Genomic DNA, 230,686 nt, shown 5'->3' with positions numbered 1-230,686 from the left:
CAACGAGCACTTCAGTCACTGGGACCTGCCCGATATGACATCGCAGGAATTACGTGAGGGCACCCAGGTCAATGCGCTCAATAAGCCCAGACGCTGGCAGTATGAACCGCCGGAAGCGGATGACAATGACGAAGAAGAATTGCAACCCTTAACCGCTGAACAGCTCGAAGAGATTCGTCAGGCAGCGCGCGATGAGGGGTACCAGGAAGGTTTTGAAAATGGTCGTACCGATGGTCTCAAAAAAGGCTATGACGAGGGGTTTGAAGCAGGCAAAGAAGAAGGTATTGCGGCAGGCAAAGAAGAAGGCATTGCAGCGGGTAATGCCGTGATTGAAGAACAGCGCGGTAAATTGGATACCTTGTTGCAGAGTTTATCGACCCCTAATGAACGTATTACCGAAGCGGTGCAGGAAGAGCTCATTGATATGGTCAGCGAGCTGACCCGTGTCATTTGTCTGGATGCAGCCGAACACTCAAAAGACATGATTGTTAATGCGGTGCGCGAAGCGGTATCGGTATTGCCGGTCACTGATCAGCGGGTGGTTATACACTTAAACCCAGATGACATAGAGCTTATTGAATCGGTTTACAGCGAGTCTGAGCTGAAAGAAAAAGGCTGGTTGCTGAACAAAGACGAGTTACTTGAACGCGGTGGTTGTCGTGTGACGACTGAGAGCTCGACCATAGATTACAGTTTAGAGACGCGTATGGAAGATGTTTTCAGCCGCGTTAAGGGGTAACCGATGGGCGCATCAGAGACACTGATTCAAGAACTTCGAAAAAAGCGTCAGCGCATTGAAAAGCCGTCGGTGGCTGTATCGGGCTATTTAACTCGCGTTGTGGGGCTAATGTTTGAAGCTGTTGGTTGCCGTGCGCCTGTGGGCTCCAGCGTTGCGGTGGAAGCCGCCGGTGGCGACATTGAGGCCGAAGTGGTGGGCTTTGAAGGTAACATTAGTTATTTAATGCCCACGGAAGACGCCTTAGGTGTCGTGCCAGGTGCCCGTGTTCGTCCCTTAAGCCGCAAGAATCAACTCCCCTTAGGCATGGAATTACTCGGACGGGTTATTGACGCCCGCGGTGAACCTCTCGACGGCAAAGGTCCTGTTTTTTCTGACGGAAAAACCTACCGTAGTAAACCCATGAACCCATTGAATCGCCGCCAGGTAAAACAACCATTGGATGTTGGTGTGACCGCAATTAATGCCTGCTTAACCGTCGGACAGGGGCAGCGTATGGGTCTGTTTGCCGGCAGTGGCGTCGGCAAAAGTGTGTTGCTTGGCATGATGACCCGAGGCACAAACGCTGACGTTATTGTTGTTGGTCTGATTGGTGAACGGGGTCGTGAGGTCAAAGAATTTATTGAAGAAATACTGGGTGAGGAAGGTTTGGAAAAAGCGGTGGTTATCGCCGCTCCGGCTGACCAGTCTCCCCTTATTCGTTTGCGTGGCTGTGAAACGGCCGCGCAAGTAGCGGAGTATTTCCGCGACCAGGGTTTAAACGTTTTGCTACTAATGGACTCACTCACTCGTTACGCCATGGCGCAGCGTGAAATTGCGTTGGCGGTTGGTGAACCTCCGGCAACCAAAGGTTATCCGCCTTCTGTATTTGCCAAATTGCCCGCACTGGTTGAACGCGCTGGTAATGGCGGCGACGGACAAGGATCGGTCACCGCGTTCTATACCGTTCTAACCGAAGGCGATGACTTACAGGATCCGATTGCCGATTCGGCACGAGCCATTCTTGATGGGCACATCGTTTTAAACCGTGAGTTGGCTGATTCCGGTCATTATCCTGCCATCGATGTTGAAGCCTCCATTAGCCGTGTCATGCCGCAAGTGGTTTCTGAAGAGCACATGAAACAAGCTATTCAGGTGCGTCAGTGGTATTCAAATTATCGCCGCAATCGAGATCTCATTTCCATTGGTGCTTATACCCGAGGAAGCGACCCCGCCATTGATCAAGCCATCGCAATGCAGCCCAAAGTTGCGCAGTTTCTGCAGCAACCGATGAAACAAGTGGTGAGTTACGATGAGAGCTTGCTTCAGCTGAACCAGTTAATCAATCCAAACCAGCAGCAATCAGCAAGTGGTTAAGTAAATGGCAGAGTTAAGCCAGCTGAAAATGCTGTTGGACTTAGAGCAGCAACGCGAAGATAAAACCGCAAAAGACTTTGCTGAAGTGCAACGACAGGTTCAGGACAATCAAATGCGCCTGGATGGTATGTCAAAATATCGACTCGACTATTTAAATCAGTTGCAGCAACGCGGCCAGGGCGGCATTCAGTCGATGCAGGTCAGTCAATACCATGCCTTTGTCGGCAAGCTGGATGAAGGGGTTGAGCAGCTGCATCACGAAGTGGTTAAGTTGCAACAGGTGCTGGCGCAACGAAAGGAGCGCTGGCTGGCGCAAAGACGTAAGCGAGAATCGATAGAGCACTTGATTAAAGAGAAAGAAAAGCGAGAGCAAAAAGCTCAGGCGCGTAAAGAGCAAAAGAACTTGGATGACTTTTCCAGTCAACGCTTTATTCGAGACAAAAAGTTCTGACGGAAATAGTTGGAACGCTTCTTGCTTTATTCTGAGCAAGTCAGTTATTCAGGACATAAAACTATGCAACAACTGCTGAATTTAACGGAATCAACGGAAAACTTTGTCCGCACCGGCGGCAAGGCTCAGGGAAAAGAATGGTCCCTCGGCGCTGGTGAAAGCTCTGATGGTGAGTTTTCTCGCCTGATGATGCAACAAACAGAAAAAGGCAAAGAGTTCCAGCAAGTTAAGCTGATGCCAGAGCAAGCCACGATTAAAAAAGACACTGACGGTGAAGGGCGCCGGAATGTTGGCGCTCCTGTTGAAAGTAATTTGTTCGAGTTGCTGCAGGAAATGCAGCAACAAATGGCGGAAGTGTCGAGTGAAGACGGTGAAGCTGGACTGTCTGACGATCAAGCGGCAGCGGTTGTTAGTATCGATGAAACCCAGTTGGAAAAGACGGCGAGCAGCGAGTTAAGTGAAGCCGACCTGAAAGAGTTGTTGGCTGCTTTTATTGATAAGCTGAATAACCAGCAAGGCAGTAAACAAGAGCTGTCAGCTGAAGAGCGGCAAAACCTTGCCGAAAGCATGCTGGCAAAAATGAGTGATGAGCAGAAACAGCAGTTTATTGAACAATTAAATGCGCTATCTAAAGGCGGCGTTGATGCCGCCGACCAAAAGTTTATTGTGCAACTGCTTGAACCGATGATGCCGAAATCAGACGCCGATAAAGTATTAGTAGGTCAAGAATCCGATAAGCAGGTAGACGGTAAACAGCTATCACAGGCGTTGTTGGCTGCGTTGCGCGAGGTGGCCCCGGAATCAAAACCTGAGTCACAAAAAGCGTCTGATCCTGCGCAGTTAATGAAGCAACTGGAAGCTCAACTCTCCGCATTAAAAGAGAACAGCAAGAGTGATACTCAAACACTAACAGGTAAAGAGCGCGGTAAGTTAGAGCAATTAATGGCTGAGCTTCGCCAGCTAATGGCCGGAGCCTCTGACAGTAAGTCAAATAACAAAGAAGCGCTGACAAAAGAACAGGCAGCTAAAGCCGAGCAACTGGTTGCCGATTTACGTCAGGTGCTCAAACAAAACGCTGATAAAGCGCCTGCAGTCGTTGCATCGGACGCAAAACCGGGTAAAGCGGAGTTTGCGATTAGTGCGACGGATTCTACTAAAGGTCAAAGCGAGTCTAAGGCTGAGCAATCCGCGAAGGCGGATAAAAGTGCTACGGCTGGGCTGGCAACTGATAGTCAGTTAACCGGTGAGAAAGTCGCTAAGGGTGACGGCGAATTGGCGGGAAGAAACGCTGAAAACGCTCAGGTCAACCAGGCATTCAGAAATACCGTTGATGCATTGTCTGACGCAGGTGCGGCAAAGGCCATACAAGGGCAAATGGTTTCGACTGCTCAGGGGACGGTAGCGGCGTCAGAAAGCAGCCAGGCAAATACGTTGCAAGCGTTGCAACGACCTTTAGATTTGCAGCAGACGGAAGCGTCACAAAAGCTGCAAGAGCGCATCAACATTATGATGAGTAAGAATATTCAGCGTGCTGATATTCGGCTTGACCCGCCTGAACTTGGCAACGTACAAATACGAGTGAACGTAAGTGGCGAGCAAACCACGGTGCAGTTTCAGGTACAAAATGCTCAGGCTCGGGAAGCCATTGAGTCGGCCATGCCGCGCTTACGAGAAATGATGGAGCAGCAAGGTCTGAATTTAGCGGATACTCACGTTGGTGAACAGAGTAACGATGGCCAGGGCAAAGGTGAGGGCGGAGGAACATCTGGCTCAGAAGCGGAACAGTGGACGCAGGAGTCAGAAATAGCCTTACAAGATGGTCAGATTGTGACCGACGGACGCGTGGATTTTTACGTATAACGGTGACGCTGATAGCCTATTCAGGCTATAGTAGCAACATAAACACCGATAGGGCGTTGACCAAAGGAAAGCAAGATGGCTGAAGAGCAAAACACAGACAATAACGCAGAGCAAAACGACGAACAGGAAGGCAAAGGCGGTAAAAAGAAAAAGCTGATACTGTTCGGTGTTATTGGTCTGGTGCTTGTGGCGACCGTGGTCTTGGCGCTGTGGCTTTTTGGCGGCTCGTCGTCGAGTGAGCAAGCCGTGACTCAAGCACCTGAGCAGGCCAGCAAGGACTTTAGCAATGCCTCGGCACCAGAAATTGGTAATGCTCTGTATGTCGGTATGCCTCGTCCTTTTGTGTTTATTGTACCCGGTGACTCACGTGAGAGAACCGTGCAAATTAAAGCGCAGCTGATGGTGCGTGGCGAAGAAAATGAAGAGTTGGCGAAAAAGCATATTCCGTTAATTGAAGGAACATTGCATGAAGTGTTTTCATCGTCAACGGCAGACAAATTAAAAACGGCAGAAGGCAAAGGGCAACTGCGTGAACTGGCGCTAACCGAAGTCAGAAATGCACTGCAGGAAGTTGCTGGTAAGCCGGTCGTTGAACAAGTGTTATTTACCAGTTTGGTAATGCAATAAGTGAGCAAATATGGCTGTGAGCGACTTACTATCACAAGACGAAATTGACGCACTTTTACACGGCGTTGATGACGTAGAAGAAGAGGATTCCGAGGGGCAGCAAGCCTCGGCGGACGCGCTCGACTATGACTTTTCGTCGCAAGACCGAATTGTCCGTGGGCGTATGCCGACTCTCGAGATCGTTAATGAACGATTCGCTCGTCATATGCGCGTCAGCTTATTTAATATGATGCGACGTACCGCCGAAGTGTCAATTAACGGCGTGCAAATGATTAAATTTGGCGAGTACGTACATACGTTATTCGTTCCAACCAGTTTGAATATGGTGCGCTTTCGTCCTTTGAAAGGTACCGCGCTAATTACGATGGAAGCCCGCCTGGTTTTTATTCTGGTGGACAACTTTTTCGGCGGTGATGGACGTTATCACGCAAAAATTGAAGGGCGTGAGTTTACGCCAACTGAGCGTCGCATTATTCAAATGCTGTTGAAACTGGTCTTCGAAGATTACAAAGAAGCTTGGGCGCCAGTAATGGATGTAGGTTTTGAGTACCTGGACTCAGAGGTTAATCCGGCGATGGCGAATATTGTCAGTCCAACCGAGGTTATCGTCATTAGTTCATTTCATATTGAGCTCGACGGCGGCGGCGGAGACTTCCATATTGCTTTGCCGTATTCCATGCTTGAACCGATTCGAGAGCTATTGGACGCTGGTGTTCAGTCCGACAAAGAAGACACTGACATGCGCTGGAGTAAAGCGCTGCGAGACGAAATAATGGACGTTCCGGTGGAAATGATCGCAAAGCTGGCGGAAACCGAGATGTCGCTGCGTGAAGTCATGGACTTACAGGAAGGCGATATTATTCCGCTGGAAGTACCGGATGACTTAACTGTTCTGATTGAAGATTTACCGACGTTCCATGCGAAAATGGGACGTTCAAGAGACAATGTGGCGTTGAAAATTTCGGACAAAATCAAACGCCCGGAAACCGTCAAATCTGATATTCACATGTTGACGCGTGGCGGCCGCCGAATTGGTGGTGACGCCGAGCTTCAACAATTAGAAGAAGACATCGATTTATAATAATTGCTGCTTAGAAAGTGAGGTTGCAAAATGAGTAACGACGATAAAGATATGGACGACTGGGAAGCAGCAATGGCTGAACAGGCAGCTGCCGAAGACGAAGAGTCTGGTGAGGCAGAGGGGTCTGGGGCTGAGCAATCAAGTAGTTCCAGTCATTCCGGTATGGATAACGTGCAAACCGCTGAGCTGGAAGAGCTTAATGAAGATGCGCCGGTTGGTGAAGAAGAGAAACGTAAACTGGATGCCATACTTGATATTCCGGTCACTATTTCAATGGAAGTGGGCCGCAGTCAAATCAGCATTCGGAACTTGCTTCAGTTGAACCAGGGCTCGGTTGTTGAGCTAGAGCGTGTCGCTGGCGAACCGCTGGATGTTTTGGTGAATGGCACCTTAATTGCTCACGGCGAAGTGGTTGTTGTTAATGATAAATTCGGGATACGATTAACCGATGTTATTAGTCAAATTGAGCGTATTCGCAAGCTTCGTTAGTTTGCTTGCGTTGCCGGTAACGGCTTTCGGGCAAACCGAGCAAAAAGCAATCGTGTCCGGTAATGATATAGGCGCCATGGTATTGGCGCTTTTTGCCGTTTTAGCGGTCATTGTTGTGTTGGCGTCATTACTGAAACGATTTAACTTAAAGTTTCAGGGCGCTTCAGGAATGAAAGTACTGAGCAGTGTCTCGTTAGGACCTAAGGAGCGCTTGGTCATTGTCGATGTTGGGGGCGAGAAACTGTTGCTAGGTGTAACCCAACAGCGTATTGACTGTTTAAAAGAACTACCGTCCGATATCAAGCTGGAAGGAAAACAAGAACAATGAACCGCTGGTGGTATCTCATATTATTTTCGGCGTTTTTGCTGATACCTGATCAGGCATTTGCCTGGCAAGATCTCTCTGCCGTCACCGTTAAAACCAACCCGGATGGCACGCAGGAATACTCAGTAACGCTACAAATTCTCGCGATAATGACGGCGCTGACGTTTATTCCAGCGATGGTCATTATGATGACGTCTTTTACACGAATTATTATTGTCCTGGCGATACTTCGTCAGGCGATAGGCTTGCAGCAGTCTCCGTCGAATCAGGTGTTATTGGGCATAGCACTCTTTTTGAGTTTTTTCATTATGTCTCCGGTGCTCAATGAAATTAATGACAAAGCGTTGCAGCCCTATATGAATGAAGAAATTCAGTCACTGGAGGCTGTCGATCGTGCTAAGGCGCCTCTTAAGGCATTCATGTTGGCACAAACTCGCTTAACTGACCTGGAAACCTTTATTGATATCTCTGGCGAAGAAGGTATTGAAGCGCCTGAAGATGTACCAATGTCTATTCTGATTCCGTCGTTCATTACCTCTGAATTGAAAACCGCGTTCCAAATTGGTTTTATGCTGTTTATCCCGTTCCTCATTATTGACTTAGTCGTTGCCAGTGTCTTAATGGCGATGGGTATGATGATGTTATCACCTATGATCGTTTCTTTGCCCTTTAAGCTGATGTTGTTTGTGTTGGTCGATGGTTGGAGCTTAACGATGAGTACACTTGCCGGCAGCTTTGGGGTTTAGGAGGGCGTATGTCACCAGAAATGTTTTTGGATATTTTTCAGGAAGCACTGAAAACCATCGTTATTATGGTGGCATTTATTATTTTGCCAGGGCTTTTGGTTGGTTTGGTGGTCGCCGTTTTCCAGGCGGCAACATCGATTAACGAACAAACCTTAAGCTTCTTACCTCGTCTTTTGGTTACGTTAGCGGTTGTTGGGCTTGGCGGTCACTTCCTGACTGAAACGGTGATGGACTTTACCATCGAAATGTTTAACCGGATTCCAGAAGTGGTTGGCTAATGGATCTGGTCACCTCTGTTGTGTTGGAATGGCTGGAGCAGCACCTCTGGCCGCTGACACGGGTGTCCGCCATGATAGGCAGCATGGCGTTATTTTCCGGGACGTTGGTAAACGCGCGGATTAAAATTTTCTTGTCGCTAGCTATTATATTAGCGGTTTCTCCGGCATTACCTGAAGTATCGACCGGTGTTGAAATGACGTCGGTGGGCGGCTTTCTGGTGACGGCTCAGCAGGTGGTGATTGGTGTTGCTCTGGGCTTAGTGTCGTTATTGTTTCTGCAAATATTTGTGCTGGGCGGTCAGGTTATTGCGATGCAGATTGGTCTGGGTTTCGCCTCAATGGTGGATCCAACCAACGGTCAGCAAGTGCCGGTTATTGCGCAATTTTTCTTAATGCTTGCCAGCCTTGTGTTCTTAGCCTTTGACGGTCATTTACTGATGATTCACATGATCATGGCAAGCTTCGAGGCTATTCCCGTCGGCATGACCGGGCTGGATGCTGATGCATTTATGGCAATAGCGGAATACGGTTCTGTTATGTTTTCGGCGGCGTTAGCGGCCATGCTTTCAGGTGTTATCGCGATTTTGCTCATTAACTTAAGTTTTGGTGTGATGACGCGAGCGGCACCACAATTGAATATTTTTGCTATCGGCTTCCCAATTACTATGGTGAGCGGTTTGGTCGTTTTATGGTTAACCATGGGCGGCTTTATTTTCCATTTTGAAAACCAATGGCAACGTGCAATTGACGTGATGTGCACGGTTATTGGCTCTCAGTGTAGCTAGACTCCGGGATAAGGTAGAGAGTAATGGCAGAGACTGATCAGGAACGCACAGAAGACCCCACGGAGCGACGAAAACAGCAGGCCCGCGAGAAGGGCCAGGTTGCGCGCTCCAAAGAAATGGGGACGGCGTTTGTATTAGTGAGCGCCGCCATTGCCTTTATGTGGTTTGGAGACTGGCTCTACGAAGGAGCCCGTAACGTTTTTCAAACCATGTTTACCATTGATCGCCAGCAAGCCTTTGATACCACCAAAATTTATGAAGCCTTTGGTATCGCTTTTGGCTTCATCATGTGGCCGGTTCTGATTATTTTTGCGTTCGTTTTGGTCGCGACCTTTTTCGGTAACAGTTGGTTAGGGGGCATTTCGTTCTCAACCAAGGCGATGGCGCCTAAATTCAGCCGAATGAACCCGCTTAACGGCTTTAAACGCATGTTCGGTATTCAGGCGTTGGTTGAGCTGGTTAAAGCCATTGCCAAGTTCTCAGTCGTCGCTGTTTCGGCATTTTTCTTACTGAAGTGGCAATTTGTCGACATTCTGCAAATGTCGATGGGCCAAATGCCGAATATGATGGCTCACGCTTTGGATATCTTGCTGTGGATGTTCTTATTACTGTGTTGCTCAATCTTTTTGATTGTGGTGATTGATGCGCCGTTTCAGTTGTGGAAACACAATAAAGACTTGCGCATGACCAAGCAGGAAGTGAAAGATGAGCATAAAGACACAGAGGGGAGTCCGGAAGTCAAAGGTCGTATTCGTCGCTTGCAGATGGAAATGGCGAATCGCCGCATGATGCAGGAAGTGCCTAAAGCCGATGTGGTCGTTACCAACCCGACGCATTATGCGGTGGCGCTAAAGTATGAAGACGGAGGCTCGCAAGCGCCTGTACTGTTAGCGAAAGGGACTGACGAGACAGCGGCAAAAATTCGGGAAATTGCGTTGGAATACGATATTCCATTAGTCCAGTCACCAGCGCTGGCGCGTTCGGTTTACCACACCACGGAGTTGGAGAAAGAAATTCCGCAGGGGCTGTTTGTTGCCGTGGCTCAAATTCTTGCCTATGTGTACCAGTTGCGTTTGTTTAAGCAGGGTCAGGCAAAACGTCCTAAGAAGCCTGACAGCGAGTCACCAATTCCTGAAGATTTGCGCTACTAACAGCGCTGCTATATCATTCGCCACCATTCGTGCCGATGTCGGCAGTGGTTAAATTGGAAGCAGTTATGGCTGAACTTAATTTGTGCCTGGCGCAACTGGACTTTACCGTTGGCGCAATTCACAACAACACCGCATTAATTTTGAAGACGATTCGGGAACAAGGTCAACAACACGACATTATTGTGTTCCCGGAGTTGGCGATTACCGGCTACCCGCCGGAAGACTTACTGTTCAGAAACGATTTAAGTCAGGCTGTTGACAATGCTGTTGAGCAAATCAGTGCCGCTGCATCTGACTGCGTGGTGATTGTGGGTCATCCGCAACATGTGGGTGGAGGGCTTTTTAATGCCATGTCGGTACTGCACCGTGGTGAGTGTTTGTTACGTTACTTTAAGCAACGTTTGCCTAACCATGGCGTATTTGATGAGCAGCGCCACTTTATTCCGGGTCATGAAAGTCAGGTGTTCGAATGGCATGGCGTTCGTATAGGTCTGCAGATATGCGAAGACTTGTGGCACCCCGAACCACTGCAACGCTTGGCCGATGACGACATTGATTTTGTTTTATCAATAAACGCGTCACCCTACGAATTGAACAAGCACGAACAGCGCCTTGGTGTGCTGAGACAACGTGTCGCTGAGTCATCAAAGCCTATTGTTTATTTGAATAATTGTGGTGGGCAGGACGAACTGGTATTCGATGGTCATTCGTTAGTGATGGATGGCGACGGTCAACTAGTGGCTGAATTGCCACATTGTCAGACAACCCTGACCACTTTGAGTTATAAAAGTGGAAAGCTTCACAGCGAGACCTACCCGCCTCGTGAGTCACAAAATGACTTAGCGAATGTTTATGACGTGTTGGTCTTGGCCGTAAGAGATTATGTCACGAAAAATGGTTTCCCGGGCGTGGTGCTGGGTTTGTCAGGCGGCATTGATTCAGCGCTAACATTGGCTATAGCTGTTGACGCTTTAGGGGCTGATAAGGTGCAAGCGGTAATGATGCCTTTTCGCTATACCTCTGACATGAGTCTTGAAGATGCTGAAAAGCAAGCGAATACTCTAGGCGTTCAATATAACTCTGTGCCTATTGAACCGATGTTTGATCAATTCATGCAGCAATTAACGCCGCTTTTTAACGGCGCTGAAACCGATACAACGGAAGAAAACTTGCAGTCGCGTTGTCGAGGCGTATTACTTATGGCGTTGTCGAATAAAACGGGTTCACTGGTACTGACAACAGGCAATAAGAGCGAAATGGCTGTTGGTTATGCAACACTGTATGGCGATATGTGCGGTGGTTTTGCACCGATAAAAGATGTGCCTAAGTTGCTGGTGTATCAATTAGCCGAGTATCGAAACACTTTAGGTGAGTGCATTCCTCAGCGAGTGATCGATCGGCCACCTTCAGCGGAATTAGCACCGGATCAGGTCGACTCTGACTCATTGCCCGACTATGGCGATTTAGACCGAATTCTGGCATTGTATGTAGAAAGGGACTGGTCAGTAACCGACATTGTTGCTGCCGGGTTTAACGAAGATGACGTCCGCCGGGTGGTTCGCTTGGTCGACTTGAACGAATATAAGCGTCGCCAATCGGCGGTTGGTCCAAAGGTGACGCCGAGAAACTTCGGTAAAGATCGTCGTTATCCTATTACCAGTCATTATCGCTATGAATTGCAACGACAAGGGCAATAGGGAAGCGTTATGAAAAAAGTAGAAGCCATTATAAAACCTTTCAAACTCGATGACGTGCGCGAAGCGCTATCAGAAGTAGGCATTGCCGGCATGACTGTATCAGAGGTTAAAGGCTTCGGACGCCAGAAAGGTCATACAGAACTGTACCGCGGCGCAGAGTATATGGTGGATTTTCTGCCTAAGGTTAAATTAGAAGTGGTGGTTGGCGATGATGACGTTGAGCGTTGTATTGAGGCCATTATGGAAACGGCTCAAACAGGTAAAATAGGTGATGGGAAAATTTTCATTACCGATATCGAACGAGTTATCCGAATTCGTACTGGTGAGGAAAACGAAGACGCGGTTTAAATAACCGCGCCTTGCTTTATTAATTGCTGACTAACTGATTCTCCGGGAAGTTAGCTCGTAGAACCTTCAATGCGTCTTCACGCAACTCTGGCAACTCTAATTGATCGTAACTTTCGACCATGACAGCCAACGCATTTTCTACTTCCGGCGTGTCAGAGAAGTGCTCTAAGATGTAACGCCCTCGGTTGGCCGCCGCTAAATAGGCTTGGCGGTCCATATAATACTGAGCAACGGCTAATTCTTTTTTCGCCAGACGACTTTTTATCGCTAATAAACGTTTTTTTGCATCGGCTGCGTACTCGCTATCCGGATATTTACGGACCAGTTCAGCAAAGTCTTTGAACGCTTCTTCTGCCATTGATGAGTCACGGTCAGAACGATCAACGCCGAACACAGCATGAATACCATTGTACTCAGCACGTTGATTGACTAAGCCGCGCATATACATGGCGTAATCAATGTCTTTATGATTTGGGTTAAGACTAATAAACCGGTCAATTGCCGCTAGCGCTTCTTCTGTGTTATCCAACTTGTAGTGCAGGTAAATAAGGTCGAGTTGCACTTGGTGCGCATAAGGACCAAACGGGAAACGGCGGTTCAGGTTCGACAACTGCTCTTGAGCTAAGTTGAAATTACCTGCAGCCATGCTCTCACGAGCCTGCTCATAAAGTGACTCAATTTGGGTTTTCGCAACTTGCTGTTCTTCTTCTGGTTGGCTCGAACAACCAACAGCCATAAAGCAAAGTGCTGTTGATAATAAAATGTGTCGGCCGAATTGTTTACTTAACATATTTAGCAGTATTCCCTATATTTTTTTGGCGCTGCACGGGCAAACCGTTACACTAGCATATTCTTGCATTCTAACGCAGCCTTTGAGGCTTTGACAGTCGAAACCGAATATATGAATAAACGTATTGAATTAGAAGCTATTGTTCCTGAGTCATTAGCAGGAAAACGATTAGACCAGGCGCTTGCTGAGTTGTTCCCGGACTATTCACGCTCGCGCTTAAAGAGCTGGATAACTGAGGAAAAGGTTTCGGTCGATGCCGAAGTCGTTAAAAAGCCGCGTGAAAAAGTCGAAACCGGCATGCTTGTGGCTGTAGACGCAGAAATTGAAAGCGAAGAACGTCACGTACCGCAGCCTGTTGAGTTGGATATTGTGTATCAGGATGACGACATTCTGGTGATCAACAAGCCGGCTGGGTTAGTCGTGCACCCCGGAGCCGGCGCACCGGACAGAACGTTACTGAATGGCTTGCTGCATTACGATCCGCAATTGGACTTAGTGCCGCGTGCTGGCATTATCCACCGTCTGGACAAAGATACGACGGGATTAATGGTGGTTGCGCGCACAGTACCTGCGCAAACGCAATTAGTGTCAATGATGCAGGCGCGTGAAATTACTCGTGAGTATGAAGCGGTATGTAATGGCGTCATGACAGCGGGGGGGATGGTTGATGAGCCCATTGGTCGACACCCGACAAAGCGGACGCACATGGCGGTTGTGCAGTCTGGAAAACCGGCAGTGACTCATTATCGTGTGTTAGACCGCTACCGGGCTCATACTTTGTTGCGTTTACGTCTGGAATCAGGTCGAACGCATCAAATTCGTGTGCATATGGCGCATATCCGACATCCTTTAGTCGGCGATTTAACTTACGGTGGCCGACCTCGTCCACCGAAACAAGCTGACGATCAGTTTTTACAGACACTGAGAAACTTTAATCGCCAGGCATTGCATGCTGCCTCTTTAGGCTTACACCATCCAATTACCGGTGAATGGTTAGAATTCCACGTCGATCGCCCGACCGACTTTGAGTATCTGATTGACGAGCTTAAGCGTGACGCAAAACGTTTTTCATCCTAACTGGACGTTACCTGACAACGTCGGTGTTGCAATTACAACACGGGCGTTTGGTAATTTGGCGGTTCATGTGGGTGATGACCCCGCCGCTGTGCTGTTGAGACGGCGGAGGTTAGAACGTGAATTGCCTCTGCCCCATTCCGTAGTGTGGTTGCAGCAACGACATACCAGTAACGTACTGTCATGGCCTTTTAAAACAACGATTGCTGATGCTGCTTATAGTTCTCAACCTGGCAGTGTGTGCGCCGTTTTAACGGCGGATTGCCTGCCTATTTTCATTTGTTCATCGGACGGAAAGGAAATAGCGGCGGTCCATGCTGGATGGAGAGGTTTGGCTGATGGTGTATTGCAAAACGCGCTAAAAAAGTTTTCAACGGAATCGTCTGGCTTAAGCGTTTGGATAGGTCCAGCGATAGGTCCTGATGCATTTGAAGTTGGCCAGGATGTTTTCGATGCGTTTGTTTCAAACCAGTTTAAGACTTCTCATTTCTTTGAGCCGAATGGAGATAAGTGGTTAGCGAACTTACCGGGCATTGCTGAACTGATTTGCCGTCAGTTTGGTATTAATGAAATCACTCAGAGTGATGAGTGTACTGTCAGCCACTCAGACTTGTGGTACTCCTGGCGTAACGAAAAGGCAGCCGCTCGATTTGCGTCAATTATTTGGCGAAAATAATCGCTAAAAACTTGAAAACGCCCAAAAAGTACCCACATTTAAATCAACGAAAGATTTAAGTGAGGTAGTACCATGAGACACGATAAATTCACCAGCAAATTCCAAATGGCGATTGCCGATGCGCAGTCGCTGGCATTGGGTCGTGACCATCAATTTATTGAACCTGTGCATTTAATGCAGGCGCTACTCGATCAAAATGGTGGTTCAGTTCGCCCGCTGTTCACGATGCTAAGTGTCGATATCCCGCAGTTCAGAGCAAGTCTGTCAAAAGCGCTTGATGCATTGCCGCAAGTAGAAGGTACGGGCGGCGACGTTCAGCTCTCGCAGGCAACTGCGCAACTTCTTAACTTGTGTGATAAATACGCCCAAAAGCGCAATGATTCTTATATTTCCTCTGAGCTGTTTTTACTCGCAGCAACAGAAGACAAAGGCAAATTAGGTGAAATATTCAAAGCACAGGGCATAAAGCGAGATGCGCTGGAAAAAGCCATTAATGATATTCGCGATGGTCAAAAAGTCGATGATCCGAACGCTGAAGAGCAACGTCAAGCCCTCGATAAATATACGATTGATTTAACGGAACGTGCTGAGCAGGGCAAACTTGATCCCGTCATTGGCCGGGACGAAGAAATCCGCCGGACTATCCAGGTGTTACAGCGCCGTACTAAAAACAATCCGGTTCTTATTGGCGAACCGGGGGTGGGCAAAACTGCGATTGTTGAAGGCTTAGCGCAACGAATTGTTAACGGAGAAGTGCCCGAAGGGTTGAAACACAAACGTGTATTATCACTGGATTTAGGTTCTCTTTTAGCGGGGGCGAAGTTCCGCGGTGAATTTGAAGAACGACTCAAAGCGGTTCTTAATGAGCTGTCGAAAGAGGAAGGCCGAATCATCCTCTTTATTGATGAGCTGCATACTATGGTCGGTGCTGGTAAAGCTGAGGGGGCTATGGACGCAGGCAACATGCTGAAACCAGCGCTTGCTCGTGGCGAACTTCATTGCGTCGGTGCAACAACATTAGACGAATACCGCCAATATATTGAGAAAGACGCCGCTTTAGAACGCCGTTTCCAGAAAGTCTTGGTCGATGAGCCAACCGTAGAAGACACCATTGCGATTTTGCGGGGGTTGAAAGAGCGTTATGAGCTGCATCATTCGGTAGAAATCACTGACCCTGCAATCGTTGCAGCAGCGTCTTTGTCGCACCGTTACATCAGTGATCGCAAGCTACCCGATAAAGCCATTGATTTAATTGACGAAGCCGCATCGAGTATTCGTATGCAGATCGATTCCAAACCGGAAGATTTGGATCGACTAGAGCGACGGATTATTCAGCTGAAGCTGGAGCGTCAGGCGCTTCAGAAAGAAAAAGACGATGCCAGTAAAAAGCGTTTGGAAACGTTACACGAAGAGTTAGACGACCAAGAGCGTAAATACAAAGAGTTAGAGGAAGTCTGGAATACTGAAAAAGCGGCCGTGCAGGGCACCCAGCATATTAAAGCGCAACTTGAGCAAGCGCGCACCGACATGGATATTGCCCGCCGCGCGGGGGACTTGAATCGTATGTCTGAACTTCAGTATGGCCGAATTCCGGAACTAGAACGTCAGCTCGACTTGGCCTTGCAAGCTGAAATGCAGGACATGAGTTTGCTTAAAAACCGTGTAACTGACGAAGAAATTGCTGATGTGCTCTCCCGCTGGACGGGCATACCGGTTGCAAGAATGCTGGAGGGTGAGCGTGAAAAACTCATTCACATGGAAGAAAACTTGCACAATAGAGTGGTTGGACAGAATGAGGCGGTTGAAGCGGTAGCAAACGCTATTCGTCGGTCTCGCGCTGGTTTGGGCGATCCAAACAGGCCTATTGGCTCATTTTTATTCCTGGGTCCAACAGGCGTCGGTAAAACCGAGCTTTCGAAAGCATTGGCGAACTTTATGTTCGATACGGACGACGCGATGGTTCGCATCGACATGTCTGAGTTTATGGAAAAGCACTCTGTCGCTCGTTTGGTTGGTGCACCTCCGGGTTATGTAGGTTATGAAGAAGGCGGTTATTTGACTGAAGCGGTTCGCCGCAAGCCATATTCGGTTATTTTGCTTGACGAAGTAGAGAAAGCGCACCCTGATGTATTTAATATACTACTTCAGGTGTTGGACGATGGTCGCTTAACTGACGGACAGGGTCGCACTGTCGACTTTAAAAACACCGTTATTATTATGACATCTAACTTGGGGTCTGATCTCATACAAGAGCATGCAAAAGAGCATACGTACGAACAAATGAAAGCGGAAGTCATGGAAGTCCTGGGTCGTCACTTCAGACCTGAGTTTATTAACCGAGTCGATGACACCGTGGTATTCCACCCATTAGGTGAACATGAAATTCGTTCAATTGCTCAATTCCAGTTGCAACTGTTGTTTAAACGTCTGGAAGAGAAAGACTTTGAAATAGAGGTGGATGATGACGCTTTAGCGCACCTGGCTCGTACAGGCTTCGATCCTGTTTTTGGGGCACGCCCTCTGAAACGAGCGATTCAACACGAACTTGAGAATCCTTTGGCGCAGAAAATCTTGTCGGGAGAGATTCAGCCTGCTAAACCAATAAAAGTCAGTGTTGAAAATGAAGCTTTAGTAATTAGTCAGTAAAGTCGCTAACAAGGCTTTGGGATTTCCTACCCGAAGCCTTGTTGTGATAACCTGATCACTTTCTATTAATAACTAAGAGTGTTTCTGCATGAGTAACGATAGTTCAAATACTAACGGCAAAAGCCGGGGTATTTACTTACTGCCAAACCTATTCACAACGGCAGGTCTGTTTTCTGGGTTCTATGCCATTGTTGCCTCTATGAATGAGCGCTTCGTTGAAGCGGCTGTTGCGATTTTTATCGCCATGATTTTTGATGGGCTTGATGGGCGTGTCGCGAGAATGACCAATACCGAAAGTGACTTTGGCGCTGAATTTGACAGCATGGCGGATATCGTTTCTTTTGGTATGGCTCCAGCTTTGGTTATGTATAATTACGCGCTTGCAGACTTAGGAAAGCTGGGGTGGTTGGCCGCATTCATCTTTGTTGCTGGTGGCGCTTTACGCTTGGCGCGCTTTAATACGAATTTAGGAAGCTCGGATAAACGTTACTTTCAGGGACTCGCAATTCCAAGCGCTGCGGCAATTGTATCCGGTTTGGTTTGGGTTGGCTCAGAGTATGGTATTGAAGGCGCTGATATCGGTGGAATTGCCGCAGTTATTACTATTTGTGCAGGCTTATTAATGGTGACCAACTTCCGTTACCATTCGTTCAAAGATGTAGACTGGAAAGGTAAGGTATCTTTCTTAGTGATACTGGTCATCGTGTTGGCTTTTGTTGTGGTTGCAACACAGCCTTCGTTAGTGCTCTTCTCTATCTTCTTCCTTTACGCTTTGTCAGGGCCGATATTCACGATTAAAAACGTAAAAAAACTGAAGTTAGAGCACGTTGTCGGTGATGACGACGATGATGATGCCGACTTTAATCAGGACGGTGATACAGATAAGAAAGCAGCGAAAGAAGAGAAAAAGGACGATTAAACCATCAAATTGATTACGATCTGACCGAACGATCATTTATTCCAAAAAAGATCTTGAAAGGTCCAAAAAGATCTCTATAATTCGCCGCCGTTGTCACGAGATACTCGCTGAGTTAAGTCGAACAACGGCGGTTGAGTCAGCCGGGCAAAAAGTCCAGAAAAAGAGGTTGACGAAATCATCGGGAAGTGTAGAATACGCCTCCCTGCTTCGGAAGAAGCAACGCTCTTTAACAATACTATCAAGCCAAGCAAACTGTGTGGGCACTTGCAGAAGTTACGCAAAACAGAAATATGTATTGCAACTTTTGAATGAGTGTTCAGCTACATTAAGTAGCAAAACGCGTAATTCATTGAGTTGATTGAACTGCTTTTAATTGAAGAGTTTGATCATGGCTCAGATTGAACGCTGGCGGCAGGCCTAACACATGCAAGTCGAGCGGTAACAGAGAGAAGCTTGCTTCTCTGCTGACGAGCGGCGGACGGGTGAGTAATACTTGGGAATTTGCCTTTAGGCGGGGGACAACCACTGGAAACGGTGGCTAATACCGCATAATGTCTACGGACCAAAGTGGGGGACCTTCGGGCCTCACACCTAAAGATGAGCCCAAGCGGGATTAGCTAGTTGGTGAGGTAAAGGCTCACCAAGGCGACGATCCCTAGCTGTTCTGAGAGGATGATCAGCCACACTGGGACTGAGACACGGCCCAGACTCCTACGGGAGGCAGCAGTGGGGAATATTGCACAATGGGCGCAAGCCTGATGCAGCCATGCCGCGTGTGTGAAGAAGGCCTTCGGGTTGTAAAGCACTTTCAGTGGTGAGGAAAGGGTAATCGTTAATAGCGATTACAGTTGACGTTAGCCACAGAAGAAGCACCGGCTAACTCCGTGCCAGCAGCCGCGGTAATACGGAGGGTGCAAGCGTTAATCGGAATTACTGGGCGTAAAGCGTACGTAGGCGGTGTGTTAAGCTAGATGTGAAAGCCCCGGGCTCAACCTGGGAATTGCATTTAGAACTGGCACGCTAGAGTCCTGAAGAGGGTGGTAGAATTTCCAGTGTAGCGGTGAAATGCGTAGATATTGGAAGGAATACCGGTGGCGAAGGCGGCCACCTGGTCAGAGACTGACGCTGAGGTACGAAAGCGTGGGGAGCAAACAGGATTAGATACCCTGGTAGTCCACGCCGTAAACGATGTCAACTAGTTGTTCGTGTCATTAAGACGTGAGTAACGCAGCTAACGCACTAAGTTGACCGCCTGGGGAGTACGGCCGCAAGGTTAAAACTCAAATGAATTGACGGGGGCCCGCACAAGCGGTGGAGCATGTGGTTTAATTCGATGCAACGCGAAGAACCTTACCATCCCTTGACATCCAGTGAATTTTCCAGAGATGGATTAGTGCCTTCGGGAACACTGAGACAGGTGCTGCATGGCTGTCGTCAGCTCGTGTTGTGAGATGTTGGGTTAAGTCCCGCAACGAGCGCAACCCTTATCCTTAGTTGCCAGCGGTTCGGCCGGGAACTCTGGGGAGACTGCCGGTGATAAACCGGAGGAAGGTGGGGACGACGTCAAGTCATCATGGCCCTTACGGGATGGGCTACACACGTGCTACAATGGCGCGTACAAAGGGCAGCGAACCTGCGAGGGTAAGCGAATCTCATAAAGCGCGTCGTAGTCCGGATTGGAGTCTGCAACTCGACTCCATGAAGTCGGAATCGCTAGTAATCGTGGATCAGAATGCCACGGTGAATACGTTCCCGGGCCTTGTACACACCGCCCGTCACACCATGGGAGTGGGCTGCACCAGAAGTGGTTAGTTTAACCTTCGGGAGAACGATCACCACGGTGTGGTTCATGACTGGGGTGAAGTCGTAACAAGGTAGCCGTAGGGGAACCTGCGGCTGGATCACCTCCTTACATTATTGCGAACGGACGTGAGTGCTCACACAGTTTGCAGGCTTGATATTAAAAGAGAAGAAACTGGGTCTGTAGCTCAGCTGGTTAGAGCGCACCCCTGATAAGGGTGAGGTCGGCAGTTCAAGTCTGCCCAGACCCACCATTTTGTCATTCTGGACGGCGTTATTCGGGTACTCGCATAGCAGGCTATGCTTCGCACCCTCTTGCCTTGCCAGAATGCCAAAAGTATTTCAAGTATCAGGTTTTTCCTTGCTTGAAATTCCCTTATCGGGGGTGGTCGAAAGCCCACAACGGGGCCATAGCTCAGCTGGGAGAGCGCCTGCCTTGCACGCAGGAGGTCAGCGGTTCGATCCCGCTTGGCTCCACCACTTCTTCTCTTGTAACCGTTAGCGTTAAGTGTTCTTGGTTAAGAATGTTTACCGGTAACTTTGTGTTACACGCTCTTTAACAACATGGAAAGCTGATTGTAAATAAAGTAAGAAATGCCACTCTACTTGAACAAACCGTAAGGTAGAGGCGTATCGAACTTGTGTACAGCGAGAACAAACAATCTTGGTCATGTATTCCAGACACCTTCGGGTTGTATGGTTAAGTGACTAAGCGTACACGGTGGATGCCTAGGCAGTTGGAGGCGATGAAGGACGTACTAACTTGCGATAAGCCATGACGAGGCAGTAAGAGCCACTTGAGTCATGGATTTCCGAATGGGGCAACCCACTGAGCTTGCTCAGTATCCGGCACTGAATAAAATAGGTGCCAGGAGGCGAACCCGGAGAACTGAAACATCTAAGTACCCGGAGGAAAAGAAATCAACCGAGATTTCCCTAGTAGCGGCGAGCGAACGGGAAGCAGCCCTTAAGCTTTACATGTGCTAACAGAATCTGTTGGGAAGCAGAGCCATAGACGGTGATAGCCCGGTATGTGAAGGTGCATGAAAAGTGAAAACGAGTAGGTCGGGACACGTGTTATCTTGACTGAATATGGGGGGACCATCCTCCAAGGCTAAATACTCCCAACTGACCGATAGTGAACCAGTACCGTGAGGGAAAGGCGAAAAGAACCCCGGCGAGGGGAGTGAAACAGAACCTGAAACCGTGTACGTACAAGCAGTAGGAGCGGACTTGTTCCGTGACTGCGTACCTTTTGTATAATGGGTCAGCGACTTATATTTTGTAGCAAGGTTAACCGTATAGGGTAGCCGTAGGGAAACCGAGTCTTAACTGGGCGTTGAGTTGCAGGGTATAGACCCGAAACCGGGCGATCTAACCATGAGCAGGTTGAAGATTGAGTAACATCAATTGGAGGACCGAACCCACTAATGTTGAAAAATTAGGGGATGACTTGTGGCTAGGAGTGAAAGGCTAATCAAGCCCGGAGATAGCTGGTTCTCCCCGAAATCTATTTAGGTAGAGCCTCGGACGAATACCATTGGGGGTAGAGCACTGTTTGGGCTAGGGGGTCATCCCGACTTACCAACCCCATGCAAACTCCGAATACCAATGAGTACTATCCGGGAGACACACGGCGGGTGCTAACGTCCGTCGTGGAGAGGGAAACAACCCAGACCGCCAGCTAAGGTCCCAAAGTTATGGCTCAGTGGGAAACGATGTGGGAAGGCACAGACAGCTAGGAGGTTGGCTTAGAAGCAGCCACCCTTTAAAGAAAGCGTAATAGCTCACTAGTCGAGTCGGCCTGCGCGGAAGATGTAACGGGGCTAAGCCATACACCGAAGCTGCGGCAGTAGTTTACTACTGGGTAGGGGAGCGTTCTGTAAGCGGATGAAGGTGAATCGAGAGGTTTGCTGGACGTATCAGAAGTGCGAATGCTGACATGAGTAACGATAATGCGGGTGAAAAACCCGCACGCCGGAAGACCAAGGTTTCCTATCCCATGCTAATCAGGGTAGGGTAAGTCGGCCCCTAAGGCGAGGCGGAAACGCGTAGTCGATGGGAAACAGGTTAATATTCCTGTACCGATGTTCATTGCGATGGGGGGACGGAGAAGGCTAGGCAAGCGCGGCGTTGGTTGTCCGCGTGAAAGTGCGTAGGCTGGTGACTTAGGCAAATCCGGGTCGCTAAGGCTGAGACACGAGACGAGCACCTACGGGTGTGAAGTTGCTGGTGCCCTGCTTCCGGGAAAAGCCTCTAAGCTTCAGATGAACATCGACCGTACCCGAAACCGACACAGGTGGTCAGGTAGAGAATACTAAGGCGCTTGAGAGAACTCGGGTGAAGGAACTAGGCAAAATAGTACCGTAACTTCGGGAGAAGGTACGCCGCTGGTGGTGATTGACTTCGCGTCATAAGCTGCTGGCGGTCGCAGTGACCAGGTGGCTGGGACTGTTTATTAAAAACACAGCACTCTGCTAACTCGAAAGAGGACGTATAGGGTGTGACACCTGCCCGGTGCCGGAAGGTTAATTGATGGGGTTAGCTTAGGCGAAGCTCTTGATCGAAGCCCCGGTAAACGGCGGCCGTAACTATAACGGTCCTAAGGTAGCGAAATTCCTTGTCGGGTAAGTTCCGACCTGCACGAATGGTGTAACCATGGCCACGCTGTCTCCACCCGAGACTCAGTGAAATTGAAATCGCAGTGAAGATGCTGTGTACCCGCGGCTAGACGGAAAGACCCCGTGAACCTTTACTACAGCTTGGCACTGAACATTGAACCTACATGTGTAGGATAGGTGGGAGGCTTAGAAGCACTGGCGCTAGTTGGTGTGGAGCCATCCTTGAAATACCACCCTTGTATGTTTGATGTTCTAACATAGGCCCCTTATCGGGGTTGTGGACAGTGCCTGGTGGGTAGTTTGACTGGGGCGGTCTCCTCCCAAAGAGTAACGGAGGAGCACGAAGGTTGGCTAAGTACGGTCGGACATCGTACGGTTAGTGCAATGGCAGAAGCCAGCTTAACTGCGAGACAGACACGTCGAGCAGATACGAAAGTAGGTCATAGTGATCCGGTGGTTCTGAATGGAAGGGCCATCGCTCAACGGATAAAAGGTACTCCGGGGATAACAGGCTGATACCGCCCAAGAGTTCATATCGACGGCGGTGTTTGGCACCTCGATGTCGGCTCATCACATCCTGGGGCTGAAGTCGGTCCCAAGGGTATGGCTGTTCGCCATTTAAAGTGGTACGCGAGCTGGGTTTAGAACGTCGTGAGACAGTTCGGTCCCTATCTGCCGTGGGCGTTTGAGAGTTGAGAGGAGCTGCTCCTAGTACGAGAGGACCGGAGTGGACGAACCTCTGGTGTTCGGGTTGTCACGCCAGTGGCACTGCCCGGTAGCTATGTTCGGAATCGATAACCGCTGAAAGCATCTAAGCGGGAAGCGAGCCTCGAGATAAGCTCTCACTAGCACTTAGAGTGCTCTGAAGGGTCGTTGAAGACTACGACGTTGATAGGCGGGGTGTGGAAGCGTAGTAATGCGTTGAGCTAACCCGTACTAATTGCCCGTGAGACTTAACCATACAACACCGAAGTTGTTTGAGACGTTACGCACAAGCGAGCGACTCTGCTAAGCGGCAAGAGAGTGGCAAATTAGTTAGAATCAGTTTTTTATGTTGTGACAGTTTATGTCTGGCGGCCATAGCGGTGTGGCACCACCTGAATCCATCCCGAACTCAGAAGTGAAACACACCAGCGCCGATGGTAGTGTGGGGTCTCCCCATGTGAGAGTAGGTCACCGCCAGACTTCAAATAAATAACCCCAGCCAAACCGGCTGGGGTTTTTTTATATTTAAATTTCAAGCTACGACCAAAGTCCAATTCCCTCATTTAACAAACCCTCCTACATTTGTTAGCGACCCAATAACAATATTAATTTGAACAACTGGAGGGGACGTTTATGGCATTTGAAAGTGAAGATCATGCCAAAGCGTACTGGAAAGAAAACCTAGGCTTAATGTTAAAGCTATTAGTGGTCTGGTTTATCGTTTCTTATGGCTTTGGAATCATTTTGGTGGATGTACTCAACGAGATAACCTTTTTCGGCTTTAAGCTTGGATTTTGGTTTGCTCAGCAGGGCTCCATTCTTACCTTCATCGTGCTTATCTTTATTTATATGAAAGGCATGGCAAAACTCGATAACAAATACGCCGTTCATGAGGACTAATGCGCTATGGATATTCAAACGCTAACATTTATTATAGTCGGCCTGACCTTCGCGTTATATATCGGTATCGCAATTTGGTCTCGTGCCGGATCGACAAACGATTTCTATGTTGCAAGTGGCGGTGTACACCCCGTTGCTAATGGTATGGCAACAGCGGCTGATTGGATGTCGGCAGCGTCGTTCATTTCAATGGCGGGTATCGTAGCTTTCGCTGGTTATGACGGCTCAGTTTATCTAATGGGTTGGACCGGTGGTTATGTATTGCTGGCGATGTGTCTTGCACCGTACCTACGTAAGTTCGGTAAGTTTACTGTACCGGATTTTATCGGTGACCGTTATTATTCACAAACGGCACGCACTATCGCAGTGCTGTGCGCCATTCTTATCTGCTTTACGTACATTGCAGGTCAGATGCGTGGCGTTGGTGTGGTATTTTCACGCTTCTTAGAAGTCGACATTGCAACCGGTGTTATTATTGGCGCAGTCATCGTATTTTTCTATACGGTTCTGGGCGGAATGAAAGGTATTACCTATACTCAGGTAGCGCAATACGTAGTATTGATGTTCGCTTACGTCGTACCTGCGGTATTCATTTCACTATTAATGACCGATCATTTCTTACCACAGACTGGCTTTGGGGCAACAATTGCACAGGGAGTCCCTGGTGAGGGGAGTTACTTGTTAGAAAGGCTTGATGGGCTTTCACAGGAACTCGGCTTTGCTGCATATACCGAAGGTGTACGTAGTAAAATAGATGTATTCTTTATTACGGCAGCGCTAATGGTTGGTACAGCTGGTTTACCACACGTTATTGTGCGCTTTTTCACTGTACCAAAAGTACGTGATGCACGCCGCTCAGCATTTTGGGCGCTGACGTTTATTTCTGTCGTGTATTTGACCGCACCGGCTATAGCTTCTTTCGCTAAAGTGAACCTGATTAATACGGTTAACGGGCCTGAATTACAAGGTGTTGAATATGAAAATGCACCAAGTTGGGTTAAAAACTGGGAGAAAACAGGCCTAATTACCTGGGAAGATAAGAACGAAGATGGAAAAATGTTCTATTCGGGTGATGAACGCAACGAGATGACAATCGACCGTGACATCATGGTCTTGGCTAACCCTGAAATAGCTGACTTACCAGCTTGGGTTGTTGCGCTTGTTGCTGCTGGTGGTGTAGCCGCCGCGCTATCGACCTCCGCAGGCTTATTATTGGTAATATCGACATCGGTTTCGCATGACTTATTGAAGCGAAATTTGATGCCAAATATCACTGATAAGAAAGAGCTCTTCTATGCGCGGGTTGCGGCTGCAACGGCCATTATTATCTCTGTTTACTTTGGTATTTACCCGCCCGGCTTCGTGGCGCAGGTGGTCGCCTTTGCGTTCGGCTTAGCTGCAGCAAGCTTCTTCCCTGCGATAATTCTGGGTATCTTCCATAAGCGCATGAACCGTCAAGGTGCTGTTGCAGGTATGGTTGTGGGTATTCTATTCACCTTCTGCTACATTGTATTCTTTAAGTTTGTATCGCCAGAACTGAACACGCCTGAATACTGGCTGTTTGGTATCTCGCCAGAAGGCATAGGTACTCTGGGTATGATTATCAACTTTATCGTTGCAACAATCGTACACAAAGCAACAGGTGACGCTCCTGAAGACATTCAGGAATTGGTTGAGTCAATACGGTATCCGAAAGGATCCGGTGAAGCTCAGTCGCATTAATTGCTTTTGAGTAAACAAGCCCAGCCTTCGAGCTGGGCTTTTTTTAATGCAAACAGAGGTTTCATATTATGGAAGCATCTGATTTTTTAAAACAATGTCCGCCCTTCGATGAGCTTCAGAAGGAACATCTGAGTTGGGTGATTTCGCAGTTGCAGTCGGTGTATTTAAACGAAGAGAATTGCAATGATGTCATGAACTCAATGAGGCCAGCGCTATTTATTGTACGTTCAGGCATTTTCGATTTACGCTCTTCAGATGGTGAGCTGATTGAGAGGCTAGAAAGTGGAGACTTGTTTGGTTATCCGTCATTACTTACGGGGAGGGAAATCACCAACAAACTAAAGACGTTAAAAGATGGCATTGTGTACGTGCTGCCTGAACATGCGTTCGATCGTCTTCGAAAAGTGTCAAAGCAGTTTGAACAATACTTTATTAAAGCCCATGGGCAGCGGTTACTAACCGAACGAAAAGCAAATACGACCTCTGAATCCGATTGGAGCCAGCAAACTGTTCGTTCCATCGTCGCTAAAGATCCGATCAGTTTGCATAGTGAAACATCAGTCCAAGACGCTGCTAGACTTATGTCAAATAACGGAATCTCATCAGTTTTAGTTGTTGATGACAACCAGTTAGTCGGGATTTTAACGGATAGGGATTTAAGGAATCGTGTTATTGCAGAGGGATTGCCTTTAGACATAAGAGTTTCAGCGGTGATGACTCAATTGCCCGAATCAGTAAACGAAAATCGCTCGTTAATGGATGCTCTGACGGTAATGACCTCGAGCAATATTCATCATCTTCCTGTTATAAATGACAATAATCAACCAGTTGGAATGATAACAGCCACGGATCTAATACGTCAGCAGCGCAGTGATCCTGTTTTCCTTATTAGTGCAATTCGAAAATCAGAGAGCAAAAAGCAGTTAATAGAAGAAGCTGCGAAGTTACCTGATTACCTGCAAACCTTTGCAAGCCGAGTAAAACAAACCTCGGTATTAGGTCGGTTAATGGCTTCAGTAACAGATGGTATGACGCGTCAACTGATCAAATTGTATGAGCAAGAGCACGGTGCTGCGCCTGCCGCATACAGCTGGCTAGCATTCGGATCTCAGGGAAGGGAAGATCAAACGTTAAGTTCCGATCAGGATAACGGGCTACTGCTGAGCAATGGTCTCTCAAAATCACAAAAGGAGTGGTTTGCCGGTTTGGGGGAATATGTGTGTGAAGGCTTGGGTGATTGTGGTGTTCCCTTATGCCCTGGCAATATTATGGCCTCGAACCCTGAGTGCCGAGGTACTATCGATGAATGGAAGGAAAAGTTTAATGGCTGGATAACGAGCCCGACTCCCAAAGCACTCATGTATTGCCAGATATTCTTCGATAGTCGACCAGTAATGGGTGAAGGTCGTTTTTATCAAACTTATAGAGAAGAAATAGCTAAGTTAGCGAATAACGATATGTTCTTGGGGAACCTGGCTATTTTAGTCAATAAGATACAAGTGCCCTTAGGCCTTTTTAATCGGCTACGGACCTCAGATGCGGACGGTGAAGACACCATTGATATAAAGCGCTATGGAATTGCGTTAATTAACGATATTGCGAGAATTTATTCATTAAAAGAGGGACTGATAGTTCCAGGTACCGTAGCCCGCTTAAAGGCGTTGAAAGAAAGTCGGCTGCTAAACTCAAAAGACAATCAGTCATTGTTGGAAGCGTGGGAGTTTTTGACCCAGCTCAGACTCAATCACCAATTAAAAGTATGGGGAACAAATAAGCCTAAAAATGCGATTGATCCTGATGAGCTGAGCACGCTTTCCAGAAGACAGCTGAAAAGTGCGTTTCGCATTATAAAAGAAGCACAGCAAGGCGTTGGGCTGAAGTTCAGTAGGCAGGGCTACTAATGGGGAGTTGGTTACAACAACTTGCGAACTGGTATGACCGTCGGCAGCAATTGAAACAGCCTTGGCAGCAGCTTCGGTATGTTGCTTTGGACATTGAAAGTACGGGCTTAAGCCCGACGAAGCATGACATACTGTCGATTGCCTGGGTTAGTATACACCCCCCCGCAATACAACTCGGTAATGCACAGTACCACGTTTTTGCTCATGGGCAGGAAATAGACTTAGGGCAGAGCCCAACCATTCATGGGTTAACGAAAGACGATTTCGTGCATAGCTCAGACCCAAAACAAACCTTTGCAATGCTGAGTCGCGCGCTCAATGATGCAGTAATGGTTTGCCACCACAAGGGAATGGACTGGGGGTTTTTGAAGCAAGTCGAAAAAGCGTATGACATTCCTATGAAGCCGCTTGCTGTATTTGACACCTTAGCGTTTGAGAAGAAGCGGCTTGAGAAGGCGAAAGGGGCTGTGCGAAAAGACTCTCTTACGTTATCAGCATGCCGTAAGCGATACGGGTTACCTGATTATAGTTCACATCATGCACTCACCGATGCAATTGCCTGTGGTGAGTTGTTTTTGGCGCAAGCATACTCTGTTAATGAAAATGAATTAACTGCAAAACATCTGTTACTGAAAAAGTAACTAATGTTAAATTTATTAATATATCAGGTGGCATAATAATCGTTCTGTTTGTTTAATAATCGAACAGGCTGACCTCTTAAAGAAAACCCATGTAAAACCCTTGAAAAGATTGCCCCTGAGAGTTAAAAGGTTAATCCCCTGTTATGGGGACAGGTTGCTTTTCGCCAATCAAGCAACGTTAAAACAATAAATGTTCCAGGGAGTAATCTCATGAATAATAAACTGTTCCGTCGCAGCATGACTGCGCTTGCGGTTGCGTCTACGTTATCCTTTCCTGCGGTAGCGCAAGACAACGCATCTGAAAATAATATCGAAAAAATCGAAGTAACAGGTTCACGCCTAAGCCGCACCAATATGGAAACGCCAGTGCCGGTAACGGTTATCGGACGTGATGACATTGTTCAAACAGGTGCTATCAACGTTGCACAGGTTTTGAATATGTCTCCAGTAGCTATAGCTGGCTCAGATCAGTCTAACTCAGCATTTAGCACAACGACTGTTGGCTTAAATACAACAGAATTACGTAATATGGGTGCGGCGCGTACCCTTGTTTTGGTTAACGGTCAGCGTTTTGTTTCAGGTGTTGATCCTTCAACAGGTTACGCAGTTGACTTGAATGCAATTCCAACAGCAATGATCGAGCGTATTGAAATCTTGAAAAGCGCATCATCTGCTGTTTACGGTTCTGATGCTGTTGCCGGTGTTGTTAATATTATTACCCGTAAAGATTTCGAAGGTGTTGAAGTTAACGCTCAAGCGGGTATTTCAGGCGAGCACGATCGTCAAACCCAGAACATCAATTTCACTACAGGTAAGAACTGGGACGGTGGTAACGCTTGGTTCTCATTCGGTATTGACAACGACGAAGGTTTGAAATCTACGGATCGTGAATTCTCAGCGGTAGACCGCGCAATCCTTTTGGATGAAAACGGTAACGAGTATGTCGGCGAAGTACTGTCTTCGTATCCTCCTCAAGGCCGGATTACAACAGAAAATAATAGTTACAACGGTGACGGAACTGAGTATTCAGGTGGCTTTAACCGCGCAAGCGCTCGTCAGTTAGTAACTCCACTAGAGCGCCGCTATGTGGCTGCTGAAATTCGCCAGAGCCTGGCAAGTGACTTGAGTGTATTTGGTTCAGTTCACTGGAACTCTGCAGAGACTCAAGGCTCTACAATTGAACCGACGCCATTCAACATAGGTGAAGATCTTTGGATGAACCATCGTGTTGAACAGCCTATTGATGGAATGAGCGTATACTCTCCGCTAGTACCTGAGCTATTGCGTCAGAATTTATTGGCTGAAGGTATTGATAACCTAAATGAAACCACCTTTGTGCGCCGTATGAGCGAGTTCGGAACGCGTTCTACAGACGTTACCCGTGACACTCTGCGTATTGCTTCTGGTTTCACTTACGACATTAACTACAACTGGACTTGGGATACCTACATGACGTGGGGCCGCACAAACCAAGAGCAGTTAAACGGTGGCCAAATCAATACTGACCGTGCACGTTTGGCTCTGGATGTTGTGGAAGATGCAAATGGCAACTTAGTTTGTGCAGACCCTATTGCTCGTATGCAAGGTTGTGCACCTCTGAACTTGTTTGGAGAGAACAGTGTTTCTAAAGCTGCGGTTGATTACATTTCAACTCCAGCAAAAGCAACAGGCACCGCAGAACAGTTTGTAGTGCAGAGTGTTGTTTCAGGTGACTTACCAATTGAATTAGCTGGCGGCTTCGTAGGTTTAGCGGGGGGTCTTGAGTACCGTGAAGAAAAAGGCACTTATAGCCCAGGCGACTTAGCTCAAACAGGCGCTTCTAGTACAAACCGTTCAGAACCAACGAATGGCCGTTTTGACACTAAAGACATTTTCTTTGAAACTCGTCTTCCAGTATTAATGGATCTGTCTGTAGATTTGGCTGCGCGCTACTCTGATCACTCAGCAGCCGGTTCTGCGACAACCTGGAACCTTGGTACTGAATATGAGCCAATCGATGGTGTTAAATTGCGTGCATCAGCGGCAACTGCTATCCGTACGCCAAACATTTCGGATTTATATTCTGGAGCGGGTGAAACATTCGCGGGTGTTACAGATCCGTGTGTTGACGTAACTGCAACGACAACCGGCAATATCGCCGAAAACTGTCGCTCAATTGCTTCAGTAAATAGCCGTATACAAGCAGATGGCTCGTTTACTTTGACTCAAGCAGAAGCTCAGGGTACCGGCGGTATGATAGGTGGTAACCCGAATGTCCAGGAAGAAACGGCTGATACTTACAGTGTTGGTGCTATTTGGCAAATCACTGACGACCTCTCTGCAACTGTTGACTACTATGACATTAAAGTAGAAGACGCAATTGCCATTACTGGTCGCTCAACTGTCCTACAGCGTTGCTACTCAGTGAGCCCGGATAACTTTGATCCAAGCTGTAACGATCAAGTTTTCCGCAGCTCTGACGGTGTTCTTGTCGATGTAGATAGCAGCTCATCAAACGAGAATATCATCAGCACCTCGGGTGTTGACCTTGAGTTGAATTACCGCACTCAAATAGCTGACGGTCAGTTCGCTGCAGATTTAATCTGGAACTATATTGACGAGTACTCAATAGAGTCAATTTACGATGGAAGCGTTGAAACTTATGAAGGTTCAATCACAACGCCAAACCACCGCGCAAACTTGAACTTGAGCTATGCACTTAATGACTTAACATTCTCTTGGAGAATGCGTTATTGGGACAGTGCTAAAGACTCGACAAATGGTTACAACTACAACTTTACGAACTTTGCACCACTAGAAGAGTTCAACAACGTAGGTTCAGTGACTTACCACGACATCTCGGCTGGTTATGTCATGAACGACAACTACGAGTTTACTTTTGGCGTGCGTAATGCGTTCGATAAGAAACCACCTATGTTACCACAAGGTACAGTAAGCGGTGGAACCGGTATCAATACTGCTTCTGAAGCTTACGATGTAACCGGTCGTTATTACTTTGCAGGCGTAACCATGCGCTTCTAAAAAGCACTTTTTTAAAAGTGATTTGTATATTAGCCCGGCTCTTTGAGTCGGGCTTTTTTGTGGTAGCATGAAAATACTGTCGTAGTAGTACTGGAGTGAGCAATAATGAAAACAACAAAAAATCCATGGACTGAGTATTGGCAACGTGGTGCGAAAGCAAGCTTCCTAGATGAAAAGTCGCGCCTACAAGCTTACCAAATGCGTAAGTTTTGGTTTGAACGTTTCGACGAAGTCGATATAAAACAACCGATAGTTGATATTGGTACTGGTAATGGCGCGGTTGTGCAATGGCTCACTGAATACTCAGAAGAGAAAGGCAAAAATTTAGATATTCAGGGCATTGATTCAGCTGATATAAACCCGCCAAATAAAGAGCTTAAGCTTTCTGGTAACACGCCCTATGAAACTTTCAAACTGCCCTCCAATAAAAAGGTTGGTATGTTCGTGTCGCATTATGGACTTGAATACGGCGACATGGAAGAAGGCTTAAAGAACTTGCGTGCCCAGTTGAAGCGAGGTGGCTCCCTAATAGCCTTAATGCACTCTGAGTCATCGGTTATCTATAAAAAAAGTCAGGCTATATATGATTTAACGCCATCGGTGATTAAGCATTTGAAGAAGTCTGTAGCGCCACTGCAAGATGCGTTACTTAAACAAGGTCCGAATAATTTGCCACGCTCAGCATTGCAGGCACAACAGGCACTGAATCAATTTGCACGGAAGCATGAGCATAACCCGGCTTTTCATGCGATGAACTTTGTGCAGGCAACAAAACATATCTTACAAGCCGCAGCAAAAGGTAGCGAGGTTGACTCACGTCAGGTTTATGCAGGATACTTGAATTCTATAAATGCGCATAAGGCACGAACTCAAACATTATTGAAGGCGGTTGAGCAGCTTAGCTCTCCGGAAAATATAGAAAAGCAGTTTGAAAATGCAGGCTTTAAAAATGTCCTTGCCCAAGAGGTAGAGTTTCCTGAGAGTGGCATTTTTGGTTATTGTATTCAGGCGTCAAAATAAATATACGACTCTTACTTGCAAAGCCGCAGTAGGCGGCTTTTTAGCAGCCTTAAAGTACTACCAACAATTTTTACACGAAAAGTTTACAACTCCTTAACTTCCTGTTAGATTCTAAACAGCTTCTATAAAAGAAGCGAAATAATAAAAACGTTCCAGGGAGTTTTTACTCATGAAAAACTTAACATTTCGTAAAAGCCTAACGGCAGCTGCGGTAGCTGCGTCATTAGGTTTTCCTGCATTTGCAATCGCTCAAGATGCGCAAGATGTTGAAGCAGAAAACAATATTGAAAAAATCCAGGTGACTGGTTCTCGTATTAAGCAAACTGATATTGAAGGTGCAAACCCTGTATCGGTTTTCACAGGTGAAGATCTTGCCAAAGTTGGTATTACCGACGTTGGTGACTTCATCCAAAGAATGCCTGCTATGTCAGGCTCACCAATCGGTACAACGACCAACAATGGTGGTAACGGTTCAGTTCAAATTAACCTTCGTGGTTTAGGCGCTGCGCGTACACTAGTACTAGTTAATGGTCGCCGGACTGTAGATGGGGGGGACTTCCAAACTATTCCTTCATCTATGATTGAGCGTATTGAAGTACTTAAAGATGGTGCTTCCGCGGTTTACGGTGCTGACGCTGTTGCTGGTGTTGTAAACGTAATTACCAAGAAAAGCGTTCAGGGCGTAGATGTTAATTTTCAATACAGAACATCAACTGAAGCGAACAAAGACCATGAGCGTACTTTCAGCGTAGTGGCTGGACGTGAGTTTGCTGATGGAAACATTGTGTTTGGTGTTGATATCACTGAGCAAACGCCAGTTCGTCAAGGCGACGCAGACAATGTAGACTTTTTCCAGCTTCCTTATGCTGGTTTCGACGGTGAGAGTATTACTGCCAATGGTCCGACAGCCGAAGGTCCAAATGCTAACGCTATTTTATTAGGCTCAGGCTCTGTACCTTGTGGTCATTTCTATGTCGGCGGTCAAGAGTATATCTTGGAAGCATGTCAAGATGGCTCAGGTGGCTTTGAAGCATGGGATGGTGAAGGCTTTGTAGCTGAAGAAAGTGACTTTCGCGAATGGGTTGGCTCGGGTGCTAATAACGACACCTACAACTATGCGCCTGTTAACTTCATCCAGACTCCGTATAACAAAATCAATGTGTTTTCTAACGCAGATTTTAAAATCTCTGATGATGTTCAGGCTTATACTGAATTAAGAGTGAATAAGCGAGAGTCTTTACAACGCCTTGCGGCAACGCCATTTGATACGTTATTCGATCCAGGGTTCTCTGACGACTTAGCTCTATCTCCAGATAGTTACTACAATCCATTCAGCGAGCCAGTAACACGTTTACGCCGTCGTGTATTAGAAGGGAACCGTGAGTTCCAACAAGACGTATTGCAGGCGCAAGGTGTTTTCGGTATCCGTGGTTACCTGACAGATACTTGGGACTTCGATATCAACTACAATTACGGCTATCGTGAACGTACGGATATCGACCGTGGTCAACTTTATGGACCAAACCTATCTAAAGCCTTAGGTCCGTCATTCGAGAACGCTAACGGAGATATTGTTTGTGGTACGCCGGGTAACGTGATTGAAGGTTGTGTTCCAATGAACATTACTGGCGGTAACGGGTCACTTACAGACGAAATGCTTGGTTACGTATCAGTAGACTTAACTGACCACTATCGTTCTCAATTAGACACCTTTACAGCATCTACTAGCGGTGACTTATTTGAATTACCAGCAGGTTTCGTTGGTGCAGCATTTGGTTATGAATACCGCCGCGAGTGGACAGCATACTCCCCTGATTCAGGTAAAGCGTTGGATGAAGTTTCTGGTAACACTGGTGGCGGTGTAGAAGGTTCATTCACAGTTAACTCACTGTTTGGTGAGGTATCGTTACCAATTCTTTCAGGAGCTCCTGCAGCTGAAACTTTGGAAGCTAATTTAGGTCTTCGTTATGACGACTTTAGCACATTCGGCAGTGAGTCAACTTATCAAGCTGGCATTCGCTGGCAGCCATATCAAGGCCTGTTAATTCGTGGTACTTATGGCGAGGTGTTCCGTGCTCCAACAATCGGAAACTTGTTTAGTCCGCAGGCTGACTCGTTCCCATCTGCATCTGATCCATGTCGAGCAGATAACTGGAGCAACCTGACTGCATCACAACAATCAGTTTGTGTAGCCGAAGGTGTTCCTCAGGGTGGTAACTCAAGCACTGACTCACAAGTTCGTTCTCGTGTAGGTGGTAACCCAGACCTTCAGCCTGAAGAAGGTGATACTACAACAATCGGTGTTGCTTGGTCTCCTGATTTCTTGGAAGGCTTCAACGTAACTGTCGACTGGTATGAAATCAACATCGAAAACGTTATCGATACGGTTCTTACACAGAACACTATGAATGCGTGTATTAATGGCGTTCAATCTCTGTGTGATAATATCACTCGTGGCGACGACGGCATTATTGAGCAAGTGGTCACTTTACCTTCTAACTTAACTTCTCGTGTTGCTGAAGGTATCGATACTGAGTTCTCTTATAACTTCAATACTGAAGTTGGTGAATTCCGTACATTCCTAGGCTGGACTCACGTCTTGAAACGTGAAAACACAGTTGTAAATGACGAAGGTAACCTTGAGGCTGTTGACTTTACTGGTACTTACTCTCAGTTCGTAACTGGCGAAACTTATCCAGAAAATAAAGTTAACTTTACAACAGATTGGTTCTGGAATGACTTAACTGTATCTTATGCAGCTGAGTACATTTCAGGTATCGATTATGAACTGTTGTACTTCCCAGGAACTGTTTCAGTAGATGCTCAAGTTTATCATGACTTGTCAGTAGCTTATGAAACTCCTTGGGGGCCGCGCGTATCAGTAGGTGTAACTAACCTTACTGATGAGAACCCTCCATATATTGACCAAGCACTTGGCGGTGGTACTGATCCATCTACATACCGAGTTCTTGGACGTGGAGCATTCTTCCGTGTAAGCCACAAGTTCTAAAAGTGAACCGTGTATAGAAACAAAAAGCCTGGCTTAAGCCAGGCTTTTTTGTGCGCGAAAGGACAAGTGCGTAGCGCCTTCACCGTTTCTGTATAGGGGGATAGAATGACTTGAAGGTGAGATGTAGTCCCACGCTTTAGCTGCGGTTACTCGTCGAATTAGTCAGTTGCTTGCGTGAAATATTTCGGAGGGGCCGGCTATAGCTGTATGGAGCGCCACTGATTTGATAGGCACCTTATAGCCATAGATGGAGTGGGCCGAGAATCATAGACAATTTCTGGCTATTATTTGAGCATAGGAGGGAAGTTTATGAACAGCCAACGATACAGTCCAGAATTTAAGGGTGAAGCTGTCCGCCAAATTATTGGTAAAGGTTATTCTGTTGCTGCCGTCTTCAAGACGGTTTGATGTTTCCGTTCAACGTTTTCGAGAATCTTTAATTCAAGCTACTCGCGATGAGCTGTTTGATTAAATCGTTCGATGTAGGCATTGTGAGCTAGCTTAACGGGCTCGATATAAAGCAAACTTATTTTAGGCTTCTTTGTCCAACTTGTTAACTTCGTCGAAAAATATTCTGAATCGTTGTCACACCGAAGTGCTGTGGGTTTGCTGCCCTATCTGATGAACAGCCCTAACGTGCGAATGAATCTTATACCAAGAGGTGATAAATTACTTCAATGGTTAAGCCTTAGCGCTTGTAACTTTCGTTCTACCAATAAAAAGCCCCCCAGTAATTGGAAGATCCAATTACTGGGGGGCACTTTAATATGCCTTCAACTGGCTTGTTTTTTAACTAGCAGTTTACAGTGAAAGTTCACTTATATACTGAAGGCTATTTCAGGCTTTTATCAAAAAACTCAACCATAGCTTCCATTAAATCCAAGCGATTTTCCGGATCTGCAAAACCATGTCCTTCAGTTTCTTTCCACATCCACTTCAGTGGTTTGTTATGTTTTTTAAACTGCTCGCGAATATTAAGCGCATTATCATAATGGGCTTGCTCATCACGGCCACCGTGCACGATAAATACGTCAGCCTTTATCTTATCAACATGGTAGTGAGGTGATATCGCCTTTAGCTTTTCTTCGCTCTCGCCCAATGCTTCGTTTAGGTAGTCGAGCCCCCAATCAAGTCTTTCCGCGACATTACCGGTGTCCTTCATAAGTAGCAGGTCGTAAACTCCAACATAGCCAACGGCGCATTGATAAAGGTCAGGCTCTTTTACTACCCCCATAAGTGACGCGTAACCACCGTAACTACCGCCAAATATGCAAATTCGATCAGCGTCAGCAATGCCTTGGTTAATAGCCCATCTTGTTCCATCGGTTAGATCATCTTGCATTTCTTGACCCCATTTCCCGAAGCCCATTTGCTCAAATTCTTTACCGTAGCCCCCAGAGCCCCGGTAGTTAATTTGAAGTAGGGCATAACCTCGGCTTGCGATAGCTTGGGCATAAGGGTCAAAGGTCCAATAATCTCTGGGTCCGTGTGGTCCCCCGTGCACGTAAACAACCAGTGGTAAGTCTTTTGCTTCTTTACCTGAAGGAATTGTAAGATATCCATGAATTTTAAGGCCGTCTCTAGCTTCAAATTCGATAGATTCAACGCTTGCCATTTTACTTGGGTCTATTTCTGGTCGAACTTTAGCTAGAAACTTTAATTCATTCGTTTCTCTATTAAATTCATAGAATGTGCCTGGATTTTTATCTGATGAAGCTTTAATTACTGCTATACCAGCGTCTTTCGTTTGACTAGTTATAGATGGGTATTCGCCGTTAAAAGCGGCTGATAGTTGTTGGAACTCTATAGCTGCCTTTCCGGTTGCATCGATATACTCTCTGCGACGCTTGCCATCATCGTAGGTGACGGCTACAAGACGCTCTGTACCCCAACCTGGCATTTTTTCGTAAACTGGTGAAACATCGACAGTGGGGTTTTCGTAAACTAAAGTTTTTTTCTTCGTCGTTAAATCATACTCGTATAAAGATAGTGTTGATGTCTCCTCGTCAGATAATAAGTAAAGAGTGTTATTATCCTCTGCGATACTTATTGGTCTAATACTTCCTTTGTAAGACTTTCCTTTAAAAGGCGGAAAGCTATCTAGCATTGTCCAGTCATCATCTTCTTTTAGCCAAACACGAGTTTCGCCTGTATCTTCGTCTTGCTCTAAAGCAACTCTTGGCTCATCGTTGTTATCCAGAATAATGTTCGAATATTTAAAAGGACTTTTGGCGATAGTTTGCATTCGACCAGTGTAAACATTCAGTTTATATATGTTCTGAAACTGCTTCTTTTCATGATTAGAGCGAATTAATATATGATCTTTGTCTTCCCGGAGCATGCTTGCAATGGATAGGTTCGCGTATTCTTTAAAGATCATCTCAACTTTGCCACCTATATCGGCTGCGTAAAGCCTAGGGTCTAGAAAAGACTGCGCATATTGCCCTGACTTCTGGGTAGTGCGCATAAGGAGACGGTCATTATTCGCCCACCAAAATTGAGCTATCTTATCTTCCTCTCCGAAGTAGTATTGGTGAACTAACTCAAAGGTATCTGACTTTAAAATAGCTAAACGAACTTGGTCCTCAATCGGGAACGTGGCTGCATAAAAATCTCCATTGGGCGAAACTTTCATTTGACTGAAACTGGGGTTAGCTGCGAATGCGGACAAAGGAACTTGACTTTGGTCTGCAAAAGTTAGCGGACTCAATAAAGAAAACGCTATAAGCGTTATACAAATTTTTATTGGCTTTATCATTGTTAACCTACTTTATAATTGTGTTAAAAGCTGAATTTCTAAATAACTGATTTTATTGGGTATTTTTGTAGCCGAAAAAGGTAATGACTATTTTAATCATAAATGTTGTTAAAATAAATGTTACATGTTAAATTTTTTAACCCTTTTGAGTGGTTATACAACTATTTGCATTTAAAAATTAACCAAGTTCTTCAGAAGGGATAAAAATAATAATTTTTTCAGGGAGCTTTCATGGAAAAGTCAAAAGTTTATAAAGCGATGATGCTAGCGATGCTGACGTCAGCAGCGGTTGTGAGTAATCACGCATATGCCTTCCAGCAGGAAGAGCAACAGCAACAAGAGCAGCAAGAACAAGAAGCTGCAGAGGAAGAAGTTGAACGTATAGCGGTGACTGGTTCGCGAATTAAACGAACTGATGTTGAGGGCGCAGCACCAGTAGTAGTTATTGGTGCTGAAGATATAAAAAATCGAGGTTTTACTACAGCATTCGATGCCTTAAAAAACTTAAGTCAAAACACTGGCACCATTCAAGGTGATGAGTTTGGCTCTCAAGGTGGCTTTACACCTAATGCTCAAACTATTAGCTTACGAGGCCTAGCGCCTGGCCAAGCGCTGATTCTTTTAAATGGTCGTCGTTTGTCGGAAAACCCAACCCCTTACAACGGCCAGAGTAACTTCGTTAACTTGTCGTCAATTCCTGTTGCTGCTATTGAGCGTATAGAGGTTTTAACCAATGGGGCGTCTGCAATCTATGGGTCTGATGCGGTTGCCGGTGTTATTAATATCATTTTGAAAAATGATGTAGATGATACAACGGTCTCTGTTCTTGGTGGTACTACAAAAGATGGTGGTGGTGACGAGTATCGAGTTCAGATAACTTCTGGTGTGACAGAGAAAAATTACTCTTTTACGTACGGCCTTGAGTATCAAAAAATTGATCCCATTTACGCGACAGATAGAGAATGGCTAGATTCTTACGATGATGGTCCTGAAGGCGAAGATGCTGTTTTGGCTAGAGGGATCCTAAAACTTGATGCCTTCTCCTCTGCGTATATAGATCCAGGTGAAGGCACCTGTGAAGCTTCAGGAAGTGGTTATGAGCGCACGTTCCGACCTGGTTCAGGGTACTACTGTGGTACAGACACTACAGGTGACTATTCTATCCAAAATGGCCGAACAAAAATTTCTGGCTTTGTTAGCGGGGCTTATGAACTGAACCGGGATGTAGAGTTATTTGTGGACGCATTAATTGCGGACCAAGAGGCTGAAAATAGAGGTTTTAGGCATTTCGTATCAGATTATGTAGTGACTCCTAACGCGGACAATACCGGCAACTTGGCTTCTTTAGGGGCACCTAGTTTAGATTACCAGCTTTACCAACGTTTATTCTCGTTTGATGAGTTAGGTCCTAAGTCATCTCGTTTTGATGAAAAGAATATGAACGTTACTGCTGGTGCTAGAGGAACGCTTCCCAACCTTTATGAGTGGGAAGTATCATATAGTCACAGTACTGCAGATTTTACGAGTAAACGTTCTTGGTTAAAAAATGAGAAAGTGAACGAATACTTCTTAGGTACTGGGTCTTTAGCATTTGGCTTGCCGTCTGGTTTAGGTTCAATTGGCTTATATGATCCAATTACTGATGAAATAGCAAATGACTTGTTAGGTACTCAAGTGATTAATGCTGATTCATACTCTAGAACTTTGTTCAGTTCTATTTCTGGCGATTTATTTGAAATGCCGGCAGGAATGGTACAGTTCGCAGCTGTTGCTGAATATAACAAACAAGGCTATGACTTACTTCAAGATGAGCGTACGTTAAGTACATCTGACGTTAGCTGGTATGGCTTGACTGGTACTGAAGGTGGTGGTGATCGTGATCGCTGGGCTCTTGGTATAGAAACTTCTATTCCTTTAGCTGAGACTCTTACTGGTACCTTGGCTGCTCGCTATGACCGCTACGATGATGATACGACTGATGTCGGTGGGCGAATTTCTCCGATGGCTGGTTTAGAATACCGACCATTTGAGGAGCTACTCGTTCGAGCTACGTATGGTAAGAGTTTCCGTGCGCCAGATATGCACTATGTATTTGCAGATTCTAGTGGATTCTTTACTAACGTTCGTGATTACACAACCTGCCGCAATGACTTCGTTGCTGGCGGTGGCAACGCAGATGATTTCATCCCAAGCCCTGCTAATTGTGACACGACAAATATTAATGGTTTACGAGCGGGCTCAACCTCTCTTGAAGAAGAGGAAGGAACCAATATCGGTTTAGGTTTGGTTTACGAAGTCATCGATGGCTTGAATTTCTCTCTTGATTACTATGAAATTGAACTTGAAAACATTGTAACCGATGAGAGTATCACTGGATTGATCGCTGACGAGTATGATTGTAACTTTGGTCTGGACGGTCGAGATTCTGACAGTGCATTCTGCCAAAATGTTTACAGTAAAATTAACCGTGCAGCTCCTGGCGAACCTAATGCTGGTGAAATTAACTCTGTAAACATCACACCAACAAACGCATCTAAACAGAAAATCTCTGGTATTGATGCTACGTTGAATTACCGTACGTCGACTGAGTTCGGTGATTTCACAGGTCGAGTGGAATATACAAATACTTTAGAATATAAGTATCAGTCTGTTCCAGAAGACGATTATATCGATTATCGCAACTTAGCTAGCTTTGGAGATCCTAGAACAAACTTGACAGCTGTTGTTGGGTATGGTTATCAGGATTTTTCAATCTACTTAACAGCGTTGAGAACAGGCTCTGTACCTCGCAATATTCAACCGGCCGAATTCTCAGATCCAGATAGCGAACAGTACGAAAACGTTGCTCGCCTTCATCCTTGGGTTCGCTTTAACTTATCAGCGCAATACCAGATCACAGATGATACTCAAATCACATTTTCTGGCGTAAACATTACTGATAAGCGCCCTCCATATGATGAAACGGAAACTTCTTGGCCGTTCTATAATGTGTTCGCATATCCGGGAGCATCGCGTGGAGCTAGCTACTCATTAGAGCTTACTCACCGCTTTTAATTAAATGGACTTACCCTGGAACTTAAGTTCATTTAAATAAGCGATTCAAAGCCCTCCTTATAGGAGGGCTTTTTATTTACCCTAAACCTTCCCAAACACCTGCCGATACAAAAGCATCGACGTTTTAAATCCAGGTGCGTTTATGTTTCTTCGCTCTATTCTTTTGGCAGTAATGACCGTGCTTTTCAGTAGCTCTGTAATAGCGCACGTTATTAATCCTCACGAGAAAATTAGCGACGACTTGGCTGCTCAGCTCGCCAATCAGTTACAACAGGCTAATCAGCATTACGGTTATTCAAATATAGGGGTGACGCGTTGGGTGTTGGCTGAAACGTTAGAGCTTCCATCACAAGGCGATTCTATGCACAAGCTCAGTCATCAACTCAGTGAAAGTCTCTACGCACATCTCAAAGAACGTAACCTAGACGTGGTCGAGTTTAGAGCACAGGACTATGTGACACTGACAGCTGAGGGGTCAACCAACATGACGCGCAATGTCGACGAGCTGGAAGCTCAGCCAAAGCTTGACTGGGTATTAGTTGGCACTCTGTCACGTAAGGATGATGGTGCGGTTGTGAACTTGCGTATTATTGATCGTCGTAGTCAGGAAGTACTGGCCGCGGCCAATCGATACGTGCCGAAACACTTGTATTGGCCGAATAAGCAAACAGAAATGGTTGATGGTCGACTACAGCGCCATTAAAACGCAGGGGTAGGGGAGTTATTATGAATGCACTAACTAGAATAGTTGTATCGGCTGCTGTGTTAAGTCTAATGTCAGCCTGTACCGTATTACCTGCAAAGCAGCAGGTAGCAAAAGAGAAACCGCGGGAAGTCTATTCACAGCCTTACAGTGCAAAATACAGCGCTCAGCTGGCAGAACAATTGGTTAATAACGCAAGTATTCGCCTGAGTGGTGTTAAAGTGGGCATTACCAACCTTGTCGGTGTAACGGGTCAGTACAATGAGAGCTCTGCTCTCAGTCAGGTGTTGTCTGAGCAGTTAGTCCAGGAGTTACACCGCCGAGAGCTGAGTGTATTAGACTTTAAAACAACGGACTTTATTCGTGTAACACCGAACGGTGATTTTGCGTTAACGCGCGACTACATGGAGCTTGATGAAATAATGCCAATAACCCACGTTATGGTAGGAACTCTCTCGCATTATCGTGATGGTATCATGGCAAACGCTCGTCTGGTCGATATCAACACCAAAGATGTCGCTAGCGTGGCTCAGGTATTTATACCGGCTCACGTGGTTCAGCAATTAAGTGAAGACCATGGCAAGCCGGTGATTAGAAAGGCGCCTTAACGCTTAAGGCGCTATTTCAATTGAGCTTCTAGCTCACTCATAAACTCCCGGATACGTTCGGCGTTTTTACCGACGTCACTACGACCAACGCGAGACTTACTGCGAATATCCAGTTCACTGCCGTCTGCAGTGGGTCGTACGCGTATCACTACGTCGTCTTTAAAGCCAAACCAAGTGGTTGTAGCGGTAGCTTCTATTCGACCGTCTACCTCTGAGCTTTCAACCATCTCCCAACCCATGCTTTTAGAGGCTTCCAAGGCGGCTTCGAACAACTCTGCAGGTGACACCAAGGCTTCATAAGTCGTTAATTCTGGATAAGCTTTCAGTTGCTGTTTTGCCGTCTCTTCGCCGGCATACTCTACCGGGTTAGGCGCATCCTCACGTAATGGAGCAATAGCAACAAACTCAGGCGGGTTTTGTGTGTCAGTAGTAATGTCGTGAATAGCTGGCACATTTTGAGCCTTCAAATATTGGCTAAACGGCATGTAAACTGAAATACCCCCGGCAACAATGGCTAAACCGCTCAATCCCGCCACCAGACCTTGAGGGCGGCGAATCAAATACCAAATAATATTCAGAACGAATGCAGCGGCACCGATATAAAGCGCCCAACGCAGCATTAAGAATGCGGTGCCTAAGTCGGCAGTGCCACTTTTATACAAAGGCCCAGATACTGCCAACAGAATCACCGACAAAAAGCCGAGAAAAATAAATAAGCCATGCAACGCTTTCATAACGTAATCCTCTTAGTAATGTTGTCTGCTATTACGTCACTAACGACTGTTCGGGTCAATGTTATATTAACGATTTTCAAGGCTATTCAATTGCCAGTTGTAGTCCAGGTAGCGAATATTGAATTGAGTCGTCAATAATTTCCGTTCAGCTTCACTTTCAGCCAAAGCGTTTTTGTATTTGCGCAGGTACTCCCTAAAGTTATCAAAGTCTTCGTTGTACCAGTCAAAAATCTTAGACAGATACACACCTTTATCGTCTATGCCATTTTTATCATGGTCACTGAAAAAGGCGACCATTTGATCTTCAAGCTGTTTCTCAAGTGAGTCTGCGATAAAAGCCTCAGCTCGTAACTTAGGGCAGCTCACCGCGGCGCAAATGAGTGCAGCATGAATACGTGGCTCATCGAAGTCGATTCGAATTTTCTCGTGCTCTATCCAGTCCAGCGTTCGCGACTTACCTAATAGTGAGAAGAAATCATGCTCCCAGGGAGAGCTAAACAAACTACCTAAGTCGCGAATCGATTTAGCATCGCCTGATTCGAATTGGTCATAATTATTGATAATTAACTGTAAAGTGAAGCCATTATAGGCATTGATTAAAAATGCGAGCTGCTGACTATGACTCCAGTTTTCATATTGGCTTTTTTCAACTTGAGACAACGATGACAAGTAATCGTCTAGCGGCTTTCTGTTGCTGGCAAGCGTTTTATAGTTCACTGCGGACTTTAGATCGTTGTCATAAACAACGACATGCTCGGTTAAAACGTTACTAAAGACTTTATGTGAATGGTCAAACGACTGCGCGAACACAGCCGTTTGGAAGAATAAGCCTAAAGTGAGCAGTAGTGGTCGTATCATTGCACTATCTCAAAAACTTAGCTTTGTATCATGCTCGCGAAGTAAAAACAGAGCAAGGCATGCGGCTAACATTGGCCAGGCAGCAAAAAACAGCAGATTATTAAATGCATCGATGTACTGCGGAAACGACGAAAAGGTTGATACCGCATGCAATGCCAAAATCAAGCCGTATGTAACGGTTTTCCACAGGCCCACCAAAAAGGCCAGACACAATATAACCTGTAATGCGCCGAGCACCGCTGCTAAAGTAGAGGATAGTCCGCTTATACCATAAAATCCTTCGAATACGGCTGCCGTGTGACCCGGATTAATGAACTTGTCCAACGCCCAGACGAACATGACAATAAAAATTCCTACTCTAAGGGCGAGTAGTGCCCACGGGAGTTTTTGTTCGAGTGAATTGCTCATGACTTATTACCCTAGTTGGTTTTAGTATTTCACCTGATGCATTAGCATCAGGCTACTTAAATTTTTTGAATGGTTCGTCGATGGGTGTTTCAGCAACGGCGTTGGTATAGTTGCTCATGGTTTTTTGCGATATACCAAGAATAACCTCCAGCACCTGACGGTTACCGTAACCCGCATCGAAAAATGCATTTAAGTCGGTACTGGAAACCTGACCACGTTTTTCAAGCATGGCTTCGGTAAACGAGCGTAATGCCTGAAGCTTCGGATTATCTAATGTTTCCCCACTCTTAAGTTGCTGGGTAATAGAGTCATCTGCTCCCATCTGTTTAGCAATGGCCGTATGGGCTGGTACGCAGTAATGGCAACTATGGTACACGTTGATGGTTTGCCATACGACAGTTAGCTCGTCCTCATTAAAGCTACTATCAGCAAATAAGCCATGAACATCCTGGTAAGCTTTCAGCAACCCTGGCGCTTCAGCCATAACAGCATGTAGATTTGGTATCATTCCAAACTCTTTTTCAGAACCTTCCAAGAGTGGTTTGCTGTCCTCTGGGGCTGAGTCTTTGTTGTATAATTTGAAGTCTGTCATAGTGGCTCCTGCATTTTTTGTATTACTATTAAATAATAGAACAAAAACTCAAAAACAGATCATGTCAGTAAAATTAGACCGTTGTAATCAAAACTGGCCTAAACTGCGTAGTATCTGGCTAATAATTAAAAACAAGGACAATACCGATGAAAAATTGGTGGTTCGCCGCATTACCCCTAGTTGTTTTCCATGCTGTAGCACAAGAAAAGCCGATAGAAATTATAGAAGTTATAGGTCGTGATACCTCATCGGTTGTGCTGCCATCTGAAGAGTCAACCGAAGGTCTATTTGGCTTAGCTGAGAGCTTGCAGGATATTCCGCGTGCGGCTACCGTCATTAATGAGTCGTTAATGGAGGAGGCAGCTATTAATGACTTGCATGATATTGCGCGCTTCGCGCCCAACAGTTTTGCAGCGGCTGGTTTTGGAAACCCGTCGCTACCTACATTACGAGGGCAGCTTGGCGAGTTGTATGAAGCCGGTATGCGTCGTCAGGCGGGCAATAACGGTTTGGGTATTCCAATGTCGTTTAATGCCATTGAGGGCATGGCGGTTGTTAAAGGCGCGCCGCCGGTTATGTTAGGTACGTCGCAGCGCGTGGGGGGCTTCGTCAACTTGCAGCCGAAAACCGCTCGCCTGAATGACATAGATACCCAGGTAAAAGCGCAGCTAGGCCAGTGGAGTCAGTATCGTTTTCAAGTCGATCACAACTGGATTCTAAAAGAAGGCGAACAGGGTCTAAGAATAAGTGCCGAATACGTCGATGAAGACAGCTTTTACGATTATCACCATCATCGTAGTGATGATGTTCTGTTAGCTTACAAGTTTGTCCCGAACGATGATACTCAGCTGGATGTGTCTCTGGAGTATTACGATGTGGAATGGACAGATAATGCTGGTATCAACCGTCCGACTCAAAATCTGATAGACAATAACTTATACATTACCGGGCAAGGCGTGCAACCGAACGGTTCACGCGTTCCGGGGGCTGGCGCTGTGATAAGCCCGACCGGTGAAGTACGTATTGACCGCAGCACCACCTTAACCGACCCGCTTGATACCAACACCGCAGAAACAGCGCTTCTGCATGCGAAGTTTCAGCATTGGCTGAATGACGAACTGGTTTTGGTGAACCGTACCTATTATCAGTATTTAACCCGCGAGGGTATTAACCAAAACAGCTTTGTCGAAATTATTGACGACGCACATACCTTTGAAAATCGCACTGAGCTGCATATTAATAAGAAGACAGTGGTTGGTGTTAATCTGCGTATAAACGACGTGCTGGGATACAGCCAGTTCACCACCGAAGCAGATAACCCGATTGATTTAACCGGCCCACTGGATAATCGCCGAATTCCATTAACCCCAAGTCAGCAAGCGCGACTGATAGAGTTGCGTCCCGGTTTGTTTGTATCGCCGGGTGCACAGTATGATTTAGACGGTGACGGGGCGGGGGATTTCAACCTATCTGATACCACCGACTCGACCAGCTATCAGTGGGGCATTTTCGCACAACATGAACTCGAGCTCACTGACAAATGGCGCGTTACCGGCGGTGTAAGAGCTGACTATTATGATGTGAAGGCTAAGGATCCTATTGCGCCGCAAGGGACAGAAGCTAAGAGTGATACCTACAGTGACTGGCTAAGCGCGATAAGTTTGTCGACGCAATACGATTGGACACCGAACCTGACGCTATATACTACCGCTTATGAGAGTGATTCAACATCGAATTCCATGGCGGGTGGCACGGTGTTAAATGGTTCGGGAGTCATTGATGAACAAAACTTTGCGACTGAAAATACATTATACGAATTGGGCATAAAGTACGCACCATCAGGCGCTCGTTGGTATGCTGACGCGGTATTATTCGACCAGAAACGAAGCTTGCGTAACCGCGATGGGTCGAACAGTGGTATTCGTACCGAGGGGTTGGAAACTCACTGGCATTATGCGAGTGAAACGGGCTATTGGGTAACTTTAGCCGCCAGTTATATCGATGCGCGTTGGGATGATTCCGCCGCGTCGCAAGGAACCCGCCAAGTGGCGGATGCGTTTGATAACTCGCGCCCTGATATTATTGAAGGTACAGACTTAGGCTCGCCAAACTTCACATTATTCCCGGCGTCGAGTCAGCAACTGCAGGGCATACCGGAAGTACAGGCATCGGTTGTGGCAGGCTGGAACATTACAGAGAAATGGTCTGTCGGTGGTGACTTGAGCTACACCAAACACTATCCGTTAGATTATTTACAGACCGTTTTTATTCGTGATCAACATACGCTCAACCTGAATTCACGTTATCGTTTTAGCGAACAACTGAACGTGCGCCTGGATGTGTTCAATGCCACCGATCAGGACAATTGGTCACCGGTATTCGAAGGTGGCTATTTTGGTGCAACTCTGGCGTTTCCATCACAGCCGGTACATGCCCGCTTGAGTGTTAATTACGAGTTTTAAGGAAGACAAATGTCATTGAAAAAGCTGTTGTTGCTGTTGGTTATCGCTGCTTTGTTTGTCAGTGCGTTTGCGTTCGATCTTACGCAATACTTATCTCTGGATGTGCTTAAGGAGAAACAGCAGCAGCTTAACCAGCTTTTCATGGACTATCCGCTGCAAACCTTTGCCATTTACTTCGCCATTTACGTTATTTCTACGGCGCTTTCTCTGCCGGGAGCGACCGTTTTAACTTTGGGGGCAGGAGCTATTTTCGGCTTTGGCTGGGGCTTGTTGTTGGCTAGCTTTGCCGCTTCACTTGGTGCGTTTTTGTCGTTCTTAAGCGCTCGCTTTATCCTCCGGGACTGGGTGCAGGACAAGTTTGGGGAGCGTCTTGACGCCATAAATCGGGGCATTGAAAGAGACGGGGCATTTTATCTCCTGAGCCTGCGGTTAGTGCCTATTTTCCCGTTTTTTGTCATTAACCTGGTTATGGGGCTCACTCCAATAAAAGCCTGGACTTATTATTGGGTCAGTCAGGTCGGCATGCTCTTGGGGGCGGCTGTATACATTAATGCCGGCACACAGCTAGCGCAAATTAATAGTTTGGGCGATGTGGTATCGGCTGACTTAATTGGTGCGTTTGTGCTCCTGGGCATAATGCCAATTATTGCTAAATTTATTCTCAGTCTGCTTAAGCGTCGTAAAGCGTTTAAAGGCTACAAAAAGCCGAAGTCATTCGACAATAACCTTGTAGTTATTGGTGCGGGCTCGGCTGGGTTAGTCAGTGCTTACATAGCGGCCGCGGTAAAAGCCAAAGTAACCCTAATTGAAAAGCATAAAATGGGTGGTGACTGCTTAAATACAGGGTGTGTGCCATCTAAAGCGTTATTGCACGTTGCAGAGCTGGCGCATAATGCCCGAAATGCAGGCAAAAGCGGTGTCAGTGTGGGTGAGGTGAGTGTCGACTTTAAGCAGGTGATGCATCAGGTTCAGTCAGTCATTAAAGACATCGAGCCGCATGACTCAGTCGAGCGCTATACCAAGCTGGGAGTGAATGTCGAGCAAGGCAGTGCAAAAATTCTTTCGCCATGGGAAGTTGAAATTGAGTCTGAAGGTGAAACCAAGCGCATAACCACTCGAAGTATTATTATTGCTACTGGGGCAAAGCCCTTAGTCCCTAACTTTGAGGGCTTGGATGACGTTAATTATTTAACCTCGGATACCTTGTGGGACTTAGAGGAACTGCCCAAGCGCTTGCTGGTATTGGGCGGAGGCCCTATTGGCTGTGAGCTTTCGCAAGCGTTCCAGCGTTTAGGAAGTCAGGTAACGCAGGTGGAAATGACTGATCGCCTAATGGGACCAGAAGACGAAGACACGGCTGAGTTATTGACCAAACGTCTTGTTCATGAAGGTATTGATATCAAGTTAAACCACAAGGCCGTGCGTTTTGAGAAGAGAGGAAATGAATCTGTTCTTATTGCTGAACATAACGATAAAGAGGTGGCTATAGCCTTCGATAAAGTGCTTATAGCTCTCGGCCGCCAACCCAACATTTCCGGTTTTGGACTTGAAGAGCTGGGTGTACAAACCAATAAAACGGTCACTACCAATCAGCTACTGCAAACGAACTTCCCGAATCTCTACGCGTGTGGCGATGTCGCCGGGCCGTACCAGTTTACTCACGTTGCGTCGCATCAAGCTTGGTATGCTGCTGTAAATGCGTTGTTTGACCCGTTCAAAACGTTTCGCGCTGACTATTCTGTCATTCCCTGGGTGACTTATACGTCGCCGCAAGTTGCTAACGTTGGGTTAACCGAACAGCAGGCGCAAAAAGCGAATAAAGAATACGAAGTGACGGAATACGATATTGGTGAGCTCGACCGCGCCATTGCTGATGACAGTGCTTATGGCCGGGTGAAAGTGCTAACCAAACCGGGCAAAGATGAGATATTAGGTGTCAACATTGTTGGTCCTCAGGCAGGTGAGCTTTTGGCCGAATATGTACTGGCTATGAAACAGGGTATTGGGCTGAATAAAATACTCGGTACCATTCACAGTTACCCGACATTGGCAGAAGCCAATAAATACGTAGCCGGTGAATGGAAGCGCGCCAATGCGCCGCAGAAGCTGCTAGCATGGGTAGAGAAATTCCATCGCTGGCGCCGGAGCTAATATGCGTAGACTTGTTGCCGCTACATTTTTTCTTGTGATTTTTCTGGGGACAGGGCCAATAAAAGCCGAGGTCGTCAATTTTTATGCCTGGGGTGGCTCACCGCAAGTAAACAGTTACTTACGTTGGGCGCAACAAGAATTAAAGGCTGAAGGCATTGAGTTTCGACACAATAAAGTGGCTGATGTGTCCGAGGTAGTGAAACAAATTATCAGTGGCCATTCCAACGCCGATATTATCTGGATAAACGGTGAAAACTTTCACGCCTTAAAAGACACGAATGCACTGCTACCCATTGTTGATGACATTAACGCCACGCAACACATTAACCCAGAGCTCAACTGGCAAACCGATTTTGGTGAACCGGTGAACGGTTTGGAAGTCCCTTGGGGCGTTGGTCAGTTTAACCTCATCGCTCGTCCTGGTGTGTTTGGAACGGAAACGGTGAGTGCTGAAGAACTCATGCGCGCTGCTCAAGAGTATAAAGGCCGAATAAGTTACCCAAAGCCGCCGGAGTTTCACGGTACGACGTTTTTAAAGTCATTACTGTTGTCGCTGTATCCGGAGCGTCGTTCGGTTTTCCAGCAACCGGTTCAGTCAATTAACGCGCAAGAACTCACTCAACCGCTCTGGGACTACCTCGACAAACTTCATCCGCTATTATGGCAACAGGGTGACAACTTTCCGTCATCCGCTGGCGAACAAGTGTCTTATTTAGCCAATGGACAGTTGATGATAGCGGTAAGCTTCAATCCTAATGACGACCAAACCTTAGTGAATCAGGGGCGGTTGCCGGCTGGGGTTAAAAGACACACATTATCTGACCACGCTATTACCAATACACATTATTTGGCGATTCCTAAAACCGCAAAAAGCGTGGAAAAAGCGAAGCAAATTATTGAGTTCATGCTGTCTTCTGAAGCCCAGCTGCGCAAAGCAGACACGAATCGCTGGGGTGACCCGTCTGTCTTAAAACCCGAACTACTTCATACTAAAGAAAGCAGTCGGCAGAGAGAACTGCTACCAGCAACCGATGACTTTCACGTTAGCTGGCAATCGTATTTGGAGCAGGAATGGTCCGCGCGCTATCAATAATCGTTATGTTAGCGTTGATCGTGTTACCGGTTGGCAGTGGATTATTGCTACTGTTGCTGTCTTCTTTTAGCGCCGAGTCAGGGATAACTAGCAATGCCGTTCATTCCATTTTACATGAGCTCGCGACTTTGCTGTCGACGCTGCTGCTTGCTGTTTTGGCGCCCTTAACAGCCTGCTACTTAGCCTTACGGTTGGCTCCAGCGCTACTCAAGCGTCCCACGCTACAGCAACTGTTATCACCATTACTGTCAGTGCCGCACGTCGCATTTGCGGTAGGGCTGATGCTGCTTTTTAGTCCCTCAGGCTGGCTTATTCGTTTGGTTGAGAGCATCACCGGGCTGTTACCGTTTCCACCGCAAGGCTGGCCATTACCGGAGAAGTCTGTGATTACCGTTATGGTCGTGCTGGTATTAAAAGAGCTGCCATTTTTGCTGCTGATGATAGCCGCTCAGCTAAAACAAGTACCTGCCAGCTCCTGGCTGATTCAGGCACAAAGTTATGGGTACAGCGAAAAACAGGCGTGGTGGCGAGTGGTAACACCGGAGCTCGTAAAACGTTTAACGTTACCAATGGCTGCCGTGATTATTTACTCTCTATCGGTGGTTGATATTCCTTTATTAGTTGGGAGCAATACAGAGGCGCTATTGGCGCAACGCGTTTACGAATGGACTTTTCAGTTTTCAAACGAGAGTCAAAGCAAGGCGCTGGCTGGCGCCTGGATTCTTATGGCGATGGCCGCCTTGCTTCTCTTTATTAACCGTCAGCATGCCTGGTTGTATCGTCAGTGGATGCTTATTAAGCCGTTACGAAAACGAAGGCTGACGAAAGGAAGGCCGACTCATGCCCCTTCTTCCGACACATTGGCGAGTGGAGTATGGTTATTACTGGGTCTTTTGTCATTCGCGATTATCGCTGTATTAATACTACAAAGTTTAGCGTCAAGCTGGTTTTACCCGGCCATTATGCCTGAGTCTCTCAGCTTTCACCGTTGGCAAACTGAGTTAGCTTACTTAACTCAGCCCTCACTAAACAGCTTTTGGTTGGCGATAATTAGCAGCATACTGGGAGTAACATGTGCTTTGGTGCTACTTGAGGCTCAGCGGCAACATCATAACAATTCGTTAAACGGCTGGCTTCTGATTGCCTTACTGGTTCCTCAAGTGCCGTTAGTTCTTGGCTGGCAGTTGGTATTGGGGGAGTATTTAGCGGAAGGCAAAGGCGGCTTGTGGGTATTATGGTCACATACTGTTTACACGGTGCCCTATGCGTACTTAGTCTTACACGGCGCCTATACTCAATTTGACGACACGTGGCTGATAAAAGCTCAAAGTTTGGGCTACTCTGCACGACAAGCCTGGTGGAAAGTCATGCTGCCTATGTTGAGAGCGCCGCTAACAACGGCTTTCGCCATTGCTTTTGCGGTCAGCATTGCGCAGTATTTGCCAACTCAATGGCTTGGGCAGGGGGTAACACCGACACTGACCACTGAAGCGGTAAGCGTTGCCAGTGGCGGTGATTGGCGTATAGGCAGTCTTTATGCGTTACTGCAATCGTTACTGCCACTTATTGTGTTTATTGGCGTAGCGCTATTGAACACAGAGTTAAGACGTACACATCCAAAAGCGAAACGTTATGCTGAACATTCGTAATCTGGCTATATTCTCTCAAACAGAAAGCAGTCAAAACACGCTGCTGCTTCGACTGAATAATCTCAGCATCCAACCGGGGGAGGTAGTGACGCTAATGGGCCCCAGCGGCGTCGGGAAGTCGACGTTATTGCGTTGGGTGCTCGGTGAATTCCTGCCTGATTTCACAACCCAAGGTGAACTGATGCTGGATGGCAGAGACCTTAGTGAGCAGTCGATAGCACAACGGCAAATAGGTATGATGTTTCAAAAAGGCGGCTTATTCCCACATATGACGGTCGCCGAGAATTGCCTATTCGCGCAAAAGCCGCGCTCAATACTCAAACGTAACGAGCAAGTAGAAAAAGCGCGTGCAATGTTGAATGACTTGGCGCTTAACGAAAAATGGGATGACTACCCACATAACCTTAGCGGTGGTCAGTATTCGCGCATTGCGTTGCTTTGTGCGTTGCTGGCAGAGCCGAAAGCGATGTTGTTGGATGAGCCCTTTTCCGCACTTGATGCGGGGTTACGGGCAGAAGTTCGTGACTGGACTTTCAAACAGCTTGCAGCAGCGACTATTCCTGCACTGATGGTGACACATGATCGAGCTGATGCCAGCGGGCGTATAATAATGGTCAACGAGAACAAAGAGATAGTCGATGCTTGATCCCAAACTATTACCGATAACCCGAGCGTTGCTGGACATTCCGGCGCGGTTGCTGATCAAGCTGGGCGTGACCGCGGACCAGGTAACGGTGGCAGGCTTTGTTGTTGGGTTACTGGCGGTGCCGTTGCTGGCGCTTGAATACTACACATTTGCGCTTATCCTGATATTACTAAATAGGCTGGCCGACGGTCTGGACGGAGCCGTTGCCAGACGGACGCAACTGACCGATGCCGGCGGTTACATCGATATTGTGCTCGACTTTATTTTTTACAGCGCCGTGGTCTTTGGATTTTTACTGGCATCGCCAGAGCAAAACGCGGTGGCGGCCGGTGTGCTATTAGTCACCTTTATGGGGACGGGCGCGACCTTTCTGGCGTTTGCCAGTGTGGCGGGCAAGCAGGGGATTGAAAACCCGTCTTACCCTAATAAATCGCTGCATTACATGGGGGGGGTAACGGAGGGTTTTGAAACCATATTGGCCTTTGTTGCATTCTGCTTATGGCCACAGCAATTTGCCATGCTGGCTTACGTGTTTGCCGCTCTCTGCTGGATTACTGCGATAACTCGCATTGTGGCGGGTTACCGAACCTTGAAAAAGGGAGCGGCGAATAGTGTCTGAAACAGCCTGGCGACTCAGCGTATTTTTAGGCGTGCTTGTTCTCATGGTGTTGTGGGAATATGCCTCACCGAAACGTCGTTCGCGATACAGCCGTAAACAGCGTTGGCCGACAAACTTAGGTATTGTAGTTATAGACACCCTACTGCTGAGGATTATTGCACCGGCCGGCTTAACCGGCGCTGGGCTGTGGGCGGCGAACAACGGCTGGGGACTTTTCAACATTACCATGACGAATAGCCTGCCGTTTTGGATAACGGTGGTTATGAGTGTTATTGCGCTTGATATCGCGATTTACTGGCAGCATCGCCTATTTCATCGGGTGCCACTGCTATGGCGTTTGCACCGAGTGCATCATGCCGACCCGGACTTTGATGTAACCACAGGCCTGCGTTTTCACCCCGCAGAAATTCTTTTGAGCTTCTTTATTAAAGCAGCCGTGGTCATTGCCTTGGGTGCGCCGGCATTGGCCGTTATTATTTTCGAAATTGTTCTGAACGCCTGCTCGTTGTTTAATCACGGTAACGTGGCGCTGCCAAAGCCCCTTGAAAAAGTGGTAAGAAAAATTTTAATTACACAAGAGCTGCACCGTATTCACCATAGCGTTGAAAAAGAAGAAACCAACAGTAATTACGGGTTCAGTGTCAGCTGGTGGGATCACCTGTTCAAAAGCTTCACTGCTAGGCCGAAAGCAGGGTCCGACAATATTGACATTGGTCTTAAGGAATATCGTGACCAGACCGTAACAACAAAAATTCTTGGCGTGCTGAAAATACCTTTCACTCGCAATTAATTTAGCTTGCGTCCCCGGCAGGAGTCGAACCTGCGACCTATTGCTTAGGAGGCAATTGCTCTATCCAGCTGAGCTACGGGGACGTCCGCGAATTATGCCAGAACCGGCAGACGGTTTCATCCCCTAGTCAATGGGGACAACCCAGTCTCTCACCTGCACGTTATGCAACATGTTACCGCTGGTTAGCCTAGCGACAGCTGTGCTTTGTTGAACTTGCTGAACTTCCACCTCAAACTGGCTGACTTCCCATTTTTGGCGGAAGCGGCCCTGGTCGTCGGTAAAGTGGCTTGGGTGGATAACTTTTAACTTATCGCCGACGTTCACACCATGCTGTTCGCCCAAATTAAACTGGACGGTTTTGTCATCGACCGCAATGACCCGACCTCGCACCGGTTTACAGAGCAGCTTTTCTTTAACGCCACCGGCTAAATCCTCTAGACCACTGGCAAGAGCAGCGCCAAACGGTTCATCCCAGAAGTTTGCGGTTGCCACGTCGACGGTGGCGGAACGATCAAATGTCCAGGGCTGAGTGTCTTCGACTCGAGCGCGAGTTACAAGTTGCCCCGTGCTGGCATCCATTAAATATAGGGTCAATGCATAGTGGCGATCGGGCGTTGAAGACCATAACCAGCCTGAGTCGGTATTCATCATAGCTAAGTCGTCAAACAAGCCAAACACGACGAACTGACTGTCGTTAGCCAGTCCTAAACTACGTGCCATACGCCCCAGCTCTTCCAGGTTCAGGCCACTTAATGCGTCGTTTAGACCCGCGTGACGTTGTAAGGTGTGGGCAATATGAATTTGACTGCCGACGCCACCTAGTGTGCGCGAAAAGCGCTCAGCAGACACTTCGCCGATATCCCAGATTTGGCCCCAGGTGCCATGGGCGCGGTCGCGCAGCTCAAACGGGACAATAGTGACGGAATTTTTATAGCTACTGCGGGCGCATTCGCCCTCGCGGTTCCAAATGTCTGCGCGTAGTAAAACCACGACACGATCGTCCCGAACTTCCTCTCGCACGATAGAAACTTGATCGACATTGCCACGACTGGTCCACTGGGTTTCTGTGTTACTCAGGACGCCATCAACCACCTGCTGAATGCTGCTGATACTGCCACCAGAAGAGAGGAGAGCTTGTTGAAGGGCGCTTTCAATGGCTTGCTGGCGCGCCTTTTCGACATCACCATTCACAATGCGAGCCGTACCTTGTGCTTCAATCCAGCGGGCGCTGCTTGGAAACGCAAGGAAAATAAGTGATGCGAGTAAAAGCAAGGTCTTCCAGTTCATGTGTCGTATCCCAGATTCATCCAAAGTGTCGATTTATTGTCGGTCTTTGTCTTATGTGGCTTTCTCTGAAATTAACTGCAAGAACCCTGCCAAACTACAGGTTAAAAGCGCTCTTAATAATAAACAACGCGTTTTACTTTTTGCTGGCGATTAGTACTTTGATACAAGCGGTGAACTTTTTCGAAGTCTAATCGCAGTTCTGTTGCGTAATACTCGCCAACAGTATACGTCTTCACGACTTCGGCGCCACGAATGACGCCGTCAACCGATGCTTGAAAGCTGTCGTTATTCAACGCCCAGTCTTCCACCGAGCTGCTGCCGGCAATTCGTTGCCCATACACTTGTTCCGCAAGTTCGCGATACGCAGCCAGCTTAGAGGCGCGCATCGCGTTTAGGTCTTTCACTTGAGCCGAGTCACCTGATTGCTTTTCAATAGGCGCATAGCCAACCGCGTTTAATACCGGAAAGGTGTCAGGCGTTTGAGTTTCCCATTCGACGTGCTTTTGATCGTACACCAAGTTGTTATAAGCCGCACAGCCACTTAAAACCATTGATGAAAGGACAATACCCAGTGTCAAAATTTGCTTTGTCATAACGACCCCTACGGACTAAAACGTACTAATCGTTATAACGGCTGAAACGCAGAATTCTTTAACGAATTTTGCCTTTACTGTTGTAGGTAAGAGAGTCTTTGCGGGCTGACTGTAAAATACTTTGCTTGAGCTGATCAATGCTGTTCAGAGTGGACTGAACAACACGCTCATTGACTTGGTTTTGGTGCTGGATATTGGCAAGGGTTTGCTTGATAGACTCAACTGCAGTGGCTAACTGAGGGTCTTCTTTCAACGTGTCTTTATCGGGGTGCTCTGACAACAAAGTGTCGAGGCGTGTCACTTCGGCCAGAGCTTTTTCTTTTTCGGAAGTAATAGCAGGAACGTCGGCATGCTCGCGATCGACAATGGCATTTAGCTCACGCTGTTGCAGCAAAGCCAGCCTATCTAGCGACTCCGCCATGTCATCAAGCAATTGGTTGACCGACGCGACTTCTGTCATTATTCGTCGTTACCGCCAGCGAAAAGATCAGATTCAAACTGAGCAAGTTTTGACGCTAACTGCTCAACATTAATTTTGTATGAGCCGCTTTCAATTTCCGCTTTAATTCTGTCCACTTTAGCTTGGTCGATACCACTGCTGTTCATGGCCTTTTCCTGCAATCCGCCCAGTTGTTGCGCTTCGCTGGTCAAGGAAACCGCGTCACCGCCTTTTTGAGAAACCGATGCAGAATTACCCGCCGGGTCGTTTTGAACCTGGCGATTGCTTGATTTGTTATCGATACTGGTGTTTTTCAGTCCAGCATTATTAATGTTAATAGCCATTGTGTTGCCTCGCTAGATAGTAAGTCTCGGTTACTTATCGACCATATCCGAAAAAACTTAACTAAAAAATCCACTTTTTTGTAAAGTATTTTAAAGGTTGACGGTAACCTCGTTCAGCCCTGTCACAACCGCTTCTATCGACTTGCCTGAGCGGGCGTTTTTCACGACAACGGATTCGCCTTTTAAGCCGTCAGCTAACGCTTTTCCGTCAGCGGTAATTCTTAATGCTTTATTTTTAGCAACTATTGTAACCGTTTGGTCCTCACAAACAAGACAGGTATCGCTTGGTCGAATTGCCTGACCGGCGCCAATGCGCTTTTTGACGCGAGCGCCAACCAATAGTTCCTTCGTTGTATAAACGTTTGAACGTATTTGGTTTAGGTCGACTTCGGCAAAGGTCAAATCACTTTCGCTAATCATTTGACCCGGAGACATAGGACCTGATGCGGTGACCACATTTTTATAACGGTAAATTCTGACCGGCACATAGGTTCGCCAACCGTTTGCGGTAGCACACTTAATTTCTACGGTGGTGTAGCCATCTAACCGTGCATTGCTTGCTAAGTCAACCTCTGGCGCCGCTGAACATCGCTTTGCTGTCATTCGGGGATCCAGGTTATTCGCAACAACGTCAATGCGACCACTTTCAGGCGCGCTGACCTGAGAGCGAACAAAATCATGCGCCAGAGTCTGTAATGCCTTATAATCGAGGCGTACGTCATTACTTTGTGCCAGCGCATTATTTGGGGTAAAGCCCAAGAGCAAAATCGTTATTGCAAAAAGCGAACTGATCAACAGCGATTTACGTACTATCATAAAAATATCCTGACGTTATCTACTAAGGTTATCTGGCTGCCTGCCGAAAAAAACGGTATAACGTCAAAAGTTCGGCGGCTCGACCAATACATATTTTGCTAATAGTAGTTTAAGCAAATACCGTGCCGAACAAAGGTAGCCTGCCATATTACAGGAGTGAAGCATGGCCAGTATTCTCGATTCAGTGAATCAGCGCACACAAATGGTCGGACAAAACCGACTGGAGTTATTGTTGTTCAGGTTAACAGGGAAACAACGCTTCGGAATTAATGTGTTTAAGGTCAGAGAAGTTTTACCTTGTCCTAAGTTAACGGCAATGCCAAATCGAAACCCGCTTGTAAGAGGTATCGCGCATATTCGAGGTCAGGCTATCTCCATTATTGATTTGAGTATGGCAACGGGCGGTCCGGCCATTACGGACATTGAAAACCGCTTCGTCATTATTTCTGAATACAACAGAACCGTTCAGGGATTTCTGGTCGGTGGCGTTGACCGCATTATGAACATTAACTGGGAAGATGTTATGCCCCCCCCCAAAGGGGCAGGACGTGACGCTTATCTGACCGCAGTGACAGAAATTGAGAACGAGTTGGTTGAAATTATTGATGTCGAGCGCATTTTAGCTGATATCGTACCCATTAACTCCGATGTGAGCGAAGAGGTCGCTAACGCAGAGATCAATGTCGCTAAAGAAGACTTGACGATTCTCATCACTGACGATTCGTCTGTGGCTCGTAATCAAATAAAACGCGCTTTGCAATCTTTAGGCATTCACCTTGAAGTCAGGAAGAACGGAAAGGAAGCACTCGAGTATCTGAAAGATAAAGCAAAAGAACTGGGTGGTAGCGCACATACGCATGTGCCAGTTATTGTTTCCGATGTAGAAATGCCCGTCATGGACGGTTATACATTGACCGCCGAGGTAAAAGCCGATCCCGATTTACGTGATATTCATGTTATTTTGCACACATCATTGAGTGGTGTCTTCAATCAAGCTATGGTGAAGAAAGTCGGCGCCGATGATTTCATTGCAAAATTTCATCCCGATGAGCTGGCGACAGCCGTTCAAAAATGGCTTAATACTGTTGTAGCCTGATGCAATAGCATCAGGTGAAATGCCGTAGCCTGACGTAATAACGTCAGGCTACGGCATAGCAAAAGAACAAATTGAAACGGAAGCAGTTAATATAACGTGTCGAATCGCGAATTAAGTTTATCGGAATACCAAGAGTTTCGTCAGTTTCTGGAGCACCAGTGCGGTATTGTGCTGGGCGAGAGTAAATTGTATTTGGTCAAAAGCCGGCTCAGCCCGTTAATGGGGCGCTTTAATATTGACTCGTTGTCAGAGTTGGTAAAGCGCTCTATGAAAATAAGTGAACGTGCCCTACGGGCGGCGGTTATTGACGCCATGACAACAAATGAAACCTTATGGTTTCGTGATACTTACCCCTTCCAAATTTTGCATGACCGCATTTTTGCTGAATACAAAAACCATACGGGACCGTTAAAAATATGGTCCGCAGCATGCTCATCCGGGCAAGAGCCGTACTCCATTGCCATTACTTATGATGAATTTAAAGCCAAGAATCCCGGCGCTCTCAGAGGTAGTATCAAAATAACGGCAACCGATATATCCAATAAAGTGCTTGAACAATGTGGCATTGGCGAATACGACAGCCTGGCATTAGCACGGGGCTTATCGGCAGAACGTCGGCAGAAGTACTTCACCGACGGTAGCAAGCCGGGATCGATGAAAGTAAGGGATAACCTAAAGACGCACATTCATTTCCGGCACCTGAACCTGCTGGACAGCTACTCATTGCTCGGCAAATTTGACGTTATTTTTTGCCGCAATGTGCTTATTTACTTCGCCCCGGAAGTAAAGCGGAAAATAATTGCCCAATTTCGGCAATCACTTAACCCGGGGGGCTATCTTATTCTCGGTGCCTCGGAGTCTATTTCGGGTTTAACCGATGACTTTGAAATGATCCGCTGCAACCCCGGTATTATCTACCGTCGTAAATAACGACGTCCCGTAGTTTCCTTTTCAAAAATAAGTGCCAGGACTTCTGGCACGATACCTGCATTGTCTTCACCATCGAACACTGTGGAGACAAAAAAATGGCACTTTCCATGGATAAAATTATGGGAATACAGCAACACACATTGGGTATACGCACCCAGCGTGCGGAGCTTATTGCCAATAATATCGCTAACGCAGATACCCCCGGTTACAAGGCCAAAGGGCTGGATTTTCAGCAAGCGCTGCAACAAGCACAGCGCGGCATCGAAACCCATAAAATGGCACGTACCCATGAAAAGCATTTTAACGTTGAGATAAAACCGCAGGGCACAGAGAAGTTTCGCGTGCCGAATCAACCCGATACCGGTGACGGTAATACCGTTGATGTGCAGTTGGAACAAAACTTGTATGCACAAAATGCACTGGAATACGAAATGACCATGAACTTCCTCGACGGGAAAATTAGTGGTGTTAAGAAAGCCCTTGGCGGCGGACAGTAGGTGAGGTGAAAAACAATGAGCCTATTTAATATTTTCAACGTGACCGGTTCGGCAATGAGTGCTCAGTCAGTGCGACTGAACACCACTGCCAGTAATTTAGCGAACGCGAACTCGGTCAGCAGCAGTATTGATGAAACTTATCGTGCCCGTAATCCGGTCTTTGCTACGGCGCTGGCCGACGCGCAGGGCGACTACCGTGGTAACAGCCTGACCAACCAGACGCAGGCTGGGCAAGCGGCCGGCGTCAAGGTACTGGGCATTGTCGAAAGCAATGATCCCTTGCAAGTTGAGTACGCACCCAATCATCCCATGGCGGACGAAAATGGCTACATCTATAAGCCGAACGTTAACACTATGGAAGAAATGGCCAACATGATTTCGGCATCCCGCTCGTACCAGACCAATGTTCAGGTGGCGGATACTGCCAAAACAATGACGCAGCGTTTATTACGTCTGGGTCAAGGGTAAGCAGGAGATAACAAATGGAAGGCGTAAGCAATAACTCCTACATCGACAGCATGAAATGGAAGAAGGACGAAGGCGCGAAATACGCTGATCCTGATGAGCAGCAAAAGCTTCAACAGGAAGACTTCTTCAAGCTGTTGACGGAGCAGCTGAATATGCAGGATCCGTCCAAGCCGGTCGAGAACGATCAAATGATTGCGCAAATGACCAGTTTCACTATGGCGGAAGGTATCACCGGTCTGTCAGAACGTTTTGACCAGTTTGCAGAAGATATGACGTCAAACCAGGCGTTGCAGGCGTCGACCATGGTTGGGCGTAAAGTGTTAGTGCCAACTGACCAGGCTAACCTGGAAGAGGGAGCTGGCGTCTCGGGCATGATAGCGACGCCACAAACGGCGCAGAATGTGAAGATTAACATCAAAGACTCTAGTGGCGCTGTAGTGAAAACCCTGAACTTGGGTGACATGCCGGAAGGCACCAAAGAGTTTGAGTGGGATGGAACCACGACAACGGGCGAACAGGCGCCGGCCGGTAATTACACATTCTCAGTGAATGCGACCGTTGGCGGACAAACCGAAGAGCTTCCATTGCAAATGCATGCGCGTGTTCAGAGCGTCAGTACGGGCGGTGAACGTGGCGTTGTTCTGAATCTTAAAGGATTAGGTGGCATCCGGCTTTCCGATGTCTCTGAAATTAGTTAACAGGTGAGGTGACCTATGTCATTTAATATTGCACTCAGCGGTATCAACGCATCTCAGAAAGACTTAGATGTAACTGCTAATAATATCTCAAACGTAAAAACGTCGGGCTTTAAACAGTCACGCGCAGAATTTGCGGACGTTTATGCCACCAGTATTTTTAATGCCGGTAACACGAAAGTCGGTGATGGTGTGTTGACGTCGTCAGTGGCGCAGCAGTTTAGTCAGGGAACACTAGACTTTACTGAAAACTCGCTGGATATGGCGATTTCAGGCAATGGTTTCTTTGCCACCACAGACGGCTTAGGCTCTCGCGATATGACTTACACGCGCTCGGGAGCATTTAAACTGAACGATGATAAGTTTATTGTGGATAATCAGGGAAACTTTCTGCAGGGGTACCAGGTTGACCGTAATAGTGGAACGAATTCATCAGTTGCCCTGGCAACCACTCAGCCTATTCGTATTCCTGATGTCGCCGGTGCGCCGCAAAGCACGGATAATGTCTTTACCGCATTCAACGTCGATGCGCGTCGTTCGCCTATTAATGGAGGAGCTAACCCATTTGATCCGGAAACACCAAGTACTTACCACAGTTCTACATCGGCTACCGTTTATGATTCATTAGGCGAGTCGCATACGTTGTCTACTTATTATGTGAAGCGCGATAATAACCAGTGGGATGTCTACGCGACTTTTGATGGTGACGAAATTGACATGACTCCTACAGGTACAGCAACAGCCTCGCCGGATGCGTCAGTCAATGGCTATGCTGGTTTACGAGTAGAGTTTTTAGGCAGTGGTGAACCGGATGTTCCGGCAGGGCAGAATACTTTTGACCCAGGCTCAATTGATTTGTCAGGCAACAACGTTGATGGCGACCCGTACCTGAATAATGGTGCTGATGCGCAAACTATCCAGTTTAACTTTCAGGATTTAACAGGAACCACAACGCCGACTCAGTTTGCGTCAGACTTTGAAGTAACCTCTTTGGATCAAGACGGCAGCACAGTCGGACGTCTGACGAATGTCGACATCGACAAGTCAGGTCTTATTGCTGCGACTTATTCAAATGGTGACGTTCAATACTTAGGCCAGGTTGCCATTGTTCGCTTTGCGAACGAGCAGGGGTTAACGCAAATTGGTGGTACCAAGTGGCGTGAAAGCATTGACTCGGGTGAGCCGCTGTCAGGCGAAGCCAATACCGGGACTTTTGGTGGTATAGAAGCGTCCGCGCTTGAAAACTCAAACGTGAACCTCACGAAAGAGCTGGTGGACTTGATTACCGCACAGCGTAACTTCCAGGCGAACTCGCGTTCGTTGGAAGTGAATAACACCATTAACCAGACTATCTTGCAGATTCGATAACTGAATTCGCTGGAAAATAAAAAACAAAAGACGCCTTCGGGCGTCTTTTTTTCGTTTTTGGCACGAAATCTGCATTGCATAGGGTAACGATCGAAAACGACAAAATTTTGGCTGGAGGTCAGCTATGGACAAAATGCTCTGGGTTGCCATGAGCGGCGCCAAAGAAAACATGAACGCAGTGGCGGTGCGGGCAAATAACCTTGCTAACGCTAATACCACTGGGTTTAAAGCCGACTTGCAACAAGCGCGTGCCATGCAGGCGTTTGGTGAAGGTTTGCCGACACGGGTATTTTCCATGACAGAAAGCCCAGGGCAGAACTTTGCCGCAGGCGGTTTGCAGACCACTGGCCGGAACATGGATGTTGCGATAAAAGATCAAGGCTGGATTGCCGTGCAGGATCAAAACGGCAATGAGCGTTATACCCGCAATGGCAGTTTGCAAGTGGGTACTGACGGGCTGTTACAGAACTCGCAGGGTCATACACTGATTGGTGATAACGGACCTATTTTTGTACCCCAGCCAGTCGACAAGTTAAGTATTGGTTCTAATGGCAATGTGACCATTCGTCCTATGGGCGCTCCAGAAAATGTCAGTGAAGTGATTGGCCGTATTAAATTGGTGAACCCACCAAACGGCAATATTGAAAAAGGCACAGATGGCTTATTCAAACTGAAAGACGACCAGGTTGCCTTTGCCGATGCCAATGTCAAATTACAGATTGGGGCGCTTGAGACCAGCAACGTGAACAGTGTCGAAGAAATGACCAATATGATTGCCTTGCAGCGCCAGTACGAAATGAACGTCAAATTAATGAAAACCGCCGATGAAAATGCGCAGCGCTCAGAATCGCTGATGCGCATCAGTTAACCAATATTGCGTTAACGGCGTATAGAGGAGACATAACATGAACCCAGCATTATGGATCAGTAAAACCGGACTGGATGCGCAACAGCGCGATATCTCGGTAATTTCCAATAACTTGGCGAACTCCAGTACCATTGGCTTTAAGAAAAGCCGCGCGGTGTTTGAAGACTTGCTGTACCAAAACATTAATCAGCCTGGCGGCCAGTCAGCTCAGGATACAGAGTTGCCGAATGGTCTTATGGTGGGCGCGGGTACCAAAGTTGTCGCGACACAAAAGGCGCATACTCAAGGTAACGTGCAGACCACCGACAATTCGCTGGATGTGATGATCGACGGCAAAGGATTCTTCCAAATTCTGATGCCGGACGGAACCATTTCCTACACGCGTAACGGTCAGTTTTCACTGAACGAAGACGGGGAAATGGTGACTTCGGGTAACGGCTATACGCTGGAACCTGCTATCCAAATTCCTGAAGACGCAATGTCCGTCAGTATTTCCCAAGAGGGTGAAGTGACGGTCACCCAACCCGGAAATCCGGACAATGTTGCCGTTGGCCAAATTAATTTAGTGAACTTTATTAACCCGGCTGGCTTAGAGCCGATGGGTCAGAACCTTTACCGAGAAACAGCGGTCAGCGGTGCGCCTTTAGAAGCGGTACCGGGCGTTGATGGCATGGGGAATACCATTCAGGGGGCTCTGGAAACCTCCAACGTGAACGTGACCGAAGAGCTGGTGAACTTGATAGAAAGTCAGCGCGGTTACGAGATGAACTCGAAAGTCATCTCGTCAGTTGACCAAATGCTGAGCTTTGTTACTCAGCAACTTTAATCGCGAATGAATAACAGGTGACTGTGATGCGTTACTTATTAGCAACTTTAGCAATTTTAGCGGTGACAGGCTGTGCAAGCTCACCGCATAAGCCAATGCCGGACGACCCGTATTACGCACCGGTATTGCCGGAAGAACGTGCACAGCCGGTCGTGCCAACTGGGTCGCTATTTCAGGACGCTTACGCTGACAACCTGTATTCAGATATCAAAGCGCGTCGGCTTGGCGATATTATTACGGTGACCCTGCAGGAACGGACAACCGCCAGTAAAACAGCGACGACCGAAACCTCGAAAGAAAGTACGGCAGAACTTGGTGCGCCCACCATGTTCGGACGGGATATTACCGTTGGAGGCAACCCGTTGTCTGCTGGGATTAACGGGACGCGGGACTTTAATGGCGACGCCAGTTCGGATCAAAGCAATCAACTTACCGGTGAAATTACGGTGACGGTGATAAAAGTACTGCCGAATGGCAACTTGATTGTGCGTGGTGAGAAATGGATGCGCATTAATACCGGCGACGAGTACATTCGTTTAACCGGCATGATTCGCCCACAAGACATCACCGCCGCTAATCAAATTCCATCGACTCGAGTTGCTAATGCGCGCATTGAATACTCAGGTACGGGTAGCCTTGCGCAAGTGCAGGAGCAAGGTTGGTTAACGCGTTTCTTTAACAGTCCAATTTGGCCGTTCTAAGGAGTTGGACATGAAAATGACACGACTGATTACCTTAACTCTGTGTTTAGTCTCGATGCTGGTCGCCCCTGTGCAGGCATCGCGCATTAAAGACATTGCATCGGTTCAGGGCATTCGCTCTAACCAGTTAATTGGCTACGGCTTGGTTGTGGGTCTGCCGGGAACGGGTGAGCAGACACCGTTTACCGACCAAACCTTCCGCACCATGTTAGGTAACTTTGGTATTAATATTCCGGCGGGGGAGCGCCCAAAAATCGATAACGTGGCAGCGGTTGCTGTGCACGCTGACTTGCCGGCGTTCGCAAAGCCGGGTCAGAAAATTGACGTGACAGTGTCCTCAGTGGGCAGTGCTGACAGCCTAACGGGTGGTACTTTGCTGCAAACCTTCTTAAAAGGCGCGAATGGTGAAGTCTACGCCGTCGCTCAGGGTAACCTTATTGTCGGTGGCTTGGGGGCTGAAGGTAATGACGGCTCGCGCATTGTGATAAACACACCAACCGTTGGCCGCATTCCCGGCGGCGGTATTGTTGAGCGAGAAGTGCGTACGTCTTTTGGCTCGTCAGACTATTTTACCTTTAATTTACATGAGTCCGATTTTACAACCGCTAAGCGTATGGCACAGACCATTAACAGTCTGGTGGGCCAGGGAGCGGCACAAGCTGTCGATGCGACTTCGGTTCGTGTTCGCGCACCACGGGATTTAAACCAGCGTGTTAGTTATATGTCCACACTTGAGAATTTAGAGGTGGAGCCAGCAGAGACTGCGGCGAAAGTCATCGTGAACTCGCGAACCGGCACTATTGTCGTCGGTCAAAACGTCGAGTTAAGACCAGCGGCCGTTGCGCATGGCAATATGCAGGTGACGATTTCTGAAAACGTCAACGTTGATCAACCGAATCCGTTTGGTGACGGTGAAACGGTAGTGACGCCGCAGTCTATTATTGATGTAAACCAAGACGACGCTCGTATGTTTGTGTTCCAGCCAGGTACAACGCTTAATGACCTGGTTCGTGCAGTGAATCAGATTGGAGCTGCGCCGGGTGACATTATTGCCGTGCTAGAAGCGTTGAAACAGGCTGGCGCGCTGAGCGGCGAACTCATTGTTATTTAAGCCGAGGCTGATATGACAAGCTCAAACGCACAATTCAAGCAAGCTGAATTAGCCATGGACACGCATAGCCTAAATGGCTTGCGGGAGCGTGCGTTTAACCCGGATGACAAGCAAGCCTTAATGGAGGCGGCGCAGCAGTTTGAAGCTATTTTTCTGAATATGGTCATGGGCAGTATGCGCAAAGCCAACGCCGTATTTGAAGAAGGCAACATGCTGGACAGTCGCTACACCAAGATGTACCGCGATATGTATGACCAACAGCTGACGTCGGAATTGTCCAGTCAGGGGTCGCTGGGTTTGGCCGAACTTATGGTCAAGCAGCTTGGTGGTGATGACAGTTATCAGCATGGACATCAGAACCGCTCCGGGGCGAACTTAGATGATCCGCGCATGAAAAACAGAGCGGAAAAACTGAGTGAACACGGTGGTGTCGATGCAGGACTTTATTACGGCAATAAGCGTGTTAATACCGCTAAGCTAAGCGATGGCGAAGCTCAATTTAACAGCCCTGAGAGTTTTGTCGCAGCGCTCAAACCGCATGCTGAGAAAATAGCGAAACAGGAAGGGCTGAACCCGAACGCACTTATTGCTCAAGCAGCTCTGGAAACCGGCTGGGGTCAGCGATTAGTACCGGGGCGCCATGGCGGCTCAAGTAATAACTTATTCAATATAAAAGCCGACCAGCGTTGGGCTGGGGAGAAATCTCATGTCAGTACACTGGAGTTTGACGGTGATGTTGCTCGCAAAGAGCGTGCTGCTTTTCGCTCATACTCTAACGTGGAACAGAGCTTGCAGGACTATGTTGATTTTATAAAAGGGCATCCGCGTTACCAGCAGGCGTTAGAGGTCGCTGATGATCCGGCGCAGTACGCTGAAGCCTTACAGTCAGCGGGTTACGCGACGGATCCTAAATACGCTCAAAAAATTCAGTCGGTGTTAAATAACCCGGCATTTGCGGACAAAGCAATTTAAAGCGTCTGCAATGGGCGGCAAAAAATTGCCGCCTAAACTAAACATTATTTACTCAGTGCCGATACAGGGCACAGAGTTACTGGAGAGACATCGATGAGTTTTGACTTATTACAGCTTGGTAAAAACGGGATTCTGGCACATCAGAAGAGCCTGCAGACAACCAGTCAGAACATCAATAATGCGAATACGCCGAGTTATGTGCGTGAGCGAACAGAGTATCTCGAGTCGTCTTATGGCGGTCTGGAGCGCGTTCGTGTGCAACGTATGATCGATGAGTTTGCTAACCGCCAACTTCGCACTGATATTTCTAAAGTGAGTTACTACGAGGCGAACCTGCAGCAAGCTGAACAACTTGACACATTGTTGGGTGATAGCACAACCAATGTGGCCTCCAGTGTCGAGAGTTTTTTTAATTCACTGCAAGATGCGAATAATGACCCGGGTTCTGTCACTGCACGTCAGCTGATTTTGGCCGAAGCCGACTCAATGGTTACTAAATTTAATGACTTCTCCGGTTACCTGGACGAGCAAAAAAGCATTATTAACGAGCGTATCAAGCTATCGACCGATCGTATTAACTCGATTGCAGAGAATATCGGTAATTTAAATGAGCGTATTTTTGCTTCCTCCGGTGATAGCGACGCCAACGGTGACACGAATGCATTAATGAACCAACGTGACGAGGAGCTCAGAAAACTTGCTGAGCTTATCGAGTTTAATGTGGTCAAACATGAGACAGGTTCGCTTAGTGTCAATTTAAAGAATGGACAGCCATTGGTATTGGAAGACGGTCGCTTTAATTCTGTTGCAGCGAAGAATAATCCCAATACGGAACGGTTAGAGTTCATTTTAGAAAAAGAACACGGTGCTGGTAAAAGAAGTGAGTTTCTTGTGCCGGTTGGTGATATCGGTGGCGAAGTCGGTGGTTATATGGAATATCGCGACGAGATATTAATGCCAACTCAGCGTCGTTTGGGTCAGTTAGCGGTTCGTATTGCTGATAGCTTGAACACCCAGAACCAAAAAGGTATGGACTTAGACAATCAGTTGGGACGTAAGCTGTTCGACTTGACGCAAACATCGGCTCAAGGTCTGGGGTACGACGAAAATACCGGCAACGCGACAGTGACCATGAATGTTCTTGAAGGTAATAGTGAGTCGTTTCCGTCTGAAAACTTACAAGTCACCATGACCAGTGCAACGGATTACGAAGTGGTCGCCGTTGATGCAACCGGTAAGCCGTTACCAGGTGCCGATGTTATCACGGGTACGGTTGACGGTGCAGGTAATGCCGATATTGTGCGTTATGGTGTGTCTTTAAATGTGGCTAATACTGCGAATGCCGGCGACAAGTTCTTGGTGAAGCCTGCAGAGAGTGCGGCGTCCGAGATAAGCTTGTCGGTTCGTCGCCCCGAGGATATAGCTTTGGCGAGTCCTGTGCGTGTTAGCGATAATCCTGATAACCAAGGGGCGGCGAGCGTTGAAATTAGCCAAATTAATACGCCGGATGAGCTCTATAACGCAACGAATGACGGACTTATTGGAACAGCCCCAGCAGAAATAGAAATTGTGTCGGTAACAGGTAATAACTATGAACTGCGGATGTTAGACCAGAATGGTAACCAAATCGGTGGCAATTATACGACATCCGATTTAAATAATGTGATTCAACAAGTCTACGATGATGCCGCCATCGGAATTGATGCCGATTACGACATTAATATTGTTGGAGAGCCAGTGGCCGGAGATAGCTACCGTATCGAATACAACTTGAACGGCTTCGATGATAACAGCAATGGTCAAGAGTTATCTGACTTACAACGCCAACAGCTGGTTCGCCGTGACGGTGCCGAGGATTTTGAACCGACCATGACGTTTAACGAAAGCTATGGACGTTTAGTTTCAGATGTGGGCAGTAAAGTCAGCCAAAACCGAGTGCTCAGGGACTCAGCCGTAGCGGTAAAAGCGCAGACTGAAGCCTTGTATGAGTCGCAAGCGGGCGTGAATTTAGAAGAAGAGGCTGCTAATCTTATTCAGTATCAGCAGGCTTATACAGCGTCCGCACGAATTATTACCACGTCGCAGACCATCTTTGACACGCTATTGCGGTCATTGGGTTAACGTTGGCAAGGTTAAGAGGTGAGATAAGATGAGATTAAGTACCAGTTTGTTTTATCAGCGAGCCCAGGACAGCCTGACAACGTCTCAGTCTCGACTGGATAAAGTGCAGCTGCAGCTGACCAAGCAGACCCGTATTCTGAGTCCGGCCGACGACCCAATCGGTAACTCACAGGTGTTGGCTTTGGATGAAAAGCTGGCGCAGAATGCGCAGTTTGATCGTAACTCAACGACGTTAGAAAACAACTTGCGTCGAGAGGAGAGCGTACTGTCGAACATGGTCGACTTTGTTCAAAAGGCGCGAACTTTGGCTGTTAATGCGGGCAACGGCAGTTTGTCGACGGAAAACCGGGAGGCGGTAGCATTGGAGCTGCGTAACATTGAACAAGCACTGTTTGATTTCACCAACGCGCAGGATGAGGCGGGTGAGTACATTTTCGCCGGTTATCAGAACCGTATTCAGCCGATGGAATACAACCAAGCGACAGAGTCATACTCATACAGAAGTGATGACGGTCAGCGCGAAATTCAGTTGTCTCCTAGCTTGTACTTACCGGCTGGGGATCCGGGTAGTAAGGTGTTCAATAACTTGTCGACCCGTGTGGATATTGACTTTACCAATGGTGATAACTTAGTAAAAAAATTAAGAGCTCCAGACCGAGAAGCTTTAAAAAATTACTGGGATGCGGGTAACACAGATACACAGTCGGCAAGAATAGAATTTGTTGGTGGTGATTATCAAATTCGCGATGGTGGAAATAATATTGTTCAAGGGCCGGTCGCTTACACTCCCGGAGATACTATCAATTATCAAGGGATCGAAATTGAAACTTCTGAAAATGTTGTTAATGGCGACGTTATAGACTTCGATATTGGTGAACCTGTATCTCGAAATATTCTCACCCAGATAGGGGATTTAGCTGATTCTTTGGAAAACTCAGGACCTGAAGGAAAAGAGTTTTTCAGAGAAGAAATAGCTTCATCATTGACTGCGTTTGATGATGCCATTTCAAGCTTGACAGACACTCAAGCAAAAATAGGTGCCCGACTTAATGTTCTAGAAAGCTCTCGGTTAAGTAATGCGGATATCGAGATCGTTAACAAGAAAGCGCGCGCAGATATCTCTGATGTTGATTATTCAACAGCGGTGACTGACCTTATTAAAAATGAAACTATTTATTCGGCAGCGCAGCAAGTATTTACTCGAGTCAGTCGTCTGAGTTTGTTCGATTACTTATAATTTCACTGCACCTGCCGTTATCGCGGCAGGTGCAGTGCATTATCAGGCAGAAATGTTGACCCTCACAAAAATCTGAACTTTTTTCACAAAAATATTAAAGCTCCTTAAATCTCTGCCGATACCTTTTCTGAGAGGAAATTTTAACCAGGTGAAACACGAAGCCGAAATAATTCCTCACGCTTGGCGACATTAACGAAAACCAGGCTTTAAAGAAGGTAACTGAGGAGCATTATTATGCCATTATATGTAAACACTAACGTCAGCTCATTGAACGCCCAGCGTCAGCTGATCAGCTCAGGTAACTCGCTTGACCAAGCATTTGAACGTTTGTCGTCAGGCTTCCGCATCAACAGCGCATCTGATGACGCTGCAGGCTTACAAATTTCAAACCGTCTTGAGTCACAGGTTATGGGTCTGAACCAAGGTAACCGTAACGCGAATGACGGTATTTCTTTGGCGCAAACTGCTGAAGGTGCACTGGACGAAGTAACTAACACCTTCCAGCGTGTACGTACTTTGGCGCAGCAAGCTGCTAACGGCTCTAATACGGATGAAGACCGCTTAGCGATTCAGGAAGAAATTCGTGTACTGATGAGCGAAGTTAACCGTATCGCAGAAGATACCACTTTCGGTGGTCAGAACCTGTTGAACGGTTCGTATGAAGCTAGCTTCCAGGTTGGTGCAGACGCAAACCAAACGATAGACTTCTCAATGAAAAATGTTGGGGGTAATGGTACTGCAAATAGCTTAACTGCAAACAGTGGTTTTACATTATCAGGTATTGCAGGAATTGCCTCAGTGGTAACTGGCGAATCGTTGACAGCGACATATGGTACGGCTACATTTACTGCTTCGAACAACGGAGCGTCTGCTCTTTCGTTTGCTGCTGTATTTGAAGCAGATGGTATTTCGGTCAGCACTCAAGAAGGTGCTCAAGCAGTTCTTGCAGGTATGGACTCATTGATTGCCGTTGTTGATAAAAAGCGTGCTGAACTGGGTGCGGTACAAAACCGTTTCCAATCAACGATCCGTAACCAAGGCAATGTTGCTGAAAACCTGGAAGCGGCGAAATCTCGTATCAAAGATGCTGACTTCGCGGCTGAAACAGCCAAGCTGACACAGGCTCAGATTCTGCAACAGGCTTCTCAGACTATTCTTGCACAGGCTAATCAGCGCCCACAGGCGGCGTTACAGCTTCTGGGCTAAAGATAAATAAGAAATTTAAAAGCCGGGTCATAATGTCCCGGCTTTTTTTATAAAAAAATGGAAAAACGGCTAAAGTTTGCCGGCTTTCAGCCGTTACCTTATACGAGGGTTATTTTTTGAACGAAATAACCTAAGTAAACAAAGGAGCATTATTATGCCATTATATGTAAACACTAACGTCAGCTCATTGAACGCCCAGCGTCAGCTGATCAGCTCAGGTAACTCGCTTGACCAAGCATTTGAACGTTTGTCGTCAGGCTTCCGCATCAACAGCGCATCTGATGACGCTGCAGGCTTACAAATTTCAAACCGTCTTGAGTCACAGGTTATGGGTCTGAACCAAGGTAACCGTAACGCGAATGACGGTATTTCTTTGGCGCAAACTGCTGAAGGTGCACTGGACGAAGTAACTAACACCTTCCAGCGTGTACGTACTTTGGCGCAGCAAGCTGCTAACGGCTCTAATACGGATGAAGACCGCTTAGCGATTCAGGAAGAAATTCGTGTATTGATGAGCGAAGTTAACCGTATCGCAGAAGATACCACTTTCGGTGGTCAGAACCTGTTGAACGGTTCGTATGAAGCTAGCTTCCAGGTTGGTGCAGACGCAAACCAAACGATAGACTTCTCAATGAAAACAGTTGGTGGCTCTGCGGTTTCTACAAACGGCGTAAGCGCTAACGGAGGATTTACCTTATCAGGTATAGCAGGCATTGCCGCAGAAGTAACCGGTGAAACGCTCATAAATTCATATGGTACTGCTGAAACATATAATTCGACTGCTATCGCTACATCTGCAGATGTTAATTTCGCCGGTGTTTTTACAGTTGATGGTATTTCAGTTTCAACCCAGGATAATGCTCAAGCGGTACTTGCAGGTATGGATTCATTGATTGCCGTTGTTGATAAAAAGCGTGCTGAGCTGGGTGCGGTACAAAACCGTTTCCAATCAACGATCCGTAACCAAGGCAATGTATCTGAAAACCTGGAAGCGGCGAAATCTCGTATCAAAGATGCTGACTTCGCGGCTGAAACAGCCAAGCTGACTCAGGCACAGATTCTGCAACAGGCTTCGCAGACTATCCTTGCTCAGGCGAATCAGCGTCCACAGGCGGCTCTACAGTTACTTGGATAATAATTCCAGCGACTTAGTCGTTTATAAAAAAACCAGAGCTTCTGCTCTGGTTTTTTTGTGTCTAAAAAAAGTACAAAAAAATGCTAAAGTTTCTATTACCAGAGGTCGATAACAAACAAGGATAAATGTTTTAAGTGCGCTTTTGTGCTTAAATAATAAAAACAGATTAATGGTGACCATTATGGCTGAGCTAAAATTTGATAGTTCTCCAGTTGCTTACAATGCATTGACAGAGAAAAGTCTTCCTTTGCAAGAAAAGAAAGACAAGGTAATAGATACTGTTCAGCAAATTAAGCAAGAAGGGCAAATAAAGACAGACAGTTCAAAAGTCGATGAACAGTCCGTAGCCGATGTTGTCGAAGAAATGAATCAATCTGACGCTATTCGAAATACGAGCCTTCAGTTTGTTATTGAAGAAAGGGGCGATCCGCCTGTGGTTAAAGTAATGGATAGAGACAGCGGTGAGATGATTCGGCAAATACCGTCAGAGCTTGTCGTAAAACTGTCTAAAGCTTTGGATGAAATGGCCGATAACAAAGGTAATACGTCAGGCTTTTTGTTTGACAAGCAAGTGTAAGGAGCATTTATATGCCGTTATTTACTTCTGCAGGTGTAGGTTCAGGGTTAGACCTAGAGTCGATAATTTCTTCGACTTTGCAAGCAACCAACCAACCCAAGCAAGCGCAATTTCAACGTCAGGAGTCTCGTTACGAGACAGAACTGTCCGCTTTGGGTGCAGTAAAATCGGCATTATCAAAGTTCGATGATGTAGTTAATAAATTAAGCGATAGCGACTTATTTGATAAACGAGTCGCGAACTTGACCCAACCCGAGTCCGGTGACTTAATTAGCTTTTCAAGTACAGATAATTCAACCAATGGCTCATTTGATGTAGAAGTTATTGCTCTTGCTCAAGGCTCGCGAGCGTTATCAGCGAATGGTGCATTTTCATCATCTGAGCAAGTAATCAATACAACCGAAAGTACTCTCAGCTTTGCCGCAGGTGATAAAAGCTTTGATCTTACTATTGCGGCTAACTCTACTTTGGAAGACATTCGTCAGCAAATCAATGACTCAGCGGATAACTTCGGTGTTACCGCTAACATTATTAATACAGGAACAGAAGCTAAGCTGGTATTTAACTCTAATGTTACTGGTACCGGTAATGACTTAAGCGTCACCAATGACAATGCAGAGCTGGATGCCTTATCAACTCAAGCATTTGGTGGTGGTGCCGGCGGGATGTCTATAGCTGCAGAAGACCAAGCGTCAGATGCGCAGATAAAAATTGATGGAATTGTCGCGACAAATGACTCAAATACGTTCACGGATGTTATTCAAGGCTCAACGATTACAGCGCTTAAAAAGAGCGAAAATAACGAAACGACTCAAGTCGACATAGCTCGAGATCGAGAGGGTGTCCGTAAGCTTATAGACGAGTTTGTGTCTGCTTATAATGGCGTTGTCGATATAATGGACAAAGCAACAGCGTTTGATGCTTCAAGTGGGAATTCAGCTCCGTTAAATGGTGACTCGTTGGTTAGAGGGTTGAAAAATCAGATGGTGAATGTCTTAACCAGTAACGTTGAAGGTGCTGGTGATTTTTCGAACTTATTTGATATTGGCTTAAGTCTAAATGAAGACGGGAAGCTGGAAAAAAACAATTTGGTTCGTAGCGTTGATGAAGCGATGGATCAAGACTTTAATGCGTTTGGAAAAATATTCTCGAACGAAAGCGGTATCGCAAGCCGTTTTGAAAGTCTAATGGATAATTATATTGAATCTCGAGGTGCTATCACTTTTCGAGAAGAATCCTTAAACCAGAACTTAGATCGTTTGGAAGAAGACAGACTTGATCATGACTACCGTATGCAGCAAATGGAAGCACGCTTGCGTGAGAAGTACTCTGGTTTAGATGTAATGCTTGCTCAAATGCAAAGCACACAAAGTTTTCTGTCAGCTCAATTAGGTAACTTACCTGGTTTTGGCGGTAAAGAATAAATTCACCTATTTAGGTATTGAGGTGCGAAATGAATAGGAAGTTAAAAGGTTATACGCAGAACTCACTAAGAGAGCGGGTGGCAGGTGCTGATCCGTACCAGCTTATCCAAATGTTAATGGCGGGGGCGTTAGATAACCTGAATTACGCAAAAGGCGCTATTGAGCGTAAGGATCTTGAGAAAAAGGGTCTATTTATTAGCAAGGCTTCCAATATTATTGAGTCTTTAAGAACGAGTTTAAACAATGATGTCGGTGGTGATGTTGCGAATAATTTAGGTCAGTTGTATTTATATATGAATGAGACCTTAGCTGATGCGTCGCGTAATAATGATATTGAAAAGCTAAACGAAGTTCACGGCTTGCTATCACAAATAAAATCCTCGTGGGATGCCATTCCTGTGTCTGCCAGAGAAGAGGCCGAGTCGCAGTCGAATCGAGCGTCTGCAGTTGGTGCGTAATGTCAGAGTCGCTTGACCAAGTTCTTGTCTTGATAAAGGAAGAGCTGGATGCGGAGGAGATGGATAAGACTCATATTGAGGAGCTTTTTCAGAAACTCCGCGATAAGATTGAAAGTGTGCTTGCGGATAAATCAAACTCAGTAGAGGAGAAAGAGACAAAACTCAGCATGGTCAGTGAGCTGTTAACTCAGTATGAGGAACAGGCGAGACAGCAGAGGACGCTTATCCAAGGCGGTCTTAAAAAGTTGTCTAAGGGTCGCCGTTCTCTCAAAGAGTATCAGGAAAATACATAAGTACAGGGCTTGAGTGCTAACTCCGAGTCGGGCTATAGTGTTGCTTAATGAACTAACGCGGTATATGCCATGGATAATATACAAGATCAACTTTCACAGTTGATGCAAAGACTAAAAGCCTCAGAAACTCAGATAGAGCGCGAAAAACTGTTTGCAGAAGAAGCCGAGCTTAGATTTCAATCCAACCTCGAAGCCTTTCAATCTTTCTATCCTAATATCGCTAAAAGCATTGAAGAGTTTCAGTCCAATGAGCCACTTCAATTGTTTGTCACCGAAACAGGCCATGGGAACATCCGGGAACATAAAACCGGAGTTGCCTTATATGGAAATGACCCTATCGCGCAAGTGGAAGAACAGGTTGAAAAGCACATCAAAAAGCCTGTTATAAATCATATTGATTTTTCATCATATGCCGAGGTTTCTGATGATGATGATCGGCTTCATGCTCGTCACCTAAAACAGTTAGGTATTTCGGTTAAAGAAGCAGGGAAATATGAAAGGTTAGATATGCTTCCGGACCGGTTTCCAACTGCTGTCATATTTGGTATCGGTTTGGGTTACCACTTACCGGTTTTATTGAATAGAACTCAATTTGACTATATTTACTTAATTGAACCTAGCTTCGAAAATTTTTACTGTAGCTTGTATTGTATTGACTGGAAGTCACTTATTGAACAAGTCGATGAGCAATATGGAGTTCTTATTTTTCAGTTAGGAGCCTCCTATCAGACGTTCATTGATGATCTCTATCGAGTTTCTCAGGATATCGGTGCGTTTTCCTTAACCAAATGTTTTTGTTATCAGCATTACCCATCACAAATTACCGGCGAGCTTATTACGCTGTTCTATCAGCGCCTGTTTGAAATGCACAGCGGATATGGTTTTTATAACGATGCGACAACAGCTATAGCTCACACTGTACATAACGCCAGTCACGGAATGAACCTTCTTAAGATAAGGGGGAATGCACTAAATAAGTTTCAGCGTTTTCCGATTTATGTGGTAGGGAACGGCCCCTCTCTTGATGAAAGTTTAGATTTTATAAAAGAAACTCAAGAGCAGGCGATAATCATTGCGGCAGGCACTGCACTGCAGACTTTACTTAAGCATGATATTGTCCCAGACTTTCACACATTGGTTGAGCGGCCTAAGATTACTTATGACATTTTATTGAGGTCGCTTCCTGCTGAGCAATATAAGAAATTAAACTTATTGACGCTGAACCTCATTTATCCGGATGTTGTGCCCCTATACCATTGGGTAGGAATGGCTGGAAAAGGCATTGATGCTGGGGGCGATTTATTAAACTTTGCTCTTCTCAATGAGAAAAATAAGCCTCTTAACTACTTATCATTCTGTAACCCGATGGTTGCGAATACGAGCTTGTCCTATGCTTTGCACCTAGGCTTCAAGCAAATATATTTATTTGGTGTTGATAATGGTTATGCCGCAGATGGTAGACACCATGCTAAAGATTCGGATTATTATAAAGGACCGTTAAAGTCTATAAAAATGCATAAAGCCCCTCATAAATTAGAAGGTAATTTTGGTGGTACTGTTATGTCGTCAAATTTGTTGGCGATGTCCGCCCGACAAATGGGAAGGTTACTTGAAAATTATGGTAAAGTTTTAGGGGTTGAATGCTACAACGTTGGCGACGGTGCTAAGGTCGAAGGTGCTTTACCCTTACATCCAAACCATTTACTGCCGGAGTTTTTTGATATTGATAAAAACCTAGTTGTCGAACACATTAAAAGTGACTTGTTCGATAAGTTTCAGTGTGAAGATTTCAGTAGATATTTAGACTTTGAGAAATACGATGAAATATGTGACCACTTAATTGAGATTAGTGGTGAGAAAGTCTATTCGCGTGAAGAAGCGTTAGATAATATTAGAAGGCAATCAAGATACCTATACAGTCACAGGGGGTCAACCTATTCACATCTTCATTATGTTCTTGAGGGTGAATTACTGTACTTTCATTGTCCTATGATATCGATTCTATTTTTGAATAATGATGAAGAGCACTGCGTTGAACATTTTAATGTTGCGATGCGTAAATGGATTGGCTTTTTGTCCGAAGCAAAAACTGATTTTAAGACGGCGTGGTTAGAGAAATGTACGATGTCTGCTGAATAAAAAAGCATATTAGTGCATCACTCTCTTTCAAAATTATAGGGTAAATCCATCGTCAACCGTTAAATTAGTTCCGTTGATATAGCTAGCTTCATTTGAGAGCAGAAAGGCAATGCTCCCGCAGATGTCTTTAGCATCTAGCATTCCGTGACCGAGAGTTTTATCTTTATAGGCGCTTAAAAACGGCGCAGGCTGACCATTTTCGATGCCGCCAGGAGACACACAGTTCACACGGAAGTTTGAGTGATTAATATATTTGACAAAGTATTTGGTCAGATGAATTAATCCCGACTTAACCGCTGCATACTCTACAGGCGTTGTCATTGAGGTGCCCTCGTAAATGGAGAACTCCGGAGCTTTAATGCCATAAATAGAGCTTAAAAGTACAACCGATAATGGCTTTTGTCTTGACTTAAAGTGTTTTGCGGCGTGTTTTAAAAGATTAAAACATGACCCCAACTGAAGAGCGACATTTTCATTGAATGAGGAGGAGGAGACTTCCAGCGCATCGGTACCATATTGATTATTTCTTGGGTAAGCGCAATTTACGATACCATCAATATCAGGGTATCGACTCAGTAATTGCTCTACATCGGCTTCCGAAGTGATGTCACAAACATGGGTAATGACTTTAGCAGAGGTCGACTCATCAGAGGTTATGTCAGCGGCAATAACTCGCCCGCTTTTCTGAGCAATGTGTTGCACCACCGCCTGACCAATAAGGCCTTTTGCCCCCAGCACTAAGATTGTTTTTCCTGACAGCATCAGTTTCGCTCCGTCATTAGCAGCTCTGCAAATTTAAAATCTATAATATCATCAATATCAACGGCCCGCTCTCTGGGCACTTCTATTGCGGTGGCTTTACCGTCAAAGAGTCCTTTTGCGGCCAACACAAAATCTGTTGTTGCTGCATAAACACAAGTTGTTATGTTGTAAGCTTTAGGCGCATCCTGGCGTCGAGTAATTTTGCTTTCTGAGTTAAACATTAAGCTCGCATATTGCTCATCATCTAAGGTGACCATATTAAAACTGGGATGATGATTAGAGGGTGTAACCGATAGGCAAATATCCGCATCGGATTGCTTTAGTCGGAAGATAGCTGAATTAACATCAGCAACAGTCGTTAAGGGACTTGTTGCCGGCAGACTGACAAATGTTTCGAAAGATCCGGTATGCTGCGTAACCCAGGTTATGGCATGTTGCCAGGATAGCCACTCCGGACTGTCATCAGTGGCAAGTTCTTTTGGACGGTCAATGACCTTGGCTCCGCGTTCTCGTGAAACATGAGCAATATCGGCGTCATCGGTTGACACATAGATATCATCAATAAGCTCGCTAGCAAGAGCGCGGTCAATGGAATACTGAATCAAGGGCTTATCACACAGAGCCTTGATATTTTTTCCCGGAAGCCCTTTAGAGCCGCCTCGCGCAAAGACGAAAGCAATAGTTCTAGACATTTTGGGCGCGCTCCCTAATATGTTGAATGATGCGTAAAACCTCAAGCCCTTCGTTTAGGCTAGCCGTATTTTGCTTTTGTGCGATGAAGTCATTGATCATATTCAGGTACATATGGTTTTTGTCATACTCGCAGTCATCAAAGAGTGTCGTAACGCCGTTAGCAGTAAATTGAGTAATGGAATTAGCTATCAAGTCCCACTCAACTCGCGCTTTTTCGGCAATAATAGTACATTTCCGATGAGGTCTTTTTTGTAAGAAGTCAAGGTGAACTGTGCCTATTGCACCATTTTTCAGCTTTATCTGGGTATCGACAATTTCTTCAACATTGGTATTTAGCTCTTGAGAGCGACGTAGTGAAGCAGACAAAACCTCATCGACTCCGAACAGCCAATTGATGTAATCCAATTCGTGGCTCAGTTCGTTTAGTGCGCCGCCGGCCAGGTCTGAACGTGCCGATACCGATTGACTGTAATCGGTACCGGGACGCCAGTCGGGCAGATACTGACCGACTTCTGCGTTAACGTTGTATATTTGACCTAGTTGCTTCTGCTTAATTAGCTGTTTCATAAATTGAGCAGAGGGCAGGTATCTCAAACAATAGGCGACGGCGGCTAACTTTTTATTACTTGAGTTCAAAGAGTCGACGAAATGCAGCCCCTGAGTATAGTCTTGGGCCAGCGGTTTTTCTATTAGCGTCGGTATATTTAAATTAAGACAATGTTTGGCGTGCGCTACATGAAAATTAGCGGGTGAAGCGACAATAGCAAGCTCAAAAGAGGAATCCAGTTCTCTTAGAGGAATTAGTCGATCGGCAGCTGCCGGGCATGAAGTATTACCACTACCAGAGCGGATAGCGCAGACCACAGCTTCAGAGAACAAGTTTTTCACATTTCGAAGATGGCGTTGGCCTATACTACCGCAGCCAATAACTGCCACTTTTTTCATATTCATAAATCCAAGTTGATAATATCGAGTTGCGCTCGTTTATAGTCTTCGATTCGACCTATATCCAACCAATACTCGCGAAGTGGATACATCACTACGTCGTTGTTTTTCGCAATGACTTTTTCTAGCAGCGTGGGCATATCTAAATACGTGTCAGTCTTCACTTGTTGGCGCAACTCTGGACTGACAACGTAAATCCCGGCATTAATAAAGTAGTGTTCAACAGGTTTTTCTTTCATTTGTACTACTTTATGCTCCTCCCCCTGAATGACTCCAAATGGTACTTGATACTCGTAATCACGGACACACATTGTTGCAAACGGTTGATATTGGTTGTGGAATTCTAATACCTTCTCGAAATCTACATTAGTGAGTACATCACCATTCATCATAATTAGGGGAAGGGGTTCAATATCGTCTGGTAATAAGCCTAAAGCGCCTCCAGTTCCGAGTGGATTATTTTCGTGTACATAATGGATGTTTACTTTCCACTTAGAACCATCACCGAAGTACTCTCGAATCATATCTGGCAAGTAGTGAGTAGAGATATAGAAATTTTTAAAGCCAGTACGAATAAAACTGTTTAGTACAATTTCAAGAATGGGCTTATCGCCAACTTTCAATAAAGGCTTGGGGCAGTTATCGGTAAGGGGACGCAACCGAGTTCCAAAACCTCCAGCCATTAAAAAAACAGGATTTTCATAAGAACGTCCTGAGCCGGATCTTTGCAATGTCTCTAAACCGACAACTTTACCTTGATTTAGCAAAGGAATAGCTAATAAGCCTTTGGACTCCATCAATTTAATTGCTTCTTTACGGGTAACTGTGTTACTCGCCGTTACTGGAGACGAATTCATTACTTTTGATACTGGATCTGTAAGAGCTAAACCACTAATTAATCCTCGGCGAATATCACCATCAGTAACTACGCCAAACAGTTCATTTTGTTGCCCAATAACGATCGCAATTCTCAAAGACTCTTGCTCTATGACTTCAAGAGCATGGCGAATCGATTGATTAGGTTTTATAAGTATTCGTTTCCATCTCTCGTTCATTGTATTATCGCCTGGTATTTCTACTGAAGTTTAAAAGTCTAGTCTGGCTCCAACTCTTAAAGTCGAAGGTGAACTTTTAGTGCTTGCGGAGACGTTAAGTTGAATCGTTGAATCCAGTGTCTTCACTGTAATAATACTTCCATTCACATTAGTGACTATACCTTCTATGCAGATATATTCTGGCGCATCTTCAATTAGTTTTGCGCTATGAATATCATAGATTACTCCACCATATCGGAATTTAGCGAGTGGCCCAGGATATGCTAGTGCTCTGACAAAGTTAAATACTCTTTCAGATGTCCAGTCGAACCGTATGAATTCGTCCCCGGGTTTACGTTGGCAAAAGTATGTTCCTACAGGGTGAATTGTCTTCTGAGGAACTCTTCTTACTTGATCATTGAAAAGGTTCTTAATCGCTTTAAAGAGTACATGTCCGCAGTTGTTGATTGCTGTTTCTAATAAGGTTCCGTAGGTGTCGTCCTGAGAGATAGGTAACATTTTCTGTTCAATAATGTCGCCTGTATCTATTCCTTCATCTATGTAATGCACGGTTATACCAAATTCTTTTTCCCCATTGATTAATGCCCAGTTAAGTGGATTTCTTCCTCGGTAAAACGGCAGAGCTCCAGCATGACAATTAATAAAACCCAAAGATGGGACTTCGAGCAAGGGTTTCCTAATAATTTGATTAAATGACATGGAAACAAAAAGATCGCAGTTGAATTCTGAAACCTGTTGAAGAAAGCTATTTTTATTGACATTTTCACAAACTAGAAAGGGAATTCTAAGCTGTTTTGCCCAGTCCTTTAAAACGGGATCTTGCTTATCAAACCTAGGGACAATAAAAGCGATTTCTATATCTGGGTCATTAGCCAAAAGTTCAATAGCTTTGTGAGCCCAGGGACCATCTGCGAAGTATCCTATTTTCATTAAATTAATTCATCCTCTTTATAACTCTTCAACGCTACACTTCCGATTAACTCCCAATAATCAAATGGCGTACGACCATTGCCCGGGCGCTTTATTGCGATATCGTCAATTGAGATTCTCTGACCTTCTTTTATCGGTTTTAGAGTTACTATACTTTTTCGAGCTATTGGTTTGTTCAAAGCTTCTGATGGTGTGGGGCGTTTTATACCATCTCCCAATGCTTTTTCGATTTTTTTTATTGAGTCAATCATATTCGTCAACTCCTCTGGTTCGAGTGACGCTTTGTGATCGGGGCCCTCTAAATCACGATCCAAAGTGAAATGCTTTTCGATAATGCGTGCGCCTTTTGCCGCTGCGGCAATGGGAATAATTATACCGTTGCTATGATCAGAGTATCCAACAGGAAGTTTGAATGCTTGATGTATCGTAGTCATTGCGTTTAAGTTTATTTCATCAAAAGGCGCGGGGTACTCTGTTGTACAGTGAAGTATTGAGACTTTACTTTGAAGTAATTCTTGCCCCTCAACTGAAGAATAAGCAGCCTCAAAATCGGCCGCTGTAGGCTTTTCTGTTACTTTATCGAGATAACCAAAAGCAATAACAGACAGCGCTTTCTCTATTTCCGCTAGTGTTGCCATTCCGGTAGAAACAATTAAGTCGCATTTCGTACGAGCGTGATTTAGCAAGAACGGAGCATTAGTAATTTCGCCCGATGGAACTTTCAAGCGAGTTAGACCTAATTCACCGACTAAAAAGCGCAGACTTTCATCATCGAAAGCTGTTGATAGAAACTCAATACCCAACTCTTTACAATAAGCAATTAGCTCATAGTGCATCTCTGGAGTCAGTTCGAGCCGCTTTAACATTTCATATTGGCTCTCTTTTCTACCGATGTTTCTAGATTGATAGTCAGCTTGCTGCGCCTCTTTTGTGACCAGATTCTGTGCTTTGAAAGTCTGAAATTTGACAATGTCAGCACCTGCGTCGCTGGCAGCCTTAACTAACTTGCGCGCCATCTCTCGGTCGCCATTATGATTAACCCCGGCTTCTGCAATAATAAGGGTCATTGGTTTTCTCCAATATCGTAAAAAGTCTTCGTTCTATTCAAATTAGCAGACTTAAGAATGTCAATGATTTTACGGCTGGCGTTGCCTTGTCCGTATGGGTTATTAATATTTTCACCGATATCAGCAGTAACGGCTCTATCTATTGCATTGACGATAGCATCGTATGAACCTTCGCAATGAAGGACACTTTCCGCTGCTAAGCGGCCCAACTGGCGCTGACCTATATTGACAGTCGGTGTATTGAAAGAGGGAACCTCGATAATTCCACTCGAAGAGTTTCCGATTACTGCACTGGCATGTTTAATCGCGCTTAAGTAACGCTGCTGACCTAATGATGGAATGGCTATAACGCGATTTTCATTTGCATCTGCATATTGCTCAATCAGCGGAATAATTTGTCGTCCGCCATCGTCAGCATTCGGGTAAGTGAAAATGACGTCAAACTCAGGATAGTTATCCAGAGCTTGAGTCAAGTTTCTGAAAGTTTCAACCGGCGGTTCGTCAGCTAATGTTACCGGGTGGTATGTGACAACGAAAAAGTCCTTGCGCAACTCAAAGCCAAGGGATTCGGCAAGCTCTTTATGGTCTAGCAGTTCTGTGCGAGCTATGTGATCTAAGCCGAGTGCGCCAACATTAAAAACGCGCTCCGGTGTTTCACCGAGCTGAATGACTCGCTGTCGGTATTTTTCTGTTGCGGTAGCATGCAGATAACTCAACTTGGTAATGGCATGGCGAATGGCGTCATCATAGGCACCTTCGGTAATTTCACCACCGTGAATATGCAGTATCGGTATTCGCATTAACATAGCAGACTGGGCTATTCCTAAAGCTTCATAACGATCGCCCAGAATAACCACAACATCAGGCTGTAGTCTGGTTAAGGCATCGGCGTAACCGATAATACCCATGCCAAGGCTTTTAACGGTACCCTGTGCTGTATCTGAGGAGAGCAGCATTTCGACTTTCTCATCAATTTTAAAGCCATCTTGTTCGATGTGCTTCGCGGTATAACCGAATTCCGGTGATAAGTGCGAACCAGACGCTATAACCTGCAAATGAAATGCTGGGTCTTCACATAAATCGTGAAGCAGCCAGTATAAAAGTCCATAATCAGCCCGGGTTCCGGTAAAAACGGTCACCTTCATTGGTCATCCCTCTTTAAAATGGGTGAACTTGGTATATTCACCAAGCGGGATTGTATATCCTCTGATACCGTCAGCTTACCACGTGGGCAATGCTCGAACATGGGAAGTCTATTCATTAAATGCCATGCTGGACGACACATAATCCCAGCGTTATTTTGTTCTTCAATGACCGTATTGCGCAGGTCACTATGCTCACACAAAATAGCATTTAACCAAAAGTTGGAGCGACACTCTGAAGGTTCATCGATAAACTGGAAACTGGAGCTTTTAAAGAACGCCTTGTATTGTTCTGCCAGTTCACGTTTTTTCTCAATAAATGTTTCAAGGTGACTCATTTGTGCACAACCTAAAGCAGCATTAAGGTTTGGCATTCGGTAATTAAAGCCCGGTTCGTTATGATAGAACTCGTACGGGTGAGCAGCCTTAGCCGTTGTCGTTATGTGCTTTGCTCTATGACCTTCGGTTTCATCGGCACACAGCAGCATACCACCGCCGCCAGTGGTAATAATTTTGTTGCCGTTAAAGCTCAGTGCTGAAAAACGCGCTTTAGTTCCAGTGTGCTGTCCCTTATAAAGTGAGCCTAAACTCTCAGCTGCATCCTCTACCAGCTCGATGTTCCACTTGTTACATATAGCCAGTAATTCATCTAATTGAACCGGGTGCCCAAAAGTATGCATAGGAACGCAGGCACGGATTTTTCGCTTAGACGTTTTGTGAATGCAATTTTGTCCATCTGTTATTGCATGTTCTTCAAGAAAGGACTCAAGTGCTATAGGGCACATTCCCATGGTCTGATAAGCCACATCGATAAAAATTGGCTCAGCAGCCATGTGGTGGATTGCATTGCAGGTTGCGACAAACGTCAACGCCTGAGTAATGACATAATCACCGTTCTGAACACCCGCCATATACAAAGCGGCGTGAAGAGCTGCGGTACCATTGACTGTTGCGATTGCTCTATGAGCCCCGGTAAAAGCCTCCACTTGGTTCTCAAAACGAGTGACGTATTCACCGACGCTGGAAACAAAGCTGCTTTCTATCGTGTCGAGAACATTCTGCTTTTCCCGTTCGCCAAAGGTTGGCGCGTGCAAGGGAATAAACTCATTGGTCTGATAGAGTGACCGGATAAACTCGCTGAGTTGAGATGTCGTTGGTGACATAAGGCTAATTCACATTTTACTGTCGAGGTACTTGCCAGTTTCTTTATGATCAAAGTTTGGCAGCAAAGTACAAAAGAGATCAATGATATCCTGTTTATTCCAGCATTTTGACTGCTTGAGTTTAAGGATTTCGTGTTCAAAGTTTTTCAGTAAGTCAGATGAATAATTCAGCTCATTTTTAACCACACCAATATTGCAAAAGCGGTTCATTTCGATAGTTTCATCGTGAGTGAAAAACTCTTCAAAGTCTTTTTCTCCGGTGGTGTCACTTCCTGTAAAAAGGCATGGCCACTGGCCTTTTTCTGGTAATGTTAAAGCCAGCGCTCTTGCTTCATCTTCTGACTGACAAAGTACGGGTTCTAAGCCTCTTTGTTTTAAGTATTTCTCAGCAATTTCAGAAAAAGTAATCAAGTGCAGAGCTTCACTCAGCTTTGGGAAAAAGATGTCTCTGTTTTCGCCGAAAATACAGGACATAAGACACAATTCGCCTGACTCTTTCGGAGTAACGAAGTAGCGTTTAATGTCGTTGGGCGCAACAATCGGCTGCCTTTTCTGAATACGTTGGTTAAAACCATGCAAGAGAGAGCCATCAGAAAATGCGACATTGGCGAAACGAGCTGTTGATATATCCACTTGTTCACTGCGCCTCATTAAGAACATTTCCATGATTCGCTTTGACGCCCCCATCATGTTGACTGGGTTCGCTGCTTTGTCGGTTGAAACACAAAAATACTTTTGGCTGCCATGTTTAATCGCGTGTTCAATGCTCTTATCGGTATTGAAGATATTAACGTCGAGCATCCGCATTAATGTGAATGGATCTTTTTCGCTACGGACATGCTTTAAAGCCGATAAATTGAGGACATAATCATACTGCCCGTAGTGGTTCATTAAAGCTTCGAACTCCAATGAGCCAATATCCAGAGCGAAGGTTTTAAAGTCGCCATTGATATAGCCCAGCGAGCTACGGACATCTCTGACCAGCTCAACTAAGTTGTTTTCACTAATATCAACGACATGAAGCCGTTTAGGAGAGCGTTTAAAGATTTCTTTAACGACCGCCTGGCCAATTGAACCTGCGCCACCTAAAACAAGGAAGCTGGAAGAAGAAACTTGTTCGCAAAGTTCCATTTCGTGATGTTCGATATCGCCAGAGAACAGCTCTCGATCGCGACCAATTAACGATAAAATATTATCCACGTTATGTATTTTATGAGTTTGAATTGGTTATAGATTGTAATCGGCAGAGTATGCTATGTCTTGAGTTAATGCAATTTGAAGTGAGGTATTTAAGGAGGGATTAGTTTAGCTTTATTTCAATAAAAACAAAAAAACCGACCAATGAACGAATCATGGTCGGCTTTTCTTTCCCTACGCTAAAAGCCTAGGTCAGTAAATTTCTTTACAGTGCTTGGATCTTAGCGTTCAAACGGCTCTTATGACGTGCCGCTTTGTTTTTGCTGATAAGACCTTTAGTCGCGTAACGGTCCAGCATTGGGGTTACGTCTTTCATTGCAGCGTTTGCTGCTTCTTTATCTTTGCTTTCAATGGCTGCGTTTACACGTTTAAGGTATGTACGCATCATTGAACGACGGCTTGCATTGTGGCGGCGATTTTTCTCGGCCTGAATCGCACGCTTTTTAGCAGACTTAATGTTAGCCAAGGTGAACTCCTAAATTCATTAACAGAACGCTTCTCTTATAAAGGTTGGCGATTATGCCGTTTTTGCCGCAAAAGTCAACAGCTGAGGCAAGAAAAAATAGCTTTTCGGACTCTTTGCTGACAAGCTTTCATTGTCGACGTACAATCCTTACTCAGCTGCAATGTTAACTCAATAACTCAGGGACGAAAAACGTGTCGAAAGCCTTGCTCCGCTCCGGTTTCATCGTAAGTTTCATGACCCTCATTTCGCGGGTTTTAGGCTTAGTGCGCGATGTCGTCATTGCGAACCTAATGGGTGCGGGGGCGGCATCGGACGTGTTCTTTTTCGCCAATAAAATCCCTAATTTCCTCCGGCGTCTATTTGCCGAAGGCGCGTTTGCACAAGCGTTTGTGCCGGTACTCACAGAATACAAGCAAGGCAAAGAGCTGCCTGAGCAACAACTCCTAATAGCGCGAGTCTCGGGGACACTGGGCACTATTATTACCGTGGTCACGTTATTCGGCGTTATTGCATCGCCTATTGTCACGGCGTTATTCGGTATGGGGTGGTTCCTGGATTGGTGGAACGACGGACCGCAGGGTCATAAGTTTGTGCTGGCCAGCGATCTGCTGCGCATTACCTTCCCTTATTTATGGTTCATTACCTTCACCGCTATGGCGGGTGCTATTCTCAATACATTGGGTAAGTTTGCGGTAGCGGCATTTACCCCGGTGTTTTTAAACATCGCGATTATCTCTGCCGCCATCTGGCTAGCACCCAATATGGAGCAACCCGAATACGGTTTGGCGTGGGGCGTGTTCTTTGGTGGTTTAATTCAGTTGCTGTTCCAAATTCCATTCCTTAAAAAAGCGGGTCTTTTGGTGAAGCCTAAATGGGGTTGGAAAGATCCAGGCGTCACGAAAATTCGCAAACTGATGCTGCCGGCCATTTTCGGCGTCTCGGTGAGCCAAATTAACCTGTTACTCGATACACTCATAGCCAGCTTCTTAATGACTGGCTCTATCAGTTGGTTGTATTACTCTGACCGGCTTTTGGAATTTCCACTGGGGCTCTTCGGTATCGCCATAGCAACGGTCATACTGCCTGCGCTTTCTTCGCGCCATGTTGATAAGTCCACACAAAACTTCAGCGCCACTTTGGACTGGGGGGTTCGTATGGTGCTGCTATTAGGTGTACCGGCTATGGCGGGACTGTTTGTGCTTGCCGAACCTATGCTGATGGTGCTCTTTATGCACGGCGCATTTAGCCCGGAAGACGCGCGCATGGCGTCTTATAGCTTAATGGCGTATGCGACTGGCTTAGTCAGCTTTATGTTGGTAAAAGTACTGGCAACGGGCTTTTACTCGCGGCAGGATACCAAACGCCCGGTAAAATTTGGCATTATTGCCATGGTTTCGAATATGGTGTTTAACGTCGCACTGGCCATTCCCTTCAGCTATGTAGGCTTGGCAATGGCAACGGCGGCGTCTGCGGCTATTAACGCCGGCCTGTTAGGCTCTACTCTATATAAAGAAGGCGTTTTAAAGGCGCAGCCAGGCACTTGGCGTTTTATTGCTCAGGTTATTTTGGCAACGGCAGTCATGATAGGCGTTATTCTATGGCTAAACCCAGACGAAACAGCATGGCAACAAAGTAGTTTAATAGAGCGGCCGTGGCTCTTGGCACAAATGATAGGTGCTGGCGTGGCTGCCTATTTAGCGACGTTGCTGGTCAGCGGCATGCGGCCACGACATTTCCGTGCTCGCGAGTACTGATTATCATGCGGTTATCGGTTATAATCGCGACTTTCTCAAACGACCTTAAGACGGTTCGGGCATGGAACTGATTCGCGGTACTCACAACTTACGAGATGAACACAATGGCTGCGTGCTGACCATCGGTAACTTCGATGGCGTGCATTTGGGTCATCAGGCCGTGCTGGCTCAGGTTCGTGAGAAAGCAAAACAGCTTGGTGTTCCGTCAGCTGTTATGACCTTCGAGCCGCAGCCGCAGGAGCTGTTTCAGCCTGAACAAGCCCCGGCACGTTTAACCAACTGGCGCGAGAAGTATACAGCGTTAAAAGCGCAGAATATTGACCGTCATATCGTCATTGAGTTTCACAAAAAGTTTGCCAGTCAGCCTGCTCAGGAATTCATTGAGCAAACGCTGGTTAACAAGCTGGGCGTAAAATTCCTGGTAGTGGGAGACGACTTTCGTTTTGGTTATAAGCGAGAGGGCGACTTTGAGCTCCTGAAAAAAGAAGGCGACAAGCTGGGCTTTGAAGTGGTCGATACGCGCAGCTATCGTCAACAACAGCAGCGTGTTAGTAGCACGGCCATTCGCCAGGCGCTGGATAACGGTGACTTTGAGCTTGCCGAACAAATGCTGGGCCGACCGTACCAAATGATGGGGAAAGTGGTTCATGGCCGTAAAAATGGTCGGACTATTGGCTTCCCCACCGCCAATGTGCCATTAAAGCGTCTTAAAAGCCCGTTGCATGGGGTGTTTGCCGTAACGGCGGCACATCAGCAAAGCGGAGAGACCTATTCGGGGGTGGCCAATTTGGGCACTCGCCCCACATTAAATGGCGACGAAGTGCAGCTAGAGGTGCATTTGTTTGAGTTTTCAGGCAATCTGTACGGTCAGAATTTAACAGTCACTCCGGTGGCTAAACTGCGTAACGAGCAACGCTTTGCGTCGTTACAGCACTTACAAGAACAAATTGAAAAAGATGCCGCCCGCGCACGCGATGCTTTAGCGTGCCGGAGTCAGTAACTACGCGGAAATGGAAACAGTGACTAATGAGTGATTACAAACACACCTTAAACTTGCCGGAAACAGCGTTTCCAATGCGCGGCAACTTGGCTCAACGCGAGCCTAAAATGCTGGAGCAATGGTATGAAGATGACCTCTACGGTCAAATTCGTGAAGCCAAGAGCGGCAAGCCGAAATTTATTTTGCACGATGGTCCTCCGTATGCAAACGGGCAAATTCACATTGGTCACGCCGTAAATAAAATTCTGAAAGACGTTATTGTTAAAGCGAAAACATTAAGCGACTTTGACGCGCCGTATGTGCCTGGCTGGGACTGCCACGGATTACCTATTGAACTACAGGTTGAGAAAAAGCACGGTAAACCGGGTAAAAAGCTCGACTTAGCTCAGTTTCGTGAAAAATGCCGTGAATACGCGCAAACCCAGATTGACCAACAGCGTACTGACTTCAAACGTCTGGGCGTACTAGGTGACTGGGACAAGCCGTACCTGACCATGAACTTTAAGCAGGAAGCGGACAGCGTACGTGCATTGGCCAAAATTATTGATAAAGGGCATTTGCATCAAGGCTTTAAGCCGGTGCATTGGTGTACAGATTGTGGTTCAGCATTGGCTGAAGCGGAAGTTGAGTACAAAGACAAGAAATCACCAGCCATTGATGTTCGCATGCCAGCTGCGGCAACAGCTGAAACCGTTGATCGCTTTAGCACGCCAGAGGGGCATGTGGGTGAAGGCGATGTCAGCATGGTTATCTGGACGACCACGCCGTGGACCATTCCGGCAAACCGTGCGGTAACTTTGGCCGAAGGCCTTGAGTACACGCTAGTGCAAATTGAAGCCGACGGCGAACAGCCGGCAGAGCGCGTCATTTTAGCTGACGACCTGGTCACGGACTGCATGGAGCGCTGGAACATTGCGCATTACCATAAGCTTGGCTTCTGCAAGGGCAAAGACTTAGAAGGGCTGCAGCTACAGCACCCATTGTTTGACCTGCAAGTGCCGGTGATTTTAGGCGATCACGTTACAACGGAAAGTGGTACAGGCTGTGTACACACCGCACCGGGTCACGGTGTTGATGACTTTTTAGTGGGTCAGAGATACGGACTGGAAGTCTACAATCCGGTGGGCGATAACGGTGTGTATAAAGACGATACGCCATTATTTGCTGGTCAGCATGTCTTCAAAGCGAACGAGCCTATCGTGGATAAGCTGCGCGAAGTTGGCAACCTGATGCATGCCGAGAGTTACAACCACTCGTACCCGCATTGCTGGCGCCATAAGACGCCGATTATTTTCCGCGCGACGCCGCAGTGGTTTATTAGCATGGACAAGAAAGGCTTGCGTGCCGGCGCTTTAGAACAAATTAAGAAAGTGGGCTGGTTCCCTGAGTGGGGGCAAAGTCGCATTGAGTCAATGGTTGAAGGGCGTCCGGACTGGTGTATTTCGCGTCAGCGTACCTGGGGTAATCCAATTGCCGTATTCGTTAACCGCGAAACCGATGAACTGCATCCAAATACGCTGGAGCTGATGGAAAAAGTCGCACAGCTGATTGAAAAAGAGGGTGTTCAGGCGTGGTTCGATTTAGAGCCAGAGACGTTGTTAGGCGATGAAGCGGATCAATACCGTAAAGTTACTGACACGTTGGACGTTTGGTTCGACTCAGGCGTCACGCACCACTGTGTACTCCGCGAGTTTGATGGCTTGCAATGGCCGGCGGATTTGTACCTGGAAGGATCGGATCAGCACCGTGGCTGGTTCCAGAGCTCATTGGTGACAGGCGTCGCCATGTATGACGAAGCGCCATACCATCAAGTTCTGACACACGGCTTTACCGTTGATGCGCAAGGCCGCAAGATGTCGAAGTCAGTGGGCAACGTGGTTGCGCCTCAGGACGTGATGAACAAGCTGGGTGGCGATATTCTGCGCCTGTGGGTCGCCTCGGCTGACTACTCGGGTGAAATGACGGTATCGGATGAAATTTTGAAGCGCTCTGCTGATGCGTACCGCCGTATTCGTAACACGTCGCGCTTCTTGTTAGCGAACTTAAGTGGCTTCGACCCGAAAAAAGATACCGTTGCCATGGACGACATGGTCGAGCTGGATCGCTGGATTGTCGGTCGGGCTGCAGATTTGCAGAAACAATTACTGGAAGCTTATGACAGTTATCAGTTCCACAGCGTAGTGCAAAAATTAATGCACTTCTGTTCAATTGAGCTGGGCAGTTTTTATCTGGATATCATTAAAGACCGCCAGTACACGGCTAAATCTGATGGATTGGCGCGTCGTTCATGTCAGACCGCACTGCATCATATCGCCGAAGCGTTGGTTCGCTGGATGGCCCCAATTTGCAGCTTTACGGCTCAGGAAATTTGGGGCTTATTGCCGGGCGAGCGTGGCGAGTATGTCTTTACCGAAAGCTGGTATGAAGGCTTTAGCGAGTTTGCCGGTGTGAGTGACACCGAAAACGAATTTTGGATGCAGCTGCTGGACGTACGTGACACCGTTAACCAAGCGCTGGAGCAGTCGCGTCGTGACGATGTGATTGGCGGCTCGCTGCAGGCAGAAGTAACCTTATATGCCGATGATAAGCTGGCGACCTCTCTGAACCGTTTAGGTGAAGAGCTGCGTTTTGCATTGCTGACCTCTGAAGCTCGTGTTGACGCACTGGATAACGCTCCAGCTAACGCGGTTAAAGCGGAGAAGTTGGCGCTTGCGGTGGAAGTGAAGCAAAGTGCTTATAAAAAATGTGAGCGCTGCTGGCATCATCGTGAAGAAGTAGGCACTTTGCCAGAGCACGACGATTTGTGTCAGCGCTGTGTGACTAATATTGATGGTGAAGGTGAGGAGCGTCGTTTTGCCTGATTTTGCACACTCAAAAAGAGCCACTGGCTTACGCTTTTTGTGGCTGACGCTGTTGCTGTTCGTGATCGATCAAGTCACCAAAATTTGGGTGGCTGGTGAGTTCGAGCTGTATGAAAGTCGCGTGGTCATAGAGGGCTTGTTCAACTTCACCTATGTCCATAACTACGGTGCTGCATTTAGCTTTTTAAGTGACAGTGGCGGCTGGCAGCGTTGGCTGTTTACGGCTATCGCGATTGCCATTAGTGTGGTGCTGCTTATTTGGATGCGCCGTAACCCAGTTGGATTGTGGCGCCAAAACCTGGCTTTTGCGCTCATTCTAGCCGGAGCGATAGGCAACGTTGCTGATCGCTTGATGTACGGTTATGTCATCGACTTTTTCGATGTGCATTATCAAGGGTGGCACTGGCCAGCGTTTAACGTTGCTGATATGGCAATAACGATAGGCGCTGCTTTGATGCTGCTGGAAGCCTTTTTTGATAACCGTCGTGACAAATTAGACGGCGGTGACAAGTCGTAGGGGTACGTTTTGAGTCGTTTACCAATTGAGCATGGTCGCGAAGTGGTCATGCACTTTACCATTAAGCTGACCGACGGGTCGGTTGCAGACAGTACGAAAATGTCGGGTAAACCGGCCAAGTTCCGTATGGGCGACGGTAGCTTAACGGAAAGTTTTGAAGCCTGTTTAGTAGGGCTTCGTGAAGGCGCTGAGCGTGAATTCACGTTGGAGCCTAAGGACGCTTTTGGAGAGCCGAACCCGGACAACTATTACTACGTTGATTCGGCTAAGTTTAGTGATGACACTAAGCCAGAGGTTGGCGCTATTTTAGCCTTTACCCAGCCGGATGGAACGGATTTACCGGGAATTGTTCGAAAAATTGAAGGTCCAACAGTGACTATCGATTTTAATCACCCGCTGGCAGGCCAGACGGTGATTTTTGAAGTAGAAATTATCAGCGTTGAGCCGTAACTGACGGAGTCGGTTGAACGCAGGAGGAACTATGCAAATTTTGTTGGCGAACCCACGTGGCTTTTGTGCAGGTGTTGATAGAGCCATAACCATTGTTGAGCGTGCTTTAGAGATTTTTGAGCCGCCAATTTATGTGCGTCATGAGGTGGTTCACAACAAATACGTCGTCAATAAACTACGTGACGCAGGCGCTATTTTTGTTGAAGAGCTGCATGAGGTGCCAGACGATCATATCGTGATTTTCAGTGCTCACGGCGTTTCTCAGGCGGTGCGTCAGGAAGCCAAGGATCGCGGCTTGAAAGTGTTTGATGCTACATGTCCTCTGGTAACCAAAGTACATATGGAAGTCACCCGTGCCAGCCGCAAAGGTCACGAGTGTGTGCTCATTGGCCATGCCGGTCACCCGGAAGTTGAAGGCACAATGGGCCAGTATAAAAATGAAAACGGCGGTATTTATCTGGTTGAGTCGCCGGAAGATGTTGAAAAGCTGGAAGTGAAAGACCCGAAAAACCTTCATTACATGAGCCAAACAACGTTGTCGGTTGATGACACCGCTGATGTTATTGAAGCCCTGCGTCAAAAGTTTCCTGATATTAACGGCCCTCGTAAAGACGACATTTGCTATGCCACCCAAAACCGTCAGGATGCTGTGCGTGAGCTGGCCAGTGACGCGGATATAATGCTGGTCGTCGGTGCTCGTAATAGCTCGAACTCAAACCGCTTGCGTGAGCTGTCAGAAAAGATGGGCACACCGGCTTATTTAATTGATGATGCCAGCTGTATTGATAAGTCATGGCTCGAAGGCAAAGAGAAAGTCGCTGTCACAGCCGGCGCTTCAGCACCTGAAGTATTGGTGCAGGAAGTTATTGCCAAGTTGCAGTCCTGGGGTGGTAAAACCGCAGTAGAGCTCAGCGGTCGCGAAGAAAACATCACTTTCTCTATTCCACCAGAGTTAAGACCTCATCCAGCGGCTTAGTTTATCGAGACAACCAGATTTCTAACGAGTAAGAGCTATCTTCGCCCCAGGTTACTTTGGTATTAACTGAAACATTGCTGTCGTCTATTGGGTTAATAATGGAACTGATAAGAAATCTGTTAACCTTGGCTTCAGGTGGAGGAGGGTAGCCATTTCCCCAAGCAGCATGAGCGTCTTGTATATAAGTATTTAAAACCTCAACAGCCTGAGCTTTTCGTTCAGCTCTCTTAATAGCAGCCAACCCAATCTGCAGCAGTTGCTGGCTGCTTACAGCCCACATCGCCACAAGTGCGGAAGCGACTAATGTCTCAACCAGTGAAAAGCCTTTACTGCTGAGCAGACTCATAAAGCGCCTTTTGTTGGTTAAAGTCAGCCGTAAGTTGTTCAGAAAGCACTTGCCATTGGTGCGCTTGTTGAGCCTCCAGCATTTGTGCATAAAACATCAGAGCAGCCAAGCTTGCGGAGCTCAGGCTTATGAGTGTGACTAACGTCAGTATCAACGCGAATCCTTTCGCTTTCATAATGAACATCCATTTCTGTTACTGAGGGAAAACGGTAATGGTCCGATTAAATTGTTGTTCCTGAACGCCTTGGGGTGTCTCTCGCGAAATCAACAATGTAATAAACAGCTTTGAGCTGTTTTCTGAATTTAAGGAGGCATCAGCTTCAATCCGTAATTCCTTAACGTAAAATTGCGCTCTATCGGTTAACGACTGCCAACCATAACCCGCGCAGTCCAGCGTCATCGGGTTATGCTGTAACTGGTAATCTCTAACCCGAAAACCGACAGAGCCTCCGTTTTGTGTCGGAAAGACATAGCAACCACGCTCTGGGTTTTGCGTGTCTTCAACCACCGAATTGCTTAAACTGCTAAAAAACTCCTCTGCAACCGCTTGCCCGTTCAACGTAAACCGTGCCTTTGAAACGTAGCTATGTTGAGCGCCTTTCTGCCATTGCAATAACTGTTGCGCGGTCATGACAATAATGGCTCCGAGTGACGCTGCTACAAGCACCTCAATTAAGCTGTATCCATTAATTTTTTCAGCACTCTTTTTGTTTAGCATAAGGGCAAACCCGGCAAAGCCGACCCATGACTGATACACGAGCGAATTCGACCCTTGCTGCTAATAATGACTTTCACGGTATTACTTTCGTTCATTATGCGAATATGCCCGGGCGCAGCAACGGCAGAATAGCCGAAAAATATCAACGGACTTGTTGAGTCATAGGTCGATTCCGTTGCCAGCTCAAACACCTTTGAACGCCCCTCGAGAGGAACCAGGTCCGCAGTCATACTAGCCTCTGCTCTTCGCGTTTTTGCTTTGACTTGGTTCAAATACGACAACCAGCGAGAACTTGCCTGCTGCAGTAATAAACTTTCGGTCTGCTGTTTGAACAAAGGCATCGACAACGCACCTAGCCCAGCCGTTATAGCCAATGCAATCAGCAATTCAATTAAGGAGTAACCGCGCACAGAGCCCCCTGTTATTCAAAGTGCTGATAGTTTAGCGGTAGGCCAAAAAATGTCTGTAAGCTAGCTCGTACTGTATTGTCAGCAAGTATTTAAAAAGCTGGCTCGATTCTTGAATAAAACACCGCAGGTTCAACTTTTTGACGCAACAGGAAGACGTATGGCGAGCGGTGCCGAAAAGTTAGTAAGTTTAAGAAATTTCACGCAAAACAATGCCCATTTAATTAAAGGCTTTGGTACGCCTTTAGCCATTATGGCTATTTTGGCGATGGTGGTTCTGCCTATTCCGGCTATGGTGCTGGATATTCTGTTTTCGTTCTCTATTACACTCTCGCTCGTGGTTATGCTGGTGGCTGTTTATACCCAACGGCCACTGGATTTCGCTGCCTTTCCAACTGTTCTGCTTATCGCCACAGTATTGCGGCTTAGCCTAAACGTGGCATCGACACGTATCGTCTTACTCGAGGGCCACAATGGACCAGGTGCTGCCGGTAGCGTCATTGAAGCCTTTGGTAGTGTTGTGATCGGCGGTAACTACACCGTTGGTTTAGTCGTTTTCGCCATTCTTGTCATCATCAACTTCGTGGTTATCACCAAGGGTGCGGGGCGTATCTCGGAAGTCACCGCTCGCTTTACGTTGGACGCCATGCCAGGTAAGCAAATGGCTATCGATGCGGACTTGAACGCGGGTCTCATTAACCAGGAAGAAGCCAAACAGCGACGCAGTGACGTCACCCGGGAAGCTGACTTCTACGGCTCGATGGACGGTGCCAGTAAGTTCGTTAAAGGCGACGCCATTGCTGGCATTCTTATACTACTTATCAACATTGTCGGCGGCCTGCTGATTGGTATGATCCAATACGGTCTGACCTTCGGCGAAGCGGTTGAAGTGTATACCTTGCTGACCATTGGTGACGGTTTGGTCGCTCAAATTCCCGCGCTGTTACTGTCTGTTGCAACCGCCATTATTATTACCCGCGAAAATGACAGCAAGGACATGGGTGACGCAGTGGTTCTGCAGTTGCTCGACAACCCGAAAGTATTGGTTATTTCCAGCTCAGTATTGTTCGCTATGGGTGTTATTCCGGGCATGCCGCATTTAGCCTTCCTGAGCATGTCGGCGGTTCTGGCTGGCGCGGCGTATTTCAAACTGAAAAAGAACAAGGTCGAGAAGGGCGAACTGGTTGAAAAAGAACAAGAGCAGCAAGTTCAACAAGCACAACAAAAAGAATTGTCCTGGGACGATGTACGCCATGTTGACACCATTGGTCTGGAAGTGGGGTATCGACTTATTCCTCTGGTAGACAAACAGCAGGGCGGCGAACTCCTATCTCGCATTAAAGGGGTGCGTAAGAAGCAGTCGCAGGAATTCGGCTTCTTGGTACCCGCGGTGCATATTCGGGATAACCTCGACTTAGGGCCGAACAGTTACCGAATTACCCTAATGGGTGTGACCATGGGTGAAGCAGAAATTCGCCATGACTGGGAGCTGGCTATTAACCCGGGTCAGGTCTTCGGGGAACTTGAAGGTGAAAAAACCACGGATCCGGCGTTCGGTCTGGACGCAGTATGGATACGCCCGGAGCAAAAAGAGCACGCGCAAACCTTAGGTTATACCGTGGTGGATGCTGCAACGGTAGTGGCCACTCACTTAAGTCAAATTGTCACGAATCACGCATCGCAGTTACTTGGTCATGAAGAAGCACAGGAGCTGTTGGATCGCCTGGGTCGCACGCATCCGAAATTGGTGGAAGGACTTATTCCTGACTTATTGTCACTGGGTAACTTTGTCAAAGTGCTGCAGAACTTGCTGGATGAAGGCATTGCTATACGCGATATGCGAACCATTGTACAAACCTTGGTTGAGTACGCCGGACGCAGTCAGGATCCGGATGTATTAACGGCTGCCGTACGAATTTCTCTGCGCCGTTTGATTGTTCAGGATATCTCAGAAGGCGAAACCGAACTGCCTGTCATAACTTTGGCGCCAGAGTTGGAACAGATGTTGCATCAGTCACTGCAGATGGCTGGTAACGACGGAAATCAGCAAGGTGCAGGCATTGAACCAGGTTTAGCCGAACGCTTGCAACAGTCGTTACGCGAAACGCATCAGCAGCAGGAAATGAACGGAGAACCGTCTGTGTTGCTGACATCCGGGCTACTACGCTCAACCATGGCGCGATTTGCGCGCCACGCTACCGATGGTATGCGAGTGTTGTCGTATCAGGAAATTCCGGATGACAAACAAATTCGCATTGTCAGCTCAATTGGTGGACAACAAAACAGTGGTGAACAAACCGCTACCTAAGACAACGGGAGTCGCTTGTGAAAATTAAACGCTTTTTTGCAGAGGATATGCGTCGAGGCTTACAGCAGGTTAAAGAAACCTTAGGCGCTGATGCGATTATTCTATCCAATAAAAAGGTGAATGGTGGTATTGAATTAGTGGCGGCTGTTGACCCGGACGCACGAGCACCAGAAGCGGCTCCAGAGATGGCAGCGCACTCAACGGCAACACAGCAGCCTGCAGAGCAAGAATCGGAAGCGCCGGCTCAATCGTTGGCTGAATTGCTACAGCGTCAAAATGCCGCGCCTTCGTCAGTGTCTTCGCAAGCGGCAGAACAAATGACCGGTCAACCTGAAACGGCAGCAAAGCACGACGCTTATCACCAAATGGCGCATCAGGCAGCATCGGCTCAACAAGAGCCTTCACAAGCGGATGTCTTTCCTGAGCAAGTGAATGCGCCGGACAGCAATGACTCGGAAGCAATCGCAGAGCTGCGCTCACAAGTGAACGGTATTCGCCAGTTGTTAGAGCACCAGTTAAGCGGTCTCATGAAGCAAGAGATGGATCGCGAAGAGCCAGTGCGCGCTATGTTGATGCAACGCCTTATGACGATGGGGTTGAGTGAACGCATCGCGGATCAGATTGCTTGTTTTATTCCTGAAAGCAGCTCAGACGAGGATGCCTGGGAGCAAACCATGCATCTGTTAGAAGGTCAGTTGAATACCACCAATGACGATATTTTGACACGCGGCGGTGCAGTGGCACTCGTTGGTCCTACCGGCGTTGGTAAAACTACGACCATTGCTAAGCTGGCGGCCCGTTACGCTCAGCGCCATGGCTCTGACAAAGTCGCTTTAATTACCACCGACACCTTCCGAATTGGTGCCAGTGAACAATTACAGACTTACGGACGTATTATTGGCTGTCCGGTAAAAGTGGCAAAAGATGCAAAAGAGCTAGCGGACTCATTACTGTCGCTACGTGATAAGAGCCTGATTTTAATTGATACGGCAGGTATGGGGCAGCGCGACAAGCGCTTAAGCGAGCAACTTGGCCAATTAATACAAAATACCCGTCTGAGAATTCGACCTTACCTGGTATTGTCGGCAACCTCACAAAGCCAGGTGTTAAATGACGCCGTTAAACAATTCAAAACACTACCTTTGTCGGGTTGCATTTTTACCAAACTGGACGAATGCTTAAGTTTAGGAGAAAGTATCAGTGTGGCAATTGAGTACGGTCTGCCGGTTGGTTATGTCACCAACGGTCAGCAAGTACCGGAAGACATTAAAGTTGCTGATGCAAATTACCTGGTATCTGAAGCCGAGCGGTTAATGGACAAAAGCATTTGTTCCTCGGTATCAGACGTGCCAAAATCGTACTGGAATGCGGCGTTTTCTCGCTGAGTGAGCCGTTATACAATGACGCTGTTGTCGAAGATGTAAAATAAGAGATACGCCCGATGGATCAAGCAAGCGGTCTGCGAAGAATGAAACAGTCAAAAGTAAAAGTCATAGCCGTCACAGGTGGTAAAGGTGGCGTGGGTAAAACTAACGTCTCACTGAATATGGCCATTGCTATGGCGAAGCAGGGAAAACGAGTACTGGTACTTGATGCCGACCTTGGCTTGGCTAATGTCGACGTCATGCTGGGCTTGCGTGTTGAGCGCAACCTGTCTCATGTACTGAGCGGCCAATGCGAACTGGAAGATATTTTAATTGAAGGGCCGGGGGGCATAAAAATCGTGCCGGCGACTTCAGGAACCCGCTCTATGGTTGACTTGAGTGAGTCAGAGCACGCCGGTCTTATTCGGGCGTTTAGTCAACTGCAGGGAAATTACGACGTGCTTATTGTGGATACGGCAGCGGGTATCGGAAACACAGTGGTCAGCTTTGCCCGAGCTTCCCAGGATGTTCTTGTTGTTGTCTGCGATGAACCCACTTCAATCACCGATGCTTACGCACTCATAAAAGTGCTAAGTCGTGAACAAGGACTGTTTAAATTCAAAGTCGTTGCCAACATGGTGCGTAATATGCGTGAAGGGCAAGTATTGTTTAATAAGTTGACTAAGGTCACGGATCGTTTTCTCGATGTGGCATTAGAGTTAGCAGCGATAGTTCCTCACGACGAGAATTTGCGGTTGGCCGTTAGAAAACAACAGCCAATGGTGTTGGCGTACCCTAAATCGCCAGCGTCACTGGCGTTTAAAGCATTAGCGAAGAAAGCTCTGGACTGGCCAATTCCTGCTCAGGCAGGAGGGCATTTAGAATTTTTCCTTGAGCAATTGATAACTTCTGCCGATAACGGGAGTAAGCGGGATGTTGCCAATGAATAAAGCTGCCGCTTATGCCGCCACAGCCGACAACCGTAACGCTATTATTGAACAGCATACGGGGCTGGTTAAGCGCATTGCGCATCACATGATGGCGAGACTACCTGCCAGTGTGCAAGTCGATGACTTAATTCAAGCGGGCATGATAGGCTTATTAGAAGCGGCGCGGAATTTTGATAACAGCAAAGGCGCCAGTTTTGAAACCTTTGCCGGAATACGTATTCGTGGCGCTATGTTGGATGAAATTCGACGTGGTGATTGGGCTCCGCGCTCAGTACACAGAAATCATCGGCGTGTGTTAGAAGCCATACGACAGGTCGAAAATGACACCGGCCGTGATGCAAAAGACACCGAAGTCGCTAGCAAGTTGGGCATTGGGTTGGATGAGTACCACGCTATTTTGCGTGATGTTAGTTCAGGGCGAATCATCGGTATTGAAGATTTAGGCGTTTCTGAAGATGCGATTATACCGGAGCAAGTGACGGGTTCGGCGTATGAGCCACAGCGCGATGTCGAAAATGCAGCGTTTCATAAAGCCCTGGTATCGACAATTTCTTCGTTACCAGAGCGTGAAGCTTTAGTGCTTTCATTGTATTATGATGAAGAATTGAATTTAAAAGAGATAGGTGAAGTGCTGAGCGTGAGTGAGTCTCGCGTTAGTCAAATTCACAGTCAGGCAATGGTGCGGCTCAAGTCGCGAATGCAGAATTGGGTTGAATAATTTTGGTGGTAATCGAGAGCCTCAGTGGAGGGTGCTTTGGATAAAAATATGAAAATTCTTGTTGTGGATGACTTTTCTACAATGAGACGAATCATTAAGAACTTACTTCGTGACCTTGGTTTTACGAATATTCAGGAAGCCGATGACGGCAACACGGCTCTGCCTATGTTGCAAAACGGCGATTTTGACTTTGTCGTGACCGACTGGAACATGCCGGGCATGCAAGGTATCGATCTACTGAAAGAAATTCGTAAGGACGATAATCTGTCGCACTTGCCGGTACTCATGGTAACGGCGGAAGCGAAACGCGAACAAATCATTGCTGCAGCGCAGGCAGGTGTTAATGGCTACATCGTAAAACCATTCACCGCTGTGACGTTAAAAGAAAAGCTCGACAAGATTTTCGAACGCATTAGCTAAAAGGGCTATTACCATGTCTGATAAAGCCCATGATATTTCCCTCGAGCAGGCTCAAGAACTTGTGTCTTTGCTCGAAGAGGGAAAGCAGCAACAAGCCAACCAACTTCTGGAAGACGTATACAATCGTCGCAACGACAAACTGTTTACTTCAGTGGGTCAGCTGACGCGTGACCTCCACGAAGCATTGCAGGACTTCCAACTGGACCCTCGCATTGTGCAGATGACAGAAGATGATCTTCCTGATGCACAAAACCGTTTACAGTACGTTATTCAAAAAACAGAAGATGCCGCAAATCGAACAATGGATGCGGTAGAGGCGTGTTTGCCGATGGCTGACGACATGCACCAGCGCGTTGAAAGTGTCATGCCGGTCTGGAATCGGTTGATGAGCAACGATATTGAGATAAATGAATTCAAGTCTTTGTGCCATCAGGTCGATGATGTACTTAAGCGCTGTGGTGAAAATATGCCGCAAGTGCATGGCCTTATGACCGAAGTACTTATGGCTCAGGATTATCAGGATATTACTGGGCAGGTCATTCGACGGGTTATTCAACTGGTTGAAGACGTCGAGAAGAATCTCATTGAACTGTTAAAAATATTCGGCAAAGAAGAAGCTCGAAGAGAAGCTGAAAAAACCGAATCTTCAAAGCAGAAAAGTGCCAGTGAGGCGGAAGGGCCAATTATTGATGCCGATAAACGTGATGACGTTGTTGGTGGGCAAGACGAAGTGGACGACTTACTGTCCAGTTTAGGTTTCTAGGAGCATCAGTCGCATGAGCTTTGATATGGATGAAGACATACTGCAGGACTTTTTGATCGAGGCGGGAGAGATCCTCGAGCAGCTGTCTGAGCAGTTAGTTGAGCTAGAAAACGACCCAGAAAACAAAGATTTATTAAACGCGATTTTCCGTGGTTTTCATACCGTGAAAGGCGGCGCAGGTTTTCTGTCGCTCACTGCCTTAGTGGATACCTGCCACGGTGCTGAAAACGTGTTTGATACTTTGCGTAATGGTCAGCGCACGGTTACGTCAGACTTAATGGACGTGATTCTTCAAGCGCTGGATACTATCAATGCTCAGTTTGCACAGGTGCAAGCTCGTGAAGACATTAGCCCTGCCGATGACAAATTACTCGAGCTACTGCACAAGCTCAGTCAGCCGGAGTCTGAAGACGAGGCGCCTATTGAAGCGCCGTCTAAAGAAGCTGAGCCGGAACCTGAGCCAGAGCCGGAAGCACCTAAAGAAGAAGCAACTGAAAGCTCAGGTGATGGCGGCATAGACGAAATTCAGGACGATGAATTTGAAGCCTTACTTGATGAGCTGCACGGTGAGGGCAAAGGCCCAGGTGTTGGCAAATCAGATCAGAAAGCCGATGCCCCTAAAGCCGCGGCTGATAATGACAACGATGAAATTACCGATGATGAATTTGAGTCGTTGCTAGATGAGCTCCATGGTTCAGGAAAGGCGCCTAAAAGCGCAGAGAAGAAACAGGAAGAGCCGGCCGACAGTGACGAAATCACCGATGATGAGTTTGAGTCCCTGTTAGATGAACTGCATGGTTCTGGCAAGGCACCGACGAAGAGTGTGGATAACGGCAAAGACGAAAAGCCAAAAGAGACGCCTAAGCCAGAGAAAAAAGCGGCGCCAAAACCAGAGCCAAAAGCCAAACCAGCTCCTAAACCAGCTGCAAAAGAAGACAAGCCTAAAGCTGCAGAGAAACCGGCTGACAAGAAGCCGGCAGCACCACAGCAACCGGCTGCGGAAACCACGGTTCGAGTCGATACCAAACGTTTGGACGACATTATGAACATGGTTGGTGAGCTTGTTTTGGTGCGCAACCGTTTATTGAGTCTGAGCAATTCGGACGACTCTGATAACGACGAAATGGGCAAAGCCATTTCAAACCTGGATGTTGTCACTGGCGACTTACAGGGCGCCGTCATGAAAACCCGTATGCAGCCAATTAAGAAAGTCTTTGGTCGCTTCCCTCGGGTAGTTCGTGACTTAGCACGCAGCCTGAAAAAAGAAATTAACTTAGAAATGTTCGGCGAAGACACCGACTTGGATAAAAACCTCGTTGAAGCGTTGGCTGATCCGCTGGTTCACTTAGTGCGCAACTCGGTTGACCACGGTATTGAAATGCCGGACGTTCGTGAGGCCAACGGTAAGCCAAGGGCGGGTACGGTGACGCTGTCCGCCTCTCAGGAAGGTGACCATATTATGCTGTCGATTAAAGACGACGGCGCGGGTATGGACGCTGAAAAGCTTAAAGGCATTGCCATCAATAAAGGTATTTTAGATGCCGACGCAGCAGCACGCTTAAGCGACGAAGACGCTTACAACCTGATTTTTGCGGCTGGTTTTTCGACCAAAGAGCAAGTGTCTGATATTTCGGGCCGTGGCGTCGGAATGGACGTAGTAAAGACCAAAATCAGCCAGCTAAATGGTAGTGTCAAAATTCAGTCAGAGCTGGGTAAAGGTACTGAGTTACTGATTAAAGTGCCGTTAACCTTAGCTATTTTGCCGACCCTGATGGTGGCAGTGAAAGAGCAGACGTTTGCGTTGCCACTGGCGGTTGTCAGCGAAATTATCGATTTGGATATGAAGCGCACCAATACAGTCGATGGTCAGTTAACACTGATTGTACGTGACCGTGCGATACCGTTGTTCTTCCTCGAGCATTGGCTGGTGAGAAACCCAGACCGCTCAAGCCGCAATGAAAACGGTCATGTTGTGGTTGTACAGATTGGCAATCAGCAGGTTGGTTTTGTGGTCGACGCGCTTATTGGTCAGGAAGAAGTGGTTATTAAACCATTGGATAAACTGTTACAGGGCACGCCAGGTATGGCAGGTGCAACCATTACCAGTGATGGTGGTATTGCGCTGATTATTGACGTACCAAGCATGCTGAAGTATTACGCTAAACGATAACGGGACACACCGTTCATGACAGTTAAAGTTCTCGTAGTGGACGACTCGGCGTTTTTCAGACGCCGAGTAACCGAGATTCTGGAAGCACACTCAAATATTCAAGTCATTGGCTCAGCCAATAATGGCGAGGAGGCGGTAGCGCAAGCAAAAGCGTTAAAGCCTGACGTTATTACCATGGACATTGAAATGCCGGTGATGAACGGCATTGATGCGGTAAAAACCATTATGGGCAGCAACCCTTGCCCCATTTTAATGTTCTCGTCACTGACGCACGAAGGTGCAACGGCAACGCTAAATGCGTTAGAAGCTGGCGCTGCGGACTTCTTACCTAAGAAGTTTGAAGATATCGCTCGTAACCGTGATGAAGCAGTTAAAACGCTGCAAGATCGCGTACTGGCCATTGCCAAGCAACCCGCTGCCAGAACGCCGACAATAACGCGTACACCAGCAAGCCGAACCGTTGAGCCGGCTAAGCCGAAAGAGCCCGTGTCGGCGCTGGATCGTATTCGGCAACGTAATGAAGAACGGCAAAGCCAGCGTCAAGCATCGTTTCGATTAGCAGATGCCGCAGGCTCTTTAAGCATTAATCGTGCGTATCAAATTTTGGCGATTGGGACGTCAACCGGTGGTCCTGTAGCCTTGCAGAAAATACTAACGCAATTGCCAGCCAACTTTCCGTACCCCATTGTGATGGTGCAACATATGCCAGCGGCTTTTACTAAGGCTTTTTCTCAGCGCCTGGACGGATTGTGTAAGATTCGCGTGAAAGAAGCTGAAGACGGTGATGTACTCACTCCCGGCACCGCCTATTTAGCACCGGGCGGTAAGCAGTTGGTTGTAGAAGGACGCTCTGGCAGTGCCCGTTTACGGGTCAAAGAAGACACGAGTGGACGTGTTACCTACAAACCGAGCGTTGATTTGACCTTTGCCAGCTTATCAAAAGTGTATATGGGCAAGGTGCTAGGCGTTATTTTGACGGGGATGGGGGCTGATGGCCGTGAAGGTTCACGTATGTTGAAACAACAAGGCGCCACTATCTGGGCTCAGGATCAGGCCAGCTGTGTTGTTTATGGCATGCCGCAAGCGGTTGCCTCAGCGGGTATTTCAACGAAGAGTATTAGTTTGGATAATATGGCGCGCTCTATCATGAAAGAAGTCGGATACAGCGGCGTTTAATAAGGTGCGTATATGATTGTTTGGACGGTAGCTAACCAGAAAGGCGGCGTGGGGAAAACCACCACAACAGTCGCTCTGGCGGGGCTATTGGCTGAACAAGGTAAGCGAGTTTTATGTATTGACACTGACCCTCATGCTTCACTGACCTATTATTTTGGTTTTGATTCTGAAGAGCTGACTCACAGTGTTTTTGATGTATTCAGCGCTGGTAAAGACGTTAACCGCGAACTGATGCGCCAATGCATTTTGCCGACTGAGTTTGACAACCTTAATATTATGCCTGCGACCATGGCGTTAGCGACACTGGATCGAAAGCTTGGTACGCAAGGCGGAATGGGTCTGGTGTTAAAAAAAGGCTTAGCCTCTGTTGCTGATGAGTACGATTATGTGCTTATTGATGTCCCGCCGGTGCTTGGTGTGCTCATGGTGAACGCATTAGCCTGTTGTAATCGAGTGCTTATTCCGGTGCAGACGGAATTCCTGGCGTTGAAAGGTTTGGACAGAATGATGCGTACGCTTATGCTCATTCAGAAGTCACGTGGCGAAGAGCGGCCATATACTATCATTCCAACCTTGTACGACAAACGAACCAATGCGTCATTACAGACGTATAAGAAGCTTGTTGGCCGGTACGGTAAGTCGGTTTGGAACGGCATGATCCCTATCGATACCAAATTCCGCGATGCGTCGAATGAACAGACACCACCATCGCTGTATGCGCCGAAGTCGCGAGGTGTGCTGGCCTATCAATCATTGCTTATTCACTTACAACAAATGGAGCGTCGCTAAGTTATGAACAGCAAACACTCCAGCAGTGAACAGGCAATGACCGAGTACCTCGATGCGTTACTGCTTGAGGATGAGGTGGTTGAGTTTGATAACGAGCCTGTGAAGAAACTGCTCGAGCAGGCTGCGCCGAAAATACAACAAGTGACCGAACAAGAGTCGGTGACTTTGAACAGAGATGAAGACTTATTGCCTTTAGTTTCTGTAAAAGCGGACGATACTGATACTAGAGAGGCGCTTGCTAAGACTGAGGTCGAGGTAGAAGCGGATACTCAGGTTGAGCCGGACGTTGTCACTGAACAAGTCGAAGAAACTGAAGAGAGCGTTGATGACGAGACAGATGTCGCAACGCACACAGATGTTGAGGAAGTGGCTCCAGCGGAAGAAGAGCCTCAACCAGATGCCATGTCTGAGTACATGGAAGACGACTTTCAGGCGCTGTTTTTTAAAGTAGCGGGTTTAACACTGGCGGTGCCACTGAAAAGTTTAGGTGGCATTCATCAGGTTGGAAAAATCAGCCCGCTGATGGGTAAGCCAAAATGGTTTAAAGGCATAATGACAGAGCGTGAAGACAAGCTGCAGGTTGTCGATACCGCTCGTTGGGTGATGCCGGAGAAATACACGGAAGAGCTGGAAGAATCATTAGACTACCAGTATCTTATAACGTTAAATGACAGCCCATGGGGACTGTTGTGTGAAGAATTGGTGACTAGTGAACCACTGCAACCCGAAGCCATTCAATGGCGGAAAGAAGGCAGTAATAAACGGCCGTGGCTGGCCGGAGTGGTTCGTGACAGAATGTGTGCATTGCTCGATGTAAACGCATTGATTACACTTCTGGATAACGGTCTGGGACATATCCAGCAAGATAAATAACGCATGGCGGAGTGAAACATGAGTAAAGATAATCGCGCTATCAAAAATGAAACGGACGCTGACAGTAACGATAAAGTATTGCAGTGGGTCACGTTTCAGCTTGACGATGAAACTTATGGCATTAATGTCATGCAGGTTCAGGAAGTGCTTCGCTACAGCGAAATAGCGCCAGTGCCCGGAGCGCCGAACTATGTACTGGGTATCATCAACCTGCGTGGTAATGTGGTGACGGTTATCGATACTCGTCTTCGTTTTGGTCTACAACCAACTGAAGTAACGGATAACACACGTATTGTTATTATCGAGTCTGAAAAGCAGGTCATCGGTATTTTGGTCGACAGTGTTGCCGAAGTGGTTTACCTGAAGACGTCTGAAATAGACAGTGCACCGAATGTGGGTACCGATGAGAGTGCCCGTTTCATTCAAGGCGTCAGCAACCGAGATGACGAACTGCTGATTTTGGTTGATCTGGATAAAATGCTGACGGATGACGAGTGGGATGAAATTTCTCGTTTGGGTTAATCGCGAGCGGGTGCTTTAACCATGACACTTTGGCTTATTGCAATATCAGCGCTGGCTCTCGGGCTGGCGCTGATTGCGTTGATTGCTGTTATTATGACATCGCGGCGCCAGGCTGAGCTTATTGAGCGTCAGCAACAACGCTTGTTAATGCTCACCGAAACAGCGACCGAAGTGCTTTCCTTAAAAGAGCAGCTGAATGAGACGAAACCAGAGACTCACTTCGCCGAAAAGCAGTTACTGGCGCAGTTAGAACAGCAAGTTGCCACACTTAATGACGAGCAACGTCGGTTACAGGAAAAACTTCAGGAGCTGGCTGAGCAGGATCCGGGCTCAAAATTATATCATCGAGCAAGTAAGTTAGTAGCCAGTGGCGCAACGGTTGAAGAGCTGATGCACGAGTGCGAGCTACCTCAGGCAGAAGCTGAACTGTTGGTATCTTTGCACCAGCGAAAAGGCTAACCTTCCTCCCATTGTCGCGGAAACTTACCGTCCAACAAATAAGCAAAGGCAATAATTTCCGCAATAATAATGTAAAGCTCACGCGGAATTTCATCACCAACATTGAGTTTGGCAAGTGAGTCCGACAAGAGCGGATCTTCATGAACTAACACGCCATGCTCTTTGGCAACGGCGATAATCTCTTCCGCTAGCTCGTCAAACCCGCGAGCGATAACCTTGGGCGCATTAAAGCCGTCATACGACAGCCCAATGGCTTGCTTCTCTTTTTTGTCCGTCATACTTTCACCCGAATAATGCCACTTTGTTGTGTCGCCAGGGTTTCTGGAATTCGCCCTTGCTGAACGCGAAACTTCACACTGTTAACCTCTAAATCGGACAACCGCTTCTCCAGTTGCTCCAGGTGTTTCTCGATAATGTTTTGCGCTGAAGGTGACTCGGCATAAAAGTCGACTGACGAGCCCTGCGGATGATACCGGCCTTTAACCAGTAAAGCGCCTGTTGCTTCTAACTCAAAGCGTAAGGTGAAAAGCCATAACGTGCGACCCTCCTGCTCCGGCGTATCGGGCTCTCGCTCCGGGCGAATAAGTAACTCGTTTTGTCCCGCCTTTTGTGGGTCGGTCGGCAGCAAAATGAAATACTCAGGCTGCTGCATCGGCGAGTCTTGTAGCCGTGCCTGAGCGCTTTGGGCTGAATTTAGTACGCCAGTGAATAACTGTAGCAGTCGTTGCAGTTGCTGCTGAGGCAATTGCAGCAACAGTTGATTAATGCGCTCGCGTACATCACCGGCAACGTCAGGGGACGGGTTTAACACCTGTTGTATTAGTGCTTGAGTGAATTGCTTTGGCAATGATTGCAAACTTGTTTGTGCGGTGCTTTGTTGCTGGCTGTTCTGTTGTAAGCTCAGCCCCAGCAGCGTCATTAGCATTTGACCAAGTGACCCCATTTGCTGACTTGACTGCACACTGACCGGACGGGCGGCAAACCAGTCGCTAACCCAACGCTGTAACGCTTCCGGGCGCTGCATGGATTCGCCAGAGGGCTGTTGTTGTAACACGACTTTTATGAGCTGTTCAATGGCATTAGAGGGTGAGCGCAAAGCTGCAGTTAAGGTTGCGGCGGTCTGTGCAGCTTGTGCTGTTTGATTCGCAGACGTCGTATTGGTTGCATTAGCACCTGACGTTGTCGCTGTATTGACACTGGTGTTGATTTTGGCAATAAGCGCAGACAATTCAGGAATTTTCAATGATGCATTTGCCGCATTACTGGGAGGCACTGATGGCTGCGCAGAAAGTTGTGCTTTCATTTGAGTGATCAGTGTTTGTAGCGCCTGCTGAAACTGCTGCGGACTCAACTGATGCGCCTGTTTAATAGCAATACCACGCGAAAGCTGAATTGGTTGAGCTACGTTGAGCGGAGCCTTGTCTGCTGGCTGTGTTGCTCCGGGATTTTGAGTTGCGTTGAGTAGTTGCGAGGCCTGTGTGCTGCTCAGCAGCGCTTTAACGAGCTTGGGGGGCAACTGTGTAATCGGTATTTCAACTTTGCCAACTTGTGTGTTTGCGGTACTTCCTTGTGGTGCTTGCGTGACTTGCTTCTGTTGTCCCGGCTGCGCCTGCGGAATGGGTGTGGGTTGGCTAATGACGATCTGTACAACCGGCTTGCTCCCCTGCGGCATGGATATTTGTAATCGCAGTTGTGTGCTGCTTGCCAGTTTAGCGGGAAGTTGCGCTAACAGCGCTTTTGGTGGGTTCGGCCATTGCCAGCTGGCGCCTTGTATCTGCGGCTGCGAAGTTTGCTGAGCTTTATTTCCGGTTTGCGGCGTGAGTATAGACGCTGGTATTTGCAAGGTTGGTTTGCTGACGGTTGAAGCAGACTGGTTATCTGCAGTATTCGCGCCGGTTAAAATGCGTGCAAGTGTTGCGACGTTTTGCTTATCAATACGAGCCATAGAGCGCTCTGGAGCGTTCAGCATTTGTTGTAACAGTTGCGTGATATCAGCCATGCGCTTTACTCAAATTTTATGGTAGACTCGGTGGCATTTGCGTCAGCTTACCAGTAAGGGCTCAGTAGTAAAATCCTCATGACACAAGAAACTACCGCCAAAGTGCCACTGTTGCATGCCGAGCAGCTTAGCTCAACGCGTGGTGGTCGAGTATTGTTTGATGATCTGAGCTTCCAGTTACACCCTGGTGAGTTATGGCAGGTAACTGGCCCGAATGGCGCGGGCAAGTCGACGTTATTGAGAATGCTGGCCGGGCTTTTAGACCCCACAGAGGGCCGTATTCAGTTTAACGGCTCTGATTTGCGCGACGCTTGGCAGGATTACTGTCAGCAATTGCTGTTTATTGGTCATAAAGCCGCTGTAAAAGGCGAACTTACCGCATTAGAAAACTTCTATTGGCAACAGCAACTCACTGCTAACCCCAATACTGATGGCTGGGACTTATTGGAGAAGCTAGGGCTGCTGGGTCTGGAAGACGAACTGACTGGACGTTTGTCGGCGGGTCAGCAACGCCGGGTCGCTTTAACCCGATTATGGGCGAATAAGGCAAAGCTGTGGATTCTGGATGAACCTTTTACTTCCTTAGATGTGCAAGGGGTTGGGTTACTGCAAAAGCGTTTCGCAGAGCATTTGAGTGACGGCGGCTGTATTATTTTTACGTCACATCAGTCACTGACGTTGTCGAACTTGTCTCCCAAACTGATTGATTTGAGCCTGACTTCGCAAATGGACAATGAGGTGGCTTATGATTAACGCTTCCATGCGACAGGTTTGGTTTGCGGTACTCAAGCGTGACTTGCGCATAGCCGCACGTCGACGCAGTGACGCCTTAAATCCGCTGCTTTTTTTATTGATGGTGGTGACGTTGTTCCCTCTGGGCGTCGGGCCTGGGCCTGATATTCTTGCGCGTATTGCGCCGGGAATTATTTGGGTGGCGGCACTGTTGGCCAGCTTGCTTGGCTTAGAACGCTTATTTAAAGATGACTTTCAGGACGGCACACTGGAGCAGTTGTGTTTATTGCCTCAGCCACTGGCGTTTACGGCAACCGCAAAGGTGATGGCGCACTGGTTGTTGACTGGATTACCTCTCGTTATTTTGTCCCCACTACTAGCGCTGTTGTTGAGTTTGCCACTGCAAGGTTGGTGGGCGCTAGCGCTCAGCCTGCTACTGGGCACGCCAGCGCTGAGTGCACTTGGAGCAATTGGTGCGGCACTGACACTGCAGGTGCAAAGAGGCAGCTCCCTTATCAGTCTTATCCTTATTCCATTATTTATTCCGCTACTGATTTTTGCCACTGCCGCTGTTGAAAATGCCTCTATGGGGCTTGCAGTCCACGGCCAGTTGGCTATTCTGGCGGCTATTTCTGTTTTAACCATAACATTGTCTCCGCTGGCGATAGCAGCGGGCATAAAAATGAGTGTGAATTAATATGTGGCGATGGTTACACCCTTATGCAAAGCCTGAAGCGACCTACCGACTGGTGGACAAGTTACTGCCTTGGTTTGCAGCATTAACCTTTATCTCTTTGGCTGTTGGTGTGGTTTGGGGGCTCGCTTTTGCGCCGTCTGACTACCAACAAGGCGACAGTTATCGAATCATATTTTTGCATGTGCCCGCGGCTATATTTTCGATGGGCGCCTACTCAGGTATGGCGATAATGGGTGGTATAGCACTGATATGGCAAATTAAAACAGCGGAGTGGGTAATTCCGGCAATCGCTCCGGTTGGCGCTGCGTTGACGGTTGTCGCACTACTAACCGGAGCCATTTGGGGTAAGCCGATGTGGGGCACTTGGTGGGTGTGGGATGCACGTCTCACTTCCGAGCTTATTCTCCTGTTTTTATACATTGGCGTTATGGCGCTGTACTTTGCGTTTGATGACGCCAGAACGGGCGCGAAAGCCGCAGCCATACTCTCACTTGTTGGGGTAATTAACCTGCCTATTATTCATTACTCCGTCGAGTGGTGGAACACCTTGCATCAGGGAGCGACCATTACCAAGTTTGAGAGACCTTCGATAGCGACCAGTATGCTTATTCCGTTATTAATATGCTTGGCGGGCTTCCTGTTTTTAACCATTTCACTGGTGATGATGCGGTTAAAAAATGAGATACTACGACACGAATTAGGCCGCCCCTGGGCGCAACATGAACTGGAGAAAAAGTGATGGCATTCGACAGTTTTCAGGACTTTATTACTATGGGTGGCTACGGCTTGTATGTTTGGCTGTCTTTTTTCTTGAGCTTTGTCGTTATCGCGCTGGTCGCATTGGAAACCGCTATCGCTCGTCAATCCCTGAAGAAAAAGAGTCAGCAATTGCAAAATCGTCAGCAGCGTTTGGCCAAGCGCCAACGGCCTGTGTCGCAGTAGGAGAGACGTATGAATCCAAGACGTAAACAACGATTAACCTGGGTGCTGATTTTAGTGTTCGGGGTGTCTATAGCGACAGGGCTGATGCTATACGCGCTAAGCCAAAGTATTGATTTGTTTTATACACCGAGTGAAATCGTCGAAGGTGCCGATGACGGCAAACAAAAACCGCAAGTCGGGCAACGGATGCGAGTGGGCGGAATGGTCGTTGAAGGCTCGGTTGAGCGCGACCCGAAAACTCTGGAAGTGTCGTTTAATATTACGGATACAGGTCCTGAAATTACGGTGCTGTATCAAGGTATTCTTCCGGACTTATTCCGCGAAGGGCAAGGTATTGTTGCGCAAGGTGAGCTCGTTGAACCGACGGTTTTGAAAGCCTCGGAAGTATTAGCAAAGCACGACGAAGAGTATATGCCACCAGAGCTGGCTGAAAAAATGAAAGGCATTAAGCACGTAAACCCAAATAAACCTTACGAGGATGGTGAGCAATGATAGCGGAAGCAGGCCATCTCGCGATTGCTATCGCGCTGGCATTCTCTTGTTTGCTGGCGTTTTACCCGCTTTGGGGGGCAATAAAAGGCCACGGTGGCATGATGTCACTGGCAAGACCTTTTGCTCTAGGGCAATTTTTCTTTACCGCTGTGGCGTTTGGCTTATTAGTGTGGGGTTTTGTCAGCAATGACTTCAGTATTGCTTATGTGGCAGCTAATTCTAACTCAGACTTGCCGGTTGCTTATCGGGTAACAGCGGTATGGGGCTCACACGAGGGCTCATTTCTCCTCTGGATGCTGATGCAGGCCGGCTGGATTGCGGCGGTAGCACTGTTTTCACGTTCTATGCCTTTGCCAATGGTGGCGCGGGTGTTAGCGATTCTTGGTTTAATCAGCATTGGCTTCTACTTGTTTATGTTGACGGTGTCGAACCCGTTTGATCGCGCCTTACCGTTGATTCCCGTGGATGGGCGTGACTTAAACCCATTATTACAAGACCCGGGCATGATCATTCATCCTCCGTTATTGTATATGGGGTATGTCGGTTTCTCGGTGGCCTTTGCGTTTGCCATTGCGGCGCTTATATCGGGTAAGCTTGATGCGGCCTGGGCGCGTTGGTCACGCCCTTGGACATTAGCGGCATGGATATTCCTGACGCTGGGAATTGCGATTGGCAGCTGGTGGGCATACTACGAACTCGGCTGGGGCGGCTGGTGGTTCTGGGACCCTGTTGAAAACGCCAGTTTTATGCCCTGGCTGGTTGGAACCGCTTTGTTGCATTCGTTAGCGGTTACCGAAAAGCGAGGCAGCTTTAAGTCTTGGACGGTATTACTGGCAATAGCGGCCTTTAGTTTGAGCCTATTGGGAACTTTCCTGGTTCGCTCCGGCGTTTTGGTCTCAGTACACGCTTTTGCATCTGATCCAACCCGTGGCTTGTTTATTCTGGTGCTATTAGCCTTGGTTATTGGCGGCTCTTTAATTTTATACGGCATGCGAGCGGGACAAATGCAAAGCTACAGCCGATACGAATTATTTTCCCGCGAAGTCATGCTGCTAGGGAACAACGTATTATTGATGGCGGCAATGGCAGTCGTCTTTCTGGGGACTATGCTGCCTTTGATTCATAAAGAAATTGGTTTGGGTAGCATTTCAGTTGGTGAACCGTTTTTCAATGGTGTCTACAGCTGGCTTGTTATTCCATTTGCTCTGATGGTAGGGCTGGGGCCTCTGTTGCGCTGGCGTCGACAGGCACTTAAGCCGCTATTAAAACCGATTGCGTTGGCGCTTAGTCTTGCCATTGTCCTTGCTTACGTACTCCCGAAAATATGGGCTGATGATCTACCGGCCATGGTAGTTATTGGACTATTTCTGGCATTCTGGGTCGGCCTTGCCACGTTGACCGAGGTACAGCAAACGGTCAAGCAACGTAAGCAGGGGTTGTATGGCATAACTCGCCTCTCGGGGAGTCATTGGGGCATGGTACTGGGTCACATTGGTTTCGCCGTGACTTTAATTGGTATTACGTTAGTGTCGCATTATGAACAAGAGCGTGATATTGCTCTGGCGCCGGGAGAGTCGGTTGAAATTATTGGCTACAACGTCAGTTTTGATTTGTTAGACCACAGGGAAGGGCCTAACTACGACTCCGATGCGGGGGAGTTCACCGTGACAAAAAATGGTGAGCTTGTTACTGAAGTGACCAGTGAAAAGCGCTTTTACCGAGTGCAGCGAACCAGCATGACAGAGGTGGGACTCGATGCCAGCCTGTTAAGAGATATCTACATTGCCATGGGCGAACCGTTAGAGGATGGAGCCTGGGCAATACGCTTTTACGTCAAGCCCTTTGTACGTTGGATATGGTTGGGTGCCATTATCATGGCTGTAGGTGGTGTGTTTGCGATGGCCGATAAACGCTACCGACAACGTAAGGATGGAGGTTTATATGAATAAGAACCTTCGCTGGGTTGTACTCTTTGCACCGCTCATTTTATTCATTGCACTAGCCGTCTTTTTGTTAAAAGGCTTGGGGAGTGACCCGACAAAACTCGATTCGGCGCTAATTAACGAGCCGGTACCCGCGTTTGAAAGCGTCGACCTTTACGACACTCGCATAGCTTATGACGAATCCGTGCTAAAAGGTAAGCCGGTGTTGTTGAATGTGTGGGCGACGTGGTGCCCAACGTGTCGTGCCGAGCATGAGTTTTTGAACCAACTCGCTGCGCAGGGGGTTCCTATTGTTGGCTTGAACTATAAAGACGATTCGCGAGAAAAAGCAGTGAATTGGTTGAACACCTTAGGCGACCCGTACACCATTAATTTGTTTGACCCAGAAGGGAATGTGGCTTTTGAATTTGGTGTTTATGGCGCGCCCGAAACCTACTTTATTGATGAAGAGGGCGTTATTCGGTATCGCCATGTTGGCGATGTGAATGCGCGTAACTGGCAGAGCACATTGAAGCCCATTTATGAACAGCTGAAGCGGGAGGCGCAATGAATCGACTACTCCTTTTGGCTACTCTGCTAAGCGTCCTTGTTTTTAGTGCAACAGCGCAAGATACCCTAACGCGCTCGTTTGACAGCGAGCAACAGCGGGAAACCTACCAACAGTTAATTAAAGAGTTGCGCTGCCCGAAGTGTCAGAATCAAAACATTGCTGACTCTAATGCGCCGCTGGCTGAAGACATGCGGGATAAAAGTTATGAAATGCTGAAGGCAGGTAAGTCGAAACAGGAAATTATCAACTTTATGGTCGAGCGTTACGGTAACTTTGTGCATTACGAGCCCCCCTTTACGGCCGCGACAGCGGTGCTTTGGTTTGGGCCTTTGGTTATTGTAATTATCGGTATTGGCGTTGCGGTTGTGTTAACTCGTCAGAAAAAAGAGCAAACCGCCCTGACCCCAGAAGAACGTGCTCAATTAGATCGGTTAAGGAATAACGACAATGACTAGTTTAATCATCGTAATGTTGTTGATGCTGTTAGTTGCTGTCGTTTTTGTTTTATTGGCGACAGGGAAACAGCGCCGCATTCAAAAAAGGCAGGATGAGAACAGGCGCTGGTACGAGCAACGTTTAGCTGAGCTTGAAGAAGAGCGTTCTTTGCACGGCTTATCTGACGAAGAGTTCGACTATTCCAAACAGGAACTTGATAAAACCTTTGTGAATGACAGTAAAGACATCGAAGAAAGTGTGGACTGGCGTCCCGCGCCGCTTGTTTTACCCGCTGCCATTGTCGTCGTTATATCGGTTGTTTTGTATTGGAGTTTTGGTAGTTGGCAGTTACAGGAACAAGCGGCAGAGGCACGCGAACGCTTGCCTGAACTGGGTAAAAAGCTTTTAAGTGAACAAGCTCAGGCAGCTGAACCTGAAGAGCTTAACTTGTTCGCGTTGGGTCTTCGCCAGAAGCTAATGAGCGACCCGGATGATGCTATTGCCTGGTGGATATATGCTGGTCTAATGGTGGATATTGGCGCTCCGGAAGAAGCGGACGAGGCGTTTCAAAAGTCATTGGATTTAGAGCCTGAACGACTCAACACGCTGGTGAGTTATAGTCGCTTCCTACTTATGTCCGGTTCAGCACAAAATAAAGCGAAAGCAGCTAACTTACTGGCACGCGCCTTAAAGTTGAATCCCGCGAATATAGAAGCATTGTCGCTACTGGGCTTCGTGGCGTATGAACAACAGGATTGGGAGCAGGCGATTCAAGCCTGGGAACTGCTGCAGGAACAATTATCGCCTGGCTCAGAGCGTTACGTGGCAGTACAGAACGCGTTAGCCGATGCAAAGCAACAGCAAGCCAATGCAGGAATCACTTTGACCGTTACGGTAAATATTGATGCTGCCATTCAGGAGTCTCTCCCTGAAAGCGCAACGCTGTTTGTCTATGTTACCGGGAACGATGCGCCTATGCCGGCGGCTGTGGTTCGGAAGCCAGTCGACGGCTTCCCTGTCACTTATACGTTATCTAATGCTAACGCCATGTTGCCGGATCACAAACTGTCTGACTTAGATGAGTGGACAGTTCGTGCTCGTGTTTCACAAGATGAAAATATTGAAGCAGAGCCGGGTGATCTGGAAGCGCCGACAGTGACTATTAAAGCTAAGGCGAATCAAACCGCGACAGTGACTTTATCAACACGGATTCAAGAATGAAAAAATACGGATTGTTACTTTTCTCAGTATTGTTAGTTGGGTGCTCATCGACTCCGGAAGATCCTTATGCCGACCCGCGCGACCCGTTTGAGGACTTTAACCGCGGCATGTGGGAATTTAACCGCGATGTTGACGAAGTGGTCATTCAGCCTGCAGCAAATGTTTATGATGATGTACCTCAGCCTATTCGTACGTCACTGTATAATGCCGTTGAGAACTTAGAAGAGCCGTCCTCTTTTGTGAACAATATTTTGCAGTGGAAGTTAGGCGATGCAGGCATATCGCTAGGGCGATTTTTAATTAACTCGACAGTTGGGCTTGTGGGTCTTTTTGATGTGGCCACGCCAATAGGTCTGGAGAAAAAAGAAGAGAGCTTTGGCCAGACGCTGGCCGTTTGGGGTGTGCCTGAAGGGCCTTACGTTATGCTGCCGTTACTGGGGCCGACCGTTATTGTTGATCGCGGTGGTGACTACGCTGACGGACAATATTTCCCATACCCGTCACTGACTTGGCCGGTCGATGTGCTTCGCTACACGGTGAAAGGTCTCGAAATGCGTATACGCTTACGTGACCAGGAACAGGTATTGGAGAACTCGCTCGACCCATATTCTTTCGTTAAAGACGTTTATTATCAACGTTGGCAAGATCAGGTCTACGATGGGAATCCCCCCTTACCGGAAGATGATTTCAGTGACTTCGAAGAGTTTGATGATGATTTCGACGGTGACTTTGAGGATTTTGACGACGAGTCACGTTGACGGATCTCTATTCCTGAACAATGCTTAAGACATGGTGAGCGAAGAGAGTTGAACCATGTCGAAAGCGCACGTTGCGGTTATTGAAGATGACTTAGTATTCCAGTCCATGCTGAAAGAGTATCTCTGCCAGCATGGCTATGACGTGTGCTGCGCTGGTGCCGGGCAACAAGGGGTTGCCCTTTGTGAACAGCAATGTCCAGATGTTGTACTTTGTGACTTAAACCTACCGGACATTAATGGCCTGGAAGTCATAGAGAGACTCCTAAAAGTTTGTGCTCATTTGCCAATTATTGTTATCTCCGCATCTGAAAAAATGTCAGATATTCGTGAAGCAGTGCGCCTTGGTGCCTGGGATTACCTTGTTAAACCATTACAAAGTCTTGATGTGTTGGACAGTGCTATCGGACATTGTCTGGAACGACATGAACTCGAAAACTCTTATCTACATGACATTTGGGAGCTTGATGCACACATTGATGTCATTTATCAGGACGACATGATAGCCGGGAAGCTGACTGAAGAATTACTGCCTAAAAGTCCGTTGAGAGTTGGTGTGTATAACTTTGAGTGTGCGACTCATCTGGCAGACACAACACCTGCCTGGGTTGATTATCGTTCGTTAGGAAATGGCAAAGTGTTGGTGGTTATGGCGGCGGCGCAAAATGCAACCGAGCAAAACCTGGTACCGTTGTTGGTACTGAAAACCTTAGTCGATCCGGTCATACGGCAGTATTTATCAGGTATGGACAATACTTTGGTGCAGCCTGGAATGCTGTTTGAGCACCTGAATATTGAGCTCTGCCACTCTCAGGTGAGAACCGCTTTCGATATCATGGTCGGTGTACTTGATACAGAAACCGGTCATTGGCAATGGTCGCAGGCTGGTGACAAACTAGAGCCATCGCCCAGTGCCAAGCCAGACTTAGCCTTGGGTATTTGGAAACACGCGAATTATCGCACGCATCAATTAGAGTCGTTACATCGCTTGCATTGCCGCTGCTATGGCAAAGAGCTTATTGTGAGCGCTGAGCCTCAAACTGCTTAACGGCTTTATCAATATAAGGCATCGACATATTGATATTAATAGGCTGTGTGAATAACGGGTAACCGATACCGGCCACCAATAGCGCTAACAACTTCCACCATCCTTCAACTTCTACAACTAAAAAGAAGATGACACAAATAGGCACCAGTTTCGCTAAATTGCAAATTAAGCGGCGTGGAACTGGCATTTTCTCCTGAGCGATTGATAGAATCATTGCACGCTCAGTAAAACTGTATGACTTAAGTTGTGGGATACTGCGGGAAGAAAAATATAACGCCATAATTTGTTTCATTGAATTTTACTGAATGGCTTGCATTATAACATGCTTAACGGTTATAAACTTGCCCTCTTTTTCGAATGAATTAATTGTAAGGACAGCTGCTATGGTCAGAAAAGTTGTAATACCGGTCGCCGGTCTGGGAACACGGATGTTACCGGCAACCAAAGCCATTCCAAAGGAAATGTTACCACTGGTCGACAGACCCCTTATTCAATATATTGTCGAAGAGTGCGCGGCAGCCGGCCTTACCGATGTGATTTTGGTCACACATTCGAGTAAGAACTCGATTGAGAACCATTTTGATACCAGTTTCGAGCTGGAAACCACGCTTGAACAGCGTGTTAAGCGACAATTGTTAGCTGAAGTTCAGGCGATTTGTCCGAAAAACACCACCATTATGCATGTGCGTCAGGGTCAGGCAAAAGGTTTAGGTCACGCCGTGTTATGTGCACAGCCACTCGTTGGCAACGAGCCATTCGCCGTAGTATTGCCAGATGTATTAGTGGACGAAGCCAGCTGCAGTTTAAACCGCGATAACTTAGCGGAAATGGTGAAAAACTTTGATGAAACCGGTCACTCGCAGGTGATGGTTGAGAAAGTACCTCAGGAAGACGTCAGTAAATATGGTATTGCGGACATTGGCGGCGAGGAATTAAAGCCGGGTGAGCAAGCGCCTATTACTCAACTGGTTGAAAAACCGTCTAAAGAAGAGGCGCCATCGGATCTTGCCGTAGTGGGCCGTTATGTATTCTCTGCTGACTTATGGCCTCTACTGGAGAAAACGCCAGTGGGAGCAGGTAATGAAATACAGCTAACGGACGCAATGGCAATGTTGCTTGAAAAGCAGTCGGTAAATGCTTATTACATGAAAGGTAAAAGCCATGACTGTGGTAATAAGCTTGGTTATGCGCAAGCTTTCATTGAGCATGCCATGCGCCACCCGGAGCTGGGTAGCGACATGAAGCAGTATATTAAGTCGCTAAAGGGCGCTTAAATGATAAAAAGCGTTAAACTCGGGCTGTTAATACGGCCCGAATAGGCGCTTTATAACCTTCCACCGTTAAATCCGGGTTCTTAGCATCCAAAAAGTCTGCTAAAGACTCACCCGTCATCCACTTCGTACGACGTTGTTCTTCAAGTGACGTCGTGTTGTGGTCAACAATGGAAATATCTTTAAAGCCCAATCGTTCAAGCCAAACCGACAAGGCTTTTGCACTGGGTAAAAACCAAACGTTGCGCATTTGTGCATATCGCTCGCCGGGTAACATCACGGTGGTTTCGTCGCCTTCGACAACAATGGTTTCCAACACGAGCTGACCACCGGGTTTTAGCAACGATTTAAGTTCTTGCAAAAAGGCCAGTGGCGAGCGGCGATGATACAAAACGCCCATGCTGAATACCGTATCGAAGCTTTTAAGCTCTGGCATATGTTCAATCCCGACTGGGAAGAAATGCGCTTTTTCCTGGTATTTTGCCGGCATCATGTTGCGAATAGCCTGGAACTGCATTAAAAACAATTCGCCCGGGTCAATTCCCCAAACTTGTTCAGCACCCGCTTCCAGCATACGCCATAGGTGGTAGCCACTGCCGCAGCCAACATCTAACACTTGCTTACCGCTTAAGTCATCGATATGCGGTTGTACCCGCTGCCATTTCCAGTCTGAACGCCACTCGGTATCAATGAAGACACCAAACAGATCAAAAGGGCCTTTGCGCCAGGGCTGCAATTGTTGCAATAGCCCTGTTATGCGGGCTCGATCGGAATCTGAGGCTTCTTCAGGAGATCCAACCGTTACGGTGTCACTTAAGTGTCCCTTTTCCGTATCGAGCCGGGGCAGCTGTTCAACCACGCGTTGCCAGCGTTTTAAATTGCCATGGGGGTTGTTATTAAAGGCGGTCAGCTGCGGTGCCAGTGTATCCAGCCACTGCTTGTGAGGACTACTGATAAGCGCTTTTAGGTCGTTGCTAAAGTCAATCATTGGTTATTGGTCATCCTTTATTTAACCGCTAGCATGGCCGCGAAGTTGAAGCATTGAAACCATACCGTGTGATGTTCAAAGCCGATCTTTTGAAAACGCTGCTCATGCGCTTCCAGAGTATCAACTTTCATGACATTTTCGATAGCCGCTCGCTTTTGACTAATTTCCAGCTCGCTGTAACCATTAGCTCGCTTAAAGTCGTGGTGCAAATCAATCAGCACATCGTTCATAGTGTCGTCGGTATGGCGGAACTTCTCTGCAATGAGTAAAACACCACCGTCAGTCATACCATCATAAATGCGTTGTATCATGGCCTCGCGTTTTTCTGGTGGGATAAATTGCAAGGTAAAGTTCAACACCACGACCGATGCGTTTTCAATGCGCGTTTCGTTAATGTCTTCGCAGCGCAGCTCAACGGGAACCTGACTCTTAAAGCCACCTAAATGCAAACCGGCGCGCTCAATCATCGGTTCGGAATTATCAACGGCAATCATGTTACAGTTGTCCAGGTGTTCACAGCCTTTTCGCATAGCCAGTGTGGCTGCACCCAATGAACAGCCCAAATCGTACAGATGGGTATTGTTTTGGGCGTAACGGCGAACCAACTGCGGCAAGGTTTGTAAAATACTTGAATAGCCGGGAACGGACCGATTAATCATATCGGGAAACACTTCAACAACTTGCTGGTCAAAGCAAAAGTCAGACACACTCGGCAGAGGTTTAGAAAAAATAGTGTCGTGTTGGCTCATAGGGCAACTTGATAAATAAAGTAAACATATCGAGTATTTTACCGATAATTAGAGCTGACGGACAGCCGCGTTTTGATTAATATATCGGCGTCTTAGTTGGAGGAAACTGTTGTTAACCCGTATTTGGCATAAAACACTGTATTTTTGTTCCGTGATAAGCTTGGCTGTGTCGCTTTGGATACTAATGCCTGTGCCCACCTATGCTTATGCGCCTGATACATGGTTAGAGCAACACCCAACCATTCGGGTTGGTGTACCAAACCAGTTGCAACCGCTTATTTATCAAACCGAAGATGGTGCCGCAGGGCTCGACGTTGACTTACTTAAGCAATTTACCGCGACGATGGACGTCGAATTAGTCTGGACGCCGTGCGGTCAGTGGCAAGAGTGTTTAGATGCCATTTCTAACAAAGAAATTGATATTTTAACCAGCGTGTCCTATTCCGTTGAGCGTAACCAGAGCATGGACTTTACCCAAAGTTACTGGTCAATGCCCTGGGCAGCACTGACGCTGGATTCAACCATGCGGTCAGGCAGTAGCGTGAGAATAAGCGAATTACACGGTCAGCGAGTTGCTGTTGTTGAAGGTTACAGCATAGAGTCTCAGCTGGTTGATACCGGGCGCATTGAAGTGGTTAGTGTGTCCGATATTGATGAAGGTATTGACCGACTGCGTAACCGCATGGTGGATTCTTATGTCGATAGCTTGCCTATTTTAGTTGATGAACTTCAGGAATATCCGTTACCTGGGTCGAAGCTGTCGGTGCTGGATTCGACTCAGGGTAACGCCTTATACCTTGCGGTGCGTGATGACTGGCAGCCGCTGGTGACTTTACTGAACCGAGGTATTAATTCACTAACACCACAGCAGCGAGACGCGTTAAAACGCAAATGGTATGGGTATGAACTAGAGCAGGGGTGGAGTGACGAAGAGCTGCTTGAGTTGGGAATGAAAATAGGCTCTGTTGTGCTTTTAGTTATTCTTAGCTTTGGTATATGGAACAGCCGTCTTCGTAAAGAAATTAAAGCCCGTAAAGCGGCTGAGCGTCATATTCGTCATATTGCCACCCACGACGAACTGACGGGGCTGCCGAACAGAAATTTAATGCAGGATCGTCTCGAACAGTCGCTACGTCAGAGCGAAAGAACGCAAAAGCCATTTTCGGTATTGTTTTTAGATCTTGATGGCTTTAAGCAAATCAATGATGATTTTGGCCATAATTATGGGGACGAGTTACTCGTTCAAGCGGCTCAACGCATGAAAACGCTATTGCGGCGCTCCGATACGGTCTGTCGTCACGGCGGTGATGAGTTCGTGGTTATTTTGCCGACGGCTATTGCTGTTGGTTCGGCTCTCGCGGTTGCTCGCAAATTAGTTGTGCAGTTAGCCAAGCCTTATAAGGTAAAAAGGCAGCAGTTGGAAGCTAGTGTCTCTATTGGTGTTGCAATGTACCCCACCCATGGCACCGATGTAGACACGTTGCTGCGTTCCGCCGATAAAGCTATGTATGCTGCCAAAGCCGCTGGCAAAAATGATGTGCGCTTAGCCAGTACCGACGGATGACATTCAGCCTTAGTTAGCTATAATGTAGCGCTTCACTTTTAACGAATTCGTCGGTAGTAGGAAAAGTACATGCGCACGCATTATTGTGGACAAGTAAACGCAGGACTCGCAGAACAACAAGTGACTTTATGTGGCTGGGTCAATAAACGCCGTGACTTAGGTGGCTTAATTTTCATTGACTTACGTGACAGAGAAGGTGTAATTCAGGTCGTTTTCGACCCCGATCAACAAGCACTGTTTGAGCAAGCTGAAAAGTTACGTCAAGAGTTTTGTGTGCAAATTACTGGCACAGTAAATCGTCGCCCTGAAAGCCAGGTTAACGCTAACATGAAAACCGGCGAGGTCGAATTGCTGGCATCCGAGCTCAATATTTTAAGCCGCTCTGAGCCGTTACCTATCGACTTTAACAGCCAGGTCAGTGAAGAAGCACGCCTGCGCTATCGCTATTTGGACTTACGTCGTCCGCAGATGAACGAAAAGCTTCAGTTCCGTGCGAAAGTCACTAGCGCCGTCAGACGTTTTCTGGACGACAACGGTTTCTTAGATATTGAAACGCCAATGCTGACACGTGCGACACCTGAAGGCGCGCGCGACTATTTAGTACCAAGCCGCACACATAAAGGGCGTTTCTTCGCGTTGCCACAAAGCCCACAGCTATTTAAACAGCTACTGATGATGTCAGGCTTTGATCGCTACTACCAAATCGTAAAGTGTTTCCGCGACGAAGATCTGCGCGCTGACCGTCAACCTGAATTTACTCAAATCGATATCGAAACCTCGTTCATGACCGCTGAGCAAGTCATGGAAGTCACCGAAAAAATGACCCGAGAGTTATTTGATAGTTTACTGGGTATTGATTTGGGTGACTTTCCGAGCATGACGTGGCATGAAGCGATGAAGCGCTACGGCTCAGATAAGCCTGATTTACGTAATCCGCTTGAGCTGGTTGACGTTGCTGACTTATTGAAAGACGTCGAATTTAAAGTGTTCTCCGGGCCGGCGAACGACGAAAAAGGACGCGTTGCTGTTATTCGTCTGCCGGGTCAGGCGGAAAATGTGTCGCGTAAGATGATTGATGAATACACCAACTTCGTGGGTATTTACGGCGCGAAAGGCCTTGCCTGGATAAAAGTAAACGATTTGTCTCAAGGTCGTGATGGACTGCAATCACCCATTCTTAAGTTCCTTCCGGACGATGCGTTAAACGCAATTCTTGAGCGCACCGAAGCTGAGACGGGTGACATTCTGTTCTTTGGCTCAGACAAAGCGAATACGGTTGCTGAAGCAATGGGCGCATTGCGTTTGAAGCTAGGTGAAGAATTTGGTTTGGTCAGTGACCAGTGGAAACCGTTATGGGTTGTTGACTTCCCAATGTTTGAAGAAGACGATGATGGCTCATTGGCGGCCTTGCACCATCCGTTTACAGCACCGGTCAATGTAACACCGGATGAACTTCGGGCGAACCCGGCAAAGGCACTGTCTAATGCTTACGACATGGTTCTAAATGGTGTTGAAGTGGGCGGTGGCTCGACGCGTATTTTCGATAACGAAATGCAGCAGGCGGTATTCGAAGTTCTGGGTATTGGCAAAGACGAAGCACAAGAGAAGTTTGGCTTCTTGCTTGAGGCGCTTAAGTACGGTACGCCTCCACACGCAGGCCTGGCTTTCGGGTTAGATCGGTTGGTGATGTTGATGGTGGGAGCAAGCTCCATTCGTGACGTGATTGCATTCCCGAAAACGACTACCGCAGCTTGTGTACTCACAGATGCTCCTGGATTAGCAAACCCAGAGGCGCTGAATGAACTTGGCGTGAAGAGCACCGTCGAAGACAAAGAATAAGCACATTCAACGATTAAACTTTGTGGGGTGAAACATGGCAGGTCACTCGAAGTGGTCGAACATAAAACACCGAAAGGCCGCGCAGGATGCGAAGCGCGGCAAAATTTTCACAAAATTGATTCGCGAAATTAATGTCGCCGCCCGTGAAGGCGGTGGCGATCCTGAGACCAACCCACGTTTGCGGGCCGCGATTGATAAAGCGCTCTCGAATAATATGAAGCGCGACACCATTGATACAGCTATCAAACGTGGCACCGGTGAAATGGAAGGAGACAATGTTGAGGAGCTAACCTACGAAGGTTATGGTCCTAACGGCGTTGCCATTTTGCTGGAGTGCATGACAGACAACAAAAATCGGACGGTGTCTGAAGTACGCTATGCGTTTAGCAAGCACGGCGGTAATTTAGGCACCGACGGCTCGGTGGCTTACCTGTTTAACAAAATGGGTGTTATTAGCTATGGTACCGACGTGACCGAAGAGGATGTAATGGAGCCTGCACTGGAGGCCGGAGCGGAGGACATCGTAAAATACCCGGGCAGCGGCCTCGATGTTATGACGTCACCGGAGAACTTTGGTCCCGTAAAAGATGCGTTAGACGCTAAAGGACTGCAAGCGTCCAACGCGGAAGTCACACAGGTACCTGACACCAAAATCGATTTGGACGAAGACAGTGCACGTTCGTTTTTAAAGCTGCTGGATGCGCTGGAAGACTTAGACGACGTTCAGAACGCTTATCATAACGCTGATATTTCTGATGATGTATTGGCTAAGTTGGACAATTAAGGACTTATGAGCGTCATATTAGGTATTGACCCAGGCTCACGGTTAACTGGATATGGCGTTATTCAAAAGCATGGTCGTAAATTTCATTATTTAGGCAGTGGTTGCATCCGCGCGACAGGCTCGCCGACAAAGCCGCTGTCGCTTGCCGATAAGTTACGCTTGATTCATGACAGTGTCAGTGAATTAATCACTCAGTTTAGCCCCACCGAATTTGCTATTGAACAAGTGTTTATGGCGAAAAACCCTGATTCAGCACTGAAGTTAGGGCAAGCGCGAGGCGCTGCAATAGTAGCGGCTGCAAGGGCAGGACTGCCGGTGGCGGAGTACTCAGCGAGACAAATAAAACAAGCCGTTGTCGGTAATGGCGGCGCAGAAAAAGAACAAGTACAGCACATGGTGGTTGCGCTACTCAACTTACAGAAAACACCCCAGGCGGACGCTGCAGATGCACTCGCCGTTGCACTATGTCATGCGCAAAGCGCGGAAAGTTTGCTGAAAATGTCAGGCGCAGCGAAGAAAACCGTTCGTGGTCGGCTACGTTAATTTTATAGGGAGAGGACTCTTGTGATAGGACAAATTCGGGGCACGCTGCTAGCCAAACAACCACCAGAAGTGTTGGTCGATGTAAATGGCGTCGGCTATGAAGTCCAGTTACCCATGACCTGTTTTTACGATCTGCCAGCCACAGGCGAGCCGGTGACACTGGTGACGCATTTTGTGGTTCGGGAAGACGCTCAACTATTGTATGGCTTTAACTCGAACTCAGAACGCTCGCTATTTCGACTGCTGATAAAAACGCAAGGGGTGGGCCCAAAGCTGGCACTTGGCATTTTATCGGGGATGTCTGCAGAGGAGTTTGTCTTTGCCGTGAACCAGAATGATGTCAGTCGGTTGGTGAAACTGCCGGGCGTTGGTAAGAAAACCGCCGAGCGGTTAGTGATTGAAATGCGTGACCGACTGAAAGACTGGGCTTCTGCAACACCCGCTACGGATGCGATGCCGGTTGATAATAAAGGCGTTGACGCTCGTATTCATCCAGCTGATACCAGAGCCGATGCGGTGAGTGCTTTGGTAGCTCTTGGTTATAAAGAAAATCAAGCTGAAAAAGCCATTCAGAAAGTGTACTCTGCTGAACATAGTAGTGAAGTTCTGATACGACTGGCATTAAAAGAGCTGTCTTAAGGTAAAGCGATGATAGAAGCCGACCATATTCCAACTGACCGAATTGTTGAAGCCGATGTGCAGGGTGACGACGAAGCCATTGATCGTGCTATCCGCCCGAAAAAGCTAGATGAATACACGGGTCAAAAACACGTCGTTGAACAAATGGCGATTTTCATCGAGGCAGCTCGGAGAAGGCAGGAAGCGCTTGACCATTTATTGATTTTTGGTCCGCCGGGATTGGGAAAAACTACGCTGGCAAATATTGTTGCTAATGAACTGGACGTCAATATTAAGACGACGTCAGGGCCCGTTCTGGAAAAGGCTGGCGATTTAGCGGCATTGTTGACGAATTTAGACGAGCATGATGTTCTTTTTATTGATGAAATTCACCGATTAAGCCCTGTCGTTGAAGAAATTTTGTACCCGGCAATGGAAGACTATCAGCTGGATATAATGATTGGTGAGGGGCCAGCAGCCCGGTCAATTAAGCTCGACTTACCACCTTTTACGTTGGTGGGAGCGACCACTCGAGCTGGGGCGTTGACGTCACCACTGCGCGATCGCTTTGGTATTGTGCAGCGGCTTGAGTTTTATGACGTAGAAGAATTAACCGATATTGTGTCGCGTTCAGCCCATTTTATGAACGTGACAATGAAAGAGGGCGGCGCCAAAGAAATTGCACGACGCTCGCGAGGAACGCCACGCATTGCTAATCGCCTGCTACGTCGGGTGCGTGACTACGCGGAAGTTAAAGGTAACGGCGAAATTGATCAGGAAACCGCAAATGCAGCATTAACTATGGTCGATGTTGATCATGCCGGCTTTGACTATATGGACCGTAAGCTTTTATTAGCGATTATGGAAAAGTTTATGGGCGGTCCTGTGGGGCTTGATAATCTTGCAGCGGCAATAGGTGAAGAAAAAGACACGATTGAAGATGTGCTTGAACCTTACCTTATTCAACAAGGGTTTTTACAAAGAACGCCAAGAGGTCGTTTGGCAACTCCCAGGGCATACCAGCACTTTGGATTGAAGCCTGAGAAATAGGCAAAAAAAAGCCCGCACAAAAGTACGGGCAAATAGAACAACAAGAAGGAAGTTAAATCCAGGGAACAATCTAAGAAGAAGTGACAACCAATCTCTTCGTCTGTGATATGTGGTGTATTATAAGTATTATATGCGCTTGATCAAACAAGAAAAATTACTTTATCGCATTAGAAAAACTAATTCGCAGTAAGGTAAAGCTGCTCAAAAAAAGCGCAACATAATTATAACAAAATTAAAAATACCATATAAAACAGTGGCTTTTTGTTTTCATGTTTCAGTTCTGTCATAAAAAAAAGTCTGTTGATAATTTAACCAGCGACACTTTTGGCGCTTTCTTTACGAATTATTACATTACCGTAACTTTTCAGAACTTTACCCGAGGTGATAATGTCTCAGTATCAGTTTGAATGGCCCATTCGTGTGTACTATGAGGACACCGATGCAGGTGGTATTGTTTATTATGCCAATTATCTCAAATTCCTTGAGCGGGCCAGAACAGAATGGTTACGCTCTTTAGGGATTGAACAGGACACTTGGTTAGCTCACAATATAGCCTTTGTAGTGCGTAAGGTTGAGCTTGATTTAAAAAAAGCGGCTCGATTCAACGACGAGCTAACCGTAACGGTTGACGTTATAAAAAAGAAAAAAGCGTCGTTAATGTTTAAACAAAATGTTTTGGGAAAAGATGGCAGTGTTCATTGCTCGGCAGTTGTAACTGCTGCGTGTGTTGATAACTCGGTAATGAAACCTGTAGCTATTCCGACATCTATTTTATCGCGTATTGAGACAGAGGTTTAGAGCGTGCAAGCAGAGCTATCTTTTATTGACTTATTTTTACAAGCCAGCTTATTAGTGAAGCTGGTGATGGTTATCTTACTCGCCATGTCAGTCTGGGGCTGGGTATTGATATTTCAACGCCGAAAAGTGCTCAACCAGGCGCAAAAAGATGCATTAAAGTTTGAAGATCGCTTTTGGTCGGGGGTCGATCTCGCGCGCTTGTATCAAGAAATTTCAGCACGCGCAAAAAATGCCCGTGGCATGGAGCTGATGTTTCATTCGGGCTTTAAAGAGTTTGCCCGATTGCGAAATCAAACAGGTGGAAACAACCAATCTATGCTGGAAAGTGCCTTCCGTGCAATGCGCGTTGCGCACGCCAGAGAAATGGAGAAGCTTGACAGCCATTTAGGAACGCTGGCAACCATTGGATCTATTAGCCCTTATATCGGCCTTTTCGGTACCGTATGGGGTATTATGAACGCGTTTATCGCATTAGGTGCCGTGCAACAGGCAACGTTGGCTATGGTTGCGCCGGGTATCGCCGAAGCGCTTATCGCAACCGCTTTGGGCTTATTTGCAGCGATACCAGCGGTGATTGCGTTTAACCGCTTTACGACACGCGCGGAAAAAATAGATGGTCAGTACATGAACTTTATTGATGAGTTCACTTCTATACTGCAGCGTCAGGCACTGGCAAAATCATCAAAAGAGAAAGCGGAAGGTGAGTCACTATGATGGTCATGCCGCGCAAACGGCGTAAGCCGGTTGCTGAGATAAACGTGGTGCCATACATTGATGTGATGCTCGTTCTTCTTATTATTTTTATGGTAACGGCACCCTTAATTACTCAAGGCGTAAAGGTCGATTTACCTAAAGCGACGGCAGAGCCACTGTCAGAGGACAGTAAACCGCCGTTGGTTGCTTCAGTAGATGCCGAAGGTCGTTATTACCTAAACCAGGGGGATAGCCAAGACACACCAATGCAGGCTGACGAGCTTGCAACCTTGGTGGCAGCCCATTTACAGGTGGAGCCTGATACGCCGGTTATGGTAAATGGCGATGGTGCGGTATCTTATAATCAAATTGTACAACTCATGGTTCTGCTGCAGCGAGCAGGTGTGCCGTCAGTTGGTTTAATGACAGATTCGTCGGAAGAGTAGTTGTGGATAAATCGGAGAGCTTAACGTTACCGCTCATATACTCGATAGCAATACACGCTGTTATAGCCGGTGTGTTGCTCATTAGTTTTGAGTTTACCCCATCGACTCCGGAAGCGATGGAAGTGAATTTGAATCAAAGTGAGTTAGAGCCTTCGGAAGAAATTGTCAGTGCGGTTTCGGTCGATAAGTCAAAAGTTCAGGAGCAAGTTGAGCGAATTCAACGTCAAAAAGCGGAAGCTGAGGCTGCTGAACAACGCCGAATTGAGCGTCTAGAACGTCGAGCTGAGGAAGCTCGTAAGGCAAGAGAACGCGAAGAGCAGCGTCAAAAGGAAATCGAGCGGCAGCAGGAAATTGAACGTCAGGAAGCGGCACAAGCTCGCAAAGAAGCTGAACAAGCTAAGAAAGAAGCACAGCGCTTAGCGGAGGAGCGAGCAAAAGCAGAAGCAGCAGCCAAAGAGGCAGAACGTCGAAGAAAAGAGGCGGAAGAAGCTGAACGAAGAGCAGCTGAAGAGCGTCGCAAACGCGAAGAAGCAGAGCGTCGCGCCGCTGAACGAGAAGCTCAATTGAAAAAAGAAATGGAAGAAGAACGTGCGCGTCGTCAGGCGGCAAGACGTCAACAAGTGCTGAGTGAAATTGAAAAGTATCAAGCGCTTATAAGACAGACTATTCAGCGTAACTGGACCGTCGATGACTCCATGCAGGGGAAGTCATGCGAGTTAACTATCAGTGTTGCGCCGAGCGGGTTTGTTAAGTCGGTTGATACGGGAAGCGGTGATGCCAGTGTGTGCCGTTCGGCTCGCAATGCGGTATTGAAAGCCAATACGTTACCGGTGTCTGAAGACCCGGAAATTTATCAGCAGATGAGTACAATAAAACTGACTGTTAAGCCACAGTTGTAATTAGGGTGACCAATGAAAAAAATCGTACTTCAAGCCATAGCCTTACTGTTTGTAGTGATGAGTTCCGCCCGTGCCGGCGTGTTGGAAATTGTCATTACTGAAGGTATCGACACGGCGCGACCTATTGCTGTGGTTCCTTTTGAATGGAAAGGGGAAGGGCAACCGCCTGGTAACCTAACTGACGTTATTGCTGCTGACTTAAGACGCAGTGGTCGGTTTAATCCTATTCCGACAACGGCTATGCCTCAGCGACCGACAAAAGACGATGATATTGACTATTCGGCCTGGGCCAAAATGGGGGTTGAAGCCGTATTAGTCGGTTCGGTTGAACCGTATTCAGTTGACCGCTACATGGTTAAATTTGAACTGATTGATGTGTTACGCGGCCAAATTACGGGGGGGAATGCCCAAATGCTCCGTAATGGCGAACTGGTGCAAAGCAATGACCATGTGCTTGATTCTCGTTCAAGTGTTATTGATGGTGATCAATTTCGTAGCTATTCGCACCGAATTTCGGATGTTGTCTATGAAGCGCTGACTGGTGAAAAAGGCGCGTTTATGACAAAAATTGCCTACGTCACTGTTAACCATGATGACCGTTACCCTTATAAGTTGGCAGTTGCTGACTACGACGGTGCGAATGAAAAAATCTTATTGCGCAGCCCTGAGCCATTAATGTCCCCGTCATGGTCACCAGACGGCAACAAGCTGGTCTACGTGAGCTTTGAGAATAAAACGGCGGAGATATTCATGCAGGATATTTACACCACTCGTCGTGAAAAATTGACGTCATTTCCGGGGATCAATGGTAATCCTGTGTTCTCACCAGACGGCTCAAAATTGGCCATGGTATTGTCAAAGGACGGTAACCCGGAACTCTATGTTTTCGATATAAAAACGAAAAACTTGCAACGAGTTACGCGGAATCGTACGATTGATACAGAACCAAGTTGGACACCTGACGGAAAGTCGCTAGTATTTACGTCAGAGCGTGGCGGTAGACCACAGCTTTACAATGTAGAGTTGTCGTCAGGTCAAGTTCGCCGACTGACGTTTGAAGGTGAGCAGAACTTAGGTGGTACGGTAGCGCCGTCTGGTAAAGACATGATTCTGGTAAACCGTACCAGAGGGAACTATCATATAGCTAAGCAAGAGTTCCCACGAGGAACAATGCAGGTTTTAACAAAAACGTCTTTGGATGAGTCACCAAGTATCGCACCGAATGGTAGTATGGTGATATACAGTACAACGCACAATAACAAGCAAGTACTGGCATTGGTATCAACCGATGGACGTTTTAAAGCGCGGTTACCGGCGTCTGATGGGGAAGTTAAGTCTCCCTCTTGGTCGCCATTTATGTAAATAGCCTGAATGGTTGAATTGTTCGATTAAACGATAAGGACGAAAAGGATGCAGCTTAATAAACTTTTTAAAGCTCTGGCAATCGTTGTACCAATGGCAACTCTGGCCGCATGTAGCTCAAACCAGGAAACCGATTCAGGTATGGGCTCAGGTCAGGAAACGAATCAACAAGCAGAACAAGATTCTGGTGTTGAAGTTGGTGCGGCTGAGCGTCAAAAAACGCTTGAAGAGCAACGTCAAGAGAAAATGGAAGCATTGCGCAAAGAACACATTGTTTACTTTGCTTTCGATAAGTCTAACGTACAATCTGAATACGCAGAGCTATTAGCTGCGCACGCAGATTACTTAGTTAAGAACCCGTCTGTGAAAGTGGTTATCGAAGGTCACGCTGATGAGCGTGGTACGCCTGAGTACAACATCGCCCTTGGCGAGCGTCGTGCACAAGCGGTTGAAAGCTACTTGCACAACTTAGGCGTTCAGGACTCTCAAACTTCAACCGTATCTTACGGTGAAGAAAAGCCTTTAGTTGATGCGTCAACTGAAAGCGCCTACGCGAAAAACCGTCGTGCGGTTTTAGTGTACTAATCCCAAATTAGACGGATAGTTCATGAAAAAAACGCTGTTAGCTGTCAGTTTGTTAGTGCCTGGGCTTGTTTTAGCCCAGGCGCCTGTTTCGGGTCTTTCTTCTTCAGGTGACGTTGAAAAGCGTCTGGATCAAATCGAGCGCATGCTTGAGGCTCGATCCAGTGCACAACTTAACATGATGGATCAGCTTAATTCCGTTCAACAAGATGTCGCGGAATTAAGAGGGATAACTGAAGAGCATGCCTATCAATTGGAACAACTTTTACAACGCCAGCGCGAGCTGTATCAGGAAATTGATCGTCGCTTTAATCAGTTAAAGGACAACAATAGCCAGAGTAATGATGCCGGCGCAGGTTATTCCAATATGCAGCAGGTACCGACGCAAACTGATGGCAGCAGTTATTCAGCAAGCTTGAGCGAAAATGATGCTTACGACAAAGCCATTGCGTTGGTTTTGGAAGATAAGCGTTATGACGCCGCCATTCCTGCTTTCCAGTCCTTTTTGGAGAGCTTCCCTAACTCTACTTATGCGCCAAACGCCCATTACTGGCTTGGACAGCTTTTCTTTGCTCAGCAAGAATATGGTAAAGCTGAACAACAGTTCATGACGGTAGTAAAAGACTACCCTGACAGTAATAAGCGTGGTGACTGTTTATTGAAGCTTGGTGCTATCGCAAATGACCAAGGTAATACCGCTGATGCAAAGCGTTATTATGAGCAAGTTATTAGTGAGTACCCGGATACTACTGAAGCAAATTTAGCCAAGCAACGACTGAATTAACTAACACGAGCGCAACATGTGTTCGTGAATTAATCAGTCAGACAGTTTTTTTCAATTTTAAGTTGCATAAGTGCGTTATTTCAGTAAACTATGCCGCCGTTGCCAAGCAGAACTGGTAACGAATAATTAGCGTTGGGTTGTTAGCTCAGTTGGTAGAGCAGTTGACTTTTAATCAATTGGTCGCAGGTTCGAATCCTGCACAACCCACCACTCGCTAATGCTAAAAAAATCAGAATTATGGGTTGTTAGCTCAGTTGGTAGAGCAGTTGACTTTTAATCAATTGGTCGCAGGTTCGAATCCTGCACAACCCACCACTTCTTCTTTCTGATAACTTAACTACAACCCCCTCTTGAATTCGACTATACTAGCCGCCACGTTATAACGAACACTTGGACATAAGCTGTAATACCATGACTGAGATTCAAACGCTGGATAACCTTGACTATCGGTTTCCACCAAAACCTAAGCCGTTGACGCCTGAAGAAAAGCAGGAAACGGTTGAACACATTAAAGCGCTTCTTAAAGAGAAAGATGCGGTTTTAGTGGCACATTACTACACCGACCCTGACATTCAGGCACTGGCTGAAGAGACAGGCGGTTGTGTTGCTGATTCGCTGGAAATGGCGCGCTTTGGTCGTGACCATCCGGCGAAAAAGCTCATTGTTGCCGGTGTTCGCTTCATGGGGGAGACGGCGAAAATACTGACACCGAATAAACAGGTGTTAATGCCTACGTTAGATGCCGAGTGTTCACTCGATTTAGGCTGCCCTCCGGAAAAGTTCTCAGAATTTTGTGACCAGCATCCGGATCGTACGGTTGTGGTTTATGCAAATACCTCAGCTGCTGTCAAAGCGCGAGCTGACTGGGTCGTTACCTCAAGCATGGCGTTAGAGCTGGTTGATCATTTAGATGCCAAAGGCGAGAAAATTTTATGGGCACCTGACAAGCATTTAGGTGGCTATATTGCTCGTGAAACGGGCGCAGATATGCTGTTATGGCAAGGTGCCTGTGTTGTGCATGACGAATTTAAAGCCAAAGCACTCAAAGACATGAAGGCGTTGCACCCTGATGCGGCTATTTTAGTGCACCCAGAGTCCCCTGAAAATATTGTCGCAATGGCCGATGCCGTAGGCTCAACATCGCAGCTTATTAAAGCCAGCCAGGAACTGCCTAACTACACCTTTATTGTTGCGACGGATAAAGGCATTTTCTATAAAATGCAGCAACTGCAACCCAACAAGACCTTTATTGAGGCACCAACAGCCGGTAATGGCGCAACATGCCGAAGCTGTGCGCATTGTCCGTGGATGGCGATGAACGGTCTTAAAGCGATTGAACAGGCGCTTGAAACGGGTGGGAAAGAACATGAAATTCATGTCGATCCAGAGCTTGGAGAAAAAGCGATGGTACCGCTGGATAGAATGTTGGCATTTGCTGCGACACTAAAATAACCCCAAAGGCCTCATTTAGAGGTCTTTTTTGCTTTATACAACTCGTTTATAACGATAATAAACAAGCTTCCTACCGAACTTCACAACTGCATGCTAATCTAAAATTAATGATTATTTATTCAGGATTAGTGCATGGGACTGTATCAAAATGCAGACGTAAGGGATAACTGTGGCTTTGGCTTGATAGCGAATATTAATGGTCAGGCCAAGCATGACTTAATAACGACTGCTTTGCATGGTTTAGACCGAATGCAGCATCGCGGTGGCATTGGCTCGGACGGTAAAACGGGTGATGGTTGTGGGTTGTTACTGCAACTGCCGGAACAGTTTTTCAAAGACTTCGCTAAATCTCAGGACTGGTCTCTTAGTAAGAAATTTGCCGTTGGCATGGTTTTTTTCAGCAAAAGCCATGACAAAAAGGAAGCCGCGCGACAGCTTATTGAAGAAGAATTAAAACAGGAAACGTTAACCGTCAATGGATGGCGCAAGGTTCCAACGGATCCGACCATTTTGGGCACGCAGGCCGCCCAGTCAGAACCCGCTATTGAACAAGTCATCGTGTCGGCACCACCGGGGTGGCGAAAAAAAGATCTTGAGCGGCGCCTTTATATGGCGCGCCGCCGAATAGAGCAGCACTACACAGACAACAATGAGCTATACATAGCGTCTTTATCGAGTCTGGTGATTGTTTATAAAGGACTGGTATTGGCGAAGGATTTGGCCAGCTATTACCATGACTTGGCAAATGAGAGTATGACCACTGCCATTTGTGTGTTTCACCAACGTTTTTCAACCAATACAGAGCCCCGGTGGCCATTAGCTCAACCGTTTCGATTTCTGGCGCACAACGGTGAAATTAATACCATACGAGGCAACCGTCAGTGGGCGCGTGCCCGGGCTTACAAATTTCACACGCCATTATTACCTGATCTACAACGCGCCGTTCCCTTGGTGGGCATGAGTGGCTCAGACTCAGCGTCGTTGGACAATATGCTTGAACTGCTGCTTGCTGGTGGTATGGATTTATTCCGCGCGATGCGCTTATTAATTCCGCCTGCTTGGCAGGGGGATGCGACGATGTCAGATGAGATGCGGGCATTCTATGAGTTTAACGCGCTGCATATGGAGCCTTGGGATGGCCCAGCGGGGGTGGTATTGAGCAACGGTCGGCATGTTGCCTGCAGTCTCGACAGAAATGGCTTACGCCCAGCGCGTTACGTGCTCACTGAATCCGGCATACTCACTATTGCGTCCGAAGTCGGCATTTGGGATTACGATGAGGCAGAGGTAACAGAGAAAGGACGTTTAGGTCCGGGCCAAATGATGGCGGTCGACACCTATACGGGGAAGATTTGGTATAACGACGATATTGAAACGGATCTTAAAAAGCGTCATCCATATAAACAATGGTTGTCGCAAAACCGCCGCCACTTAGTGCCGTTTGGGCATAGTCATGCCGACAAAATCGGCCAGCGACTCTATGATGACGAGACCATGGCTGTATTCCACAAAGCCTTTCTCTATTCCGAAGAAGAACTGCAGCAAGTTATCAGTGTTCTTGCCAAAGATGCGCAGGAAGCGGTTGGCTCAATGGGCGATGATACGCCGCAAGCCTTTTTATCCAAACAGCCAAGGTTGCTTTACGATTATTTCCGGCAGCAGTTCGCGCAGGTTACCAACCCGGCAATTGACCCTATTCGCGAACGCCACGTCATGTCGTTAAGTACCATCATTGGTCGAGAACACAACGTATTTAATGAAGCCTCTGGCGATGCTGATCGTGTGGTATTTGAGTCGCCTATTTTAATGTATACCGACGTTAAGCAGTTGCGTGACTTGGACGAAAAACATTACCGCAGTATGGATTTTTCACTGGCGTTTAATCCAGCGGACAAATCGTTACAGCAGGCGCTCAATGAGCTTGTTGAAAGAGTGGTTGAGGCAGTTAGACAGCAAAGTGTGGTCATTGCCATTCTTACCGATCGCCACTTTGAAAAAGGCGATATCACTATCCCAGCGCCAATGGCGGTTGGTGCGGTTCAGCAGGCGTTGGTGAATGAGAACCTGCGTTGCGACTCGAATATTATTATTGAAACGGCTTCTGCGCGTGACTCACATCACATGGCGGTTCTGCTGGGGCTGGGTGCCACGGCTATATACCCATTTTTGGCGTACGAAACGGTCGAGCAGCTCGTTGAAAAGCAAAAAGTCGACTTACCCGTCCGAGAAGCACTACTGAATTACCGCAAAGGGCTGAATAAAGGGCTGTTGAAAATACTCTCGAAAATGGGCATTTCGACAATCTCCGGCTACCGCGGCGCATCGCTTTTTGAGGCCGTTGGGCTTAATCAGGATGTCAGAGAGCTGTCTTTTTGCAATATGCCGGCGCGCATTAACGGCACCGGTTTTGACGACATACAGCAAGACTTACTGCAGCGTTTCCAAAAAGCTTGGTTAAAGCGTAAACCCTTAGCGCAGGGAGGCTTATTAAAGTATGTTCATGGTAGTGAGTATCATGCTTATAACCCTGATGTAGTGGTGGCCTTACAGGAAGCGGCTAATACTGGAGGCGAAGGCGCTTATAAGGTTTACGCCAAGCATGTGAACGAACGACCAGTGACTCATATTCGCGACTTGTTGGATTTAAAGCTTCCAAATACGCCTATTATTGACCTCAATGAGGTTGAGCCCAAAGAGCGTTTATACCAGCGTTTTGACACCGCGGCGATGTCTATTGGGGCACTCAGTTCAGAAGCCCATGAAGCATTGGCGATAGCGATGAATCGAATTGGTGGTCACTCGAACTCGGGAGAAGGGGGCGAAGACCCTAAACGCTTTAATACCGAGAAGAACTCGCGCATTAAACAGGTCGCGTCAGGCCGCTTCGGAGTGACACCGCACTACCTCGTTAATGCTGACGTTATTCAAATAAAAGTCGCACAAGGCGCAAAACCCGGAGAGGGCGGGCAGCTCCCCGGAGAAAAAGTCACGGCAGAAATTGCGCAATTGCGTTACGCGGTACCGGGTACGACATTAATATCACCGCCACCGCACCACGATATTTACTCAATTGAAGATCTTGCACAGCTGATATTTGACTTAAAACAGGTAAATCCTGAGGCGTTAGTATCGGTAAAACTGGTTTCTACGCCGGGTATTGGCACTATCGCTACGGGCGTAGCGAAAGCCTATGCGGACCTTATTACGGTGTCAGGCTATGACGGAGGCACCGGTGCCAGTCCACTCACGTCAGTAAAGTATGCCGGCTCGCCCTGGGAGTTAGGTCTGGCGGAAGTTCATGAGGCGCTGGTGACGAATAAGCTAAGACACAAAATACGCCTGCAGGTTGATGGCGGCTTAAAAACTGGCAAAGACATTGTCAAAGCCGCGATTTTAGGAGCAGAAAGCTTTGGCTTCGGTACGGCGCCGATGGTCGCTCTGGGCTGCAAGTATTTAAGAATTTGCCACTTAAATAATTGTGCGACCGGTATTGCAACGCAAGACGAATTACTCAGGAAGAAGCATTTCTCCGGCTTGCCGGAAAAAGTTATTCGATTGTTTGAGTTTATGGCGGAAGAAGTGCGCGACATTCTGTCTTACTTGGGCGCAAAAGAGCTTACGGACGTGATTGGACGCACAGATTTGCTGGAACGCATACCGGGTGAAACAAAACGTCAGCAAGCAGTAGACTTAAATATGTTGCTTTCGTCGTCGGGCATTCAGTCTGAATACCCATTGCATTGCGCAGAAAAGAACGAGCCTTTCGATAAAGGCGACTTGAATCAGCAAATATTGTCAGCGGCTCAGTCAGCTGTCGACAATAAGTCCGGGGGCAAGTGGTCTTTCGATATAAAAAATAATGACCGTTCTGTTGCAGCCAGTTTATCGGGGCATATTGCTAAATGGCATGGTAATCAGGGCATGGCGACTGCACCCATTATTCTTAGCTTTAAAGGTACGGCTGGTCAAAGCTTCGGTGCCTGGAACGCCGGTGGCTTAAAACTTAGGTTGACTGGCGATGCCAACGACTATGTGGGGAAAGGCATGGCTGGCGGTGAAATTGTATTAAAGCAACCGCTTAGTGCGAATTACCCAAGTTATAAAGCCGCCATCATGGGGAATACCTGCCTATACGGCGCTACCGGCGGCAAGCTATACGCAGCAGGTGGAGCCGGCGAGCGATTTGCGGTGCGTAATTCAGGCGCTACTGCTGTGGTTGAGTCTATTGGTGATCATGGCTGTGAGTACATGACAGGCGGAATTGTTGCGGTATTAGGCGATTGTGGCATCAACTTTGGCGCAGGTATGACCGGCGGTTTTGCCTACTTGCGAGACATGGACGGAGACTTACACCGCCGCTTAAATCATGAACTGGTTGAAGCGTTAGAAATAGAAACCTCCATTATTAAAGAGCATTTGCGTGGGCTTATTCATGAACACCATGAAGCTACCGGCAGTAGCTACTCCAGACAATTACTGGCGTCTTTTGACGAAACCTTGAAAAGCTTCCGTATTGTGAAGCCTAAATCTCAGGATGTGTCCGATTTACTGGGGCATCGTGCACGCTCTACCGCTGAGCTTCGGGTACAGGTGATGTAATGAATAAAAATGTGTATCAATTTCTCGACGTTCAGCGAATCGACCCGCCGAAAAAGGCCGCTGATGAGCGTCGCATTGAGTTTACTGAAATTTATGAGCCCATGTCGGGAGTGCAGTTGCAGGGGCAGGCAGACCGCTGTCTGGACTGCGGCAACCCGTATTGTGAATGGAAGTGTCCGGTTCATAACTACATTCCACAATGGCTGGAGTTAGCGAACCAGGGACGGGTAACCGAAGCCGCAGAGCTTATGCATAAAACCAATAGCCTGCCTGAGGTCTGTGGTCGTGTATGCCCGCAAGATAGGCTCTGCGAAGGGGCTTGCACACTTAACGATGGCTTCGGTGCTGTTACTATCGGCAGCATTGAAAAGCAAATTGTTGATGAGGCTTTTGCCAACGGCTGGCGACCCGACCTAAGCGGGGTTGCACAACGAGTGGAGCGAGTCGCTGTTATAGGTGCAGGTCCTGCCGGTTTGGCTTGTGCCGATGTACTGGCTCGTAACGGTGTTACTGCAACGGTGTATGACCGTTACCCTGAAATTGGCGGGTTGCTGACGTATGGAATTCCACCGTTTAAGCTCGATAAATCGGTCATGAAGTTGCGTCGCGAGATATTCAGCGAAATGGGCGTCGAGTTTAAGTTGGGCGTAACGGTTGGCGAAGACATTGAGTTTTCTGAGCTACTGGATCAATACGATGCGGTGTTTTTGGCGTTAGGTACTTATAAAGCACTGGATGGCGGCTTAAAAGGGCTAGAGTATAACGGCGTGTATCCGGCATTGCCGTTTCTTATTGGCAATACGCAAACCCTCATGCCTCATCAACCGATGTCGCAGTACCCACATATTGATCTTAAAGAACAGCAAGTGGTGGTGCTGGGCGGTGGTGACACCGCAATGGACTGTGTACGCACCTCAATAAGGCAAGGTGCAACGTCGGTGACTTGCGCTTACCGACGCGACGAAAACAATATGCCGGGCTCGCGTCGTGAGGTGGAAAATGCCAAAGAAGAGGGCGGAGAGTTTTTATATAACGTTCAGCCAGTGGAAATAGAAGCCAGCGAATCTGGGCAGGTTACTGGTGTGAAAATGGTGAAAACCGCATTAGGACAGCCTGACAGTGACGGCCGCAGACGACCTGAGCCTGTTTCAGGCTCTGAGTTTTCTTTATCGGCAACAGCGGTGATCATTGCTTTTGGTTACCAGGCGAACCCACCTGAGTGGCTGAAGAAGCATAATGTTGAACTGAGCGACTGGGGCACAGTGTTAACCGACTCTAACCGAGAGTTCGCTATGCAAACCAGTCACCCCAAAATTTTTGCCGGCGGCGATATGGTGCGCGGCGCTGACTTGGTTGTTACCGCAATTGCCGAAGGCCGCTCCGCCGCCGAGGGAATGCTCGATTACTTCGACCAACTGTCAATAAAGGCCTCGTAGCCTTCAACAAACGTCGGGTACTTAAGTTTATAGCCGCCATTTTGTAAGCGGCTATTGTCACAGCGCTTTGAGCCTCTGGGACCCGGGCCGGGTTCAACATCAGAGGTAATGCTGACGTTAAGTTGCTGCGCTAACCATTGATACATTTCGTACTGTTTAACGGGTTTATTATCACTGACAAGGTAGAGTGGCTGTGGATTTTCAATATCGGTTAATAACGCATGAATAAACCCAGCGACATCGTCTTGATGAATTCGATTCGTCCAGCTGTCACGTAAACTCATGTTGCCGGCAATCAGTTGTTTTAATAAATAGTCCCGACCTTTGCCGTAAATACCGCTGCAACGCAATATCGTGGTTTGGGTCGGCAATGACCCAATTAACGACTCAGCCTGTAACAACGCTTTGCCAGACTCTGACGTCGGAGCTGTTTCACTGGTTTCATCTATCCACTCGCCATTTTCCTGAGCATAAACACCGGTACTGGACACATAAATAATGTAAGGCTGTTGCCCACTTTGTGCCAATACTTGCTGCAAGTGCCTACAAGGCACGACGTAGCCATCGTGGTAGCGTTGTGAGCCTGAGCTCGAAGGCGTCAGAGTAACGACAACAGCATCCCATTGAGTGTCGAATAACTGCCGTAAGTCCTGCTCGTTATCATAGTCACCAGCAACAAGTTGCACGCCGTCAATAACCGGCTTGTTGTCGGGGTGGCGGCAAAGTCCGGTGACACGATGACCTTCTGCAACCAATAAACGTCCGGTACGTTGCGCGATGTCTCCGTAGCCGAGTAAAAGCGTTTGCATGATCAACCCCTTAGCGTTAATGTAAATAAAATGTATCCACAACTTAAATAACCACGACAAACGTAGCCACAATGACCCTCAATGCCGCCTTGCAGACACTCGTTGACGAGTTAAAAACAGAGTACCATCGCTCGCAGTTTGAGTCTGTATTTAAGCGCAAAACAAAGCACCTCAGCGGTCCTGAAAAGCTGAAAGTGAAAATGGCGATTACCGAATTGGCGAAACCGGCATTAGGCGTTGTCGATTTACGTAAAAAAGTCCCGTATGACGTATTCCCTTATCCCTTTCAGGGCCGCACGCATTATTTTCACAACCGCGCACAGCAACTGTTTGAACAGGGGCTTAAAGCGTATAAAGGCGTTTTCACCGAAGATACAAAACAACAAATTCTGGCATTGAAAAATCAATACAATGAGACCGGTATTGCTAATGCGCCGGCAACGTCTCTGGACAGCTTTATCGCCGGACACCCCTATGCACGCCGTGAAGAACGAATGAACTTTGTGTCGCCGGTGTCTTTTACCTTGGCCGACGGACAAGTGTTCAATGCAAGCACTGTGGATATATCGACCAATGGTTTACAGCTTAAGGTGGAGTCAGACGACCAAGTAAAGTCGTTACTGTTCGCTCAGCTCGATGTTTGTTTTTCTGGCCTCTCAGAGAATTTCGTTATGAGCAGTGACCCCTGCGTTCAGTATCGAGTGGTTGCTGTCGAGAATAGCGAGCCATACGTGTATTTGCGGCTCAAACGATTAGAAACTGACAGCAATAAGGCGTTTCGCACCTTTATTGACGAGCTTATTGAACAGTATAAACACCGTTATAAAGTCAACATTGATCATAGTTTACAGCGAGTAAAAGCCCGTGCTTATGAAGCGCTCTGGGCAAATGCATACAGTGGGCTGAAAATGGTACTGCCTGACAATAAGCTAACGTGTTGTGTGCTGGCGAGCGAGGCGAACCGAACGCTACTGAACAGCTGGCAAAAACATGTCCCAAGCGCATTGTCTCAACTCATGGCATTGCCTTGGGTTAGACAAGAGCACGATGCGTTAAAACTAGAACGTAAACAAAGCCGCCGTCAATTGTGCTTTTTCCGGTTAAGTTTGCCGCTCAATAAGCGTTGGCATGAATACCTCATTCCGGTAGCGGACTTAAGCAACGAAGACGATTGGTTGCCTTCTCTGTTTGCATTGAAGCAGGCGGGTTATCCAGTGCAAGCTTATGCGCTAACGCTGACTTATGATCGGCATCGCATGAGTACTTTTGCAGAACTGCAAAAACTTGCGCTACCAATGGTTAATGAGGTCAAAGTCGATAAGCTGGCGCTGTCAAAGCTGAAGCCGTATCAACTCAATGAGCAGTCAGAGGTTAAAGTGAGTGTCGTTCCAAGTGACGATAGTAACCTGGAAGAGCAGTTCGGTAACGCATTATCGAATGCGCTATTTGTTCATAAAGATGGCACCAAGTGGCTGCCTAAAGTCGCCGGGCTTATGCCGTTTAGCGAGGGGTTGCCAACGGCTTTTAAAGACGCCGGTTTCTGGCTGAGTGACAGCGAAAAAGTGCTGGGCGGTCGGCAGTTGCAGCGGCAGCTAATGGATAATTTAAGACGGACAAATGAGCCAGTAGATTTACCCGCTATTGTTGTGTTGCGGATCTCTCACTTACCCGGTAAAGAGACCGTTATAGGGCGCTCCTTAAACACTTACAAAACCTTTAGCGAAGCGGCTGAGTACGTGAATTTTTTAAATGATGATGGCGACATTCTCGCGTTCCATATCAGTGGCTCTCGCTCGAATGCCTGCCTGAGCGATGCCGTGCGTAGTGAATTATCGTATATAAGCCGCTACTTACCGCACCGGGCAAGTGAGTTTGAAGCAGAGTTTTTACAGTGCAAAGCGGTGCTCACGGTGTCGGACGTGACCGAAAGCGTTATTGCGCTTGCTGCGCTTGTACAACAGCCAAATAACGTGCTCCAACAAGCAAATTAAGCACCTTTTCATCTGAGTTGTCTTACCGCATAATCAAACGACGTTATTGCAATAATTGATAAGGATTTTGTTATGACCAAACAATGGCTAGCGCCTATGGTGCTGCTTGGGTTGGGAGCTGCATTCTCATTTAGCGCAAGTGCTCAAGATGCGGTGAGTTATGAAGACAAAGACGAGTTGCACGACATTGTGCAAGCGGTTGAAGCCGACAACATTGAAAGAGATATTCGTAAATTAGTGAGCTTCGGTACGCGTCATACGCTGTCAGAAACGGAGTCTGATACTCGTGGTATTGGGGCGGCACGCCGCTGGATTTATTCGGAGTTTGAGAAAATCTCAGAAGCCTGTGGCGGTTGTCTGGAAGTGATGTATGTGAGCGATGTGATTTCTGGTGAAAAACGCATTCCGGATCCGGTAGAAGTAAAAAGTGTTATTGCTATCCAGAAGGGAACGACTGACCCGAATCGTTATGTCATGATGTCAGGCGATATTGATTCGCGCGTTAGTGACGTTATGGACTCTACCTCAGACGCTCCCGGTGCGAATGACAATGCCTCAGGCGTAGCCGGAACCTTGGAAGCAGCTCGTGTGCTCAGTCAATACGAGTTTGATGGGTCTATCGTATACGCCGCCCTGGCTGGCGAAGAGCAAGGCTTGTTTGGCGGTAAAATTTTAGCGAAGAAAGCCAAGGATGAAGACTGGCACCTGACCGCCGTGTTAAACAATGACATGATTGGCAACATCGAGGGCATAAACGGGGTTATCAATAACTCAACAGCTCGGATTTTCGCAGAAGGTACTCGCATGAACGAGTCTGACCGCGAAGCGACTATGCGGCGCTTTTACGGAGGTGAGGTTGATTCGCCGTCGCGCAATTTAGCTCGTTATATTGATTGGATTGCGGACCGTTATGTACCTAATTTGGATACGATGGTTATTTATCGTTTGGACCGCTTTGGTCGAGGCGGTCACCACAGACCGTTTAACGATCTCGGGTATCCGGGCATCCGTATTATGGAGACCAACGAGAACTATAACCGTCAGCACCAGGATTTACGCACGGAAAATGGTATTAAATACGGTGATACCATTGACGGCGTTAATTTTGACTACGCAGCCAAGTTAACGGCATTGAATGCGGTGTCTTTGGCAAGCATGGCGTGGGCACCACGACCGCCGGCTAACGTTGAAATAGAAGGAGCGGTGAAACCAGACACGACGTTAAGCTGGAGCTCTCAAAGTCAGGACGAAGACAATATTGCCGGTTATAAAGTGTATTGGCGTTTAACCGACGCACCGCAGTGGCAGTTTAGCCGTTACGTGGGCAACGTAAATGAGTACACGCTGGAAAACATTGTGATCGATAACTACATTTTTGGTGTAGCTAGTGTAAGCAAAGACGGCTTTGAAAGCCCGGTTGTTTTTCCAGGACCAGCAGGACAGTTTTCGATTGAGTGAGACGGACTTTAAAGAACTACCTGTACCACTGAATGACAGTGACGAGCCGAGAACCATTGGTTTTGAACTGGAGTTCAGTGGTTTAACTTTAGAGCAGACGTCGACGGTTTTGTGTTCGGTTGTGGACGGAGAATGCGTTCGTGAATCGAAGGCTGAGCACAAAGTCAGGACGTCTGATCTCGGCACTTTTAATGTTGAAATTGACTGGGATTACCTGAAGAAAAAAGCCAAAGCAGAAAATGCTGATGAGTCCAGTCTGTTAAACGAGCTGGGCAACTTAGCGGAGCGTTGGGTGCCGATTGAAATTGTTTGTCCACCGTTAACATTAGAGCAGTGCAAGGTCCTTATTCCTCTGGTAAATGAGCTTCGTCAGGCTGGCGCAAAGGGCACTGATGAGTCCTGGATAGCCGCTTATGGTGTTCATATTAATGCGGAAATCCCTAAAGTCGACGCACCAACCATACTGCGATACTTGCAGGCTTATGGTGTGTTGCAATGGTGGCTTATCGAGAAACATAAGGTTGATACCACCAGAAAGATAAGCCCTTATATCGATAAATACCCAGAAGACTATTTGCATCGCCTGATGGCACAAGACGACGTTGATATGTCGACCCTCATCGATGATTACTTATCGTTTAACGCGACCCGAAACCGGGCTCTGGATATGCTGCCTCTGTTTGCTCACGTGGATCAAAATAAGGTGATGGCAGCCGTTGAAGACAGTAAGATTAAGGCACGACCTACGTTTCATTACCGTTTGCCCAACTGTCAAATTGAGCACCCGAACTGGCAGCTCAGTGAAGAGTGGAATTTATGGTGGGTGATAGAAGCTTTAGCGAATGACGAAGAGGCTTTGGACTACTGGCGAAATGCATTTCGCAAGGCGGAGCGTCCTATTATGGGCGTCGCTGAGAACGATTGGAAAAAGAGGTTAACGCAATGGCTCAGCGATCGCGGGTGGTGGTAACCGGGACGGCGCGCAAGTGGTCGCCGTCTTGGTGGTGTACCTGGCTGGCGCTCAGGCTGCTTGGTGCGCGTCCTATCCGAGTGAGTGTCAGACACCGTTGTGAAGCCGAGTCTGTTGATGCCGTGATTATTGGTGGTGGCGATGACATCAGCCCGTCTCATTATAATCAGCCGGCTGAGCCAGATGGCGAATACGACCCTGAGCGCGATGATATTGAAATTCGCTGGATACAATGGGCGCTTGAGAATAAAAAGCCGCTGTTAGGTATTTGCCGAGGCTCTCAGCTCATTAACGTCGTGCTTGGTGGTGAGCTGAATCAGAATATTAAAGAGCTTCGAAAATTAACGTATAACCGTCCCGGTTTGTTGCCAACCAAACAAGTGTTTTTGGAAAAAGACTGTTTATTGTCTGAAGTGTGTAAAAAGCGCAAACTGAGGGTGAATAGCCTGCACTCCCAAATTGTTAAACGGGTTGGTGTGGGCATGCGTGCGACAGGCTGGGATTTAGACGGTTTTATACAAGCGTCTGAGAGTGAAGGACGAGAACAAGCCGTGATTGGTGTGCAGTGGCACCCCGAGTATATGTTTTACGTTCCCAGCCAATTAAGAATTTTTCGTTGGCTATTAAACCGTTAAATAGTTAAACGCAAAAATCGATTAATTTCATCTCATTTTATCCGTTCTCTCTGATCTTTCCTTTCAGTTATTCTGTATAATCATTCAAGTTAAGATAACCCCGCATTTCGAGGTAAAAGATGACGATAGCGAATCGGTTATACGCAGGCTTTGCGTTTATTTTGTTATTGCTTGCAATAACCACCATTATAGGCACCTACCAAGTAGGCGAAATTGATAAAACCCTGGTTCGGGTGAACGAGGTAGGTAGCGAGAAACAACGGTTTGCTATCAACTACCGTGGCAGCGTGCATGACAGAGCTATTGCGTTACGTGACTTGGTGTTAGTGGAGCGCGCAAGTGAACGCCCGCCACTTAGAGAGCTTATAACGAAGTTGAAAAATGACTACGCAGAGTCGCAGCAGGGGATGCAGCGCATCATTTCTGACGCGAACCTTGTTAATAGTCAGGAAAAGTCCTTATTGGCGGCAATAGCGGAAATACGTCAACAAGGTTTAGAGTCTGCTGCCGAGGTTGAACGCTTGCTGCAATCTGACCGACGTCAGCAAGCGCAGGACTATGTCATTCGTGAGCTAGGTCCCATTTATGCGGAATGGCTGAACCGAATCAACGACTTCATTGACTATCAGGAAGCGAGCATTTCTAAGGGCACCCAAGGCGTTATGGAGCGAAGCGAAAACTTCGCAACACTGATGTGGTGGATAACGGCCTTTGCCATTATTGCCGGTGGTTTAGTGGCCTGGAGAATTGTGGTCCGTTTAACTCACAAAATTGGTGGTGAACCCGAAGAGGCCGCTGAAGTGTTACAGCAAATTGCCGACGGCGATTTAACCGTTGAGACTCGCTCCAAGTACAAAGGCAGTATGATGGACGATGTGAACACCATGGTCCGTCGCCTGCGAGGCTTGCTGAAAGAAGTGAATGAGTCGGCAACGACCTTGGTGGATGCCTCTTCTGAACTTTCAGAAACCGCTGATAATAACCAAAAACTGGTTGTTGAGCAGCAGGAGCAGACGACCCAAGGTGCCGCCGCTATTCATCAGATGTCGCAGACGGTGAGAGAAGTCGCACAACATACTGAAGAAGCCGCGCAACTGGCTGACGATACCGACAAGGAAACCATGAACGGCAGCCGTGAAGTGGAAGCGACGGTGCGTTCTATTGAAGAATTGGCGAAGCAAGTAGAAAGTGCTTCTACCGTTATCGGTGAGTTGTCTGACAATACCGCTGAAATCAATAAAGTGCTGGAAGTTATTGAGGGCATTGCTGACCAGACGAATCTGCTGGCACTGAACGCGGCTATTGAAGCGGCACGAGCGGGTGAGCATGGCCGTGGTTTCTCTGTCGTAGCCGACGAAGTTCGTGCGCTAGCTAACCGAACTCAGGACTCAACGCGCAGCATTCAAAGCCTTATTGAAACCATGCGTGGTAGTGCAACGAATGCGGTTGATGTTATGGAACAGGGACGTCAGAAAGCCGCAGAAAGTGTTGAACAAGCGCGCAGAGCAGGGGAGTCACTGCAGTCTGTTAACACCTCAGTTGCGAAAATGAGCGATATGAACGCCCAAATCGCAACGGCCGCTGAAGAACAAACAGCCGTTGCTGAAGAAATTAACCAGAACTTTACTTCTATTACCGAAGCCGCAGAGCAAACCGCTGCCGGCTCAGAGCAAATCAGTGAAGCCAGCCGCGAGTTGCGAGAGCTGGCAAAACGATTAAATAAAGGCATGAAACGCTTTAAAATTGCTTAAACCCCTTGATTAGAACGGCCAAAACCCCTACCATAGCGGCCGTTCTGGAGAGGTGTCCGAGTGGCTGAAGGAGCACGCCTGGAAAGTGTGTATACGGCAACGTATCGAGGGTTCGAATCCCTCTCTCTCCGCCAGATATAAAGAAACCGCCCTTGTGGCGGTTTTTTTGTGTCTGCAATACTTGTTTCTATTGCAATAATCCCACCGGGTGGTAGTTTTAAAATTCGTTTAATGGGTAGGTACCAGGGAAGGTGTGATATGACATTTTGTTCTGGCGCTTTCCTGCCAAGTAATAAAATCAATAAGGATAGTTATGTTTAAACGAGTTTTACCGGTAGTGGCAGGCACAATGATATTATCAGCATGCAGCGGCGGTACGCCCGCGTGCAGTGATTCAGAAACCGTCGATTTGGTTTTAGAAATTAGTAACGACGAGCTGGTTGCGCAACTCGGAACCGAATTTGCGAGCGTAATTGAAATGTCATTAGACGCGATTCGCACCCAAGGACACGATGAAAAGCTTGATACTTACCAGTGCGCGGCTGATTTAATCATGTCTGGCCCGGGTGGTGAGAGCAATGTGCCGGTAGAATATACCGTTGAGTCAACGGACGATAACAACGAGTTCTACGTCACTGTCTATGGCTTATAATCTTACTGGAAAATTAAAAAAGGCGCCAAATGGCGCCTTTTGTTTTTCTGTAACAGCACTTACATCATTTTCTGCAAGTAAAGTTGCTCGCCAAGTTTGTCCATTAAGCCTAACTGAATTTTAAGCCAGTAAGCATGGTCTTCTTCGGTGTCTTTTAAAATACCAACGAGCATATCGCGCGTGACATAGTCGTCGACTTCTTCGCAATATTCAATAACCTCACGAAGCGTTTTCGCGTTGTTGTATTCAAGCTGTAAATCGTTTTCCAGCATTTCGCGAACGTCTGAGCCAATGGTGTGTGGCTCACGATTTTTCATGTTTGGTTCGCCTTCTAAAAATAGAATGCGGCGAATCAGTAAGTCAGCATGACCGCGCTCGTCATCAATTTCATGATTAATACGCTCGTAAAGTTTCATTAAGCCCATGTCTTCGTACTGACGAGAATGAGAGGTGTATTGGTCAATTGATGTCAGTTCAAACGCGAGCAAACGGTTTAATTGCTCTACAACATTGTTATCTCTGCGCATTATTCGGCCTCATCCATTTTTGTTTGTAAGTACACCTCGTTACCAAGACGAGAAATGAGATCAATCTGAGTTTCCAGCCAGTCAAGGTGCTCTTCCTGAGAGTCTAAAATGTCTTTTAATGCTTTACGACTGACGTAGTCTTTGTGCTCTTCGCAAACTTTTATGGCGTCACGAATGGCACTGACATCGCCAAACTGGACTTTGTGGTCTAACTCGAGCATTTCCCGCGGTTCTTCACCAACGTACAGTTTTCCTAATTCTTGTAAATTAGGAATACCTTCAAGAAATAAAATGCGTTCGATAATAACATCAGCATGCTTCATTTCTTCAATGGATGCTTTATACACTGCTTTATTTAAGCTATTGAAGCCCCAATTCTGGTACATGCGGGCGTGCAGAAAATACTGGTTGATAGCGGTCAGCTTTAAGGTCAGCACCTTGTTGAGCTGCTGAATAACTTTTGCATCACCTTTCATAGTTTGAGCTACCTCTTAATTCATAACGTATGAACTAAGTGTAGCATACTGATACTGGCAGCGAAGTTTCTTGAGATTTTTTCGGGGAGTTTTCCTGAAGTGCGTCGTTAAGAACACTTTTAGCACAGTCTTTACAGCAGCCACATTGTGACGCGACACCATACTGCTGGCGCAGATCACGCATTGACGAAACCTCTCCACGGCTTACTGCCTGGTGGATGGCTTTATCATTGACTCCTTTACAAAGACATACGTACATAGACTATCACCTCAACGAGTTAGTGATAGTCTATTTCAAATGCGAACTATTTGCAATAGCTTTTGAGTGGTAGTTATTTTACTTATTAAGGGTTAATAAAACCCGTCTTAAGTAAGTAAAGCGTATAAGCGATGTACAAGATAATGAAAATAGCCCCATGCACTCGGTTTATTCTTCCCTGGCGGGCTTTGCGTATGCCAAAAGCCATCAGTAGCAATGTCAGAATTGCCATGGTTATCCAGTCACGGCTCAGTACGAGTGGCTCAAGCGATATTGGCTTAATAGCACCGGCAATACCCACCACGGCCAGTGTATTAAACATGTTGGAGCCAATCACATTCCCCAGGGCCAGGTCATGTTCGTTTTTGCGCGTAGCTGCAATAGCGGAGGCGAGTTCGGGTAATGACGTACCTATAGCGACAACAGTAAGGCCTATGACAAGATCACTGACACCTAAAGCGGTCGCGATATTGATAGCTCCCCACACCAATGCTCTGGAACTGATAATAAGTAGTAAAAGACCCACTATCAGCCAAATAACGGCGGGCTTCATAGAAATAGGGTGGGAGTCGAGCTCTTGAGTGTACTCGGCGGCGAGCGCGTCGTCACTGTTTTTCGAGCCAATCCAGACAGACCACCCCATGTACGCAAAGAAAACGAGTAACAGCAGCCCGGCTTCGAAACGAGTAATTTGGTAGTCGAGCAGGAAAATAGCACTGAGTAAGGTGATACCAATAAGTACCGGCATTTCTCGACGAATGACCACTGATTTGACCGCAATAGGCGCTAAAACAGCAGTGATACCTAATACTAACGCGATGTTCGTAATGTTTGAACCATAGGCGTTACCAAGCGCCAATGCAGGGTTGCCCTCAAGGGAGGCTAAAGCCGATACCACCATTTCCGGCGCTGAGGTGCCAAAACCTATAATCACCATGCCAATAACTAACGGCGCCATGCCTAAATGACGAGCAACAGCGGCGGCTCCTTCAACAAACTTGTCAGCACTCCAAACCAGAACCGCCAGACCAATAATAACTGCAACGATTGATAACACCATAGAAATCCACGTTTTACCCATTAACAAACAATGGGTCGTAGTTTAACTCAGTGTTTGTTTTAACGCATCAATACTTGTTGGGTCGTCAATCGTTGATGGCACCGATACTTCATTCCCCTGTACCAGCTGTCGTATAATACGCCGCAGAATTTTTCCTGAACGTGTTTTAGGCAGACGCGGCACAATGTGTAAAGTTTTCAGGCAGGCAATGGCGCCAATTTTGCTGCGAACCGACTGAATGAGCTCTTCCTGCAACTGTTCCTGGCTAATGTCGACAGAGTTTTTGAGTATCACAAAACCAATGGGTAACTCGCCTTTAAGCTCGTCAGGTTGTCCGACGACGGCGCACTCCGCAACCGCTGGATGACTGGCCAGTATTTCTTCCATTTCTCCGGTGGAAAGCCGGTGACCAGCGACGTTAATCACATCGTCGGTACGCCCCATAATAAAGACATAACCGTCTTGGTCGATGTAACCACCGTCGCCACTGCAGTAATAGCCGGGAAAAGCTTTCAGGTAGCTGTTATGCAAGCGTTCTTCGTCCGCCCAAACGGTTGTCAGGCAGCCTGGCGGCAGTGGTAACCGAACACAAATAGCACCTTCTTCACCGCTGTCGACCGACTTGCCCAGTGGATCAAGTACGGATATTTCATAGCCGGGCACGGGGAAAGTGGAGGAACCAGGTTTTACTTTTGCCGGCTCAATGCCAACTGGGTTAGCGCACATCGGCCATCCGCTTTCTGTTTGCCACCAGTGATCGTAAACCGGCTTATCCGTTAGTTCCGTGGTCCACTCATAGGTGGCAGGATCAAGCCGCTCGCCGGCCATGTATATTCGTTCTAATGAACTCATGTCGTACTTTTGCAGAAACTGACCGTTAGGGTCTTCTTTTTTAATCGCACGGAATGCGGTTGGCGCTGAGAACACCGCTTTGGCTTTGTATTGCTCAATGATACGCCAAAACGCGCCCGCATCTGGCGTATTAACTGGCTTGCCTTCATACAGCACGGTGCTGCATCCGAAAATTAATGGACCGTAAACAATGTACGAGTGGCCAACCACCCAGCCGACATCTGACGCGGTAAAAAATGTGTCGCCGGGTTTTAATCCGTACACATAGTCCATGGAGAAGTTTAATGCGGTTGCGTAACCGCCGTGGTCTCGCACGACCCCTTTGGGTTTACCGGTAGTGCCCGAGGTGTAGAGAATATAGAGCGGGTGAGTTGACGGCAGTGCGACGGGGGCCGCTGGCTCTGCATTTCTGACGGCATCCTGCCAGTCGATATCGCCGGGTTTGCTTAAGTTGGCCGTACATTCAGGGCGCTGATGAACAATGACAGCATCTGGCTTATGGGTTGCTTCTTCTATGGCTCTGTCAACAATAGGCTTGTATTCGAGTACCTTACTGACCTCAACGCCACAAGAAGCGGTAACAATGGCCTTGGGTTTGGCATCGTCAATTCGAACGGCCAGCTCGTGGGCGGCAAAACCGCCGAAAACCACTGAGTGAATCGCGCCAATACGAGCACAAGCCAACATGGCAATCGCAGCCTGCGGAATCATTGGTAAATAAATAACAACCCGATCGCCGGTGTTAACACCTTGCGCTTTAAGCGCTCCGGCAAAGTCGGCGACTGCTTCTTTGAGTTGGTTATAAGTGTAATTAGCTTGCGTATTGGTAACGGGAGAATCGTAGTAAAGCGCAACTTGATCCCCCCGGCCTGCATTAATTTGGGCGTCTAATGCTAAGTGGCTGACGTTAACCTGGCCGTCTGGAAACCAGTCGGCCATGCCGTTTTTGCGTACGTTAGCGGCAGTCTTCGGTGGGGTAAACCAATCCAGGCGACGAGCCTGCTCAAGCCAGAATCCCTCGGGGTCTTGCTGGGCTTCAGAATAAAGCTTTTTATAAGCTTGCATGACACTGTCCTTACTTCTTAAATGCTCATGCTTTCAAGCTTATTCTGTTACCCGCAATTTCCCATTCGACTTAGGTCTAATTAGAGTTACTTTTACAGAGTTTTACCAAAAGCGGAGTCGTCGCAGTAGTAAAAATTCGACAACCGCAATAATAATCAGTGCGACGCAGAAAATAAGAAACGCATCTTCGTGTTCAACACCAGGCATACCGCCGATATTGATGCCAAAAACACCGGTAAGAAAGCTTAATGGCAGGAAAACTCCGGCAATAACTGACAGCCAATAGGTGTTTCTGTTCATTTTTTCGGCGATTGCTTGTTGTATTTGTTCGCGCTGCATCCAAATTTGCTCAAGCATTAAGTCAATTTGCTCGAACAGTCGCTGGGTGGTGTCTCGCTCGTTAATCAGCCACTGATGTAACTCGACCGGCATAATACGCTCGGCTTCCGTTGTTAGCTTTTCTAAAGCGGCAAGCTGTGGACGAATAAACCGATTTAGGCGTAATAAACGACGGTGCAATGACGTTAATTGCAATTGCATTTGAGCCGTATTGTCGAAGCTTTCCCCTTCAATTTGCTCGAGCTTCTCTTCAGCAGCCGAGACTACATCTTCAATTTTAAGATTAATTTGTTCAATCAAGCTGACGAGAAAGTCCATTAACGACTCTGGACCTGTCTGGCTCTGCAGTTGTTCTCGCAGGTGAGCAATAGACTTAAAAGGGCGCTTTCTGAAGGTGTATAGAGCACCTTTGTAATACAGTAGACGCAGACTCAGCATGTCCTCAGGAGATTCGCCGCTGGCCAGGTTAACGCCACGTAATAGTAAAATAAAGCCATCACTCAAACGTTGAAAACGTGGCCGCGTATCTTCTTCTAAGACGGCATCAATAAGTGGTTCGGGGATACCCGCCTGAGTTAACCATTCGTTAAGCCCTTCAGCGTCACGTTGGAAATGGAACCAGCAGTTAGGCTGATGACTGGTCGGCGACGTAAAGGCAGTGGCAGGGCTTGTTGAAAAGTCCCAGCTATCAATAAGGAAGTCCATGTGACCCTCGTTTTAATCAGGCAATTCACACAATGATGCGTCAAAAACTACTAAATGGTCAAAGTCTACGTCTATTCCTACGGTTGCACCATCATCGAGAGGCTGATGAGAAGGACCTACGGCCAGTACGCGACTGGTATCTGACAGCTCTAGCGTATAAAGGTAGTGTGAGCCGCGAAAGCCTTTACCAACAACAATGGCTTTCATGGCACTGTCTTTGTTAAGAACAATATCGTCCGGGCGAACCAGAAAGTTGACCAGCATATTTGGGTGTTTCTTAATATCGTCGTGCTCAATAACTCCAAAGGCGCTGTGCAGCTTGTGGTCTTTTACTTCGCCCTGTAGCAGCACACCGCGGCCAATAAAGTCGGCGACTAACTCATGGGTTGGTTCATGGTAAAGCTCGTAGGGGGTTTCCCACTGTAATAATTGACCAGAGTACATAACGCCGGCCTTGTCAGCCATCGCAAACGCTTCCTGTTGGTCGTGTGTAACTAACAGTGCCGTGATGTTTTCCTCTTTTAATAAGTGGCGAACGTCGTGCGCCAGAATCTCGCGCAATTCAGCGTCCAAGCTGGAAAATGGCTCATCCAAAAGCATGAGCTGCGGTCTCGGCGCTAATGCTCTGGCGAGCGCGATACGCTGCTGCTGACCACCTGACAGCTCATGGGGATACCGTTTCTGATAGCCATTTAAGTCGATACGCAACAAGAGTTCTTTGACTCGCTGTTCTTGCTCTGACTGGCTCCAGTCTTCTATGCCAAAACGAATGTTCTGCTCGACCGTCAAGTGGGGAAATAACGAGAAGTCTTGAAACATCATGCCGATATTGCGTTTTTCTGTTGCTAACTGCGTTGAATTGCTAGAAACAACTTTGTCGTGCAAGGATATTTTCCCTGAAGACACCGGGTTAAAACCGGCAATAGCTCGCAGCAAGGTGGTCTTGCCACAGCCGCTAGGGCCTAATAGACAGCCAATATCGCCGGGCGCAAGAGATAAACTGAGCTGATCAACAATACGGTTGCCAGAAAGCTCGATACTGACTGATTCGAGATTCAGTAAAGTACTCATTTAATCTCCTGTCTTAATGGATTTATTGCGCAGCGCCCGGGACAGCATCATAACTGGAATAAGCCCAACCGCAACTATCATTAATGCCGGTGGACCGGCGTCCGCTAAGCGTTCGTCAGAAGCCATTTCAAAGGCTCGCACGGCCAGTGTATTAAAATCGAAGGGCCGCAGCACCAAGGTCGCCGGTAGCTCTTTCATGACGTCGACCAATACCAGAATGAGCGCAGCCAGTAAGGGGCTTTTTAAAAGCGGCAAATGCACTTTCCATAAAATGCGACGACCACTGGCGCCAAGGGTTCGGGCGCTATCGTCCATTTGAGGTGTGATTTGTTCAAGGCCGGAGCTAACGGTTTGCAGCGATACCGACAAAAAGCGGACGCTGTAGGCGAACAGCAGAGCAATGACGGTGCCTGAAAAAATCAGTCCGGGATTCACGCCAAATAGCCATTTGCTGGCGGCGATGATTTGATGATCGAACCAGGCCAGTGGTGATAACAGTCCAACGGCGATAACAATTCCCGGAATAGCGTATCCCATGCCGGCGAGTGTAATGGCGGCGCGCAACGGACGAGTTGGATGGCGACGGCGACCATAAGCCAACCACAAGGCTAGTAGTACGGTAATACAGGCGGCCAGGAGGCCTAGCCAAAGCGTATTGCCCGTTAGTACCCAGAAAGACGCTTCAAGCCAAATATCCGACTTTTCAACAGACCACCACAGTAATTGCGAGGCAGGAATAAGGAAACCTAAAACGACCGGCAGCCAGCAGATGAACGATGCGAAGCCAGCACGCCAGCCCTTGAGTGGGCGCCGCTGTGGTGTGCGGTTTGACGAGCGTTGCTGGTAAAAGCGGGCTCTGCGCCGCGAGTAGCGTTCAATCATGATTAATACAATGACGAATATTAGTAGCAGAGCCGATAACTGCAATGCTCCCTGGGCATCGCCAATGCCATACCAGGTTCTGAAAATGCCAGTAGTAAAGACGGTGACGCCGAAGTATTCCATCGTGCCATAGTCAGCCAGTGTTTCCATTAATGCCAGAGTAACACCGGTTGCGATGGCAGGGCGCGCCAGAGGCATGGCCACTCGCCAGAAGCTCTTAAACGAGCCGGCACCTAGCGTCCGCGCGCTTTCAAAAGCCGCCGTTGATTGCTGCATAAATGCGGCGCGAGTAATGAGATACACATAAGGGTAAAGGACGACACAGAGGACAAAAACAGCGCCGCCTAAACTGCGAATATTTGGAAACCAGTAGTCACCAATGGATACGTTGAACACTTGACGAATGAGCTGTTGAACCGGCCCTGCGTAGTCAAGCAAGCCAGTGTAGGTGTAAGCGGTTATGTAAGCGGGCATGGCCAGTGGCAACAGCAAGCCCCAGCTCAAATAACGCCAGCCGGGAAAATCGTACTGGCTGATACACCAGGCTGTACTGACGCCGAGCACAGTGACACCCAGCCCAACGCAAATCAGTAAAATAAGCGAGTGGCTAATGTACTCAGGAATGACGGTTTGCCAGAGGTGAGAAAGAATATCCCATTGCGGATTCAATAAAGATAGGGCCACCACAATAAGCGGTAGCCCTATTAATACCGCCACGGCAAAAAGTAACAGCGTGCCACGGCTCATGCAGTACACTCCATGCTTAAATTAACGCCAGCCGGCACGGTTCATTAAACGTACGGCTTCACCGTTGTTCTCACCCAGAACGTCCATTGAAATATCGTCCTGCTTGAATTCACCCCATTTTTGAAGTGTTTCGCTCCACTCAACACCGTCTCGAACCGGGTATTCATAATTGGCCTGAGCATACCATTTTTGTGATTCTTCAGAGACTAAAAACTCGATAAGCTTTTGAGCTTCGTCAACATTTTTTGCGTGCTTGGTAATACCGATGCCCGATACATTAACGTGAGTACCCTGTGCATCTTGAGCCGGCCAGAAAATCTTCACTTTTTGTGCAGCTTCGCGCTCATCGGCATCGTCTGAGTTCAGCATATGCCCGAAGTAGTAAGTGTTTGCTACTGCGATGTCGCAGACACCGTAGGCAACGCCTTTAATTTGATCTCTGTCGCCGCCGACGGGTTTGCGGGCGAAATTGCTAACAAAGTCCTCAGCCCAGGCTTCTGTTTTTTCTGCGCCGTGGTGTTCAATCAATGCAGCAACCAGTGACTGGTTATACAAGTTGTTGGACGAACGAATACAAATGCGGTCGTCCCATTGTTCGTCAGCAAGGCTAAGGTAAGACTCAAGCTTTTCCGGGCTAACACGCTCTGGTGAGTAGAAAATAGGCCGCGCGCGTAGGCTTAAACCGAACCATAAGTTGTCTTTCGAGCGGAAGTGCTCTGGCACTGCTTTTTCTACTAATTTTGAGTTAAGAGGCTGAAATGCATCCGCTTCAACAGCGCGGTACAAGGCACCAGCGTCAACGGTCAAGAACAAGTCAGCTGGTGTGTTTTCACCCTCTGAGCCTAAACGAGCCAATAAAGCGTCGGCTTTACCGGTTAACAAATTGACTTCAATGCCGGTTTTTTCCGTGAACTGCTCTAAAACGGGCTTAATTAAAGCTTCTTTACGTGCTGAGTAAATGTTGACTTCAGCAGCGGCGCTAGTGAATGACACCAGTGTCGCAGAAGTCGCAGCAATAACCGTGAGTAAGCGATTTAACTTGCGCATATCCTTTTGACCTCTATACGAACGTTCGATGAATTTCGCTCGATTATATCAGAACAAATGAATAATGATAGCCATTCTCATTTGAAATGTGTCATCCAAATTTCCAATTTGCGGGTAGTCAATAGCTTAGCTTCTGCTATTCTAAAAACGACTGTCTATATGCGGAGAATTTATGTCGGAATTATCATTGTTAGCGTTAATTGGTGTGCTGTCCATTAGCTGCCAATGGTTGGCTTGGCGAATTAAACTGCCAGCCATATTGCCGCTGCTTATCTGCGGCTTGGTACTTGGACCGACGCTGGGGCTTTTAAACCCTGATGCGCTATTCGATGATTTGCTGTTTCCTTTTGTGTCCTTAGCGGTTGCTGTCATTCTGTTTGAAGGCAGTTTGACATTGAAGTTTGAAGAAATACGTGGGCACGGCCGCATGGTGACTAACCTGGTCAGTGTGGGCATGTTAGTCACTTTTGTGGTTATTGCGGTACTAACGCACTTCATCATGGGATATGGCTGGGAGATCTCGGCGCTTTTTGGTGCGTTGGTTGTCGTCACCGGTCCTACTGTTATTCAGCCAATGATACGTTCTATTCGACCAATTAATAAACTGGCGAACATTCTCCGTTGGGAAGGGATTATTATTGATCCGCTGGGGGCATTACTGGCGGTATTAGTTTATGAATTTATTATCGCCAGTCAGGACGTTGCCTTTTTGCACGCGCTGCAAGCCTTTGCAACAACAGTGGCTATTGGCTTCGCGTTAGGTTGGGGCGCTGCAAGAATGCTTGGGTTAGCGTTAGGCCGTGGTTGGTTCCCACATTATTTACAAAATGTGGCGACTCTCACCATTGTTCTTGGTGTGTTTGCACTATCGAACGCGATTCAGCATGAATCGGGCTTGTTAACCGTGACGGTTATGGGCATGGTCATGGCGAATACGCGCAACCTGAATATGGAAGAAATTTTAGAGTTCAAAGAAACGCTCAGTGTGCTTCTTATTTCTGCGCTGTTCATTATTCTGGCGGCCCGCCTGAATTTTTCTGAATTCGATGCGCTGGGCATGCCGGCAGTGATTCTTATCGCGATCATCTTATTTGCCGTGCGTCCGTTAGCCGTTTGGCTTTCTGCAATAGGGACAGAGCTCAGGTTTAAAGATAAGGTGCTACTGTCCTGGATTGCTCCCCGAGGTATTGTCGCCGCCGCGGTTTCTGCACTTTTTGCCTTAAAAATGGAAGAGTCGGGCTGGCAGGAAGCGGCGGCTATTGTGCCGTTGGTGTTTGTGGTCATTATGACCACAGTAGTACTGCAAAGCTTAACGGCTAAACCATTGGCTAGAATGCTGGGGCTTCTGGAGCCAGCGGCAAAAGGCTTCTTGATTTTCGGGGCTAACCAAATGGCCCGCGCAGTGGGTAAAGCGTTGCAGGAAAGTGGTGTGAATGTACGCCTGGCTGACACCAACTGGGAGAATATTAAACTGGCGCGTATGGATAACCTGCCAGTGTATTTCGGTAATCCGGCGTCTGAGCACGCATCGAACAATATTGACTTAACCGGCTTGGGACGTTTGCTGGTCATGTCACCCTATAAGCAGTTAAACCCGTTAGTTTCAATGTATTATCAGGACTGGTTTGGGTCGAATAAAGTGCATGGTTTAAATGGTGGAGAACAAGACTACCGAGCAAGTCATCAACTCACTGAAAGTTACCGTAAAACTCTTAACTTATTTGGTGAGAGTGTGACTTACTCGAAGTTAGCGAGTCTTCACTTTCAGGGCGCGAAAATTAAGTCCACGCCTATTACAGACAGCTTTAGTTTTGCGGACTATCAGCAAAAGTATGGCACGAGGGCGCTGCCAATGTTTGCGATTGATGAAACTGAAAAACTGCATATTTTCACAACTGAGCGCGAGCTGATTCCGCAGCCAGGCTGGACGGTGATAGCGATGATATCGACGGAAAGCGATGAGTCCGAGAGTGAGAAACCTAACGCCAACTGAGCCGGAACTATTGGGCTGTCCCCGCTGCGACTTGATCAGTCGTATCGGGGGGCTTGAAACGGGTGAAAAAGCCCAATGCACGCGTTGTGGTTACACGCTACTAAGTCAATCTGAATACCGAGTGGATCGTTTACTGGCCTACTCTGTGACCGCTATTCTGTTACTTGTTTTTGCTTTAACGCTGGACTTTATTCAATACGATAGCTCAGGGCTAACTCAGTCAATGACGCTGCTTGATGCGGCATGGCAGTTGTCTTATTTTCATGAGAAGTTGCTGGCTGTCATTGTTTTACTTACCGTTATTTTGTACCCCTTACTGTACTTGTTCTGTCTTATCGCTGTGTTTGTTGCGATAAACATGAACGCGTCAGCTATGGCTCGTTATTGTTTGCGATTAAGCGCGCACGTAAAACCCTGGCTTATGGTGGATGTTTTTCTGCTGGGAACGCTAATTTCTCTTATAAAAATTTCCGGGCTTGCTAATGTTCAATTAAAGCTGGGTTTTTGGTTATTTTGCGGGTTCGTTGTGTTTTTATTGGTGACGTATTACTTGGTTAACACGATGAATTTATGGTCAGTGGTTGGGAAGCAAACAAAAACGCTCAACAATGCAAAAGCCGGAATAACAGCACATGAACAAGGTTATAAGGTTTGTGAAGTGTGTCACCGGCTAGTGTCTTTTGGTGTATCCGATTGTCCGTGTTGTGGAGATGATATTGATAGACATTGGTGGCGCTCGCCACAAGCAACACTGGCATTAATTGTCGCTGCTGCGCTATTACTGGTTCCGGCGCACTGGCTACCGATAATGGAAACGGTGCGTTTTGGTGACGCTCAACCGTCAACGATTATTGGAGGGGTTGTTGAGCTTTGGCGGTCTGGAGATGCCCCTATTGCTGTGATTGTTTTTGTTGCCAGTTTGGTGATACCTGTGGCAAAGATACTGGCGTTATTAGGGTTAATGGCACTGGCTCGATGGCAAACACCGCAAGCGGTCAATCATCGGCTGGTCTTATATAAAATAACCGACTGGATTGGTCGCTGGTCAATGATAGATATTTTTGTTGTAGCTATATTGGTTGCGTTAGTGAGAAGCGGGACTGTCATGTCAGTTTATCCCGGTTCTGCCGCTATCGCCTTTGGTGCCGCAGTGGTTCTAACCATGTTAGCGGCAATGAGTTTTGACACCCGTTTATTTTGGCGTGAGGCAAAAAAATGACAGACCCCGATGTTGCGAAAATCAGTCGCTTAAAAATACTGTCACCAGTGTGGATAGTGCCTCTCGTTGCATTTTTGGTTGCGGGTTGGATGGTTTGGCAGGACACCAGTGGTGCAGGGCCAACGATTACCATATCGGTGTCAGATGCTGAGGGTATTGAGCCCGGCAAAACTCGGGTCAAGGTACGTAATGTTGATGTTGGGCAAGTAACGGAAGTGCGGCTGTCTGATGACTTTAAAGAAGCGGTCATTGAAGTGTCAATGAACGAAAACACCGAACGAATGCTGAACAGTGAGACGGAAGTCTGGGTGGTGAAACCACGAATTGGACGTCGCGGTGTTAGTGGTTTGGGGACTTTATTGTCCGGTGCTTATATTCAATTGCAACCGGGTGACGAAGGTGACTTTCAGTCCTATTTCTCAGCGCTAGAAAACCCGCCGGTGACACCTCAGGAAACGCCGGGTAAGCGACTGACACTGGTGAGTGATGGTCAAACTCAAGTGGCTGTTGGAGATTCAGTGCAATATCAAGGCTTTACCGTCGGCCAAGTTGAGCAAACCGAGTTTTTGGTGGATAAGCGTGAAAGCCGTTACCAGGTTTTTGTGAGAGCGCCCTACGACGAGCTGCTTACAGAAAATACCCGTTTCTGGCTGCAGCGTGGCGTATCAGTACAGTGGAACTCTCAGGGCATTGATCTGGCGCTTGGCTCTATAGATTCTTTATTGGGCGCGGCCATTACCTTTGGTGTGCCCGAAGGTCAGCCGCGCGGAGATAAGCTGCAGGAATCAACAAGATTAGAGCTTTTTGACAGCCTGGAAGAAGCAAAGCAACAGGGCTTTATTCATGGCATCGATTATGTGGTATTGCTCGACGAATCGATAGCCGGACTGGACAAAGGTGCACCGGTTCAGTTTAAAGGTGTGCGTGTCGGAACGGTCAGAGAAGTGCCGCTACGCTGGTTCCCGGACGAGAATGATCAGGCTCCTTTAAAGCGCATTCCTATTCTCATTCGTTTTGAACCCGAGCGTTTGCGTGGTCTCGTTGCCGATATTGATATTAACAGTTGGGAAAAGCGCCTGCCTGAGTTATTTAAGCAAGGGTTACGCGCCAATATACGTGCGTCAAACTTGCTGACAAACACCTTGTTTGTCGATGTTAGTTTTTATTCCGATGCTGAGTCTGTTGATACTGAGCAGCGGTTTGCCGGCTACCCGGTTATGCCAGCTATGGCCAGTGATTTTACGCGTTTGGAAGAAAAGCTAACGCAACTCATGGATAAGTTTAACCAACTCCCGTTAGAAAGCAGTTTGTCGGACTTTTCACAGGCGATGCAGTCTGTCGATGAAACCGCAAACACATTAAATGGTATTTCAGTGTCACTGGCGCAAGTGCTTGAACAGCGAGAAATAAACCAGCTTCCGAAATTACTGAAGCAAAACTTAGAGCAACTGCAAGAGCTAACCGGTAGCTTAAGTGGTGATTCACCAACGCGTCGGCAGTTGAACCAGACCTTAAACGAAGTTGAAAAGCTCTCAAGAGACTTACAGCCAGTTATTGAACAGCTTCAGCAGCAACCGAATTCACTTATTTTCAGTCCGTCAGTGACACCCGATCCGGAGCCAAAAGCTTATGAAAATTAAAAGAATACTTATCGGCTCGGTAAGTTCAGCGGTGGTCTTTTTAGCCGGCTGCTCTAGCCAAAGCTATAACATCACGCAATACCGACTTCCGCATTTGAGTCAGTCGGTCGATGCGGTTTGCCCAGCTTCACAGCGTAACGTTGTCGTTGGCGAGGCTGCGTCCAAAATGGGGATTCAAATTCAGCAGGATGAAACGCGCTGGCATACCGCAAAACAGCATCGCTGGAGCACACCGTTGTCGAACCAGTTACAGCGTAGTATCCAACATTTAATGCTGAATGATGATTGCAGCGGCTTTTTAACGGTGATGATTGACGACTTTTATGGAAGTTATGATTCACATGCGGTGGTTGCTGGGCATTGGCAGTACGAGATGGCGAGCAGTGAGAATACTGTCAGAGGAACATTTACCGAAAAAGTGCCTTTAAAAGCTGACGGCTATCCTGCTTTAGTGAGTGCGTTGGATGAAGCCTGGCTGCATAGCATGGACACAATTAGTCTGGCAGTGGGGTCTATGAGCGGCGATTAAAATCGCCACTCCCAACTCAGTTGAACGCCCACGTCTTGATCAATGACAGGTGAGTCAAGGTATTGAACGGATAACCGGACTAAACTGTTCCAGACGGGTTGTGTGCGACGAATTAAAGCGCGTGATGTGCTGTCGGCCCCGTCGTTATTACTACGACTGACTAACACGGTCCAGGCGGAACCATCATTTGAAAACTGACGATAACTGAAAGACGCCGTTTGACTTCCTTTGGGAAAAGGTGAGCCCGGGTTTCTCTGGTGGCTTAAAAAGTACTGCCTTCCTGCCTGGTTCGTCGAATAAAAGTCATGCTCATTGCCGCCGTCTAACTGACTGTATTCGACAGTAACGCTGTGACGAACGCTGTCAGAGCCCATCATCCATTGGCCGCCCACCGTATAGGCTGGCTTGTCATCACTTTCCAGCTGTTTATCAATACCAATTTCCGCATAGGCAGAAAACTGGTGCTTGCCCCAGTTAAAGCCGGTTCTGGCATCTGCGGTAAGCATTCGGTTCCTGACATTGTCTTCGCGTTGCTCTATAGCACTAATACCGAACCACAGCTTATTTAAAAATTGGCTGGAAAAGCGAATGCCATAAGTTTGGTAGTAATGACTGTAACCATCGTCCTGGTAGCCGCTAAATAAACTGATTTTGAACGGCGCCATGCCTGCCGGAGGGTAGTCTGGTGCATAATCAATACGTATTTTAGGAATGGGGCGTGCGTTGTTGGAGAACAACAAACCACTGTGCTCGGCCGGGCCCCAGCGTAACGGCAATGCATCAACACTAAAGCTCCAGTCATTTAGGTTATAAGCAAGGTAACTGCCGTCTAATGTCTTCTTATGGTCGTCCTCAAAAGGATCCTGGCGATAATTGACCTGCAGACGCGCAGCCCATCGTTCGCCATGCATAGTGCGGCTCAGACTAATTTTGCCCTCTTCGTAAGTGTCGTCGCCGTAGTCGTGCACAATGTTTTCACTGTCGGTAGCCGCAATATACCAGCGTGTTTTTGGACCGCTTTGCGCTTGTGACAAGCTGTGTCGAACGTGCTGAAGTGCTAACTTTTGGGTGTTTGAGAGTTTGCTAGGATCGAGTGCATCTAATTGCGGTAAAATACTCTTCCAGGCAACAGGGTATTGCTGAATGGGCGTTTCTATTAAACCTGACTCAGCTAACACAATAAGGCTGTTGCGTAATTCAACATCGCTCGCTTCAATCCATACCGAAGCGTAAGAAGGTGTTGCGGCGACAATGCATAAAGCAGCCGCTAAAGATGTATGTTTTATGAAGTGCATTCACAGACAGTTTCGTTATTAGAATTGCAGTATATAGTGCCAGAACTTTTAACACGAAGACAACGGTTTATTGGTGCTGTTACGTTATAATACGCACGCAAAAGACGGGGGGCAGAAGAATGAGAAGTGGGTTATTTGCGTTAATGGCTTTGTTGGTGTTGGTCGGTTGTGAGCCGAAAAGAACAAATACCTTAAAAGAGGGCGAAATCATTTCGCTGGACCAGCAGGTGCTGCCAAACCGCGAATGGCAAATTAGTCGTTCTGTTATTGAATTGAGTTTCTGTCGTGACCGGGTAAATGAAGACTTGCTTGCATCGGAAAGTGAGTTGCGAGGCTGGCGTGGTTCCGGTGAACCGACTGCGTTTCCGCCTTATCGGGATGAAGGACTGGAGAAATTAGCGGAACTTTTGTCTAACCAATCCGTGTCTGACCAACCAATGTCCGGTCAACCAACATTATTGTGGCAAAAAGACGGTAATGTGAGTGCGCAGCGTTACTACGTTGCGATGCCGGCAAGCGCATCAAAAGGGGAGCTTGCGGATGCGGTATTTCCTATGGTTGCGTTCTTGTCATCGTCTGACCAAATATGTCATGTGGCGGTTGACGACTCATATTAAATCAAACAAACAACAGCAAACTTTATTTGCCGATTTTTCGTAGAGTTAGGGTAATAAGCCAAAAAAACTCCTGCGAACGAACAGGAGTCTACTAGACTAGATATTAAGGCATTGAGTGCAGGAGAAAAGCCATGTCAGTAAGCTTAAAAATTGAAAATAAACTTCGCGATGCGTTCGCACCGGTGCACCTTGAGGTGCAGGATGAAAGTCATATGCACTCAGGTGGTCCTAACGCAGAGTCGCACTTCAAAGTTGTGTTGGTAACGCCCAAGTTTAGTGGCGAAAGACTGATTAATCGGCACCGTGCAGTAAACAAAATTTTAGCTGATGAGCTGATGAATGATATTCACGCGCTGGCGCTGCACACTTATACTGAAGGCGAGTGGGAACAGGTTTCCGGAACGGCGCCACGTTCGCCTAATTGCATGGGCGGCTCGAAAGTCGCGGCGCATTAAAGAAAAATTAAGCATGTCTGATGTGTTCCTGCGCTTTCATTGGTTACAATGGGGGAAATAATCCGGAAAAGGGAACATATCGACATGGTTATTAAGCCTAAAATCAGAGGGTTTATTTGTACAAACGCACATCCGGTCGGTTGCGCCGAAAATGTTAAACGTGAAATTCGTTATATCAAGCAGCAACCTCCTATCGAAAACGCACCGAAAAACGTGCTTGTTATTGGGTGCTCCACTGGCTATGGATTAGCGTCACGTATTACCGCCGCTTTTGGTGGTCAAGCACATACGCTTGGCGTGTGTTTTGAAAAAGAACCGACAGAAAAGAAAACAGCCACCGCAGGCTGGTACAACACTGCAGCTTTTCATCAGGAAGCTGAAAAAGAAGGTCTTAAATTCCACTCAATTAACGGTGATGCGTTCTCAGATGAAATAAAACAAGAGAGCATCGAGTACATCAAAGACAACATGGGCAAAATTGACCTTGTTGTTTATAGCTTAGCGTCACCTAAGCGCAAAGATCCTGACAGCGGTGAGCTTTATAGCTCTGTGCTTAAGCCAATTGGTAAGCAATACACGACGAAAACCTATAATACCGATAAAGATCAGGTGCACGAAGTGACACTTGACCCAGCGACTGATGACGATATTGCAAATACCGTAAAAGTCATGGGTGGTGAAGACTGGGAGCGTTGGATTAAAGCTCTGCACGATGCCGGCCTTCTGGCGAATGACTGTCAGACAACCGCTTATACCTATATCGGTAAGAAATTGACTTGGCCTATTTATGGCCATGCAACGATTGGTCGTGCAAAAGAAGATCTCGACAGAGCCTCATCTGCGCTAGATGACACTTATAAAGACGTTAACCTGAAAGCTTACGTGTCTTCATTAAAAGCACTGGTAACACAAGCTAGCTCCGCTATTCCTGTGATGCCGCTTTATATTTCGCTAATCTATGGCGTAATGAAAGAAGAGGGCACGCACGAAGGCTGTATTGAGCAAATTTATCGATTGTTCACAGAAGGGCTTTATGCTGAAAACCCAGAGCTTGACGATGCAGGGCGCCTTCACATGGATGGTTATGAAACCAATGATAAAACACAAGCTAAAGTGGAAGCGCTTTGGGATAAGGTGACCCAGGAGAATTTCCACGATTTAGCGGACTACGAGGGTTACCACAACGACTTTTTAAACCTGTTTGGCTTTGGTTTTGAGAATGTTGACTACGATGCTGATGTAAATCCAAAAGTAAACTGGTAAGCATTGTAGGAAAAATGCTAAAATTCCGACGATAAGTGTGGAAAACGTTTCAAGTTACCGGCAAAAAGACCCCTGGCCGGGGAAAGTTATGCCGGTAACTTTTTGATTTTTCAGGTTTCAGTCGTTTATGACTGGTTGTGATGAATCTTCCCTTAACGAGTAGTGCAAACGCATATGATTACGATCAAAAAAGGGCTGGACATCCCTATCAAAGGGGCGCCCCAGCAAAAGTTATCCGACGGTAAGGCCGTAACAACGGTTGCTACCCTAGGTGAAGAATACGTGGGTATGCGCCCAACCATGCACGTGAAAGTCGATGACCGTGTTAAAAAAGGTCAAATGATTTTCGAGGATAAGAAAAACCCTGGTGTCAAATACACTGCTCCCGGAGCTGGTGTAGTTAAAGACATTCTGCGTGGTGAGCGTCGTGTTTTACAAGCAGTAGTTATCGAACTGGATGGTGAAGAGCAAGTCACCTTTGATAAGTTCGAAAGCGATAAACTGAGCTCGCTCGGTCGTGAAAAAGTGCAGGAGATACTGGTCGAATCGGGCCAATGGCCAGCGCTGCGTACACGTCCTTACAGCAAGGCCCCGGCTTTGGATGCAGAGGCTACTGCCATCTTCGTTAATGCAATGGACTCGAATCCATTGGCTGGCGACCCGACGGCTTTTATTGGTGAACACAAACAAGCATTTATCGATGGTTTGAAAGTGTTATCAAACCTGACAGAAGGCAAACTGTTTGTAGCGAAAGCTGGTGATGCTGAAGTTGATACTGGCGATGCTGATGTGACTCTGGAGTCTTTCCAGGGACCACACCCGGCAGGCTTAGTGGGTACTCATATTCACTTCTTACAGCCTGCAAGCTTGCAGCGTCCCGTTTGGCACATTGGTTATCAGGACGTTATTGCTTACGGTAAATTGTTCACTACCGGTGAAATCTTTACTGATCGCATGGTCGCATTAGGCGGTGAAGGTGTTAAAGAACCTCGCTTATTGCGCACTCGTATGGGCGCTAATTTGCACGAACTGACCGATGGCGAATTAGCTGGCGACAACCAGCGCATTATTTCTGGATCTGTTCTGCATGGTCATACAGCCGATGAAGCTCATGCGTGGTTAGGTCGTTTTCATAACCAAGTGAGCGTTATTCCTGAAGGTGATCACAAAGAGTTTCTTGGTTGGATACGCCCGGGCTCAGATTTGCACTCGGTTACTCGAGCTTACGCGGGGCATTTTAATCCGAAGAAATTATTCAGCATGACAACCTCAATGAATGGTTCGTCACGTTCAATGGTGCCAATTGGTAACTACGAACGCATTATGCCTTTGGATATTTTGCCAACCTTATTACTGCGCGACTTATTGTCTGGTGACACAGATGAAGGTCAACAACTGGGCTGCTTAGAGTTAGACGAAGAAGATCTGGCACTGTGCACCTACGTTTGCCCCGGTAAATACGAGTATGGACCGGTGTTGCGTGATTGTCTCACTAAGATTGAGAAAGAAGGCTAACCATGAGCTTGAAAGATACTCTTGAACGTATTGAGCCGCAGTTTGAGAAAGGCGGCAAATACGAGAAGTGGTATGCGCTTTACGAAGCAGTAGCCACAATTTTATACACGCCGGGTACAGTGACTAAGTCGAGTACACACGTGCGTGATCGCATTGACTTGAAGCGCATCATGATTTTGGTGTGGATGATGACATTCCCAGCTATGTTCTGGGGAATGTACAACGTTGGTAACCAGGCCGCTATCGCATTGGCGGACGGCTATGCGTTATCTGACGCATGGCAGGTCGGCCTGTTCCACTTATTTGGTGGTGAGTTTGGCGCTGACGCTGGTTGGGGAACCAAAATGTGGTATGGCGCCTGCTGGTACCTGCCTATTTATGCGGTAACCTTTATTTTTGGTGGTTTCTGGGAAGTTCTGTTTGCGACCATTCGTAAGCACGAAGTTAACGAAGGTTTCTTCGTTACTTCAGTACTATTCTCATTAATTCTGCCAGCCACAACGCCGTTATGGCAGGTGGCTCTGGGTATCACCTTTGGTGTGGTTATCGGTAAGGAAATCTTCGGTGGTACCGGACGTAACTTCCTGAACCCAGCATTAACCGGTCGTGCATTTTTATACTTTGCCTACCCGGCAAGCATGTCAGGCGACTCTATATGGACAGCCGTAGACGGTTTCTCTGGTGCAACCAACTTGGGTGCTGCAGCGTTAGGTAATCTAAATTATGGTGACACGGCGCTTTGGTGGGATGCGTTCTTAGGCAACATTCAGGGCTCTGTCGGTGAAGTTTCAACACTGATGATTCTTATCGGTGGTTTAGCCCTTATTTACTTCCGCATTGCATCGTGGCGTATCGTTGCTGGTGTCTTTGTGGGTATGGTGTTGTTCTCAGGTTTGCTCAACCTTATTGGTAGTGATACCAACCCAATGTTCGCAATGCCTTGGTACTGGCACTTAGTATTGGGTGGTTTCGCCTTTGCAATGATGTTTATGGCAACCGATCCGGTGTCCGCGTCATTCACGAACAAAGGTAAATTCGCCTACGGTCTGTTAATTGGTTTCATGACGGTGATGATTCGTGTCATTAACCCGGCATTCCCGGAAGGTATTATGCTGGCTATCTTGTTCGCGAACGTTTTTGCACCGCTGTTTGACTACTTTGTAGCACAGGCAAACATTAAACGGAGGTTAGCACGCAATGTCTAATAAGAATGAAAGCTTAGGCAAAACAATAGGTGTAGTGCTGGCGCTGTGTTTGGTGTGCTCGATCTTAGTAGCAGGCTCAGCGGTAGCGCTTAAGCCAATGCAAGAGAAAAACGCCGCACTCGCAATGCAACGCAATATCTTAAATGCTGCGGGTATTTTAGAAGAAGGTATGGACATTCCTTCGGTCTACGACGAGCGTATTAACGCATTGGTTGTCAGTCTTAAAGACTATCAAGTTTTACAAGACAAGGACCCAAAAGAGTTTGATAACCGTAAAGCCGCCGGCGACCCGGAAACCAGCACAAAGCTTGATAAAAGTGAAGATATCGCTGGTTTAGGTACCATGGAAAACATGACCGAAGTTTACTTAGTCATGGATGAGAATGGTCAACGTAACGGCGCTGTTTTACATATCCGCGGGCAAGGACTGTGGGGCACTATGTACGGTTTAATCTCTTTGGAAGATGATTTAAACACGGTACGCGGCGTTAATTTTTATGAACATGCCGAGACTCCTGGACTGGGTGGTGAAATTACTAATCCAAGTTGGGTTAAAACCTGGGAAGGTAAAGAGATTTTCGGCGACGACGGAAAAGTGAAGTTTGACTTGGTTAAAGGCGGGGCTTCTGGCGAGCACGAAGTTGATGCGTTGTCAGGCGCAACCTTAACCAGTAACGGTGTTGACGCACTTATCGACTTTTGGATGGGTGACAAAGCTTACGGTCCGTTACTTGAAAAACTTCGCAAAGGGGAGTTGACCAATGGCTAGTGCAAAAGAAATGAAGTCCGTACTGTTCGGGCCAATCTTCGCGAATAACCCCATCGCGTTGCAGATACTGGGTGTCTGCTCGGCGTTGGCGGTAACGTCAAAAATGACCAATACCCTAGTTATGTGCATTGCACTAACAGCGGTTGTTGCTGCATCTAACTTCTTTATTTCAATTATCCGTAACCATATTCCTTCAAGTGTTCGGATTATTGTTCAAATGACTATTATTGCGAGTCTGGTTATTGTGGTTGACCAGGTTCTGCGCGCCTATGCTTATGAAATTTCTCGTGAGCTGTCGGTATTCGTTGGTCTTATTATCACCAACTGTATCGTCATGGGTCGTGCGGAAGCTTATGCAATGAAGAGCACACCGTTCATGTCATTGCTGGACGGCATTGGTAACGGGTTAGGTTACTCAATAGTACTGTTGGTTGTAGGCTTTGTTCGCGAGCTGTTCGGTTCGGGTAGCTTGTTCGACGTTCAGATTTTGCCTTTAGTATCAGAAGGCGGCTGGTACGAGCCGGTAGGTTTGCTGCTAATGCCACCAAGTGCGTTCTTCATTATTGGCGGATTCATTTGGGTACTTCGTACTTTCCGTACAGAACAAGTCGAACCTAAGGAGTAAGAGCCATGGAACAGTATATCAACTTGTTTATTCGAGCGATTTTTATCGAAAACCTGGCACTGTCTTTCTTCTTAGGAATGTGTACGTTTCTTGCGGTTTCTAAGAAAGTTAAAACGGCCTTTGGTCTGGGTGTTGCCGTTATTGTTGTGCTAGGTATTTCGGTACCGGTAAACAATATTATCTATCACAACATACTGGCGCCGGGTGCATTGGATTGGGCGGGTTTTCCAGATGCTGATCTAAGCTTCCTGCGTTTCTTAACCTTTATCGGTGTTATTGCGGCATTGGTTCAAATTCTGGAAATGACCTTGGACAAATACGTGCCGGCTTTATATAACGCGTTGGGTATTTTCCTACCGCTAATTACCGTTAACTGTGCCATCTTCGGTGGTGTCTCGTTCATGGTTGAGCGTGACTACAACTTTGGTGAGTCAGTGGTTTATGGTATTGGCAGCGGCGTTGGTTGGTGTTTAGCGATTGTTGCGCTTGCTGCTGTGCGTGAAAAACTCAAATATGCCGATGTACCTGATGGTTTGCGTGGATTAGGCGCAACCTTCATGTCAGTAGGTTTGATTGGTTTAGGCTTTATGTCGTTCTCCGGCGTATCTCTTTAATCCAGTGTGTTGAATCAGTAAACGTTAAAGGTACGAATCGATGGATATTACTCTGATAGCGCTCGGTGTAGGGATGTTTACCATCATCGTACTGATTTTGGTAGCGATCATCATGTTCGCCAAATCAAAGTTGGTACCGCAGGGCGATGTAGAAATCCTGATTAACGAAGACGAAGAGAAGAAGATCGTAACGCAGCCAGGCACTAAACTGTTAGGCGCATTGGCAAACGCGGGCATCTTTGTATCTTCGGCCTGTGGCGGCGGTGGCTCTTGTGGTCAGTGCCGAGTCACTATTAAAGAAGGTGGCGGTGATATTCTGCCAACCGAACTTGACCATATTACTAAGCGTGAAGCACGTGAAGGTGTGCGTCTGTCTTGTCAGGTCAACGTTAAACAAGACATGAAAATTGAACTGCCGGAAGAAATTTTCGGTATTAAAAAGTGGGATTGTACCGTTAAGTCAAACGATAACGTGGCAACCTTTATCAAAGAGTTCGTTGTGCAGTTACCGGAAGGTGAAGAAGTGCCTTTCCGCGCTGGTGGTTACATTCAAATTGAAGCTCCACCGCATCATGTTAAGTACAAAGACTTTGATATTGCACCAGAGTATCGTGGTGACTGGGAACGCTTTGGTTTCTTGGACGTTGAATCTAAAGTTGACGAAGAAGTTGTTCGCGCATATTCAATGGCAAACTACCCAGAAGAAAAAGGCATTATTATGCTGAACGTTCGTTGTGCAACACCGCCACCGAACGACTTGAGCTTGCCGGCGGGTAAAATGTCATCTTATATCTTCAGCCTTAAACCAGGTGATGAAGTGACTATTTCTGGTCCATTTGGTGAGTTCTTCGCTAAAGAAACTGAAGCTGAAATGGTCTTCATTGGTGGCGGTGCAGGGATGGCGCCAATGCGTTCGCACATCTTTGACCAGTTACGTCGTCTAAACACTGACCGTAAAATCACGTTCTGGTACGGCGCACGTTCACTGCGTGAGATGTTCTATGTTGAAGACTTCGACATGCTGCAAGAGGAGAATGATAACTTCGAATGGCATGTTGCCTTGTCTGACCCACAACCAGAAGACAACTGGGATGGTGACACAGGCTTCATTCATAACGTTTTATTCGAGCGTTATCTGAAAGATCACGAAGCTCCAGAAGACTGTGAGTTTTACATGTGTGGACCGCCGGTTATGAACGCAGCATGTATTAACATGTTGAAAGATCTCGGTGTTGAAGATGAAAACATTATGTTAGATGACTTCGGTGGTTAATTGGTGATGCTGTCGAAATTATCGATTGTAAAATTATGGCTAGCTCTTATAGGGCTAGCCTTTTTAGTCTCTTGCTTAGATGCGCCGGAGCGTATTGAGTTTAGGGGCGAAACAATGGGAACAACCTACAGTGTTGTCCTATTTAGTAAAGATCCGCGACATTCAGCGGACAAGATTCAAACGAAAGTCGATACCGTGTTAGAGCGCGTCAACGCCCAAATGTCGACTTACGATCCAAACTCTGAATTGTCACAGTTCAATCAGCTATCAAGTACGAGCCCGGTTGTTATTAGTCGTGATTTAGAAAGAGTGGTTAGCCGAGCGCTGGAAATCGCTCGCCAGACAGACGGCGCACTCGATATAACCGTAGGGCCATTAGTTAACTTGTGGGGCTTTGGGCCTAATGCCAAACCCGAACAACAGCCAACAGCTGAAGAGCTGTCCGTTATTTCTGAAAAAGTTGGCTTTGAGAAACTGAGTGTCAGTAACCATCAATTGATCAAATCCCACCCCGAAATGTATGTCGATTTATCAACGATAGCAAAGGGGTATGGCGTTGATAAAGTTGGAAACTTAATGGAGCAGTTGGGGATTAATCAATACCTCATTGAAATTGGCGGTGAAATTTTAGCGAAGGGGGGTAAGCCCGCTGACGCAAACTGGAAATTGGCGATTGAAAAGCCTATTTCTACGGAACGAGCTGTCCAGGAAATTGTCGAATTTAAAGAAGGCGCGTTAGCGACTTCCGGTGATTATCGAAACTATTTTGAAGAAGAAGGGCGTCGATACTCACATATTATTGACCCTGAAACAGGTAAGCCAATACAGCATAACTTGGTTTCTGTTTCGGTCTATGCGGACGATACAATGTCAGCAGATGCATATGCGACCGCTTTGCTCGTGATGGGAACTGAAAAAGCAAAAGCGTTTGCTGAAGAGAATCAACTCGCAGTTATGTTGATTTCTAAAACTGATGAGGGTTTTGAAGAATATGCCAGCAAATGGTTTAAGCCCTTATTAGTGAGCAATAAACAGGAGTAATCATGCAAACCTTTTTAATGGTATTTGCCTTATTTGTTTTAGTTGTTTTGGCAATGGCCATAGGTTATATGGTGCAACGCAAATCTATTTCAGGTAGTTGTGGTGGCATTAGTTCACTGGGCATGGACAAAGCTTGCGATTGCGATGAACCTTGCGATAAGCGTAAAGCTCGTATGAAAAAAGAGCAGCAGTGGAAAGAGAATCAGATTAATTGATCAAAAACCCCATAAAGGTTATAACGATATAACTTTTTGTTGTAGATGCGAATGGGGGAGAAATGAAACCGATAGATATCCAGACTAACGGTAACGAGTTATATCTCGATTGTAACGCCACAACACCGGTTCTCCCTCAAATTGCTGAAGCCGTTTCACACACCATGGAAACGGTGTTCGGAAACCCATCCAGTAGCCATATTACCGGCCTCAAAGCTCGTTACATTCTAGATACCACACGACAAATGGCGCGGGAAGTCGTCGGTTTGGCACGTGGACGACTCATATTTACCAGCGGAGCCACTGAAGGTATTCAAACCGCGGTTGTATCGGCTATTGCGCACGCCATGAAAACGCGTCCCAGCGCTAAATACTTACTGTATGGAGCAACGGAACACAAAGCGGTTCCACAAGCACTGGAACACTGGAATGAACTGTTGGGCTTGCATGCTGAATTGAAAGCGATTCCAGTAGACAGAGACGGCCGTTTCGATCTCGATTTTATAGCAAGACATGTCAGCGATGCCGCTATGATATGTACAATGGCTGTGAATAACGAAACTGGGGTTATCCAAGACCTGAACGCGTTGGAACGCACGATTAGGACGCACAACGCATCAATACCGTGGATGGTTGATTGTGTGCAAGCGTTAGGAAAATTGCAATTTTCACTGGATGATACGTCGATAGATTATGCGCCGTTCTCAGGTCACAAGCTCTACGGACCCAAAGGCATAGGCTTCATGGCTGTTCGTGAAAAAGCACCTTTCACCCCCTTGCTTATTGGCGGAGGGCAAGAGTCCGGGCAACGCTCCGGCACGGAAAACTTACCTGGTATTGCCGCGTTGAATGCGCTGTTTGAGTTACTTATTACCGAAAATGAGATACTGCATTCCGACCAAAGGTTGAAAGAGTACCGTCGACAGCTATCTGAAAGTCTAAAAGCCGCATTTCCGACACTGGTGTTTAATCATAGCTTTGAACTCAGTGTACCAACAACGCTGAATTTTTCAGTGCGAGGTGTCGCCTCAAGAGACATTATGGATGTTTTTGATGCATGTGGTATTCGGGTGAGCGGGGGATCGGCATGCAGCTCCAAAGTCGTTGGTAGCTTTGTGCTAAGAGCGATGGGACTCGATGGTTGGCAAAGTGAATCCGCGATTCGAATGTCGTTTGGTCCTGCTACGTCGCAACAAGATATTGATGAAGCTTGTTACCGTATTCGGCAAGCAGGGGATGCACTAAAACACTCATGTTTACTGATAGCAGATACCAATAATGACAATGATGCGGCTTTAGATGGCGTCGTTCAACTGAAGTACGACACGCATTGTTGCTATTTAGTGATCGACAAACTGGCGAAAGAGCTTGCTGTGATTGACCCACACCCCGCACTGTCTGCTCGTATAGAGAATATTGTTAATTGCCGTGGCTACAAGGTAAAAACGGTTTTAAGTACCGATTCAGGTTCAGAGATTTCTGAAGCGGCAAAGCTACTAAGAGGAATTTTAAGGCTAGATGCGAAAACACACGATGTGTTTGGTTGGCCTGGTGTCAAAGAACGCAATTGCGATGCCGTTCCGGTTGAAGCTCAGGCCGATATTGATGGTTGCATTAAAGTAGGTGAAAGGCGTCTGTTTCGGTTAGCTGGTGAGCAACCTGTTTTTGTTCTGAGTGAGCCTGCTCGTTTAAAAAGCGAGGTGAAAACCGATTTCGTTTTTTCAGGAAGTGCACCGCTTAATAGCTATCAGAGTTTAGTCTCTGTCAATGCGCTCGTTTGCCCGAAAGAAGATCCCGAACATCACCTTGTTTACTCGTTATGTGAAACGATGGGGGATTGTGACCCTGGTGCCGACGTCAACATACCAATAGGTGAAACGGATGAGTTTTGGTGTCGGGATGACCTGGTTGTGATAGATGTAAGAGAGCGTCAGGAACATGTGGTATCGGATATCCCGTGCTCGGCAGAGGTCGTTAATGTCCCTGTCACAGAAGCCATACAGTTCATTCATGACCACCAGGAGTTAAAAGACCGGGACATTATCTGTGTTTGTCGTTCGGGAAACCGGAGCGCTGTTGTTGCTAATGTTTTACAGCGCCATGGCTTCAAACGAACGCGTCACCTTATGGGAGGGTTGGCTCTTTTGAGCTCGCCGGCTGCCAAAGCAGTCTAGCGATAAAACCGTCTTTGCCGACAAACCAGCAGCTGATATTCCCGTGGCATTGTATGTTCCAGATGTTTTTATCAGATAATGGATGCCATTGACCGGAAGCAATATTTAGCGCGGCCGCACCTTGCGGGTTTGAGGTCAGTAACCAGTCACCGTCGTGAGACACTTTACTGAGGCTGTATAGCGCACCGCTAAGAGGAGCCTCAGGTAAAGCCTTGAACTCTTCGTTGGAATAGCGCCACAAGCGTGGAGCCTCTTGTTCGTCGCTTTCTTCACTCAGTGAGCCGCCGGCAATATAAAAGTTGTCTTCATCGTCAGGCCAAACGCTGGTAATGCCCGCCATAGGACCTGCCTGCATCGGAGAGTCAATAACTTTAAAACGAATGCCGAAAGAGCCTTTAACTAATACCCGCGCTTTGTCGGCATTACCGGTTGCTATCATCCAGGTGTCGTTGTTAAAACGTGCGCAGCTGCCGCTGGAGGCAAAGCCACCCTCGTTCGATTGTGGCGGCTCAGCAACAGCAGACCGTACTTGCATCCAATTGCGGCCATCGGCACTTCTTACCATGCGCCATTCGTCACCGACACTATCGCCGTGAACCCAAGCCTCACCGCTCGGAGCTAAAGCCATACAATTGAAGAAAGAATCACCTTCACCGCGATAACGTAAACGCCAACTGTTGCCACCATTCTCGGTGTAATAAATGCGAGACTGGCCGCCTTTTCCAACACTCATGGCATAAGCGCGGCGATCATCAATGGCCTCGATATCACGAAACTGAAGGTCTGCCGGCCCCGGTTGGAAGTACTGCCAGCTTTTCCCGGCATCGGTTGAGCGAGCAACGGTTCCGTTTTCACCGGCAACCCAAATGGTATTTCGGCTGACTGGGCTTATGCCAATCCATAGCTGATTCTTTATTGTGTCGAGTACCTCGAGCTCTGGCGGTGCGGCTGCGGAGCCAAAAGTTGAAGCTCCGCTCAATAATGCCGCGGCGCAGCATGCGTTTCGTATTAGCTTCGTCATCGCCATGGTTATAACCCGTTATTAACAGTTGCTAGCGAGTGTAGCACGCGTAATGAACCCAGAGCTACATCAAAGCGACTTACTGTGCGTCAAAGCAAATGCCATTGTCGTGCTTGCTGTCATCACTCATTAAATAAAGGTACGTTGGCATAATGTCAGCAGGTGTTTTCAGGCGTTTAGGATCTTCTGCCGGGTAAGCTTTTGAACGCATGCTAGTGCGCGTTGCACCAGGGTTAATCACGTTCGTGCGTAGTTTTGTGCCCTCGTATTCGTCTGCTATTACTTGTGCCATACCCTCAGTGGCAAATTTACTGACAGAATACGTGCCCCAGTATGCACGGCCTTTGCGTCCGACACCTGACGATGTGAATACTAAAGAAGCGCTTGGCGCTTTCTCCATGACAGGAATAAGCGCCTGAGTCATGGCGAATTGGCCAGTGACATTCACTTGCATTATTTCGTCCCAGCTGTCTTTTTCTATGTGGGTAAATGGCGACAAAATACCAAGCAAGCCAGCGTTATGCAGAACACCGTCGAGTTGACCGAATTGGTCTTGAATAGTTGCCGCCATATCACGGTAGTGAGAAGGGGTAGCACCTTTTAAATCCAGAGGAATGATAGCCGGCTGCGGATACTCCGCTTCAACAATGGCATCATAGACGGCTTCGAGTTTCTCGACAGTGCGACCTAATAGTATGACGGTCGCACCGTGTTTAGCGAAGGTTATTGCGGCCTCTTTACCAATGCCGTCGCCAGCACCTGTGACTAAAATAACTTTGTCTTTCAGAAGGTCCGGTGTCGCTTTGTAATCGTGTACGGTTTTAATTTTCATAGCTGTTTTCTAATACCATTGGACTGTGGTCGGGTGAGTAGGCTATTGTAACGATATTCGAATAACTTCTCAGCAAACGAACGAAAAATCGTTAAAAAGCCTTTAATCTTATTTGATACAGGTGTATAAATTTCGTTAAGAGAAGGTACAGAATAACAAAACATAAAAAAGGATTGGGGATACCTCATGAAGAAATTACTACTCCCATTGGCAATCGGTTCGGCTCTGAGCCTTGTAGGTTGCGGAAGCGGTGACGAAGCACCTATTACGGAAAACGAAGTGAATGTCGCTGCAACACGCGTTGTATTTGACCCATCGAATGGTGAAATACCAGCACCGACAAATATTTTGTTAAGCGGCAGTGTGGATGGCACTTTGAATATTCCGGTCGCTGACCCAAGTGATACAGCTAACCCGCAGGTCGCTATTAACGGTTTAGACGGTTGGGGAACGCACTCAACTCTGGCATTTAATTTCTCGCTTCCTGTTGACCAAAATGGTGAGCAGGTGTCGGTCGATCCTGCCAGTGTCGAAGCTCAGGGAGCAGTTCGAGTATTCAAAACGGTACAAGGCGGAACACCTGTTTCTGAAGGTTGTGCCGCAGCTAACCCAGCGGCTGTTTGTGCGGTGACCGAAGAGTTACAACACGGCACAGACTTTACCGTTAAAGCAACAGGTGAAGGGAGTTTAGCCGTTGTACCACTTCGTCCTTTAGCGTCAGCTACAGGCTATTTGGTCGTTTTAACGGATAATATTCAGGATTCTTTAGGTCGTCGTGTTAAAGCATCACAGACCTACACACTAATGAAAGAGCCTGTTAGTGAAGCACCGGCTTCAGATGACCCTTCAGCGCAAAGTTTACAGGCACTGATTAACAGCTACGAAGGTGCTTTAGCACAGTTCGGTGTAGACCCTGAAGACGTCATTTATAGCTCAAACTTTACCACTCAGTCGGTAGGTGATGTGCTGGGCATGACGAAAACTTTATTAGGTCAGAAAATTGCGGCGGGTGCTCCGCCAGTCATGCAAGCTGCGCCGCAGGGCTATACTTTAGATGTCGTTTTGTCTGGGGCGGGCATTACCGACCCAACTACCTTGGCGGTTGCTAGCTCAGCTAAAGTTTACGGCGGTCAGGTTGATATTCCTTACTACTTGCCTGTACCAAATGCGGAAAATCCAACCGCGCCGGTAACGGGGCGCTGGACGGCTAAGTGTGATAGTCCTGTTACCATCGTTGGTGGCATTGAAAGTGGCCAAATCCCAGAGGGTGCTTTAGGTTTGGGTATTACTCAAGACGCTATCGCAGCCGATAAAGCGGGGGTCATTCGCACTATAGTAGAGGCGTGCATCGCTTCAGAGAATGGTATTGATTTACCGGGTGTTGACGATGAGCGTCATTTAACTAAATACAACCCGGTGCCGGAAGTTCAGGATACGGAAACGGTGAATGCATTTGTCACTATTCCTGATTTAGCTACAGCTAATGCGGTAAGAAGTCAACGAGGTTTGCCTGCGTTAAGCCAACCAGCTGATGGCTGGCCTGTCATCATCTTCCAACATGGTATCACTGGCTCAAAAAATAACGCGGCCGCAATCGCGGGCACGTTAGCTGTTGCTGGTTATGCAACCGTAGCAATTGACCATCCATTGCATGGTGAACGTGGCTTTGATATTGACGCAGACGGTGAGCTCGACATTACAGCAACAGGGTCAGCAAATGCCACTACGTATATGAATCTGAGCAGCTTGCTTACTACTCGCGATAACCTGCGTCAGTCAATTACTGACTTGGTTGCCTTGCGTGTAAGCTTAAATAACTTCATGGCTGCCGATGGTGAGCAAATTGATGGCACGGATGTGCACTTTATTGGTCATTCCTTAGGTGCTATCGCGGGTACCGGTTTCACCGCGCTGGCTAACACGTCATTTGGCGAAGACAGCCCATTATCAGCGCTTGACGGTATGTTTAGCGTTCAGGCCTCTAGCTTAGGCATGCCCGGTGGTAGCTTAGCGAACTTCCTGCTAGCCTCTGAACGTTTTGGTCCGACAGTAAAAGCAAGCCTGCTTTACTCATCGAATGCTGATTTTAAAGCAGCCGCTGACCAAGCAATTGCTGGTGGTGCAACGCTCGAGGAGTTCTATGCTGGCTTCATGGAGCAAGCGTCTGCTGAGCAAGTGGCTCAAATCACTGCGACTTTTGAACAGTTTGCATTTGCAGCACAAACTGTTGTTGATTCGGGTGACCCGGTTAACTACGCAAGTGATGTCGTCGCTTCAGAAACGCCGGTATTCATGATTGAAGCCATCGGTGATTCGGTTATCCCTAATGCTGTAGAGAACAAACCGCTTGCAGGCACAGAACCTCTGGCTGCGTTGCTCGGTTTAGAGGGTATCTCGGAAACGACCACATCGGCGGATGGTACACCGGTAAGTGGCATCGTTCGTTTTGGTGGCGATGCAGAGCACGGATCATTGGTTGACGCAGGACCTTCTGCGGCAGTTACTGCTGAGATGCAACAACAAATTGCCTTCTGGTTTGCTTCAGACATGATGCAAATAACAATCAGCAATCCAGATTTGGTACAATAACCTCAGGTTATTGAAAACTCGTTATTCAAAGGCCGGCAGTTATGCTGGCCTTTTTCGTATGGGAGAAGTATATGGAGTTTCTGATAGATATTGGTTCGTTTTTGTTGAAGGCGGCCATTATTGTTATCGCTGTAGGCTTTATTGTTGGTCTGCTGGCACAAGCGGCTCAGAAGCAAAAGAAGAGTAAGGGCGACCTGCAGGTCACTGACTTGTCGAAAGAGCTTAAGGACTTGAGTGAGCAACTTAAGCTAGAGCTAATGGATAAAAAAGCTCGCAAGAAGGCGATGAAGGCGTTGAAAAAGAAAAAGCCAGCAGATGACAAAAAGCAGCGTCTTTTTGTACTGGACTTTAAAGGCAGCATGGACGCTAAAGAAGTGGATAACTTGCGTCAGGAAGTGAACGCTATCTTACAGTTAGCAACCGACAAAGACGAAGTTCTCGTGCGTTTAGAAAGCGGTGGCGGAGTTGTCAATGGCTATGGTTTGGCGGCAGCGCAGTTACAGCGGATTAAAGCGCATGGCCTCACACTGAATGTGGCCATAGATAAAGTAGCGGCAAGTGGCGGTTACATGATGGCGTGTGTTGGTCACAAGCTGTTAGCCGCGCCGTTTGCATTTATTGGCTCTATTGGTGTGGTAGCACAAATACCTAACTTCCATCGCTTCCTGAAAAAGCATGATGTCGATTTTGAACAGCTTACTGCGGGTGAATATAAACGCACATTAACGTTATTTGGCGAGAATACGGATGAAGGGCGTCGTAAGTTTAAACAAGACTTAGAAGCCATTCACCGTCAATTTAAGACATTCGTGCAGGAGAACCGCCCTGAACTCGATATTGATAAAGTTGCCACGGGCGAAGTGTGGTCAGGCCAGGAAGCAAAAGAGCTTGGTCTTGTCGACGAGGTAACAACGAGCGACTCATGGCTACTTGAACAACACAAGGCGTTCAGCGTACTGCAGCTTAATTATGTGGTTCGTAAACCAATGAGTGAGCGTTTTGCAAAAGGTCTGTCAACGATCATTCAAACGTTGAAGTCGTCGTTAACGCGTTCAGACATCGCACAATAAGCGCCATTAAACACCGCTTACAATAACCAAGCTGCGCAGCGGGCAACTTTTTGGTAGTCTATCGCAGTTTTTAAGAATGAATAATAAAGGACGCTTATGAGCGAAAAGAAAAAACTCAGCCTGACAAGCCGCATTGTTATTGGCATGGTCGCTGGGATCATTCTCGGTACCATCATTCGTTACGTGGCCGGCGACAACGCCTGGGTGTCACTGTATTTAACCAACGGCTTGTTCGATGTTGTTGGTCAAATCTTTATCACCTCGCTGAAAATGTTGGTTGTGCCATTAGTGTTTGTGTCACTGGTGGTGGGAACCTGCTCGCTGAGCGACCCGAGTAAGTTAGGGCGTTTAGGCGGTAAGGCCGTGGGCATGTATATGATAACGACCGCTATCGCTATCAGCTTCGCGATATTCTCAGCAGTGCTAGTGCAGCCGGGCTCTGGTATTGAGCGCTCTTCAGAAGCGACATTTGAGGCTAATGAAGCGCCATCGGTGAGCGAAGTCATTATTAACCTATTCCCTGACAACCCAATTAATGCCATGGCCGAGGGCAATATGTTGCAAATTATTATATTTGCACTGCTGTTTGGTATTTCTATGGCTCTTGTCGGCAAACCGGGTGAGCGTCTGAAAGGCTTTTTTGACGACTTAAATGCGGTCATCATGAAGCTGGTTGTCATACTGATGGCGGTTGCTCCTTATGGCGTATTTGCGTTGATGGCGAAGCTATTCACCGAAATTGGCGTAGAAATGATAGGCAGCCTGGCCAAATACTTCCTGTTAGTACTCTTTGTGCTGATTGCTCATGGTCTTATTGTCTACCCGCTGTTCATGCGTGTACTGGCTCGTGTCAAACCGGGTATTTTCCTGAAGAAAATGCGTGACGCGCAGTTATTCGGGTTTAGTACCGCCAGCAGTAACGCCACCATGCCAATTACGCTGGAAACGGTTACCCGTCGTTTAGGTGTCAGTAACAGCGTTGGTTCGTTTACTGTGCCATTAGGTGCCACCATTAACATGGATGGCACTGCGATAATGCAAGGCGTGGCGACCGTATTTATTGCTCAGGTCTACGGTTTAGACTTAGGTATTGCTGAGTATTTAATGGTTATTATGACGGCGACTCTGGCCTCTGTTGGTACCGCTGGTGTACCGGGTGTTGGCTTAATTATGCTGGCAATGGTGCTACAGCAAGTCGGTCTGCCGGTAGAAGGTATTGGCTTAATAATCGGTGTTGATCGTTTACTTGATATGACCCGGACTGCGGTCAATGTCACTGGCGATGCAATGGTTAGTACGGTCGTGGCACGTTCAGAGAATGACTTTGATGAAGAAGTCTACTATGACGAGAATGCCGGTAAGAAATTAGAAGAACTTTAAGTAAAGCCGGCGTGCGCATTAAGCGTACGCCGGTACTCCCGAATGAAAGCGCAGTTCACTATCCTCTGAACGAATCAATTCAGCTTCCCATGCCCTAAACTGATTCACTCTGTCGTTAATATCGGTATCGCTTAGCTTTTGTGCCAGCTCTAAATAGTCTTGATAATGGCGAGCTTCTGAGCGAAGCAAAGACACATAAAAACGCGCAATATCTTCATCTAAGTGCGGGGCCAGAGCCGCAAAGCGTTCACAAGAACGTGCTTCAATAAGTGCACCAATAATCAGTTTATCAATAAGGGCTTCAGGTTCGTAAGTTCTGACTTTTTGTAGCAACTGCTTGGCATAACGGGATGCTGTCAACTTTTGCAACGGAATGTTCCGGGTTTCCATAATTTCGTAAACTTGTTGAAAGTGATGCAGCTCTTCGCGTATTAGGCGCGACATTCGCTCAATAATGTCATCGGCAAATGGCTGTGACTCAGCCGCTTTTAAGGCGTGAGAGAGCTGTTTGCTTTTTTGCACATCATGTAACGTGCCAACGCCTCGGTAAACTAAATCCTCATAGGGCTGGAGTGCGTCAAGAAGTAGCTGCCCATGACTTTCTGATACCGCGTACCGGCGTAACAGCAGAGCGGCACTCTGAGCGGCTTTAAGCTCGCAGTGGAGGTGGTCTAATAAGATGATGGGCAAATTCTCTGTTTTCGCAGCTTCGCGTATCCACTCTTTAGGAGTTGGACATATTAGAAAATCATTAATGGGCTCAAGCAGTGTTAGATAGGGCGACACAACAGCGGTATTCAAAACGGACATTCCCCGGTTAAATTGGTTAAAAATTTTAACAAAACTGAACTATAGTTATATTAAAAATGCTTGACAGTGTTAGTTGAGTGCTGAATATTAGTCACATGGGTGAATTTTTCAGCAGTACCTGAATCTAATAATTATAACGTATTTAAGAATTGGGCGGTATGACCGCGTATTACGGGGAAGGTGAAGTTATGATACTGAATCACATTTGGGGTTTGTACGCACACCCGGTACAAGAATGGAAAACCATCGACAGTAAGCGTGAAAGCTTTATGTATTCATGCTCTCATACATTACTGGTCGCTATTCTTCCATGTCTTGCCGCATTTTATGCGTCATCGAAGATTGGTTGGAGTGTCGGTGCACGCGAGGCCATCTATCTTGCAGAGAATAGTGCGGTTATGCTTGCCGTCGCAATGTACGTTGGTATTATCGCAGCAACGTTCGCACTGGCCTATCTTATTTACTGGATGGCGAAAACCTTTGGGGCGGATCCTAGCTATACCAAGTCGCTGGAGCTTGCCGCTTATGCAGCAACACCGGTTATCATGTCGGGTATTGCAGCATTGTACCCTGAGTTGTGGTTTGTGGCGTTAGTCTTCTTGGGCGGCGTTGCCTACTCGGTTTACCTGCTGTATTCAGGTCTGCCGGTTATTATGCACATTCCTGAAGAGCGTGGCTTTTTATACGCGAGTTCAGTTGTGACTGCCGGATTAATCGCTATGGTGGTGCTGATGGTAACAACCGCTATCTTGTGGACAAACGGCTTTGGGCCAGAGTTTGTGTCCGGATAATTAAAGTCGCTTAATACCAATAAAAAAGCTCGGACTGTAATGGTATCCGAGCTTTTTTGTATTTAAGCGACAGGTGTTTACTTCTTAAGGTAATGACCTGCCAGGCAAGTGACTGGCGCTGCCGTTGGCTTCCCGTGTTGCCAGTCGCCGCCTTCTACTCCGCTGCCGGCAATATCGACGTGGATGTAACTTAACGGACGCGAGCTATCAATACCGTGGTTATCCAAACCAGACACACCGACCAAAAATGCCATTGGGAATTGGTGTCCGCGCGGGGTAGTTGCTGAAGGACCATTGTTAGAAGACAGCAAGTCATCGCACAAGGTACGTCCTTTCACAAAGTCAAAGTCTTCGCGGCGTGACCAGGAAATTTCCGTTGGATCGCCGTAGGTTTCACCTGCGGCAAACAAAGCGTCCGGTAGCTTCTGGCGGCGTGCATGTCCATTCGGCACTAAAGCACTGTAGGGACCTTTGGCCAGCGCTGCATGCCCAGTTAATGTAGCGACGGTATAGAGTTCGTGCTCACCGTCTGCCTGTGCTGCTTCTTCGCGTAAGTGAGACAGCAAATCCGCCATTATCAAACGGCCTTCAGCGTCAGTATTACCGATACGAACACGTTTGCCGCTGTGGCCGGTAATAATTTCGTCGGCGACAAAAGCGTCAGAGCCAATACTGTTTCGAACCGCACCAATTTCAGCAATAACGTTCAGGTGTTCTGGCTGTAGTTCAGCGACGGTTTTCATGAAGCCAGCAACACCAGCGGCACCGCCTTTATCACGGCTCATACCGGCCATGTGACCACCCGTTTTTAAGTCAGCACCACCGGTGTCATAGACAATACCTTTACCCGCAAACATAACGGTGCGTTCTGGCTGGCTACCGTGGTACTCCAAACGAATGACACAGGGGCGATGTCGCTCAACCGCCATAGAAGAACGACCCACTGCGGCGAGCAGTGGGTACTCGTGCTGTAACTGCTGAGTGTCATCGATAACACTGACTTTTACCGGCGTATGCGCGAATGCCTGGCGGCAGTATTCCGCGAAGCGTGGTGGTGCCATGCGCTCGGGCTCTGTCCCCGCCAAGTCACGGGCAACACGCTTACCGGCTTCAACCGCCATGGCCCAGTCAGCGTCTAGCTCACCTATTAAGGTGACGTTTTGCGTTGGCTCAATTGCCTCTTCGCCGTGCGCTTCACGAGCTTCCAACGGCTGATACAGTGACTGACAGACACCTAAGTAAGCGGCTAAGAAAGCCTGCTGGTAGCGGGTATCATTGATATCCACATTATTTAATGCAATAACCGGATGGCGAGCACCGGCATCTTGGGCAATTTTTGCCGCTTTATGTGCCGCATCGAAGACTTGGCGAACGTCGTCGAAGTCTCGGTTAAGCGGGCCTGTTGGGGCTGTTACTAAGCGCTGGCCAGGAACACCTTCAGCCCGGAGCAATAATACATCGCTACCAACGCGTTGGTCGGTTGTTTTTGCTTGTGCAATTTTTTCCGCTAACGCTGAGTCGTCAACGATATCGAAGTGACCGACAACAATCAGTGCATCAGTACCGTCTTTTGAGTAGGCGTCAGCGAGTGAGCTGACTACGTCTAATTTTGGAAATGCCATAAATACCTCATTTCTAAATGGTTAAGCGCGACGCCAGCGCGTGCCTTCGGGGCCGTCTTCTAGCTCAATACCCATGGCGGTAAGCTCATCGCGAGCTTCGTCCGCTACGGCCCAGTTTTTCTCCGCACGTGCATTGTTTCGCTTGGCGATAAGCGCTTCAATTTTGGCAACGTCGTCATCGTCGCCTTGAAGAAATTCGTTGGGGTCACGTTGTAGTAGCCCCATAACGTCTGAAAATTCTCTTAAAATATACGCAAGTTGTGACGCTTTTTCTGCGTCGGAGTCGCGATGACGGTTTATATCACGGGCTATATCGAATAGCACGCTCATCGCTTCCGGCGCATTAAAGTCATCATCCATTGCCTTTTGGAACTGTTCCCAGTACCCGCTGCGTAGATCATCTGAAGCTTCTTTCGGCTCGATATCCCGTAAAGCGGTATACAAACGCTCAAGAGCCGAGTGCGCCTGGTTTAAGTTCTCTTCGGTGTAATTCAGCTGTGAACGATAGTGGCTCGACAGTAAGAAGTAGCGCACAGTTTCCGCATCATAGGCTTTTAATACTTCGCGGATGGTGAAGAAATTGCCTAAAGACTTCGACATTTTTTCGTCATTAACCTGTACCATGCCACTGTGCATCCAGTATTTCACATAGTCTGAATGGTTCGCGCAGCAGCTCTGCGCAATTTCGTTTTCATGGTGTGGGAATGCCAAATCTGAACCACCACCGTGAATATCAAAAGTGGTGCCTAAATGCTTCTTGTTCATGGCGGAGCACTCAATGTGCCAGCCAGGACGGCCTTCACCCCAGGGCGATGACCAACTCGGCTCACCGGCTTTCGCCGCTTTCCACAATACAAAATCAAGTGGGTCGTCTTTTTCTTCATCGACATCGACTCGAGCGCCAGACTGCAGTTGTTCTAAGTCCTGTCGACTGAGTTTTCCGTACTTTTTAAAGGTAGACACATCAAACAAAACGTCGCCGCTGTTGGTTATGTAGGCGTTTCCACTGTCGATAAGATCCTGAATCATTGTCAGAATCTCGTCCATGTGTCCGGTGACTGTGGGTTCAATGTCCGGGCGCAGCAAGTTTAATGCGTCGAAGTCTTCATGCATGGCATCAATAAAGCGTGACGTCAGTGCCTGAAAGTCTTCGCCGTTCTCGGCTGCTCGCTTGATGATTTTATCGTCCAGATCAGTAATGTTACGGACATAACTAACGCTGTAACCCAACTTGCGCAAGTAGCGCACGACAATATCAAACGCAACATAAGTACGGGCGTGACCAATATGGCAATAATCGTACGTTGTGACCCCGCAGACATACATGCCAACGTGCCCCGGCTGAATAGGCTCGAATGACTCTTTCTTGCGTGTCAGGGTATTAAAAAGGGTGATTGCCATAATGAAATCTCTTAATTCTCTGCCGTTACGAGTGAAAATAAAGCGCCTATGATACCACCGATGCCTTGCCTCTGGTACACTATCGGCTGGTTTGTTACAGGAAACAGGTAGAAAAGATGCAGGTCATTTTACACACAAATTTTGGCGATATTACTCTGGCAATGCACGAAGATACGGCTCCTAAAACCGTTGATAACTTTTTGCAGTACGCTCGTGACGGTTTTTACGACGGCACCATTTTCCACCGTGTGATCAGTAACTTCATGGTGCAGGGCGGTGGTTTTGAGCCGGGTATGAAACAAAAAGAAACGCGCGACAATATTGAGAACGAAGCGCCAACGGCTAAACCGAATGTCGTTGGCTCGGTAGCGATGGCTCGTACGCCAGATCCTCACTCAGCGTCTTCGCAGTTTTTCATTAACGTGAACAACAACGACTTCCTGAATTTCCAGAATGAAACACCAAACGGTTATGGCTATTGCGTGTTTGCAGAAGTCACAGACGGTATGGATGTTGTGAACACCATTAAAGATGTGAAGACGGGATCTGCAGGTTTCCATCAGGACGTGCCTGTTGAAGACGTGGTTATCGAAAAAGTGTCTATTAACGACTAACAATGACAACGGCGTTTATCGCAGACTTACATTTAAGTCCCGGGCGTCCGGATATTCTGGACGCCTTTGCAAACTTCTGTGCGCACAGCACAGACTTAGACGCCTTGTATATTTTAGGCGACTTATTCGATGCGTGGCTTGGCGATGACGACAGCAGTGATTTTGCTTTTCAAATAAAGTCTCAAATTAAGCGTCTCAGTGACTCGGGTGTAAAAACCTATTTCATGGCGGGCAATAGAGACTTTATGGTTGGCGAGCGTTTTGCCACTGAAACCGGTATGACGTTACTGCCGGACGAAACGGTAATAAACCTTTATGGCGAACGTGTTTTATTGATGCACGGTGACACATTGTGCACTTTGGATAAAGGCTATTTGCGGTATCGGCGCGTCATTCAGAATCCGATAGTGACTGGTTTGTTACGAAGCTTACCTTTGGCCTGGCGTATGCGTATTGCCAATAAACTAAGGCAAAACTCAAACAGCCAGCGTCCGCAATTGACGCCTGAGCAGCTTTACCAAATGGATGTTCAGCACCCAGCCGTGCTTGATGTTATGGAAAAACACCAGGTAAATGAACTTATTCATGGGCATACTCACCGCCCTGCAATACACAGCTTTAAGCTTAACGATGGCACGCCGGCAAAACGTGTTGTGTTAGGCGACTGGTACACCCAGGCCAGTGTCTACCGAGTTTCTAGATAGCGTTTCCGTTTTTTATCCTTAAGTTTGTGTATATCCACTAGAACAAAACCGTCTATGGAGTTATTAAAGTCCGGGTCAATACCAAAGGTCAAAAACTGAACCCCACCTTTTTCACATAATTCCGAGTATTGCTTGTACATCGTCGGTATGGAAACCCCGATATTGGCCAAGTAGGTTTTGAGCTGGGAGAACTCTTCTGAATAGTTGGAACCAGAGAACGTGGGCGTCGTTGACGCCTGAGTTGACTGATAAGGGATGTTGGCTGTTGCTAGTGGCTTAAGCGGTGGGAAGTGTGCTGAATAAAAATCAACCAAAGCCGCCTGGGCATTTTTAGGCAGTGCATTGCTGATACTGACCGAGCCAAATAAGTAACGATAACGCGGATGCTTGCGAAGTAGGGCGCCTATACCAACCCATAAGTATTCTAAGCTGCGTTTTCCCCAGTAGCGAGGCTGGACAAAAGAACGCCCTAGTTCTAGCCCTTCTTCGAAAATGAGTTTCATACCCTCTTCAAAGCGATAAAAGCTGTTGGTGTATAAGCCGTCACAACCTTTACTTTGGATAATCTGCCGACAGTCGCCAAGACGATAAGCTCCGGCAATTTCAAGATCGTCCGGATCCCACAAGATTAAATGCATGTACCAGGTATCGTATTCATCAAGATCGCGCCGGTTCCAGGTGCCCTCACCAACGGTTCGAAAAGCAACTTCCCGCAAACGGCCTATTTCTCTTAGAATGGGAGAACTTCCGCTAAATTCGTATAGGTAAATTTTTTTCCCACAATGGGTTTCGCCTAAAAGCTCGCAGGATTCAATGGCTGACTTTAGTGGTTGCCTTGGCTCCGGCCGGGCAATAGCCGTTTGGGTGGGGTAAATAGTGGGCTTTGTAGAGCCGACCCGGTAAAGGTGTTTTTTAAATAACTTAACTTGCTGGTTTAAATTAATCGTTGGCTGATTAAAAGCTGAGAGAGGAATTCTTTCCCCGATGTCACAATGAACCTGTTTTTTCTGTTGCCGGAACATTTCTTTCACTAACAAGGCGGTTGCCAGTGGCTTATAAACCATAGACGCAGTGTAAAACCAGGCTGAATTATGAGCATTCAGACGAATGGGCAGAATATCGCTTTGTGTTGACTTAGCTATTTTCAGAAAGCCTGCCGCCCAGCGTGTATCCTTAATACCGTTAGGCCGTAATCGAGAAACCTCACCAGCAGGAAAAATAATGACGCAGCCTTCACTATGCAGGTACTCCCGAATATTTCTGAGATCACTGGGTTGTGGCTTTTCACCAAAGACATTAACAGGCAGTAACATCGGTTTGAGAGGCTCTAGCTCTGTTAACCAGTCGTTCGCCACAATTTTGACATCGTCGCGCACTTCGCTAACTAATCTTAGAAGTGCCAGCCCATCGAGCGAACCGATAGGATGATTGGCGATAATGATCAGGCGACCCGCGGTTGGAATGTTGTCCAGATTTTTGGCTGAGTAGGAGTAGTTGAAATGAAAATAATCCAGTACGTGCTCAACAAAATCGATGCCATCAAGCGGTGATAGGCTGTTGGCAAATTGTTGGATATCTTTTTCATGTAATAGGTGGCGTAAAAACCACGTCGCTGACTTTTCAAGCCATGGTGTCTTTTTTAAATTGGGGAGTTTTTTATTAACAACCTGTTCGACCGATAACATAGTACAAGCTCCAAGTTTTACTTGTAAGCCTGACTGTAAGGTGCTTGAGTGACAGTTTTGTGAACCTTAAAAAGAAAAGGGAGCTAAACCGCTCCCTTTTACTGACTATTCGAGACGTCTTAGTCGTTAAATTGCTTTCCAAAGAATGAGTCTTCCAACCATTGTGGACGTTGTGCGGCATTGGCAATTTCTTCACCAATAGCAAAGTTGATATTGGTAAAGCGTGCACCGGCTTCGTAGTTAATGTCTAAGTTCAGGCCGTCACTTGGCTTATGATAATGTTCAGCGAAGAACTTACCCCAAACTTCACCACCGTCTTCACCTTCGGTACGAGAATTGAAGCCCGTCATTAAGAACACAGCAGGAATGCCTTTCTTAACCAGAGTGTAGTGATCAGAGCGAGTGAAAATCGCCTGTTCAGGCATTGGATCAGGGCTTTGAGTTGTGTCGTACTTTTTAGCCGCTTTACTGACCGTTTCGCCGAGGGTTGAGTGCGATGCACCAAAAGCAACAACGTCAGCAAAGTCATAAAGTAATACTGGCATATCCAGGTTTACGTTAGCGACGATACTATTTAAAGGAACGGTTGGGTTATTAGCGAAGTAGTCTGCGCCTAATAAGCCTTTCTCTTCAGCGGTTACCGCAAGAAACATGACAGAACGCTTAAACTCTTTGTCTGACTCAACAAACAAACGTGCGGTTTCCAGCATAACGGAAACGCCACTGGCGTTATCCATGGCGCCGTTGTTAATGTTATCTTCGCGGCTCATGTCTTTGATCACACCAATGTGGTCAGAGTGCGCGGTGTAAAGAACGTATTCGTCTTTCAGTTTTTCGTCAGAGCCAGGCAAAATAGCGGCGACATTAGGGCTGCTAATCTCTTCATGGCGAGACTCACGCTTTAACGTCACTTTACCTTCCAGGTCGAAACCTTTCGGTGAGAAATCCGGATCTTCCTGAATTTGGGTGAAAATAGTTTCTAACTCAGTTGGCGCATTGGCAAACAAACGTTTTGCAGGTTCGTCGTCTAAGTATGCGGTTCCGCTAATCTGCTGCTCCTGACCTTTAGGAAGACCATTTGGGCCTAACCAAGTCATGCGCGGGGTTTTGGTGTAGTAAACGCTGGTTTCGTATTTGCGGACTTCTTCACGCACTGGCGTATGCAAGGTAATAATACCAATAGCGCCTTTCTCGCGAGCAATGTCAGACTTAATGTTAGACAAATGAGCGCCTTCTTCGCTTGGCAAAAACTCTGGGCGGCCCGTCAACATGACAACAATTTTGCCTTCAACGTTTAAACCTTCGTAGTCATTAAGACCAAACTCAGGCGCTTCCATACCGTAACCAACAAAAACTAGCGGTGCAGATACTTGATCTTGTTCGCTGTAATGACTTGGACCGGTAATAAACTCTTTCGGGAAATCGAACTCTACGGTTTCACCGTTTACTTCGTAGGTCATTGATGCACTGTTTTCTTTTAATGTGCTTTTGCGAAACGGTATGCGCTGATAATAAGTGCCATCATCGCCGGCTGGTTCTAAGCCAAGGCGTTTAAATTCAGAAACGATATAGTTCGACGCAATTTCATGACCTTCGCTGCCGGTTTGGCGGCCTTTAAGATCGTCGTCAGCCAAAAACTCAAGGTGCGAACGAATGTTGGCTTCTTTTGCGCTGACATCAACGGTTTGCGACTGAGTTTCCGGTGCTCCGCAAGCGGCAACAAATAGACTAAGCGCCGCGGGTGCAAGGATACGAGAAAGTTTCATGAGCTGTCCTCTGATTGTAGTTGTTCTCGAGAATCGAATTGATTGTACCTGAGCGAGCATTATTCAACCATAGATTCTCAGCAAAAGAGTGTTGCAAAATGTTCCTGATTTACGTAATGTTATATTATAACATAATCAAGAAGGGCAATTTGTCATGAAGTTGAATACTTTAACCTTAGCTATTCTCGCTGTTTCATCGGCGGCATTGGCGCAAGACCAGGAGCATGAGCATCCGGACCCCACTGAGGTTATCACCATAACGGCAAACCCATTGGGAAAAACCGCATTAGAATCGACGCAGCCCGTCAGTATTATTTCGGGTGATGAGCTTAAACAAAGACACGCACACAGTTTAGGTGAGACGTTGTCGTCCGAACCCGGAATTAACAACACACATTTTGCCAATGTGGCCGGGAGTCCTATTGTACGTGGGCTTGGCGGGCCTCGTGTAAAAATCACCCAAAATGGATTAGACACCGGTGACGTATCCCGCGGAAGCCCGGACCATGCAGTGACAACCGAAACCAGCACGGCTGAACAAATAGAGGTTTTGCGTGGGCCGGCAACGCTTCTATACGGTAGTGGTGCTATTGGCGGGGTTATCAACGTTGTCGACAACCGCATTCCGAGCGAACCGATTTATGGGTTGCAAGGTAATGTGAATGGCTCATTGTCGTCAAATAATGACAACAAAGAAGCATCGTACGACCTACAAGTAGGTAATGGCACCTGGGCGCTTTATACCGATGCGTTTATACGAGATGCGAGTGACTATGAAACGGCGTCCTTTATCAATGATGAAGGCGAGCGCGTTGACTCCGTTGAAAACAGTTTTGTTGAAGCTCAGGGCGGAACACTGGGTGTGAGTTATCAATTTGATAACGGCTTTTTTGGACTGTCTTATCAGGGACTGTCGCAGGACTATGGTATTCCAGGACATGGTCACCATGAGGAAGAGCACGAAGCAGATCACGAAGAAGAGCACTCTAATGAGGTCCATGAAGAGGAGTTGCACGAAGCTCATGGTCCTTACGCAAATTTAGAACAGGATCGCGTTCAGATTGCGGGTCAATGGAGAAGTCCGTTCAGCGGTATTGAGCAAGTGGATTTTCGAGGCGCTCTTACTGATTATCAACATCAGGAAATCGAAGAAGACTTCGTCGCAACCCAGTTTGAAAATCAGCAAAAAGAAGTTCGCTTAACGGCACGTCACCAAAAGTTAGCGGGCTGGTCTGGTGCTATCGGTTGGCAGTGGGACATTAGTGACAAGTCAGCCATTGGTGACGAAGCCTTCACACCGGATACTTCCCGCAGAACACAAGGGCTTTTCTGGGTGGTGGAGCAAGAATTTGGTGCTCATCACGTCGATTTAGGTGCGCGTTATGAGCGTACCGCGTTAGCCAGCGAAGACTGGCAGCTCAATACCTTCAGTGCGGTTTCTGCCTCGGCGGGTTATTTGTATCACTTTGATAAGCACACGTCTGTATCGGTTAACTTGAGTCATGCTGAGCGAGCACCAAGCGGTACCGAAGTGTTTTCCAATGGTAACCATTTTGCGACTCGTACCTATGAGTTAGGACTTGGCTATGAACTGCATGAAGAAACTTCCGGTGAATACCACATAGAAACGGCAGAGCACCGTATTGAAACGGAGCGCTCAAATAACCTGGACCTTGGTGTGCATTATGAAACTGACTCTTTCCACGCCAACGTTAATGTGTTCTATAACCGTGTAGACGACTTCATTTATGATGACTTTGTAGGGTTAACCAGCGACCAGTTGCATGGCGATGAAGACCATGATGAGCATCAGCACGAAGAGCATGAACATGAAGAGCATGCTCACGGCAAAGCACTACAAGTGGTTCAGTTTAGTCAGCTGGATGCTGAGCTTTATGGTTATGAGCTTGAGCTAGATTGGCAATTAAGTGACGCTTGGTCAGTCCATAGTTTCAGTGACTACACTCGCGCGAAACAGCGTGACGGTGGTAATTTAGCTCGAATTCCGGCTCAACGTCTGGGGGCTGAAGTTCGCTATCAGGCGCAAAGTTGGGATGGCTCTCTCGGTTACACGCGTTATTTCTCTCAGGATAAGGTGGCAGTGAACGAGTCAGAAACAGATGCTTATGGCCTGTTAAATGCACGCGTAAACATGTATCCAAACTGGTTGGCAAATTATGGTGCGACCCTTTATTTGAAGGGGGAAAACCTTACCAATCAGCTCGGCTTAGTGCATAGCTCTTACTTAAAAGAGGAGGCTCCGGTAATGGGGCGTCAGTTCCAGGCAGGAGTGTCTATTACTTTCTAAAGCCCGAATACACCGCCACTGTTTTTTAGTGGCGGTGCTCTAGTGACAGTATTTTCCCGTCAGTTCACCGCACAGTCACCGACATTTCATTGTCAGTTTGCTATCATTGTTAACAGCTGTTTAACAAGTCACTTTAAGGTAGCTGTTTTGTTTATTAAATCCCGCTTTGTCACCTCATTGATTGGTGTTTTTTGTGTCGTTTTAAGTACGTCGGCAACGGCCGAGAAACTTACAATAGAGCGTTTGTTTAGTGCGCCGTCTTTGGTTGGTGAAAAGCCGCGGTCTTTGCGCTTCGCGCCTGGCGACAATTACTTGTCGTACTTAAAGGGCAGTGAAGCGAACCCGGATCGCTATGACTTATGGCTCTATGACATTAAAAAAGCGGAGCACAAAAAACTGGTCGCTGCTAATGACTTAACGTCCAGCTCGCAGGAGTTATCTGAAGAAGAAAAGGCTCGCCGGGAACGTCAACGCATTAGCGGAACGGGCATTATCGAGTACAGTTGGTCAAATAATGGCGATGCCATACTGTTTCCCTACAACGGTGACATATTTTATTACTCGGTGAAAAGCACCGAGGTGAAGCGCTTGACTGAAACGGAAGCTTTTGAAACCGATGCCCGTTTGTCCCCAAAAGGAAAGTTCGTTTCTTTTATTAGAAATCAAAATCTTTTCTATATCGATTTAGCGAGTGGAAAAGAGACGGCAGTAACTACTGAAGGTGGTGGGTTAGTCAAATACGGTATGGCGGAATTTGTTGCCCAGGAAGAAATGAAGCGCATGACAGGGTATTGGTGGTCGCCCGACGAGTCGGCTATTGCCTTAACTCGAGTCGATGAGAGCCCTGTACCTGTGGCGACCCGAACTGAAATATACGCAGATGAAGTGAAAGTTATTAAACAGCGCTACCCGTTTGCTGGTGCTGATAACGTCAATATCGACTTGGGCGTTTATCATCTGGGAGACGAGCGTACTAAATGGCTTGGATTAGATGAGCTGGGGGACGGGTATTTAGCTCGGGTCAACTGGCTGAATGACAGCGAGAGGTTGAGTTACCAATGGCAAAGTCGTGACCAGCAACAGTTGGCTTTGCGCCTTTTTAATGTCGATACGGAACAGCAAAACGTACTGGTCGAAGAAACCTCAGATACCTGGATTAATCTTCATAATGATCTGTACTTTTTGGAAGATAACAACCATTTCATTTGGGCATCAGAGCGCAGTGGGTACAAGCATTTGTACTTGTACCGACTGGATGGCTCGTTAATTCGTCAGCTCACTTCAGGTGACTGGATGGTCGATGAACTGGAAGCGGTTGATGAAAGCTCTGGTATTTTGTATTTCACCGCACGTCGGAAAAGTCCACTTGAACGTCATTTGTATCGAGCTCAGTTAAATAGTGGTTCCAGTAATAACCCAACCCAGATTACTGAGCGAGAAGGTATGCACGACGTTGAGTTTTCATCGACGTTTCACCGCTATATTGATACGTTCTCCTCGCCTGAACAGCCAGTGCAAGTCAGTTTACACGGCCCAACGGGAGAGCGTCAGGCATGGCTTTTGGAAAACAGCATAGACAAAAACCACCCACTTGCGAAGTACATGCGTGACTGGCGTTATCCGGAATTCGGTGAGCTAACGGCTGAAGACGGACAAACGTTGTATTACAAAATGACCAAGCCGACGGGCTTTGATAAAACCCAAAAATACCCGGTGATGGTCTATGTGTACGGAGGACCGGGAGCGCAGCGGGTGACGAAAAGCTGGGGCAACCATTTTGTTCAGTATATGGCGCAGCAGGGCTTTATTGTCTTTACATTAGACAACCGGGGCTCGGATAACCGTGGCAAAGCGTTTGAAGCACCTATTTATAAAAACATGGGCTCGCCGGAAGTGACGGATCAGGTAACCGGAGCGACTTTCCTTAAGTCATTGCCTTATGTGGATGGAAGTCGTATTGGTATTTATGGGCACAGCTACGGCGGCTACATGACACTGATGGCGATGTTTAAAGCACCGGAGCATTTTAAAGCGGGCGTTTCTGGAGCGCCGGTAACAGACTGGCGCTTGTACGACACCCATTACACCGAGCGTTTTATGGGCATGCCTGATGAAGGTGAAAACTATGAGGCTGCGTCGGTGTTTCCATACGCAGATGGTCTTAAAGGTGACTTGTTGATGTACCACGGCATGGCTGATGACAATGTCCTATTCACGCACAGCACCAAACTTTACAAGCAGTTGCAGGATAACGAACAGTCGTTTGAAATGATGAACTACCCGGGTAAGAAGCACTCCATTAACGGACGTCATACAAAAACTCATCTCTACTCGATGATCGCCCAATTTTTTCAACAAACCATTGGCGAACAATAGGTTATAATATGCGCATATCCTTCTCGAAAGAGTTCTCAACAAAGGAGTGGTTATGCGCTTTTTATCTCGCCGTTTAGTAATGCCAAATGATCTTAACTTTGCCGGTTCACTGTTTGGTGGCCGTATTCTGGAGTGGATTGATGAAGAGGCTTACATCTTTGCCAGCTGCCAGTTAGGTGCTAAAAGCCTGGTAACGAAACACATTGGTGCCATTACTTTTGAAACTTCAGCATTTCAGGGCGACGTTGTTGAGTTCGGTCTGGAAGTGAAAACGGTCGGGCGTACTTCATTGGCTATTACGTGCTTAGTGCGTAATAAACATACCAAGCAAAATATCTGTACGGCCGACGATATCGTCTTTGTTCACATTGACCCTGAAACTCGTAAGCCAACGGCTCACGGTAAAACGAAGGACGAACTGGACGATTTTGCAGGGTCGCTGTAAGCAACCCTGCCACTTTTCATTAGATAGGTGAGCCTGGAGGGAGTGCTTCAGGCTCATAGCTTTTCGGCCATTCACCATTTTCTATAAAGCCGTCAATATCGGCAGCAAGCTGTGTTGCAAAACGATTGCCATTTGCGGCTAGCGTTTCTTTCATACGTTTTATTTCTGACATGACTTGCAAGCGACTTTCAGGCGCCAAACTGCTGCTCTGAACAGTCTTGATAAGCGCGTTCACTGCTGTGGTAACAAGTCGCTGATGCAATGGGCTTTTCGGGTTTTCGTTCCAGTCGTTAAAGACCTGCTTGAAAACCTGAGAGCTTACCTCTGCCGGTGAAGGTACATTACTGTCAGCACTATGTTGTTGTACCAAGCGGTTTAAGCGTTGAGGGTTCAGTATTAATTGCAGTGAATGGTTCGCTGCGCTTGCAGCAATGCTAACAGGATCTGGAATTAATCCCGTCCTCCCGTTAAACCGCTCGCGTGAGTCGCTTTCGCCGTAGGCCAACGGCACTAACCATTGTTGTATTTGCCCTGGTACGGCTAACGTATCGGCGCTAATGGTTCTGAGTAATTGAGAAAGAGCTGACTGTTGGCGCGAGCCGCCAACCGCTCGGTATCTGTCCGTATTATCACCCGCCAGATAATACTCATAGTTGACACCGCCAAGCCATTTGACCGCTGCTTCTGCCTGATAACGGTGCAACAAGTAGACGGGAACGAAAAACTCCTGCAATCGGCTCAACGGCTCGCTGTCATTTAGAAACGCTTTGCTGAAATTAGTAAGAACTTGCTCTCTGACGGTGAGTAAACGCTCCAGTTCGGTAACCGGATTACTGCCGTTATCCCATAAATGAGCCGTTGGGTGCGCGCCACCGGTAGGTCGTGCATCTCTGTCTGAGATGAAACCCAGCCCTAATGATTTGTTTTTGTCCAAAATACGAGCTAACTGCTCGGTAGCGGATGGCATACCGCCGAAGTCACTGTAACCGTAAGCAATGACTTGCTTGTCCCATACACCTAATCCGACATCGTATGCGTCCGCCAGTGTTAGGGTGCCTTCGGTCGTCAAATTAACCAAGGGGTGAGGGTAGTCCATAACCGAAGCGCGATCCGCTGTACTGGCGGCAAAGTTATGAGCAATACCTAACGTATGACCAATTTCATGAGCGCTTAACTGGCGAATACGAGCTAACGCCATTTCCTTAACGGCTTCTTTTAATGCTTGCTTGTCCTCAACAAAAGGTGCGAGCAAAGCCGATGCTATTTTCATATCCTGACGCACACGCAGTGAACCTAAGGTGACGTGACCTTTAATGATTTCACCGGTGCGTGGGTCAATAACAGAAGAGCCATAAGACCATCCGCGGGTAGCCCGGTGAACCCATTGAATAACATTATAACGAACGTCCATAGGATCGGCGTCTGCTGGCAACATTTTCACCTGAAACGCATTGTCATAACCAATGGCTTCAAAACCTTCCTGCCACCACTTTGCGCCTTCTAACAAAGCAGAGCGAACTGGCTCGGGCGCACCGGGGTCGAGGTAGTAAGTGATAGGTTGGCGCGCTTCACTTTCAGACGCAATCGGATCTTGTTTCTGCAAACGGTGGCGCGGAATGTATTGCACCGTCATAGACTCGCCAAGTGGAGCGGCATAATCTTTAAAACTGTGTGACCAGAAGCCGCTGTTAGTATGGAATTCACGTGGCAAGTAGCCGGCATCCGGAAGTTGAATAAAAGAGTGGTGTAAGTGGAGAGTCAAAGCGTCAGCATTGGCAGCCGTTTCGCGTACCCAGCGTCCTTGCCCCTCACCAACAAAGGTGACTTTCGCTTCCAGTTCGGTGTTTTTAGGAAAGCCTTTGCTGCGTTCGGGGTATATAACAGAACGTTGGGCATCGACGTTATACTGTCCTTGCTCAGTGGCCGCTAACCGCTGGGTTACGCCGTGCACGTCAGTGAATAAATACGGTGTGTAATCAATGAGTACGTGAGATTCGTTGTTGGCAACAATGTTAAAACCGTAAAGTACCGCGTCTGCGAAAGCTTCGTTCACGCTTTGACGCTCTGCTGCATTTTCAGTTTGCGCACGGTAATAGGTGTTATGTTGCATGAGTAACGCTTTATCGCCTTCAATATGAAAAGACGACAATCGCGTGTCACCTAACTGTCCCCGGTCTAAACCAATGTCATTAGAGCCTAACCCCCAAGGTAAACTGGTTTGAAAAATGAATTGTTTGCCACTTCTTGGCACTTGCAGGTAATACTTTCCGTTGGCGGCGTCATGATAAAAAGTAAAGAAGCCATCCTCTTGGGAAAAAGACTCGGTAAAGGCTTCGATAGTGGCTGGCGCTTTTTGCTCAGACGCCAGACTGACTGAAGTGATACTGCTTAAAACAAGCAGAAAAATTAAGAGTATGTGTCGCATGGTTTATCCCAGTTGTTCTGCAATTTCTTCTAATATTTGTGTCGTCCACTGCTCAATACGTTCATCAGATAACTCATATTGTGAGTCTTCATCCAGTGATAAGCCGACGAACTGCGAGTTATCTGCGGTCAATGCTTTCGAAGCGGCAAAGTCATACCCCTCGTTTGGCCAAAAACCGATGCGTTTACAACCATGGTCGGCGATGGCGTCGTGCAGCATGCCAAGCGCATCTTGGAACCAGTCGGTGTATCCCTCCTGATCGCCCATACCGTATAGCGCGACAATTTTTCCGTTTAGGTTAACCTCGTTAATATCATCCCAATGACTTTCCCAGTCTTCCTGAAGCTCACCAAAGTCCCAGGTGGAAATACCGAAAATAAGAATGTCGAACTGTTCGGCGTCTTTGAGGGGAGTATCCTGGATATTAAATAAGGTCACAATATCGTCACCGATGGCTTGCTGGATTTTCTCGGCAGCTATTTCCGTATAGCAGGTGGTAGAACCGTAAAACAAACCAATTTGCAGTGACATAGATTACACCTTGACCTTAAGTTAACGATTGGATGTGGATGCATTGTACCAAAAAGACCGATAGAATGACCCACCTTTGTAACGCAGTATCAATTGAGAAGAGGGCAGTATGGACTTTGATCAACAGGTCGAGCAACTGGAAACCGTGTTTGACGAAACCGTGGTGTCAGGCAATGACGACGAGCTGTTTGCCAGCGGTTATTTGCGCGGCCATTTCGATTTGGTGGTAGCACAATTGGAAATGTCCGGAAATGCTGACGTTGACAAGATAATGCCATCGCTTGAGCAGGCGGTTCATGACACTCGTCACGAACTTTCACCTGCGGATCAAGCGCACATTAAAAACCTCATGGATAAATTAGCGGCGAAAGCGGGCCGGGGATAACCTAGCTAATGCATCACTGGTTAGCGGCAGTGTCTCGCCACATATCATTCCTGCAATAAGTTCGCCAGCCAACGGGGCTGATGTGAAACCTCTTGAACCAAGTCCGGAGACACCGTACAGGCCTGAGTCCAGCTGACCAATGACCGGTTGATGATCAGGTGTTGTTGCCCTTACCGAGGCTCTTTGTTCAACAACCTGTAACTTTTCTGCCCAGGGTTGTTTCGCGTTGACGGTGAGCTGCTGAAGGTTTTCCTCGTTATCCTCCGGGCGCGTTGCGAAATCTGTTTCACCCCGATTAAATGTCGCGCCCAGACAATGTAGGCCTTCAGATTCAGGCACTAAATACCCCTTATAACACAGCACGGTTTTTAAAGGTTTAAGGCTGTCAGAAGTTTTGACTTGGGTAATTTGTCCGCGTACGGGGTTTACTGGCAAGTTGTCGACTTTTAGTGGCAACAGCTCATTAAAACGATGCCCTGTTGCCAGTACTAAGTTCTTTGTGTGAATCCTCTCTCCACTTTCCAGGTTGACGCTCCAGCTACCATCATCTGAATGGCTAATGCGTTCAACTGAGTCGTTTATAAAGGTACTTTTAGCGTGTTCAAATAAAGACTTAACGACTGTCTCAGGTGTTAACCAGCCCGCTTGGGGATAAAACAGAGCAGGAGTACCGATAGTGATGCCGGCGGTTTTGTTCGCTTCTTCTGCGTTTAAGTAGCGAACCGTTGTCTCGTTATATAAATCACCTGCAACTTTTTGAAAGCGTTGCTCTCGTTGCTCATTAAATGCGGGCTGCAAGACGCCGCTGGCGTGCCAGTGCTCCGGAGTGTATTGTCGATAAGTGTTTCGCGCTGTACTAAAAGCTTGCCAGTAAAAGCAGCTCAGTGGCGTGTGTTCTGCATGCAGCAGTGGATATACGGCGCCTTGGGGATTACCGGATGCGCCGTCGGCTATATTGGGCGCAATCACTTTGGAAGCAACGCCCCGTTTTTGTAACGACAAAGCACAGCACGCAGCACTTATTCCGCCGCCAATGATAACGACCGGCTCTGCTGACGTTTCAGGTTCAACTGTTCCCCCCTGAAACTGACCGCATATCATCTCGCGTTTGCGTCCATAACCGGGCACTTTACTGACGGCAAAACCGGCCTCCGCAAGGCCTCGACGAACAACGCCAGCCGCAGTAAAGGTGGCATACGTTGTCTTTTTATGAGCGGTCACTGACATGGTTTCAAAAAGCGCTTGTTGCCACATATCCGGATTTTTTGATGGCGCAAAGCCATCTAAAAACCAAGCGTCTACTTTATGCTGAGCCTGACCCCGCCACTGGGGGAATAGCTGGTTAATATCACCAATCCACAAGTCTAACGTAATTCTTCCTTCAGCGAAGGTAAGGCGGTGGCATCCGGGTTCCGGTGACGGATAATGAGCTAGAAACTGCGAACTGATACTCTCTACCTCTGGTAGTAAGGCGTAGGCTTGTTGCAATTGCTCAACGGTTAAAGGAAACTTCTCAAAACTGATAAAGTGCAGCCGACTGTCCGGAGAAGCTGACTCGATAAAGTGTTGCCATGTCAGCAAAAAGTTTAGGCCGGTGCCAAATCCTGTTTCTGCAATGGTAAAGCATTCATATTTTTTCAACGTTTGCCAACGGGCGGGTAATCCGTTGTGCTTAAGAAATACGTATTGGCTTTCGTCGACACCGCTTTCCACAGAAAAATAAATATCATCGAAAGAGGTGGAAACGGGAACACCATACTCGTTAAACTTGACCGACGCTTTAGAATTCAAGTGTTTGCCCCATGATTTATTGGCAGATGCTCGCTATAATAACAAGATTACTAAAAACAGTGCACAAAGCAGACCACATTCTTAGAACACGTTAGTTACTATACCGACGTATAAATGTTAGACAGGATTTTAGAATGAGAAGAGCAGTGATAACCGGCCTTGGTATCGTATCAAGCATCGGCAACAATCAAGAAGAAGTACTGGAAAGCTTGCGTCAGGGCAAGTCAGGCATCAGCCGTTCAGAATCATTTGCGGAGATGGGGCTTCGCTGTCAGGTTTGGGGACCCGTAAAGCTGGATCCTAAAGACCACATTGACCGCAAAGCATTGCGCTTTATGGGCGATTCAGCCGCTTATGCTTACATTGCTATGTCTCAGGCGATTGAAGACGCAGGCTTAAGTGAAGAGGAAATTTCGAATCCGCGTACAGGTTTGGTTGTTGGTTCTGGTGGCGCTTCAGGTGAACATCAGGTAGCGGCCGCCGACATCCTGCGCGAGCGCGGTGTGAAACGTGTCGGACCTTATATGGTGCCTCGCTGCATGGCATCAACGACATCAGCGTGTCTTGCGACGCCATTTAAAATTAAAGGCGTAAACTATTCAATCAGCTCGGCGTGTGCAACCTCAGCCCACTGTATTGGTCATGCGCTTGAACTTATCCAGTTTGGTAAACAAGACCGTGTGTTTGCCGGTGGCGGTGAAGAACTGCACTGGACCTTAGGTATGGAATTCGACGCCATGGGCGCATTAAGTACCAAATACAACGACACACCTGAAAAAGCATCACGTACCTACGATCAGGATCGCGATGGTTTTGTACCAGCCGGTGGTGGCGGTATTTTGGTGATTGAAGAGCTGGAAGCCGCTAAAGCACGTGGTGCGAAAATTTATGGCGAAATTGTTGGCTACGGCGCCACTTCTGACGGCTATGACATGGTTGCGCCATCAGGTGAAGGGGCGGTTCGTTGCATGAAAATGGCAATGGAAACCGTCGACAGCCCAATTGACTATCTGAATACTCACGGAACCAGCACGCCAGTGGGAGACGTGAAAGAGTTAGAAGCGATTCGTGAAGTGTTCCCTGAAAAAACACCGATGATTAGCGCGACTAAAGCAATGACAGGTCATGCATTAGGTGCGGCTGGTGTTCATGAAGCCATTTATTCTTTGTTGATGCTGAAGCACGGCTTTGTCACGCCATCTATCAATATTGAAAAGTTAGATGAGCAGGCCGATGGCATGAACATTATTCGTCAGACAACGGACGCGCCATTGCGTACGGTTATGTCGAATAGTTTTGGTTTTGGTGGCACAAACGCGTCATTGGTTATGCGCCAATACGCAGAGTAAACGGTGTCATCGGTAAGTACGATGAATATCGTCGCCGATAAAAATATTCCTGCGCTGTCGACTTTATTGTCAGGCGCAGGACATCTTCATTTTTTTTCCGAACGAACCCCTTCAAAAGAATTACTGGCCAAAGCGGATGCTTTGCTTGTGCGTTCAATTACCCAAGTGAACGAAGAGCTTCTTCAATTGGCTCCTAACTTAACCTTTGTGGCTTCTGCGACCATTGGTACCGAGCATATCGATACCGAATTGCTCACTGAAAGAGGCATTACTTTCGCTCACGCGCCTGGCGCGAACGCTTCGTCCGTTGGTGAATATGTATTGTGCGCAGTTTTGCAGTGGCTCGATCAAAAAGAGGTCGACTCGTTAGCCGATTTAGACGTTGCCATTGTTGGCGCCGGTCATACGGGGCAGGCGGCAGGGCAACGCTTACAAGCGCTGGGTATGAACGTGCATTACTACGATCCACCACTCAGTAAAAAAGGCGAAAAGGCGGTGCATGATCACTGGCAACGGGTTATTACCGCCGATATTATTTCTTGTCATGTTCCGCTGACTCGCGGAGGAGATTGTCCGACGCACCATTTGTTTGAACATACGGCGCTACAGTCGCTGCATGAAAACCAATTGCTGATTAACGCGAGCAGAGGGGCGGTGATAGATAACTCGGCGTTGCTTGAAAGGGCGCAGCAGGGTGAAAAACCTTTTGTGGTGCTCGATGTCTGGGAAGGCGAACCTGAGGTGTTAAAGCCATTGGTAGACTGCGTTGATATTGCAACGCCGCATATTGCCGGACATAGCCTGGAAGGCAAAATAGGTGGTGCCGTGATGGTTGCCGATGCTCTGTTGGCGCATTGTCAGCTTAAGAGCGATTATGACAAAAGTTTAGTGTTGCCGAGAGCCGATTGGCTAGCGCTGGACGCGGCTCAGTTGCTATCAATTAGCTCGCTCTTACGATGGGTGAATCAACATTACGACATAATGAGCGACGATGCCCATTTTCGGCGGTATGGGATGACGCCCGAGGGTTTCGATAGCATGCGTAAAAAATATCGCAAAGAAAGCCCTCGCAGAGAGTTCATAAATCAGGTCGTTGCATGCCATAATAGCGAACAATATATCCAATTCTTACAGTTGGGCTTTGATGTCCGACAAACAGACCGTTAAGGAGTAACTATGGCAGACGGGTTTCGCGTAGCAGTTTTAGGAGCAACAGGACTGGTTGGTCAGCAAATGATTGATATTTTGGCTGAGCGAAAATTTCCCGTCGCTGAGTTGTACCCGTTAGCCAGTGCCCGTTCTGCAGGAGCAACCGTTGACTTTAATGGTGACGAGAAAGAAGTATTGGTTGCCGATGACTTTGACTGGTCAAACGCAGACATTGCCTTTTTCTCGGCAGGCGGAGCGATTTCAAGAGAGTTCGCTCCTAAAGCTGCCGATGCCGGCTGTGTTGTCATTGATAACACCTCTGAGTTTCGTTATGAACCCGACATCCCACTGGTGGTGCCGGAGGTCAATGCCTGGGCTTTGGCCGACTTTCGCAACCGCAACATTATTGCAAACCCAAACTGCTCAACCATTCAAATGTTGGTCGCGTTAAAACCTATTCATGACGCGGTGGGTATTGAGCGTATTAATGTGGCGACCTACCAGTCGGTATCTGGTGCGGGCAAAGAAGCAATGGAAGAGCTGGCAAAGCAGACCGCAGAGTTACTGAATGCAAAACAGCCCACCGTTGAGAACTTTAGCCGACAAATTGCATTTAACTGTATTCCGCAAATTGATGTATTTCAGGACAACGACTACACCAAAGAAGAAATGAAAATGGTGTGGGAGACGCAAAAAATATTTAATGACCCCAGCGTACGGGTCAATGCAACAGCCGTGCGTGTACCGGTATTTTATGGTCACGCAGAAGCGATTCATATCGAAACTCGGCAGCCAATTACTGCGGAGCATGCCAAACAGCTATTGAGCGAAGCGCCGGGGGTAACCCTCATGGAGCAACGTGAGGAGTTTCCGACACAAGTCAGTGATGCAGCTGGAAAGGACGATGTGTTTGTTGGCCGTGTTCGTGAAGATATTAGTCATCCTCAAGGACTTAACTTATGGGTGGTATCTGACAACATTCGCAAAGGCGCAGCAACGAACAGTATTCAGATTGCGGAAACTTTAATTCGTGAATACTGGTAATTTAAGCGGCTGTATGTCATAAAGTTTTTATTACTGACGCCGTTAAAGATAAGAGCTAAGCGCGGGCAGAGAACAAGGGATGAAAAAAACAATTATAGGGCATGTGTGTAAACATCTTTCGCTAACAGCATTGTTACTGGTTAGTCTCAGTAGCAATGCCTTTCTGTGGCAACAAGATGGCACCATTATCAAAGGCCCTAAAGGTTCGGAAGCTGAGGACGTTCGTATTGGTCAGGAGCGTTACGGACCTATTTCAAGTAATGATACTCTTTGGGATATTGCTCGCCGTTATAAACCCCACTCCAGTGTCACGCAATATCAAACGATGGTTGCCATTGTTCAGGCTAATGACGACGCTTTTGTCGATGGCAATATGAACCGTATGCTCGACGGTTTTTATTTGCGAATTCCGTCGTTACAAGAAATTCAAATGGTTAATCCGGAGGCCGCTCGTCGCCAAGTCGTGGTTGACGGTCAGTTGAAGGAAAAATCTCAGCAGCTCTCCGCAGTTGAGCAAAGCACTCAGCGAACCAGAGAAGAACAAGCGCAACTGCTGGAAGAAGCAAAGGCTCGTGCAGAACAAGCTGTGCAAGAAGTTGAGCAACGACAAGAGCAGAACTTTGAGGATTTGCGAAACGAAGTTCGCAACTCTATGCAAACAGTTCAAAAAATGTATGACGAGAACCAGTCATTACAACAGCGAATCGATGCGTTAGCGGAACGTTTGGACGAGTTGGCACAAAGCGCAAGCAAAACGGATGAACTGGAAACTCAGTTTCAGCAAGTATTGGCTCAGCAACAAGCGCTTATTGAGCAGCAAGCGGCAATGCGCCAGGCCGAAGAAACCTCCGGTTTTGTGGATTGGTTGCAAAACCCGATAAATATGATGCTGGTGTCGATATTACCTGCCTTACTGATTATTGGCGGCGTTGTTTTATTCTTAATGAAACGTTCGTCAAAAAATAAAGATGAAGAGCCAGAAGTTGCCAGTAAGAAAGAGCTGAGTGAAGAAGAAGCAGCGGCTGAACTTGACAAAGAGTTAATGGGTGGCGCTCCGCAGAATGACGCTGGCGATGGCATTTTTGATATTGATGAGAGTCAGCAAGTTGACGTTGATGAAGAAGATGACGGCGACGATTTAAGTGCACTTGAAGCTGAGCTAAGCGGTTCTGGAAAGGCGGAGCCGGAAGAAGACTTCAGCGTACAACTCGACGATGAAGATGAAACCGCTCAGAGTCAGGAAAAATCCAATGATGTTGAGAATACCGGCGATGACGATGACATTGATGAAGATGATAAGGCAGTGCTTCCAGATAACGATGATGACGCCGGTGAGCTGTCCCAGGAAGAACTCGATCGCTTGTTTGGTGAATCGGACGACGATGAAGAAGCGATTGATCTGTCTATTAGTGACGACGAGGTGGCTGATGAGGACGAAAGCGAAGCAACAGCTGAGCAAGCCAGTGACGAAAGCTCCGAGCTGGAACAAGAGGTTAGTGACGCGGTAGAAGATACTGAGTCGGAGTCGCTGGAGGCTCGAACTGAAACTTCTGAGAAAAGCGCCGCTGATGACTCTGCCGATGAGAAAGCGGATGAAGCTGAAGGCGAGTCAGATGATTTGCTGCCGGATGACTTTGATGACAGTGAAGTCGATGATGTTTTAGCGGATTTAGGGTTGGGTGACGACTTCGAAGATGACGAAAGCTCCGAACAGCCAGATAGCAGCAGTGTCTCTGAAGAAGCTGACACTGAGGAAGCCGCGGATCCGGATGATATACTTGCTCAGTTTGAAGAGGACACGTCAGCAGACAGTGAAACGAAAGCCGAATCGAAAAACGAAGTAGATGATTCAGCCGACGAGACGACAGACGTTGATGGCGAAGAAGAAGATGACCTCGAACAGCTTCTAAAAGAATCCGATGAAGTGACTCAGGCGCTCGATGACTTTGACGATGTCGAAGAGGAAGTTCCGGAGGACGATGAGGCATTGGATGAGGCGGAAAGTCAGGCCGATGAAGATCTGGAGTCGCTATTTGGTGGTGCGCCAGAGAGTGACGAGAAACCCTCTGAAACGGTTGACGAGTCTGCGGGGGAAAACGACGCTGAAAAAACAGATGATGCTGACTCATTCACGGCTAACGATGACGAAGACTACGTCGATATAGACTCGCTGATGGCGGAAGCTGACGAAGAAGATGAAGACGATGATCGTTATGAGTCGTCAGCAGTGAAAGGCGCCCTGCCGGACGACGATGAAGTCCAGGAAGGTGAAGCTCCGGCCGACGATGATCCCGCTGGGCAACTCGATTTAGCGCGTGCTTATATCGAAATGGACGAGAAAGACGAAGCACGTGACATTCTTCAACAGCTGATAGATGGCGACGACGAAGCGCTTGCTGAAGAAGCTAAAGCTCTTAAAAACCGTTTAGATTCGTAAGGTTAAGTAGTATGCGAATAGCTTTGGGGCTGGAATACGACGGCAGCCAGTACTATGGCTGGCAACGACAGCGCGAAGTCATTAGTGTCCAGCAGCATTTAGAAGACGCATTAAGCAAAGTTGCTAATGAAACCGTGGAAGTCACTTGCGCCGGTCGAACCGACGCGGGCGTTCATGCAACTGCGCAGGTTGTGCACTTTGACGTAAAAAGCGAGCGAAAAAACGCCGCCTGGACGCTAGGCGTCAATAGTAACTTACCGGATGGAATAGCCGTTCGTTGGGCAAAACCCGTTGCCGAAGACTTTAACGCCCGTTTCAGTGCAACTGCCAGACGCTATCGCTATATTATTGCGAACACGCGCTTGCGCCCGGGCATACACGCAGCAGGGGTCAGTCATTACCACCAACCGTTGAACGAACGCTTAATGCATGAAGCCGCTCAATCGTTAATCGGAGAGCACGACTTTACTTCCTTTCGGGCCGCTCAGTGCCAGTCCCATTCGGCCAATCGCAACGTCACGCGACTGGAAGTAACACGTAAAGGCGACTTTGTCATCGTTGATATTAGTGCCAATGCGTTCCTTCATCACATGGTGCGTAATATTGTTGGTAGCCTTATTGTTATAGGCCAGGAGCAACAGCCAACCAGCTGGTTAAAAGAATTACTCGAACTAAAAGACCGCACACAGGCGGCAGCAACCGCTAAACCGGGCGGTTTGTACTTGGTGGCTGTGACGTATCCAGAGAGCTGGGGTATTCCAACCGTCACACCAGGACCGCTTTGGTTAGAGTGACTGTTATGACCTCTTTTCTTGATTGAATTGTGCTACCATGTAAGCTATTCCAATAAACTTATTAGAGCTGTAAGCCGAATACTATGAGCTGGATTGAAAGAATTCTCGCAAAGCCAAAAGTAAACAAGAGACGCGGTGTTCCAGAAGGGGTTTGGAGCAAGTGTACGTCTTGTGACAACATTATTTATCGTGCCGACTTAGAGCGCAGTCTGGATGTGTGCCCTAAATGCGACCATCACATGCGTGTAACCGGTCGTCGTCGCCTGGATATCTTCCTGGATGAAGGCAACAGAGAAGAAATAGGTACGGATCTTGAGCCTAAAGATGTCTTAAAATTTAAAGACTCGAAAAAGTACAAAGACCGTATTGCCGCTGCGCAGAAAAGTACCGGAGAAAATGACGCACTTATCGCTCAAAAGGGTGAGGTAAAAGGTGTGCCGTTGGTTGCCGTTGCTTTTGACTTCAACTTCATGGGCGGCTCAATGGCCTCTGTCGTTGGCGCTAAGTTTGTTAAAGCAGCTGAAGTTTGCCTGGAAAAACGCATTCCGTTGGTTTGTTTTTCCGCATCGGGCGGCGCTCGTATGCAGGAAGCCCTGATGTCATTGATGCAGATGGCAAAAACGTCAGCCGCACTAGCGCGGATGAGCGAAGAGGGTATTCCGTTTATTTCTGTATTGACGGATCCGACGATGGGTGGTGTCTCGGCGAGTTTAGCCATGTTAGGCGACATCCATATCGCTGAGCCTAAAGCGCTGATTGGTTTTGCGGGCCCTCGAGTGATTGAACAAACAGTTCGTCAAACATTACCGGAAGGTTTTCAGCGCGCAGAGTTTTTGTTGGAGCATGGCGCTATCGACATGATTGTTGATAGACGAGATATGCGTGACACAGTCGCGCGTTTGCTCGCCAAAATGCAGCATCGGCCTTCACCGGAAACGGCTGTAGAACCGCAACCTGAATCAGAATGAGCGACGCCTCTGAATACGTGCCTGTAGCTTCTGATAAGCTGCAGGTATGGCTCGATTACCTCGAAAAACTTCACCCGTCGGAAATAGACTTGGGTCTGGAACGAGTGTCGCAAGTAGCTGCGAATGCAAATATCCTGACTCCTGCGCCGTATGTCATTACTGTTGGTGGGACCAATGGTAAAGGCTCAACAGTCTGTTACTTAGAAGAAATGCTATCGGCGGCAGGTTACAAAACCGCAGTGTACACCTCACCACATATTGTGAAGTATGAGGAGCGTGTGCGTATAAACCGAAGAATGCTGCCTGAACAACATCACGCCGATGCTTTTGCCGCAATTAATACAGCGCGACAAGGGACATCGCTCACTTACTTTGAGTTTGGTACATTGGCTGCATTACAGCTTATAAAGCAGGCCGAAGTTGACGTAGCGATACTGGAAGTTGGTTTAGGGGGGCGCTTGGATGCCGTGAACTGCGTTGACCCGGATGTATCGGTCGTTACCAGTGTTGGTATTGACCACATTGCTTTTCTCGGTGATAACCGAGAACAAATTGGTCGGGAAAAAGCAGGCATAGCGCGGGCAAGTAAGCCATTGATTTGCGGCGATGCTAATCCTCCTCAATCAATAAAGACCTCGGCTGAAAACATAGGCGCCAAGCTCTTTCAGGTAGGGAAAGACTTTTTCAGAAAGGAGCTTGAAAAAGAATGGGAGTATCGCAGTCATCGAGTGTATGCTCGCCACCTTCCTAAGCCCCAGCTTCCTTTAATTAACGCATCGACCGCTATCGCCGCTATTGAGCAGTTGCCACTGCCGGTCAGTCTGGATGCGATAAAAATGGGCCTGATTTCAGCCGTTTTACCAGGTCGAATGCAGGTCACGAAATATAAAGGTGTCGACGTGCTTTTAGATGTCGCACACAACCCGCAGGCGGCTGCTTATGCTGCAACCTATATAGCGTCGAATTATCAGGGGCAGCGAGTCTACGCCGTTATTGGTATGCTCTCAGATAAAGATCATGCCGGGGTTAAAGCGGCATTAGAGCAGAACATTTCCGAGTGGTTTGTTGGTACACTCAACGAACATCGTGGTGAACAAGCCGGGCAGTTAGTAAAAAACATGAAGCTGACGCATGACTACCAAGTTTTTGACGATGTGAATGCGGCTTTTGAGGACGCAATAGCAAAAGCAAAAGAATGTGATGACAAGCCTCTGGTTTTCGTGTTCGGCTCGTTTTACACTGTGTCCAGCGTTAATCAAAGAACAGTGGGAGCATGACCTTGGCCAGTCCTCTACAAAACCGTCTTGTGGGTACTTTAATACTTGTCGCTTTAGCGGTCATTATTATTCCTGAAGTATTGGATGGAAAAAAAGAGCAGCCAGTTGATCCCATTGAAACCATTCCCCTGAAACCAGAATCTGAAGAGGCACTACAACAACCTAATGCTTTATCAGACGAATTGGTTGCTGAACCAGTAGAAGAAGAGCCGTCACAAGAAGACACTGAGGTGACAGCAGAGGCTGCAGAGCCTATTGCTGAGAATAAAGGGCTTAAAGCACCACCAAGAGAACCGGTCGAAGCAGAAATTGATGGTAAAGCCTGGGTTATTCAACTGGGCGCGTTTAGTAAAGAAGAAAGCGTCAAAAAGCTTGTCGAGCAACTCAGAAGTAGAGGGTACGCGGCGTACTCAGAAAAGTCAGCCAGCGGAAAAATAACGCGCTTACTCGTCGGACCGGATACCTCCGAAGCTGAGCTTGAGAAGCAACTGGTGCCGCTCAAGGAACTGACTGGACTCAATGGCAAAATCATGACGTACAAGCCATAAAAAAATGCAATATGTGTGTAAAAAACTCACAATTATGCACCTGTTCTGTTAAAATCCACGCCGTCTTTTGCGCAGCAACTGTGAGTGCTTATGGTCTGGATTGACTATGCCATTATCATTGTTATTGGCCTGTCCTCAGTAATTAGCTTAGTTCGAGGCTTTGTCAAAGAAGCCGTGTCTCTGGCAATTTGGATATCTGCATTTTTCATCGCCAGTTACTTTTATCAAGACTTAGCTGTTTACTTCACTGGTATTGAGCAACCCATGCTCAGAAACGCCGCTGCCATAGCCGCTTTGTTCGTTGCGACGCTTATTATTGGCGCAATTCTTAACTACATTATCTCAAAACTGGTTCAACATACCGGGCTATCTGGAACAGACAGGGTGCTTGGGCTGGTTTTTGGTGCGCTCAGAGGCTTGCTTATAGTCAGCGCGCTGCTGTTCTTTATTGACTCATTCACGCCGCTCTCTTCCAGCGAGTGGTGGCAAAATTCGTTACTCATTCCTCATTTCGGACTCTTTATTCAATGGTTCTTCAGTTATCTGGAGAACAGCTCGAGTTTTTTAGTCCCTCAACCTGTATAGAATGGTGAAAAGACATGTGTGGTATTGTTGGTATTGTTGGTAAGCAACCGGTTAACCAAGCGCTTTATGATGGCTTAACCATGCTTCAGCATCGGGGGCAGGATGCCGCAGGCATTATGACCGTTGATGAGCACAATACATTGCGTTTGCGTAAAGCAAACGGTTTGGTTCGGGATGTTTTCCATACCCGTCATATGCACCGCTTATCCGGTACCGTGGGTATTGGTCACGTTCGCTACCCAACGGCTGGCAGCTCAAGCTCCGCAGAGGCACAGCCATTTTATGTGAATTCGCCATTTGGTATTGCAATGGCACATAACGGCAACCTGACGAATGCGGCAGATGTGCATGAGCATTTGTTTAAAACCGCCCGCCGTCATATTAATACCACCTCAGACTCAGAAATTTTACTGAACGTCTTTGCGAACGAATTGGATAAAAATGACAGTTTAACGCTGAACGATGATGACATCTTCAGAACCGTGACGGCTGTTCACCGTAAAGTTCGTGGCGCTTATGCAGTGGTTGCAATGATCATTGGACATGGTTTAGTGGCGTTTCGTGACCCTTGGGGTATTCGCCCACTGGCGCTTGGCAAGCGTGACACTGAAGACGGTGAAGAATACATTGTTGCGTCTGAAAGTGTTGCTATCGATGGCACCGGGTTCAAGTACGTACGTGATGTTGAACCGGGCGAAGCCATTTTTATTACCAATGACGGCAAGCTGTATTCCCGTCAATGTGCAGACAAGCCAATGCACTGTCCATGTATTTTTGAGTACGTTTATTTTGCCCGTCCAGATTCATTCATTGACGGTATATCGGTTTACGCCAGCCGTGTGAACATGGGACGTAAACTGGGCGAGAAACTTAAGCGAGACTACGCAGACTTGGATATTGATGTCGTCATTCCTATTCCTGAGACGAGCTGTGACATTGCTCTGGAAATAGCGAGTGTACTCGACTTACCGTATCGGCAGGGCTTTGTAAAAAACCGTTATATTGGTCGTACGTTCATTATGCCGGGGCAGACGCAGCGTCGTAAGTCTGTGCGTCGTAAGCTCAACGCTATTAGTGCCGAGTTTAAAGGCAAAAATGTTCTATTAGTGGATGACTCTATTGTTCGCGGCACAACCTCTGAGCAGATTATTGAGATGGCTCGTGAAGCCGGTGCTAAGAAGGTTTACTTCGCTTCAGCGGCGCCGGAAATTCGCTTCCCGAATGTTTATGGTATTGATATGCCGAGCGCAAACGAGCTAATTGGCCATGGTCGTGAAGCAATTGAAATTCGTGATATGATTAAGGCTGACGGCTTGATCTACCAAGATCTTGATGACTTAGTCGCTGCCGTAGGTGAAGAAAACACGTCAATCAAACGCTTTGAAACTTCAGTGTTTAGCGGCGAATATGTGACTGGCGATGTAAACCAAGAGTATCTGGACAAGCTGCACGCGGCTCGTAATGATACCGCAAGAGCAGAAAGAGAAGGCTCTGAAGACGCGAACTTGGAGCTGCATAACGACAACGATTAGTGTTTCGTTACGGTTAAAAGAAAGGGCGCTGAGGAATATCCCCGGCGCCCTTTTTTATTGAGGTGTTTTAAATGAATTAATCTCGTTGGAATGCGTAGACTGAACCTAATTTCAATATTTGAGTTAACTCATCCAGCGCAGCACGAGACTCTTCTAATAAAGCGGGATCTTTCAAATCATCAACGGCTAATTCATCGCGGTAGTGCTTGTTAACCCACTGATTTAACCGTTCAAACAAAGCGTCCGACATTAGGCAGTTCTGATTGGCTGCCGCAATTTCTTCGTCGTTCATAGCGACACGTAGGCGTAGACATGCTGGGCCGCCACCGTTGCGCATACTCTGCTTTACGTCAAAGAACTTCACGTGCTTAATCGGACCGCCTTGGCTGACAAGGCTGTCCAGATAACTCTTAACACGTGGATTCTCTTCACATTCCGTTGGCGCAATAATTGTCATTTCACCGTTAGGTGGAGTGATGAGCTGAGTGTTAAACAGGTAAGTGCTTACTGCGTCCTCCACACTCACATCGTCCGTTGCGACTTTAATAAAGTGTAGCTCGCCTTCGTTGCCGAATTTTTTCTGAATTTCAGCCAGTTTAGTGTCGGTATCTGCGAACGCTTGTTCGTGGTAGAAAAGGACATTCTGGTTACCGACTGCAATAACGTCGTTATGGAATACGCCCTGGTCAATAACGTCGGGGTTTTGTTGTATAAATACGGTGTTGTCTTCACTTAAACCGTGTAAACGAGCGATCGCTTGAGACGCTTCCAAAGTTTGTCGTGCTGGGTAACGTTTGGGTGCTGGTTTAGAGCTGTCAAATGCATGGCGACCATAAACAAAAAGCTCGACACCCGCATGGCCGTACTCGTTACATAAACGAGTGTGGTTAGCGGCACCTTCATCACCAAAGTGCTCGTTGTCGGGTAAATGTTTATGATGCTCGAAGTAACGGGCGTTTTCGAACATAGCCTGCAGTATACGACCGCTGGTTTCAGGCTCGAGTGAACGGTGATACTTATTGGTTAGGTTAGCTGGAGTAAAGTGAACCTTACCGTTAGCGGTATCGGCGCTGGGGGATACCGTTGCTGCGTTGGCTGTCCACATGCTTGAGGCTGAACAAACAGCCTGGAAAATAGCGGGTGCTTCGGAAGCGGCTTTATAAAGCACTTCTGCGTCTGTACCGGTAAAGCCTAAACGACGCAATGCGTGTGTATCAGGGCGTTCCTGTGGCGCAAGCACACCTTGTTTCATTCCCATATCGTGCAACGCTTTCATTTTTCTTAAGCCTTGCAGTGCCGCATCTTTAGGACTGGATGACGCTTTAGCATTTGCTAACGAGGCGACATTGCCAAAAGACAGCCCGGCGTAATTATGGGTTGGGCCGACTAAGCCGTCGTAGTTGACTTCAAAGTGTTCCATGCTCACTAGGATTACTCCTGCACATTATGTGCACCTGCTCATTGAATTTGTACACATTATACTGTTTTAAAATGCCCTTGAAAGCCTTTATTTTAAAGCCTTTTCTGAAAGCCTGCGTGTTTTGACTGTTTATTTAATTTGTGCGAATTTTTATCAAAAAGAACGAATCATGGTTGTTTCTCGTAACGATAACCGATATACCTAAAAAAGGCCGCTGAAGAACAATTGCCCTTGTAATTTATATCTTTAGCACGTATATACACGGTCATCTATAACAAGAGAACGATTATTCTATGGCTAAATCGCTCGTCATTGTCGAGTCTCCGGCAAAAGCCAAAACCATTAATAAGTACTTAGGTAAGGACTTTGTGGTTAAGTCCAGTGTTGGTCACGTGCGTGATCTGCCAACACGTGCGACTGAAACGGTAAAAAGTAAGCCGGCAGCAGAAGTTCGCAAAATGTCGCCTGAAGCTAAAGCGAAGTATCAAAAGGAGCGTGACTATAAACGCTTAATCGCTCGTATGGGGATTGATCCTGAAAACAACTGGGAAGCTCATTACGAAGTACTTCAGGGAAAAGAGAAAGTCGTTAAAGAGCTCAAACAGCTGGCGAAAAAGTCAGATAAAATTATTCTCGCAACGGATTTGGACCGCGAAGGGGAGGCAATAGCCTGGCACCTGCGGGAATTAATTGGTGGCGAGGACGACCGCTTTAAGCGTGTGGTATTTAACGAAATTACCAAAAACGCCATTCAGGAAGCGTTTAAACATCCTGCTCAGTTAAACACTGACCGTGTTAATGCTCAGCAAACGCGACGCTTTTTAGATCGTGTGGTAGGTTTTATGGTGTCGCCACTCTTGTGGAAAAAAGTTGCAAGAGGTTTGTCTGCCGGACGTGTACAGTCAGTCGCTGTACGCCTGGTAGTTGAGAGAGAGCGCGAAATTAAAGCGTTTGTACCGGAAGAATACTGGGATGTTTATGCGGACTTGGCCAGCACGGCGAACGACACGCTTCGCATGCAGGTGGTGAAAGAGTCAGGTAAGAACTTCCGCCCAGTCAATGAAGAAGAAACAAATAAAGCATTAAGTTTACTGAAAGGCGCAGACTACGAGATAACTTCTCGTGAAGATAAGCCGACTTCCAGCAAGCCGAGTGCGCCTTTCATTACCTCGACTCTGCAACAGGCGGCTAGTACTCGCTTAAGTTTTGGTGTTAAGAAAACAATGATGCTTGCACAGCGTCTTTATGAGGCTGGACACATCACTTATATGCGTACCGACTCAACGAATTTGAGTTCTGAAGCGGTTAGCGCCTGTCGTGATCTCATTGAAAATGAATTCGGTAAAAAGTACTTACCGGAGTCGGCGAATCGTTATGGCGCAAAAAGTAATGCTCAGGAAGCACACGAGGCGATACGCCCATCCGATGTAAAAATAAAAGCGTCTTCACTGTCGTCAATGGATAGGGACGCACAGCGTCTGTACGAGCTCATTTGGCGCCAGTTCGTTGCGTGTCAAATGACACCGGCGAAATACGATAGCACGACTTTAATCGCGACCGCCGGCGACTTTGAACTGAAGGCGCGCGGTCGAGTAATGCGTTTTCCGGGCTGGACGAAAGTCATGCCTCCGTCGTCGAAAAAAGACGGCGATACCAACTTACCAGACTTAAAGAAAGGCGACTCTCTGTCACTTGAACAGTTAGAACCTGAGCAGCATTTTACTAAGCCGCCGGCTCGCTACAGTGAAGCTTCCTTGGTCAAAGAACTAGAGAAGCGCGGTATTGGTCGACCATCGACGTATGCGTCGATTATTTCGACCATTCAGGATCGTGGCTATGTGCGTGTTGAAAGCCGTCGTTTCTTTGCCGAGAAGATGGGAGAAATCGTCAATGATCGGCTGATTGAAAATTTCACCGAGTTAATGAATTACAACTTTACGGCTGAGATGGAACAGGCGCTTGATGACATTGCTGCGGGAAAACGCCAATGGAAAGAGACACTGGACAGTTTCTATGATGACTTCAAACAGCGCCTTGAAAAAGCGGAGTTGGATCCGGCTGAAGGTGGTATGCGTGAAAACAGCGTTGTCATGACCGATATTGACTGCCCCGAATGTGGTCGCAAAATGGGCATCCGTACGGCATCAACTGGTGTGTTCCTTGGTTGTTCCGGATATAACCTGCCGCCGAAAGAACGTTGTACTAAGACAATAAACCTGACACCCGGCGAAGAAGCGATAGAAGTTACCGACGAAGACGAGCGTGAAACGGAAGCCTTACGCGCCAAGAAACGCTGTCCGAAATGCGGTACAGCAATGGACAGCTATTTAATTGACGAAAAACGTAAGTTGCATGTGTGTGGTAACAACCCAACGTGTGATGGCCAGTTGCTCGAGCAGGGTAAGTTCAGAATTAAAGGTTATGACGGCCCGACAATTGAGTGTGACAAGTGCGGTTCTGAAATGCAGTTGAAAAACGGGCGTTTTGGTAAGTATTTCGGTTGTACCAATAGTGAGTGCAAGAACACACGTAAATTACTTCGAAACGGTGAGCCTGCGCCACCAAAAGAGGATCCAGTGCCGTTACCGGAATTGCCGTGTGAGGATTCGGACGCCTACTTTGTGCTGCGCGACGGCGCTTCGGGTATCTTTTTATCAGCAAATACGTTTCCGAAATCTCGAGAAACGCGAGCGGTTACGGTAAAAGAGCTGGCCCGTTTTAAAGATCGTCTACCGAAGAAGTTTCTGTACCTGGCTGACGCCCCACAGGAAGACGAGGACGGTAACGACGCTATTGTCCGATTCTCGCGGAAAAATAAAGAACAGTACGTGGTAACAGAAGTGAATAAAAAACAAACAGGTTGGAAAGCCTTTTACCGTGACGGTAAATGGACTGTTGACGCTAAGTAGTAAAAGACTCACAAGCCAATACTCAGTTGACTTATAGCCTGGCGTAAACGTGCTCCGTATAATGCGCGGGTGTCAAAGGTAAGACACCGCACGTTGGACACGGAGGTCCCATGTTATCGTCTAAGTTAGACATAGCACTTCCCGCTGCTTCCTCAGCAGCGGGTTTTTCTTTTTTTACCCTCAAAAAATACTCTCGCGGTCAGGCAAGTATTGAGCTCATTGTTGTTTGGCCGATACTAGTGAGTTTTGTTTTTTTGATTGTTCAGGCGCTTATTATTTGGTGGTCTCAACAAACACTGATGGTCGCTAATCAATACACGGTTCGGGCTGGGGCTATTAATCATGGTCATTACCAGACCATGGTAACGACGCTTGTAACGGGAATGGCGGGCCTAGAACCTCAGCTTGATCAGGACAACCTGGCATACGCGACTACGTTAGCTATGGCGAAACAACGGCTGCACTTCTCGCGCTTTGCTCAACTCGACATTTTGTCTCCAACACCACAAGACTTTCGTGAGTATGCCGAAGAACGTTGGGATTATGATTTAGAACGAGATATTACCGAAATAGCGGTGGATCATTACCATGCCCGTTATGACGAAAATACGCCAATAGAATGGCACGAAGCCAGAGTGTTAAGGATACGAACAGACTGGTGTCTGCCGCTAAAAATTCCGCTTGTCGCTGAAATGTTGAGTTCAGCGCAGCAATTTTTAAGTGGCTCGAGTGCGGTTCGTTACTGCAAGCTCAGGGAGGGTATGAGTGAGTATCCACTATGGGCATTAACGGATACCGCTCAGCACTCATTGCAGAGCGGCTTCCGAAGATAATGACTGAATTACTTTCGCTTGTCGTGATAATCGACACAGGCTTGCAGTGTATTTTCAATTAGTGAAGCAACTGTCATAGGGCCGACACCGCCAGGTACCGGCGTAATCCATCCGGCGCGTTCCGCTGCTGTCTTAAATTCGACGTCGCCGGTTAGACGGCCATCAGGCAATCGGTTCATGCCAACATCAATCACAATAGCGCCGGGCTTGACCCATTCTCCCGGAATAAACTCAGGCTTACCTACGGCAACAACCAGAATATCTGCGCGCTTAACGTGTTCTGATAAGTCATTGGTGAAGCGGTGACAAACCGTTGTCGTTGCACCTGCCAGTAGCAGCTCTAGGCTCATAGGACGCCCGACGATGTTGGAAGCGCCTACAACGACAGCGTTGAGCCCATGCAAATCAACTTGGGTATGCTCAAGTAAGGTGATAATACCTTTGGGGGTGCATGGACGTAGCGCCGGAATACGTTGCGACAGACGTCCTACATTGAAAGGGTGGAAACCGTCGACGTCTTTATCAGGGCGAATTCTCTCTAAAATAGGGGTTGCGTCAAGACCGGCGGGTAGAGGCAACTGAACCAAAATGCCGTCGACTTCGTCGTCGTTATTTAGTTGGTCAATTAATGCTTCAAGTTTCTCTTGACTCGCTGTCGCCGGCAAGTCGTAGGCAAAGGAGCGAAAGCCGACTTCTTCACACGCGCGTCGTTTGTTGCCTACGTAAACCTCCGAAGCGGGATCTGCACCAACAAGCACAACGGCCAGACCGGGTGCTCTTAGGCCGGATTCAAGCCTTTCCTGAACTTGCTGCTTGACCGACTGACGTACGGCACTGGCGATAGCTTTACCATCAATAATTTGAGCTGACATAACGAGATTCCAAACCTGAGAGAATTCAAGACGATATAGGCTGTTTATTGTAACGTTATTTCACCGTTAATGTCACCGATTGTTGGATAACTCAGCATGTTGTTTTAAAAGTAGCCAGTCGAGCGCTATTCCGGAAAAAAAGTTTGACGCTGGCATAATCAGCAGGTAATATTCGCCCCCGTTGTCAGCTAGCAATAACGATTTAGACGCTGGTTGTGACAGGGCTTTCAGAGAGTTCGGCGAGTAGCGCAGTTTGGTAGCGCACTTGGTTTGGGTCCAAGGGGTCGCTGGTTCGAATCCAGTCTCGCCGACCATTCTCTTGACGGCAGCGTAAGGTTCGAAGTGCGCCCGTAGCTCAGCTGGATAGAGCAACGGCCTTCTAAGCCGTCGGTCGCAGGTTCGAATCCTGCCGGGTGCGCCAGAACGCGCCAAAGAAAATCACTCAGTGGTGGGTGTAGCTCAGTTGGTAGAGCCCCGGATTGTGATTCCGGTTGTCGTGGGTTCAAGTCCCATCATCCACCCCATTTCTTTATTCCCCATTATTAGTTCGGCGAGTAGCGCAGTTTGGTAGCGCACTTGGTTTGGGTCCAAGGGGTCGCTGGTTCGAATCCAGTCTCGCCGACCATCATTTCTTTATGATCAAACACTTCAATAGTTGCGTAATGCGCCAATAAGGCTAAGCTTATTAGTATCGTTGCTATCAATTGGAGGGCATGATCATGGCAGATTTTGAAACCTGTATGCGCAATCCAGCGGGTTCTTTTCACGAACCGGAAGAAGTGATGAACCGTACTGATTTTAGTAAAGAGCAGAAACTTAAGATATTAAAGCAGTGGCGTTACGACGAGTATGAAACGGAAGTGGCGGACCAGGAAAATATGGGCGCTGACAAGCCGGACAAACTGGGCGAAATTAATAACTTAATTCTGCAACTAGAAGAGTAATTACATAAGAACGCGCGCCGCTGCGTGCGTTCTCCCCGTTTTTTACTAAAACCCTCTCGACTCTTAGCTATCACCTCGCTATAATGCTGCGTCATTTTTAAAGGTCAACGCCGTTGCCGTATCTCATTTTTATAATGATAAACAGATGCGAGCGACATTCATTGATTGAAACCGAGGTAATGAAGCAATGCAGGTTTCTGTAGAGACAACTCAAGGTTTAGAACGCCGCGTGACAATCACTGTCCCGGCAGATGCAATTGATAGCGAAGTAAAACGCTTATTGAAAGAAGAATACCGTCACCGCCGTGTGAACGGTTTCCGTAAGGGCAAAATCCCGCCAAATGTTTTACAAAAAATGTTTGGTCGCGAAGCGCGCTCACGCGCAGCGTCAAGCGTCATGCAGAGCAAATATTTCGAAGCGGTAATGCAGGAAAAATTGAACCCTGCTGGCGCACCTGCAATTGAACCTAAAGTTAATGAGCCAGGTAAAGATCTTGAATTCACGGCGACTTTTGAAGTGTATCCAGAAGTTGAAGTGAAAGATTTAGACAAAGTGAAAGTTGAGAAGCCTGCGGTTGAAGTGACTGACAAAGACGTTGATAACATGCTTGAAACCTTGCAAAAACAACATGCAAGCTGGAAAGAAGTTAAGCGTAAGTCTAAGAAGGGTGACCAGGTCACTATGGACTTCGTTGGTTCAATCGACGGTGAAGAATTCGAAGGCGGTAAAGCTGACGACTTCGCTTTGGAATTAGGCGAAGGCCGCATGATTCCTGGCTTTGAAGACCAAATTAAAGGCATAAAAGCAGGTGAAGAGAAGACCATTGAAGTCACCTTCCCGGAAGACTACCACGCAGAAAACTTAAAAGGTAAAGACGCTCAGTTCGTCGTTACTGCTAAGAAAGTTGAAGAGCGTGAACTGCCTGAACTGAACGACGAGTTCGTTGCTATGTTCGGTGTGAAAGAAGGTGGCGTAGAAGCATTGAAAGAAGAAGTTCGTAAAAACATGGAACGCGAACTGAAAAATGCAGTTAAGTCTAAGGTCAAAGAGCAAGTGCTGAAAGGCCTTGTTGAAACCAACGAAGTTGATATGCCAAAAGCAATGATTGATCAAGAAATTGACCAACTGCGCAAGCAGGCAGCACAGCGCTTCGGCGGTAACGCAGACCAAATGCCTGAGCTTCCGGCTGAACTGTTTGAAGAGCAAGCCAAAGAACGCGTCAAAGTTGGCTTATTGCTAGGTGAAGTTATTCGTTCAAACGAACTGAAAGCTGATGACGAAAAAGTAGACGAGATTATTGCGACGGCGGCGTCTGCGTATGAAGATCCGCAGGAAGTTGTTGAGTACTACAAGTCTAATAACGACATGATGCAGCAAGTTCGTAACTTAGCGTTAGAAGAACAAGCAATCGATTTGGTTTTGGAAAAAGCGTCAGTCAAAGACAAAAAAGCAAGCTTTGACGACATTATGAATCCAAAACAACAATAATGTCAGCGTGAGTCCTTGACGGGGCACGCCACAGCTTGGTTTAATGGCTCGTATGACCTCATACGAGCCATTTTTATTTCAGGAGCTTTATAAAACATGTCGAGCGATATTCAGGATCCGATGGCACAGCTAGTCCCTATGGTTGTCGAACAGACATCAAAAGGGGAGCGCTCTTATGATATTTATTCGCGCTTATTAAAAGAACGCGTTATTTTTTGTTGTGGCCAGGTGGAAGACCACATGGCTAATCTTATTGTGGCTCAGCTTTTATTTTTAGAATCTGACAACCCTGACAAAGATATTTATCTTTATATCAATTCACCCGGTGGTGTTGTGACAGCAGGTATGGCGATTTACGACACCATGCGCTTTATTAAACCTGATGTGAGTACCGTTTGCATGGGACAAGCGGCTAGCATGGGCGCGTTTTTGCTTGCCGGTGGCGCAAAAGGTAAGCGTTATTGTTTGCCAAATTCTCGCGTTATGATTCACCAACCGTTAGGTGGTTTCCAGGGGCAAGCATCAGACTTTGAAATTCATGCGAAGCAAATTTTGGATCTGAAAGAACGCCTGAACCGTATGTTATCTGAGAACACCGGGCAAGATTACGATAAAGTGGCAAGAGATACGGATCGTGACCACTTCCTGGCAGCCGAAGAAGCGGTTGATTACGGCCTGGTTGACGGTATTTTAAGTCAACGCGGCGAAGAAGCCTAAGTTGTATTTGTGGTAGGAGAGTAGAATGACGGATAAGTCCAAAGGCGACGACGACAAACCGCTATACTGCACATTCTGCGGTAAAAGTCAGCATGAAGTGAAAAAACTGATTGCTGGGCCGTCTGTGTTTATTTGTGATGAATGCGTAGAACTTTGTAACGATATTCTCAAAGAAGAAATTCATCAGCTTGCTCCGGTACCCGACCAAGAAGAGTTACCGGTACCGAAAGCGATAAGAAAGCATTTGGACGATTACGTAATTGGTCAGGACCGTGCCAAAAAAGTCTTGTCGGTTGCTGTGTACAATCACTACAAGCGCTTACGCAATTCGGGTAAAGGTAAAGACCAGGTTGAGTTAGGTAAGAGTAATATTTTGCTGATAGGTCCAACCGGCTCAGGTAAAACCTTCCTCGCGGAAACCTTAGCGCGTTATTTGGACGTGCCATTTACCATGGCCGATGCAACCACGCTGACAGAAGCGGGCTATGTCGGTGAAGATGTTGAAAACATTATTCAGAAGTTGCTTCAAAAGTGTGACTACGACGTTGAAAAAGCGGAACGTGGTATTGTTTACATCGATGAAATTGACAAAATTTCACGCAAGTCTGAAAACCCATCAATTACTCGTGATGTCAGTGGTGAGGGTGTGCAGCAGGCGCTGCTTAAGCTGATTGAAGGGACCGTCGCATCGGTGCCACCTCAAGGTGGGCGTAAACATCCGCAGCAGGAGTTTTTGCAGGTTGATACCTCTAAAATTCTGTTCATTTGTGGTGGTGCGTTTGCGGGCTTAAATAAAGTGATTGAGCAACGCTTGTCGACAGGAACTGGCATAGGTTTTGGTGCTGAAGTAAAAAGCAAAGAACAGAGCAAAGAAGGCGAGATTATTGCTCAGGTTGAGCCGGAAGACTTGGTTCGCTATGGCTTAATTCCTGAATTTATTGGTCGTTTGCCTGTCGTTGCTACGCTTGATGAGTTGGATGAAGCTGCGCTGGTTGAAATACTTAAAGAGCCTAAAAATGCATTAACGAAGCAATACGCTGCCTTGTTCGACATGGAAGATGTTGAGTTAGAATTCCGTGACGACGCACTAAGAGCGATTGCCAAGAAGGCGATGGCACGCAAAACCGGTGCGCGTGGTTTGCGCTCAATTGTTGAAAGCGTTTTACTAAGCACTATGTACGAGTTGCCGTCGATTGAAGGTGTTGTCAAAGTGGTTGTCGATGAGTCGGTTATTGCCGGTGAATCTGACCCTATTCTGATTTACGCGAATCAGAAGAAGGATAAGCAAGCCTCGGGCGAGTAGCTTAAATTGCATTAAAAGTAATCAACAAAAGGGCCATTTGGCCCTTTTTTTCTGTTAAGGATTGAACTTTAGCCGAAAGACCGCATATAACAGAGTAAACCAAGGTCGGGAGAAAAGATTAATGAGCGAAGAACGCACCGAACAATTAACGATGCCAGTTCTGCCGTTGCGCGATGTAGTGGTTTACCCGCATATGGTAATTCCACTGTTTGTAGGCAGGGAAAAGTCAATTCGCTGTTTACAAGCTGCCATGGATGCAGACAAGCAGGTTTTTTTGGCTGCGCAAAAAGACGCATCAATAGATGAGCCGGAAAAAGACGATATTTACCAAGTTGGCACGGTTGCAACGATTTTGCAGCTGTTGAAGCTGCCTGACGGTACCGTAAAAGTACTGGTTGAAGGCAAGCAACGCGCTCAGTTAGATGAATTAAAAGACAGTGAAGAGTACTTTGAAGCGAATATTCATTACCTTGCTGCTGAAGCTCTGTCCGAGAAAGAAGAAGAGGTGCTGATTCGTTCTGCACTGAATCAGTTTGAAGGATACGTCAAACTCAACAAGAAAATTCCACCGGAAGTGCTGACCTCGTTGTCCGGCATTGAAGATTTGGATCGTCTGGCTGATACCATGGCTGCGCATATGCCACTGAAACTGGCAGAAAAGCAAGCCGTGCTTGAAATTACCGACGTGCGTGAACGCATTGAGCACCTGATGGCGCTGATGGAAGGCGAAATTGATATTCTCCAGGTTGAAAAGCGCATTCGCAGTCGTGTGAAAAAGCAGATGGAGAAGAGTCAGCGCGAGTATTATTTGAATGAGCAAATGAAAGCCATTCAAAAAGAGCTCGGTGAGAGCGAAGACGGCGTTGATGAATTTGAGCAGCTGCAGAAAAAAATAGACGATGCGCAAATGCCGGCGGAGGCGAAAAAGAAAACCGAAGCCGAGCTGCAGAAGCTAAAAATGATGTCACCCATGTCGGCTGAAGCGACCGTTGTGCGAGGCTATATTGACTGGATGGTGTCAGTGCCATGGAAAAAACGTTCGCGTATTAAGAAAGATTTGGCGAATGCTGAGAAAATTCTCGACGCCGATCATTATGGTCTGGAAAAGGTTAAAGAGCGCATCATTGAATACCTCGCTGTGCAGCAGCGCACGACCAAAGTTAAGGGTGCAATATTGTGCTTAGTCGGTCCGCCGGGTGTGGGTAAAACCTCGCTGGGTCAATCGATAGCGAAAGCAACGGGTCGTCAGTATGTTCGCATGGCCTTAGGTGGCGTTCGTGACGAAGCGGAAATTCGTGGCCACCGTCGTACATACATTGGCTCAATGCCCGGTAAGCTGATTCAGAAAATGTCGAAAGTAGGGGTTCGTAACCCGCTATTTCTACTGGACGAAATTGATAAAATGTCGGCGGATATGCGCGGTGATCCGGCTTCGGCGTTGTTGGAAGTGCTGGATCCAGAGCAAAACGTCAATTTTAACGACCATTACCTCGAAGTGGATTATGACCTGTCTGACGTGATGTTTGTCGCCACGTCAAACAGTATGAACATTCCTGCGCCGTTACTGGATCGTATGGAAGTCATTCGCTTATCAGGCTATACCGAAGACGAAAAGCTGAACATTGCTAAGCGCCATTTACTACCGAAGCAAATTGAGCGTAACGGCCTTAAGAAAAAAGAAATTACCGTTGATGATAGCGCAATTATTGGGATCATCCGTTATTACACGCGTGAAGCCGGTGTTCGTAACCTTGAGCGTGAATTGTCACGTCTTTGCCGTAAAGCGGTAAAAACGATCCTGCTTGATAAATCAATAATGCACGTCGAAATTAATGGCGATAATCTAAGTGATTACTTGGGTGTGCAGCGATTTGATTATGGTAAAGCAGAAGAAGCCAACCAAGTGGGTCAAGTCACAGGACTCGCCTGGACGGAAGTGGGTGGCGACTTGCTGACCATAGAGGCAACCAATGTCGCCGGTAAAGGAAAAACCACCAGCACCGGCTCATTGGGCGATGTTATGCAGGAGTCCATTCAAACGGCTTTGACGGTTGTTCGTAGCCGTGCAGATAAGCTGGGCATTGCCGAAGACTTTCACGAAAAACGTGATATTCACATTCACGTACCGGAAGGCGCAACACCAAAAGATGGACCAAGCGCCGGTATTGCGATGGTGACCGCTATGGTGTCGTCGCTTACTGGCAAGCCAGTGCGTTCTGATGTGGCTATGACCGGTGAGATTACCTTGCGTGGTGAAGTGTTGGCTATTGGGGGCTTAAAAGAAAAACTCCTGGCAGCGCACCGTGGCGGTATTAAACACGTTTTAATACCAAAAGATAACGAGCGCGATTTGAAAGAAATCGCCGACAACGTCAAGGAAGACCTGGTTATCCAGCCGGTGAAGTGGATAGACGAAGTGCTCGATGTGGCGTTGGTGAAGGATTAACCTTAGCGGTAATACTAAAGTCATATTTGGACGGTAGAATGCGGTCTGCAGGTGCGAATTTAGCCCTCAGCCCGCATTTTTTCGTTAAAAAGTGCGTAAAAAGGGTTTTCAATCTGTAAGACTGTGGTAGCCTAAGGTTCATAGCTACTTCTGAGGGGACTCTCAGAGGAGCTGGGAAAGAAATACGTTCGGTAATAAACGTGCTTGAACAATAATATCAACCTTGATATAAACGTTGTCGGCCCATTTAAAACCGAATGGAACCACGGAAACTTGATAATAACAATCTAAGGGGATGATACTGTGAACAAGTCTCAGCTTATTGACAAAATCGCGGCAGGTGCAGATATTTCTAAGGCTGCTGCTGGTCGTGCTCTGGACTCAATGATCGATGCAGTAACTGATGCTCTGAAAAAAGATGACCAAGTCGCATTAGTTGGCTTCGGTACATTTAGTGTACGTGAGCGTTCTGCTCGCACTGGTCGTAACCCACAAACTGGTGAGACCATTCAGATCGCTGCAGCTAAAGTACCTTCTTTCAAAGCAGGTAAAGCACTGAAAGACGCAGTAAACTAAGAAACGCGCGTTAGCGCTTTTTTATTGAATTAAATAGTAACCCGGGGTTTAAAACCTCGGGTTATTTTTTATCTGAAGGGTGAGTTTTGCGACGAATCTACTTATAATGTCTCGTCGTTTTACCGGTAAATTAGGAAAGCCTTATTATGTTAGAGAGGATTCGGGAAGGTTCGCAGAGCTTTACTGCTAAAGCCATTCTGGTATTAATCATTCTAACTTTTGCTCTAGCAGGTGTTGGTGGCTATATCACCAGCGGCACAGAAGACGCTGTAGCAGAAGTTAACGGGGAAGAAATTCCTCAAAGTGCTTATGACAGAGCGTATGAAAACGAGCGTAGCCGCTTACAAGAGCAGTTCGGCGATATGTTTTCTGCCATCACTTCAGACCCCAACTACATGAAAAACGTAAGAAGTGGTGTGTTGGAACAACTCATTGATCAGGAACTACTGAGACAATATGCTGAGTCTCAGGGAATGCGTGTTGGCCCAGACCAAGTCAAAGCAGCTATTCGCGATATTCCTCAGTTCCGTACAGCCGGGCAGTTCGATAATGACATTTATTTAATGTCACTGCGAAATGCGGGGTATACGCCGGAATCTTTTGCCAACCTAATGCAACAGGACATGACTCGCAATCAGTTATTGCGCGGGCTTGCCGGCAGCGAATTCGTCCTAACGCCGGAAGCTTTGGCGTTTATGCGTTTGCAAAGCCAAACACGCTCAGGTGGCTTTCTGGTACTTAACAACGAAGACTTTGCTGATGCAGTGGAAATTACTGACGCTGATGTCGACACTTTCTATCAGCAAAATCAGGATATGTTCCGCACCGAAGAACAGCTTAGTGTTGCTTATGTTGAACTGTCGCTAGCCGACATTG

205 protein-coding genes, 10 tRNA genes, 3 rRNA genes and 1 pseudogene (2 of these 219 running past the window's edge) are annotated in these 230,686 nt (G+C 47.2%); 165 read left to right on the top strand and 54 right to left on the bottom strand.

What is annotated here, in order from left to right:
* The 14 genes from fliH to glnB form a co-directional block, all read left to right on the top strand.
* Nucleotides 1–739, top strand: the 3' portion of a protein-coding gene (gene fliH, locus CEW91_RS09465; RefSeq protein ID WP_088768720.1) for a flagellar assembly protein FliH. The gene continues 20 nt to the left of window position 1, outside the view; only the last 739 of its 759 coding nucleotides appear in the window; the start codon falls outside the window, past its left edge; it ends in the stop codon at nucleotides 737–739.
* Between the two features lie 3 nt (nucleotides 740–742).
* A complete protein-coding gene (gene fliI, locus CEW91_RS09460) occupies nucleotides 743–2,092 on the top strand; it encodes a flagellar protein export ATPase FliI (RefSeq protein WP_088768719.1) in 1,350 nt (449 codons plus the stop codon).
* A 4-nt stretch (nucleotides 2,093–2,096) separates the two neighbouring features.
* Complete coding sequence (gene fliJ, locus CEW91_RS09455) at nucleotides 2,097–2,543, top strand: flagellar export protein FliJ (RefSeq protein WP_088768718.1); 447 nt, start codon at nucleotides 2,097–2,099, stop codon at nucleotides 2,541–2,543.
* A 63-nt stretch (nucleotides 2,544–2,606) separates the two neighbouring features.
* Nucleotides 2,607–4,403, top strand: a complete 1,797-nt coding sequence (locus CEW91_RS09450; protein ID WP_088768717.1) for a flagellar hook-length control protein FliK — start codon at nucleotides 2,607–2,609, stop codon at nucleotides 4,401–4,403.
* Between the two features lie 75 nt (nucleotides 4,404–4,478).
* Nucleotides 4,479–5,030, top strand: coding sequence for a flagellar basal body-associated protein FliL (gene fliL / locus CEW91_RS09445; protein ID WP_088768716.1), 552 nt, complete (start codon nucleotides 4,479–4,481; stop codon nucleotides 5,028–5,030).
* A gap of 16 nt (nucleotides 5,031–5,046) precedes the next feature.
* Nucleotides 5,047–6,111, top strand: a complete 1,065-nt coding sequence (gene fliM / locus CEW91_RS09440) for a flagellar motor switch protein FliM (RefSeq protein WP_088769398.1) — start codon at nucleotides 5,047–5,049, stop codon at nucleotides 6,109–6,111.
* 30 nt (nucleotides 6,112–6,141) lie between these two features.
* The gene (fliN, locus tag CEW91_RS09435) at nucleotides 6,142–6,600 is read left to right on the top strand and encodes a flagellar motor switch protein FliN (RefSeq protein ID WP_088768715.1); all 459 of its coding nucleotides are present in this window, start codon (nucleotides 6,142–6,144) and stop codon (nucleotides 6,598–6,600) included.
* Complete coding sequence (gene fliO / locus CEW91_RS09430; protein ID WP_232506950.1) at nucleotides 6,560–6,928, top strand: flagellar biosynthetic protein FliO; 369 nt, start codon at nucleotides 6,560–6,562, stop codon at nucleotides 6,926–6,928. Before fliN ends, fliO begins: the two co-directional genes overlap by 41 nt.
* Nucleotides 6,925–7,671: a flagellar type III secretion system pore protein FliP gene (gene fliP / locus CEW91_RS09425; RefSeq protein ID WP_088768713.1), complete on the top strand. Its 747-nt coding sequence runs from the start codon at nucleotides 6,925–6,927 to the stop codon at nucleotides 7,669–7,671. Before fliO ends, fliP begins: the two co-directional genes overlap by 4 nt.
* A gap of 8 nt (nucleotides 7,672–7,679) precedes the next feature.
* A complete protein-coding gene (gene fliQ / locus CEW91_RS09420; RefSeq protein WP_088768712.1) occupies nucleotides 7,680–7,949 on the top strand; it encodes a flagellar biosynthesis protein FliQ in 270 nt (89 codons plus the stop codon).
* Nucleotides 7,949–8,734 carry a flagellar biosynthetic protein FliR gene (gene fliR / locus CEW91_RS09415; RefSeq protein WP_088768711.1) on the top strand — a complete coding sequence of 262 codons (786 nt, stop codon included), beginning with the start codon at nucleotides 7,949–7,951 and terminating at the stop codon, nucleotides 8,732–8,734. Before fliQ ends, fliR begins: the two co-directional genes overlap by 1 nt.
* 23 nt (nucleotides 8,735–8,757) lie before the next feature.
* Nucleotides 8,758–9,885: a flagellar biosynthesis protein FlhB gene (gene flhB, locus CEW91_RS09410; RefSeq protein ID WP_088768710.1), complete on the top strand. Its 1,128-nt coding sequence runs from the start codon at nucleotides 8,758–8,760 to the stop codon at nucleotides 9,883–9,885.
* A 65-nt stretch (nucleotides 9,886–9,950) separates the two neighbouring features.
* On the top strand, nucleotides 9,951–11,582 hold the full coding sequence (locus CEW91_RS09405; RefSeq protein WP_088769397.1) for an NAD+ synthase: 1,632 nt from the start codon (nucleotides 9,951–9,953) through the stop codon (nucleotides 11,580–11,582).
* 9 nt (nucleotides 11,583–11,591) lie between these two features.
* Entirely contained in the window at nucleotides 11,592–11,930 is a 339-nt protein-coding gene (glnB, locus tag CEW91_RS09400) for a nitrogen regulatory protein P-II (RefSeq protein WP_053954019.1), read from the top strand.
* Nucleotides 11,931–11,949: 19 nt separating this feature from the next.
* Here the strand turns inward: glnB and CEW91_RS09395 are convergent, their stop codons facing one another.
* A complete protein-coding gene (locus tag CEW91_RS09395) occupies nucleotides 11,950–12,720 on the bottom strand; it encodes an outer membrane protein assembly factor BamD (RefSeq protein WP_088768709.1) in 771 nt (256 codons plus the stop codon).
* Nucleotides 12,721–12,831: 111 nt separating this feature from the next.
* On the opposite strand from CEW91_RS09395, the gene rluD reads away from it, so the two are divergent.
* From rluD to CEW91_RS12495, 17 genes and pseudogenes are all read left to right on the top strand, one after another.
* The gene (gene rluD, locus CEW91_RS09390; RefSeq protein WP_088769396.1) at nucleotides 12,832–13,797 is read left to right on the top strand and encodes a 23S rRNA pseudouridine(1911/1915/1917) synthase RluD; all 966 of its coding nucleotides are present in this window, start codon (nucleotides 12,832–12,834) and stop codon (nucleotides 13,795–13,797) included.
* Nucleotides 13,772–14,470, top strand: a complete 699-nt coding sequence (pgeF, locus tag CEW91_RS09385) for a peptidoglycan editing factor PgeF (protein WP_232506949.1) — start codon at nucleotides 13,772–13,774, stop codon at nucleotides 14,468–14,470. Before rluD ends, pgeF begins: the two co-directional genes overlap by 26 nt.
* 72 nt (nucleotides 14,471–14,542) lie before the next feature.
* Nucleotides 14,543–17,116: an ATP-dependent chaperone ClpB gene (clpB, locus tag CEW91_RS09380; RefSeq protein WP_088768707.1), complete on the top strand. Its 2,574-nt coding sequence runs from the start codon at nucleotides 14,543–14,545 to the stop codon at nucleotides 17,114–17,116.
* A gap of 88 nt (nucleotides 17,117–17,204) precedes the next feature.
* Complete coding sequence (pssA, locus tag CEW91_RS09375) at nucleotides 17,205–18,035, top strand: CDP-diacylglycerol--serine O-phosphatidyltransferase (RefSeq protein ID WP_088768706.1); 831 nt, start codon at nucleotides 17,205–17,207, stop codon at nucleotides 18,033–18,035.
* Nucleotides 18,036–18,405: 370 nt separating this feature from the next.
* Nucleotides 18,406–19,947, top strand: a 16S ribosomal RNA gene (locus tag CEW91_RS09370).
* Nucleotides 19,948–20,012: 65 nt separating this feature from the next.
* A tRNA-Ile gene (locus tag CEW91_RS09365) sits at nucleotides 20,013–20,089 on the top strand.
* A 150-nt stretch (nucleotides 20,090–20,239) separates the two neighbouring features.
* Nucleotides 20,240–20,315 (top strand) — tRNA-Ala (locus CEW91_RS09360).
* Between the two features lie 218 nt (nucleotides 20,316–20,533).
* A 23S ribosomal RNA gene (locus CEW91_RS09355) occupies nucleotides 20,534–23,417 on the top strand.
* Nucleotides 23,418–23,525: 108 nt separating this feature from the next.
* Nucleotides 23,526–23,641, top strand: a 5S ribosomal RNA gene (gene rrf / locus CEW91_RS09350).
* Together the 16S, 23S and 5S rRNA genes with 2 tRNA genes alongside form the textbook arrangement of a ribosomal RNA operon.
* Nucleotides 23,642–23,794: 153 nt before the next feature.
* A complete protein-coding gene (locus CEW91_RS09345) occupies nucleotides 23,795–24,061 on the top strand; it encodes a DUF4212 domain-containing protein (RefSeq protein WP_088768705.1) in 267 nt (88 codons plus the stop codon).
* A gap of 6 nt (nucleotides 24,062–24,067) precedes the next feature.
* Nucleotides 24,068–25,783 (top strand): sodium:solute symporter family protein, encoded by a 1,716-nt coding sequence (locus CEW91_RS09340; protein WP_088768704.1) that lies wholly within the window; start codon nucleotides 24,068–24,070, stop codon nucleotides 25,781–25,783.
* A 68-nt stretch (nucleotides 25,784–25,851) separates the two neighbouring features.
* The gene (locus CEW91_RS09335; protein ID WP_088768703.1) at nucleotides 25,852–27,684 is read left to right on the top strand and encodes a DUF294 nucleotidyltransferase-like domain-containing protein; all 1,833 of its coding nucleotides are present in this window, start codon (nucleotides 25,852–25,854) and stop codon (nucleotides 27,682–27,684) included.
* Entirely contained in the window at nucleotides 27,684–28,325 is a 642-nt protein-coding gene (locus CEW91_RS09330; protein ID WP_088768702.1) for a 3'-5' exonuclease, read from the top strand. The genes CEW91_RS09335 and CEW91_RS09330 overlap by 1 nt, the downstream gene beginning before the upstream one ends.
* Nucleotides 28,326–28,535: 210 nt before the next feature.
* On the top strand, nucleotides 28,536–31,346 hold the full coding sequence (locus CEW91_RS09325; protein WP_088768701.1) for a TonB-dependent receptor domain-containing protein: 2,811 nt from the start codon (nucleotides 28,536–28,538) through the stop codon (nucleotides 31,344–31,346).
* A gap of 105 nt (nucleotides 31,347–31,451) precedes the next feature.
* Complete coding sequence (locus tag CEW91_RS09320) at nucleotides 31,452–32,366, top strand: SAM-dependent methyltransferase (RefSeq protein ID WP_088768700.1); 915 nt, start codon at nucleotides 31,452–31,454, stop codon at nucleotides 32,364–32,366.
* A gap of 169 nt (nucleotides 32,367–32,535) precedes the next feature.
* A complete protein-coding gene (locus CEW91_RS09315) occupies nucleotides 32,536–35,376 on the top strand; it encodes a TonB-dependent receptor domain-containing protein (protein WP_088768699.1) in 2,841 nt (946 codons plus the stop codon).
* 309 nt (nucleotides 35,377–35,685) lie between these two features.
* Nucleotides 35,686–35,794: pseudogene (locus CEW91_RS12495) on the top strand (transposase); the annotation flags it as partial.
* 414 nt (nucleotides 35,795–36,208) lie between these two features.
* Here the strand turns inward: CEW91_RS12495 and CEW91_RS09310 are convergent.
* Nucleotides 36,209–38,134, bottom strand: a complete 1,926-nt coding sequence (locus CEW91_RS09310) for a S9 family peptidase (RefSeq protein WP_088768698.1) — start codon at nucleotides 38,132–38,134, stop codon at nucleotides 36,209–36,211.
* Nucleotides 38,135–38,365: 231 nt separating this feature from the next.
* Between CEW91_RS09310 and CEW91_RS09305 the strand changes: the two genes are divergently transcribed.
* From CEW91_RS09305 to CEW91_RS09295, 3 genes are all read left to right on the top strand, one after another.
* A complete protein-coding gene (locus CEW91_RS09305) occupies nucleotides 38,366–41,188 on the top strand; it encodes a TonB-dependent receptor domain-containing protein (protein WP_088768697.1) in 2,823 nt (940 codons plus the stop codon).
* 142 nt (nucleotides 41,189–41,330) lie between these two features.
* Nucleotides 41,331–41,891 carry a FlgO family outer membrane protein gene (locus CEW91_RS09300; RefSeq protein WP_088768696.1) on the top strand — a complete coding sequence of 187 codons (561 nt, stop codon included), beginning with the start codon at nucleotides 41,331–41,333 and terminating at the stop codon, nucleotides 41,889–41,891.
* Nucleotides 41,892–41,914: 23 nt separating this feature from the next.
* Nucleotides 41,915–42,499: a FlgO family outer membrane protein gene (locus tag CEW91_RS09295; RefSeq protein ID WP_088768695.1), complete on the top strand. Its 585-nt coding sequence runs from the start codon at nucleotides 41,915–41,917 to the stop codon at nucleotides 42,497–42,499.
* Nucleotides 42,500–42,510: 11 nt separating this feature from the next.
* Here CEW91_RS09295 and CEW91_RS09290 read toward each other — a convergent pair whose 3' ends face one another.
* The 4 genes from CEW91_RS09290 to CEW91_RS09275 all read right to left on the bottom strand — a co-directional run bounded on the left by CEW91_RS09290 (nucleotide 42,511) and on the right by CEW91_RS09275 (nucleotide 45,091).
* Nucleotides 42,511–43,233 carry a DUF1499 domain-containing protein gene (locus CEW91_RS09290; RefSeq protein ID WP_088768694.1) on the bottom strand — a complete coding sequence of 241 codons (723 nt, stop codon included), beginning with the start codon at nucleotides 43,231–43,233 and terminating at the stop codon, nucleotides 42,511–42,513.
* A 66-nt stretch (nucleotides 43,234–43,299) separates the two neighbouring features.
* Nucleotides 43,300–44,091, bottom strand: a complete 792-nt coding sequence (locus tag CEW91_RS09285; protein WP_088768693.1) for a DUF547 domain-containing protein — start codon at nucleotides 44,089–44,091, stop codon at nucleotides 43,300–43,302.
* A gap of 9 nt (nucleotides 44,092–44,100) precedes the next feature.
* Nucleotides 44,101–44,499, bottom strand: a complete 399-nt coding sequence (locus tag CEW91_RS09280) for a hypothetical protein (protein WP_088768692.1) — start codon at nucleotides 44,497–44,499, stop codon at nucleotides 44,101–44,103.
* A gap of 52 nt (nucleotides 44,500–44,551) precedes the next feature.
* Entirely contained in the window at nucleotides 44,552–45,091 is a 540-nt protein-coding gene (locus CEW91_RS09275) for a carboxymuconolactone decarboxylase family protein (RefSeq protein ID WP_088768691.1), read from the bottom strand.
* A gap of 146 nt (nucleotides 45,092–45,237) precedes the next feature.
* On the opposite strand from CEW91_RS09275, the gene CEW91_RS09270 reads away from it, so the two are divergent.
* From CEW91_RS09270 to CEW91_RS09240, 7 genes are read left to right on the top strand one after another with little or no spacing between them, the layout of a single operon-like run.
* The gene (locus CEW91_RS09270; protein WP_088768690.1) at nucleotides 45,238–47,553 is read left to right on the top strand and encodes a TonB-dependent receptor; all 2,316 of its coding nucleotides are present in this window, start codon (nucleotides 45,238–45,240) and stop codon (nucleotides 47,551–47,553) included.
* 9 nt (nucleotides 47,554–47,562) lie between these two features.
* Entirely contained in the window at nucleotides 47,563–49,704 is a 2,142-nt protein-coding gene (gene lpdA / locus CEW91_RS09265) for a dihydrolipoyl dehydrogenase (protein ID WP_088768689.1), read from the top strand.
* A gap of 1 nt (nucleotide 49,705) precedes the next feature.
* Nucleotides 49,706–50,797, top strand: a complete 1,092-nt coding sequence (locus CEW91_RS09260; protein WP_088768688.1) for an ABC transporter substrate-binding protein — start codon at nucleotides 49,706–49,708, stop codon at nucleotides 50,795–50,797.
* A complete protein-coding gene (locus CEW91_RS09255; RefSeq protein WP_088768687.1) occupies nucleotides 50,776–52,446 on the top strand; it encodes an ABC transporter permease subunit in 1,671 nt (556 codons plus the stop codon). The genes CEW91_RS09260 and CEW91_RS09255 overlap by 22 nt, the downstream gene beginning before the upstream one ends.
* Entirely contained in the window at nucleotides 52,430–53,092 is a 663-nt protein-coding gene (locus tag CEW91_RS09250) for an ATP-binding cassette domain-containing protein (protein WP_088768686.1), read from the top strand. The genes CEW91_RS09255 and CEW91_RS09250 overlap by 17 nt, the downstream gene beginning before the upstream one ends.
* Nucleotides 53,085–53,711: a CDP-alcohol phosphatidyltransferase family protein gene (locus tag CEW91_RS09245; protein ID WP_088768685.1), complete on the top strand. Its 627-nt coding sequence runs from the start codon at nucleotides 53,085–53,087 to the stop codon at nucleotides 53,709–53,711. Before CEW91_RS09250 ends, CEW91_RS09245 begins: the two co-directional genes overlap by 8 nt.
* The gene (locus tag CEW91_RS09240; RefSeq protein ID WP_088768684.1) at nucleotides 53,704–54,501 is read left to right on the top strand and encodes a sterol desaturase family protein; all 798 of its coding nucleotides are present in this window, start codon (nucleotides 53,704–53,706) and stop codon (nucleotides 54,499–54,501) included. The genes CEW91_RS09245 and CEW91_RS09240 overlap by 8 nt, the downstream gene beginning before the upstream one ends.
* Nucleotides 54,502–54,510: 9 nt before the next feature.
* Here the strand turns inward: CEW91_RS09240 and CEW91_RS09235 are convergent.
* The 6 genes from CEW91_RS09235 to flgA form a co-directional block, all read right to left on the bottom strand.
* Nucleotides 54,511–54,584 (bottom strand) — tRNA-Arg (locus CEW91_RS09235).
* A 40-nt stretch (nucleotides 54,585–54,624) separates the two neighbouring features.
* Nucleotides 54,625–55,788 (bottom strand): flagellar assembly protein FlgT, encoded by a 1,164-nt coding sequence (locus tag CEW91_RS09230; RefSeq protein WP_088768683.1) that lies wholly within the window; start codon nucleotides 55,786–55,788, stop codon nucleotides 54,625–54,627.
* A 113-nt stretch (nucleotides 55,789–55,901) separates the two neighbouring features.
* Nucleotides 55,902–56,381 (bottom strand): LPP20 family lipoprotein, encoded by a 480-nt coding sequence (locus tag CEW91_RS09225; protein WP_058579535.1) that lies wholly within the window; start codon nucleotides 56,379–56,381, stop codon nucleotides 55,902–55,904.
* 58 nt (nucleotides 56,382–56,439) lie between these two features.
* Nucleotides 56,440–56,841, bottom strand: coding sequence for a flagellar protein FlgN (locus CEW91_RS09220; RefSeq protein ID WP_088768682.1), 402 nt, complete (start codon nucleotides 56,839–56,841; stop codon nucleotides 56,440–56,442).
* A complete protein-coding gene (gene flgM / locus CEW91_RS09215) occupies nucleotides 56,841–57,164 on the bottom strand; it encodes a flagellar biosynthesis anti-sigma factor FlgM (RefSeq protein WP_088768681.1) in 324 nt (107 codons plus the stop codon). Before flgM ends, CEW91_RS09220 begins: the two co-directional genes overlap by 1 nt.
* 90 nt (nucleotides 57,165–57,254) lie before the next feature.
* Nucleotides 57,255–57,980, bottom strand: coding sequence for a flagellar basal body P-ring formation chaperone FlgA (flgA, locus tag CEW91_RS09210; protein WP_088768680.1), 726 nt, complete (start codon nucleotides 57,978–57,980; stop codon nucleotides 57,255–57,257).
* Nucleotides 57,981–58,143: 163 nt separating this feature from the next.
* Here flgA and CEW91_RS09205 point away from each other — a divergent pair, with 163 nt between their 5' ends.
* The 20 genes from CEW91_RS09205 (at nucleotide 58,144) to CEW91_RS09110 (ending at nucleotide 78,102) form a co-directional block, all read left to right on the top strand.
* The gene (locus CEW91_RS09205; RefSeq protein ID WP_088768679.1) at nucleotides 58,144–59,076 is read left to right on the top strand and encodes a chemotaxis protein CheV; all 933 of its coding nucleotides are present in this window, start codon (nucleotides 58,144–58,146) and stop codon (nucleotides 59,074–59,076) included.
* 96 nt (nucleotides 59,077–59,172) lie between these two features.
* Nucleotides 59,173–60,006 (top strand): CheR family methyltransferase, encoded by an 834-nt coding sequence (locus CEW91_RS09200; RefSeq protein WP_088768678.1) that lies wholly within the window; start codon nucleotides 59,173–59,175, stop codon nucleotides 60,004–60,006.
* Between the two features lie 95 nt (nucleotides 60,007–60,101).
* On the top strand, nucleotides 60,102–60,503 hold the full coding sequence (gene flgB, locus CEW91_RS09195) for a flagellar basal body rod protein FlgB (protein WP_088768677.1): 402 nt from the start codon (nucleotides 60,102–60,104) through the stop codon (nucleotides 60,501–60,503).
* A 15-nt stretch (nucleotides 60,504–60,518) separates the two neighbouring features.
* On the top strand, nucleotides 60,519–60,971 hold the full coding sequence (gene flgC, locus CEW91_RS09190) for a flagellar basal body rod protein FlgC (RefSeq protein WP_058579528.1): 453 nt from the start codon (nucleotides 60,519–60,521) through the stop codon (nucleotides 60,969–60,971).
* A gap of 14 nt (nucleotides 60,972–60,985) precedes the next feature.
* The gene (gene flgD / locus CEW91_RS09185; RefSeq protein WP_088768676.1) at nucleotides 60,986–61,669 is read left to right on the top strand and encodes a flagellar hook assembly protein FlgD; all 684 of its coding nucleotides are present in this window, start codon (nucleotides 60,986–60,988) and stop codon (nucleotides 61,667–61,669) included.
* Nucleotides 61,670–61,684: 15 nt separating this feature from the next.
* Nucleotides 61,685–63,034 (top strand): flagellar hook protein FlgE, encoded by a 1,350-nt coding sequence (flgE, locus tag CEW91_RS09180; protein WP_088768675.1) that lies wholly within the window; start codon nucleotides 61,685–61,687, stop codon nucleotides 63,032–63,034.
* A 124-nt stretch (nucleotides 63,035–63,158) separates the two neighbouring features.
* Nucleotides 63,159–63,902 (top strand): flagellar basal-body rod protein FlgF, encoded by a 744-nt coding sequence (gene flgF / locus CEW91_RS09175; RefSeq protein ID WP_088768674.1) that lies wholly within the window; start codon nucleotides 63,159–63,161, stop codon nucleotides 63,900–63,902.
* Nucleotides 63,903–63,939: 37 nt separating this feature from the next.
* Entirely contained in the window at nucleotides 63,940–64,728 is a 789-nt protein-coding gene (flgG, locus tag CEW91_RS09170) for a flagellar basal-body rod protein FlgG (protein WP_088768673.1), read from the top strand.
* A 26-nt stretch (nucleotides 64,729–64,754) separates the two neighbouring features.
* Nucleotides 64,755–65,429, top strand: a complete 675-nt coding sequence (flgH, locus tag CEW91_RS09165; RefSeq protein ID WP_088768672.1) for a flagellar basal body L-ring protein FlgH — start codon at nucleotides 64,755–64,757, stop codon at nucleotides 65,427–65,429.
* Between the two features lie 16 nt (nucleotides 65,430–65,445).
* The gene (locus tag CEW91_RS09160) at nucleotides 65,446–66,540 is read left to right on the top strand and encodes a flagellar basal body P-ring protein FlgI (RefSeq protein ID WP_420038567.1); all 1,095 of its coding nucleotides are present in this window, start codon (nucleotides 65,446–65,448) and stop codon (nucleotides 66,538–66,540) included.
* A gap of 12 nt (nucleotides 66,541–66,552) precedes the next feature.
* Entirely contained in the window at nucleotides 66,553–67,512 is a 960-nt protein-coding gene (gene flgJ, locus CEW91_RS09155; RefSeq protein WP_088768670.1) for a flagellar assembly peptidoglycan hydrolase FlgJ, read from the top strand.
* A 93-nt stretch (nucleotides 67,513–67,605) separates the two neighbouring features.
* Nucleotides 67,606–69,633, top strand: a complete 2,028-nt coding sequence (gene flgK / locus CEW91_RS09150) for a flagellar hook-associated protein FlgK (protein ID WP_088768669.1) — start codon at nucleotides 67,606–67,608, stop codon at nucleotides 69,631–69,633.
* A 28-nt stretch (nucleotides 69,634–69,661) separates the two neighbouring features.
* The gene (gene flgL / locus CEW91_RS09145) at nucleotides 69,662–70,870 is read left to right on the top strand and encodes a flagellar hook-associated protein FlgL (RefSeq protein WP_088768668.1); all 1,209 of its coding nucleotides are present in this window, start codon (nucleotides 69,662–69,664) and stop codon (nucleotides 70,868–70,870) included.
* 234 nt (nucleotides 70,871–71,104) lie between these two features.
* Complete coding sequence (locus CEW91_RS09140) at nucleotides 71,105–72,076, top strand: flagellin N-terminal helical domain-containing protein (RefSeq protein WP_088768667.1); 972 nt, start codon at nucleotides 71,105–71,107, stop codon at nucleotides 72,074–72,076.
* A 154-nt stretch (nucleotides 72,077–72,230) separates the two neighbouring features.
* Complete coding sequence (locus tag CEW91_RS09135) at nucleotides 72,231–73,211, top strand: flagellin N-terminal helical domain-containing protein (protein ID WP_088768666.1); 981 nt, start codon at nucleotides 72,231–72,233, stop codon at nucleotides 73,209–73,211.
* A gap of 181 nt (nucleotides 73,212–73,392) precedes the next feature.
* Nucleotides 73,393–73,788 (top strand): flagellar protein FlaG, encoded by a 396-nt coding sequence (locus tag CEW91_RS09130; protein ID WP_157776080.1) that lies wholly within the window; start codon nucleotides 73,393–73,395, stop codon nucleotides 73,786–73,788.
* A gap of 11 nt (nucleotides 73,789–73,799) precedes the next feature.
* Complete coding sequence (gene fliD / locus CEW91_RS09125; RefSeq protein WP_088768664.1) at nucleotides 73,800–75,212, top strand: flagellar filament capping protein FliD; 1,413 nt, start codon at nucleotides 73,800–73,802, stop codon at nucleotides 75,210–75,212.
* Between the two features lie 29 nt (nucleotides 75,213–75,241).
* Entirely contained in the window at nucleotides 75,242–75,670 is a 429-nt protein-coding gene (gene fliS, locus CEW91_RS09120; protein WP_088768663.1) for a flagellar export chaperone FliS, read from the top strand.
* Entirely contained in the window at nucleotides 75,670–75,963 is a 294-nt protein-coding gene (locus CEW91_RS09115; RefSeq protein WP_088768662.1) for a hypothetical protein, read from the top strand. Before fliS ends, CEW91_RS09115 begins: the two co-directional genes overlap by 1 nt.
* Nucleotides 75,964–76,032: 69 nt before the next feature.
* Nucleotides 76,033–78,102 (top strand): motility associated factor glycosyltransferase family protein, encoded by a 2,070-nt coding sequence (locus CEW91_RS09110; protein WP_088768661.1) that lies wholly within the window; start codon nucleotides 76,033–76,035, stop codon nucleotides 78,100–78,102.
* 33 nt (nucleotides 78,103–78,135) lie between these two features.
* Here the strand turns inward: CEW91_RS09110 and CEW91_RS09105 are convergent, their stop codons facing one another.
* The 10 genes from CEW91_RS09105 to rpsT form a co-directional block, all read right to left on the bottom strand.
* On the bottom strand, nucleotides 78,136–78,864 hold the full coding sequence (locus CEW91_RS09105; RefSeq protein WP_088768660.1) for an oxidoreductase: 729 nt from the start codon (nucleotides 78,862–78,864) through the stop codon (nucleotides 78,136–78,138).
* Nucleotides 78,864–79,556 (bottom strand): acylneuraminate cytidylyltransferase family protein, encoded by a 693-nt coding sequence (locus CEW91_RS09100; protein ID WP_088768659.1) that lies wholly within the window; start codon nucleotides 79,554–79,556, stop codon nucleotides 78,864–78,866. Before CEW91_RS09100 ends, CEW91_RS09105 begins: the two co-directional genes overlap by 1 nt.
* Entirely contained in the window at nucleotides 79,549–80,502 is a 954-nt protein-coding gene (locus tag CEW91_RS09095; RefSeq protein ID WP_198400865.1) for a Gfo/Idh/MocA family protein, read from the bottom strand. The genes CEW91_RS09100 and CEW91_RS09095 overlap by 8 nt, the downstream gene beginning before the upstream one ends.
* Nucleotides 80,503–80,504: 2 nt before the next feature.
* Nucleotides 80,505–81,557, bottom strand: coding sequence for a nucleotidyltransferase family protein (locus CEW91_RS09090; RefSeq protein WP_088768657.1), 1,053 nt, complete (start codon nucleotides 81,555–81,557; stop codon nucleotides 80,505–80,507).
* A 30-nt stretch (nucleotides 81,558–81,587) separates the two neighbouring features.
* A complete protein-coding gene (locus CEW91_RS09085; protein WP_088768656.1) occupies nucleotides 81,588–82,487 on the bottom strand; it encodes a methionyl-tRNA formyltransferase in 900 nt (299 codons plus the stop codon).
* Nucleotides 82,487–83,554, bottom strand: coding sequence for an N-acetylneuraminate synthase (gene neuB / locus CEW91_RS09080; protein ID WP_088768655.1), 1,068 nt, complete (start codon nucleotides 83,552–83,554; stop codon nucleotides 82,487–82,489). The genes CEW91_RS09085 and neuB overlap by 1 nt, the downstream gene beginning before the upstream one ends.
* On the bottom strand, nucleotides 83,551–84,699 hold the full coding sequence (gene neuC, locus CEW91_RS09075) for a UDP-N-acetylglucosamine 2-epimerase (protein ID WP_088768654.1): 1,149 nt from the start codon (nucleotides 84,697–84,699) through the stop codon (nucleotides 83,551–83,553). Before neuC ends, neuB begins: the two co-directional genes overlap by 4 nt.
* Nucleotides 84,696–85,859 (bottom strand): LegC family aminotransferase, encoded by a 1,164-nt coding sequence (locus CEW91_RS09070; RefSeq protein ID WP_088768653.1) that lies wholly within the window; start codon nucleotides 85,857–85,859, stop codon nucleotides 84,696–84,698. Before CEW91_RS09070 ends, neuC begins: the two co-directional genes overlap by 4 nt.
* A gap of 9 nt (nucleotides 85,860–85,868) precedes the next feature.
* A complete protein-coding gene (locus CEW91_RS09065) occupies nucleotides 85,869–87,059 on the bottom strand; it encodes a UDP-N-acetylglucosamine 4,6-dehydratase (RefSeq protein ID WP_088768652.1) in 1,191 nt (396 codons plus the stop codon).
* 202 nt (nucleotides 87,060–87,261) lie between these two features.
* Entirely contained in the window at nucleotides 87,262–87,522 is a 261-nt protein-coding gene (rpsT, locus tag CEW91_RS09060) for a 30S ribosomal protein S20 (RefSeq protein WP_053952959.1), read from the bottom strand.
* Between the two features lie 191 nt (nucleotides 87,523–87,713).
* On the opposite strand from rpsT, the gene murJ reads away from it, so the two are divergent.
* The 6 genes from murJ to ispH all read left to right on the top strand — a co-directional run bounded on the left by murJ (nucleotide 87,714) and on the right by ispH (nucleotide 95,080).
* Nucleotides 87,714–89,276, top strand: a complete 1,563-nt coding sequence (murJ, locus tag CEW91_RS09055; protein WP_088768651.1) for a murein biosynthesis integral membrane protein MurJ — start codon at nucleotides 87,714–87,716, stop codon at nucleotides 89,274–89,276.
* Between the two features lie 61 nt (nucleotides 89,277–89,337).
* The gene (gene ribF / locus CEW91_RS09050) at nucleotides 89,338–90,276 is read left to right on the top strand and encodes a bifunctional riboflavin kinase/FAD synthetase (RefSeq protein WP_088768650.1); all 939 of its coding nucleotides are present in this window, start codon (nucleotides 89,338–89,340) and stop codon (nucleotides 90,274–90,276) included.
* A gap of 26 nt (nucleotides 90,277–90,302) precedes the next feature.
* Entirely contained in the window at nucleotides 90,303–93,137 is a 2,835-nt protein-coding gene (ileS, locus tag CEW91_RS09045; RefSeq protein WP_088768649.1) for an isoleucine--tRNA ligase, read from the top strand.
* A complete protein-coding gene (lspA, locus tag CEW91_RS09040; RefSeq protein ID WP_088768648.1) occupies nucleotides 93,130–93,654 on the top strand; it encodes a signal peptidase II in 525 nt (174 codons plus the stop codon). The genes ileS and lspA overlap by 8 nt, the downstream gene beginning before the upstream one ends.
* A 9-nt stretch (nucleotides 93,655–93,663) precedes the next feature.
* Entirely contained in the window at nucleotides 93,664–94,104 is a 441-nt protein-coding gene (gene fkpB, locus CEW91_RS09035; RefSeq protein WP_088768647.1) for an FKBP-type peptidyl-prolyl cis-trans isomerase, read from the top strand.
* Nucleotides 94,105–94,135: 31 nt separating this feature from the next.
* Nucleotides 94,136–95,080 carry a 4-hydroxy-3-methylbut-2-enyl diphosphate reductase gene (ispH, locus tag CEW91_RS09030; protein ID WP_088768646.1) on the top strand — a complete coding sequence of 315 codons (945 nt, stop codon included), beginning with the start codon at nucleotides 94,136–94,138 and terminating at the stop codon, nucleotides 95,078–95,080.
* A gap of 1 nt (nucleotide 95,081) precedes the next feature.
* Here ispH and CEW91_RS09025 read toward each other — a convergent pair whose 3' ends face one another.
* Genes CEW91_RS09025 through CEW91_RS09010 form a run of 4 tightly spaced genes read right to left on the bottom strand, consistent with a single transcriptional unit; the run spans nucleotide 95,082 to nucleotide 96,554 of the window.
* Entirely contained in the window at nucleotides 95,082–95,426 is a 345-nt protein-coding gene (locus tag CEW91_RS09025; protein WP_088768645.1) for a PulJ/GspJ family protein, read from the bottom strand.
* Nucleotides 95,407–95,601, bottom strand: a complete 195-nt coding sequence (locus tag CEW91_RS09020) for a Type II secretion pathway-like protein (RefSeq protein ID WP_088769395.1) — start codon at nucleotides 95,599–95,601, stop codon at nucleotides 95,407–95,409. Before CEW91_RS09020 ends, CEW91_RS09025 begins: the two co-directional genes overlap by 20 nt.
* An 18-nt stretch (nucleotides 95,602–95,619) precedes the next feature.
* The gene (locus tag CEW91_RS09015; RefSeq protein WP_088768644.1) at nucleotides 95,620–96,144 is read right to left on the bottom strand and encodes a PulJ/GspJ family protein; all 525 of its coding nucleotides are present in this window, start codon (nucleotides 96,142–96,144) and stop codon (nucleotides 95,620–95,622) included.
* Nucleotides 96,138–96,554, bottom strand: coding sequence for a prepilin-type N-terminal cleavage/methylation domain-containing protein (locus CEW91_RS09010; protein ID WP_232506948.1), 417 nt, complete (start codon nucleotides 96,552–96,554; stop codon nucleotides 96,138–96,140). Before CEW91_RS09010 ends, CEW91_RS09015 begins: the two co-directional genes overlap by 7 nt.
* A 157-nt stretch (nucleotides 96,555–96,711) precedes the next feature.
* Between CEW91_RS09010 and flhA the strand changes: the two genes are divergently transcribed.
* Genes flhA through CEW91_RS08950 form a run of 12 tightly spaced genes read left to right on the top strand, consistent with a single transcriptional unit; the run spans nucleotide 96,712 to nucleotide 109,063 of the window.
* Nucleotides 96,712–98,859: a flagellar biosynthesis protein FlhA gene (gene flhA / locus CEW91_RS09005; RefSeq protein ID WP_088768643.1), complete on the top strand. Its 2,148-nt coding sequence runs from the start codon at nucleotides 96,712–96,714 to the stop codon at nucleotides 98,857–98,859.
* Nucleotides 98,860–98,876: 17 nt separating this feature from the next.
* The gene (gene flhF, locus CEW91_RS09000) at nucleotides 98,877–100,244 is read left to right on the top strand and encodes a flagellar biosynthesis protein FlhF (protein WP_088768642.1); all 1,368 of its coding nucleotides are present in this window, start codon (nucleotides 98,877–98,879) and stop codon (nucleotides 100,242–100,244) included.
* A 56-nt stretch (nucleotides 100,245–100,300) separates the two neighbouring features.
* Complete coding sequence (locus CEW91_RS08995) at nucleotides 100,301–101,173, top strand: MinD/ParA family protein (protein WP_053952947.1); 873 nt, start codon at nucleotides 100,301–100,303, stop codon at nucleotides 101,171–101,173.
* Nucleotides 101,166–101,891: an RNA polymerase sigma factor FliA gene (locus CEW91_RS08990; RefSeq protein WP_088768641.1), complete on the top strand. Its 726-nt coding sequence runs from the start codon at nucleotides 101,166–101,168 to the stop codon at nucleotides 101,889–101,891. The genes CEW91_RS08995 and CEW91_RS08990 overlap by 8 nt, the downstream gene beginning before the upstream one ends.
* A gap of 36 nt (nucleotides 101,892–101,927) precedes the next feature.
* Entirely contained in the window at nucleotides 101,928–102,311 is a 384-nt protein-coding gene (cheY, locus tag CEW91_RS08985) for a chemotaxis response regulator CheY (protein WP_053953012.1), read from the top strand.
* Nucleotides 102,312–102,324: 13 nt separating this feature from the next.
* Nucleotides 102,325–103,074, top strand: coding sequence for a protein phosphatase CheZ (locus CEW91_RS08980; protein ID WP_088768640.1), 750 nt, complete (start codon nucleotides 102,325–102,327; stop codon nucleotides 103,072–103,074).
* A gap of 13 nt (nucleotides 103,075–103,087) precedes the next feature.
* A complete protein-coding gene (locus CEW91_RS08975; protein WP_088768639.1) occupies nucleotides 103,088–105,244 on the top strand; it encodes a chemotaxis protein CheA in 2,157 nt (718 codons plus the stop codon).
* Between the two features lie 15 nt (nucleotides 105,245–105,259).
* A complete protein-coding gene (locus CEW91_RS08970) occupies nucleotides 105,260–106,420 on the top strand; it encodes a protein-glutamate methylesterase/protein-glutamine glutaminase (protein ID WP_088768638.1) in 1,161 nt (386 codons plus the stop codon).
* Nucleotides 106,421–106,432: 12 nt separating this feature from the next.
* Nucleotides 106,433–107,209 carry a ParA family protein gene (locus CEW91_RS08965; protein WP_088768637.1) on the top strand — a complete coding sequence of 259 codons (777 nt, stop codon included), beginning with the start codon at nucleotides 106,433–106,435 and terminating at the stop codon, nucleotides 107,207–107,209.
* A 3-nt stretch (nucleotides 107,210–107,212) separates the two neighbouring features.
* Nucleotides 107,213–108,082: a chemotaxis protein CheW gene (locus CEW91_RS08960; protein WP_088768636.1), complete on the top strand. Its 870-nt coding sequence runs from the start codon at nucleotides 107,213–107,215 to the stop codon at nucleotides 108,080–108,082.
* Between the two features lie 18 nt (nucleotides 108,083–108,100).
* A complete protein-coding gene (locus CEW91_RS08955) occupies nucleotides 108,101–108,604 on the top strand; it encodes a chemotaxis protein CheW (protein WP_088768635.1) in 504 nt (167 codons plus the stop codon).
* Between the two features lie 21 nt (nucleotides 108,605–108,625).
* On the top strand, nucleotides 108,626–109,063 hold the full coding sequence (locus CEW91_RS08950) for a DUF2802 domain-containing protein (RefSeq protein WP_088768634.1): 438 nt from the start codon (nucleotides 108,626–108,628) through the stop codon (nucleotides 109,061–109,063).
* Here the strand turns inward: CEW91_RS08950 and CEW91_RS08945 are convergent.
* Together CEW91_RS08945 and CEW91_RS08940 are read right to left on the bottom strand one after the other, a co-directional pair.
* Nucleotides 109,060–109,341: an EscU/YscU/HrcU family type III secretion system export apparatus switch protein gene (locus tag CEW91_RS08945; RefSeq protein WP_053952938.1), complete on the bottom strand. Its 282-nt coding sequence runs from the start codon at nucleotides 109,339–109,341 to the stop codon at nucleotides 109,060–109,062. The genes CEW91_RS08950 and CEW91_RS08945 overlap by 4 nt on opposite strands.
* Entirely contained in the window at nucleotides 109,338–111,062 is a 1,725-nt protein-coding gene (locus CEW91_RS08940; protein WP_088768633.1) for a flagellar hook-length control protein FliK, read from the bottom strand. Before CEW91_RS08940 ends, CEW91_RS08945 begins: the two co-directional genes overlap by 4 nt.
* Before the next feature lie 78 nt (nucleotides 111,063–111,140).
* Between CEW91_RS08940 and ccmA the strand changes: the two genes are divergently transcribed.
* The 11 genes from ccmA to CEW91_RS08885 are packed head-to-tail and all read left to right on the top strand — an operon-like array spanning nucleotide 111,141 to nucleotide 119,877.
* Nucleotides 111,141–111,815, top strand: coding sequence for a cytochrome c biogenesis heme-transporting ATPase CcmA (ccmA, locus tag CEW91_RS08935; RefSeq protein ID WP_088768632.1), 675 nt, complete (start codon nucleotides 111,141–111,143; stop codon nucleotides 111,813–111,815).
* A complete protein-coding gene (ccmB, locus tag CEW91_RS08930) occupies nucleotides 111,808–112,491 on the top strand; it encodes a heme exporter protein CcmB (protein WP_088768631.1) in 684 nt (227 codons plus the stop codon). Before ccmA ends, ccmB begins: the two co-directional genes overlap by 8 nt.
* 1 nt (nucleotide 112,492) lies before the next feature.
* Nucleotides 112,493–113,230, top strand: a complete 738-nt coding sequence (locus tag CEW91_RS08925; RefSeq protein ID WP_088768630.1) for a heme ABC transporter permease — start codon at nucleotides 112,493–112,495, stop codon at nucleotides 113,228–113,230.
* Nucleotides 113,230–113,433, top strand: coding sequence for a heme exporter protein CcmD (ccmD, locus tag CEW91_RS08920; protein ID WP_088768629.1), 204 nt, complete (start codon nucleotides 113,230–113,232; stop codon nucleotides 113,431–113,433). The genes CEW91_RS08925 and ccmD overlap by 1 nt, the downstream gene beginning before the upstream one ends.
* A 9-nt stretch (nucleotides 113,434–113,442) precedes the next feature.
* Entirely contained in the window at nucleotides 113,443–113,925 is a 483-nt protein-coding gene (gene ccmE, locus CEW91_RS08915; RefSeq protein WP_088768628.1) for a cytochrome c maturation protein CcmE, read from the top strand.
* A complete protein-coding gene (locus CEW91_RS08910; RefSeq protein WP_088768627.1) occupies nucleotides 113,922–115,874 on the top strand; it encodes a heme lyase CcmF/NrfE family subunit in 1,953 nt (650 codons plus the stop codon). Before ccmE ends, CEW91_RS08910 begins: the two co-directional genes overlap by 4 nt.
* The gene (locus CEW91_RS08905) at nucleotides 115,867–116,418 is read left to right on the top strand and encodes a DsbE family thiol:disulfide interchange protein (protein WP_088768626.1); all 552 of its coding nucleotides are present in this window, start codon (nucleotides 115,867–115,869) and stop codon (nucleotides 116,416–116,418) included. The genes CEW91_RS08910 and CEW91_RS08905 overlap by 8 nt, the downstream gene beginning before the upstream one ends.
* A complete protein-coding gene (locus CEW91_RS08900; RefSeq protein WP_088768625.1) occupies nucleotides 116,415–116,873 on the top strand; it encodes a cytochrome c-type biogenesis protein in 459 nt (152 codons plus the stop codon). Before CEW91_RS08905 ends, CEW91_RS08900 begins: the two co-directional genes overlap by 4 nt.
* Nucleotides 116,866–118,074, top strand: coding sequence for a c-type cytochrome biogenesis protein CcmI (gene ccmI / locus CEW91_RS08895; protein ID WP_088768624.1), 1,209 nt, complete (start codon nucleotides 116,866–116,868; stop codon nucleotides 118,072–118,074). The genes CEW91_RS08900 and ccmI overlap by 8 nt, the downstream gene beginning before the upstream one ends.
* Nucleotides 118,071–118,832, top strand: a complete 762-nt coding sequence (locus CEW91_RS08890) for an MlaA family lipoprotein (protein ID WP_088768623.1) — start codon at nucleotides 118,071–118,073, stop codon at nucleotides 118,830–118,832. Before ccmI ends, CEW91_RS08890 begins: the two co-directional genes overlap by 4 nt.
* Nucleotides 118,833–118,887: 55 nt before the next feature.
* Complete coding sequence (locus tag CEW91_RS08885) at nucleotides 118,888–119,877, top strand: response regulator (RefSeq protein WP_088768622.1); 990 nt, start codon at nucleotides 118,888–118,890, stop codon at nucleotides 119,875–119,877.
* Here the strand turns inward: CEW91_RS08885 and CEW91_RS08880 are convergent.
* A complete protein-coding gene (locus tag CEW91_RS08880) occupies nucleotides 119,846–120,157 on the bottom strand; it encodes a DUF6170 family protein (protein WP_088769393.1) in 312 nt (103 codons plus the stop codon). The genes CEW91_RS08885 and CEW91_RS08880 overlap by 32 nt on opposite strands.
* A gap of 103 nt (nucleotides 120,158–120,260) precedes the next feature.
* Here CEW91_RS08880 and galU point away from each other — a divergent pair, with 103 nt between their 5' ends.
* Nucleotides 120,261–121,151, top strand: a complete 891-nt coding sequence (galU, locus tag CEW91_RS08875; RefSeq protein WP_088768621.1) for a UTP--glucose-1-phosphate uridylyltransferase GalU — start codon at nucleotides 120,261–120,263, stop codon at nucleotides 121,149–121,151.
* Between the two features lie 13 nt (nucleotides 121,152–121,164).
* Here the strand turns inward: galU and cmoB are convergent, their stop codons facing one another.
* Together cmoB and cmoA are read right to left on the bottom strand one after the other, a co-directional pair.
* A complete protein-coding gene (gene cmoB / locus CEW91_RS08870) occupies nucleotides 121,165–122,136 on the bottom strand; it encodes a tRNA 5-methoxyuridine(34)/uridine 5-oxyacetic acid(34) synthase CmoB (RefSeq protein WP_088768620.1) in 972 nt (323 codons plus the stop codon).
* Between the two features lie 17 nt (nucleotides 122,137–122,153).
* Nucleotides 122,154–122,885 carry a carboxy-S-adenosyl-L-methionine synthase CmoA gene (gene cmoA / locus CEW91_RS08865; RefSeq protein ID WP_088768619.1) on the bottom strand — a complete coding sequence of 244 codons (732 nt, stop codon included), beginning with the start codon at nucleotides 122,883–122,885 and terminating at the stop codon, nucleotides 122,154–122,156.
* A gap of 184 nt (nucleotides 122,886–123,069) precedes the next feature.
* On the opposite strand from cmoA, the gene CEW91_RS08860 reads away from it, so the two are divergent.
* The 18 genes from CEW91_RS08860 to CEW91_RS08775 all read left to right on the top strand — a co-directional run bounded on the left by CEW91_RS08860 (nucleotide 123,070) and on the right by CEW91_RS08775 (nucleotide 142,334).
* Nucleotides 123,070–124,449, top strand: a complete 1,380-nt coding sequence (locus CEW91_RS08860; RefSeq protein WP_088768618.1) for a diguanylate cyclase domain-containing protein — start codon at nucleotides 123,070–123,072, stop codon at nucleotides 124,447–124,449.
* Between the two features lie 69 nt (nucleotides 124,450–124,518).
* A complete protein-coding gene (gene aspS / locus CEW91_RS08855; RefSeq protein ID WP_088768617.1) occupies nucleotides 124,519–126,288 on the top strand; it encodes an aspartate--tRNA ligase in 1,770 nt (589 codons plus the stop codon).
* A 34-nt stretch (nucleotides 126,289–126,322) separates the two neighbouring features.
* Nucleotides 126,323–127,072, top strand: coding sequence for a YebC/PmpR family DNA-binding transcriptional regulator (locus tag CEW91_RS08850; protein WP_088768616.1), 750 nt, complete (start codon nucleotides 126,323–126,325; stop codon nucleotides 127,070–127,072).
* A 6-nt stretch (nucleotides 127,073–127,078) separates the two neighbouring features.
* On the top strand, nucleotides 127,079–127,615 hold the full coding sequence (gene ruvC / locus CEW91_RS08845; RefSeq protein ID WP_088768615.1) for a crossover junction endodeoxyribonuclease RuvC: 537 nt from the start codon (nucleotides 127,079–127,081) through the stop codon (nucleotides 127,613–127,615).
* A gap of 21 nt (nucleotides 127,616–127,636) precedes the next feature.
* A complete protein-coding gene (ruvA, locus tag CEW91_RS08840) occupies nucleotides 127,637–128,254 on the top strand; it encodes a Holliday junction branch migration protein RuvA (RefSeq protein WP_088768614.1) in 618 nt (205 codons plus the stop codon).
* Nucleotides 128,255–128,263: 9 nt separating this feature from the next.
* Nucleotides 128,264–129,283 carry a Holliday junction branch migration DNA helicase RuvB gene (ruvB, locus tag CEW91_RS08835; RefSeq protein ID WP_088768613.1) on the top strand — a complete coding sequence of 340 codons (1,020 nt, stop codon included), beginning with the start codon at nucleotides 128,264–128,266 and terminating at the stop codon, nucleotides 129,281–129,283.
* A 387-nt stretch (nucleotides 129,284–129,670) separates the two neighbouring features.
* Nucleotides 129,671–130,081: a tol-pal system-associated acyl-CoA thioesterase gene (gene ybgC / locus CEW91_RS08830; protein WP_088768612.1), complete on the top strand. Its 411-nt coding sequence runs from the start codon at nucleotides 129,671–129,673 to the stop codon at nucleotides 130,079–130,081.
* A gap of 3 nt (nucleotides 130,082–130,084) precedes the next feature.
* Complete coding sequence (gene tolQ, locus CEW91_RS08825) at nucleotides 130,085–130,795, top strand: protein TolQ (RefSeq protein WP_088768611.1); 711 nt, start codon at nucleotides 130,085–130,087, stop codon at nucleotides 130,793–130,795.
* Nucleotides 130,792–131,220 (top strand): protein TolR, encoded by a 429-nt coding sequence (gene tolR, locus CEW91_RS08820; protein WP_053952916.1) that lies wholly within the window; start codon nucleotides 130,792–130,794, stop codon nucleotides 131,218–131,220. Before tolQ ends, tolR begins: the two co-directional genes overlap by 4 nt.
* Before the next feature lie 2 nt (nucleotides 131,221–131,222).
* Nucleotides 131,223–132,119: a cell envelope integrity protein TolA gene (tolA, locus tag CEW91_RS08815; RefSeq protein ID WP_232506947.1), complete on the top strand. Its 897-nt coding sequence runs from the start codon at nucleotides 131,223–131,225 to the stop codon at nucleotides 132,117–132,119.
* Nucleotides 132,120–132,131: 12 nt separating this feature from the next.
* Entirely contained in the window at nucleotides 132,132–133,481 is a 1,350-nt protein-coding gene (tolB, locus tag CEW91_RS08810; protein ID WP_088768610.1) for a Tol-Pal system beta propeller repeat protein TolB, read from the top strand.
* A 48-nt stretch (nucleotides 133,482–133,529) separates the two neighbouring features.
* The gene (gene pal, locus CEW91_RS08805) at nucleotides 133,530–134,066 is read left to right on the top strand and encodes a peptidoglycan-associated lipoprotein Pal (protein ID WP_088768609.1); all 537 of its coding nucleotides are present in this window, start codon (nucleotides 133,530–133,532) and stop codon (nucleotides 134,064–134,066) included.
* Nucleotides 134,067–134,088: 22 nt separating this feature from the next.
* Complete coding sequence (gene ybgF, locus CEW91_RS08800) at nucleotides 134,089–134,847, top strand: tol-pal system protein YbgF (protein WP_088768608.1); 759 nt, start codon at nucleotides 134,089–134,091, stop codon at nucleotides 134,845–134,847.
* Nucleotides 134,848–134,981: 134 nt separating this feature from the next.
* Nucleotides 134,982–135,057 (top strand) — tRNA-Lys (locus CEW91_RS08795).
* A 29-nt stretch (nucleotides 135,058–135,086) separates the two neighbouring features.
* Nucleotides 135,087–135,162: transfer RNA gene (locus CEW91_RS08790), tRNA-Lys, on the top strand.
* A gap of 96 nt (nucleotides 135,163–135,258) precedes the next feature.
* On the top strand, nucleotides 135,259–136,299 hold the full coding sequence (gene nadA, locus CEW91_RS08785) for a quinolinate synthase NadA (protein ID WP_088768607.1): 1,041 nt from the start codon (nucleotides 135,259–135,261) through the stop codon (nucleotides 136,297–136,299).
* Between the two features lie 132 nt (nucleotides 136,300–136,431).
* A complete protein-coding gene (gltB, locus tag CEW91_RS08780) occupies nucleotides 136,432–140,898 on the top strand; it encodes a glutamate synthase large subunit (RefSeq protein WP_088768606.1) in 4,467 nt (1,488 codons plus the stop codon).
* A complete protein-coding gene (locus CEW91_RS08775) occupies nucleotides 140,898–142,334 on the top strand; it encodes an FAD-dependent oxidoreductase (protein ID WP_088768605.1) in 1,437 nt (478 codons plus the stop codon). Before gltB ends, CEW91_RS08775 begins: the two co-directional genes overlap by 1 nt.
* Here CEW91_RS08775 and CEW91_RS08770 read toward each other — a convergent pair.
* On the bottom strand, nucleotides 142,301–143,143 hold the full coding sequence (locus tag CEW91_RS08770; RefSeq protein WP_088768604.1) for an SDR family oxidoreductase: 843 nt from the start codon (nucleotides 143,141–143,143) through the stop codon (nucleotides 142,301–142,303). The genes CEW91_RS08775 and CEW91_RS08770 overlap by 34 nt on opposite strands.
* A gap of 71 nt (nucleotides 143,144–143,214) precedes the next feature.
* Here CEW91_RS08770 and CEW91_RS08765 point away from each other — a divergent pair, with 71 nt between their 5' ends.
* The 7 genes from CEW91_RS08765 to CEW91_RS08735 all read left to right on the top strand — a co-directional run bounded on the left by CEW91_RS08765 (nucleotide 143,215) and on the right by CEW91_RS08735 (nucleotide 150,600).
* Entirely contained in the window at nucleotides 143,215–145,134 is a 1,920-nt protein-coding gene (locus tag CEW91_RS08765) for a PilZ domain-containing protein (RefSeq protein WP_088768603.1), read from the top strand.
* Nucleotides 145,135–145,206: 72 nt separating this feature from the next.
* Nucleotides 145,207–146,592, top strand: coding sequence for a M28 family metallopeptidase (locus CEW91_RS08760; RefSeq protein ID WP_088768602.1), 1,386 nt, complete (start codon nucleotides 145,207–145,209; stop codon nucleotides 146,590–146,592).
* The gene (locus tag CEW91_RS08755) at nucleotides 146,585–147,562 is read left to right on the top strand and encodes an amidoligase family protein (RefSeq protein WP_088768601.1); all 978 of its coding nucleotides are present in this window, start codon (nucleotides 146,585–146,587) and stop codon (nucleotides 147,560–147,562) included. Before CEW91_RS08760 ends, CEW91_RS08755 begins: the two co-directional genes overlap by 8 nt.
* The gene (locus CEW91_RS08750; protein WP_088768600.1) at nucleotides 147,535–148,197 is read left to right on the top strand and encodes a gamma-glutamyl-gamma-aminobutyrate hydrolase family protein; all 663 of its coding nucleotides are present in this window, start codon (nucleotides 147,535–147,537) and stop codon (nucleotides 148,195–148,197) included. The genes CEW91_RS08755 and CEW91_RS08750 overlap by 28 nt, the downstream gene beginning before the upstream one ends.
* 119 nt (nucleotides 148,198–148,316) lie before the next feature.
* Entirely contained in the window at nucleotides 148,317–149,948 is a 1,632-nt protein-coding gene (locus tag CEW91_RS08745) for a methyl-accepting chemotaxis protein (RefSeq protein ID WP_088768599.1), read from the top strand.
* Nucleotides 149,949–149,994: 46 nt separating this feature from the next.
* Nucleotides 149,995–150,082, top strand: a tRNA-Ser gene (locus CEW91_RS08740).
* Between the two features lie 179 nt (nucleotides 150,083–150,261).
* Complete coding sequence (locus CEW91_RS08735; RefSeq protein WP_088768598.1) at nucleotides 150,262–150,600, top strand: hypothetical protein; 339 nt, start codon at nucleotides 150,262–150,264, stop codon at nucleotides 150,598–150,600.
* 59 nt (nucleotides 150,601–150,659) lie between these two features.
* Here CEW91_RS08735 and bfr (CEW91_RS08730) read toward each other — a convergent pair whose 3' ends face one another.
* The 9 genes from bfr (CEW91_RS08730) to CEW91_RS08690 form a co-directional block, all read right to left on the bottom strand.
* Complete coding sequence (gene bfr / locus CEW91_RS08730) at nucleotides 150,660–151,127, bottom strand: bacterioferritin (RefSeq protein WP_088768597.1); 468 nt, start codon at nucleotides 151,125–151,127, stop codon at nucleotides 150,660–150,662.
* On the bottom strand, nucleotides 151,127–151,603 hold the full coding sequence (gene bfr, locus CEW91_RS08725; RefSeq protein ID WP_088768596.1) for a bacterioferritin: 477 nt from the start codon (nucleotides 151,601–151,603) through the stop codon (nucleotides 151,127–151,129). Before bfr (CEW91_RS08725) ends, bfr (CEW91_RS08730) begins: the two co-directional genes overlap by 1 nt.
* 34 nt (nucleotides 151,604–151,637) lie before the next feature.
* Nucleotides 151,638–151,862, bottom strand: coding sequence for a bacterioferritin-associated ferredoxin (locus CEW91_RS08720; RefSeq protein WP_088768595.1), 225 nt, complete (start codon nucleotides 151,860–151,862; stop codon nucleotides 151,638–151,640).
* 85 nt (nucleotides 151,863–151,947) lie between these two features.
* Nucleotides 151,948–152,922: a calcium/sodium antiporter gene (locus CEW91_RS08715; protein ID WP_088768594.1), complete on the bottom strand. Its 975-nt coding sequence runs from the start codon at nucleotides 152,920–152,922 to the stop codon at nucleotides 151,948–151,950.
* Between the two features lie 42 nt (nucleotides 152,923–152,964).
* Nucleotides 152,965–154,839, bottom strand: coding sequence for an acetate--CoA ligase (locus CEW91_RS08710; protein WP_088768593.1), 1,875 nt, complete (start codon nucleotides 154,837–154,839; stop codon nucleotides 152,965–152,967).
* A gap of 102 nt (nucleotides 154,840–154,941) precedes the next feature.
* Complete coding sequence (locus tag CEW91_RS08705) at nucleotides 154,942–155,883, bottom strand: CorA family divalent cation transporter (protein WP_088768592.1); 942 nt, start codon at nucleotides 155,881–155,883, stop codon at nucleotides 154,942–154,944.
* A 12-nt stretch (nucleotides 155,884–155,895) separates the two neighbouring features.
* Entirely contained in the window at nucleotides 155,896–156,954 is a 1,059-nt protein-coding gene (locus CEW91_RS08700; RefSeq protein ID WP_088768591.1) for an ABC transporter ATP-binding protein, read from the bottom strand.
* Complete coding sequence (locus CEW91_RS08695) at nucleotides 156,955–158,583, bottom strand: ABC transporter permease (RefSeq protein WP_088768590.1); 1,629 nt, start codon at nucleotides 158,581–158,583, stop codon at nucleotides 156,955–156,957.
* 21 nt (nucleotides 158,584–158,604) lie between these two features.
* A complete protein-coding gene (locus CEW91_RS08690; protein ID WP_088768589.1) occupies nucleotides 158,605–159,630 on the bottom strand; it encodes a Fe(3+) ABC transporter substrate-binding protein in 1,026 nt (341 codons plus the stop codon).
* A 172-nt stretch (nucleotides 159,631–159,802) separates the two neighbouring features.
* On the opposite strand from CEW91_RS08690, the gene CEW91_RS08685 reads away from it, so the two are divergent.
* Genes CEW91_RS08685 through CEW91_RS08670 form a run of 4 tightly spaced genes read left to right on the top strand, consistent with a single transcriptional unit; the run spans nucleotide 159,803 to nucleotide 165,011 of the window.
* On the top strand, nucleotides 159,803–161,623 hold the full coding sequence (locus tag CEW91_RS08685; RefSeq protein ID WP_088768588.1) for a cation:proton antiporter: 1,821 nt from the start codon (nucleotides 159,803–159,805) through the stop codon (nucleotides 161,621–161,623).
* Nucleotides 161,589–162,842: a PqiA/YebS family transporter subunit gene (locus CEW91_RS08680; protein ID WP_088768587.1), complete on the top strand. Its 1,254-nt coding sequence runs from the start codon at nucleotides 161,589–161,591 to the stop codon at nucleotides 162,840–162,842. The genes CEW91_RS08685 and CEW91_RS08680 overlap by 35 nt, the downstream gene beginning before the upstream one ends.
* A complete protein-coding gene (gene pqiB / locus CEW91_RS08675; protein ID WP_088768586.1) occupies nucleotides 162,839–164,482 on the top strand; it encodes an intermembrane transport protein PqiB in 1,644 nt (547 codons plus the stop codon). The genes CEW91_RS08680 and pqiB overlap by 4 nt, the downstream gene beginning before the upstream one ends.
* Entirely contained in the window at nucleotides 164,472–165,011 is a 540-nt protein-coding gene (locus CEW91_RS08670; RefSeq protein WP_088768585.1) for a PqiC family protein, read from the top strand. Before pqiB ends, CEW91_RS08670 begins: the two co-directional genes overlap by 11 nt.
* Here CEW91_RS08670 and CEW91_RS08665 read toward each other — a convergent pair.
* The gene (locus tag CEW91_RS08665) at nucleotides 165,008–166,306 is read right to left on the bottom strand and encodes a capsule assembly Wzi family protein (RefSeq protein WP_088768584.1); all 1,299 of its coding nucleotides are present in this window, start codon (nucleotides 166,304–166,306) and stop codon (nucleotides 165,008–165,010) included. The two genes, CEW91_RS08670 and CEW91_RS08665, sit on opposite strands and share 4 nt — an antisense overlap.
* A gap of 119 nt (nucleotides 166,307–166,425) precedes the next feature.
* Here CEW91_RS08665 and CEW91_RS08660 point away from each other — a divergent pair, with 119 nt between their 5' ends.
* From CEW91_RS08660 to CEW91_RS08605, 12 genes are all read left to right on the top strand, one after another.
* Nucleotides 166,426–166,923 (top strand): hypothetical protein, encoded by a 498-nt coding sequence (locus tag CEW91_RS08660; protein ID WP_088768583.1) that lies wholly within the window; start codon nucleotides 166,426–166,428, stop codon nucleotides 166,921–166,923.
* Between the two features lie 131 nt (nucleotides 166,924–167,054).
* Nucleotides 167,055–167,378: a BolA family protein gene (locus CEW91_RS08655; protein ID WP_053952888.1), complete on the top strand. Its 324-nt coding sequence runs from the start codon at nucleotides 167,055–167,057 to the stop codon at nucleotides 167,376–167,378.
* A gap of 84 nt (nucleotides 167,379–167,462) precedes the next feature.
* On the top strand, nucleotides 167,463–168,641 hold the full coding sequence (gene fabV / locus CEW91_RS08650) for an enoyl-ACP reductase FabV (protein ID WP_088768582.1): 1,179 nt from the start codon (nucleotides 167,463–167,465) through the stop codon (nucleotides 168,639–168,641).
* Nucleotides 168,642–168,815: 174 nt separating this feature from the next.
* Nucleotides 168,816–170,156: a Na(+)-translocating NADH-quinone reductase subunit A gene (locus CEW91_RS08645; RefSeq protein WP_088768581.1), complete on the top strand. Its 1,341-nt coding sequence runs from the start codon at nucleotides 168,816–168,818 to the stop codon at nucleotides 170,154–170,156.
* A 2-nt stretch (nucleotides 170,157–170,158) separates the two neighbouring features.
* Nucleotides 170,159–171,361, top strand: a complete 1,203-nt coding sequence (locus CEW91_RS08640; RefSeq protein ID WP_088768580.1) for an NADH:ubiquinone reductase (Na(+)-transporting) subunit B — start codon at nucleotides 170,159–170,161, stop codon at nucleotides 171,359–171,361.
* Nucleotides 171,354–172,130 carry a Na(+)-translocating NADH-quinone reductase subunit C gene (locus CEW91_RS08635; RefSeq protein ID WP_088768579.1) on the top strand — a complete coding sequence of 259 codons (777 nt, stop codon included), beginning with the start codon at nucleotides 171,354–171,356 and terminating at the stop codon, nucleotides 172,128–172,130. Before CEW91_RS08640 ends, CEW91_RS08635 begins: the two co-directional genes overlap by 8 nt.
* Nucleotides 172,123–172,755 (top strand): NADH:ubiquinone reductase (Na(+)-transporting) subunit D, encoded by a 633-nt coding sequence (locus tag CEW91_RS08630; RefSeq protein WP_088768578.1) that lies wholly within the window; start codon nucleotides 172,123–172,125, stop codon nucleotides 172,753–172,755. The genes CEW91_RS08635 and CEW91_RS08630 overlap by 8 nt, the downstream gene beginning before the upstream one ends.
* Nucleotides 172,756–172,760: 5 nt before the next feature.
* Nucleotides 172,761–173,369 (top strand): NADH:ubiquinone reductase (Na(+)-transporting) subunit E, encoded by a 609-nt coding sequence (nqrE, locus tag CEW91_RS08625; protein ID WP_088768577.1) that lies wholly within the window; start codon nucleotides 172,761–172,763, stop codon nucleotides 173,367–173,369.
* A 40-nt stretch (nucleotides 173,370–173,409) separates the two neighbouring features.
* Nucleotides 173,410–174,642: an NADH:ubiquinone reductase (Na(+)-transporting) subunit F gene (gene nqrF, locus CEW91_RS08620; protein ID WP_420038562.1), complete on the top strand. Its 1,233-nt coding sequence runs from the start codon at nucleotides 173,410–173,412 to the stop codon at nucleotides 174,640–174,642.
* A gap of 114 nt (nucleotides 174,643–174,756) precedes the next feature.
* Complete coding sequence (locus CEW91_RS08615; protein ID WP_232506946.1) at nucleotides 174,757–175,683, top strand: FAD:protein FMN transferase; 927 nt, start codon at nucleotides 174,757–174,759, stop codon at nucleotides 175,681–175,683.
* A gap of 2 nt (nucleotides 175,684–175,685) precedes the next feature.
* On the top strand, nucleotides 175,686–175,898 hold the full coding sequence (nqrM, locus tag CEW91_RS08610; RefSeq protein WP_088768576.1) for a (Na+)-NQR maturation NqrM: 213 nt from the start codon (nucleotides 175,686–175,688) through the stop codon (nucleotides 175,896–175,898).
* Nucleotides 175,899–175,960: 62 nt separating this feature from the next.
* Nucleotides 175,961–178,072: an aminotransferase class V-fold PLP-dependent enzyme gene (locus CEW91_RS08605; RefSeq protein WP_088768575.1), complete on the top strand. Its 2,112-nt coding sequence runs from the start codon at nucleotides 175,961–175,963 to the stop codon at nucleotides 178,070–178,072.
* Here CEW91_RS08605 and CEW91_RS08600 read toward each other — a convergent pair.
* Together CEW91_RS08600 and CEW91_RS08595 are read right to left on the bottom strand one after the other, a co-directional pair.
* Entirely contained in the window at nucleotides 178,023–179,099 is a 1,077-nt protein-coding gene (locus CEW91_RS08600) for a WD40/YVTN/BNR-like repeat-containing protein (protein WP_232506945.1), read from the bottom strand. The two genes, CEW91_RS08605 and CEW91_RS08600, sit on opposite strands and share 50 nt — an antisense overlap.
* Before the next feature lie 73 nt (nucleotides 179,100–179,172).
* Nucleotides 179,173–179,925 (bottom strand): YciK family oxidoreductase, encoded by a 753-nt coding sequence (locus CEW91_RS08595; protein WP_088768574.1) that lies wholly within the window; start codon nucleotides 179,923–179,925, stop codon nucleotides 179,173–179,175.
* Nucleotides 179,926–180,111: 186 nt separating this feature from the next.
* Between CEW91_RS08595 and CEW91_RS08590 the strand changes: the two genes are divergently transcribed.
* The 3 genes from CEW91_RS08590 to CEW91_RS08580 all read left to right on the top strand — a co-directional run bounded on the left by CEW91_RS08590 (nucleotide 180,112) and on the right by CEW91_RS08580 (nucleotide 184,964).
* Nucleotides 180,112–182,514 carry a VolA/Pla-1 family phospholipase gene (locus tag CEW91_RS08590; protein WP_088768573.1) on the top strand — a complete coding sequence of 801 codons (2,403 nt, stop codon included), beginning with the start codon at nucleotides 180,112–180,114 and terminating at the stop codon, nucleotides 182,512–182,514.
* 71 nt (nucleotides 182,515–182,585) lie between these two features.
* Nucleotides 182,586–183,584, top strand: a complete 999-nt coding sequence (gene sohB, locus CEW91_RS08585; RefSeq protein ID WP_088769389.1) for a protease SohB — start codon at nucleotides 182,586–182,588, stop codon at nucleotides 183,582–183,584.
* A gap of 96 nt (nucleotides 183,585–183,680) precedes the next feature.
* Entirely contained in the window at nucleotides 183,681–184,964 is a 1,284-nt protein-coding gene (locus tag CEW91_RS08580) for a dicarboxylate/amino acid:cation symporter (RefSeq protein ID WP_088768572.1), read from the top strand.
* Nucleotides 184,965–184,982: 18 nt separating this feature from the next.
* Here CEW91_RS08580 and miaE read toward each other — a convergent pair whose 3' ends face one another.
* Nucleotides 184,983–185,765 (bottom strand): tRNA isopentenyl-2-thiomethyl-A-37 hydroxylase MiaE, encoded by a 783-nt coding sequence (gene miaE / locus CEW91_RS08575; protein ID WP_088769388.1) that lies wholly within the window; start codon nucleotides 185,763–185,765, stop codon nucleotides 184,983–184,985.
* Between the two features lie 197 nt (nucleotides 185,766–185,962).
* Here miaE and CEW91_RS08570 point away from each other — a divergent pair, with 197 nt between their 5' ends.
* Nucleotides 185,963–186,565 (top strand): Yip1 family protein, encoded by a 603-nt coding sequence (locus CEW91_RS08570; protein WP_088769387.1) that lies wholly within the window; start codon nucleotides 185,963–185,965, stop codon nucleotides 186,563–186,565.
* Between the two features lie 77 nt (nucleotides 186,566–186,642).
* On the opposite strand, the gene CEW91_RS08565 is transcribed toward CEW91_RS08570, so the two are convergent.
* A complete protein-coding gene (locus tag CEW91_RS08565; RefSeq protein WP_088768571.1) occupies nucleotides 186,643–188,187 on the bottom strand; it encodes a M17 family metallopeptidase in 1,545 nt (514 codons plus the stop codon).
* Between the two features lie 21 nt (nucleotides 188,188–188,208).
* Nucleotides 188,209–189,588: a cysteine--tRNA ligase gene (gene cysS / locus CEW91_RS08560; RefSeq protein ID WP_088768570.1), complete on the bottom strand. Its 1,380-nt coding sequence runs from the start codon at nucleotides 189,586–189,588 to the stop codon at nucleotides 188,209–188,211.
* Between the two features lie 116 nt (nucleotides 189,589–189,704).
* Here cysS and CEW91_RS08555 point away from each other — a divergent pair, with 116 nt between their 5' ends.
* Nucleotides 189,705–190,202, top strand: a complete 498-nt coding sequence (locus CEW91_RS08555; protein WP_088768569.1) for a peptidylprolyl isomerase — start codon at nucleotides 189,705–189,707, stop codon at nucleotides 190,200–190,202.
* Between the two features lie 2 nt (nucleotides 190,203–190,204).
* The gene (locus CEW91_RS08550) at nucleotides 190,205–190,906 is read left to right on the top strand and encodes a UDP-2,3-diacylglucosamine diphosphatase (protein ID WP_088768568.1); all 702 of its coding nucleotides are present in this window, start codon (nucleotides 190,205–190,207) and stop codon (nucleotides 190,904–190,906) included.
* Here CEW91_RS08550 and CEW91_RS08545 read toward each other — a convergent pair.
* Complete coding sequence (locus tag CEW91_RS08545; protein WP_088768567.1) at nucleotides 190,888–192,591, bottom strand: GNAT family N-acyltransferase; 1,704 nt, start codon at nucleotides 192,589–192,591, stop codon at nucleotides 190,888–190,890. The genes CEW91_RS08550 and CEW91_RS08545 overlap by 19 nt on opposite strands.
* A 119-nt stretch (nucleotides 192,592–192,710) precedes the next feature.
* Entirely contained in the window at nucleotides 192,711–194,357 is a 1,647-nt protein-coding gene (locus CEW91_RS08540; RefSeq protein ID WP_088768566.1) for a M28 family metallopeptidase, read from the bottom strand.
* 154 nt (nucleotides 194,358–194,511) lie between these two features.
* Here CEW91_RS08540 and CEW91_RS08535 point away from each other — a divergent pair, with 154 nt between their 5' ends.
* From CEW91_RS08535 to CEW91_RS08525, 3 genes are all read left to right on the top strand, one after another.
* Nucleotides 194,512–196,665 (top strand): TonB-dependent receptor, encoded by a 2,154-nt coding sequence (locus CEW91_RS08535; protein ID WP_088768565.1) that lies wholly within the window; start codon nucleotides 194,512–194,514, stop codon nucleotides 196,663–196,665.
* Between the two features lie 153 nt (nucleotides 196,666–196,818).
* Nucleotides 196,819–199,041: a S9 family peptidase gene (locus CEW91_RS08530; RefSeq protein ID WP_088769386.1), complete on the top strand. Its 2,223-nt coding sequence runs from the start codon at nucleotides 196,819–196,821 to the stop codon at nucleotides 199,039–199,041.
* A 52-nt stretch (nucleotides 199,042–199,093) separates the two neighbouring features.
* Nucleotides 199,094–199,486 (top strand): acyl-CoA thioesterase, encoded by a 393-nt coding sequence (locus CEW91_RS08525; RefSeq protein WP_053952867.1) that lies wholly within the window; start codon nucleotides 199,094–199,096, stop codon nucleotides 199,484–199,486.
* Nucleotides 199,487–199,505: 19 nt separating this feature from the next.
* Here the strand turns inward: CEW91_RS08525 and CEW91_RS08520 are convergent, their stop codons facing one another.
* Both CEW91_RS08520 and fldB read right to left on the bottom strand, forming a co-directional pair.
* Nucleotides 199,506–201,911 (bottom strand): zinc-dependent metalloprotease, encoded by a 2,406-nt coding sequence (locus CEW91_RS08520; protein WP_088768564.1) that lies wholly within the window; start codon nucleotides 201,909–201,911, stop codon nucleotides 199,506–199,508.
* Nucleotides 201,912–201,914: 3 nt separating this feature from the next.
* A complete protein-coding gene (gene fldB, locus CEW91_RS08515; protein WP_088769385.1) occupies nucleotides 201,915–202,436 on the bottom strand; it encodes a flavodoxin FldB in 522 nt (173 codons plus the stop codon).
* Nucleotides 202,437–202,551: 115 nt separating this feature from the next.
* On the opposite strand from fldB, the gene CEW91_RS08510 reads away from it, so the two are divergent.
* A complete protein-coding gene (locus CEW91_RS08510; RefSeq protein WP_088768563.1) occupies nucleotides 202,552–202,827 on the top strand; it encodes a YfcL family protein in 276 nt (91 codons plus the stop codon).
* Here CEW91_RS08510 and mnmC read toward each other — a convergent pair.
* Entirely contained in the window at nucleotides 202,801–204,618 is a 1,818-nt protein-coding gene (gene mnmC / locus CEW91_RS08505) for a bifunctional tRNA (5-methylaminomethyl-2-thiouridine)(34)-methyltransferase MnmD/FAD-dependent 5-carboxymethylaminomethyl-2-thiouridine(34) oxidoreductase MnmC (RefSeq protein ID WP_088768562.1), read from the bottom strand. The two genes, CEW91_RS08510 and mnmC, sit on opposite strands and share 27 nt — an antisense overlap.
* Before the next feature lie 134 nt (nucleotides 204,619–204,752).
* Here mnmC and fabB point away from each other — a divergent pair, with 134 nt between their 5' ends.
* The 10 genes from fabB to purF all read left to right on the top strand — a co-directional run bounded on the left by fabB (nucleotide 204,753) and on the right by purF (nucleotide 216,301).
* The gene (gene fabB / locus CEW91_RS08500) at nucleotides 204,753–205,967 is read left to right on the top strand and encodes a beta-ketoacyl-ACP synthase I (protein ID WP_088768561.1); all 1,215 of its coding nucleotides are present in this window, start codon (nucleotides 204,753–204,755) and stop codon (nucleotides 205,965–205,967) included.
* 21 nt (nucleotides 205,968–205,988) lie between these two features.
* Nucleotides 205,989–207,134 (top strand): 4-phosphoerythronate dehydrogenase, encoded by a 1,146-nt coding sequence (locus CEW91_RS08495; RefSeq protein ID WP_088768560.1) that lies wholly within the window; start codon nucleotides 205,989–205,991, stop codon nucleotides 207,132–207,134.
* Nucleotides 207,135–207,143: 9 nt separating this feature from the next.
* Nucleotides 207,144–208,160: an aspartate-semialdehyde dehydrogenase gene (locus CEW91_RS08490; protein ID WP_088768559.1), complete on the top strand. Its 1,017-nt coding sequence runs from the start codon at nucleotides 207,144–207,146 to the stop codon at nucleotides 208,158–208,160.
* 79 nt (nucleotides 208,161–208,239) lie between these two features.
* Complete coding sequence (locus tag CEW91_RS08485; protein WP_088768558.1) at nucleotides 208,240–210,597, top strand: FimV/HubP family polar landmark protein; 2,358 nt, start codon at nucleotides 208,240–208,242, stop codon at nucleotides 210,595–210,597.
* Nucleotides 210,598–210,608: 11 nt separating this feature from the next.
* Nucleotides 210,609–211,391 (top strand): tRNA pseudouridine(38-40) synthase TruA, encoded by a 783-nt coding sequence (gene truA, locus CEW91_RS08480; RefSeq protein WP_088768557.1) that lies wholly within the window; start codon nucleotides 210,609–210,611, stop codon nucleotides 211,389–211,391.
* An 83-nt stretch (nucleotides 211,392–211,474) separates the two neighbouring features.
* Nucleotides 211,475–212,359 (top strand): acetyl-CoA carboxylase, carboxyltransferase subunit beta, encoded by an 885-nt coding sequence (gene accD, locus CEW91_RS08475; protein ID WP_088768556.1) that lies wholly within the window; start codon nucleotides 211,475–211,477, stop codon nucleotides 212,357–212,359.
* Nucleotides 212,356–213,636, top strand: a complete 1,281-nt coding sequence (gene folC, locus CEW91_RS08470; protein WP_088768555.1) for a bifunctional tetrahydrofolate synthase/dihydrofolate synthase — start codon at nucleotides 212,356–212,358, stop codon at nucleotides 213,634–213,636. The genes accD and folC overlap by 4 nt, the downstream gene beginning before the upstream one ends.
* Before the next feature lie 2 nt (nucleotides 213,637–213,638).
* Entirely contained in the window at nucleotides 213,639–214,184 is a 546-nt protein-coding gene (locus CEW91_RS08465) for an SPOR domain-containing protein (protein ID WP_088769384.1), read from the top strand.
* A gap of 90 nt (nucleotides 214,185–214,274) precedes the next feature.
* Nucleotides 214,275–214,769: a CvpA family protein gene (locus tag CEW91_RS08460; RefSeq protein ID WP_053952856.1), complete on the top strand. Its 495-nt coding sequence runs from the start codon at nucleotides 214,275–214,277 to the stop codon at nucleotides 214,767–214,769.
* A 14-nt stretch (nucleotides 214,770–214,783) separates the two neighbouring features.
* Nucleotides 214,784–216,301 (top strand): amidophosphoribosyltransferase, encoded by a 1,518-nt coding sequence (purF, locus tag CEW91_RS08455; protein ID WP_088768554.1) that lies wholly within the window; start codon nucleotides 214,784–214,786, stop codon nucleotides 216,299–216,301.
* Between the two features lie 76 nt (nucleotides 216,302–216,377).
* Here the strand turns inward: purF and astB are convergent, their stop codons facing one another.
* On the bottom strand, nucleotides 216,378–217,721 hold the full coding sequence (astB, locus tag CEW91_RS08450) for an N-succinylarginine dihydrolase (RefSeq protein ID WP_088768553.1): 1,344 nt from the start codon (nucleotides 217,719–217,721) through the stop codon (nucleotides 216,378–216,380).
* 293 nt (nucleotides 217,722–218,014) lie between these two features.
* Between astB and topA the strand changes: the two genes are divergently transcribed.
* Together topA and CEW91_RS08440 are read left to right on the top strand one after the other, a co-directional pair.
* The gene (gene topA / locus CEW91_RS08445; RefSeq protein ID WP_088768552.1) at nucleotides 218,015–220,630 is read left to right on the top strand and encodes a type I DNA topoisomerase; all 2,616 of its coding nucleotides are present in this window, start codon (nucleotides 218,015–218,017) and stop codon (nucleotides 220,628–220,630) included.
* A 110-nt stretch (nucleotides 220,631–220,740) separates the two neighbouring features.
* Nucleotides 220,741–221,463 (top strand): TadE family protein, encoded by a 723-nt coding sequence (locus tag CEW91_RS08440; protein WP_088768551.1) that lies wholly within the window; start codon nucleotides 220,741–220,743, stop codon nucleotides 221,461–221,463.
* Nucleotides 221,464–221,471: 8 nt separating this feature from the next.
* On the opposite strand, the gene folD is transcribed toward CEW91_RS08440, so the two are convergent.
* Nucleotides 221,472–222,335, bottom strand: a complete 864-nt coding sequence (gene folD, locus CEW91_RS08435; protein ID WP_088768550.1) for a bifunctional methylenetetrahydrofolate dehydrogenase/methenyltetrahydrofolate cyclohydrolase FolD — start codon at nucleotides 222,333–222,335, stop codon at nucleotides 221,472–221,474.
* A gap of 237 nt (nucleotides 222,336–222,572) precedes the next feature.
* On the opposite strand from folD, the gene CEW91_RS08430 reads away from it, so the two are divergent.
* From CEW91_RS08430 to CEW91_RS08380, 11 genes are all read left to right on the top strand, one after another.
* Nucleotides 222,573–222,649: transfer RNA gene (locus tag CEW91_RS08430), tRNA-Pro, on the top strand.
* A 30-nt stretch (nucleotides 222,650–222,679) separates the two neighbouring features.
* Nucleotides 222,680–222,756 (top strand) — tRNA-Arg (locus CEW91_RS08425).
* Between the two features lie 27 nt (nucleotides 222,757–222,783).
* Nucleotides 222,784–222,859 (top strand) — tRNA-His (locus tag CEW91_RS08420).
* Nucleotides 222,860–222,883: 24 nt separating this feature from the next.
* Nucleotides 222,884–222,960: transfer RNA gene (locus CEW91_RS08415), tRNA-Pro, on the top strand.
* Nucleotides 222,961–223,054: 94 nt separating this feature from the next.
* The gene (locus CEW91_RS08410; RefSeq protein ID WP_088768549.1) at nucleotides 223,055–223,279 is read left to right on the top strand and encodes a hypothetical protein; all 225 of its coding nucleotides are present in this window, start codon (nucleotides 223,055–223,057) and stop codon (nucleotides 223,277–223,279) included.
* Between the two features lie 187 nt (nucleotides 223,280–223,466).
* Complete coding sequence (gene tig, locus CEW91_RS08405) at nucleotides 223,467–224,768, top strand: trigger factor (protein ID WP_088768548.1); 1,302 nt, start codon at nucleotides 223,467–223,469, stop codon at nucleotides 224,766–224,768.
* A gap of 96 nt (nucleotides 224,769–224,864) precedes the next feature.
* Nucleotides 224,865–225,485: an ATP-dependent Clp endopeptidase proteolytic subunit ClpP gene (gene clpP / locus CEW91_RS08400; RefSeq protein WP_088768547.1), complete on the top strand. Its 621-nt coding sequence runs from the start codon at nucleotides 224,865–224,867 to the stop codon at nucleotides 225,483–225,485.
* Between the two features lie 25 nt (nucleotides 225,486–225,510).
* Nucleotides 225,511–226,788, top strand: coding sequence for an ATP-dependent protease ATP-binding subunit ClpX (gene clpX, locus CEW91_RS08395; RefSeq protein WP_088768546.1), 1,278 nt, complete (start codon nucleotides 225,511–225,513; stop codon nucleotides 226,786–226,788).
* 121 nt (nucleotides 226,789–226,909) lie between these two features.
* Entirely contained in the window at nucleotides 226,910–229,234 is a 2,325-nt protein-coding gene (gene lon, locus CEW91_RS08390; protein WP_088768545.1) for an endopeptidase La, read from the top strand.
* A 303-nt stretch (nucleotides 229,235–229,537) separates the two neighbouring features.
* Nucleotides 229,538–229,810, top strand: a complete 273-nt coding sequence (gene hupB, locus CEW91_RS08385) for a nucleoid-associated protein HU-beta (RefSeq protein ID WP_011234253.1) — start codon at nucleotides 229,538–229,540, stop codon at nucleotides 229,808–229,810.
* Nucleotides 229,811–229,956: 146 nt separating this feature from the next.
* Nucleotides 229,957–230,686, top strand: the beginning of a protein-coding gene (locus CEW91_RS08380; RefSeq protein ID WP_088768544.1) for a SurA N-terminal domain-containing protein. It continues 1,139 nt past the right edge of the window; the window shows 730 of its 1,869 coding nt (coding positions 1–730); it begins with the start codon at nucleotides 229,957–229,959; its stop codon lies off the right edge, out of view.

Origin of the sequence: Idiomarina piscisalsi (genome assembly GCF_002211765.1) — a bacterium.
Classification (GTDB): domain Bacteria; phylum Pseudomonadota; class Gammaproteobacteria; order Enterobacterales; family Alteromonadaceae; genus Idiomarina; species Idiomarina piscisalsi_A.
Note: the sequence above shows the minus strand (reverse complement) of the source record. Positions and strands in the feature narration are given on the sequence as shown.

Excerpts from the sequence above, each read along its gene's own strand:
- fliI (WP_088768719.1), top strand. The coding sequence starts at position 743 with ATGGGCGCATCAGAGACACTGATTCAAGAACTTCGAAAAAAGCGTCAG.
- fliJ (WP_088768718.1), top strand. The coding sequence starts at position 2,097 with ATGGCAGAGTTAAGCCAGCTGAAAATGCTGTTGGACTTAGAGCAGCAA.
- CEW91_RS09450 (WP_088768717.1), top strand. The coding sequence starts at position 2,607 with ATGCAACAACTGCTGAATTTAACGGAATCAACGGAAAACTTTGTCCGC.
- fliL (WP_088768716.1), top strand. The coding sequence starts at position 4,479 with ATGGCTGAAGAGCAAAACACAGACAATAACGCAGAGCAAAACGACGAA.
- fliN (WP_088768715.1), top strand. The coding sequence starts at position 6,142 with ATGAGTAACGACGATAAAGATATGGACGACTGGGAAGCAGCAATGGCT.
- fliO (WP_232506950.1), top strand. The coding sequence starts at position 6,560 with ATGTTATTAGTCAAATTGAGCGTATTCGCAAGCTTCGTTAGTTTGCTT.
- fliP (WP_088768713.1), top strand. The coding sequence starts at position 6,925 with ATGAACCGCTGGTGGTATCTCATATTATTTTCGGCGTTTTTGCTGATA.
- fliQ (WP_088768712.1), top strand. The coding sequence starts at position 7,680 with ATGTCACCAGAAATGTTTTTGGATATTTTTCAGGAAGCACTGAAAACC.
- fliR (WP_088768711.1), top strand. The coding sequence starts at position 7,949 with ATGGATCTGGTCACCTCTGTTGTGTTGGAATGGCTGGAGCAGCACCTC.
- flhB (WP_088768710.1), top strand. The coding sequence starts at position 8,758 with ATGGCAGAGACTGATCAGGAACGCACAGAAGACCCCACGGAGCGACGA.
- CEW91_RS09405 (WP_088769397.1), top strand. The coding sequence starts at position 9,951 with ATGGCTGAACTTAATTTGTGCCTGGCGCAACTGGACTTTACCGTTGGC.
- glnB (WP_053954019.1), top strand. The coding sequence starts at position 11,592 with ATGAAAAAAGTAGAAGCCATTATAAAACCTTTCAAACTCGATGACGTG.
- CEW91_RS09395 (WP_088768709.1), bottom strand. The coding sequence starts at position 12,720 with ATGTTAAGTAAACAATTCGGCCGACACATTTTATTATCAACAGCACTT.
- rluD (WP_088769396.1), top strand. The coding sequence starts at position 12,832 with ATGAATAAACGTATTGAATTAGAAGCTATTGTTCCTGAGTCATTAGCA.
- clpB (WP_088768707.1), top strand. The coding sequence starts at position 14,543 with ATGAGACACGATAAATTCACCAGCAAATTCCAAATGGCGATTGCCGAT.
- pssA (WP_088768706.1), top strand. The coding sequence starts at position 17,205 with ATGAGTAACGATAGTTCAAATACTAACGGCAAAAGCCGGGGTATTTAC.
- CEW91_RS09345 (WP_088768705.1), top strand. The coding sequence starts at position 23,795 with ATGGCATTTGAAAGTGAAGATCATGCCAAAGCGTACTGGAAAGAAAAC.
- CEW91_RS09340 (WP_088768704.1), top strand. The coding sequence starts at position 24,068 with ATGGATATTCAAACGCTAACATTTATTATAGTCGGCCTGACCTTCGCG.
- CEW91_RS09335 (WP_088768703.1), top strand. The coding sequence starts at position 25,852 with ATGGAAGCATCTGATTTTTTAAAACAATGTCCGCCCTTCGATGAGCTT.
- CEW91_RS09330 (WP_088768702.1), top strand. The coding sequence starts at position 27,684 with ATGGGGAGTTGGTTACAACAACTTGCGAACTGGTATGACCGTCGGCAG.
- CEW91_RS09325 (WP_088768701.1), top strand. The coding sequence starts at position 28,536 with ATGAATAATAAACTGTTCCGTCGCAGCATGACTGCGCTTGCGGTTGCG.
- CEW91_RS09320 (WP_088768700.1), top strand. The coding sequence starts at position 31,452 with ATGAAAACAACAAAAAATCCATGGACTGAGTATTGGCAACGTGGTGCG.
- CEW91_RS09315 (WP_088768699.1), top strand. The coding sequence starts at position 32,536 with ATGAAAAACTTAACATTTCGTAAAAGCCTAACGGCAGCTGCGGTAGCT.
- CEW91_RS09310 (WP_088768698.1), bottom strand. The coding sequence starts at position 38,134 with ATGATAAAGCCAATAAAAATTTGTATAACGCTTATAGCGTTTTCTTTA.
- CEW91_RS09305 (WP_088768697.1), top strand. The coding sequence starts at position 38,366 with ATGGAAAAGTCAAAAGTTTATAAAGCGATGATGCTAGCGATGCTGACG.
- CEW91_RS09300 (WP_088768696.1), top strand. The coding sequence starts at position 41,331 with ATGTTTCTTCGCTCTATTCTTTTGGCAGTAATGACCGTGCTTTTCAGT.
- CEW91_RS09295 (WP_088768695.1), top strand. The coding sequence starts at position 41,915 with ATGAATGCACTAACTAGAATAGTTGTATCGGCTGCTGTGTTAAGTCTA.
- CEW91_RS09290 (WP_088768694.1), bottom strand. The coding sequence starts at position 43,233 with ATGAAAGCGTTGCATGGCTTATTTATTTTTCTCGGCTTTTTGTCGGTG.
- CEW91_RS09285 (WP_088768693.1), bottom strand. The coding sequence starts at position 44,091 with ATGATACGACCACTACTGCTCACTTTAGGCTTATTCTTCCAAACGGCT.
- CEW91_RS09280 (WP_088768692.1), bottom strand. The coding sequence starts at position 44,499 with ATGAGCAATTCACTCGAACAAAAACTCCCGTGGGCACTACTCGCCCTT.
- CEW91_RS09275 (WP_088768691.1), bottom strand. The coding sequence starts at position 45,091 with ATGACAGACTTCAAATTATACAACAAAGACTCAGCCCCAGAGGACAGC.
- CEW91_RS09270 (WP_088768690.1), top strand. The coding sequence starts at position 45,238 with ATGAAAAATTGGTGGTTCGCCGCATTACCCCTAGTTGTTTTCCATGCT.
- lpdA (WP_088768689.1), top strand. The coding sequence starts at position 47,563 with ATGTCATTGAAAAAGCTGTTGTTGCTGTTGGTTATCGCTGCTTTGTTT.
- CEW91_RS09260 (WP_088768688.1), top strand. The coding sequence starts at position 49,706 with ATGCGTAGACTTGTTGCCGCTACATTTTTTCTTGTGATTTTTCTGGGG.
- CEW91_RS09255 (WP_088768687.1), top strand. The coding sequence starts at position 50,776 with ATGGTCCGCGCGCTATCAATAATCGTTATGTTAGCGTTGATCGTGTTA.
- CEW91_RS09250 (WP_088768686.1), top strand. The coding sequence starts at position 52,430 with ATGCTGAACATTCGTAATCTGGCTATATTCTCTCAAACAGAAAGCAGT.
- CEW91_RS09245 (WP_088768685.1), top strand. The coding sequence starts at position 53,085 with ATGCTTGATCCCAAACTATTACCGATAACCCGAGCGTTGCTGGACATT.
- CEW91_RS09230 (WP_088768683.1), bottom strand. The coding sequence starts at position 55,788 with ATGAACTGGAAGACCTTGCTTTTACTCGCATCACTTATTTTCCTTGCG.
- CEW91_RS09225 (WP_058579535.1), bottom strand. The coding sequence starts at position 56,381 with ATGACAAAGCAAATTTTGACACTGGGTATTGTCCTTTCATCAATGGTT.
- CEW91_RS09220 (WP_088768682.1), bottom strand. The coding sequence starts at position 56,841 with ATGACAGAAGTCGCGTCGGTCAACCAATTGCTTGATGACATGGCGGAG.
- flgM (WP_088768681.1), bottom strand. The coding sequence starts at position 57,164 with ATGGCTATTAACATTAATAATGCTGGACTGAAAAACACCAGTATCGAT.
- flgA (WP_088768680.1), bottom strand. The coding sequence starts at position 57,980 with ATGATAGTACGTAAATCGCTGTTGATCAGTTCGCTTTTTGCAATAACG.
- CEW91_RS09205 (WP_088768679.1), top strand. The coding sequence starts at position 58,144 with ATGGCCAGTATTCTCGATTCAGTGAATCAGCGCACACAAATGGTCGGA.
- flgB (WP_088768677.1), top strand. The coding sequence starts at position 60,102 with ATGGCACTTTCCATGGATAAAATTATGGGAATACAGCAACACACATTG.
- flgC (WP_058579528.1), top strand. The coding sequence starts at position 60,519 with ATGAGCCTATTTAATATTTTCAACGTGACCGGTTCGGCAATGAGTGCT.
- flgD (WP_088768676.1), top strand. The coding sequence starts at position 60,986 with ATGGAAGGCGTAAGCAATAACTCCTACATCGACAGCATGAAATGGAAG.
- flgE (WP_088768675.1), top strand. The coding sequence starts at position 61,685 with ATGTCATTTAATATTGCACTCAGCGGTATCAACGCATCTCAGAAAGAC.
- flgF (WP_088768674.1), top strand. The coding sequence starts at position 63,159 with ATGGACAAAATGCTCTGGGTTGCCATGAGCGGCGCCAAAGAAAACATG.
- flgG (WP_088768673.1), top strand. The coding sequence starts at position 63,940 with ATGAACCCAGCATTATGGATCAGTAAAACCGGACTGGATGCGCAACAG.
- flgH (WP_088768672.1), top strand. The coding sequence starts at position 64,755 with ATGCGTTACTTATTAGCAACTTTAGCAATTTTAGCGGTGACAGGCTGT.
- CEW91_RS09160 (WP_420038567.1), top strand. The coding sequence starts at position 65,446 with ATGACACGACTGATTACCTTAACTCTGTGTTTAGTCTCGATGCTGGTC.
- flgJ (WP_088768670.1), top strand. The coding sequence starts at position 66,553 with ATGACAAGCTCAAACGCACAATTCAAGCAAGCTGAATTAGCCATGGAC.
- flgK (WP_088768669.1), top strand. The coding sequence starts at position 67,606 with ATGAGTTTTGACTTATTACAGCTTGGTAAAAACGGGATTCTGGCACAT.
- flgL (WP_088768668.1), top strand. The coding sequence starts at position 69,662 with ATGAGATTAAGTACCAGTTTGTTTTATCAGCGAGCCCAGGACAGCCTG.
- CEW91_RS09140 (WP_088768667.1), top strand. The coding sequence starts at position 71,105 with ATGCCATTATATGTAAACACTAACGTCAGCTCATTGAACGCCCAGCGT.
- CEW91_RS09135 (WP_088768666.1), top strand. The coding sequence starts at position 72,231 with ATGCCATTATATGTAAACACTAACGTCAGCTCATTGAACGCCCAGCGT.
- CEW91_RS09130 (WP_157776080.1), top strand. The coding sequence starts at position 73,393 with ATGGCTGAGCTAAAATTTGATAGTTCTCCAGTTGCTTACAATGCATTG.
- fliD (WP_088768664.1), top strand. The coding sequence starts at position 73,800 with ATGCCGTTATTTACTTCTGCAGGTGTAGGTTCAGGGTTAGACCTAGAG.
- fliS (WP_088768663.1), top strand. The coding sequence starts at position 75,242 with ATGAATAGGAAGTTAAAAGGTTATACGCAGAACTCACTAAGAGAGCGG.
- CEW91_RS09115 (WP_088768662.1), top strand. The coding sequence starts at position 75,670 with ATGTCAGAGTCGCTTGACCAAGTTCTTGTCTTGATAAAGGAAGAGCTG.
- CEW91_RS09110 (WP_088768661.1), top strand. The coding sequence starts at position 76,033 with ATGGATAATATACAAGATCAACTTTCACAGTTGATGCAAAGACTAAAA.
- CEW91_RS09105 (WP_088768660.1), bottom strand. The coding sequence starts at position 78,864 with ATGCTGTCAGGAAAAACAATCTTAGTGCTGGGGGCAAAAGGCCTTATT.
- CEW91_RS09100 (WP_088768659.1), bottom strand. The coding sequence starts at position 79,556 with ATGTCTAGAACTATTGCTTTCGTCTTTGCGCGAGGCGGCTCTAAAGGG.
- CEW91_RS09095 (WP_198400865.1), bottom strand. The coding sequence starts at position 80,502 with ATGAAAAAAGTGGCAGTTATTGGCTGCGGTAGTATAGGCCAACGCCAT.
- CEW91_RS09090 (WP_088768657.1), bottom strand. The coding sequence starts at position 81,557 with ATGAACGAGAGATGGAAACGAATACTTATAAAACCTAATCAATCGATT.
- CEW91_RS09085 (WP_088768656.1), bottom strand. The coding sequence starts at position 82,487 with ATGAAAATAGGATACTTCGCAGATGGTCCCTGGGCTCACAAAGCTATT.
- neuB (WP_088768655.1), bottom strand. The coding sequence starts at position 83,554 with ATGACCCTTATTATTGCAGAAGCCGGGGTTAATCATAATGGCGACCGA.
- neuC (WP_088768654.1), bottom strand. The coding sequence starts at position 84,699 with ATGAAGGTGACCGTTTTTACCGGAACCCGGGCTGATTATGGACTTTTA.
- CEW91_RS09070 (WP_088768653.1), bottom strand. The coding sequence starts at position 85,859 with ATGTCACCAACGACATCTCAACTCAGCGAGTTTATCCGGTCACTCTAT.
- ribF (WP_088768650.1), top strand. The coding sequence starts at position 89,338 with ATGGAACTGATTCGCGGTACTCACAACTTACGAGATGAACACAATGGC.
- ileS (WP_088768649.1), top strand. The coding sequence starts at position 90,303 with ATGAGTGATTACAAACACACCTTAAACTTGCCGGAAACAGCGTTTCCA.
- ispH (WP_088768646.1), top strand. The coding sequence starts at position 94,136 with ATGCAAATTTTGTTGGCGAACCCACGTGGCTTTTGTGCAGGTGTTGAT.
- CEW91_RS09025 (WP_088768645.1), bottom strand. The coding sequence starts at position 95,426 with ATGAGTCTGCTCAGCAGTAAAGGCTTTTCACTGGTTGAGACATTAGTC.
- CEW91_RS09020 (WP_088769395.1), bottom strand. The coding sequence starts at position 95,601 with ATGAAAGCGAAAGGATTCGCGTTGATACTGACGTTAGTCACACTCATA.
- CEW91_RS09015 (WP_088768644.1), bottom strand. The coding sequence starts at position 96,144 with ATGCTAAACAAAAAGAGTGCTGAAAAAATTAATGGATACAGCTTAATT.
- flhA (WP_088768643.1), top strand. The coding sequence starts at position 96,712 with ATGGCGAGCGGTGCCGAAAAGTTAGTAAGTTTAAGAAATTTCACGCAA.
- CEW91_RS08995 (WP_053952947.1), top strand. The coding sequence starts at position 100,301 with ATGGATCAAGCAAGCGGTCTGCGAAGAATGAAACAGTCAAAAGTAAAA.
- CEW91_RS08990 (WP_088768641.1), top strand. The coding sequence starts at position 101,166 with ATGAATAAAGCTGCCGCTTATGCCGCCACAGCCGACAACCGTAACGCT.
- CEW91_RS08980 (WP_088768640.1), top strand. The coding sequence starts at position 102,325 with ATGTCTGATAAAGCCCATGATATTTCCCTCGAGCAGGCTCAAGAACTT.
- CEW91_RS08975 (WP_088768639.1), top strand. The coding sequence starts at position 103,088 with ATGAGCTTTGATATGGATGAAGACATACTGCAGGACTTTTTGATCGAG.
- CEW91_RS08970 (WP_088768638.1), top strand. The coding sequence starts at position 105,260 with ATGACAGTTAAAGTTCTCGTAGTGGACGACTCGGCGTTTTTCAGACGC.
- CEW91_RS08965 (WP_088768637.1), top strand. The coding sequence starts at position 106,433 with ATGATTGTTTGGACGGTAGCTAACCAGAAAGGCGGCGTGGGGAAAACC.
- CEW91_RS08960 (WP_088768636.1), top strand. The coding sequence starts at position 107,213 with ATGAACAGCAAACACTCCAGCAGTGAACAGGCAATGACCGAGTACCTC.
- CEW91_RS08955 (WP_088768635.1), top strand. The coding sequence starts at position 108,101 with ATGAGTAAAGATAATCGCGCTATCAAAAATGAAACGGACGCTGACAGT.
- CEW91_RS08950 (WP_088768634.1), top strand. The coding sequence starts at position 108,626 with ATGACACTTTGGCTTATTGCAATATCAGCGCTGGCTCTCGGGCTGGCG.
- CEW91_RS08945 (WP_053952938.1), bottom strand. The coding sequence starts at position 109,341 with ATGACGGACAAAAAAGAGAAGCAAGCCATTGGGCTGTCGTATGACGGC.
- CEW91_RS08940 (WP_088768633.1), bottom strand. The coding sequence starts at position 111,062 with ATGGCTGATATCACGCAACTGTTACAACAAATGCTGAACGCTCCAGAG.
- ccmA (WP_088768632.1), top strand. The coding sequence starts at position 111,141 with ATGACACAAGAAACTACCGCCAAAGTGCCACTGTTGCATGCCGAGCAG.
- ccmB (WP_088768631.1), top strand. The coding sequence starts at position 111,808 with ATGATTAACGCTTCCATGCGACAGGTTTGGTTTGCGGTACTCAAGCGT.
- CEW91_RS08925 (WP_088768630.1), top strand. The coding sequence starts at position 112,493 with ATGTGGCGATGGTTACACCCTTATGCAAAGCCTGAAGCGACCTACCGA.
- ccmD (WP_088768629.1), top strand. The coding sequence starts at position 113,230 with ATGGCATTCGACAGTTTTCAGGACTTTATTACTATGGGTGGCTACGGC.
- ccmE (WP_088768628.1), top strand. The coding sequence starts at position 113,443 with ATGAATCCAAGACGTAAACAACGATTAACCTGGGTGCTGATTTTAGTG.
- CEW91_RS08910 (WP_088768627.1), top strand. The coding sequence starts at position 113,922 with ATGATAGCGGAAGCAGGCCATCTCGCGATTGCTATCGCGCTGGCATTC.
- CEW91_RS08905 (WP_088768626.1), top strand. The coding sequence starts at position 115,867 with ATGAATAAGAACCTTCGCTGGGTTGTACTCTTTGCACCGCTCATTTTA.
- CEW91_RS08900 (WP_088768625.1), top strand. The coding sequence starts at position 116,415 with ATGAATCGACTACTCCTTTTGGCTACTCTGCTAAGCGTCCTTGTTTTT.
- ccmI (WP_088768624.1), top strand. The coding sequence starts at position 116,866 with ATGACTAGTTTAATCATCGTAATGTTGTTGATGCTGTTAGTTGCTGTC.
- CEW91_RS08890 (WP_088768623.1), top strand. The coding sequence starts at position 118,071 with ATGAAAAAATACGGATTGTTACTTTTCTCAGTATTGTTAGTTGGGTGC.
- CEW91_RS08885 (WP_088768622.1), top strand. The coding sequence starts at position 118,888 with ATGTCGAAAGCGCACGTTGCGGTTATTGAAGATGACTTAGTATTCCAG.
- CEW91_RS08880 (WP_088769393.1), bottom strand. The coding sequence starts at position 120,157 with ATGGCGTTATATTTTTCTTCCCGCAGTATCCCACAACTTAAGTCATAC.
- galU (WP_088768621.1), top strand. The coding sequence starts at position 120,261 with ATGGTCAGAAAAGTTGTAATACCGGTCGCCGGTCTGGGAACACGGATG.
- cmoB (WP_088768620.1), bottom strand. The coding sequence starts at position 122,136 with ATGATTGACTTTAGCAACGACCTAAAAGCGCTTATCAGTAGTCCTCAC.
- cmoA (WP_088768619.1), bottom strand. The coding sequence starts at position 122,885 with ATGAGCCAACACGACACTATTTTTTCTAAACCTCTGCCGAGTGTGTCT.
- CEW91_RS08860 (WP_088768618.1), top strand. The coding sequence starts at position 123,070 with ATGCCTGTGCCCACCTATGCTTATGCGCCTGATACATGGTTAGAGCAA.
- aspS (WP_088768617.1), top strand. The coding sequence starts at position 124,519 with ATGCGCACGCATTATTGTGGACAAGTAAACGCAGGACTCGCAGAACAA.
- CEW91_RS08850 (WP_088768616.1), top strand. The coding sequence starts at position 126,323 with ATGGCAGGTCACTCGAAGTGGTCGAACATAAAACACCGAAAGGCCGCG.
- ruvC (WP_088768615.1), top strand. The coding sequence starts at position 127,079 with ATGAGCGTCATATTAGGTATTGACCCAGGCTCACGGTTAACTGGATAT.
- ruvB (WP_088768613.1), top strand. The coding sequence starts at position 128,264 with ATGATAGAAGCCGACCATATTCCAACTGACCGAATTGTTGAAGCCGAT.
- ybgC (WP_088768612.1), top strand. The coding sequence starts at position 129,671 with ATGTCTCAGTATCAGTTTGAATGGCCCATTCGTGTGTACTATGAGGAC.
- tolR (WP_053952916.1), top strand. The coding sequence starts at position 130,792 with ATGATGGTCATGCCGCGCAAACGGCGTAAGCCGGTTGCTGAGATAAAC.
- tolB (WP_088768610.1), top strand. The coding sequence starts at position 132,132 with ATGAAAAAAATCGTACTTCAAGCCATAGCCTTACTGTTTGTAGTGATG.
- pal (WP_088768609.1), top strand. The coding sequence starts at position 133,530 with ATGCAGCTTAATAAACTTTTTAAAGCTCTGGCAATCGTTGTACCAATG.
- ybgF (WP_088768608.1), top strand. The coding sequence starts at position 134,089 with ATGAAAAAAACGCTGTTAGCTGTCAGTTTGTTAGTGCCTGGGCTTGTT.
- nadA (WP_088768607.1), top strand. The coding sequence starts at position 135,259 with ATGACTGAGATTCAAACGCTGGATAACCTTGACTATCGGTTTCCACCA.
- gltB (WP_088768606.1), top strand. The coding sequence starts at position 136,432 with ATGGGACTGTATCAAAATGCAGACGTAAGGGATAACTGTGGCTTTGGC.
- CEW91_RS08775 (WP_088768605.1), top strand. The coding sequence starts at position 140,898 with ATGAATAAAAATGTGTATCAATTTCTCGACGTTCAGCGAATCGACCCG.
- CEW91_RS08770 (WP_088768604.1), bottom strand. The coding sequence starts at position 143,143 with ATGCAAACGCTTTTACTCGGCTACGGAGACATCGCGCAACGTACCGGA.
- CEW91_RS08765 (WP_088768603.1), top strand. The coding sequence starts at position 143,215 with ATGACCCTCAATGCCGCCTTGCAGACACTCGTTGACGAGTTAAAAACA.
- CEW91_RS08760 (WP_088768602.1), top strand. The coding sequence starts at position 145,207 with ATGACCAAACAATGGCTAGCGCCTATGGTGCTGCTTGGGTTGGGAGCT.
- CEW91_RS08750 (WP_088768600.1), top strand. The coding sequence starts at position 147,535 with ATGGCTCAGCGATCGCGGGTGGTGGTAACCGGGACGGCGCGCAAGTGG.
- CEW91_RS08745 (WP_088768599.1), top strand. The coding sequence starts at position 148,317 with ATGACGATAGCGAATCGGTTATACGCAGGCTTTGCGTTTATTTTGTTA.
- CEW91_RS08735 (WP_088768598.1), top strand. The coding sequence starts at position 150,262 with ATGTTTAAACGAGTTTTACCGGTAGTGGCAGGCACAATGATATTATCA.
- bfr (WP_088768597.1), bottom strand. The coding sequence starts at position 151,127 with ATGCGCAGAGATAACAATGTTGTAGAGCAATTAAACCGTTTGCTCGCG.
- bfr (WP_088768596.1), bottom strand. The coding sequence starts at position 151,603 with ATGAAAGGTGATGCAAAAGTTATTCAGCAGCTCAACAAGGTGCTGACC.
- CEW91_RS08720 (WP_088768595.1), bottom strand. The coding sequence starts at position 151,862 with ATGTACGTATGTCTTTGTAAAGGAGTCAATGATAAAGCCATCCACCAG.
- CEW91_RS08715 (WP_088768594.1), bottom strand. The coding sequence starts at position 152,922 with ATGGTGTTATCAATCGTTGCAGTTATTATTGGTCTGGCGGTTCTGGTT.
- CEW91_RS08710 (WP_088768593.1), bottom strand. The coding sequence starts at position 154,839 with ATGCAAGCTTATAAAAAGCTTTATTCTGAAGCCCAGCAAGACCCCGAG.
- CEW91_RS08705 (WP_088768592.1), bottom strand. The coding sequence starts at position 155,883 with ATGGACTTCCTTATTGATAGCTGGGACTTTTCAACAAGCCCTGCCACT.
- CEW91_RS08700 (WP_088768591.1), bottom strand. The coding sequence starts at position 156,954 with ATGAGTACTTTACTGAATCTCGAATCAGTCAGTATCGAGCTTTCTGGC.
- CEW91_RS08695 (WP_088768590.1), bottom strand. The coding sequence starts at position 158,583 with ATGAGCCGTGGCACGCTGTTACTTTTTGCCGTGGCGGTATTAATAGGG.
- CEW91_RS08690 (WP_088768589.1), bottom strand. The coding sequence starts at position 159,630 with ATGCGCAAGTTAAATCGCTTACTCACGGTTATTGCTGCGACTTCTGCG.
- CEW91_RS08685 (WP_088768588.1), top strand. The coding sequence starts at position 159,803 with ATGTCGGAATTATCATTGTTAGCGTTAATTGGTGTGCTGTCCATTAGC.
- CEW91_RS08680 (WP_088768587.1), top strand. The coding sequence starts at position 161,589 with ATGAGTCCGAGAGTGAGAAACCTAACGCCAACTGAGCCGGAACTATTG.
- pqiB (WP_088768586.1), top strand. The coding sequence starts at position 162,839 with ATGACAGACCCCGATGTTGCGAAAATCAGTCGCTTAAAAATACTGTCA.
- CEW91_RS08670 (WP_088768585.1), top strand. The coding sequence starts at position 164,472 with ATGAAAATTAAAAGAATACTTATCGGCTCGGTAAGTTCAGCGGTGGTC.
- CEW91_RS08665 (WP_088768584.1), bottom strand. The coding sequence starts at position 166,306 with ATGCACTTCATAAAACATACATCTTTAGCGGCTGCTTTATGCATTGTC.
- CEW91_RS08660 (WP_088768583.1), top strand. The coding sequence starts at position 166,426 with ATGAGAAGTGGGTTATTTGCGTTAATGGCTTTGTTGGTGTTGGTCGGT.
- CEW91_RS08655 (WP_053952888.1), top strand. The coding sequence starts at position 167,055 with ATGTCAGTAAGCTTAAAAATTGAAAATAAACTTCGCGATGCGTTCGCA.
- fabV (WP_088768582.1), top strand. The coding sequence starts at position 167,463 with ATGGTTATTAAGCCTAAAATCAGAGGGTTTATTTGTACAAACGCACAT.
- CEW91_RS08645 (WP_088768581.1), top strand. The coding sequence starts at position 168,816 with ATGATTACGATCAAAAAAGGGCTGGACATCCCTATCAAAGGGGCGCCC.
- CEW91_RS08640 (WP_088768580.1), top strand. The coding sequence starts at position 170,159 with ATGAGCTTGAAAGATACTCTTGAACGTATTGAGCCGCAGTTTGAGAAA.
- CEW91_RS08635 (WP_088768579.1), top strand. The coding sequence starts at position 171,354 with ATGTCTAATAAGAATGAAAGCTTAGGCAAAACAATAGGTGTAGTGCTG.
- CEW91_RS08630 (WP_088768578.1), top strand. The coding sequence starts at position 172,123 with ATGGCTAGTGCAAAAGAAATGAAGTCCGTACTGTTCGGGCCAATCTTC.
- nqrE (WP_088768577.1), top strand. The coding sequence starts at position 172,761 with ATGGAACAGTATATCAACTTGTTTATTCGAGCGATTTTTATCGAAAAC.
- nqrF (WP_420038562.1), top strand. The coding sequence starts at position 173,410 with ATGGATATTACTCTGATAGCGCTCGGTGTAGGGATGTTTACCATCATC.
- CEW91_RS08615 (WP_232506946.1), top strand. The coding sequence starts at position 174,757 with ATGGGAACAACCTACAGTGTTGTCCTATTTAGTAAAGATCCGCGACAT.
- nqrM (WP_088768576.1), top strand. The coding sequence starts at position 175,686 with ATGCAAACCTTTTTAATGGTATTTGCCTTATTTGTTTTAGTTGTTTTG.
- CEW91_RS08605 (WP_088768575.1), top strand. The coding sequence starts at position 175,961 with ATGAAACCGATAGATATCCAGACTAACGGTAACGAGTTATATCTCGAT.
- CEW91_RS08600 (WP_232506945.1), bottom strand. The coding sequence starts at position 179,099 with ATGGCGATGACGAAGCTAATACGAAACGCATGCTGCGCCGCGGCATTA.
- CEW91_RS08595 (WP_088768574.1), bottom strand. The coding sequence starts at position 179,925 with ATGAAAATTAAAACCGTACACGATTACAAAGCGACACCGGACCTTCTG.
- CEW91_RS08590 (WP_088768573.1), top strand. The coding sequence starts at position 180,112 with ATGAAGAAATTACTACTCCCATTGGCAATCGGTTCGGCTCTGAGCCTT.
- sohB (WP_088769389.1), top strand. The coding sequence starts at position 182,586 with ATGGAGTTTCTGATAGATATTGGTTCGTTTTTGTTGAAGGCGGCCATT.
- CEW91_RS08580 (WP_088768572.1), top strand. The coding sequence starts at position 183,681 with ATGAGCGAAAAGAAAAAACTCAGCCTGACAAGCCGCATTGTTATTGGC.
- CEW91_RS08570 (WP_088769387.1), top strand. The coding sequence starts at position 185,963 with ATGATACTGAATCACATTTGGGGTTTGTACGCACACCCGGTACAAGAA.
- CEW91_RS08565 (WP_088768571.1), bottom strand. The coding sequence starts at position 188,187 with ATGGCATTTCCAAAATTAGACGTAGTCAGCTCACTCGCTGACGCCTAC.
- cysS (WP_088768570.1), bottom strand. The coding sequence starts at position 189,588 with ATGGCAATCACCCTTTTTAATACCCTGACACGCAAGAAAGAGTCATTC.
- CEW91_RS08555 (WP_088768569.1), top strand. The coding sequence starts at position 189,705 with ATGCAGGTCATTTTACACACAAATTTTGGCGATATTACTCTGGCAATG.
- CEW91_RS08550 (WP_088768568.1), top strand. The coding sequence starts at position 190,205 with ATGACAACGGCGTTTATCGCAGACTTACATTTAAGTCCCGGGCGTCCG.
- CEW91_RS08545 (WP_088768567.1), bottom strand. The coding sequence starts at position 192,591 with ATGTTATCGGTCGAACAGGTTGTTAATAAAAAACTCCCCAATTTAAAA.
- CEW91_RS08540 (WP_088768566.1), bottom strand. The coding sequence starts at position 194,357 with ATGAAACTTTCTCGTATCCTTGCACCCGCGGCGCTTAGTCTATTTGTT.
- CEW91_RS08535 (WP_088768565.1), top strand. The coding sequence starts at position 194,512 with ATGAAGTTGAATACTTTAACCTTAGCTATTCTCGCTGTTTCATCGGCG.
- CEW91_RS08525 (WP_053952867.1), top strand. The coding sequence starts at position 199,094 with ATGCGCTTTTTATCTCGCCGTTTAGTAATGCCAAATGATCTTAACTTT.
- CEW91_RS08520 (WP_088768564.1), bottom strand. The coding sequence starts at position 201,911 with ATGCGACACATACTCTTAATTTTTCTGCTTGTTTTAAGCAGTATCACT.
- CEW91_RS08510 (WP_088768563.1), top strand. The coding sequence starts at position 202,552 with ATGGACTTTGATCAACAGGTCGAGCAACTGGAAACCGTGTTTGACGAA.
- fabB (WP_088768561.1), top strand. The coding sequence starts at position 204,753 with ATGAGAAGAGCAGTGATAACCGGCCTTGGTATCGTATCAAGCATCGGC.
- CEW91_RS08495 (WP_088768560.1), top strand. The coding sequence starts at position 205,989 with ATGAATATCGTCGCCGATAAAAATATTCCTGCGCTGTCGACTTTATTG.
- CEW91_RS08490 (WP_088768559.1), top strand. The coding sequence starts at position 207,144 with ATGGCAGACGGGTTTCGCGTAGCAGTTTTAGGAGCAACAGGACTGGTT.
- CEW91_RS08485 (WP_088768558.1), top strand. The coding sequence starts at position 208,240 with ATGAAAAAAACAATTATAGGGCATGTGTGTAAACATCTTTCGCTAACA.
- truA (WP_088768557.1), top strand. The coding sequence starts at position 210,609 with ATGCGAATAGCTTTGGGGCTGGAATACGACGGCAGCCAGTACTATGGC.
- accD (WP_088768556.1), top strand. The coding sequence starts at position 211,475 with ATGAGCTGGATTGAAAGAATTCTCGCAAAGCCAAAAGTAAACAAGAGA.
- folC (WP_088768555.1), top strand. The coding sequence starts at position 212,356 with ATGAGCGACGCCTCTGAATACGTGCCTGTAGCTTCTGATAAGCTGCAG.
- CEW91_RS08460 (WP_053952856.1), top strand. The coding sequence starts at position 214,275 with ATGGTCTGGATTGACTATGCCATTATCATTGTTATTGGCCTGTCCTCA.
- purF (WP_088768554.1), top strand. The coding sequence starts at position 214,784 with ATGTGTGGTATTGTTGGTATTGTTGGTAAGCAACCGGTTAACCAAGCG.
- astB (WP_088768553.1), bottom strand. The coding sequence starts at position 217,721 with ATGGAACACTTTGAAGTCAACTACGACGGCTTAGTCGGCCCAACCCAT.
- topA (WP_088768552.1), top strand. The coding sequence starts at position 218,015 with ATGGCTAAATCGCTCGTCATTGTCGAGTCTCCGGCAAAAGCCAAAACC.
- CEW91_RS08440 (WP_088768551.1), top strand. The coding sequence starts at position 220,741 with ATGTTATCGTCTAAGTTAGACATAGCACTTCCCGCTGCTTCCTCAGCA.
- folD (WP_088768550.1), bottom strand. The coding sequence starts at position 222,335 with ATGTCAGCTCAAATTATTGATGGTAAAGCTATCGCCAGTGCCGTACGT.
- CEW91_RS08410 (WP_088768549.1), top strand. The coding sequence starts at position 223,055 with ATGGCAGATTTTGAAACCTGTATGCGCAATCCAGCGGGTTCTTTTCAC.
- tig (WP_088768548.1), top strand. The coding sequence starts at position 223,467 with ATGCAGGTTTCTGTAGAGACAACTCAAGGTTTAGAACGCCGCGTGACA.
- clpP (WP_088768547.1), top strand. The coding sequence starts at position 224,865 with ATGTCGAGCGATATTCAGGATCCGATGGCACAGCTAGTCCCTATGGTT.
- clpX (WP_088768546.1), top strand. The coding sequence starts at position 225,511 with ATGACGGATAAGTCCAAAGGCGACGACGACAAACCGCTATACTGCACA.
- lon (WP_088768545.1), top strand. The coding sequence starts at position 226,910 with ATGAGCGAAGAACGCACCGAACAATTAACGATGCCAGTTCTGCCGTTG.